This window comes from Paenibacillus sp. J22TS3, from assembly GCF_018403205.1.
GTDB lineage: Bacteria > Bacillota > Bacilli > Paenibacillales > Paenibacillaceae > Fontibacillus > Fontibacillus tuaregi.
Map to the genome: position 1 here is coordinate 115344 of NZ_BOSF01000001.1, position 230686 is coordinate 346029.

General features: G+C 48.9%; 210 protein-coding genes, 1 tRNA gene and 3 riboswitches (2 of these 214 only partly in view). Of the genes, 37 read left to right on the plus strand and 174 right to left on the minus strand.

Annotated features, from left to right (window positions below; genetic code table 11):
* The 6 genes from KJS63_RS00500 to KJS63_RS00525 form a co-directional block, all read right to left on the minus strand.
* Positions 1-192 carry the beginning of an alkaline phosphatase family protein gene (locus tag KJS63_RS00500; protein WP_213617498.1) on the minus strand. 654 nt of this gene lie to the left of the window's left edge, so only the first 192 of its 846 coding nucleotides appear in the window; the start codon lies at positions 190-192; its stop codon lies off the left edge, out of view.
* A gap of 44 nt (positions 193-236) precedes the next feature.
* Positions 237-1028: a DeoR/GlpR family DNA-binding transcription regulator gene (locus tag KJS63_RS00505; protein ID WP_213617499.1), complete on the minus strand. Its 792-nt coding sequence runs from the start codon at positions 1026-1028 to the stop codon at positions 237-239.
* Between the two features lie 3 nt (positions 1029-1031).
* A complete protein-coding gene (locus KJS63_RS00510) occupies positions 1032-2090 on the minus strand; it encodes an ABC transporter ATP-binding protein (RefSeq protein WP_213617500.1) in 1059 nt (352 codons plus the stop codon).
* The gene (locus tag KJS63_RS00515) at positions 2087-2917 is read right to left on the minus strand and encodes an ABC transporter permease (RefSeq protein ID WP_213617501.1); all 831 of its coding nucleotides are present in this window, start codon (positions 2915-2917) and stop codon (positions 2087-2089) included. Before KJS63_RS00515 ends, KJS63_RS00510 begins: the two co-directional genes overlap by 4 nt.
* Entirely contained in the window at positions 2914-3765 is an 852-nt protein-coding gene (locus KJS63_RS00520; protein WP_213617502.1) for an ABC transporter permease, read from the minus strand. The genes KJS63_RS00515 and KJS63_RS00520 overlap by 4 nt, the downstream gene beginning before the upstream one ends.
* A gap of 90 nt (positions 3766-3855) precedes the next feature.
* Positions 3856-4938, minus strand: a complete 1083-nt coding sequence (locus KJS63_RS00525; protein ID WP_213618283.1) for an ABC transporter substrate-binding protein — start codon at positions 4936-4938, stop codon at positions 3856-3858.
* 126 nt (positions 4939-5064) lie between these two features.
* Between KJS63_RS00525 and KJS63_RS26385 the strand changes: the two genes are divergently transcribed.
* From KJS63_RS26385 to KJS63_RS00540, 4 genes are all read left to right on the plus strand, one after another.
* On the plus strand, positions 5065-5193 hold the full coding sequence (locus KJS63_RS26385; protein WP_280520764.1) for a hypothetical protein: 129 nt from the start codon (positions 5065-5067) through the stop codon (positions 5191-5193).
* A 29-nt stretch (positions 5194-5222) separates the two neighbouring features.
* The gene (locus tag KJS63_RS00530) at positions 5223-5801 is read left to right on the plus strand and encodes a TraR/DksA C4-type zinc finger protein (protein WP_213617503.1); all 579 of its coding nucleotides are present in this window, start codon (positions 5223-5225) and stop codon (positions 5799-5801) included.
* Positions 5802-6024: 223 nt separating this feature from the next.
* Positions 6025-6627: an RNA polymerase sigma factor gene (locus KJS63_RS00535; protein ID WP_213617504.1), complete on the plus strand. Its 603-nt coding sequence runs from the start codon at positions 6025-6027 to the stop codon at positions 6625-6627.
* Positions 6590-7414, plus strand: a complete 825-nt coding sequence (locus tag KJS63_RS00540; protein ID WP_213617505.1) for a hypothetical protein — start codon at positions 6590-6592, stop codon at positions 7412-7414. The genes KJS63_RS00535 and KJS63_RS00540 overlap by 38 nt, the downstream gene beginning before the upstream one ends.
* Positions 7415-7482: 68 nt before the next feature.
* Here the strand turns inward: KJS63_RS00540 and KJS63_RS00545 are convergent, their stop codons facing one another.
* From KJS63_RS00545 to KJS63_RS00590, 10 genes are all read right to left on the minus strand, one after another.
* A complete protein-coding gene (locus tag KJS63_RS00545; RefSeq protein ID WP_213617506.1) occupies positions 7483-7962 on the minus strand; it encodes a hypothetical protein in 480 nt (159 codons plus the stop codon).
* Positions 7963-8092: 130 nt separating this feature from the next.
* Positions 8093-9058, minus strand: a complete 966-nt coding sequence (locus KJS63_RS00550; RefSeq protein WP_213617507.1) for an ABC transporter ATP-binding protein — start codon at positions 9056-9058, stop codon at positions 8093-8095.
* A complete protein-coding gene (locus KJS63_RS00555; RefSeq protein WP_213617508.1) occupies positions 9051-10034 on the minus strand; it encodes an ABC transporter ATP-binding protein in 984 nt (327 codons plus the stop codon). The genes KJS63_RS00550 and KJS63_RS00555 overlap by 8 nt, the downstream gene beginning before the upstream one ends.
* 11 nt (positions 10035-10045) lie before the next feature.
* The gene (opp4C, locus tag KJS63_RS00560; RefSeq protein ID WP_213617509.1) at positions 10046-10972 is read right to left on the minus strand and encodes an oligopeptide ABC transporter permease; all 927 of its coding nucleotides are present in this window, start codon (positions 10970-10972) and stop codon (positions 10046-10048) included.
* Positions 10973-10985: 13 nt separating this feature from the next.
* Positions 10986-11942, minus strand: coding sequence for an ABC transporter permease (locus tag KJS63_RS00565; RefSeq protein WP_213617510.1), 957 nt, complete (start codon positions 11940-11942; stop codon positions 10986-10988).
* Between the two features lie 71 nt (positions 11943-12013).
* A complete protein-coding gene (locus KJS63_RS00570; RefSeq protein WP_213617511.1) occupies positions 12014-13759 on the minus strand; it encodes an ABC transporter substrate-binding protein in 1746 nt (581 codons plus the stop codon).
* A 199-nt stretch (positions 13760-13958) separates the two neighbouring features.
* The gene (locus KJS63_RS00575) at positions 13959-14873 is read right to left on the minus strand and encodes an ArsR/SmtB family transcription factor (protein WP_213617512.1); all 915 of its coding nucleotides are present in this window, start codon (positions 14871-14873) and stop codon (positions 13959-13961) included.
* A 140-nt stretch (positions 14874-15013) separates the two neighbouring features.
* Positions 15014-16312 (minus strand): hemolysin family protein, encoded by a 1299-nt coding sequence (locus KJS63_RS00580; RefSeq protein ID WP_213618284.1) that lies wholly within the window; start codon positions 16310-16312, stop codon positions 15014-15016.
* Between the two features lie 323 nt (positions 16313-16635).
* Positions 16636-17154 (minus strand): spore coat protein GerQ, encoded by a 519-nt coding sequence (gene gerQ / locus KJS63_RS00585; RefSeq protein ID WP_213617513.1) that lies wholly within the window; start codon positions 17152-17154, stop codon positions 16636-16638.
* A gap of 36 nt (positions 17155-17190) precedes the next feature.
* Entirely contained in the window at positions 17191-17613 is a 423-nt protein-coding gene (locus tag KJS63_RS00590; protein ID WP_068617586.1) for a cell wall hydrolase, read from the minus strand.
* A 309-nt stretch (positions 17614-17922) separates the two neighbouring features.
* On the opposite strand from KJS63_RS00590, the gene KJS63_RS00595 reads away from it, so the two are divergent.
* Positions 17923-19248: an FAD-dependent oxidoreductase gene (locus KJS63_RS00595; RefSeq protein ID WP_213617514.1), complete on the plus strand. Its 1326-nt coding sequence runs from the start codon at positions 17923-17925 to the stop codon at positions 19246-19248.
* 195 nt (positions 19249-19443) lie between these two features.
* On the opposite strand, the gene KJS63_RS00600 is transcribed toward KJS63_RS00595, so the two are convergent.
* The 3 genes from KJS63_RS00600 to KJS63_RS00610 form a co-directional block, all read right to left on the minus strand.
* A complete protein-coding gene (locus KJS63_RS00600; RefSeq protein ID WP_213617515.1) occupies positions 19444-19872 on the minus strand; it encodes a DUF2500 domain-containing protein in 429 nt (142 codons plus the stop codon).
* A 136-nt stretch (positions 19873-20008) separates the two neighbouring features.
* On the minus strand, positions 20009-21289 hold the full coding sequence (locus tag KJS63_RS00605; RefSeq protein WP_213617516.1) for a VPS10 domain-containing protein: 1281 nt from the start codon (positions 21287-21289) through the stop codon (positions 20009-20011).
* Between the two features lie 94 nt (positions 21290-21383).
* Positions 21384-22409 carry a polysaccharide deacetylase family protein gene (locus KJS63_RS00610; protein WP_244862455.1) on the minus strand — a complete coding sequence of 342 codons (1026 nt, stop codon included), beginning with the start codon at positions 22407-22409 and terminating at the stop codon, positions 21384-21386.
* Positions 22410-22715: 306 nt separating this feature from the next.
* Between KJS63_RS00610 and KJS63_RS00615 the strand changes: the two genes are divergently transcribed.
* Entirely contained in the window at positions 22716-23645 is a 930-nt protein-coding gene (locus tag KJS63_RS00615; protein WP_068622229.1) for an L-lactate dehydrogenase, read from the plus strand.
* Between the two features lie 89 nt (positions 23646-23734).
* On the opposite strand, the gene KJS63_RS00620 is transcribed toward KJS63_RS00615, so the two are convergent.
* The 4 genes from KJS63_RS00620 to KJS63_RS00635 all read right to left on the minus strand — a co-directional run bounded on the left by KJS63_RS00620 (position 23735) and on the right by KJS63_RS00635 (position 28859).
* Positions 23735-25285, minus strand: a complete 1551-nt coding sequence (locus tag KJS63_RS00620; protein ID WP_213617517.1) for a 2-isopropylmalate synthase — start codon at positions 25283-25285, stop codon at positions 23735-23737.
* Between the two features lie 850 nt (positions 25286-26135).
* A complete protein-coding gene (locus KJS63_RS00625; RefSeq protein WP_213617518.1) occupies positions 26136-27221 on the minus strand; it encodes a DUF3900 domain-containing protein in 1086 nt (361 codons plus the stop codon).
* A gap of 80 nt (positions 27222-27301) precedes the next feature.
* Positions 27302-28216 carry a tyrosine-type recombinase/integrase gene (locus KJS63_RS00630; protein WP_213617519.1) on the minus strand — a complete coding sequence of 305 codons (915 nt, stop codon included), beginning with the start codon at positions 28214-28216 and terminating at the stop codon, positions 27302-27304.
* 178 nt (positions 28217-28394) lie between these two features.
* Complete coding sequence (locus KJS63_RS00635) at positions 28395-28859, minus strand: Hsp20/alpha crystallin family protein (RefSeq protein WP_213617520.1); 465 nt, start codon at positions 28857-28859, stop codon at positions 28395-28397.
* Positions 28860-29005: 146 nt separating this feature from the next.
* On the opposite strand from KJS63_RS00635, the gene KJS63_RS00640 reads away from it, so the two are divergent.
* The 5 genes from KJS63_RS00640 to KJS63_RS26540 are packed head-to-tail and all read left to right on the plus strand — an operon-like array spanning position 29006 to position 30772.
* Positions 29006-29233: a spore germination protein gene (locus KJS63_RS00640; protein WP_068617571.1), complete on the plus strand. Its 228-nt coding sequence runs from the start codon at positions 29006-29008 to the stop codon at positions 29231-29233.
* A gap of 3 nt (positions 29234-29236) precedes the next feature.
* Entirely contained in the window at positions 29237-29530 is a 294-nt protein-coding gene (locus KJS63_RS00645) for a spore germination protein GerPB (RefSeq protein WP_244862456.1), read from the plus strand.
* A gap of 50 nt (positions 29531-29580) precedes the next feature.
* Complete coding sequence (gerPC, locus tag KJS63_RS00650) at positions 29581-30171, plus strand: spore germination protein GerPC (RefSeq protein WP_213617521.1); 591 nt, start codon at positions 29581-29583, stop codon at positions 30169-30171.
* Between the two features lie 5 nt (positions 30172-30176).
* Positions 30177-30371: a spore gernimation protein GerPD gene (locus KJS63_RS00655; RefSeq protein ID WP_213617522.1), complete on the plus strand. Its 195-nt coding sequence runs from the start codon at positions 30177-30179 to the stop codon at positions 30369-30371.
* A complete protein-coding gene (locus KJS63_RS26540; protein ID WP_213617523.1) occupies positions 30368-30772 on the plus strand; it encodes a spore germination protein GerPE in 405 nt (134 codons plus the stop codon). Before KJS63_RS00655 ends, KJS63_RS26540 begins: the two co-directional genes overlap by 4 nt.
* 381 nt (positions 30773-31153) lie before the next feature.
* Here KJS63_RS26540 and KJS63_RS00665 read toward each other — a convergent pair whose 3' ends face one another.
* The 5 genes from KJS63_RS00665 to KJS63_RS00685 all read right to left on the minus strand — a co-directional run bounded on the left by KJS63_RS00665 (position 31154) and on the right by KJS63_RS00685 (position 36808).
* Positions 31154-33040 carry an ABC transporter permease gene (locus KJS63_RS00665; protein WP_213617524.1) on the minus strand — a complete coding sequence of 629 codons (1887 nt, stop codon included), beginning with the start codon at positions 33038-33040 and terminating at the stop codon, positions 31154-31156.
* Positions 33015-33785 carry an ABC transporter ATP-binding protein gene (locus KJS63_RS00670; protein WP_068617563.1) on the minus strand — a complete coding sequence of 257 codons (771 nt, stop codon included), beginning with the start codon at positions 33783-33785 and terminating at the stop codon, positions 33015-33017. Before KJS63_RS00670 ends, KJS63_RS00665 begins: the two co-directional genes overlap by 26 nt.
* A gap of 98 nt (positions 33786-33883) precedes the next feature.
* A complete protein-coding gene (locus KJS63_RS00675; protein ID WP_244862457.1) occupies positions 33884-34876 on the minus strand; it encodes a sensor histidine kinase in 993 nt (330 codons plus the stop codon).
* 5 nt (positions 34877-34881) lie between these two features.
* Complete coding sequence (locus tag KJS63_RS00680; protein ID WP_213617526.1) at positions 34882-35592, minus strand: response regulator transcription factor; 711 nt, start codon at positions 35590-35592, stop codon at positions 34882-34884.
* Positions 35593-36319: 727 nt separating this feature from the next.
* Complete coding sequence (locus tag KJS63_RS00685; RefSeq protein WP_213617527.1) at positions 36320-36808, minus strand: GNAT family N-acetyltransferase; 489 nt, start codon at positions 36806-36808, stop codon at positions 36320-36322.
* An 87-nt stretch (positions 36809-36895) separates the two neighbouring features.
* On the opposite strand from KJS63_RS00685, the gene xerS reads away from it, so the two are divergent.
* Positions 36896-37978, plus strand: a complete 1083-nt coding sequence (gene xerS, locus KJS63_RS00690) for a tyrosine recombinase XerS (protein ID WP_213617528.1) — start codon at positions 36896-36898, stop codon at positions 37976-37978.
* A 31-nt stretch (positions 37979-38009) separates the two neighbouring features.
* Here the strand turns inward: xerS and mobB are convergent, their stop codons facing one another.
* The 8 genes from mobB to KJS63_RS00730 form a co-directional block, all read right to left on the minus strand.
* Positions 38010-38528, minus strand: coding sequence for a molybdopterin-guanine dinucleotide biosynthesis protein B (mobB, locus tag KJS63_RS00695; protein ID WP_213617529.1), 519 nt, complete (start codon positions 38526-38528; stop codon positions 38010-38012).
* On the minus strand, positions 38525-39796 hold the full coding sequence (locus KJS63_RS00700) for a molybdopterin molybdotransferase MoeA (RefSeq protein ID WP_213617530.1): 1272 nt from the start codon (positions 39794-39796) through the stop codon (positions 38525-38527). Before KJS63_RS00700 ends, mobB begins: the two co-directional genes overlap by 4 nt.
* 200 nt (positions 39797-39996) lie before the next feature.
* Positions 39997-40734: a DUF4247 domain-containing protein gene (locus tag KJS63_RS00705; protein ID WP_374706247.1), complete on the minus strand. Its 738-nt coding sequence runs from the start codon at positions 40732-40734 to the stop codon at positions 39997-39999.
* Between the two features lie 9 nt (positions 40735-40743).
* A complete protein-coding gene (locus KJS63_RS00710; RefSeq protein ID WP_213617532.1) occupies positions 40744-41250 on the minus strand; it encodes a DUF4178 domain-containing protein in 507 nt (168 codons plus the stop codon).
* Positions 41251-41365: 115 nt separating this feature from the next.
* Positions 41366-42031, minus strand: a complete 666-nt coding sequence (locus KJS63_RS00715) for a PspA/IM30 family protein (RefSeq protein WP_213617533.1) — start codon at positions 42029-42031, stop codon at positions 41366-41368.
* Positions 42032-42124: 93 nt separating this feature from the next.
* Positions 42125-42505, minus strand: coding sequence for a prenylated flavin chaperone LpdD (lpdD, locus tag KJS63_RS00720; protein WP_213617534.1), 381 nt, complete (start codon positions 42503-42505; stop codon positions 42125-42127).
* A gap of 16 nt (positions 42506-42521) precedes the next feature.
* Positions 42522-43454, minus strand: a complete 933-nt coding sequence (locus KJS63_RS00725; protein WP_213617535.1) for a dihydroorotate dehydrogenase — start codon at positions 43452-43454, stop codon at positions 42522-42524.
* On the minus strand, positions 43447-44148 hold the full coding sequence (locus KJS63_RS00730; protein ID WP_213617536.1) for a dihydroorotate dehydrogenase electron transfer subunit: 702 nt from the start codon (positions 44146-44148) through the stop codon (positions 43447-43449). Before KJS63_RS00730 ends, KJS63_RS00725 begins: the two co-directional genes overlap by 8 nt.
* A gap of 146 nt (positions 44149-44294) precedes the next feature.
* Between KJS63_RS00730 and KJS63_RS00735 the strand changes: the two genes are divergently transcribed.
* On the plus strand, positions 44295-45083 hold the full coding sequence (locus KJS63_RS00735) for a polysaccharide deacetylase family protein (protein ID WP_213617537.1): 789 nt from the start codon (positions 44295-44297) through the stop codon (positions 45081-45083).
* A 71-nt stretch (positions 45084-45154) separates the two neighbouring features.
* Here KJS63_RS00735 and KJS63_RS00740 read toward each other — a convergent pair whose 3' ends face one another.
* From KJS63_RS00740 to KJS63_RS00755, 4 genes are all read right to left on the minus strand, one after another.
* Complete coding sequence (locus tag KJS63_RS00740; protein ID WP_213617538.1) at positions 45155-45850, minus strand: 3D domain-containing protein; 696 nt, start codon at positions 45848-45850, stop codon at positions 45155-45157.
* Positions 45851-45857: 7 nt separating this feature from the next.
* A riboswitch (cyclic di-AMP (ydaO/yuaA leader) is annotated at positions 45858-46032 on the minus strand.
* A gap of 311 nt (positions 46033-46343) precedes the next feature.
* Complete coding sequence (locus KJS63_RS00745) at positions 46344-47054, minus strand: ABC transporter permease (protein ID WP_213617539.1); 711 nt, start codon at positions 47052-47054, stop codon at positions 46344-46346.
* Positions 47023-47976 (minus strand): ABC transporter ATP-binding protein, encoded by a 954-nt coding sequence (locus KJS63_RS00750; protein ID WP_213617540.1) that lies wholly within the window; start codon positions 47974-47976, stop codon positions 47023-47025. The genes KJS63_RS00745 and KJS63_RS00750 overlap by 32 nt, the downstream gene beginning before the upstream one ends.
* 91 nt (positions 47977-48067) lie before the next feature.
* Positions 48068-49633, minus strand: coding sequence for an FAD-dependent monooxygenase (locus KJS63_RS00755; RefSeq protein ID WP_213617541.1), 1566 nt, complete (start codon positions 49631-49633; stop codon positions 48068-48070).
* A gap of 127 nt (positions 49634-49760) precedes the next feature.
* Between KJS63_RS00755 and KJS63_RS00760 the strand changes: the two genes are divergently transcribed.
* Positions 49761-50435, plus strand: a complete 675-nt coding sequence (locus tag KJS63_RS00760; protein WP_213617542.1) for a TetR/AcrR family transcriptional regulator — start codon at positions 49761-49763, stop codon at positions 50433-50435.
* 487 nt (positions 50436-50922) lie between these two features.
* On the opposite strand, the gene KJS63_RS00765 is transcribed toward KJS63_RS00760, so the two are convergent.
* The 4 genes from KJS63_RS00765 to glgB all read right to left on the minus strand — a co-directional run bounded on the left by KJS63_RS00765 (position 50923) and on the right by glgB (position 56695).
* On the minus strand, positions 50923-51645 hold the full coding sequence (locus tag KJS63_RS00765; protein WP_213617543.1) for an amino acid ABC transporter ATP-binding protein: 723 nt from the start codon (positions 51643-51645) through the stop codon (positions 50923-50925).
* Positions 51632-53104, minus strand: a complete 1473-nt coding sequence (locus KJS63_RS00770; RefSeq protein ID WP_483874611.1) for an ABC transporter substrate-binding protein/permease — start codon at positions 53102-53104, stop codon at positions 51632-51634. Before KJS63_RS00770 ends, KJS63_RS00765 begins: the two co-directional genes overlap by 14 nt.
* A gap of 163 nt (positions 53105-53267) precedes the next feature.
* Positions 53268-54707: a glycogen synthase GlgA gene (gene glgA, locus KJS63_RS00775; protein ID WP_213617544.1), complete on the minus strand. Its 1440-nt coding sequence runs from the start codon at positions 54705-54707 to the stop codon at positions 53268-53270.
* Positions 54704-56695 (minus strand): 1,4-alpha-glucan branching protein GlgB, encoded by a 1992-nt coding sequence (gene glgB, locus KJS63_RS00780; protein ID WP_213617545.1) that lies wholly within the window; start codon positions 56693-56695, stop codon positions 54704-54706. Before glgB ends, glgA begins: the two co-directional genes overlap by 4 nt.
* A 188-nt stretch (positions 56696-56883) precedes the next feature.
* Between glgB and KJS63_RS00785 the strand changes: the two genes are divergently transcribed.
* Positions 56884-58104, plus strand: a complete 1221-nt coding sequence (locus KJS63_RS00785; RefSeq protein WP_213617546.1) for a glucose-1-phosphate adenylyltransferase — start codon at positions 56884-56886, stop codon at positions 58102-58104.
* Between the two features lie 190 nt (positions 58105-58294).
* On the opposite strand, the gene KJS63_RS00790 is transcribed toward KJS63_RS00785, so the two are convergent.
* Genes KJS63_RS00790 through KJS63_RS00810 form a run of 5 tightly spaced genes read right to left on the minus strand, consistent with a single transcriptional unit; the run spans position 58295 to position 63601 of the window.
* Positions 58295-59389 (minus strand): GNAT family N-acetyltransferase, encoded by a 1095-nt coding sequence (locus tag KJS63_RS00790; protein WP_213617547.1) that lies wholly within the window; start codon positions 59387-59389, stop codon positions 58295-58297.
* Between the two features lie 33 nt (positions 59390-59422).
* Complete coding sequence (locus KJS63_RS00795; protein ID WP_213617548.1) at positions 59423-60859, minus strand: sensor histidine kinase; 1437 nt, start codon at positions 60857-60859, stop codon at positions 59423-59425.
* A complete protein-coding gene (locus tag KJS63_RS00800) occupies positions 60856-61554 on the minus strand; it encodes a response regulator transcription factor (RefSeq protein WP_068617515.1) in 699 nt (232 codons plus the stop codon). The genes KJS63_RS00795 and KJS63_RS00800 overlap by 4 nt, the downstream gene beginning before the upstream one ends.
* A gap of 33 nt (positions 61555-61587) precedes the next feature.
* A complete protein-coding gene (locus KJS63_RS00805; protein ID WP_213617549.1) occupies positions 61588-62874 on the minus strand; it encodes a hypothetical protein in 1287 nt (428 codons plus the stop codon).
* Between the two features lies 1 nt (position 62875).
* A complete protein-coding gene (locus KJS63_RS00810; RefSeq protein ID WP_213617550.1) occupies positions 62876-63601 on the minus strand; it encodes a phosphonate ABC transporter ATP-binding protein in 726 nt (241 codons plus the stop codon).
* A 176-nt stretch (positions 63602-63777) separates the two neighbouring features.
* On the opposite strand from KJS63_RS00810, the gene KJS63_RS00815 reads away from it, so the two are divergent.
* Complete coding sequence (locus KJS63_RS00815; RefSeq protein WP_213617551.1) at positions 63778-64695, plus strand: ArsR/SmtB family transcription factor; 918 nt, start codon at positions 63778-63780, stop codon at positions 64693-64695.
* A 59-nt stretch (positions 64696-64754) separates the two neighbouring features.
* Positions 64755-65528, plus strand: a complete 774-nt coding sequence (locus KJS63_RS00820) for an HAD family hydrolase (protein WP_374706235.1) — start codon at positions 64755-64757, stop codon at positions 65526-65528.
* A gap of 22 nt (positions 65529-65550) precedes the next feature.
* Here KJS63_RS00820 and KJS63_RS00825 read toward each other — a convergent pair whose 3' ends face one another.
* From KJS63_RS00825 to pdhA, 8 genes are all read right to left on the minus strand, one after another.
* Positions 65551-67806 carry a type IA DNA topoisomerase gene (locus KJS63_RS00825; RefSeq protein ID WP_213617552.1) on the minus strand — a complete coding sequence of 752 codons (2256 nt, stop codon included), beginning with the start codon at positions 67804-67806 and terminating at the stop codon, positions 65551-65553.
* An 87-nt stretch (positions 67807-67893) separates the two neighbouring features.
* Entirely contained in the window at positions 67894-69381 is a 1488-nt protein-coding gene (locus KJS63_RS00830) for a glutamate synthase subunit beta (protein ID WP_213617553.1), read from the minus strand.
* 301 nt (positions 69382-69682) lie between these two features.
* Positions 69683-70186 (minus strand): dihydrofolate reductase, encoded by a 504-nt coding sequence (locus KJS63_RS00835; protein WP_213618289.1) that lies wholly within the window; start codon positions 70184-70186, stop codon positions 69683-69685.
* Positions 70187-70260: 74 nt separating this feature from the next.
* Positions 70261-71055, minus strand: a complete 795-nt coding sequence (gene thyA / locus KJS63_RS00840; protein ID WP_280520766.1) for a thymidylate synthase — start codon at positions 71053-71055, stop codon at positions 70261-70263.
* Between the two features lie 161 nt (positions 71056-71216).
* Entirely contained in the window at positions 71217-72632 is a 1416-nt protein-coding gene (lpdA, locus tag KJS63_RS00845; RefSeq protein ID WP_068617502.1) for a dihydrolipoyl dehydrogenase, read from the minus strand.
* A 3-nt stretch (positions 72633-72635) separates the two neighbouring features.
* Complete coding sequence (locus KJS63_RS00850) at positions 72636-73916, minus strand: dihydrolipoamide acetyltransferase family protein (protein WP_213617555.1); 1281 nt, start codon at positions 73914-73916, stop codon at positions 72636-72638.
* 31 nt (positions 73917-73947) lie between these two features.
* Positions 73948-74928, minus strand: a complete 981-nt coding sequence (locus KJS63_RS00855) for an alpha-ketoacid dehydrogenase subunit beta (protein WP_213617556.1) — start codon at positions 74926-74928, stop codon at positions 73948-73950.
* A gap of 136 nt (positions 74929-75064) precedes the next feature.
* Positions 75065-76132 (minus strand): pyruvate dehydrogenase (acetyl-transferring) E1 component subunit alpha, encoded by a 1068-nt coding sequence (pdhA, locus tag KJS63_RS00860; RefSeq protein ID WP_068617497.1) that lies wholly within the window; start codon positions 76130-76132, stop codon positions 75065-75067.
* Positions 76133-76388: 256 nt separating this feature from the next.
* Here pdhA and KJS63_RS00865 point away from each other — a divergent pair, with 256 nt between their 5' ends.
* The gene (locus tag KJS63_RS00865; RefSeq protein WP_213617557.1) at positions 76389-77117 is read left to right on the plus strand and encodes an alpha/beta hydrolase; all 729 of its coding nucleotides are present in this window, start codon (positions 76389-76391) and stop codon (positions 77115-77117) included.
* A gap of 87 nt (positions 77118-77204) precedes the next feature.
* On the opposite strand, the gene KJS63_RS00870 is transcribed toward KJS63_RS00865, so the two are convergent.
* Positions 77205-77840, minus strand: a complete 636-nt coding sequence (locus KJS63_RS00870) for a trimeric intracellular cation channel family protein (RefSeq protein ID WP_068617494.1) — start codon at positions 77838-77840, stop codon at positions 77205-77207.
* Between the two features lie 137 nt (positions 77841-77977).
* On the opposite strand from KJS63_RS00870, the gene KJS63_RS00875 reads away from it, so the two are divergent.
* Positions 77978-78619: a thiamine diphosphokinase gene (locus KJS63_RS00875; protein WP_068617492.1), complete on the plus strand. Its 642-nt coding sequence runs from the start codon at positions 77978-77980 to the stop codon at positions 78617-78619.
* Between the two features lie 275 nt (positions 78620-78894).
* On the plus strand, positions 78895-79419 hold the full coding sequence (locus tag KJS63_RS00880; RefSeq protein ID WP_213617558.1) for a C40 family peptidase: 525 nt from the start codon (positions 78895-78897) through the stop codon (positions 79417-79419).
* An 88-nt stretch (positions 79420-79507) separates the two neighbouring features.
* Here the strand turns inward: KJS63_RS00880 and KJS63_RS00885 are convergent, their stop codons facing one another.
* From KJS63_RS00885 to KJS63_RS00925, 9 genes are all read right to left on the minus strand, one after another.
* Entirely contained in the window at positions 79508-80239 is a 732-nt protein-coding gene (locus KJS63_RS00885) for a response regulator transcription factor (RefSeq protein WP_213617559.1), read from the minus strand.
* 222 nt (positions 80240-80461) lie between these two features.
* Entirely contained in the window at positions 80462-81115 is a 654-nt protein-coding gene (gene thiE / locus KJS63_RS00890) for a thiamine phosphate synthase (protein WP_089153607.1), read from the minus strand.
* A gap of 10 nt (positions 81116-81125) precedes the next feature.
* On the minus strand, positions 81126-81947 hold the full coding sequence (gene thiD / locus KJS63_RS00895) for a bifunctional hydroxymethylpyrimidine kinase/phosphomethylpyrimidine kinase (protein ID WP_213617560.1): 822 nt from the start codon (positions 81945-81947) through the stop codon (positions 81126-81128).
* Positions 81948-81970: 23 nt separating this feature from the next.
* Positions 81971-83050 carry a MoeB/ThiF family adenylyltransferase gene (locus KJS63_RS00900; RefSeq protein WP_213617561.1) on the minus strand — a complete coding sequence of 360 codons (1080 nt, stop codon included), beginning with the start codon at positions 83048-83050 and terminating at the stop codon, positions 81971-81973.
* Positions 83047-83814, minus strand: coding sequence for a thiazole synthase (locus KJS63_RS00905; RefSeq protein ID WP_213618290.1), 768 nt, complete (start codon positions 83812-83814; stop codon positions 83047-83049). The genes KJS63_RS00900 and KJS63_RS00905 overlap by 4 nt, the downstream gene beginning before the upstream one ends.
* 2 nt (positions 83815-83816) lie before the next feature.
* Complete coding sequence (gene thiS / locus KJS63_RS00910) at positions 83817-84020, minus strand: sulfur carrier protein ThiS (protein ID WP_068617472.1); 204 nt, start codon at positions 84018-84020, stop codon at positions 83817-83819.
* Positions 84017-85147, minus strand: a complete 1131-nt coding sequence (gene thiO, locus KJS63_RS00915; protein WP_213617562.1) for a glycine oxidase ThiO — start codon at positions 85145-85147, stop codon at positions 84017-84019. Before thiO ends, thiS begins: the two co-directional genes overlap by 4 nt.
* Positions 85144-85797: a thiamine phosphate synthase gene (locus tag KJS63_RS00920; RefSeq protein ID WP_213617563.1), complete on the minus strand. Its 654-nt coding sequence runs from the start codon at positions 85795-85797 to the stop codon at positions 85144-85146. The genes thiO and KJS63_RS00920 overlap by 4 nt, the downstream gene beginning before the upstream one ends.
* 178 nt (positions 85798-85975) lie before the next feature.
* Positions 85976-86083: riboswitch (TPP riboswitch) on the minus strand.
* Positions 86084-86186: 103 nt separating this feature from the next.
* Complete coding sequence (locus KJS63_RS00925) at positions 86187-87740, minus strand: ABC-F family ATP-binding cassette domain-containing protein (RefSeq protein WP_213617564.1); 1554 nt, start codon at positions 87738-87740, stop codon at positions 86187-86189.
* A gap of 565 nt (positions 87741-88305) precedes the next feature.
* Between KJS63_RS00925 and KJS63_RS00930 the strand changes: the two genes are divergently transcribed.
* Positions 88306-89655 (plus strand): lytic polysaccharide monooxygenase, encoded by a 1350-nt coding sequence (locus KJS63_RS00930; RefSeq protein WP_213617565.1) that lies wholly within the window; start codon positions 88306-88308, stop codon positions 89653-89655.
* A gap of 161 nt (positions 89656-89816) precedes the next feature.
* Here KJS63_RS00930 and KJS63_RS00935 read toward each other — a convergent pair whose 3' ends face one another.
* The 17 genes from KJS63_RS00935 to metH all read right to left on the minus strand — a co-directional run bounded on the left by KJS63_RS00935 (position 89817) and on the right by metH (position 109146).
* Positions 89817-90812 carry a hypothetical protein gene (locus KJS63_RS00935; protein ID WP_213617566.1) on the minus strand — a complete coding sequence of 332 codons (996 nt, stop codon included), beginning with the start codon at positions 90810-90812 and terminating at the stop codon, positions 89817-89819.
* A complete protein-coding gene (locus KJS63_RS00940) occupies positions 90799-91350 on the minus strand; it encodes a hypothetical protein (protein ID WP_213617567.1) in 552 nt (183 codons plus the stop codon). Before KJS63_RS00940 ends, KJS63_RS00935 begins: the two co-directional genes overlap by 14 nt.
* An 11-nt stretch (positions 91351-91361) precedes the next feature.
* On the minus strand, positions 91362-91757 hold the full coding sequence (locus KJS63_RS00945; RefSeq protein ID WP_213617568.1) for a hypothetical protein: 396 nt from the start codon (positions 91755-91757) through the stop codon (positions 91362-91364).
* A complete protein-coding gene (locus KJS63_RS00950) occupies positions 91757-92242 on the minus strand; it encodes an ABC transporter permease (RefSeq protein WP_213617569.1) in 486 nt (161 codons plus the stop codon). The genes KJS63_RS00945 and KJS63_RS00950 overlap by 1 nt, the downstream gene beginning before the upstream one ends.
* A gap of 29 nt (positions 92243-92271) precedes the next feature.
* The gene (locus tag KJS63_RS00955; protein WP_213617570.1) at positions 92272-94350 is read right to left on the minus strand and encodes a hypothetical protein; all 2079 of its coding nucleotides are present in this window, start codon (positions 94348-94350) and stop codon (positions 92272-92274) included.
* Positions 94340-96130, minus strand: coding sequence for an ATPase, T2SS/T4P/T4SS family (locus tag KJS63_RS00960; RefSeq protein WP_213617571.1), 1791 nt, complete (start codon positions 96128-96130; stop codon positions 94340-94342). The genes KJS63_RS00955 and KJS63_RS00960 overlap by 11 nt, the downstream gene beginning before the upstream one ends.
* Complete coding sequence (locus KJS63_RS00965; protein WP_213617572.1) at positions 96131-96952, minus strand: CpaE/TadZ family protein; 822 nt, start codon at positions 96950-96952, stop codon at positions 96131-96133. It abuts the gene before it with no gap.
* Positions 96949-97662, minus strand: coding sequence for a hypothetical protein (locus tag KJS63_RS00970; protein ID WP_213617573.1), 714 nt, complete (start codon positions 97660-97662; stop codon positions 96949-96951). The genes KJS63_RS00965 and KJS63_RS00970 overlap by 4 nt, the downstream gene beginning before the upstream one ends.
* Positions 97659-98600: an SAF domain-containing protein gene (locus tag KJS63_RS00975; protein WP_213617574.1), complete on the minus strand. Its 942-nt coding sequence runs from the start codon at positions 98598-98600 to the stop codon at positions 97659-97661. The genes KJS63_RS00970 and KJS63_RS00975 overlap by 4 nt, the downstream gene beginning before the upstream one ends.
* Complete coding sequence (locus KJS63_RS00980) at positions 98600-100120, minus strand: protein kinase domain-containing protein (protein ID WP_213617575.1); 1521 nt, start codon at positions 100118-100120, stop codon at positions 98600-98602. Before KJS63_RS00980 ends, KJS63_RS00975 begins: the two co-directional genes overlap by 1 nt.
* Positions 100121-100423: 303 nt before the next feature.
* A complete protein-coding gene (locus tag KJS63_RS00985; protein ID WP_213617576.1) occupies positions 100424-101488 on the minus strand; it encodes an SAM-dependent methyltransferase in 1065 nt (354 codons plus the stop codon).
* A 46-nt stretch (positions 101489-101534) separates the two neighbouring features.
* Positions 101535-101885, minus strand: a complete 351-nt coding sequence (locus KJS63_RS00990) for a cyclic-phosphate processing receiver domain-containing protein (RefSeq protein ID WP_068617441.1) — start codon at positions 101883-101885, stop codon at positions 101535-101537.
* Between the two features lie 34 nt (positions 101886-101919).
* A complete protein-coding gene (locus KJS63_RS00995; RefSeq protein ID WP_213618291.1) occupies positions 101920-102774 on the minus strand; it encodes a deoxyribonuclease IV in 855 nt (284 codons plus the stop codon).
* Complete coding sequence (locus tag KJS63_RS01000; RefSeq protein ID WP_213617577.1) at positions 102764-103579, minus strand: Fpg/Nei family DNA glycosylase; 816 nt, start codon at positions 103577-103579, stop codon at positions 102764-102766. Before KJS63_RS01000 ends, KJS63_RS00995 begins: the two co-directional genes overlap by 11 nt.
* Before the next feature lie 36 nt (positions 103580-103615).
* Entirely contained in the window at positions 103616-104404 is a 789-nt protein-coding gene (locus tag KJS63_RS01005; RefSeq protein ID WP_213617578.1) for a TIGR01457 family HAD-type hydrolase, read from the minus strand.
* Between the two features lie 269 nt (positions 104405-104673).
* Positions 104674-105606 carry a ribonuclease Z gene (rnz, locus tag KJS63_RS01010; RefSeq protein WP_068617434.1) on the minus strand — a complete coding sequence of 311 codons (933 nt, stop codon included), beginning with the start codon at positions 105604-105606 and terminating at the stop codon, positions 104674-104676.
* Between the two features lie 99 nt (positions 105607-105705).
* Positions 105706-109146, minus strand: coding sequence for a methionine synthase (gene metH, locus KJS63_RS01015; protein ID WP_213617579.1), 3441 nt, complete (start codon positions 109144-109146; stop codon positions 105706-105708).
* A 191-nt stretch (positions 109147-109337) separates the two neighbouring features.
* Between metH and KJS63_RS01020 the strand changes: the two genes are divergently transcribed.
* The gene (locus KJS63_RS01020; protein ID WP_213617580.1) at positions 109338-109880 is read left to right on the plus strand and encodes an acireductone dioxygenase; all 543 of its coding nucleotides are present in this window, start codon (positions 109338-109340) and stop codon (positions 109878-109880) included.
* 75 nt (positions 109881-109955) lie between these two features.
* Here the strand turns inward: KJS63_RS01020 and KJS63_RS01025 are convergent, their stop codons facing one another.
* From KJS63_RS01025 to yneA, 5 genes are all read right to left on the minus strand, one after another.
* Positions 109956-110360, minus strand: coding sequence for a FixH family protein (locus KJS63_RS01025; RefSeq protein WP_244862459.1), 405 nt, complete (start codon positions 110358-110360; stop codon positions 109956-109958).
* Positions 110357-111163 (minus strand): HAD family hydrolase, encoded by an 807-nt coding sequence (locus KJS63_RS01030; RefSeq protein WP_213617581.1) that lies wholly within the window; start codon positions 111161-111163, stop codon positions 110357-110359. Before KJS63_RS01030 ends, KJS63_RS01025 begins: the two co-directional genes overlap by 4 nt.
* 19 nt (positions 111164-111182) lie before the next feature.
* Positions 111183-111698, minus strand: a complete 516-nt coding sequence (locus KJS63_RS01035; RefSeq protein WP_068617427.1) for a hypothetical protein — start codon at positions 111696-111698, stop codon at positions 111183-111185.
* A 134-nt stretch (positions 111699-111832) separates the two neighbouring features.
* On the minus strand, positions 111833-112006 hold the full coding sequence (locus KJS63_RS01040) for a DUF896 domain-containing protein (RefSeq protein WP_082926879.1): 174 nt from the start codon (positions 112004-112006) through the stop codon (positions 111833-111835).
* A gap of 109 nt (positions 112007-112115) precedes the next feature.
* Positions 112116-112478 carry a cell division suppressor protein YneA gene (gene yneA, locus KJS63_RS01045; RefSeq protein ID WP_213617582.1) on the minus strand — a complete coding sequence of 121 codons (363 nt, stop codon included), beginning with the start codon at positions 112476-112478 and terminating at the stop codon, positions 112116-112118.
* 284 nt (positions 112479-112762) lie between these two features.
* Here yneA and lexA point away from each other — a divergent pair, with 284 nt between their 5' ends.
* Positions 112763-113389 carry a transcriptional repressor LexA gene (gene lexA, locus KJS63_RS01050; protein WP_068617418.1) on the plus strand — a complete coding sequence of 209 codons (627 nt, stop codon included), beginning with the start codon at positions 112763-112765 and terminating at the stop codon, positions 113387-113389.
* 100 nt (positions 113390-113489) lie between these two features.
* Here the strand turns inward: lexA and lepB are convergent, their stop codons facing one another.
* The 4 genes from lepB to KJS63_RS01070 all read right to left on the minus strand — a co-directional run bounded on the left by lepB (position 113490) and on the right by KJS63_RS01070 (position 115794).
* A complete protein-coding gene (lepB, locus tag KJS63_RS01055; RefSeq protein WP_213617583.1) occupies positions 113490-114044 on the minus strand; it encodes a signal peptidase I in 555 nt (184 codons plus the stop codon).
* Positions 114045-114188: 144 nt separating this feature from the next.
* The gene (locus KJS63_RS01060; protein WP_213617584.1) at positions 114189-114764 is read right to left on the minus strand and encodes a YdhK family protein; all 576 of its coding nucleotides are present in this window, start codon (positions 114762-114764) and stop codon (positions 114189-114191) included.
* A gap of 214 nt (positions 114765-114978) precedes the next feature.
* A complete protein-coding gene (locus tag KJS63_RS01065) occupies positions 114979-115176 on the minus strand; it encodes a hypothetical protein (RefSeq protein ID WP_068617412.1) in 198 nt (65 codons plus the stop codon).
* 276 nt (positions 115177-115452) lie between these two features.
* Positions 115453-115794, minus strand: coding sequence for a DUF4064 domain-containing protein (locus tag KJS63_RS01070; RefSeq protein ID WP_213617585.1), 342 nt, complete (start codon positions 115792-115794; stop codon positions 115453-115455).
* A 306-nt stretch (positions 115795-116100) separates the two neighbouring features.
* Here KJS63_RS01070 and KJS63_RS01075 point away from each other — a divergent pair, with 306 nt between their 5' ends.
* Positions 116101-116571, plus strand: a complete 471-nt coding sequence (locus KJS63_RS01075) for a hypothetical protein (RefSeq protein WP_213617586.1) — start codon at positions 116101-116103, stop codon at positions 116569-116571.
* A 24-nt stretch (positions 116572-116595) separates the two neighbouring features.
* Here KJS63_RS01075 and KJS63_RS01080 read toward each other — a convergent pair whose 3' ends face one another.
* The 21 genes from KJS63_RS01080 to KJS63_RS01180 all read right to left on the minus strand — a co-directional run bounded on the left by KJS63_RS01080 (position 116596) and on the right by KJS63_RS01180 (position 142241).
* Complete coding sequence (locus tag KJS63_RS01080; protein ID WP_213617587.1) at positions 116596-117048, minus strand: GNAT family N-acetyltransferase; 453 nt, start codon at positions 117046-117048, stop codon at positions 116596-116598.
* Positions 117049-117266: 218 nt separating this feature from the next.
* Entirely contained in the window at positions 117267-118595 is a 1329-nt protein-coding gene (glnA, locus tag KJS63_RS01085; protein WP_068617406.1) for a type I glutamate--ammonia ligase, read from the minus strand.
* A 39-nt stretch (positions 118596-118634) separates the two neighbouring features.
* Positions 118635-119042 carry a MerR family transcriptional regulator gene (locus KJS63_RS01090; RefSeq protein WP_068617404.1) on the minus strand — a complete coding sequence of 136 codons (408 nt, stop codon included), beginning with the start codon at positions 119040-119042 and terminating at the stop codon, positions 118635-118637.
* Positions 119043-119124: 82 nt separating this feature from the next.
* Positions 119125-120378 (minus strand): methionine gamma-lyase family protein, encoded by a 1254-nt coding sequence (locus tag KJS63_RS01095; protein WP_213617588.1) that lies wholly within the window; start codon positions 120376-120378, stop codon positions 119125-119127.
* Positions 120379-120455: 77 nt separating this feature from the next.
* Entirely contained in the window at positions 120456-121745 is a 1290-nt protein-coding gene (gene hflX / locus KJS63_RS01100; RefSeq protein ID WP_213617589.1) for a GTPase HflX, read from the minus strand.
* A gap of 48 nt (positions 121746-121793) precedes the next feature.
* Entirely contained in the window at positions 121794-122777 is a 984-nt protein-coding gene (locus KJS63_RS01105; RefSeq protein WP_213617590.1) for an AAA family ATPase, read from the minus strand.
* 122 nt (positions 122778-122899) lie between these two features.
* Positions 122900-123523, minus strand: coding sequence for a YdcF family protein (locus tag KJS63_RS01110; RefSeq protein ID WP_213617591.1), 624 nt, complete (start codon positions 123521-123523; stop codon positions 122900-122902).
* A complete protein-coding gene (locus KJS63_RS01115; protein ID WP_068617394.1) occupies positions 123516-124067 on the minus strand; it encodes a ribonuclease FAU-1 family protein in 552 nt (183 codons plus the stop codon). The genes KJS63_RS01110 and KJS63_RS01115 overlap by 8 nt, the downstream gene beginning before the upstream one ends.
* Before the next feature lie 161 nt (positions 124068-124228).
* The gene (locus KJS63_RS01120; protein ID WP_213617592.1) at positions 124229-126919 is read right to left on the minus strand and encodes a transglycosylase domain-containing protein; all 2691 of its coding nucleotides are present in this window, start codon (positions 126917-126919) and stop codon (positions 124229-124231) included.
* 140 nt (positions 126920-127059) lie between these two features.
* The gene (gene hfq / locus KJS63_RS01125) at positions 127060-127299 is read right to left on the minus strand and encodes an RNA chaperone Hfq (protein ID WP_068617390.1); all 240 of its coding nucleotides are present in this window, start codon (positions 127297-127299) and stop codon (positions 127060-127062) included.
* A 24-nt stretch (positions 127300-127323) separates the two neighbouring features.
* Positions 127324-128298 (minus strand): tRNA (adenosine(37)-N6)-dimethylallyltransferase MiaA, encoded by a 975-nt coding sequence (miaA, locus tag KJS63_RS01130; RefSeq protein ID WP_213617593.1) that lies wholly within the window; start codon positions 128296-128298, stop codon positions 127324-127326.
* Positions 128285-129067 (minus strand): class I SAM-dependent methyltransferase, encoded by a 783-nt coding sequence (locus KJS63_RS01135; protein ID WP_213617594.1) that lies wholly within the window; start codon positions 129065-129067, stop codon positions 128285-128287. The genes miaA and KJS63_RS01135 overlap by 14 nt, the downstream gene beginning before the upstream one ends.
* Before the next feature lie 14 nt (positions 129068-129081).
* A complete protein-coding gene (gene mutL, locus KJS63_RS01140; protein WP_213617595.1) occupies positions 129082-131196 on the minus strand; it encodes a DNA mismatch repair endonuclease MutL in 2115 nt (704 codons plus the stop codon).
* Positions 131197-131222: 26 nt separating this feature from the next.
* Positions 131223-134147 (minus strand): DNA mismatch repair protein MutS, encoded by a 2925-nt coding sequence (gene mutS / locus KJS63_RS01145; protein ID WP_213617596.1) that lies wholly within the window; start codon positions 134145-134147, stop codon positions 131223-131225.
* Positions 134148-134206: 59 nt separating this feature from the next.
* On the minus strand, positions 134207-135667 hold the full coding sequence (locus KJS63_RS01150; RefSeq protein WP_213617597.1) for a putative amidoligase domain-containing protein: 1461 nt from the start codon (positions 135665-135667) through the stop codon (positions 134207-134209).
* Positions 135668-136042: 375 nt separating this feature from the next.
* Positions 136043-136591: an outer spore coat protein CotE gene (cotE, locus tag KJS63_RS01155; protein ID WP_082926878.1), complete on the minus strand. Its 549-nt coding sequence runs from the start codon at positions 136589-136591 to the stop codon at positions 136043-136045.
* Between the two features lie 117 nt (positions 136592-136708).
* Positions 136709-137698: an aromatic acid exporter family protein gene (locus KJS63_RS01160; RefSeq protein WP_213617598.1), complete on the minus strand. Its 990-nt coding sequence runs from the start codon at positions 137696-137698 to the stop codon at positions 136709-136711.
* A 143-nt stretch (positions 137699-137841) separates the two neighbouring features.
* A complete protein-coding gene (locus KJS63_RS01165) occupies positions 137842-138696 on the minus strand; it encodes an ABC transporter permease (protein ID WP_213617599.1) in 855 nt (284 codons plus the stop codon).
* Positions 138686-139477 carry an ABC transporter ATP-binding protein gene (locus tag KJS63_RS01170; RefSeq protein WP_213617600.1) on the minus strand — a complete coding sequence of 264 codons (792 nt, stop codon included), beginning with the start codon at positions 139475-139477 and terminating at the stop codon, positions 138686-138688. The genes KJS63_RS01165 and KJS63_RS01170 overlap by 11 nt, the downstream gene beginning before the upstream one ends.
* Positions 139478-139503: 26 nt before the next feature.
* Positions 139504-140508 carry an ABC transporter substrate-binding protein gene (locus KJS63_RS01175; RefSeq protein ID WP_244862460.1) on the minus strand — a complete coding sequence of 335 codons (1005 nt, stop codon included), beginning with the start codon at positions 140506-140508 and terminating at the stop codon, positions 139504-139506.
* Between the two features lie 215 nt (positions 140509-140723).
* A complete protein-coding gene (locus KJS63_RS01180; RefSeq protein WP_213617602.1) occupies positions 140724-142241 on the minus strand; it encodes a carboxypeptidase M32 in 1518 nt (505 codons plus the stop codon).
* Positions 142242-142392: 151 nt separating this feature from the next.
* On the opposite strand from KJS63_RS01180, the gene KJS63_RS01185 reads away from it, so the two are divergent.
* Both KJS63_RS01185 and KJS63_RS01190 read left to right on the plus strand, forming a co-directional pair.
* On the plus strand, positions 142393-142710 hold the full coding sequence (locus KJS63_RS01185; RefSeq protein WP_213617603.1) for an iron-sulfur cluster biosynthesis family protein: 318 nt from the start codon (positions 142393-142395) through the stop codon (positions 142708-142710).
* A 30-nt stretch (positions 142711-142740) separates the two neighbouring features.
* Complete coding sequence (locus tag KJS63_RS01190) at positions 142741-143307, plus strand: beta-class carbonic anhydrase (RefSeq protein WP_068617362.1); 567 nt, start codon at positions 142741-142743, stop codon at positions 143305-143307.
* Positions 143308-143522: 215 nt separating this feature from the next.
* Here the strand turns inward: KJS63_RS01190 and KJS63_RS01195 are convergent, their stop codons facing one another.
* From KJS63_RS01195 to dhaK, 18 genes are all read right to left on the minus strand, one after another.
* Positions 143523-145166 carry an alkaline phosphatase gene (locus KJS63_RS01195; RefSeq protein ID WP_213617604.1) on the minus strand — a complete coding sequence of 548 codons (1644 nt, stop codon included), beginning with the start codon at positions 145164-145166 and terminating at the stop codon, positions 143523-143525.
* A 227-nt stretch (positions 145167-145393) separates the two neighbouring features.
* Positions 145394-145939, minus strand: a complete 546-nt coding sequence (locus tag KJS63_RS01200) for a DUF1003 domain-containing protein (protein WP_213617605.1) — start codon at positions 145937-145939, stop codon at positions 145394-145396.
* Positions 145940-146255: 316 nt separating this feature from the next.
* A riboswitch (M-box (ykoK) riboswitch) is annotated at positions 146256-146426 on the minus strand.
* Positions 146427-146580: 154 nt separating this feature from the next.
* Positions 146581-147456: an amidohydrolase family protein gene (locus tag KJS63_RS01205; RefSeq protein ID WP_213617606.1), complete on the minus strand. Its 876-nt coding sequence runs from the start codon at positions 147454-147456 to the stop codon at positions 146581-146583.
* Positions 147443-150598 (minus strand): GNAT family N-acetyltransferase, encoded by a 3156-nt coding sequence (locus KJS63_RS01210; protein WP_213617607.1) that lies wholly within the window; start codon positions 150596-150598, stop codon positions 147443-147445. The genes KJS63_RS01205 and KJS63_RS01210 overlap by 14 nt, the downstream gene beginning before the upstream one ends.
* Positions 150599-151008: 410 nt before the next feature.
* Positions 151009-151380 (minus strand): hypothetical protein, encoded by a 372-nt coding sequence (locus tag KJS63_RS01215; protein ID WP_213617608.1) that lies wholly within the window; start codon positions 151378-151380, stop codon positions 151009-151011.
* Between the two features lie 315 nt (positions 151381-151695).
* Complete coding sequence (locus tag KJS63_RS01220) at positions 151696-152490, minus strand: endonuclease/exonuclease/phosphatase family protein (protein WP_213617609.1); 795 nt, start codon at positions 152488-152490, stop codon at positions 151696-151698.
* A 21-nt stretch (positions 152491-152511) separates the two neighbouring features.
* Positions 152512-153036: a ClbS/DfsB family four-helix bundle protein gene (locus tag KJS63_RS01225; RefSeq protein ID WP_213617610.1), complete on the minus strand. Its 525-nt coding sequence runs from the start codon at positions 153034-153036 to the stop codon at positions 152512-152514.
* Positions 153037-153439: 403 nt separating this feature from the next.
* Entirely contained in the window at positions 153440-154732 is a 1293-nt protein-coding gene (hcp, locus tag KJS63_RS01230; RefSeq protein ID WP_213617611.1) for a hydroxylamine reductase, read from the minus strand.
* A gap of 164 nt (positions 154733-154896) precedes the next feature.
* Complete coding sequence (locus KJS63_RS01235) at positions 154897-155391, minus strand: hypothetical protein (protein ID WP_213617612.1); 495 nt, start codon at positions 155389-155391, stop codon at positions 154897-154899.
* A 128-nt stretch (positions 155392-155519) separates the two neighbouring features.
* On the minus strand, positions 155520-155792 hold the full coding sequence (locus KJS63_RS01240) for a hypothetical protein (protein WP_213617613.1): 273 nt from the start codon (positions 155790-155792) through the stop codon (positions 155520-155522).
* Between the two features lie 145 nt (positions 155793-155937).
* Positions 155938-157269 (minus strand): ABC transporter substrate-binding protein, encoded by a 1332-nt coding sequence (locus tag KJS63_RS01245; protein ID WP_213617614.1) that lies wholly within the window; start codon positions 157267-157269, stop codon positions 155938-155940.
* 128 nt (positions 157270-157397) lie between these two features.
* On the minus strand, positions 157398-158558 hold the full coding sequence (locus KJS63_RS01250; RefSeq protein ID WP_213617615.1) for an RND family efflux transporter: 1161 nt from the start codon (positions 158556-158558) through the stop codon (positions 157398-157400).
* Between the two features lie 71 nt (positions 158559-158629).
* A complete protein-coding gene (locus KJS63_RS01255) occupies positions 158630-159463 on the minus strand; it encodes a carbohydrate ABC transporter permease (protein WP_374706249.1) in 834 nt (277 codons plus the stop codon).
* 62 nt (positions 159464-159525) lie between these two features.
* On the minus strand, positions 159526-160392 hold the full coding sequence (locus KJS63_RS01260) for a carbohydrate ABC transporter permease (protein ID WP_213618293.1): 867 nt from the start codon (positions 160390-160392) through the stop codon (positions 159526-159528).
* A 150-nt stretch (positions 160393-160542) separates the two neighbouring features.
* On the minus strand, positions 160543-161652 hold the full coding sequence (locus KJS63_RS01265; protein ID WP_213617617.1) for a sensor histidine kinase: 1110 nt from the start codon (positions 161650-161652) through the stop codon (positions 160543-160545).
* Positions 161645-162346 (minus strand): response regulator transcription factor, encoded by a 702-nt coding sequence (locus KJS63_RS01270; protein WP_213617618.1) that lies wholly within the window; start codon positions 162344-162346, stop codon positions 161645-161647. The genes KJS63_RS01265 and KJS63_RS01270 overlap by 8 nt, the downstream gene beginning before the upstream one ends.
* 396 nt (positions 162347-162742) lie before the next feature.
* The gene (locus tag KJS63_RS01275) at positions 162743-163618 is read right to left on the minus strand and encodes an AraC family transcriptional regulator (protein ID WP_213617619.1); all 876 of its coding nucleotides are present in this window, start codon (positions 163616-163618) and stop codon (positions 162743-162745) included.
* Positions 163619-163769: 151 nt separating this feature from the next.
* The gene (dhaK, locus tag KJS63_RS01280; RefSeq protein WP_213617620.1) at positions 163770-165536 is read right to left on the minus strand and encodes a dihydroxyacetone kinase subunit DhaK; all 1767 of its coding nucleotides are present in this window, start codon (positions 165534-165536) and stop codon (positions 163770-163772) included.
* Positions 165537-165797: 261 nt separating this feature from the next.
* On the opposite strand from dhaK, the gene KJS63_RS01285 reads away from it, so the two are divergent.
* Entirely contained in the window at positions 165798-166226 is a 429-nt protein-coding gene (locus tag KJS63_RS01285) for a VOC family protein (protein WP_213617621.1), read from the plus strand.
* Positions 166227-166398: 172 nt separating this feature from the next.
* On the opposite strand, the gene KJS63_RS01290 is transcribed toward KJS63_RS01285, so the two are convergent.
* Entirely contained in the window at positions 166399-168996 is a 2598-nt protein-coding gene (locus tag KJS63_RS01290) for a metallophosphoesterase (protein WP_213617622.1), read from the minus strand.
* Between the two features lie 93 nt (positions 168997-169089).
* Positions 169090-169989 carry a chitosanase gene (locus KJS63_RS01295; protein WP_244862462.1) on the minus strand — a complete coding sequence of 300 codons (900 nt, stop codon included), beginning with the start codon at positions 169987-169989 and terminating at the stop codon, positions 169090-169092.
* Between the two features lie 267 nt (positions 169990-170256).
* On the opposite strand from KJS63_RS01295, the gene KJS63_RS01300 reads away from it, so the two are divergent.
* Entirely contained in the window at positions 170257-171108 is an 852-nt protein-coding gene (locus KJS63_RS01300) for an AraC family transcriptional regulator (protein ID WP_213617624.1), read from the plus strand.
* Between the two features lie 328 nt (positions 171109-171436).
* Here the strand turns inward: KJS63_RS01300 and KJS63_RS01305 are convergent, their stop codons facing one another.
* The 4 genes from KJS63_RS01305 to KJS63_RS01320 form a co-directional block, all read right to left on the minus strand.
* On the minus strand, positions 171437-172132 hold the full coding sequence (locus KJS63_RS01305; RefSeq protein WP_213617625.1) for an ABC transporter ATP-binding protein: 696 nt from the start codon (positions 172130-172132) through the stop codon (positions 171437-171439).
* Entirely contained in the window at positions 172129-173244 is a 1116-nt protein-coding gene (locus KJS63_RS01310; RefSeq protein WP_213617626.1) for an ABC transporter permease, read from the minus strand. The genes KJS63_RS01305 and KJS63_RS01310 overlap by 4 nt, the downstream gene beginning before the upstream one ends.
* Positions 173245-173308: 64 nt before the next feature.
* Complete coding sequence (locus KJS63_RS01315) at positions 173309-174685, minus strand: sensor histidine kinase (protein WP_213617627.1); 1377 nt, start codon at positions 174683-174685, stop codon at positions 173309-173311.
* The gene (locus KJS63_RS01320; protein ID WP_213617628.1) at positions 174682-175359 is read right to left on the minus strand and encodes a response regulator transcription factor; all 678 of its coding nucleotides are present in this window, start codon (positions 175357-175359) and stop codon (positions 174682-174684) included. The genes KJS63_RS01315 and KJS63_RS01320 overlap by 4 nt, the downstream gene beginning before the upstream one ends.
* 199 nt (positions 175360-175558) lie before the next feature.
* On the opposite strand from KJS63_RS01320, the gene KJS63_RS01325 reads away from it, so the two are divergent.
* Positions 175559-175873 (plus strand): DUF485 domain-containing protein, encoded by a 315-nt coding sequence (locus tag KJS63_RS01325; RefSeq protein WP_068617317.1) that lies wholly within the window; start codon positions 175559-175561, stop codon positions 175871-175873.
* Positions 175870-177390, plus strand: a complete 1521-nt coding sequence (locus KJS63_RS01330) for a solute symporter family protein (protein ID WP_213617629.1) — start codon at positions 175870-175872, stop codon at positions 177388-177390. The genes KJS63_RS01325 and KJS63_RS01330 overlap by 4 nt, the downstream gene beginning before the upstream one ends.
* Positions 177391-177705: 315 nt before the next feature.
* Here KJS63_RS01330 and KJS63_RS01335 read toward each other — a convergent pair whose 3' ends face one another.
* Positions 177706-179157, minus strand: coding sequence for an MFS transporter (locus tag KJS63_RS01335; protein ID WP_213618294.1), 1452 nt, complete (start codon positions 179155-179157; stop codon positions 177706-177708).
* A gap of 240 nt (positions 179158-179397) precedes the next feature.
* Here KJS63_RS01335 and KJS63_RS01340 point away from each other — a divergent pair, with 240 nt between their 5' ends.
* The gene (locus tag KJS63_RS01340) at positions 179398-179820 is read left to right on the plus strand and encodes a MarR family winged helix-turn-helix transcriptional regulator (protein ID WP_213617630.1); all 423 of its coding nucleotides are present in this window, start codon (positions 179398-179400) and stop codon (positions 179818-179820) included.
* A 75-nt stretch (positions 179821-179895) separates the two neighbouring features.
* Positions 179896-180219 (plus strand): hypothetical protein, encoded by a 324-nt coding sequence (locus KJS63_RS01345; RefSeq protein WP_213617631.1) that lies wholly within the window; start codon positions 179896-179898, stop codon positions 180217-180219.
* Between the two features lie 89 nt (positions 180220-180308).
* On the opposite strand, the gene KJS63_RS01350 is transcribed toward KJS63_RS01345, so the two are convergent.
* The 3 genes from KJS63_RS01350 to KJS63_RS01360 form a co-directional block, all read right to left on the minus strand.
* Entirely contained in the window at positions 180309-181751 is a 1443-nt protein-coding gene (locus tag KJS63_RS01350; RefSeq protein ID WP_213617632.1) for a M14 family zinc carboxypeptidase, read from the minus strand.
* Between the two features lie 128 nt (positions 181752-181879).
* A complete protein-coding gene (locus KJS63_RS01355; protein ID WP_213617633.1) occupies positions 181880-182716 on the minus strand; it encodes a prohibitin family protein in 837 nt (278 codons plus the stop codon).
* A 188-nt stretch (positions 182717-182904) separates the two neighbouring features.
* The gene (locus tag KJS63_RS01360; protein WP_213617634.1) at positions 182905-183684 is read right to left on the minus strand and encodes an ABC transporter ATP-binding protein; all 780 of its coding nucleotides are present in this window, start codon (positions 183682-183684) and stop codon (positions 182905-182907) included.
* A gap of 198 nt (positions 183685-183882) precedes the next feature.
* Here KJS63_RS01360 and KJS63_RS01365 point away from each other — a divergent pair, with 198 nt between their 5' ends.
* The 3 genes from KJS63_RS01365 to KJS63_RS01375 all read left to right on the plus strand — a co-directional run bounded on the left by KJS63_RS01365 (position 183883) and on the right by KJS63_RS01375 (position 186637).
* Positions 183883-184743: a GNAT family N-acetyltransferase gene (locus tag KJS63_RS01365; RefSeq protein ID WP_213617635.1), complete on the plus strand. Its 861-nt coding sequence runs from the start codon at positions 183883-183885 to the stop codon at positions 184741-184743.
* Between the two features lie 274 nt (positions 184744-185017).
* Positions 185018-185881: a class I SAM-dependent methyltransferase gene (locus KJS63_RS01370; RefSeq protein ID WP_213617636.1), complete on the plus strand. Its 864-nt coding sequence runs from the start codon at positions 185018-185020 to the stop codon at positions 185879-185881.
* Positions 185882-185887: 6 nt separating this feature from the next.
* On the plus strand, positions 185888-186637 hold the full coding sequence (locus tag KJS63_RS01375) for an RluA family pseudouridine synthase (RefSeq protein ID WP_213617637.1): 750 nt from the start codon (positions 185888-185890) through the stop codon (positions 186635-186637).
* A 129-nt stretch (positions 186638-186766) separates the two neighbouring features.
* Here the strand turns inward: KJS63_RS01375 and KJS63_RS01380 are convergent, their stop codons facing one another.
* The 6 genes from KJS63_RS01380 to KJS63_RS01405 form a co-directional block, all read right to left on the minus strand.
* Entirely contained in the window at positions 186767-187204 is a 438-nt protein-coding gene (locus tag KJS63_RS01380; protein WP_068617284.1) for a MarR family winged helix-turn-helix transcriptional regulator, read from the minus strand.
* 427 nt (positions 187205-187631) lie between these two features.
* Positions 187632-190067: a DNA gyrase subunit A gene (gene gyrA, locus KJS63_RS01385; RefSeq protein WP_213617638.1), complete on the minus strand. Its 2436-nt coding sequence runs from the start codon at positions 190065-190067 to the stop codon at positions 187632-187634.
* Positions 190068-190078: 11 nt separating this feature from the next.
* The gene (gene parE / locus KJS63_RS01390; RefSeq protein WP_068617279.1) at positions 190079-192058 is read right to left on the minus strand and encodes a DNA topoisomerase IV subunit B; all 1980 of its coding nucleotides are present in this window, start codon (positions 192056-192058) and stop codon (positions 190079-190081) included.
* A gap of 168 nt (positions 192059-192226) precedes the next feature.
* Positions 192227-193216, minus strand: coding sequence for an ABC transporter permease (locus tag KJS63_RS01395; RefSeq protein WP_213617639.1), 990 nt, complete (start codon positions 193214-193216; stop codon positions 192227-192229).
* Complete coding sequence (locus tag KJS63_RS01400) at positions 193209-194183, minus strand: ABC transporter ATP-binding protein (RefSeq protein ID WP_374706250.1); 975 nt, start codon at positions 194181-194183, stop codon at positions 193209-193211. Before KJS63_RS01400 ends, KJS63_RS01395 begins: the two co-directional genes overlap by 8 nt.
* Before the next feature lie 54 nt (positions 194184-194237).
* Positions 194238-195050 carry a GDSL-type esterase/lipase family protein gene (locus KJS63_RS01405; RefSeq protein WP_213617641.1) on the minus strand — a complete coding sequence of 271 codons (813 nt, stop codon included), beginning with the start codon at positions 195048-195050 and terminating at the stop codon, positions 194238-194240.
* 141 nt (positions 195051-195191) lie between these two features.
* On the opposite strand from KJS63_RS01405, the gene KJS63_RS01410 reads away from it, so the two are divergent.
* Positions 195192-195264 (plus strand) — tRNA-Lys (locus tag KJS63_RS01410).
* A gap of 265 nt (positions 195265-195529) precedes the next feature.
* Here the strand turns inward: KJS63_RS01410 and KJS63_RS01415 are convergent.
* The 12 genes from KJS63_RS01415 to KJS63_RS01470 all read right to left on the minus strand — a co-directional run bounded on the left by KJS63_RS01415 (position 195530) and on the right by KJS63_RS01470 (position 209967).
* Positions 195530-196069 carry a CAP domain-containing protein gene (locus KJS63_RS01415; RefSeq protein ID WP_213617642.1) on the minus strand — a complete coding sequence of 180 codons (540 nt, stop codon included), beginning with the start codon at positions 196067-196069 and terminating at the stop codon, positions 195530-195532.
* A 171-nt stretch (positions 196070-196240) separates the two neighbouring features.
* Positions 196241-197248 (minus strand): galactose/methyl galactoside ABC transporter permease MglC, encoded by a 1008-nt coding sequence (gene mglC / locus KJS63_RS01420; RefSeq protein ID WP_213617643.1) that lies wholly within the window; start codon positions 197246-197248, stop codon positions 196241-196243.
* Positions 197249-197273: 25 nt separating this feature from the next.
* Positions 197274-198767 carry a sugar ABC transporter ATP-binding protein gene (locus KJS63_RS01425; RefSeq protein WP_374706251.1) on the minus strand — a complete coding sequence of 498 codons (1494 nt, stop codon included), beginning with the start codon at positions 198765-198767 and terminating at the stop codon, positions 197274-197276.
* Positions 198768-198925: 158 nt separating this feature from the next.
* A complete protein-coding gene (locus KJS63_RS01430; protein WP_213617645.1) occupies positions 198926-199948 on the minus strand; it encodes a galactose ABC transporter substrate-binding protein in 1023 nt (340 codons plus the stop codon).
* Between the two features lie 874 nt (positions 199949-200822).
* Entirely contained in the window at positions 200823-200954 is a 132-nt protein-coding gene (locus tag KJS63_RS01435; protein ID WP_244862492.1) for a cysteine-rich KTR domain-containing protein, read from the minus strand.
* Between the two features lie 284 nt (positions 200955-201238).
* Entirely contained in the window at positions 201239-201652 is a 414-nt protein-coding gene (locus tag KJS63_RS01440) for an ester cyclase (RefSeq protein ID WP_213617646.1), read from the minus strand.
* Entirely contained in the window at positions 201649-203910 is a 2262-nt protein-coding gene (locus KJS63_RS01445; protein ID WP_213617647.1) for an ATP-binding cassette domain-containing protein, read from the minus strand. Before KJS63_RS01445 ends, KJS63_RS01440 begins: the two co-directional genes overlap by 4 nt.
* Positions 203900-204439 (minus strand): PadR family transcriptional regulator, encoded by a 540-nt coding sequence (locus KJS63_RS01450; RefSeq protein ID WP_213617648.1) that lies wholly within the window; start codon positions 204437-204439, stop codon positions 203900-203902. The genes KJS63_RS01445 and KJS63_RS01450 overlap by 11 nt, the downstream gene beginning before the upstream one ends.
* 192 nt (positions 204440-204631) lie before the next feature.
* Entirely contained in the window at positions 204632-205441 is an 810-nt protein-coding gene (locus tag KJS63_RS01455; RefSeq protein WP_213617649.1) for an MBL fold metallo-hydrolase, read from the minus strand.
* Between the two features lie 130 nt (positions 205442-205571).
* Complete coding sequence (locus tag KJS63_RS01460) at positions 205572-206552, minus strand: substrate-binding domain-containing protein (RefSeq protein ID WP_213617650.1); 981 nt, start codon at positions 206550-206552, stop codon at positions 205572-205574.
* Positions 206549-208336 (minus strand): cache domain-containing sensor histidine kinase, encoded by a 1788-nt coding sequence (locus tag KJS63_RS01465; RefSeq protein ID WP_213617651.1) that lies wholly within the window; start codon positions 208334-208336, stop codon positions 206549-206551. Before KJS63_RS01465 ends, KJS63_RS01460 begins: the two co-directional genes overlap by 4 nt.
* Positions 208333-209967, minus strand: coding sequence for a response regulator (locus tag KJS63_RS01470; RefSeq protein WP_213617652.1), 1635 nt, complete (start codon positions 209965-209967; stop codon positions 208333-208335). The genes KJS63_RS01465 and KJS63_RS01470 overlap by 4 nt, the downstream gene beginning before the upstream one ends.
* Before the next feature lie 214 nt (positions 209968-210181).
* Between KJS63_RS01470 and KJS63_RS01475 the strand changes: the two genes are divergently transcribed.
* The gene (locus tag KJS63_RS01475; RefSeq protein ID WP_213617653.1) at positions 210182-210862 is read left to right on the plus strand and encodes a PsbP-related protein; all 681 of its coding nucleotides are present in this window, start codon (positions 210182-210184) and stop codon (positions 210860-210862) included.
* Between the two features lie 99 nt (positions 210863-210961).
* On the opposite strand, the gene KJS63_RS01480 is transcribed toward KJS63_RS01475, so the two are convergent.
* From KJS63_RS01480 to leuC, 14 genes are all read right to left on the minus strand, one after another.
* Positions 210962-211423 (minus strand): GNAT family N-acetyltransferase, encoded by a 462-nt coding sequence (locus KJS63_RS01480; protein WP_082926872.1) that lies wholly within the window; start codon positions 211421-211423, stop codon positions 210962-210964.
* Complete coding sequence (purT, locus tag KJS63_RS01485; RefSeq protein ID WP_213617654.1) at positions 211416-212603, minus strand: formate-dependent phosphoribosylglycinamide formyltransferase; 1188 nt, start codon at positions 212601-212603, stop codon at positions 211416-211418. Before purT ends, KJS63_RS01480 begins: the two co-directional genes overlap by 8 nt.
* Before the next feature lie 146 nt (positions 212604-212749).
* Positions 212750-214594, minus strand: coding sequence for an ABC transporter ATP-binding protein (locus tag KJS63_RS01490; RefSeq protein WP_213617657.1), 1845 nt, complete (start codon positions 214592-214594; stop codon positions 212750-212752).
* Entirely contained in the window at positions 214591-216363 is a 1773-nt protein-coding gene (locus tag KJS63_RS01495; protein ID WP_213617658.1) for an ABC transporter ATP-binding protein, read from the minus strand. The genes KJS63_RS01490 and KJS63_RS01495 overlap by 4 nt, the downstream gene beginning before the upstream one ends.
* A gap of 167 nt (positions 216364-216530) precedes the next feature.
* Positions 216531-220220 (minus strand): dynamin family protein, encoded by a 3690-nt coding sequence (locus tag KJS63_RS01500; RefSeq protein ID WP_213617659.1) that lies wholly within the window; start codon positions 220218-220220, stop codon positions 216531-216533.
* A 166-nt stretch (positions 220221-220386) separates the two neighbouring features.
* The gene (locus KJS63_RS01505) at positions 220387-220668 is read right to left on the minus strand and encodes an NAD/NADP transhydrogenase alpha subunit (protein ID WP_213617661.1); all 282 of its coding nucleotides are present in this window, start codon (positions 220666-220668) and stop codon (positions 220387-220389) included.
* Between the two features lie 25 nt (positions 220669-220693).
* Positions 220694-221374 (minus strand): endonuclease III, encoded by a 681-nt coding sequence (gene nth, locus KJS63_RS01510; RefSeq protein ID WP_068617243.1) that lies wholly within the window; start codon positions 221372-221374, stop codon positions 220694-220696.
* Between the two features lie 78 nt (positions 221375-221452).
* The gene (locus KJS63_RS01515; RefSeq protein ID WP_213617662.1) at positions 221453-224197 is read right to left on the minus strand and encodes an S-layer homology domain-containing protein; all 2745 of its coding nucleotides are present in this window, start codon (positions 224195-224197) and stop codon (positions 221453-221455) included.
* Between the two features lie 78 nt (positions 224198-224275).
* Positions 224276-224941 (minus strand): GerMN domain-containing protein, encoded by a 666-nt coding sequence (locus KJS63_RS01520; RefSeq protein ID WP_213617663.1) that lies wholly within the window; start codon positions 224939-224941, stop codon positions 224276-224278.
* Positions 224942-224964: 23 nt separating this feature from the next.
* Positions 224965-226353, minus strand: coding sequence for an N-acetylmuramoyl-L-alanine amidase family protein (locus KJS63_RS01525; RefSeq protein ID WP_213617664.1), 1389 nt, complete (start codon positions 226351-226353; stop codon positions 224965-224967).
* A gap of 317 nt (positions 226354-226670) precedes the next feature.
* The gene (locus tag KJS63_RS01530; protein ID WP_213617665.1) at positions 226671-227285 is read right to left on the minus strand and encodes a GerMN domain-containing protein; all 615 of its coding nucleotides are present in this window, start codon (positions 227283-227285) and stop codon (positions 226671-226673) included.
* 27 nt (positions 227286-227312) lie between these two features.
* Entirely contained in the window at positions 227313-228839 is a 1527-nt protein-coding gene (locus KJS63_RS01535) for an N-acetylmuramoyl-L-alanine amidase family protein (protein WP_213617667.1), read from the minus strand.
* Between the two features lie 317 nt (positions 228840-229156).
* The gene (leuD, locus tag KJS63_RS01540) at positions 229157-229759 is read right to left on the minus strand and encodes a 3-isopropylmalate dehydratase small subunit (RefSeq protein ID WP_213617668.1); all 603 of its coding nucleotides are present in this window, start codon (positions 229757-229759) and stop codon (positions 229157-229159) included.
* Between the two features lie 33 nt (positions 229760-229792).
* Positions 229793-230686 carry the 3' portion of a 3-isopropylmalate dehydratase large subunit gene (leuC, locus tag KJS63_RS01545; RefSeq protein ID WP_068617233.1) on the minus strand. The gene runs 531 nt beyond the window's last position, so the window shows 894 of its 1425 coding nt (coding positions 532-1425); its start codon lies off the right edge, out of view — the gene reads right to left on this strand; it ends in the stop codon at positions 229793-229795.

The following is a 230686-nucleotide window of genomic DNA, read 5'->3' on the forward strand; positions in this document are numbered from 1 at the left end:
AATGCCGTTCACCGAGCTAGGAGTACCGGTAAGAAGCACTTCGTACAGAGGTCTGGATAGACTGGGAAGCTCGGATTTCACCTTGTAGCATGCGGCCTTCGAGGCTTCAACCAGATGATTCAAATACCCCATGGACGCTCTTGCAGTTTCGTATTTGAGCCCATCTAACACAATCATAATAACCTTGGCCATGTTCCATTCCTCCTGTTCTTCTCTTTCCTTCCGTTGTTATAAAATTACCCGCTATCCGGTGTAATCCACTCTACCTTCTTGCGCTTTATGAATTCCTGCCAGGAAGGCGGAGGATTCTGATCAGACACAATCACATCACACTTCTCCAAGGGCATAATCGGAGCGAATGTATTAATCCCAAACTTGGAATGGTCCGCAAGAACAACCACTTCTTGAGCCGCCTCTGCAAATACACTGGACATAGATGCTTCATTGAGGTCATAATCCGTGAACCCGTGGGTGAGTGAGACACCACCTACAGAGAGAAAGGCCTGATCGATATTGAACCCTCTCATCATCCGCTCTGCAAGGATCCCTGAGACAGACAGCTGCCTGGAACTTGCCTCTCCGCCCAGAATGATCACCTTCCCATCGAACAGGTCACGACTGAGCGCCTCCAGCAAACAGGATGCAACCGGAATCGAGCCTGTTAAAATCGTTAAACCAGTCCGCCCGGAAATGGCTTGCGCCATTTCAAGTGTGGTCGTTCCCCCATCAATCACGATGGTTCCCCCATCTTTAACCAGCCCGGCAGCGCGTCCGCCAATAGCCTTTTTCTCGGCGGCATGCATATTCTGCCTCTGGGTGTATGGGGCTTCATCACTGCGGAATGAGGATTTGACGGCCCCACCATAGACTCTACGTAAGTAGCCCTGCCGTTCAAGCACTTGAAGGTCTCTGCGGATCGTCTCCATGGAGACACAGAACTGCTCAGCCAGGGGAGCAACCATGACCTTGCCCTCCCGCTCCAGTTCCGTTAGAATTCTGGTTTTTCTGCCTTCTGCTAATACAGACATGACTTACACCTCACCGGCCTCAAGCGGAATACAAGCCGCCAGTTCAAACTCTATCCGGACAGGCTCTCCATCGTGAGCTTTGGTTACCGGTGATGCGTTAAGCATATCTGCATGAAGCTTCACCCCATCCGCTTCAATCTGATAGCGGATTATATTGCCCAGCATGACAGACTCAAGCACCACACCTGTTACGGTTACAGAAGACCCTTCCTCTCCCGCCCCCGTCGGCCGCTCAGAGGTGCCGGCACGCTCCGGCGTCACCGCCACCGCCTCTGGACGAAGCGCATAGTATATGCCTGAAGCAAGCGGCTGTCTCGTAAGCCTCATCAGTTCTTCCGCGGCTATGACGTTATAGCTGCCGATAAAGCGTGCCGCGAACTCATCTCTAGGACGTGAGTAGACTTCATCCGGTGTGCCCGTCTGCACGATCCGTCCCTGATTCATCAGGCAGACTTTATCCGAGATCGTAAGGGCTTCCTCCTGATCGTGGGTAACGAACAGCATCGTCATTCCCACCCGCTTCTGGATCTGTCTTAGCTCTGTACGAAGATGCTTGCGGATCTTGGCATCAAGGGCACTGAGAGGTTCATCCATCAGCATCAACTTCGGTTCCACAGCCAGTGAACGGGCCAGGGACACCCGCTGCTGCTGCCCGCCGGACAACTCATGAGGATAAGCTTTGGCTTTATCCTCCAGGTCCACAAGTTGGAGCATCTCCCCGACCTTTGCTTTGATCTGTGGCCCGCTCTTCTTTTGAATCGAAAGTCCAAAAGCGATATTGTCATAGACATTCATATTGGGGAACAGGGCATACGATTGGAAGACCATTCCAACGTCCCGGCTTTTGGGCGCAAGCCCGGTAATATCTCTTCCCCCAAGAACAATCCTGCCCCGGTCCATGCCGGTGAGGCCGGAAATACATCTGAGCAATGTGCTCTTCCCGCATCCGCTTGGCCCGAGCAGGGTGACCATTTCTCCTTCATTCACTTCAAGATCCAGTTCCTTCAGAACCGAAATCCTGTTAAATGTTTTATTCACTTGATTCAGGATTAAGTAGCTCATAGATTTGATCCTTTCTTGGTTACCGGTGTGGATTGTTTATACAGAAGACTGCTGAGCGCAAGGAGAAGTCCAGAGAGGACGAGAATAACCAGGAAATAGCAGATGACCACAGCACTTGCGACATGCCCGCTCTCAATCAGTCGATTGTACAAATAAATTTGGATGGTCTCGAACCGGCCGCCCACGAGCAGATTGGCTAGCACAAACTCACCGAACAGAATGGAAAATGACAGCAGCACAGAGACGCGGATTCCCGGCAGAACGTTGGGAATGATGATCCTGCGGAAGGCTGCAAGTTTCCCGGCGCCGAGCAGTTCTGCTGCTTCAATAAGCTCCTTGGCCCGTACGGTCCGCATACTGTTTCGTATCCCCTGGTACATATAAGGAAGAACAGCGACAAAATACACGCCAACCAGAATCCAGATCGTACCGGAGATCGCCACCGGACCGGACGAGTACAATTTGAGCAGTCCCACAGCCATCACCACAGGCGGGGCGGCATAAGGAATCAGCACCAGGATATTGAGCAGTCTCTCCAGCTTGGGTAGGTAGACTGTGACAATAAAGATCGTTGGCAGCATGACAACAACACTGAGAGTTACACTTAGGAAACAGATTCCCAACGTTCTCCACATGGACTCCTGAAATCTGGAATCAAGAAACAATTGACGGAACCAGTCCAAGGTCCATTCATCTGGAAGGATACTGCTCTGCCATGATCGGGCTAACGAATAGATTAAGGTCGCTATAAGCGGAAGAATCAGATAGATCATCGTCAGGGTAAGAACCACCGTGGGAAAGACACGCCCTTTTCTTTCGTTCTTCATCCGAGATCCCTCCTTACCCGCTTCATTAAACGGTCATTAATCCACAAGCTCAGAACCATGGTTAAGCCAAGCACCATGGCCAGCGCGCTGCCAAGCTGCGGCCTTGTTATGACCTCACCGGCAACTAGGGAACTGATCCGGATGGCAAGCAGATTGTAGTTGGCACCGACCAGCGCATAGGCTGTGGCATAGGCCCCCATGGCATTCGCGAACAGAATGGTGAAGGTTCCTGCCGCCGCAGGCAGCAGAAGAGGCAGAGCAATACGGCGCCAGTACTGGAAGGCTCCCGCTCCGAGCAAAGCCGAGGCCTCCCTCCACTCCTCCCGGATGCCGTAATAGGTCGGGTAGAGCAGAAGCGCTGCGAGCGGAATTTGGAAATAAACGTATACGAGAATAAGACCTGACCACGAATACAGATTAAAGCCTGAAAAGATGGAAAGCCCCCATTGCTCGAACAAGAGCGTAAATACCCCATTGCTGCCAAGCAGGATAATGTAGGCGAATGCCAGAGGAATCCCGGCGAAGTTAGAGGTCATATTGGAGATCATTAGGACGCGTGTCCGGGTTCGCTCCGATACCCGGGTGATCGCATAGGCTATGAACAAGCCGGCAATGATTGCAATGAAGCTGGATGCGGCAGAGATCAGCAAGCTGTTCTTGATTGCCTGAAGGTAGAACATCTTGGTGAACGCCGTGACATACTGCTCGAATGAAAAGCCGGTGCCCTCATCATTCTTGAAGCTTTCTACAACTACAGAGAGCGTCGGCAGAATCTCAAAGGCCAGAATTAATATGCAGAAAGGAACCAACGCCAGCAGTAGCTTGATATCCACTCGCCGTTTCAACATGAGGATTCTCCTTTTTAGCCGAAACAGTTACTTCCCTGTTGGAAAGTAACTGTATGGTGAAAAATTCGTTGCAATTTTGAGTTGCGTCATTTAGTTCATATGGACAAGAACTCTCTCCTGCCACAGTTCAGGAATCTGCTTGGAAGTGGCTTCCCATGCCTTGAAGTCCTTGATCGGCTTGGCAGTCTTGTACGCTTCGGTAGGCAGCAGCTTGGCAGCCACATCTTCCGGAAGCTTCACGCTGTCCCGGATTGGCCGGGCAAAACCTTTGGCAAGGTTGATCTGTCCTTGATCACTCAGGATATACTCACGTGTCAGCTTTGCCGCATTCGGATGGGGCGCATATTTGTTGATGATGGTTGCGTAACCGCTGACGACACTTCCTTCAGTCGGAATGGTAACCTCATAGCTGTCAGGCCCTAGTTGAGCCCGATAGCCCAACGCGTTGAAGTCCCAGAGGAAAGCGACTTCCACCTCACCTTTCTCCAAGTTGGCCAGGGTCAGATCGGTCTTGGCCAGACGTCCGGCCTTGGCGAGCTTTTCAAAAAAATCGATACCCGGTTCGATATTCGTCTCATCTCCGCCGAAAGCTATCGCGGCAGCCAGAACTGCGCTTTGCGCCTGGGCGGCCTTGGTAACATCGCCAACCGAAATTTTATAATTTCCTTTAAGAAGATCATCGAAGCTTTTTGGAGGATTAGCTACTTTTTTCGTATTGGTCAGGATCGAAATCGTCCCCTGATACCCTACAACCCAGTGTCCATCCTTGTCCTTGGCCCAATCCGGAATCTCGTCCCAATGGGAGGTCTTGTACGGCTGTGTAACCCCTTTATCCACGGCAACTGGGCCAAAAGCCATACCTACATCCCCCAGATCGGCGGTGGGCTTGTCTTTCTCCGAGTCAAACTTGGCAATCTCCTCGGCACTCGACATATCGGTATCCGTATGCTTCAGTCCATACTTGGCCGTAATATCGTTCCAAGTATCTTTCCAGTTCGCCCATGAATCCGGCATACCTACACTTACAATTTCCCCTTCCGTTTTGGCCCCTTTCTGCAATTCCTCCAAGCTGACGACCGCTCCGTCTCCGGCTGATGCGCTTGCTTCTGTCGAAGCTGATTTACCGCAGCCGGACAGCATGGAACCGGCAAGTATTACAGCGGCTAACCCCATAAAAGCTTTTCTCACTGATTTTCTCCTCCTTGAACCTCATGTGATTTGTTGTGACTTTATGTTGTTTCCGTATGACTTCATTGTAGGAGGGCATCATCAGCAGCATTTCAAGTGGAGGTAAACCTCATGTTAATTTGCAAATTAAGCAAATATACTGTGGAAACAAGAAGCGGCATCAGCGTTTACAAAACTGCAGTTCTCATCTCTTCGCTTCAAGCGAAGCTGCGTCATAACAACGGGCCGGAGGGTAAGTAAGGATATATCAGAGACAGGAGGAAGCCACAATGAGCCATTTAACCGATTCACAACTGAACAAGCTGGAACAGAGCCTGCTGGAAGAGAAGCAAGAGCTCGAGCATCATTTCGAAGGAGATGATACCGAGGTTGATCATAATGAATCGCTTCGTGCTTCGACGGGGGAACTAACCGCGGTGGATAACCATCCAGGCGATGTCGGCACCGAAACGTTCGAGCGGAGCCGGGACATGGCGATCGATGACAATTTGGAGTGGGAGCTTGAGCAGATCAATCATGCCCTCGAGCGGATTAAATCCGGTGAATACGGGACCTGTGAAGTCTGCGGAAAAGAGATTCCTTATCTGCGCCTGCAGGCCCTCCCTTATACGGCCTTCTGTATTGACCACACGCCTGAACGTAAGCTATCGGACGATCGGCCTATTGAAGAGCAGGTAATGACGCTTCCACCCAAGGGGGCTGGTGAGCATCGGCAGCAGGATGCCGGACGTTTTGACGATGCGGATGCCTGGCACACGGTCCAGGAATACGGAAACTCGGACTCTCCAGCCATGGCCGCCAAAAGAAATGTCAAAGACTACAATTCCATGTCCACTGACGAGGAATAATCGGATTCAGTAATAATAGGATGAATGGCACTTCCGCCTGGAAGTGCCTTCTTTTTGTCAGCTATGCAGCTGTGACACTTTCTCGTAATACATATCTTTACAAGGAAAAATGAGGTAAAATGACTAAAGCACACCACCCACTCATCCATCTGTCGATACTGCCAACTAGGTTCAGGTGGTTCTTATGTATTAAATAAGCATTGCAGGTAGAGAGGGGATTACCATGCCGGAGAAGTTGATCTATCTTCTGGCTGCCAGTTACCATGATCTCGATGAGATCATTCAGGAGCAGGTATACTACAATTTTTACGAGCTCGTGTATGGCATGATCTTGTATATCGTGAGGGATCATTCGGCAGCTGAGGATGTTATCCAAGAGGCTTTTTTGAAAGTCATTCGCAAGAAACCCGCCTTTGAAAGCGAACAAAAAATGAAAGCCTGGTTAAAGGTTGTTACCAGGAACACAGCGATCAATTATTTAAGAAAAAATAAAAAATTTCGTAACCATTTAGATTCGGACAGTGTTTTTATAAATACAGAACCTTATAACCCGGAGCCTTCCGTCGAGCAGACCGTCGAGGCCAAAATGCTGGAAGAAGCTATTATCAGCTGTCTGGAGAGGCTGAAGCCAGAATACCGTCAGCTCGTTGAGTATCGATGGAAGCAGGGCCTTACTTATAAAGAGATCGCAGATGAATTGGATACGGATGAAGATGTCGTCAGACAGAGACTTTACCGGGCAAGAGAGAGTATCAAGAAGATGCTGAAAAAGGAATGGGGTGAGATCGATGCGAAGAAATTCAACAAGGTGGGATCCAGATTGTAATGAACAGCTGGATCAGCTGATTCATGATGCCCTCTCCAGGGCCCCTCAATATTCAGTACCTACTGAAGAGCAGAAGAAGACTTCCTGGCTTGAAGTAAAACAGAAGCTGGACATGGAGAAACGGCGAAACCGGATCAGAACCAAAATGCAGTGGTTCAGCGTTGTTGCCGCATCCATCACACTGGGAGCCCTGCTCTTCTCGCCTCCGCTAATGACCCAAGCCGTATCGCCTTTCTATCAGCAAATCAAGCAAATGGGAACGGGACTGATTCAAGTGGTCTTCGGCAAAGATACGTACGTTGATACGACCCACGCGAAGACCGCTCCTCCTCCTGACGTGGATCGTGAGGATCAGAGCAAAGCCTTCATCACGCTGGGTGAAGTAGATAAGCTGGAGCCTCAGCTGGTCACGTTAGAAGAAGCGAAGCGCAGTCTGTCATTCCCCCTTCCTAATCTTCCTTCTCTACCTTCACGGTTTCAGTTGGAGAACATCTCTTTATTCCAGACAGAGAGGGATAAGCCAGCGGGATGGATTGAATTCAGATACAAGACGAAGGATGCGAAGCTATTCTGTATCAGTATGAGAAGAATGGAAGGCAACCGGAGCATCAACTCAACCAGCACGGTAGATACACGTGAAATTAAGCTTGATAATGGGAGCAAAGCTTTTTTTTCCGGTGGAGAGCTCCCCCAGATTAAATTTATGGAGGATAATATCTATATTCATATGTACGGAGCCCTAACGGAAGAAGAACTTCTGCAGGCCGCGAATCAAATCGGTAATTGAGTTAATCAAAACAAAAATCAGGGACCGTCTCTGCGACGGCCCCTGACTTGTCATGCTAGCAGACTCGTTTAGCTGCCAAGAAGTGAATTGCTGTAGACAACGGACTGTTCATAGATTCCGCCCTGGCTGACCCAAAGTACGGCCTTCGCACGATAATAGTACCCGCTCTTAACCTCAAAGTTAGCGTAGCCCTTCAAGTTGCTTACATTAGAGTCGCTTAAATTCACTGAAGGCCCATCCTCCCAATTCGTGCCTGTCCACCGCTGCAGGGTAAATATGATGCCCATGGATTCTACCTTTTGATTCGCAATCGTCTCCGCAGTACATTTTACTTTGAGTGACCCATTTGACTCAATGAGTACATTGCCCCCATATAAGTACTTGTTAGCTGCTCCGAGGATATATGTATTTGTCTCCTGCGGCGGCGGGGATGTGAGCGCAGGGCCCTTACTCGCTTCCGCACCCACACTTACTGGTGCTGCCAGCAGCATGAACACCAAGATGAAAGACAGTACTGCAGATGAAGCCAATCGTTTTGAAACCTTCATAACTAATCTACTCTCCTTATTTATATGATTACTACAACTAATTAACATCATTGAAAGAAGAGTAGTTACATAGTTAGCAAAAAAATGTTGAAAATTAGCGTAAGTTGTTAGGATTATCAGCGCTTCTCTCTTATACTAAATGACACGCCACATAATGGCCGCCGCCGGCATCGCGGAAATCGGGCACTTCCTCCCTGCATTTCGCTTCCGCAAATGGGCACCGGGTATGAAACTTGCAGCCGTGCGGCGGGTTAGCCGGACTCGGGATGTCCCCTTTAAGAACAATCCGCTCCCTCTTTAATTTGGGGATAGGAACAGGCACAGCTGAGAGCAGCGCCTTCGTATAGGGATGAAGCGGATTATGGAACAGTTCATCTCTGGATGCGGTCTCAACCATGGAGCCTAAATACATAACACCGATCCGGGTGCATAAATGCTCCACAACACTAAGGTCATGGGAGATAAATAAATAGGCAAGCCCTCTGGTCTCTTGTAGATTGCGGAACAGGTTAATGATCTGGGCCTGGATCGAGACATCCAGCGCCGAGACCGGCTCATCCGCAATAATGAGATCCGGGTTCAAGATCAGCGCCCGGGCGATGCCAATCCGCTGCCGCTGACCGCCTGAGAACTCATGCGGGAACCGGTCGATATGGTAAGCCGACAAGCCGCATGATGCGAGCACCTCCTGAACACGCTCCCGGATTTCTCCCCGGTCAGCCAGGCCATGGTCGAGAAGCGCTTCACCAATCGCATCACCTACCCTTACCCTTGGATTCAAAGAGCTGTAAGGGTCCTGAAAGATCAGCTGCATTCGGGGCCGAAGCTTCCGAAGCTCCTGCGGGGCAAGATTATAGACATCGATTCCCTTGAATTTCACTTCTCCGCTCGTCTTATCCGTTAATCTGACGATGGTTCGGCCTACTGTGCTTTTTCCGCTGCCGGACTCGCCTACCAATCCAAAGGTTTCCCCTGGTCCAATCGTAATGGAGACATCGTCAACCGCCTTAACATAACCCGTAGTTCTGTTCAGAAGACCGGACTTCACAGGGAAATATTTCTTCAAATGTTGAACCTCGAGCAGCTGCTCAGGCATACACTTTCGCCTCCTCGTACAGCCAACAGGCTGCCTTCTGCTGTTCCCCAACCTTCTTCAGATTTGGTTCTTCTATACGGCACACAGCCATGCAATGCTCACAGCGATCGTGAAAATAGCAGGACGGCTGAAGCTCCAACGGATTCGGCACCTGCCCGGGTATCGAATACAGCTCATCCTGACGCTGGTTAATCACCGGTTTAGATCGAAGCAGGCCCTGCGTATAAGGATGCTTCGGGTTGGCAAATAGCTGGGTAACCTCGCCCTCTTCGACAATTTTGCCGGAATACATAACGATGACATAATCCGCCATTTCAGCGACAACCCCCAGATCATGGGTAATCAGCAGAATGGACATGTCCGAATCCTCTTTGAATCTGCGAAGCAGATCAAGGATTTGCGCCTGGATCGTAACATCCAGGGCCGTAGTCGGCTCATCAGCAATCAACAGCTTTGGGTTACAGGAGATTGCGATCGCAATCATAATCCGCTGCAGCATGCCCCCGCTAAGCTCATGCGGGTAGCTCCGGAAAATCTGCTCAGGACGGGAGATTCCCACCTGTTCAATTAACTCAATAGCCCGGGTGTGCGCATCCCGGCGGCTTAAGTTCAGATGAACCCGAAGGGGTTCCACAATCTGTTCGCCAATCGTAATCACGGGATTCAGAGATGACATTGGCTCCTGAAAAATCATGGCGATCTCATTCCCCCGCAGATGGCGAAGCTCATGCCTGTTCAGCTTGGTCAGATCACGCCCGTCAAAATGGATCGATCCACCGGCCACTTTCCCCGCCGGACCCTCGATAAGCCCCATGATGGACATCGCCGTAATGCTTTTGCCACAGCCGGACTCTCCCACAATGCATACCGTCTCCCCTTTGCGGACATGCAGACTAATGTCATCAACCGCCTTGATCGTTCCTTCTTCTGTTTTGAAATGTGTGCTTAGATGTTCAATATTCAGTAAATCGTTCATCAGATGTCCACCTACTTCTTCTTTTTCGGGTCCAGCACATCCCTCAGACCGTCGCCAAAAATATTGATTGCGATAACCGTGATAAATATCGATAACCCCGGAGGAATCCAGAGCCAAGGACGGTTTTGGAAATCGAGCATATTGTTTGCCGCATCAATCATGTTCCCCCACGTTGCCGTCGGGGGCATAACGCCGAGTCCAAAGAAGCTCAGCACGGACTCCATCAGGATGGAGCCCCCAATATTCAAGGTGGCTATAACAATCAGAAGCGGCACAATGTTCGGAAGCAGATGATGAAACAGCTTACGCTTCGCACTTAACCCTAGGATAGTCGCAGCCTGCATGAACTCCCTCTCCCGCAGGCTCAGCATCTGCCCTCTCACAAGACGGGCAAGAGAAGGCCAGCCTATTAGACTAAGCATGACCATTACGATGTACATCCTGTACTCTGTCGGCACCTTCCACTCCGAGAGTAGAGCCCCGAAGATAAACAGCAGCGGCAGTCCAGGGATCGTCAGCAGAAGATCCGCAATCCGCATAATCAACTGGTCGACAATTCCTCTGAAATACCCGGCGATTACTCCAAGCAGCGAGCCAATCAAAACGGACAATACCATAGAGGCCAGCCCTACAGTGAGTGAAATTCTCCCTGCTTGAAGAACACGCGTCAGGACATCCCTGCCCAGTCCGTCCGTACCGAGCCAATGCCTCATATTAGGGGGACGGTTCATGATATTCATATGAATTTTGTTGCTGGCATACGGAGAGAAGACCGGTCCTATAAAACATGCCAGGAACATAATAACTACCACAACGAGGCCAATAACAGCGAGCTTGTTCCGAAGCAGCCGCTGCATGGATTGTCTCCAGATCGATGATTTCGCACGCTCTTGTCTGGCTGATCCTCCCGCGGTAATCTCACGGCCTATAGATGACATGGTGATAACCTCCTTATTGCAGCTTGACGCGCGGATCGGCCACATGATAGAGAATGTCCGACAGAAGCGTCCCAATCACAGTTAATACCGCGATCAGCATGGTGAACCCTACGAGCAGAGGGTAATCCCTTAAGCCGAAGGATTGCATATACAGCTGGCCGATCCCTGGCCAGTTGAAAATTTTCTCTATAATCAGCGAGCCTCCAAACAGAGCCGGAAGCTCAAATCCAACCAGCGTGATCGCAGGCAGGAGGGCATTTCGCAGCGCATGCGTGAACAGCACTTTTCGCTCGCTAAGCCCTTTGGCCCGCGCCGTGCGGATATAGTCCTGCTTGATGACATCAATCATGTTGCTGCGGAAATACCGGGTCAGCGAGCCCAGCCCCAGCAGCGTCATCACAATTACAGGCAGGGTCATGTGCTGAATCACTTCCTTGACATAAGCAAGCCCTGTGGAGTTGCTTCCAGTAGTGAGCATTCCTCCTGGCGGAAGCCAATGAAGATCAACGGCCAAGGTCTTAATAAGGAATAATCCGATAAAGAAGGACGGCAGTGACATGGCGGCAAAAATACCAATCATCACCAGCGTATCGAACCAGGAATACTGCTTATAGGCGGCAATCACCCCAATAATGACCGCAATGACCCAGGTCAGAAATGTAGAAACGACCGCAAGCAGAAACGAATTCCAGATATATTGATTAAATAGAGTCAATACCGGGGTCTGCTGGGACAAAGAATAACCGAAATTACCGTGCAGAGCGTTCTTCATCCAAATCAAATAGCGTTCCAGCAGCGGTTTGTTCAGGCCGTAAATCTCTCTGAGCTCCGCTTTCCTCTCCGGGGATAACTTCATATTCCCGCTGATGAAATCCCCCGGGGTAAGGGCATACAGGCTAAAGACCAGAAAAGACGCAGCCAGCAGGATAACCAGCATATAGATAAATCTTTTTGAAATATACGTGCTCATGACCGGCTCCTTCATCTATATTCCCCGCTCCACCCTAACTCAAGCTTTGCGGAGCGGGAACAAATTCATGGTTACTTGCTGAGGGACCATTCAGGCAAACTTTCAGAAATTCCATTAAACGGGCTTACGCTAAGATTCTGAATCCGGCCATTATAGCCATATACCGTCTTTTTGTAGCTGGTAAAGATGACCGGTAGCTCATCGTTCAGAAGCTGGAATATTTCTTTGTAAATTTTCTTGCGTGCTTCAATGTCCGTAGTGGCAAGTGACTGCTTGTAGAGCTCGGTAAATTTCGGATTGTTGAACCCTTTCACATCTCCATTCGGCAGGAACATAGCCAGCCCGTCAGAAGGATCACTCAGCATCGGTGTAGAGAAGCTGGCCATGTCATAATCCTTGCTTTCCACTTTAGAGACCAGCGCATTAAAGTCTGCAAACACTTCAGGCTGGAAGTCGATGCCCAGCGCTTGGAAATTCTCTTTTGCAATCGGAATGAAGATATCGGTCCCTTTGTTCTTTGAACCCAGGAAATGAATCGTCAGCTTCTTACCATCCTTCACCCGAATTCCATCTGACCCCGCCTTCCATCCAGCCTCATCGAGCAGCTGCTTTGCCTTCTCCAAATCATGTTTATACGGGTTAATTCCTTCCTCCGTATAAGCCCAGGATATGGGTGATGCAGGAATGTTAGCGATAGCCCCAGCACCTTGAGCAGCATCCACGTAAATGCTCTGGCGGTCAAGACCGTAGGTTAGGGCCTGCCTTACCTTCTTATCTTTCAACTGTTCATGTTCAAGATTTAACTGCAGATATCCATACGAGCTTGGGGTGTAAGATAGAATGTTGGCGAAGCCCAGAGCTTTTAACTTATCAATGTTCTCCTGGGTGGCACTGAAACTGGCAAAATCAATCTCTCCAGTCTCCAAATACTGCCAAGTATCCCCTTCAGACGTTTTATAGATGAAATGCTCCGTTTTGGGTTTGCCTTTGTAATAATACGGATTAGCCACAAAACGCACTTCCTGACCAGGTATGAATTTCTCCAGCGTATAAGGTCCTGTTCCCACCGGAGACAAATACAGCTTCTTTATGTAATCAAGATTGCCGAATTTGTAATCCTTTCCGTAATAAGCCTTTGATAGTACAGGGCCACCCAGCGTAGTAAGAGCGGTCGCATTTGGCTGTTCCAAGGTAACCGAAATGGTTAGCGGGTCAATCACCTTAATGCCGGAGACCGTTTTGGCTTTACCGGCTTTGTAGTCAGCTCCCCCTTTCACATGAATCACATCGACTGCTGTATCCCCGGAGTATGCTTTATCGTGAAGAATAGTCCATGTAAAAGCTACGTCATCCGCAGTGACTGGGGAGCCATCACTAAATTTCAGGTCTTTGCGCAAATGGTATGTAATCGTTAAGTTATCCGGCGAGATGTCCCATTTCTCGGCCAGATCTGGTGCAGGTACACCTTTGTCATCCGTAGTGACGAGTGAGGATTGCAGCTGTGAATTGACATTACCGTCATACCCGCTCTGGGTAAAATAGGGGACAAATGCTCCGGCAGGATCGGTCAGACTCGCAATAATGGTATCCGTCCGCTTCTTGGCGGCTTCCGGAAGCTTAGACAGGTCCGCCGCTTGGATGACCTGGCCATTTGCTTGCTCCGACGAGGCGGAGCCCGTTGTCGTTGTCGCTGTTGGATTCGTTACTGCTGCGGCTCCAGATGCCGGTGCAGCATCGTCCTGATTATCAGAGCAAGCGCTGAACAGTAATGAGCTCGCCAGGATTAGTGAAGATAGTAAAAGTGTGCTTTTTTTCATAGTATCCTCCCCTATGCCAATGAATATAATATATTCCGATCAATTAACTATGTATTGTGATCGATACAGCTATTATAAGTATCCGTCCTGGTTCTGTAAAGAGAGAACTGACACAAATTTCTCCACTTACAGAAAATTTTGTTCTTAAAGCATACATAAAAAGCCCTTTCTCCCTAAGGAAGAAAAGGCTTTGACTGATTTATTCCCCGCTTATATATTCCAGCAGATTTTTTTGGATCTCCTCCAGGGCTCCCGGTCTCAAACTATATTCGGTCAGCGTCTCCCCCTCGAAGTGGGCATAGATCAATCCAGCCCTCCTTAGATTGGAGATGTGGTCGTGGGTAATCCCCTTGGACAGCTTCATATGCCTGACAATCTCGATGAAGCTTCGGGGCCCCTGATGTAAATACCGGAGAATCTTGAGACGGCTCTTCTCGCCTATACTGCGCAGCATCCGGTAATTCTGCGGATTCATTACATCCTTGTTCTCAGGGAAATACACCCTTGCCGAGTAACAGCATAAGGTTAGCTTGCCGTAGTAATTAATCACATTAATGGGCTGAAAATGATACTGGGGAATTAGAATCACTTCCTCCAGTCCTTGAATCGGCTTAAACACCAGCCCGTTAGTTGTCGTATCAACAAACTGCTCGGTGGAAAGGCTGGGAAGCTGCTCAAGTCTCCTTCTTTTCTCTTCCTGCAAGGAGATGAGGATATCGGGGTTAATGCTGCTGAAGTACGCATGATTCCACTCTTCGAAGACCCGAAGCGTTCTGGCTCGGAAGCTGCTCATGTTGTCGGGAAAATAACTGCTGTATTCGGCGATCTTCTCATACATATCCCCAGGGCTCAGACTCTCCAGCCACTTAAGAAACCCCGTAACATCGGACTTGTCCGGGCATAAATGAACGAGCAGGAAGGTAAGCTTCCAGTCCGCATCAATCGCCATTTCGCTTAAAGCTGTGGCGAATTCGGGAGTCAACTTCATCCGGGCAGCTTCAGCCCAAGCTGATGAAAGATCCGTTTTCTTATAAGAACTTCTGCAAATGTATGCATGAAGGCTGTTTATCAGTTCATGAACCGGTTCAAACTGCACATCAAGTCGAAAAGCCAAATCTGTTCACTCCTTCCTTATCACATTATAACGTGAACGCGCTAAAGTCACTACATAGTGATGCGGCACATATTGTATATGTATTTGGGTACAGATGAAAAACCCAGCAAATGAATATGCTGGGTTCAACTGAGAAATGGCTATGCACCTGCTTCTTCCAAGGGCAAGAGCTCCTGTTTGAGCAGCTTAATCCGCGATATTCTCTTCTGGTCTGTCTCTTCGACAATAAAGGTGTGTCCCTCAAATTCGGCAGACTGTCCGATTCTAGGGGGAAGCACTTCAATTCTGGAATACAGCCAGCCACCGATCGTGTCATAATCATCGGAGTCCATTTCAAGGCCAAAACGGTCATTCACGGCCTCAATCAGCATCAAGCCGTCAATGGAATAGATATGTTCACTGATCTGTTCAAAACCAGGGCGTTCCTCGTCAAATTCATCCTGAATCTCTCCGACGATCTGCTCCACGATATCCTCCAAAGTCACAATTCCGGAGGTGCCTCCATACTCATCAATCAGAAGCGCAATCTGTGTCTTTCCACGCTGCATGCGTTTCATCAGATCGCTGATGGGAATAGAATCGGGAACGGTCATCATCGGCCTGAGCAAATCCCGGTAGTCCGAGCTTCCCGTACGAATCAGGTCTTTGATATGAATGAAGCCAATAATATGATCTTTATCATTGTCGCATACCGGATAACGGGTACGCATACCTTCGAGCGCGATTTCCAAATTTTCTTCAAGTGTATTTTGTGAATATAAACAGATCATTTCCGTGCGGGGGATCATGATCTCCCTTGCGGTTGTATCAGCGAACTCGAAGATGTTGTCCACAAGTGTAAGCTCCGTGCTGTCCAGCAGTCCGCTCTCACTGCTCTCCTTCATAAGCACCCGAATCTCCTCTTCAGTATGGACATTGTCCTGATCGGATGCAGGGTCGACACGCAGCAGACGGAGCAGCGTATTCGCAAGTCCGTTAAGGACCCAAATGAAGGGATAAGCAATCCGGTAAAAGATAGACATCGGACCGGCCGACAGCAGGGTGATGTTCTCCGCTTTACGGATAGCAATGGCTTTGGGTGCAAGTTCACCCAACACGATATGCATAACGGCAATCAGAACGAAGGCCACCGTAAACGAAACACCATGGACGAAGGCGGTTCCCCAGCCCAGCCAGGCAAATAAAGGCATCAGCATCGAGGCGATTAACGGGCCGCCCAGCCATCCGAGACCGAGTGAGCATAAGGTAATTCCCAGCTGGCATGCCGAGAGATAGGCTTCCGGATGGCTTACCATTCCTCTGGCAATGCGAGCGCTGCGGTTCCCCTCTTCAGCCAGGGCTTCAATCCGGCTGCTGCGGATTTTGACCAAGGCAAATTCAACTGATACAAAAAATCCGTTTAAAATCACTAAAACTAAAATAAGTCCCACTTGCAAAATACTTGGTAAAGGGTCACTGTCCAATACGTTTCCTGTCCACAGCTAGGCTGCGCGGCGAACAGGTGCACCTCCTTCGCGGTATAGAATCCAAATTAATAAATCTAGAGTTAAACTTCCTGCAAGTATGAACATTCACGAAGTTCACTCCATATTATTATATAATTATACCTTACACAGTCAAATTTCGGGATATGTCACTTCGACGTTAGGGTCACCCACATATTTATTCGGGTCCTACGATAAAGGACCGGGAATCCTTAAGCTGTACGCAAATAATCCCCCGGCCAGCATGCCAAAGGGGACTACAGCGGTAAGTTAATGGATCAGCGCGTTCCTTGTGCAGGGGGATTCCCAATAACACCAGGATATTGATAGACAAGCGGCTGATCAAACGTGGCAAAGTCCAGGTTGACCATTAGCAGAATCGTACGCACACCTGTGTTCGGATCACTGATAATAATGTGATCGCGGCCAGCGGCTTCCAGCACACCCTTAAAGATCTTGGCATTCCACTCCCGGTTGTTCTCATACGTCATATAGAACGTACCGACTTTACCAAGATTCAGACGTAGGATATTCTCGATAAAAGATTGCTCAGTTAAAGATGGTGGTGTGGCCACAATGGTCCCTTGCGGTGTGATCTGATTACCGCTGGCTACGGGTGGAAAAGTTCCCATGTTCGTGCCCACATTAGGCATATTCGTACCCATGTTTGGCATGTTCGTTCCCATACCAGGTCCCATAGTAGGTCCCATACCAGAGCCCATTGTAGGTCCCATTGTGGACCCCATAGTGGCGCCGCCCACCTTATAAGTCACCGGACGATATTGCGGGTTATACATTTGTCTGTTTCCTCCTCGGATATAGGTTGGAATTTCTTAATACACACTCGGACAATCTTCAGCCGTTGGTGCAAAGAAGCAATGCGCTTTGTACCTGCCTGTATTGGCCTGGTTATACCACGTGTCCGGGCAATCTCCCTGCGGGCGGAAAAACCACAGCGCGTTTGTGGCCGGCCAGGTCCGTTCGCCGCCGATGGCGCGCTGGGCGAGTCTGAGTTCTCTGTCCCGCGCTTTTTGGTAAAAGTAGCCCTTCTGGGTAGATTCAAATCCCCCTGGAGACTGGAACACCATCTGATTCATGGTCCGGATATTCTTGAAGTCCAGGCAGTCCGCCAGAATCCGGTTCACCCCCACATTGCCCACCATCAGCATGCCGGGCTCCTGATCTTCCTCGGCTTCGGCGCGCATCAACCGTGCCAGCAGCTTGACATCTTCTGAGTTTGCTTTGATGACCGCCACGCGGCTTTCCTCCTTCAAAACTCTTCATCAACGGTATATCCTATGTGCATTCGCCCATTTTGTGACTAAAAAATACACTTTTTCTTCTCGAAATTTTGATTTACACACAGGAAATGATTGCGATACCAAGTATGTACATTTCGTGTCTATTCCTATGGACGCGCTTTCATGAATAGCATATACTAAAAAAGAATCTGTAAATTACTCTTACATTTTGGACTGAACTAAAACGGCTGTTAAGTTCATCTCTTTAGTTCATTTCATAGAGAAGTGCTTTATAAGTCGGCAGAACTTTTAGGAGGTACTTTCATGAAAATCGCAATTATCGGTGGAGGTTTAGCTGGTTTGACCGCCGCCGCCTATCTATCTGAAAACCGCGAATTGGAAGGCACTGTATTTGAACGCAGCCCGCAGCTCGGGGGCCGGGCTTTTACTTATCAGAAATCCGGCTTCACCCTTAATTATGGAGCACATGCGGTCTATGGAATCGACCGCCACACGCTTCATCATATGGAAGAGGATCTAGGACTGGTATTTGAGAGCAAGCAGGTTGACAAACGCAAAGTCGTGTATGCGAAGAATGATCACCTCACCCCCGCTCCTCTTGATTTTGTGAATATTATGAAAACCGACGTTCTGACCGCAATGGAGAAAGTACGTTTTGTGGCCGAAATCGCAGCGATTATCGGAAATGTTCATCACCTGAAGAACTATCCGACTCTGGGTGATTACCTGGATAAGTCCAATGCGGCTGAGGATGTCAAAGAACTGTGGCAGCACCTGGTCTGCTCGAATTTCTTCATCACCCCCGGGGATGCCCGCAAGGTCTCAGGCGAAGTGATTGCAGAATACTATCATAACCTCTTCCTCTCTTCCAAGCCGGTCAATTATATCCTCGGGAGCTGGGCAACCATCACCGATCAGCTTCAGGACAAGATTAACCGCAACGGGAACTGGAACATCGCCTTGAAAGAGCCTGTAGAATCCATCACGCAAGAAGGCGGCCAGTTCATATTGAAGACGAAAGCCCAGGAAGCCGCAGTATTTGACAAGGTCATCATCGCGACTCCCGTTCAGCAAGCCGTGAAGCTGCTTGAGAATTCGGAATGGGCACAGTATCTAGAACCGTATCAGAACAACACATCCACTGAAGTTATGGTTTACGATTTGGGCTTCAAGGAAATCGTCGCCCGCCCGTTCCACTATATCAGCGATATGACCAACAAGATGTTCATCAGCGATGTATCTGCAACTGACTATACCGTTGTTCCTCCTGGCGGCCAGCTTCTGCAGGGAATCGCCTATTTGAATGACGACTTCAAGGATGAGGATGAGCGTAAAGCATATCTGGAGAAGAAGACTGCTGGCATGGAGTCCCTGTTCGACAAGTATTACCCAGGTTGGCGCGAGGCTGTAGAGGTCAAGCGGGTATCCAAGAAAGCCATGGTGTCCAGTGTCAAGAATATCAGCACGAACCGTCTCCTCCCTAACCATCTCCCGAATGTGCCATTCTACTTCTGCGGCGACGGATGTGAAGGTAAAGGCGAACTCGCCGAAAGAGCCTTCTCCAGCGGCCGTAAGGTTGCCCTGAAGCTCTTGAATCAATTAATCAAGCCAGAGCAGGTTACAGGATAGCCGGCAGATTTATCGGATCGCGAATTCCAAAGCTTGCTTAAAGCAGACTAACCCTCAGGCTGGCGCCTGGGGGTTAGTTTTTACTCATTTGCTATTCAGCCCTGCCCTTTGTTACCTACTGTTTAAGCAATCTGAAGCCTCCATGATGATAAAAAGACCCCCGTCCTTATCGGGTAGGACAAGGGTCAGACGTAATTAATACATATTGGAATGGCGCCTGTCATTTCTGTAATTCGGAAACGCGCCCGCAACCATTCTTTCAGTCCGCTTGAAACCCAGATAACGGCTCCCCTGTAAGGTAAGCTTGCCTTCATCTCCTTCAGCACACTGGCCAAACTCTTCCCCGCTGACGCGGAACTCTAGACGGTCTCCGCTTTCAACCTCAAACGTCACATAATACGTTGTGCTGGAATGATGCGCAGCGGAATTCTGGTCATGATGATGTGCGACCATGGTTCGCTTGCTGCTAATTATGGAATAGACACTGAGCACAGGCTGCTTGCTGTTTCGAAACCAGCGGTACACCCCACCAGATACGGTTAAGAGCGCGATAGATACGAGAACAATGAGAAAAATAGGTAGGAACGTACCGGCGATGTCGAAGACTTCGAAGCCAGAATGCATGATTTCTGCCCCCTTTCTACTGCGCCGGAGGAAGCACTTGCTTCCCGCACTATCCATGTATATGCGCTAGCCTGGCAATCTTGTATTCCCTTGACCCGAAAAAAGGACAAATTACAAAAAAACTGACACGGCTTGTTCAAAGCACGTGCCAGTGGACTCCACCGTCCTGGGTCTGCAGCAGAAGAGAACGTTTGAGATCGTTATTCTGAACAAGCAGCCACCCGACTTTTGAAGAGTAGAACTGAAATTTCACAACTTCCGGATATTTTGTCATCGTTTGTTTCAAGACTGAGCTCTCAGGCAGCTCCTGCCATTTGGTACCCTGGGTCGTTGTATGATAAACCTTATTGGACTGCAACGCCCATCCCTCTTTGCTGTTCAGGAAAGTAGGCGACAGCATCTGATTCACTCCAGTCTGCCAGCCGATAGGAAACGAAACGAAATTCCAAGTTTCACCGGCATCTTTCGTATAATATGCATTAAATTTCGTCTGGGCTTTACTGTTGCAGCCAACCGAAATCCAGCCTTCCTGAGTTCCACCTCTGAAGAAATACGGGGCGCTGCTGATAAATCTGGAGCAGCCCTGATACTTGTCCTTGTTAAAGAAGTTCGTGTTCTCCTTCCAGCTCATCCCCCCGTCTGTCGTTCTGTGCAGATGCGGGATGCCATTCAGAATGGAGGTGGCATAACCATGAAGCTCATCGGTGAATACCATGCCGCTGAGTGCCCCAAAAGTCGGACTGGAGTTATCTCTCTTCCCATCTTGGCCAATCAAACTGTCCATAATCTTCTCCCAGCTCACCCCACCATCTTTGGTCCGGTAAAGTGTCTTATGCATGTCCGGTGCATTCAGATCATCCTCTGTGATGATCCATCCGACATTCTTGGAGACAAAAAAAATTGCGATGGATTTGGCCTGCTGTGGCAATGAGGCCAGTTTCCAGCTGGCTCCTCCATCCACCGTACGCAGAACTACCGTTTCCGCTGATCCGAGTGAGTTGCGAACCACCCACCCTGTCTGCGAATCAATAAAGAAGATATCCTTGCCATATTGAGGGTTGCTCTGAAATTGAACAGATGACGAAGGGGATATATTGGTCCACACTTTGCCGTTATCCTGGGTTAGATAAAGGCGCAGTTCATTGCGGGTGGAACCCCATGCAATCCCCGTCGTATCGGATATAAGCTGAAAATCAGACAACCGGGTCTGAATTTGATATTTTTGCTTGTCCGGAGACTTGGCGTTTTCGTTAATCTTGCTGTTGGAATTTTGATTAATTACGGTAATTGTCTGTCCGGAGTCCTGAATTTCGTCTTTGGGTGGAATCAGAGCTTCATTGGATTTATCAGAAGTACAGGCCGTTAACAGTAGACTCATAACGAGCATAATCAAGGTTATTGAGCGCCAAGAGGTCAAAAGTCTGTTCCCTCCTCAGAATTGTAGTAAATATAAAATTGTAGGTACATCAATATATTATAGCATAATCTATCTATCTAACCGCAAATCATGGTCACAATCTTGTATCTTTCCCGAAGTTAGACACGATGTGATGGTCAGGCTTGTATACTGCAAAGGAGTATCCTTTCTGCTTCAAGTAAGCGATAATCCGCGGCAGAGCTTGAACCGTTTGCTTCTTCTCGTGCATCAGGATGATTTCCTGCTTCCGGTGAATTTGCCGTTTTACCTGTTGTACCACCTTATCCGGCTTGCCGGTATAACTCCAGTCTTGGGAATCTACGGTCCAATCCCACATTTTGAAACCTGCATGAGCTATATCCGTACGAAAGTTATATCCAATTTGCGGGGCACTTCCGTAGGGAGCACGGATTAATGTGGCTTTAAATCCTGTCAGCTTGTAGAGCAGGGCCTGTTCCTGTTTAAATTCATCAATAAAATGACTGGAACCTCCGTTTTTGTATAGCTTGTTGTAGTTGTGGCTCATGCTGTGCAGCCCGGCATAGTGTCCCTCCTTGAGCAGCCGTTCAATTGAAGACTGATTATCACGAAGCTGGGTTCCGATCATGAAAAAGGTGGCGTGAATCTCATTTTCCTTAAGAATATTGAGAATCTGCTCCGTATATTCATTAGGTCCATCATCAAAAGTGAGGTACACTACTTTAGTTTTTTGATTTGAGTCAGCGTTTAGGACTTGCGGTTTATTGTTCCCCCCCGAGATTACCGCTTTGTTATTACCACTGTCCGGGGTTTTGCCATTGTTCGTCTGATTTCGCTTGGAATCTTCCGTCCCAACAGGCTTCACGGTGTTCGGGCTCTTCTTCTGATCTGACGGTCCACCATCATTCGTCTTCTTAACACCAGCATCTACTTTTTGAGGTTCCTTGGAGTGGACGGCGGCAAGCTTTGGAAGCTCCGCTCCTGACTTATCCTGTTTCATATTATATGTAAGGATAACTGTCGTTGTTATAGCACCCAATAGTACCAGATTGACGGCTATGATAAGTCTGTTGCGTTTCTTTCTTCCCAGCTGAGCTCTCTCACTGCGTGTCTTGTTACTGCGTTCCATGATGATGTTCACCGTGTTCCTCTCTCTATGTTATATCAATAGGATAATATAATTATAGATGAGGAATCTTACAGAAAGGTTACACCTATGGTTACAATCTCCTAAACTATTAGTAAATGGCTAATTAGTTAACATAATATATATTATGTTAACTTTTATTTATTATTTGTCATTTTTGTGTACAATAGAGTTATCCTGCTTCTTCCTCGCTTACATAATTTAAACATCGCGTTGTAATCTGATGCTTATCGGGTAAAAATGGGGAGAGTAGGCTGATTGATCACACATAATAACGATCTTGCCAAGGAGATGATTTTAATGAAACCATCCAAAACGGGTTCAAGCAGAGTTGTAATTATTGGAACAGGAGCTGTCGGAGCGACCACGGCTTACACCCTGCTGCTCAGAGAACGGGTATCCGAGCTTGTCCTGATTGATGCCAACCATGAGAAAGCACTAGGAGAAGCACTTGATATGAACCACGGTCTTCCTTTTACAGGAGGAGTTAAATTATGGGCCGGAGATTACAGCGATTGCGCTGGAGCAGATATTGTTATTATTGCTGCTGGGGCGTCCCAGCGTCCAGGAGAGACAAGAATCGATTTGTTAAAGCGTAATGCCGGTATATTCGACAGCATTATTCAGAATATCGTGAAGTACAACGATCATGGAATTATCCTTGTAGCCACCAATCCTGTAGATATCCTAACTTATGTATCCTGGAAAAAGAGCGGCTTCCCCACCAACCGGGTTATCGGCTCAGGCACCCTGCTCGACAGCGCCCGCTTCCGCTATTTGATCGGCCAGAGCAAAGGCATTAACCCACGCAGCATTCATGCCCATATCGTTGGTGAGCACGGGGATTCCGAGCTTCCACTCTGGAGTCTTGCCAACGTGGCTGGAGTTGGGCTTGAATTCGAAGAACAAGAGCGTGAAGATATTTTCTCACGGACGAAGAATGCCGCCTATGAGATTATTAATGCTAAAGGCTCCACTTCTTATGCGATTGCGCTCGCCCTTGACCGGATTGTAGTCTCCATTCTTCAGGATGAGGGCTCTGTGCTTAACGTGTCTACGCTGCTCACAGACTATAATGGAATCTCTGATGTCTATCTTGGAGTACCGAGTATTGTGGACCGCTCAGGGGTGAGACAAATTCTCGACCTTAATTTGACCGACAAAGAGATGGAACAACTGCAGGCTTCTGCAAACAAATTGAAATCTGAAATCGAGAAGCTTGAGCTTTAAGATCACAGAAGGCAAGCGGCCCCTTTTCCAGCGGGCCGCTTGTTTCTTTCTGTCCGGCTATAACGCTCCGTCTAACCTGCCGCGGCCAGCTAGGATTGGATCGTTATATTTCCTTCCCGGTCCGGGCCGCTCTGCCGCACGGCAAGCCGATTCATCGCATCCAGATAGGCTTTGGCACTGGCTTCAATGATATCCGTACTGATTCCCCGGCCCCCAGCTGTATCCTCCCCCATCCGAATCACAACATGCACTTCTCCAAGCGCATCTGTTCCTTGGGTAACCGAATGAATCTTGTAATCCTCAAGCTCGGTGACAAGCCCTGTAGCCTTCTCAATTGCGCGATATACCGCATCAACAGACCCATTCCCCACAGAAGCCTCTTCGACGCTCCCCCCGTCCTCTTTAAGTATGCGCACGGCGGCTGTTGGCAGCGAACGGTTGCCATAAGAGACTTGCATGCTGTCCAGCTTGAAAGGCACTGGTCCCTCTGTGACATTCTCCATAACCAAAGCCCGGATATCCTCCGTAAGCACTTCCTTCTTGCGGTCAGCCAGATCCTTGAACTTGGCAAAAGCAATATTCAGCCGCTCCTCATCCAAGGTGTAACCAAGATCGATCAGGTGCTCCTTAAACGCATGGCGCCCAGAGTGCTTGCCGAGCACAAGCTTGCTGGCGCGGACTCCGATCGTCTCAGGTGTGATAATTTCATAGGTCTGCCGGTTCTTCAGCATCCCATCCTGATGGATTCCCGATTCATGCGCAAAAGCATTCGCCCCTATGATGGCTTTATTCCCTGGTACGGTAATGCCGGTAAGCTTGCTGACAAGCCGGCTTGTACGGTAAATTTCGCTTAAATTGAGCGTGGTCTTCGCTCCGCCATAACTGTCACTCCGGGTCTCAAGAGCCAGGGCCACTTCCTCGATCGCTGTATTGCCGGCGCGTTCACCAATCCCGTTGATTGTGCCTTCAATCTGATCCACGCCCCCATCAATCGCCGCAAGCGTATTCGCGGTTGCCATCCCAAGATCATCATGGCAGTGGGTGCTTAGCTGGATTCGTTCAATCCCGGCTACCCGCTCCTTCACTGTCTTAAATATGCGTCCGAACTGCTCAGGAGTCGCAAAGCCGACCGTATCAGGCAGGTTGACCACCGTGACACCAGCCCGAATGGCGCGCTCCGTAACCTCGCAGAGGAAATCCACTTCTGTGCGGCTGGCATCCTCAGCGGAGAATTCTACTTTGTCAAAGTATTTACGGCCATACCGGATTGCCGCTTCAAGAGTATCCAGCACTTTGGCTTTATCCATCTTAAGCTTGTATTCCCGGTGGATTGGCGATGTCGCAAGGAACAGATGCAGGCAAGGGTCCGCCGCATCCTTCAAGGCTTCTCTGACCGCATCAATATCCTGTTCCCTTGACCGGGCAAAAGCGACAACCGTAGCATTCTGAATGACCTTGGCCACCTCCTGCACACTGGCTACTTCGCCTTTGGAGGTGATCGGAAAGCCGGCTTCAATACGGTCAATTCCGAGCCGTTCCAGCTGTAGGGCAATCTCCACCTTCTCCTGAGAGGTCAAGCTAACTCCTGGCGATTGCTCCCCGTCCCGCAGCGTTGTGTCCAGTACATAAATTTTGCGCATGTTCATTCCACCTTTTCTTGTAATTTTATAGAAAAAACCTCCTTCATCCCCAGCTGCAGATTAGACTGCAGCTGGGGCGAAAGAGGTTCTTCTTCCACGGTACCACCCAGGCTTTGCTGCAGAGATTATCTGCAGCCTCAATGAATTACGGTGTGAACCGTAATTCTGCACGCTAACGGGTGCCAACCGGTTCCCCCTAACCTGCCTTATTATTAGGCGCTAAGCAGGCTTCAAAAGAACAGCTCCAAGGCGAGTCGGCTTCGGGATTAAGACGATGATTTCAGCGTGCTCATCGCTCTCTGGGCTTAAGTGCCCGCCTGCCTGCTCCTTGTCATTGCGAATGTCGTATTTGAATATAAAAAAAACCCCTATCATCCCTGCGCCAATATAAGACGCATTACAGGGACGAAAGGGGTTATCTTCCGTGGTACCACCCATGTTCACAGCAGATCCATAGGGACCGCTGCCTCAGGAGATCCAGATTAAAGTGCTGCTGGACCTTGATGCACGTTAACGGGTGCCATCCGGCTGTTCTTAGGGGATAAATATCCGTTCAGAACAGCAGCTCCAAGGCGAGTGGGTATCGGCATTATGGCGGAAATTTCAGCGTGCTTCCCGCTCTCTGGGTCATAATCAACCGAAACCGGCTCCTTTTCACAGCCAGTAAATTAAAAGGTTGCTGCTATTATATGCATGGATCAGAACAATAGTCAACATCTGGATAAATAATTTGTTAAAGCTTGATAAATTCGCGCCATATAAGAGTTATTCCTTATAATTAATATAATTAACTAAATTAATTAATGATATGAATTATATAATTTTGCTATAATTTTGACCCTCATCTTCATTATAAATCCTCAGTTTCTTCCGTCTTTTTCTCCAAAATTCTCTTGGCCACCACGTCGAAGGATTCTGGCTGAAGCAGCTCCACAGGAGAGAATCCTTTATCAAAAACGAACGAGTCCCCTTCCAGGACTACAGCATAACGTCCATTTAATTTGGCAATATGGATCTGCTCTCCGAAGTCTGCGAGTCTGCCCCGGACCATAGTATCTCCCAAACGGAACTTGAGCTCAATTTCGGGTTTGATCTCAATAATCCTCTCAGCAGCTTCAACTACAGCTTCCGGCTCCCATTTTTCTTGAATATCCCGTTTCTCACTCGCCGCCCAGAACTCTAACTCCCGCTCCACAGACTGGCGCTCCTCATGAGTTTCATCCGGCCACTTCGTCTCCACGTAATCCTGAACGAAATTCAGCACCTGGTCATTTACGATTTCGGGAATCGACTGCTCATAAGTAACGAACTTTAGAAAATCCTCGAAATAACGGGCATGCGAGGACTGATGGATTTTAAGCTCCCATTCCTCGAACATCCCTTCTTCCGGCATATACGGATATTGGATCGATTTCATGTTCCGTGCACTGATCGCCATCTCTACCTGATTAACCAGGCTCTTTTCATCAGAAATCCGGGCGATTTTCTGTTCGAAATCACATTTCAGCAGGAAAATGATTGGCGTATCGGAGTGGGTGGCCAGCTCTGCTTGCACAATAATCATGGCACCTCCACGTACCGCACTGGTATCCAAATAACTGCGCATTAGATCGTCACACGCATTCTTGAAGTCCTCCTTCTCACTTGCCGCCCGGAGCCGGGTGAATAGATTGAAGTTCGGATTGCTGTCCAATTCGTGGCCGGGTTCCACGATGAAGGTCCCTATCTTGGTGGGCGCCTGCTCAACAGAAGGGTTCTTCTCCACCTTCCGTTTTGCGATTCTGGTAAATTCCCCATCCAGAAACTTCTTAATTTCGCTGTCCACGTATTCATAGCCATCCATAGTCTGGTAATGCTTATAGGACCGGGTGCCTTGGGACTCACTCCCTTCCACCTGGATGACAAAGAAGGACAAAAATTGAATTGAGAATTGCATGAATAAGCTCCTTTATATAGAGTAAATGAATTTAGTGCAGCGATAAGTTAACATAACTTTTATTATGTTAACATGTTTGATTAAAGTGGAATTTTTACATCCAATCTGCCTACGGCCTCTTCTTTCTCCCGGCTCGTAATATGGGTATATATCGTCGTAGTTTGAATCGATGAATGGCCGAGAAGCTCCTGCACGGTCCGAAGATCGGCCCCTTTTCTTAGCAGCATCGTGGCAAAAGAGTGTCTCAGCTTATGACTGGAATATGCCACTCTTCGCTCGGGAGGAATCTGCTGCTGGAACCGCGCAAACGTATCTGCCGCAATCTGCTGTATACACCGGATTGACAGCCTTCGGCCTTTTTGGGAGATAAACATTGCCGTCTCTTTAGCTCTCCATGGGTTCAGCCTCTCATTTACGGCCAGCTGCAGCACTTGGCTTACAGCTTCAGGAACTGGTACCGAGCGCCATTTCCGGCCTTTTCCGTACACGTTTAACAACCTGCGTTCCGGATTGTAATCGGCAAGGTTAAGTGAGTGAACCTCTCCAACCCGCAGGCCCATATACGCCATCAACAGGAACACCGCCAGATTGCGGAGCCTGTGCTTGCCTTCAATGGACTGCATAAATCTTCCCAAGTCATCTTCATCCAGAAATACGGGAGCGCGGTGCTTGTCCATTTTGGATTTCTTGATCCCTGCAGCAGGATTGTCCTTATACAGCTCTAGTTCGATTAACGCCTTGAAAAAACAGCTGACCGAAGCATGCTTCCGGTTCCGCGTTGAATCGCTCACTCCCCTCTCCCGAACGGAAGATAAGAAAGACACGATGTGAAACTTCTTCACACTTTTCAGTTCTCTACCACCTAATGTGCTCAGGAACTCCCGTACATCGCTTAAGTAGGATTTTTGAGTATAAGTCGTATATCCTGCGTCTTTCATCCAAATCAGGAAGGCCTCAAGTTCGTCGGCATACCATTCATTAAGGGAATCCGGCATATGTGACGCCCCTCTTTCTCTGCAAAATCTAATTCTATCACAGCTGATATCAAAATTGGTCATAGAATTGAATCTATCATTTGATCGCTAGCCTATGTAGTTAGAACATAATCGTTTAAAATCAAAACAGCGTATAACATAAATTATACGCTGTTTTCAAAGGGATTTCACCAGTATCCTATAAGTACCGGATCGCTACGTCATGAAAGCCTCCGCTCTTGAGTTTAGGCATCTTCACCTGCAAAGATCCCAGCTTGAAGGTAGCGCTGCTTTTTAGCGGATTTACGGGAGCTCCTAATGTTATAATCTGCGGCTGTTCCTCCTCATGGCCGCTAAATTTGACTTGGGTGCGGCTTACCTGCACCCACAGGTTTTCGGGGTGAATTTGCCGGGGAACTCTAATTTTGACAATGATGAAATGATGTGTATCCATAATTTCATGATTCATTTTCCTACTGCCTACTGCTCCTGCATCCAAGAGACTATTGCCGGACATCGCTTTGCTGATGGCATCCTCGACGTATTTGTCAACCTCAGACGGGTCCAGCTTGAACTGCTCCTTGAAATCCTTGAACGGGAATAGATTTTTGAAAAAAGGATCTTCCCCAAGCCATTCCAGATTCATGCCATTTTTGGTATCCATGCACTTCGCCGCCCTTATCCCCTTTTTCACAGCTTATGTAGGCTCATGTTGGAGAGTGACATCTGGGCTTCCATCCACATACAATATTCTGCAACCCGAAAAAATGGAGCGAATCATCCATCCATTTGAGATTAGAGGTGAAGCCTGTGGTTTCCATCATCGGAAACTTAAAAATTGTCAATGTCAGTGCCAGCTCCACTGTACTCATTGGAAACACAGCTGCAGTAGTGCTGAATAGCGATAATAAGCAGTATGGCGGCGCTAACTCCTTTGCGGTTGGTGATTCCATAGGAACGGTTATCACGAATAACTCGGCGAGCAGTACGAATACCATGGATTCCGATCTTGTGGACCAGGTTGGAGGCTTGGGTTAAGAAATGAGGGAGATTATGAGCTATACGGTTCACCAGACAATTACCATACATTTGATCCGGATCAATAATATGACCAACTCATCCGTCCTGCAAATTGGCACCTCCGGTTCGATCAACGCCCGTTCACAAGTCCAAAACGCCGAGCCTCCTGAACCGGTAAGTGAAGAGCAGCCTGATCTGGAACCAATTCCCTACAATAAGACGCCTTCATTAATCCTGCTGCCTGATCCGGTTACTGGCTTGATTCAGGAACCAGCTGGGGAAACGGGCTTAAGCGGCAGTGCAGCGAATGCCTAGAATTGATTCCCCCCTCTCCGCATAGACTTCATCAGGAAGGGGGAGCTGCAGTGCATCCATACTATTTTCAGCAGATCATCAATCAACTTCAGTCTATTGCTGCAAAGTTGGACCAGCTCGAGGAGACCATTAAAGGTATGTCACAAACCATAGAGGGAATGAAATCGCGGGAGTCCGCCTCAGCTGACCGGGTTCAGTATCATTTTGACCTTCTCAAGATAGAGAAGCTCGAAGGGACTTTAAATATTGGGACGGCTCCGGGGAATGGCCAGTCAATAGACCAGATTGCTGTAGGTGATCAGCCTGCAGCATCTCCCGAAGCCAAAGATTCAGAAGTGGCAGATATAAACCAGAAAATAAAAGCTCAGGTGTTAAAGTATATTGATGAAGAAGTACCCGGGCTGTTCGACTATATGTTAAGTGTTCACCAACTCACATTAAGTGACGAGTACAAGAAACAAGTATATGATGATATCCGCAGGCAAATTAGCGACCGAATTGCCATCTACGCCAAACAAGTGAATGCACTTCCGGACATAACGGATACGAATCAGAAAATAAATATGGTGACTGCGCAATTAAAACGCGATATCCAAACCGCTCTCAATTATCATATTGAGCAAACTCTTCTAGGGAAGTGAAGAATATGAAACTAACTGTAATAAACAAAGATTTATATGTGGGAAATGTCCGCGTGATCAGTGTAAGCCGCTCTTCCCTCATCCATGCCGGAGATTCTCAAATGCTTCAGCTCTACTCGCTGTATGACTCCAGCAAGGAAACCTTAAGCGGACCAAAGCCAGTGCTGCTGCCTCCCGCACATCAGTTTGGATCATCATGACCAGAGCACTTAAAGTAGAGCAAATCTATATATTAAACGTATCCGACAGTTCCGCCATTGTTGGCGGCAGCACAGCGAACGTCCGAGGTTGCTCTAGGACTATCTCCGTGGAGAGGAGCATCCCCATCTTTAGGCATGGGGAGGGCAGCTTCTCTGATTTCTCAGTTTTCAGTAAAACTGGACCTGATCTGGCTGAATCTAATAATTCAATGTTTAGTGTGGATAATACATCAAGCAAGTTGAAAATTGGCATGATTCATGTCAATGAAGTCACATCTTCATCCGCCATTCAGATTGGAGAAACAGGGCGAGTGGATATGATCAGCAGAATGAAATATTTAAAACAGGAAAGTGAGATTGTTTCAAATTCCACATTGGCTAAAAGCTTGAAAGTATACTAAAGAGCTCATAGTTAACATAATATATTTTATGTTAACTATGAGCTTTTTCTGTGGCTGCTATATTCCCTGGAAGAAGAAACCCGAGATATTCACATCGTCGTTCAATAGCAGCAATATGGATAGATATTTTTCCTCTCTACGTCCCCCGTGTGTAATAAGGTCTCTGTCGCTCGCAGATTTCTTGAATTGAATTCATATCAAAATTATGCCAAAAAAGTCCCACAAGCTCTCGTCCATCATTGGATAAATCATGGCGATGATGCGATGCGCTTGCAGGACGTCCTTAGTCTGCTCTATAAGACAGTCTCCTCTAGTCTTCCATCTATTTGAACGGGACCGTTTATAGAAATCCTTCTCTTTCAATGGTTATTTACTCCGGGATTAGCCGGTCATGTCAGACCGAAGCTGCCGCAAATAACCGCTGCGGATAAACATGAAGTACACGATCTGGATGATCGCGAACGCACTGAGCACAATTGCCGACTCCTTGACTAGCGTATAATGGAACATGCTCTGCATGGCCGTTAGCGCTACCGCTCCGTGAATGAGTGCTATTGCGATCGGCAGGAAGAACAGAATCGCCATCTGGCGAGTGACGATCTTCGACAGCTCACGGCTGGTCAGCCCCAGCTTCATAATCGAAGCGAACTTCGCCTTGTCGTCGGCCAGATCGGTGTACAGCCGGAAATAGAGAAAGCTGCCGGATGCCACGAAGAACACCGCACCGACGAACAAACCGACGAACATCACCGCGCTGTAGCTCTGAAGCAGCTGCTTGACGTCGAACGCCAACGAGAAGAAGCTGTCGTTCTGGGAACGTCCAATCTTGTCGTGCAGCCTCTGTCCGACGGCTTCCGTCGCCTCCAAGTTGTGGACGTCGAACGCATAGTAACCTTCGGATGATTGCGGGGCTGGCAGCCGCGCGAAGCGGTCATCATCCACAACGTAGTATTTGCTGTAGCCTGTAATGAAGAACGCTGCACTCTGCGTGATCTGCAGCGGTTCCCCACCGCCCTCCAGCGCCAGCTCCCGCTCGCCGGTCGACTCGCCCTTCTCGTCCTTCTCCTTACTAAACTGGATTACCGCCGCTTCATTCGCCCCCAGCTGCAGTGGCTTGCCTCCGGCAGCTTTAGCCAAGCTGTTATACATCGACTCACTTACGATCATCACTGCTCCGTTGCCGCCGGCCAGCTTGTAGGAGCGAAGCTCGGCCTTCAGCTTGGTGAAGCCAATCCCTTCCGCGCGGAGCTCCCGTTCGATCAAGTCTACCGCTGCGGCGGATCGCTCGGGTGAGTTGTCTTTATAAGAGATGTATTCGAAGGCGAACGGTCTTTGGATGGACTCCATAAGAACCGTCTTGAATCCGACAAGGGCACCGATTGCCGAGAATGCGACAGTGGACAGCACCGTCACGAGAAAAAAAGTGCGCGCATTGTCCTTCATCCGATAGGCGAGATCGGAGAAGAACAGCAGGTTGGTGCGTCGCCAGAACACCTCTCGGTTGCGCTTTAAGGCGCGAATCGTGTACACGCTTAATTGGGTGAACAAGAAGTACGTGCCAACGACGACCATCACCGTTACCGGCAGCAGCGCATACACCACTGTCAGGCCATCGATGGCCAGCGACACGCCATATCCACTGCCGATCAACACAAGCGCCGCGAGCGACAGCCAGATCGAAGCATGCGGCTCGGGACGAGGCTTGCTGGACCCTTTAAGCAGATCAATCAAATTGTTGCCGCGAAAGAACAGCACCGTGAATAGCGAGATGAACAGAAAAAGCAGCATGAACGCAGCGAAGGTCAGAGCGAGCGCCTGATACGGCATGTAGAAGGGCAGTTTCTCGTCGATCCCGATTAGCGACTCCGCCGCCAGAAGCAATAGCTTGACCAGCACAAGTCCTGACGCGATGCCGGTCAACGTGGCGCCTAAGCCGATCACCATATTCTCAATAAAGACGAGCCTCCGCAGCTGCATATTAGTGATGCCGAACATGGTCAACAGCCCGAACTCCTTGCTGCGCGACTTAATAAAGGCGCTCATGGAATACAGGACGAAGAAGAAGGAAAACACGTAAATGAGCCCCTGGGCGATTTGCAATCCGATTGTCGCTGTACCGCCGATCTCAGCCGGCGCCAGCCCCGGATGAAAGGCGAAGACACCGTATACGAAAAACACCATTACCGCGAACGCACTGCTAAGAAAATACGCCATATACAGGCGCTTATTCCGCATGACGTTGTTAAACGCGAATTGTCGAAAGGTCATGCGCATTCCCTCCAAGCAGCGACAGCATATCGATGATTTTCTGGAAAAACGCCTGCCGGCTGTCTCCGCGATGAATCTCGTTATACAGTTCACCATCCTTGATGAACAGCACACGGTGGCAGTAGCTGGCTGCCACCGCATCGTGTGTGACAAGCAGCAGCGTCGTACCGTCCGCCTGGTTGATTGCCGTTAACGTCTCCATGACATCCAAGGACGACTTGGAATCAAGATTGCCTGTGGGTTCGTCAGCCAGCAGCAGCTTTGGCTCATGAATGATCGCCCGGGCGATCGCCGTCCGCTGGGCCTGCCCGCCGGACACTTCATAAGGCCGCTTTTCCAGAATGGCGGTGATCCCTAGCTTGTCTGCGATCGCGTGCGCCTTCTCTACCATTGTAGACACCTTCGCGCCTTCCAGCGTCAACGGCAGCACGATATTTTCCAGAATCGTCAGTGTGCTCAGCAGATTGAAGTCTTGGAAAATAAAGCCGAGCTGCTGCCGGCGAAACTGGGCAAGCTCGTTATGGCTCAGGAGATGCGGATTCTGCCCGTCGATGAGCACTTCGCCGGAAGTCGGCTTGTCAATCGTGGCAATTAGCTGCAAAAGCGTTGTCTTGCCGCTGCCCGATGGTCCCATGATGCCAACAAATTCGCCTTTCTCGACGCTGAATGATATATCGCCGAGCGCCTGCTGTGTGACCTGGCCGCCGTAGATTTTACCCAGATGAGTCGTTCTCAGAAGTTCCATATTCTCTCTCCTTATTATGTAACTAATGAATTCTTGTTCCTCATCTTCAGTATACGAAGGCCCACCGGGCGAACCAATCGGCGAAGCTTTCAATCAGCTTACATCGATGTAAGGTTAGGCACGGTCCGGAAGTGAACCCGGACCCGGGTGCCGACATCAACGGTCGACTCAATCTGAAGCGAGTGGCCAAGTCGGCTGCATACCTCTTGCGCCAAATACAGTCCCATTCCCGTTGACTCCCGGTACTTACGGCCATTCTCGCCGGTGTAGAACGCCCGGGTCACCCGCTTTAAATCGGCCGTCGTTATGCCGATGCCTTCGTCGGCCACCTCTAGCACGGTTTCCGGGCCTTGGCGCCAGGCTCGAACCGCGACGGTGCGGCCGCGGCCCGCCGAATATTTAATCGCGTTCGACAGCAATTGAGCCAGCACGAATCCGATCCACTTCTCGTCGGTCGGCACCGTCAGCTCGTCATCCACCTCAACTTGAGGGTATAAGTTATTGACAATGAACATCCGCTTGTGCTCGTTAACCGTTTTTTGCACGACACGTTTGAGCGGCACTAGCACAGCTTGGAAGTCCTCCTCGAACGTCTCCAACCGGGCTGCATGCAGCACCGTTTCCAGCCCTCGCCCAATCCGGTCTGCTTCATCGCGGATGTCGGACAGCCGCTGATCACTCTCGTTCTCGGTCAGCAGGTGGATGACCGAAAGCGGCGTTTTCATTTGATGAACCCATTGGGTAATGAAAGTCGCATGCTGGCGCCGCCGGCGCTCCATCTCCATGATCCGGGCCATACACAGCGCATACTGCGCCTGCAGTAATTGTCTGACCGCCTTAGCGATTGGGGCGCCGCCACCAGAACCGGCCGCCGACTCGTCCAGTACGGTTAGCGGCTTCTCAAGCCGATTGTACATCTCCCGGTGGCTGGTATAACGCCAACAGACATACACTAGCAAAGTGACCATGCCGAGAAATACCGAATAGAGTGCGGTATATGCATTTCGATATCCGTCCAGCCAGTAGACCGCCACAATCAGCGTCAGCTGAACAATATGCATGACAAGCAAAGGCCAGTGCTCGCGGATCATCAGCTTCATCCGGGCTCACCCAGTTCATACGGCTCCAGCACCAGCTTGTAGCCGGACCCTCGCACAGTCTCAATGCTGCCCGTAACCTCCAGCTCCTGAAGCTTCTTGCGAGCACGGGCGATGTTCACATTCAGCGTGTTCTCATCTACGAATTGCTGGTCGTCCCACAGCTTCTCCAGAAGCACTTCGCGGGTGACTACCAGCGGATAGCGCTGCAGCAGCAAGTCCAGCAGATCCGCCTCCTTGCGCGTCAAGGTCACGGTCGCTTCCTGCCACTTCAGTTCAAGCCGTTCAGGATAAAGCGCGAGACCGCCTTGCTCGATCTTCTTTTCCCGTACTTCCCCCGCATATTCGCCGTACACCCGCCGCAGCTGGCTGCGCACCTTGGCAATGACCAGCTCTTGGTGAAACGGCTTGGTCATATAGTCGTCAGCCCCGTATTCAAGCGCCATGACCTGATCCATGTCACTCGTGCGGGCGCTGATGAAGATGATCGGACAGGTGGACACTTGACGGATCTGCCGACACCAGTAATACCCGTCATAACTCGGCAAATTGACATCCAGCAGCACAAGATGGGGCTCGTATTGCTGGAAATGCGTCATTATATCTTCAAAATCATCCGCACACCGCGCTGCCAACCCATACTTCTCCAAACAAGCCCGCAGCAGCGAAGCCAGCTTCGGATCGTCCTCTACAATCCAGATGCGGTACATTATCTTTCCCCTCCTACCCGTCACCGTACCCCACAGAGCACGGCTCCTATCTGTTCTGAGTGAATTGAACAATTATCTCTATACTATCATAAACGTAATTGCTGATAATCGTTACATGACCATCGTTGGCATGCTTGTCTAAAAGAGAAATGGCGGATATCACCTTATTTACATAACATATATTGAATACCGGTGCTGTTAACTTGTTCTGTTTGTTTGAGTTATAAATACGTGGTTGGGGAGCATAAAATTATAAGTAGCTAAATACGAATACGGTTTAATTATTGTGAATTTTTCATATAGTGTTTTTTTCTCATATAATTTTCTCGATTGTTGCTGCGCGGCTTTCCCTGCCTCATAGGTTCAGTACTAAATTATAATCCAGGGCAATTTAGCTCCTATTAATGCTTCTGTCATCCCCGTGCTCCTTGTATCGGAGAAAATCACTTTATTTTTCTTAAGACTGCCAAGCCTGCCACTTCCTTGGAGAGTAAAGCTCCCCCCTCACTGTCCTCTATTTTTTTCTGCTGCTTCTCTATCAGGATATGTTGGGAATATTATTCTGATCTATTCCTCCTATAGATACATTAATCTCTTTCCTCCCCTATATCTTGCTGTTATGAATTTTTCATATGTTGTATTTTTCTAATTAAAAGCCCAATCCGCAGATAGATTGGGCCCGATGTAGGTATATAGAAACAAATGGCTGGATACCTTGCAGCACCTCTCACGAAGAGAATCGCTGGGTAATTTGCCGGTTATCGAAATGGCTGTCCTCTTCATAATTTCCAGCGGTATATTTCTTAATAATTTTACGCCAAAACATCTGCGCAGGAAGGTTCGTGCTAATTTGGGAGACCAGCCATGTCCCCTGGTATTTATCGAACAATTGTACGGCTGCATCGCTGCCAACGCCGAGCCTGCGGTATTTCCTCAGAACAAAGAACTCGGTCATATAAAAATCCGCATTTCTCCTGCCTTCCAAAAGCTCCACAGAAGCAAAGCCGGCGATGTACCCACCTGAGTTGAGCAGATATGGTACGTGCCTAGAGCTTGCGTCCCACCACTTATCCAGGTCCGGATAGGATGGGTACGAACCCGTAGCTCCGTCCACTTCCAAATCCAAAAAAGTGCTGAAATCATATATATAGAACTGCATCAAATTTCGGAGTATTTCCTTCTTGTCCGCTCCCACCTGGACCAATTCAATCCGCACTTGTGATCCCCCTTAGGTTAACAATATAAATATGTTAGAATAAAAATAGTATTTGGACCTGTGAACCGTGTTAAAAAGGAGCTGTCTATGAACTTACAAAAAATTTCCGATCGTAAAAAATTGGATGAAAGAATCATCCATATGCCATGGTTCGTACAGCAGTTCATTGATTATAAACTGCCGGACCTGTCTCCATCCACGCTGCTTGAGTATATCCGGGATTATGAGCAATTCTTCGGTTGGCTGCGGGCTGAGGGGCTGTCGGCCGCTGAATCTAATTCCATGGTGACCCTTCAGGAACTTGAGGTGCTCCGAATGGATAATATTGTTGGATACCGTCTTCACTTAACCACCAGACTGGAAGGTCATAACTCCAGAGTTACCGTATCCCGCAAAATGTCCTCGCTGCGTTCCCTATTTCATTATTTAAGCCAAATTGCTGAGGACGAGGAGTTCTATCCTCTGCTTAAACGCAACATCATGGCCAAGGTCGAAATCAAGCGCATCCACAAGCCGAAAGACACAGCCGCCAAGCTTAAAGGCAAAATTCTGGAGGAGGATGAACTGCTGGAATTCATCGGATATATTCTTGAGGGATATGGCCGGGACATCGCGAATAACAAACAGGCCTTGTACAGCTATGAGCTGAACAAGGAACGGGATGCTTGTATTGCCAGCCTGATCCTTAATTCAGGCCTGCGGGTATCCGAAGTTGTCAATCTGAATATGGATGATATCGATCTCTCCAACAAGCTTTTGTATGTATACCGCAAGGGAAATAATGACGAAACCTTCAAGACCCCTGTCTATTTCCGGGAGCAGAGCAAGGACGAGCTGCATGCCTATTTGGCGATCCGCAGCACCAGGTATCGAACTCCCAAGAAGGAGAAGGCCTTGTTCGTTGCCCTTCCCAACGGCCAACAAGAGGGCAAGCGAATGACGAAACGGGCCATTCAAGCTATGATCATCAAGTATGCCAGCCGGTTTGGCAAGCCATATCTGACCGTGCACAAGCTCCGTCATTCCTTTGCAACAGACTACTACTTACAAAATGATATTTATAAAACAAAGGAACAGCTTGGACACGCCTCAACAGAAACCACAGAAGTATATACGCATCTCACCGACAAAACGATGTCTGATGCGATTGAAAGACGCTCGGAAGATTAGGCTCCTCAATTCTTCCGGGCGTTCCCCTTCTTCACAACCCGCATTCTATTCGGATATAAGCAGCAATTCCAGTTGTATCTCCGATGTCAAACCTTCTTAAGGATGACTCCAAATCTAAGGGTGAGTCCCCGGCAATAAAAGACGGCCAGACGGCTGTCCCGCGGATGCCTGCCAGCTTGCGCAAGAGCTCCGTATCTTCTTCCCTTCGAATAAGCACAAGCTTAGGATAGTTTTCATGCTTGAACCCTTCGACCAAGATTAGATCGTATTTATTAAAGCTGTCAATCAATTCTCCCAAAGAGCGTTCATGCTCTTCCACCACCGCGGTGCGGTTCTGTGAAGTTATCGCCACGGCGGCGGCTCCGGACTTGCTAATCTGATAGGTATCTGTCCCTTCCCTATCGATTTCAAATCCATGATAGTCGTGCTTAATCACCGCCACCCGAAGACCTTCAGCCGTAAATTGAGATACCAGCCTGGACACAAGATGGGTCTTCCCGGTATTTTTGTAACCTACGATCTGGAAGACTGGCACGCACGGCCTGCTCATATTGAACTCCCCGCTAATCGGAGCACCCTCACTTTGGTTCCTGCCTCAAGCGCTTCTGAAGCAGGCGGTACAATAATCAAACAATCCGAATCTTTGATCGTAATCATCACACCGGATTCATCCAGACTTGCCGGGTGGGCGATTAACTGCCCGTCCTCAACCTGCAGACTTCCCCTTACAAATCGCGTGAAATTATTAATTTTATTGTACCGTTTTCCCAGAACAGCAGTTATTTCCGTCAAATAGGGCTGCGTGTTACCCTGCATCATGCCAATGGCCGGGCGTACAAACAACTCACACCCCACAAAGCACGCTCCCGGATTTCCGGACAGGGCAAACAGCATTTTGCCGTCCTTGACTGCTGCTGTGGTTACACTCCCGGGGCGCATCGTCACTTTATTAAACAGCATCGTCACATCGTCACCGCGCACCAGATCAGCCATAATATCGAAGTCCCCAACGGATACGCCCCCGGTGGTTACCACGATATCATAGTACTGGAACGCTTCCTCCACACGCTGTTTCGCAATTTGCAGATCATCGGGTATCGCATCAAGGATAACCGGTTCTCCCCCGGCATCGCGGATCTGGCAGGCCAGCATATACGTATTGCTATTGCGGATTTTCCCATCTTGAATGGGCTCCTCAATGCCCAGCAGCTCAGAGCCTGTAGAGAACAAAGCGACCCTGGGCCGCTTATATACCTGGACCTGATGAATCCCGAAGGTAGCCAGCACTGAAACTTCCCCAGCGGAAATGACCCTTCCCTTTTCCATAATCACATCGCCTTCAGAGAGCTCAAATCCGACAGGAGTGATGTTCTTCCCGGGTTCTATCTCCCGCTTCAGTTGGATAAGCGTCCGTCCCTGATTCTCTATAGCTTCGGTCATTTCAAGCATTACAACCGCATCGGCCTGGTCAGGAACCTTAGCCCCTGTCATGATTCTGGAGGCGGTGCCCGGCACTATAGCAACGGAAGGCAGCGAGCCAGCTGGAATCTCATCCACCACCTCCAGCAGGATGGGATTTTCTGTGCTTGTCCCCAAGGTATCACTGCTGATGATTGCAAAACCATCCATTCCTGAACGCCGGAAATGTGGATATGGATGTGGCGCGGTAACCTCCTGTGCCAGAAACCTGCCCCGGGCATCAGCTAAATCAATGATCTCGGTATCTCCTTGCCTAACATGCGCTTGAATTAATGCCTGCGCTTCTTTTACTTGTATAGCAGAGCGGTGCATTTTAGACGATGGATTTGGATTAGTCATGAAGGAGCCCCCTTGATTGTCGACAATTTAAACTTTAGTGAAAGAACAATCTATATAAGTTGAATTTGGAAATTACCCATAGGCAAGATGTAAAATGATATCTCACTACTTATTATCACTTATCATGCTTAGATTGCAATCTTAATTAACAGAAAAAGCATGCACTGAGTGCATGCTTTATTCCACGGACGGTGAGTTCACTATCGCTTCCTTCTCGTAATACCACCGGACCCTGACCGTGTCTTAGGTTTGGTTATGGATTTCTTAGGTGATGAATACGAGCCGGAGCTTGAACCGCTGCCATCCTTGTTCCTTGTTATACTTCCTCTGGAGCCGGACCCGGAGCTGCCGTCATAACTGCTGCCGCCGCTCGATCCTGATCCCCCGCGCCTTGTAATCGATCCCTTTTTCTCTACCGTTAGAGGAGGGGCCGCTTTCTTATCATCCTTCGTAGGCGCATGATAGTCCTGCTTGGGCTTATAAGTATCCTTGCTAGAGTACCCGCGGTATGAACCATGTCCACCAAAAGTATCAAACAGGCTTCCAATTATGGAAGCGGCCAGATAACCCTGCAGGAAGCTGGAATCGTAATTATTCTTAACATACTGTTCCGAATCCACTTCAATCAGTGTATCTTCTGGTTTTTTCGGGTCCTTTTGCAGATGATAATATTCCTTGCCATAAACCAGGAACATATGATCATCGTTCACGGGTGATTTCTGGTCGGGCTCACGCTCGGCTATAATATCCGCAGCAACTTCCGGAACCTTCTCCCCCGCCGCCCTGTATACGTAAGAGGTCGAATTCCCCTCACGGTTAACCGATTCCAGCGGGTAATTCTCCTTTACATTTGGAGTTCCGCAGCCAGCCAGCAGGGAGACCAGAAGGCTGAGAATCAGAGCCAGCTTAACATATAAAGATGAGCCTTTCTTCACTATATATCACTCCTAAGAGGCACGGATGACCTTCACATCTCCCGGGATTGTTTTATCCCCTTCATAGAGCATAAACCGCCCATCCTGCCATTCAATCCTGAGCAAACGATAATCGTCGGATTGATACTGCCACACATGCTGTTCTCCGCCTTGGCGGAAAGGGGTTCTGCCTTTGATATGCACATTCCCCTCATATTCCTCATCCAGATGGTAGGATCTGTCGTCCAGATCTATGATTGTTGGCACTTCATTCGGATTATCGAGCCGCCCGTCAATGGGCTCGTATAAAGCATACTGCAAAATTTCGCGCTCTTCAATGTGCAAATAACGTATATCGTTGCCGTCCTGCAAGGACAGCATCGCCGCGTTTCTTCCCGGGTTGCGAACGCTTCCGACAACCTCATAAGTAACAAGCGACACCTCACAAATGTCCCCAGGGCTTAGTTCCAGCATACTCTTCTCCCGTGCCGGGGGTTCTGGCTTGGCAAACAATCTGCCGATTCTCTTCAATACACTCATATGCTCAGGCTCCTTATTTCTCATGTTCAGCTTCCGCTACGAATAATCGGCTTCTCATAAACGAAGGAGAAACAATGAATTGTCTCTCCTTCGCTCATCAGCGTATCGCAGATGATTATTTCTCGTACTGCTTGAGCAGGGCAGCCAGCTCATCCTCAACCGCTTTATCCTTATTCAGCTCAGCGAACTCATCATCAAGGGATTTGCCTTTATTCGACAGCTCATTGCTGGCTTCAGCCTGAGCTTCCATCTGAAGCATCTTCTCTTCCATACGTTTAAGTCCGGCAGCAGCCGTATCAGAATTCATACCGGAGAGCGATTTGTTAATTTCGTTTTGCGCCTTGGCCGCATTATAACGGGCAACCAGAGTCTCGCGCTTGTTCTTCATTTCGGTAAGCTGCTTGCGCATTTGGTCCAGCTTGTCACGCAGATTGTCTGCTGCGGCTTTGTTGCTTTCGTAGCTTGTTTTGTACTCAGCCAGCTTCACTTCAGCAGCCTTCTTCTCTTCAAGGGCACGACGGGCCAGGTCGACGTTCTGTGCTTGAGCCGCCGCATGGGCCTGCTCATTACGCTTCGCAGCGAGAGCTTCCTGCTCCTCATAAAGCTGCTTGAATTTCTTCTCGATAGCAATTTGCGCGGCTACGGATTTCTCTGCGTCTTCCAGATCTTCCTGCATATCCCGAATATATTGATCCGTCAGTTTAATCGGATCTTCGGCTTTATCGATAAGAGCGTTAATGTTAGACATCGTTAGGTCGCGTAATCTTTTGAAAATAGACATTTTGAATTTCCTCCCAGGAATAAATATGTTTTATGATTAGGTTTACGCAGCAAGTGGGAAGGACGTTTCAAATTTCTGCAATATTTTTTCGCCCTAACCGTTTGCCTCTCTGCTCTTATCATAACTTGAAGGAGATTCGGTTTGCAAAAAAAATTCCAATTCACGCTCAGCCAACATGCACACAGACTCGATTTGACTTGGACTCAAGTGATCATAGTGAATTCCCATGACAATCGTTACCGTCCGGTTCAGCCGCATGGATGCCTGTAGGGCAAAGTCTGCGCTAAGAAGCTGCTCCTTATGCCCAGGAATGGCTGTCGTATGCACCTGTGTCCCTGCCTCTGTTCGGTAGGCGGTCGATACAGCCCCAATATGGGCTTCCCCGCCCGTAATTAACAGCAGGATATCCCGGCCCACCTCCTGAGCCACCAGCCGGATTCCTTCCTTGCCCATATACGATTCAAAGCCGGACATGTATTCATCCCCTTAGTTACACAATTCCCCGGATTTCGTCCAGCGAACAAATGCCTTCCGCATTCATAAAATCAATCAGCCCATTCAGCAGCTCTTCTCCAGCCTGCGGGCGGATGAAATTATGTGTGCCTACCTGGACAGCGGCGGCCCCTGCCATAATGAACTCCACGATATCCGTAGCGCAGGATATACCTCCTGCTCCGATCACCGGCAGGTTCACCTGACAAGCTACCTGGTGGACCATACGCAGCGCAATCGGTTTAACCGCTGGACCAGACAGGCCAGCATATTTGCTCTGAAATACACTCTTGCGGGCATATACATCAATTTTCATGGCAGATATCGTGTTGATCAGTGTGATTCCATCTGCCCCTTCCTCTTCACACATCCCAGCCATTCCAACCAGATCCTCCGCGTCCGGCGACAGCTTGACCAGAAGCGGAATTGAAGTTGCGTCCCTTACTCTTTGTACAACCTCTCTCGCGTCCCTCGTCTTGATCCCATAGGCGGCTCCGCCCTGCTTCACATTCGGACAGGAAATGTTCAGCTCGATCATGTCCACGGCTCTGGCTCCTCTGGCTTGGCGTACCCGGCAGTCTTCTCTGATCAGCTTCGCACCCTCCACATACTGGTCAATATCGTCGCCACCCAAATTCACAATTCGAACCAGATCCAGCTTCTCCCAATCGTTCGCTTCATTCGCGAGAAACGCAGGGATACCAGGGTTCTCAAGCCCCACGCTGTTCATAATCCCTGACGCGGTTTCATATATCCGCAGACCCGAATTTCCCTGTTTTGGATTTAGCGTAAGCCCCTTTCCCGATATTCCGCCAAGCTTTGAGATATCGTAATATCTTGTATACTCCTTACCAAATCCAAATGTGCCTGAAGCCATGATAAGCGGGTTCTTTAGGTGTACTCCTGCTAGAGTGCAGCTTAAATCAAGCATCGATCTCCACCTCCTGGGCGGTAAATACGGGGCCTTCCACACAGGTGCGCCGATTACCCGACTTCGTCTTGACGCTGCACACCAGGCATGCGCCAATTCCGCAAGCCATTCTTTTCTCAAGGGACAGATACAAATTCCCCTTATACCCCTGCTCGGTCTGCATCCTCTGTGCTGCTCTCAGCATTCCTTCAGGTCCGCACATATAAATATGATCATATGAATTCATATTCAGCTGATCGAGAATGCTGCCCCCAACAGTTACCTGCATGGACAATCCCAAGGACTTGAACGCCTGAATTACATAAGGTTCCTCACGAAAACCCAAATATAGATCAGGCCGCAGTAAATGACTTGCCGTATAATACAGCGGGGCGATCCCAATCCCTCCACCCACCAATGCAGTTCTTCCTTCATGTATAGGAAAGCCGTTTCCTAGCGGTCCCGTGAGTTCAATCTCATCTCCTCTTCTAAGATGGGCGAACTGTCGTGTTCCTTCACCAACAACCTGATACAGGAACTCAATATAATGCTTCTGCCTCTGCAAATCGAAGATGCTCAGCGGTCTTGGCAGCAGTGGCAGCCCCCGGTCTTTTCTCACCATAAAGAATTGGCCCGGCTTCCCCTCGTATTCCCCGGCCACCTTCATCCGGAACACATCGTGTGACACCTGTATATTTGATAAGATTTCAGCCATTTGCACGCTCCCCCTTGTTCCTATAAAATGCCCTTTTCTGCTGGAGGATGCCGTGATATTCCTCACTCGTCAGCTTTCTGTGGATAAAAGCAATCCCATAGGGAAATAACAACACGTATCAAACTAAGGAAAAGGGGAGATTCCTAATGCGATTACGTACTACTGCTCTCCTGCTGACTAGTGTTTCGGCCTTGCTGCTATCGCTAGTTACCCCAGCGGCTACCGCCTCTTTGGACAGGCAGACTCTGTCCAAAATCAGCCCAGAGTCCAATCAGGAGTCTCTAACTCTAGGCGAGCTAAGAAAAAAATATTCAGAGACCTTCAAGTTCAGAGGACCTCATATTAAACAGGTTGCTTTAACCTTCGACGATGTTCCAGATCCCAGATTCACCCCTCAGGTGCTAAATATTCTCGCGAGACATCACGTCAAGGCCACGTTCTTCGTAGTTGGAGCCCGTGCGCAAAAACACCCTGAACTCGTCCGCCGTATACATAGAGAAGGACACATGATTGGCAACCATTCTTACAATCATCCTTTATTTAAGAACCGCGACCTGGCTTATTTCCAGAAACAGATCCTTCGTACCGAGAAAATCATCAATTCTATGACAGGTGTAAGACCCAAACTGATCCGTCCTCCTTACGGAGAGATTAATGAAGATCAGCTCAGATGGGTAAAACGCAGCGGTTACAAGGTCATCAACTGGAATGTGGATTCGAAGGATTGGAAAGGACTGAACAAAAGCGCGGTTAAAAGCAACATTCTTCAAGCCGCAGGGCCGGGGTCCATTATTCTTCAGCATGCCGGTGGCGGCGTAGGCGCAGACCTGTCGGGAACGATCCAGGCGCTGCCTGAAGTGATTTCGGTGCTTAGAAAGCAGGGGTATATTTTTGTGGATTTGAAAAGGCTTCTTCACACTCAGGAGTCAAAATAAAAAGAAGAGGCCAAGCGGCCTCCCCTATCTTTCGGTATGATCACAGTTAGTATGATCAAATACAATCTATGTTACTTGATGACGTAAAGTTTGATATCCTGGAAGCCAAATGTATTTACAGATTCCTGGCTGCCCGGAATGAAGATATCGATCCGGTGACCTTTAATTGCGCTTCCCTGATCAGTCGCAGTGGCTACAAATGCGTTCTTCGGCAGGCCGCTATGGCTGTGTCCGGTCACGAGCACCTTTGTACCCATAGGAATGACTTTAGGGTCTACGGCAATCGTGCCGAGTGTCAGCGGATTCCCGTAATAGTCTACAGGACCCCATCCATTCTCGCTGGGGTGGGCTGAATAAGCGGTAGCCACCACATCGATCGTCTTAGAATAGTTGAAGGTCTTGCCCCAGGCTTCCACGATCTTATCGGCTGTAAATACCTTAAGTGAAGCAATCGGATCCTGCTTCAGAATAACCGGACTAGCGACTGCTGCCTCTGCCTTAAGACTGGTTGGAATGTTAAGGGGCAGGCCTTCATAAATATTCGTCGGACTTACAGCCGGGTTCGCATTCATCAGGTTATCTACGGATATTCCGTATTTTTTGGAGAGGAGATAGAATGTATCCCCTTCCATAGCGGTATGTACTGCGTCAGCATGGGCAGGCGCCATATGTATACATGCGGCAATCCCTAGTGCGGCTGCAACCGTTTTCGCGGCTAGCGCCAGTTTGTTCTTTTTTTTGGACTTGTAGTCATTCTTAGATGTCATTGTAATATCCTCCTTTTAACTATGCCTGCGGAGTTAGCTGTCGGATTCGGATTGAGGATACAACCCGGTGCCGCGGTTAACCGGCACTTCACCCCAAGGATAAGCTCTGATCTCTTCTCATACCTAAGCTTGATCCGCAAATCATCCCCCGCACCAGGTTCTGGTTTCGGCATTACGAATATATCACAATTTTGTAACCAATCAAGCAAGTAATTCCTGGAAATCGCAAATTGAAACAGTTAATTATTACAAAAAATTAAAATTTTCCAGAGCGTTGCAGCCCGTTTCACTGCTGTTCATAGCGCTGCTCTGGGCAGCAGGTCTTTCTTCAGCACGCGGCTAGAATATAAGAAAACCCGGAGCAAAGCTCCGAGTATTATGCTGCTAGCAAATGATTCGTGTTCTACTGTAGACAACCCATCAGCAGAAATCTTGATTTAGAGGCAGGATCATCTCCTTCCAAATGATTTCTATGCAGAATCTTTTTTGTAAATCATCGTTGCTCCCTGTTTTGCAACCATTTTACCGTCCCAATGAAACCTATTAGTCCTATTAAGAATACCAGCAAATAACTAGTACCCATCAAGGGAAACAAAGCGTCTCCGCTTTCCTTCAAATGCAAAGCAGGTACAGACCAAGGCAGATAAGCTCCAATGGTGGTAGGCCCGAACACCAAAGCCAACATTAAAGTTGTAAATGCAAAGCCAATCGGCATCAGAAAACCACGCGATATACAGGCCAATAGGGCAAGTGGTGCACTTAATAATAGGTGGAGAGCACCAATTATAAGAATTAGGAAGAAATAATGTTGTACCATAGCAAACGAAAATCCAGGAAGTCCAATAGAAAAACCCAGTAATAAAGCATAAACAAAGCTGATCAACATCATTACTAAACACCAGAATATAATTGCGACATATTTGGCAATCGCAATTTTACCACGCGATACAGGCAAAGCGAGCAAATCCTTGAGCGTCCGGTCGGAATACTCACGACCAAACGTCCAACTTGTTAACATTCCAAACCCCAGCAGACCAAACACGGATGAATACAAAAACGCAGTCCGTTCAAAAAAAGAAGACCAATTAGGCTGTCCTAAGAACAACGTGATGACAAACAATATAAACAGAAGCGTGCCCCATAAAACAAAGGACCGACGCAATTTGTAAACTTCAACGCTGCATGCTGTCAACAATGATCTCATTCGGTCTTCCCTCCTCAACTCCGATTACTTTGAGAAAATAATGTTCCAAATTCTCTTCTTCAACTTTAAGCATAGTGAGCGGTACTTCATGATGAGCAAGCAATCTCACAATATGTTCGGGGTGCTTAACGGCATGTTCGTCGGGCAGGACAAAGCAGTTATTCGATGTCGAATGTACCGCATACCCGGAGTCTGAAAGAATAACTTGAGCCTTCCGAGCATCCTTCGTTCCGATCATCAACTGCTTTCGGCGGATGGTTTCAAAGTCTTTGGTTGTCAGTTCTTCAAGCAATACTCCTTTGTGAATAATGCCGATTCGAGAAGCCAATTTGGACATTTCCTCAAGGATATGACTCGATATAAACACGGTAACCCCATGTTGAGAAGCTAGAGATTTCAGCATTTCCCTTATCTCCACAATTCCGGCTGGATCAAGTGCATTCGTTGGCTCATCAAGAATCAGAACGTCAGGCTTATGAATTAATGCTTTGGCCAATCCAAGTTTCTGCGCGTTACCAAGTGACAAATCTCTTGCCTTACTATCCGCATATTGGGTCAAATTCAATTGCTCCATAATCTCGTCAACGGCCCTCGGAACCGGTAATCCTCGCAACTTGGCCATCAAATTCAAATTTTCCCTAACTGTAAATTGAGGATAGGCATAAGGTACTTCCACCATATAACCTACCCGTCTCGACAAATCGGGATTCCCGTTAGCCCAGCGCTGACCAAATAAATACACTTCTCCAGAAGAAGGTTTGCTTAAGCCGAGAAGAGCTCGGATGGTTGTCGTTTTCCCTGCACCGTTCAACCCCAAGAATCCATAGATTTCTCCTTTCTTAACGGAAATTGAAACGCGATCTACAATGACTCTACTCCCGTATTGCTTAGTCAAATTAACGGTTCGAATAATATCTTCCATAATAACAGTCCTTCCTATTGCCTAATTAAAGGAATAAAAGAGCCGGCGGCCATATGAGATGTTGAATAGATCCCCACCGGCATTATCCAAATCAGTTTGCGCGATAAATGGAATTCAAGTAATTCGAAATTGATGCTGTATCATCAAGGGAAGTACGCAGTGCAATATAACCGTCCGGTCGTATCAATACGAGTTCTTCGCTTGTTACATCGTAAATTCGATAGGCATTCCCTCCTGAGTCGATTATGCCTTCCACCCCCTCCACATTCGCTGGCAGGATGCAATGCACATGGAGCTCATCGCTGATGAAGCTCATCAGAGAAGGATTGATACCATTTGCAAAAGCCAAGAGCGTCCAGTGCGGGCCGCGCAAAAGGTCAAAGACACTTCCTGCAACGCCGTTGCCTTGCAGACCCGTAGCATTAGGAGCACGATCTCCCGGGAATGAACGGGTAACATTTATTTGATCAGACGGGTGGGTAAGAGAACTTGACCGATAGGAAATGAGAAGCCCGCTCGTCAGATCATCGGATACGGTGCTCAAGGATTGGGACAACTCGCCACCTTCAGTTGCCGTTCCTACAATCCCTCCCATCTTCTTTGTGCTGTCCTCGAGCACGGCTTGAGCCACAGGGCGGCGCTCCTCATCGTACGTGTCGAGCAAGGCGGTGTCCGCACCGCGTATGACAGCCGCCAGCTTCCAGCCGAGGTTATAGGCGTCCTGTATCCCCGTGTTCATTCCTTGACCACCGGCTGGCGAATGAACATGAGCGGCATCGCCGGCAAGGAAAACCCGGCAATTACGGTAACATTCAACCATGCGGACATTGATCCGGTAGATAGACAGCCAGGATGCATCCGTGAGCCGAACACGTCCGGCACCGGCTCGCCGGTCAAACATCGCTTGGTACACTTCTAGCGACGGTTCCTCCGGTTCCTCGATCTCTTCTGGAATTGTTGCCTGCAGTTGCCAGATGTCGGATTTGGGCAGCGGTGTCACCCCGACCATCCCCTCCGGAGAGGTCCAGATATGGATATGGTCACGATCCAGCCCTTCCAATCGTACATCGCCAAGATACCACCGCTCATGATCGTGTGTTTCCCCAACCAATGGCAAATGAATAAACTTACGAATATTGCTTTTGCCCCCATCAGCGCCGACTACATAACGAGCGCGAATTTGCTCTTCTCCTTGAGGTGTATTCACGGTTACCGTAACACCATCCGAACCCTGAACAAGTCCTACAGCTTCCACTCCCAACTGGGCTTGACCGCCAAGCACTGCATATCGGTCGCGCAATGCTTTTTCCACATCAAATTGAGCAATCCAGACCGGATTACGATAGGGTGTCTCAAGTTCGGCGCTGGCTGCAACGGTAATAGACGGTTTGTCCACACTCCTGCCATTTGCGGTATAATAACGAACAGGCAAATCCCAAACACCTGTATCAATAATGTAGCGAGCGGCCTCCAAATCATCGAGGACTTCAAGCGAGCGAGGCTGGATTCCTTTGGCACGAGATGCAACGTTATAAAAGGGACTTCGTTCAATAATAAGATGGTCGACGTTTCGACGGGCAAGGTCGCAGGCAAGCGTAAGCCCTGTGGGTCCGGCCCCGACAATGAGAACATCAACAAAAGACGGCATAGTGTTCATGGATAAAATCCTCCTTGATCATCAATGATTTGATATGTTACATTAACTACACTACACCGTGCAGTGTAGTTTGTAAAGCGCAACTTTAACCGATTTCTGATAATGCTCATAAGGGGAGAACGTAAGTATGGATAATACGGAAAAAAAGAAAATCAGAAAAGGCTCTTCAGACAAACGAGCTAAAATTATTACGGCGGCACGAAACCTGTTTCTTTCGGATGGATTTAATCGTTCCAGCGTGGATGCGGTCGCAGCTAAAGCGGAGGTTTCCAAACGGACAGTTTATGATTATTTTGGCGATAAACAGAACTTACTGGTTGCCGTTGTGGAAGAAACTAGTTCGGCAGTTCTGGACATGATTGAGCAAGGGATTTCAGACCACCTCTACGAATTCGAGGATCTGGAGCAGGCGCTCATCTTATTTTGCGAACAAGTCGTAGCTTCTGCGAACGGTTCGTCCGACTACACCGCTTTGAACCGTCTGGTTATGGTGGAAGCCGCCAACCTACCAGCCTCGTTTTTAGCAAGTCTGGATAACGCGACGGAAAAAGGGATTATCAAGAGGTTTACAGAGTTTGGACAAACAGGCTTACTCAATGTGCCCGATCCTGAGATGGCTACAAAGCACTTTGCTGCATTAACGTTTTTATTGGTATTTAATCAACCTAGAACAACAGAGACATCGGATCAGGAACAAACCAAACGTATCATCACTGATGGCGTACGCGTCTTTCTTTCCGCTTATGGACAACACACCGTTCAAGAAGAAAACGTTCAAGAAGAAAATCAAATATCCTACTGATCGTCGGTTGTGCTTCACTATATTAATACAAAGGTCATTCAGGGAAGCTATGAACGCATTGGCGCCAGAGCCATCATCTTCGGCATACATGGCGAGTTGCAAGAACCTGGGCTGCAACAACAGCCCAACGGGCAAATGCATTGAATTTATCGTCAATGCGATTAACGTTTGGAACACAGTATACCTTCATCAAGCAACTGAACACCAATTTCTTGAGCGGTTACAAATTCAGAGTTCTGGCCTCTGGCGCGATTTTGCATAATCCGATTCAAAATATTGTCCGGCACAACCAAGCTTGTGGCGTGTAGTTTACCGGATTCGCTAATATGGAGTATTCGGATCTTATATCATCCTCAAAGTTGACGCGCATGCTCCGTTGATAAAGAAAAAAGCTTCCCATGACAAGGAAGCTTTTTTCTCACTTTTGTATTTTCGAGTAAAAAGTCAGATCTGACATACCATTAGCCTGTTTATTATAAGGCTGGAATTACAGCACTTTGCTCAGGAAATCCTGAGTCCTTGGATGTGTTGGTGTGCCGAGTACGACTTCTGGAGTGCCTTGCTCAATGATTTTACCCTGGTCCATGAAAAGAATCCGGTCCCCCACTTCCCGGGCAAAGCCCATCTCGTGAGTGACAATAACCATGGTCATTCCCTTCTCAGCCAATCGTTTCATGACATCCAGCACCTCGCCAACCATCTCAGGATCGAGTGCAGAGGTAGGTTCATCAAACAGCATGACGTGCGGCTCCATAGCGAGTGCCCTTGCAATGGCAATGCGCTGTTTCTGCCCACCGGACAGCTGGGACGGATATGCATCCTTCTTGTCCTCAAGACCAACGGTGCGCAGAAGCTCCATTGCAATGCTTTCGGCTTTGTCACTGCTAAGCCCTTTAACCTTAAGAGGGGCCAGTGTGATGTTTTGCAGCACGGTTTTATGCGGGAACAAATTGAACTGCTGGAAGACCATGCCCATCTTCTCACGGGTTGCGTTGAGGTTATGCTTAGGGTCGGTAATCAGTTCCCCCTCGAAGCGGATCTCTCCTGCGGTTGGCTGCTCGAGCAGATTAAGGCAGCGGAGAAAGGTGCTTTTACCGGAGCCGCTCGGACCGATGACCACAACGACCTCCCCCTTCTCAATTTCCGCATCAATGCCTTTGAGAATTTCCAGCTTGCCGTACGATTTATGCAAATTTTTAATGGATATCACTAGTTCTCAGCTTCCTTTCCAGTACACCCAATAGTTTAGAAAGTCCAAATGTCATGATGAAGTAGATCACGGCGGCTACGAGCAGCGGATTCAGACCCGCAAACGAAATGCCCCGCACTACCTGGGCTTGGAACATCAGATCAGCCACACCGATGAAGGAGACGATGGAAGATTCTTTAATAATCGTAATGAACTCATTCCCAATGGCCGGCAGAACGTTCTTAATCGCCTGTGGCAAAATGATGTACCGGAATGCCTGGCTGCTCGTCATACCGAGAGACCGGGCAGCTTCGCTCTGGCCTTTGTCAACGCCTTGAATACCTGCACGGAACACCTCGGCCAGATAGGCTGAACTGTTGATGGACAAGGTAATAATCCCGGATTCCAGCGCCGTGAATTCGATGCCGAACGTAAGCGCTAAGCCATAGTGGATAATTAGAAGCTGGACCAACATTGGCGTACCGCGAAGAATTTCAATATAGGCTACTCCAATCCAGCGAAGAATTGCCAGCTTATTCATGCGCAGAAGGCTGATGAACAGGCCAATAATAAAACCAAACAACACACCGAGTGCAGAGAGCAGCAGCGTATATTTAATTCCCGCAATGTAATATTCTTTATAGTCCCAGAAGAAGGAGAAGGTGTCTTTGGAAGCTTGCTTACCATTTACCATGGCGCTTGCTTCATTAACGAACTGCTCTACCTTGCCTTCCTTGGTCAAACGGGCAAGCGTATTGTTAATGCTATTGAGCAGCTCGGGATTATTTTTCTTCACACCGATGGCATAACCGTAATCTTCCACTTCAGGCACAGCATCGGTAATTGCGAAAGCCTCGGTCAAATTGGCCTTGGCCACAGGACCTTCAATGATTGCCGCATCGACACGTTTGGTCTGCAGCTGCATCAGAATATCCGATACTTTATCCAGGGATGTAAGCTGGGCTCCCTCTATCTTTTGTCCAATTTCCTCCTGCAGGGAGGACTTCTGAACCCCGATTTTTGCGCCTTTCAGTGTATCCATCGTGTTATATTTATCTTTGTCTTCCTTACGAACCATGATGGATTGATTGGCACGGTAGTAGACATCTGAGAAATCGATACTCTTCCTGCGTTCCGGTGTCGGGTTCATCCCCGAGATCAGGAAGTCAACACGACCGCTCGTAAGGGCAGGCAGCAGACTGTCAAAGCTCATATCTTCAATCTTAAGCTCGGCCCCCATATCCGCGGCAATCTGCTTGGCGATCTGGATATCAAACCCTACAATCTGGTCTTCCCCATTAATCATCTTATGGAACTCATAAGGAGGAAAGTCGGCACTGGTTCCCAGTACAATGGTCTTCTTCGTTCCGACAGCCCCTGTGCCAGATTCCGCGTGAACGGACTGAATTAGACCCGTCCAGGATAATCCGAAGATCAGCAGGGCAATCATCGTCATGTGTAATTTTCTCAATTTTGTTATCTCCCCTTGCCTTTATATTAGTCAATTAATCAATGTAGGACTGAGTCATTATAAATCATGATGTATTATTATGCAATATAACAATTCCTTTTTTCTTTAGTGGAAAATCACACCACCTACACACAGAAACGGCATCCCTTTAGGATGCCGTCGGTTGACAAGTTTATTCTGTTATCCCCGTCAATCTTCTATAGATCTCAAGGTACTCGTCCGCAGACACATTCCAGCTGTAATCTCCAGCAAAAGCATTCCGTACCACCTTCTTCCATTGGTCAGGCTCATGATACATATGGACCGCTCTGCGAATCGTGTAGAGCATGTCATGTGCATTAAAGTGGTTGAACGAGAAGCCATTGCCTTCCCCCGTAAACTCGTTAAAAGAATGAACCGTATCGTTCAAACCTCCCGTCTCTCTGACCACAGGAATGCTGCCATAACGAAGCGCCAGCAGTTGGCTGATGCCGCACGGCTCGAACTTCGAAGGCATCAGGAAGATGTCACTTCCTGCGTAAATCCGGCGGGACAGGCCATCATTGAATTTGATCTGTGCGGACAGCTTCTGCGGATGGCGCCCAGCAGCTTCCCTAAACCACTGCTCGTACTCATAATCCCCTGTGCCAAGGACAACCACCTGAACGTTATCAAAATACAACAGCTCATCAAGAACTCTTCGCACCAGCTCTAAGCCCTTGGAATCCACGAGCCGTGTCACCATCGCAATCAACGGGATGTTCGGGTCAACAGGCAGCCCAACTTCCTGCTGGAGTGCAGGCTTGTTCTCCCTCTTCTTGTTAAGGCTTGTTCGGTACCGGGCCGTAATTTCCGCATCTGTTGCCGGATTGTACAGCTTGATATCTATGCCGTTAACAATCCCGGACAAGCGCCCGCCAAGCGAGCGCAGCAACCCATCCAGGCCATAACCATAGTGCTCGGTCTTGATTTCCTCCGCATAGGTTGGACTTACGGTGGTAACGTGGTCTGCATACACTAGGCCTGCCTTAAGATAATTCACATTGCCGTAATACTCAAGTCCGTCCGGGGTGAAATAATCATGCGGGAGATCCAGCAGATCAGGAAGCACCTCATAGGGAAAGATTCCCTGGTAGAGCAGGTTATGTACCGTGAACACGGTTTTGATGGCTTGATATGACGGGTTATGTGAATAATGATGCTTCAAGAACACCGGAATCAGAGCAGTATGCCAATCATGACAATGAAGAATATCCGGATAGAAATCAATATACGGCAGGATCTCCAGAACTGCGCGGTTCAGGAATGCAAACCGCTCTCCATCATCTCCATATCCATAAATACCGTCTCTCCCGAAATAAGATTCATTATCGATGAAATAGACGGGTATTCCTTCAAAAGTCAGCTTTTCGATCCCGCAGTACTGGGACCTCCAGGCAAGGGGAACCTCTGTAATATTCACCGTTTCAAGCTGAGACCGGTACTTCTCAGGCATAATTTTATATTTCGGCATCACGATTCTTACATCGTGGCCAGCTTTAAGCAGTGCCTTTGGAAGCGCACCGATAACATCCGCGAGTCCGCCCGTTTTGACAAATGGAATGGCTTCCGCAGCTGCAAACAAAATCTTCACGTAGTCTTCCTCCTTTGGGTCGTTTTCCGCCTTTTTGGCGGCTCCTGTGTGGAAGCCTTCGGCGGGGTATCCTGCTTTTTCACTGCACGGCCTTGCTTCTTCCATATGGTTATACTAAGTGGCGGCACTTTAAGCTCCAGGCTGCTCTGCTGTCCGTGCCACGAAATCTTCTCGGATTTCACAGAAGTGGTATCAATCAAGCCCATACCTCCATATTCTATGGAGTCACTATTGAACACGAGCTCATACGTGCCTGGTTTGGCAATGCCAACCCTGTAATTATCTCTGAGAACCGGCTGGAAGTTAATGATCACCATCACGCTGTCTGACGCTCTCTTTCCCTTTCGGAAGTAAGATATGACACTCTGGGAAGCATCATGCGGCGATATCCACTCGTATCCCTCAAAGGTATGATCCTGCTCCCATAGCGCTTTTTGCTGCAGGTAGAAGTGATTGAGGTCGGCAGTATACTTAAGCATCTTGCGGTGGGATTCATAGTTCAGCAAGAACCAGTCGAGCTCACCCTGATCTCTCCACTCGATGAACTGCCCGAACTCACCACCCATGAACAGAAGCTTCTTTCCCGGGCTCGTAAGCTGGTACCCGAGGAGCACACGAAGGCCGGCGAATTTCTCTTCATAATTGCCCGGCATCTTATCAAGCAGGGATTTCTTGCCGTGCACAACCTCATCATGGGATAAGGGCAGTGTGAAGTTCTCGGAGTAGGCATACACGATCGGGAACGTGAGCAGATTATGGTGCTGCGGCCGATCATAAAAGTCCGTCTCCACATAATCCAGTGTGTCGTTCATCCAGCCCATGTTCCATTTGTAGTTGAAGCCGAGGCCTCCATCATGAACCGGAGAAGTCACCTGCGGCCACGCACTGGATTCCTCAGCCATCATGAGCGCGTGCGGATAGTGCTGAAATACCGCTTCATTCAGCTGCTGCAGGAAGGCAACAGCCTCCAGGTTCTCGTAACCGCCATGCTCATTCGGCACGTATTGACCCTCGCCCTTCTCGAAGTCAAGCCGAACCATACTTGTGACCGCATCCACCCTGAGCCCGTCAAAGTGATACATGTCCATCCAATACAGGGCATTGGAGATCAGGAAAGAGCGGACTTCCGGCTTGCCGAAGTCGAAGCTGAGTGTCCCCCATCCGGGCTTATCGGCCTTTCTGGGGTCCGAGTATTCAAACTGCGGGGTTCCGTCAAACAATCGGAGGCCGTGATCATCCCTTGTAAAGTGGCCTGGTACCCAGTCCAGAATCACCCCGATGTTCGCCTGATGGCAGCGGTCCACAAAGTACATAAGGTCCTTCGGGCTGCCGTAACGGCTCGTCGGAGCGAAATATCCGGTAATTTGGTATCCCCATGACAAGTCATAAGGATGTTCGGCCAGGGGCATAATTTCAATATGCGTGTAGCCCATTTCTTGTATGTAAGGAATCAGCAGATCGGCCATTTCACGGTACGTGTAAAAGGAGCCGTCCTCCTTCTGCCGCCAGGTGCCAAAATGAATTTCGTATATATTCATCGGCTTCTGATATGGAGCTCGATTCTTGCGCCGCCAGGAGGCATCATTCCAGGAATATCCCTCAAGCGACTGCACTACAGACGCTGTTGCCGGTCTCACTTCAGCATGGAAGGCATAGGGATCTGCTTTCAAGAAGGTCTTGCCGTCCGGGCCAGTAATTTCATACTTGTAAAATGTTCCTTCTGCAATTCCCGGGAAAAAGCGAGTCCAAAGCCCCGAATCGGGCATCCTATATAAAGGATCGTTCTCTCCCTTCCAATGATTGAAGTCAGAAGCAAGGCCAACTTGCAGCGCATGGGGTGCCCACACCGTGAACCGGACACCAGGGATTCCTTCCTCAACTGTAAGATGGGCCCCTAGAGAACGGTAGCTGCGGTATAAGGTTCCTTCATGGAACAAGTATACATCCAGAGGCGAAATTGCATTTTGCTGATTGATGTTCTCTGACAACTCTCCACCGCCTTATTTAAACATAGTCCACTTAGTTTATTACCCCAATCATACACGAATGAATTAACAAATTCCTGCAGGAAAATAAAATTGTAATTTTTCATGGAATTAACAATAAAATAGTTTCAACTGTAGCCCATTTCGTTTACTAAGTACTACACTGACATAATCCTTGGGAGGGAAACGTAATGAACAAGAAAGAATGCATTGCCATGCTGCTGGCCGGAGGAGAGGGTCGCAGATTATCCCCACTTACGTCCAAGCAGGCCAAACCGGCCGTGCCGTTTGGTGGTCGATACAGAATAATTGATTTTCCTCTCAGTAACTGTGTTAACTCAGGTATTGATACAATTGGTGTACTTACCCAATATGAGGCGGAATCACTTCACTCACATATCGGAGAAGGAGAGGCTTGGGGCCTTAAGCAGGAAGGCCAAGGCGGGATCACTCTTCTCCCATCTTACAATACAGGTTCTGAGGAATACGCTGGAACCGCCGATGCAATTTATCAGAATATCGAGTACATCGATGCGCAGAATCCTGAGAACGTGCTGATTTTGTCTGGCGATCATATTTATCATATGAATTATCGGGAAATGCTTGAATTCCATGTGAGCAGCGGCGCTCCAGCTACCATCTCGGTTATGCCTGTACCTTGGAATGAAGCTCACCGGTTCGGAGTCATGTCCATCGATGAGGAATTCCGGATTACCGAGTTTGCCGAGAAGCCGAAGGAACCGCAAAGCAACCTGGCTTCCATGGGAATTTATATTTTTAAATGGGATTATCTGAAACAGCATCTGATCGAGGATGCGAAGAACCCGGAATCGTCCCATGACTTTGGTAAAGATGTAATCCCTAACATGCTTGCCGGAATCACATCGCTTTATGCTTTTGAATTCAAAGGCTACTGGCGTGATGTAGGTACGGTAGACAGTTTATGGGAAGCACACATGGACCTGCTTGATGAGTCCAACGATTGGAAGCTTCACAACGAAGCATGGCCAATGTACACGAACGAAAAGGCGGTTAGAAAGGTTGCAGCCAAACACCGCGGGATTCAGTCGAGCGGCTGCCTGATCCACGATAATTGCACCCTTGACGGCTACTCGGAACGTTCGGTGTTGTTCGGTGGAACTGAAGTTGGGCGCTTCAGTAAAATCAAAGACAGTATTATCATGCCTCATGTGAAAATCGGCCGGAACGTGGTCATTGAACGGGCGATTATCGGGGAAGGCGCTGTGATTAAGGACGGAGCTGTGATCAAGGGCACAATGAACGAAATCATGGTCATCGGACCTGGAGAGACCGTGGTGGCTAAACCCGCTGTCAGACCTCAACCAGCCAGATTGCTTAAAGAAGTTTATGACAGTGCAAGCCGTCTCCGCGCTGGTGGCATGTCATCATAAAGCATGAAAAATGGACCTTCGGGTCCATTTTTTTTCCTTGGCAAGTTCCTTCCCTGTTTGGTTACACAACTGTATTCCTAAAATTATGCTCGTTGTTTCTACGCACAAGGTTTCATCTCAACACACAAAAGAAGCGGATCCGCAGATCCGCTTCTTTTGTGTGTTGAGGATAACATTGATTCATCGGAGCTTACGGTTCTTCCTGGTACAGCTCCTCCCATTCCCTGCGAAGCATGCTCATTTCGAGCATACTCCAGTACTCATTGCGGTAAAGAGTTTTCTCCCGCATCAGGCCTTCCTTTCTGAATCCTGCAGACAGGTACAGCTGGATAGCCGGCTTATTAAAATCAAATACCCCCAGCGTAATCCGGTGCAAATTCAGTGCCTGAAATCCAATCCTCAACATTTCCACAATCATCGCCTTGCCAATCCCCCGTCCCCGGTAATCCGGATCTCCAAGAATGACCCGGCTGATCCGTGCGGACCGGTTCCTCCGGTCAATCTGTGATAAGCTGATATGACCGATACTCTCCCCGCTGTCCCTGTGTATGACTTTGAAGATCAGCTTATCTGATTTCCAGGGAAGATTTGCGCCTTCCATATAAGTGCGCATGTCTTCTTCTGTCAATGGATACGACCAGTTCCCTCCCGCCCACTGCAGCTGAAAAGCTTCGGAAGCCGACCACCGCTGAAGCAGGTGGAAATCCCGGTCATTGAAATATACAAAGTCCACCAGATCGGGGTCCCGTACTGGAGCCCTGAATTCCCACTGCTCATACAGATTATATTCACGCCCGTTCTTCAGGGCGGTCCCCATGTAGCGGAAGCCCAGGCGTTGATAGAAGCTGTTCAGCTTCAAGTTCTGGGCTAAACAGTCGAGGCGCAGACCCTTGCCGCCATTCTCACGTGTACGGTTCGAGGCCCACTCCACGATACGGGCGCCGAGGCCCCCACTGCTATAGGCCCGTCTCACTGTAAGGCGATGCAAATAGTTGTATCCTCTGGAATTTCGCATTCCCCAATAATCGGGGTCGCTCTGCTGTAATGTAAACATGGCTGCAGGCTGAGTCTGAGCGTATACGATATAGATTTCCCTATACTCGAAATAAGACAATATCTCTTCCTTTGTAAATTGTTCGGGTGTCCATTGATAAATACCTTGCGAGATCATCCATTCTGCGGCTTCAATCAACATTTGGCAAATCAGATCAGCGTCTTCTCGTTCTGCCAGGTGAATATCGAACTGTTGGTCTGGCAGTTTCAGCACTCCTGTAGGCTTGCTCATGACAGATCATCCTCTTCTCCCGAATCGTACACATTACATAACGGATAGCTCATCCTCTTCCTTATTCAATTCATCCAGCAGCGGCAGCCGTACACTCACCGTAGTTCCGACTCCAAGTTCACTGCGCATCTCCATGTCCCCGTTATGCAGCTCGACCAGCTGTTGACTTATCGCAAGTCCCAGGCCTGTTCCCCCACCTTGATGGTTAACCTGGAAGAAACGGTCCTTCACGCGGCGCAAATGCTCCTCACTAATTCCGATTCCACTATCAATAACCTCGACAACCGCCCATTCGTCCTTAACGCTAATATCCAGATGAATCCAGGACTCTTCCGTAGAGAACTTAATAGCGTTATCCACCAGGTTCAGAAACACCTGCTTGAGCCGGTTACCATCGCCTGAGACCATGACTGTCTTCTCGGTATGTTCATCCAGCTTAATCTTAATACGCTTCTGTTCAGCCTTAGCCCAGACATTCAGCATTGTCTCCTGAAGAATCTCCTTCAGGTTAACATGGCCGATGACCAACTTCATTTCATTCTGTTGAAGCTTCGAGAAATCCAGCATTTCCTCTACAAGCCCAATCAGCCGGTCCGTCTCTTTCGCGATAATCTGCATCCCAATCTTCGTCTCCTCCGGATCGAAGCCCCCCGAAGTCAGCGTCTCACTCCAACCCTTAATACCTGTTAACGGAGTCCTGAGCTCATGCGAGATTGATGAGATGAAGTCATCCTTGATCTGATTGCCGCGCACGATCTCCTGGGCCATATAGTTAAGCGTGCTGGCCAGCTCGCCAAGCTCATATTTATATTCACCCTTAACGCGGACATCGAATTTACCGCGCGCCAGTTGAGCGGATACCGCCCTGATGTTATTGATCGGCTTAACGATGGAATTGGCAAGTCCCATGCTGAACAGTAGAACTACCGCAAGAATCACCACACCAACCAAAGCGGCAAGCAGGGTAATATTCAATAGCTTGGAGTTAATCGGCTCCATGGATGTGATATATCTTATGACATATTTGTTCTCCCCCATCACCTGTATGGGACTCGATACAGCCATAACCAATTCTCCGGTCCCCGGTTCACGGCCAATCCATTTGCCAATGTTATTCGTCAGCGCTTGGGTTAAGTCACTGGTCTGAACCGGCTGATCCGGCTGAAAGGAGCTGTTGGTGATCAAGACGTCACCTTTGCGGTTAAGGACCTGGAGCTCCGTACTAGCCAAAGCAAACCGGTTCAGGATATCCCGGTAATACTTAAGGTTCTCACTTTCCGTATTCTCCGTGTTGGTATTGTTATAATTGTCCGTTACCATTGCGGCATGATTGGCAATATGGCTGTACACACTATCATAATAATAAGTCCGGATGGCAAACATGAAGATAATTTCGACCAATAGAAGGGTCATGAATACTACGATAAAATAGTGAAGAACGATCTGACGACCGATCCCTTTGCTGATCATTGACCCTCGCCCTTCCACTTATAGCCGTGTCCCCAAACCGTCTGCAGATAGGCCGGATCAGACGGGTTCGTCTCAATCTTTTGCCGGATTCTCCGGATGTTCACATCTACAATCTTAGGATCTCCCATATACTCCTTGCCCCATACATGATCCAGGAGCTGATCCCTGCTAAGAGGGGTGTTCTCCTTCTCCAGGAAATATTGAATGAGCGAGAACTCCGTTGGAGTCAGCTCAATCATGGTACCATCCTTCTTAAACTGCTTGGTAATCAGATCCAGGGTAAAAGGACCGGAGGTGAAAGATACCTTGGCACTGGTCTCTCTATATACATTAACCCGCCGGAGCAGGGAATGAATACGGGCGATCAGCTCCGTAGGACTAAAGGGCTTGCTGACATGATCGTCCGCCCCTACGGACAAGGCATACACTTTATCCTGCTCCTGAACCTTGGCTGTGAGGAAAATGATGCCGATCCTCTCATTCGTCTCCCGAATGCGCCGGCAGACTTCGAAACCGTCGATGCCCGGCACCATCACGTCAAGAAGTGCAATATCGATGTCCGGAACACTGGTCAGCTTGCTCAAGGCCTCATGGCCGTCGGCCGCTTCCAATACTTCAAATCCGTTGCGTTTCAGATTAATGACAATAAAGCTGCGGATGGACTCCTCATCCTCCAGAATAAGTACTTTACTCAACACATAACATCCTCTCTATATAGAAACAAATCATTATCTTATATTTTTCTTGATCATATCTGAGCCATAATTCGTCTTGTACGCAATAATCTGGTCGTTATCGCGCTTCAGCATGGACCATTCGTTCTTAGAGCTTTCCCACTGGGATGCCGGTATGAATTTGATCTCCGCAACCTGCTCGTTATCGCTCAACTTCACAAACCGCAAATATTGGTCAATAACGGAATTCGGGTCCAGCGTAATCTTGTTCTTTAGATCATCCGGGAAATTAAACACAAACCGTCCCTCAGGATCGAGATACTGCTCCTTAATTAACTTCATGTTCTTGAGATCTTCCGAAGGTGCGGTCTCATCCCATTGATAATAATCCAGAAAACGCGGAGGTTTATCAAGGATGACCTTCTCCCACCCCGAAGGGACACGAAGCCTTCCCATCTCCAGAATATCGTCGTCATTAACGTCCGAGCTGCGGATAGGCATATCGTTCAGGTTATCATCCTGATCGATGACATTCACAAGCTTGTTATCATTTAACACAATCAAAGTGGAATAAGCTGAATGCGTCAAATACGAAGCATCCAATATAATCCCGTGCTTGTTCTTCGTCACTTTACCGGCTATCGCATTCAAATATCCGTTGATGCTGTTGCCTAGTTCAAGGTGGCCCAACGGCTCTACTTGATTGTTAGCCTTGATCTGATAACAGGTCACTGTATTGTAATTATTTTGCTTAAAAGCGACTGTGGTCAGTTCAACGAGATCATCATTGTTCAAATCATCCAACAAATAAATGGTGTAAGGAGCCTGCAGAATCTTCTCCACTTGGCCTCCGTTATACGCATAGACAGCAAGTGTATTCGGGTCCGTTGGATCTACCACCCCAAAGGTAGCTATGATCTCCTTCTTCCCGTCATGGTTAAGATCCTTATACTCCAGAGACAACAGATTCTTGCCTGCCGCCTCGAATTTCTGTTTGACAACCCACGCATTACCCTCTTCTTCAAGAATCATGCCCTGTGCGTTGCGGTCCCCTTTCAAACTTTCAAAAAATACAACTGCTTCCAAATTGCCGTCATTGTTAAGATCTGCCGTCTGAATCGAGCTGATCGAATTCCCGTCCCTCGTCTGCAGCCTCATCTCCTGCGGAGTATAGGCATCCACCGCACTCCTCAATGACTGCTGACTCGATAACAGTTCAGGGGGCTTCATTAACAATTTGGGATCGGTAATAAGATCACAGCCGCTTAACACAGCAAGACATAAACATCCTGCTGCGATAAATATCCACCTTGCATTCACCAACCCAATCACTCTTTTCATTCTATATCAGCTGCTTCTCTTCCTGGGTCAGTCTTCTCCCTGTCACATCCCACTGCAGCCGTCCTTGATTTAGTCCCCAGAGCCTTGTACAGTATTTCTCCGCAAGCTCCAGTGGAAGAACGGTAATTACCGTTGCCTTTTCTTCCTTACATAAATTCTTTAACGTATCAAGCACCTTTTCAGTTGCGAATTTATCTAAACCAATTACTGGTTCATCTGCGGCGATCAGGTTCGCCCCGTGCACGAGCGCCCGGCAAATAGCGACCCGCTGCCGCTCGCCTCCACTTAATTTGCCTGCTTTGACGTGCGCTTTATCCAGAAGTCCGAATTTTTCCAGCTCATCCATGGCCCCCATGTAATCATCCGAACGAATCATACCAGTCACTCTCCGGATCAGTGGCGTCTGGCCGGCCTGACCAATTATCACATTCTTCAATGCCGTTTTCTGAATGTTCAGCTCAGGATTCTGTTCCAGATATGCAAATTGGGACCGGAACTTAGAGGAGCCTCTTCCCCCAGACTTAATGATCTCCTTGCCATCAAACACATATTTGCCTGAATTCCAGGGCATTCGCAGGGCAAGGCTGCGCAGAAGGGTACTTTTTCCGCTTCCGCTTGGACCCACTACCCCGATCATTTCCCCTTGCTCAAACTGCAGATTAATATCCTCCAAAATCTTCTTCTTCTCCGCACCCACAGTGATGTTCAACTGACTGACTTCAATCATGCCCAGCTCTCCTTTATCCCCCTAAATCTCTATTCTTTATTCTATCTTATCTCTATCTTGTTTGAAAGCATCGCACCTGCGGTAATAATCAGGTGGTCAATTGTTTATAGTGGACAACTCACAGGCGTAAGGGGGATAATGGATAAAGAAAGCAATTTGGGGAGGTTACCTTTCACATGGCTTATAATGTAAAAGTAGACGTATCTCCAGTCTACGAACTGCTTGGAAGCTTCCTGGTTCATGTCGTCCGCAAATGGACAAGTAATATGGATATGGGACCGGAATGGATAAGCACCATTGAATCACGGCTTGACGAAGCTACCCGGGCTGCATTTGCAGAGGCGGCTTCCTGGCCATTTGATGATTATGACGTGCTGTACGCATGGGCGGTGGAGCGCGGTCGGAACAACGAAATCCTGGACTTCCTCAAAGATCTGGAACTATCCAGCCCAGAGCAGTTGTGCGGCAGGATTATACAATACATACCAGGGCTAACACCCGAGAAATCAGCATTAATCCGCAACAATTATGTCCCCCTGCTTCATATCTGGTATGACGTTTATTTTAAGGATATTGAACCGCTATACGTTCCTCTTCTTGAAGAGGACGCTGCTGAGAAACTTACGCTGCTTGATAAAATGGAAGCCGAAAGCCTGATCGATTATGCATCCGGCGGATTGGTGGTGCCTCAGGAGCTGCCAATTGAGCAGGTTATCCTGCTTCCCATTATCCACTTGCGTCCCATCAACACATATTGCTTCTATAACAATATGCTGCTGATTCAGTACCCAGTGGATTTGCCGCTGGAGGACCCAAATGAGGCACCTAACGTCCTGCTGCGCCTTACCCGGGCATTAGCCGCGCCAGAACGGCTTCGTCTGCTTCGTTACCTGGCGAATGAGCCCAAGACGCTCTCGGAGATACAGCTGTTCCTGAATGAGTCGGAAGAGAATTTGATGGTTCATTTAAGACAGCTGAGAATAGCCGGTCTTCTACAGGTTCATCTTGGTGGGAATAATCAGGAGAAGTTTTGTCTCCGGCCCGACGGGATATCGGAGCTGCAGATTTTCCTGGAGACCTACATCCAAATATAACGCGGCTAAGCTTGATATAATAAGCAGATCAGATCTACATAAGAGAGGAGCACCCTGCTTTGAGCGCTTATACGTTAAGACAGCACATTATTTTTGACATGGATGATACCCTCATTCACTGCAACAAATATTTTGAAATGATTTTGAGCAGATTTACCGACATCATGCTGGGTTGGTTCCAGGAATACCGCCTGACCGGGAAGGAGATCCGGGACAAGCAGATTGAAATTGATGTGGCTGGTGTCCTGAAATCCGGATTTGCCAGCAAACACTTTCCTCTGTCGTTGATTGAGACCTATCACTACTTCTCCAGATTAATCGGCCGTCCCATTCAGCTTGCTGAGGAGAACCACCTGATGGAGCTCGGGCTGAGCGTATATGAGCAAGAGATTGAACCGTATCCAGGCATGGTGGAGACCTTGGAAGTGTTGACCCGCCAAGGACACGAGCTGATCTTGTATACAGGCGGGGAGCAAGCGATCCAACAGCGGAAGATCGAGCAAATGAAGCTGGCTGCTTATTTCCAGGAGCGGATTTATATCCGCCAGCACAAAAACCAGGAGGCCTTGGAGCAAATACTGTCCTCCCGCCATTTCGACAGAGACAATACCTGGATGATTGGCAACAGCTTGCGGACGGATATTATTCCCGCTCTAGCCGCTGGAATTAATACGATCTATATCAAACTTCCGAATGAGTGGGTCTACAACGTCGTTGAGCTTAAGAATAAACCTTCAACCGCGATGTACACCGTATCCTCCCTTGAAGAAGTCCCCGATATTATCGCACAAAGCATCAGCGTCAAACCAAACACCAACAAACGGACCCTTTAGAGCAGGGTCCGTTTGTTTCATTTTATTCCGTTTTGTCCAGGGCAAGCTGCCCTGTCTCATGATCCAGCAGCTTGATGCGGGCCTTGTAGTCCGTATCCCCATCCTTGAAAGACAGAAGCTGAGTTTGACCCTTCTCAAGCAGGGCGGTCAGCATACTCTGGGAAACCTTCTTGCCTGAGAACTCCTTCCAGATGACGAATCCGCAGCCCGCCTTGAAATGGGTGCATCCGTACCCCTTCTTGCCTTCAATCAACTGTCCACCGCATCCCGTCCGTGGACAAAGTCCAAGCGGTTGACGGACGGATGAAGAAGCTTCCGCCGTGGCCGTGGCATTGGCTTTGGTTTGACTGGCCGTCCTGGAGCCAGCTTGCAATGCTGGCCGTTTGGCTGCGCCGGCCTGTCGCCCTTTGCCGGCAGGCTTCGCTTCCCCTTCGAAGCGGGAAGGCGGGGCCATGGGCTGCGAGCGCACCTTATCAATAATGGAGACCGTAAACTTCTTGACGTTCTCCATAAATTTCTCACCGGCTGCCTCGCCCCGTGAAATTTGGTGCAGACGCCGCTCCCACTGGCCCGTCATCTCCGGCGAAGTCAACAGCTCAACTCCAGCATGGCGGATCAGTTCAACCGCGGTCCGACCTTTTTGCGTGACCGTTATTTTCTTGCCCTGCATGGTAATGTAGCCGACCTTCTTCAGCCGTTCGATCGTGGCGGCCCGAGTCGCCGGCGTACCCAAGCCGGCATCTTTCATGGCATCCCGCAGCTCTTCATTCTCCAGCTGCTTGCCCGCACTTTCCATCGCCTTCAAAAGCGTACCTTCTGTATAGGCTTTAGGAGGCTGCGTCGCCTTCTCTTTTACCTCGGCTTTACGGCAAACTACAGGCTTGTCCGGGTCCACCTGGAACGGTTCACTAACAAGCTGCTCCGCTTCCTCTTCTTCATCCTTCTTCTTGCTTTTGGAACCGGATTTACGGCCTTCCTCGGTTCCCTGGCACACCTTCCAGCCTAACGACAGCAGTTCTTTAACATTGGTCTTAAAGATCTCGCTTTCAACTTCAGTAAGCACCGTGTGCTGTTTGTACTCAGCTGGGGGATAGAATTGGGATAGGAACCGCCGGATCACAAGATCATACACGTTCTGCTCCTCTGGGCTTAAAGAGCCGGCCCGTTTTAGAGTTGGAAGAATCGCATGGTGATCTTCCACACGTGCAGGATTGCAAACCGACTTGTTATTTTTGTGTACGAATCCAGGGCTGGCACCGTTAGCCAATTCCTGATAGCTTGTAGACTTCAGCATATGAAGAGCTTTGTGCATCCCCTCAATATTCTGCTCCGTAACATAGTTCGAGCTGGTACGCGGATAGGTGATCACCTTATGTTTCTCATACAGCGCCTGTGCGATATCGAGTGTCTTCTTCGCAGAGTACCCGTATTTCGCATTAGCTTCCCGCTGAAGCAGGGTCAGATCGTACAGCTTGTAGGGGTACTCCTTTGTATCCTTAACCTCGTACCCTGTAATCCGGCCTTCCTTCCCCTTCACCTTACCCGCAATCCGCTCCGCCTTCTCCTTATCTGTAAGACGGTCACCCTGCCAGGACCCGGGATATACCCGGTCCTCCTGATGAAATTCCGCTTTAATCTCGTAATACGTGAGAGAATCAAAGCTTTCGATCTCTTTCTGCCGATCGTAGATCAGAGCCAGAACCGGAGTCTGGACCCTCCCTACAGACAGCAGCTCCTTATGTTTGGTGGTGAATGCTCTCGAGGCATTCATGCCCACAAGCCAGTCGGCCTCGCTGCGGGCCCTTGCGGCAACAGTTAGGTTGGCGAACTCCGAGCTGTCCTTAAGCTCGGCAAAGCCCTTCGCTATACTCTCCGCAGTCAAATCGGAAATCCACAGCCTTCTTACAGGCTGGGTCAAACGAAGCTGCTGCTGGATCAAAGCGAAGATGTATTGGCCTTCCCGCCCGGCATCACAGGCATTTACGATCCGGTCCGCCCGTTTGGCCAAATCACCGATAATTTTGAGCTGATCCTTCGTCTTCGGATTCGGCACAATCTTGAAATGCTCCGGTAGAATCGGCAGATCCGCGAAGTTCCATCGTTTATATTTGGGATCATAAGCATCCGGCTCGGCAAGCCCAAGCAAGTGCCCGATCGCCCAGGTAATGATATACTGCTCTCCCTCGAGATAAGACCGGTTATTCTTCGCCTTCGGTTCAATGACCGCGGCAATGGTCCGTCCCATATCCGGCTTCTCTGCGATGACTAACGTTTTCATGGTGAGACGCTTCCCCTCTCCCAAGATCTTCTCGGCAAAAAAAGAGCCGCGCACAGCGCAGCCCCGTTGCATTCTATTATTATATCATTACACCAGAACCGTTGCACCCATCAAATACTTATCAACTTCACGGGCAGCTTCGCGTCCCTCGTTGATGGCCCATACCACAAGGCTCTGACCGCGGCGCATATCGCCAGCAGCAAATACTTTGTCCACATTGGTATTGTATTTGCCGTAACGCGCCTTCACATTAGAACGACGGTCCGTCTCCAGAGACAGCTCATTGATGATCGTGTTCTCCGGTCCGTCAAATCCGATCGCGATCAGCGCAAGCTGAGCCGGGAATACGCGTTCCGTACCTGGAATCGGCTGATAAATCTTGCGTCCGGTTTCATCGACAATCCGCTGAATTTGAACGGTATGCAGCTCCTTCAGGTTGCCCTGCTCATCTCCCACAAACTTCGTGGTCATAATGGAGAACTCACGCGGATCTTCACCGTAAAGTGCCTTGGCTTCCTCTTGGGCATAATCCAGCGTGTATACGTTCGGGAACTGCGGCCAAGGGTTTTGGATCGGGTCCCGCTCGAGCGGAGCCTTGGCATGTGTACCGAACTGGGTAATGCTCTTGCAGCCATGACGAAGCGAAGTAGCCACACAGTCAGAACCGGTGTCCCCACCTCCGATAACGATAACGTCTTTGCCTTCTGCGGACAAATAATCGCCATCTTGCAGGCCGGAGTTCAGATAGCTGCGAATCGTGCCGTTAAGGAACGGCATGGCATAATGCACTCCATTCAACTCGCTGCCTTCAATATTAAATTCCCGTGGTTTGGTCGCCCCTCCGCACAGGACTACAGCATCAAATTCATCAACAAGCTGCTGCGCAGGAATATCCTTGCCAATTTCCGTGTTGGTGATAAATTTCACCCCTTCTTGAACCAGAAGGTTCACACGTCTCTCTACAACAGACTTATCCAGCTTCATTGTCGGAATTCCATACATTAGAAGCCCGCCGACACGGTCTGCCCGCTCATATACCGTTACCTCATGACCTGCCTTGTTAAGCTGTGCGGCACAGGCAAGACCCGCTGGTCCAGAGCCAACCACGGCTACACGCTTACCTGTACGCTTCTCGGGCGGCTGCGCTACGACCCAGCCTTCTTCAAAGCCGCGCTCGATAATAGCTTCTTCAATCGTCTTGATCGTAACCGGCTGTCCGATCAGGCCCACCGTACAGGAGCCCTCGCAAGGGGCTGGACATACACGACCCGTAAACTCTGGGAAGTTGTTCGTCTTATGAAGACGGTCAAGCGCATCCTTCCATTGTCCACGGTAAACCAAATTGTTCCACTCTGGAATCAAATTGTGTACCGGGCATCCCGAGGTTCCCCCAGTCATATCGATTCCGGTGTGACAGTACGGTGTACCACAATCCATACACCGGGCTCCTTGTGTCCGGAGCTCCTCTTCCGAAGCATGTTTATGGAATTCCTCCCAATCCTTAACCCGTTCAGAGGGACTGCGGTCTCCCGGAAGCTGTCGCTTAAATTCCATAAACCCCGTAGGTGTAGACATCTAACTTTCCCCCATCTCTATATTTGTATATCTATACGGAAGTAGAATGCAGCCATCACAAGCCATCCCATCTTCACCATAAAAAGAACAAAGCACAGTTTAACCGCCCTGTTCCCTTTATATTATATGATTTAATTTAATCAATAAAAGTAGAACAACTGATTATATAGATCAAGACAGCGGGGTGACATGTTCTTCCGATCGCTGTTGTTCATGGATTTCTTGGTTAAGACTATACTGTTAAAATATTTTATCACTCACGACAAAGCATATTAATGGACTTTATTCATAATAGTTTGCATTATTGCGCAACTGCTTTAACGCGTTCATAGGTTACAAACCGGTAATCATATGGATTCTTCTCGTCCCGAATTCCCTTTACCTCATCCGTGAGCTTGAACGAGGACCAGTCCAGTTCAGGAAAGACTACATCCCCTTCGATGTCCTCATCGATAAAGGTAACCAGCAGGCGGGTGGCATATGGCAGGAAATGCTCAAACACTCCCGCTCCACCGATGACCATAAGTTCCTCTCCGGGCACGGCCAGCTCTAAGGCTTCAGACATGGAATGCACAGTCTCCGCTCCATCCGCCTGAAATGACTTGTCCGTTGTCAGAATCACATTCCGGCGGCCTGGAAGCGGCTTTGAACCGATGGATTCCCACGTCTTTCTTCCCATCAGCATCGTCTTGCCGAGCGTCTGGGCCTTGAAGAATGCCAAATCTGCAGGCAGCCGCCACGGCAGCTTGTTGTCCCTGCCGATTACCCCCCCCCGGGCCATAGCCCATATCAGTGTAATACCCATCATTAGACCCCCTTTTTCAAAATGTCTAAACGGTCTTCTGCCCCGCTTCCACCATCCGTTGTCACACAGTAGAGTTAGACGGACACCGGCGCCTTAATAGCCGGGTGGTACACATAGTTTTCAAATTCGAAATCCTCATATTTATAATCAAAAATAGACTCAGGCTTCCGCTTGATGACCAGCTTCGGCAGTTCATATGGTGTACGGGTCAGCTGAAGCTGCACCTGCTCCAAATGATTGGTATAGATGTGCACGTCCCCGCCGGACCAGATGAACTCTCCAACCTCAAGATCACATTGCTGAGCCACCATATGTGTGAGCAGAGCATAACTTGCAATATTGAAGGGAAGTCCCAGGAACGTATCCACCGAGCGCATGGTCAGCATACAGCTTAATTTCCCGTCAGCCACATAGAATTGAAACACAAAATGGCACGGCGGCAGCTTCATATTCTCAATCTCCGCCACGTTCCAAGCACTCACCAGATGACGGCGGGAATCCGGATTGTTCTTGATGCCCTCGACCACGTTGGTGATCTGATCAATCACACGGCCATCCGGGGTCTCCCAAGAACGCCATTGGGAGCCGTAGACAGGACCGAGATCCCCGTTCTCATCCGCCCATTCGTCCCATATCCGGACCCCGTGTTCCTTCAAATAAGTAATGTTGGTGTCCCCTTTAAGGAACCACAACAGCTCATGAATTACTGATTTGAGATGAATGCGTTTGGTTGTAACCAGCGGGAACCCTTTGGACAGATCAAAGCGCAGCTGACGACCAAAGACCGAGATCGTTCCTGTACCTGTGCGGTCATCTTTCCGGGTCCCGTGTTCTTGAATATCCTTAAGCAAATCCAAATAATTTTGCACGATCCACACCTCCAACTTTCTCTTATGTAATATATCATGATGCCGCCCATCTTGTTAACAGACAATAAAAAGAAAGGCAAGAACGCGGGCTGCGTTCTTGCCAAAATATGTTCAATTTCGCTTAAGAGACCCGTGTCCATGTGCACACAGGAGTAACAAGATTAACGGGAAATGACGTGGATTGGATGACCTTCCACAAGTTCTGCAGTCTCCATAACAATCTCACCAAGAGTTGGGTGAGCATGGATTGTAAGGGAGATATCCTCAAGAGTTGCTCCCATTTCGATGGCCAGACCCAGCTCGGCAATCAAATTGGATGCTTCAATACCTACGATTTGTGCGCCAAGAACCAGGTTGTTCTCTTCATTCGCTACAATCTTAATGAATCCGTCTGGAGCATTCAGAGAAGTTGCACGGCCATTACCCGCAAACGGGAACTTACCGGCTTTCACTTTGAAGCCTTTCTCCTTAGCTTCCTTCTCGGTGTAGCCAACACTGGAGCATTCAGGATCTGTAAATACAACAGCCGGAATCGCTTTGTAGTCAACTACAGATGGCAGGCCAGAGATCGCTTCTGCCGCCACTTTACCTTCGTAAGAAGCTTTGTGGGCCAGCGCAAGACCTGGAACAATATCGCCAATCGCAAAGATGTTCGGGTTAGTTGTGCGTCCTTGATGGTCAACTTTAACCAGACCGCGGTCGGTCAGTTCCACACCCGCAAGATCAAGACCCAGATCGCCATCGGTATTTGGACGGCGTCCAACAGTCACCAGCAGGTAGTCTGCTGTAACTTCTTTGCTCTCTCCGTTAACGGAGTATTTCACAGTCACGTTCTTATCTGTCTGCTCAGCACTTTCTGCTTTCGCATTTGTTACGATTTCAATGCCGGTTTTCTCCATGCTCTTCGCAACAAGACGGGTCATATCCTTGTCGAAGCCAGGAAGCACAGTGTCCAGACCTTCAATGATCGTTACTTTAGTTCCGAATTTGGAGAACATTTGACCAAGCTCGGCACCGATGTAACCACCGCCGATAACAACGAGGCTCGAAGGAATTTCTTCAAGCTGCAGCGCTTCGGTGGAGGACAGGATACGGCCGCCGAATGGGAACGGCTTAAGTTCAATCGGACGGGAACCTGTTGCCAGGATACAATGTTTGAACCGGTAGCGTGGGGATTCGTGTTCATTGAAAGCACGTGCTTCGGTTTCGTTAATGAACATAACCTCACCGCTGAATACCTCGATCTTATTGCCTTTCAGAAGTCCAGCCACACCTTGAGTCATCTTCTTCACAACACCATTTTTGAAAGCTTGGGTTTTGGAGAAGTCAACTTTTACGTTGTCTGCGGAAATCCCGAATGCGTCGCCATGCTTCGCAGCTTCATATTGATGAGCCGCGGAGATCAGAGCCTTGGATGGAATACATCCACGGTTCAAGCACACGCCGCCAAGCTCGGATTTATCCACGATTACTACTTTTTGTCCCAGTTGGGCAGCGCGAATGGCTGCCACATAACCGCCGGGACCGGCACCTACGACTAATGTATCGATATCAAGAGAAGCGTCTCCTACTACCATTACTTACACCTCCATAACCAGCAGCTCAGGATTAGCGAGCAGTGATTTAATGTAGTTCATAAAGTTTTGAGCTGTTGCACCATCAATCAGACGGTGGTCGAAGCTAAGGGACAGAGCCATGACTGGAGCAACTACGATTTCACCGTTCTTCACAACTGGTTTCTCGGAAATACGTCCAGTACCCAAGATAGCTACCTCAGGGTAGTTAATGATTGGGGTAAAGAACATACCGCCGGCGGAACCGATATTTGTGATCGAAATTGTGCTGCCTTTCATTTCGGCAGGGCTAAGCTTGCCTTCGCGGCCGCGTGCAGCCAGGTCACGGATAGCGTCAGCAATCATCCAGATGCTCTTACGGTCAGCATCTTTAATGACTGGAACGATCAAGCCGTTATCTGTATCAGTAGCAATACCGATGTCATAATGCTTCTTGTAAACAATTTCGTTGTTCTCTTCGTCAATGGAAGCGTTAAGCGCCGGGAATTGACGGGAAGCCGCAACCAAAGCTTTAACGATGAACGGCAGGTAAGTCACTTTCGTGCCTTTCTTCTCGGCGATTGGTTTCATGCGGGTACGGAACGCCACCAGCTCAGTAACATCCACTTCGTCCATGATAGTAACGTGAGGAGCTGTGTACGCCGATTTAACCATAGCATTGGAAATCGCTTTGCGGATTCCTTTGAATGGAACGCGCTCTTCTTCCAGATGCGCAGCACCTGCTGAAGCTGCCGCTGGAGCTGCAGCTGCACCGCCGCCATTCTTGAAGGCTTCAACATCTTCTCTAGTGATCTTGCCAGCATTGCCTGTACCCGTTACTTGAGTCAGATCGATGCCTTGCTCACGTGCGAATTTGCGAACGCTAGGCGTAGCAAGCACTTCCTTGTTCGGAGCCGCAGGAGCAGGTGCGCCAGCTGCATCGCCTTGTTTAGCTTCGGACGGACTGTCAGAAGCAGGGGAAGATTTCGTATCCGCTCCACCTTTCGCCGCATCAGCCTCTTGGCTTCCGTGCTGTTCAGGGGCGCCTTCTTGCTCAGGAACTTCGCCTTCAGCATCGATAATGGCAACTACGTCGCCAACGCGGAAGATTGCGCCGTCTTTACCGAATACTTCTTGAACTGTACCGTTCACAGGACAAGGAACTTCTACTACTGCCTTGTCGTTTTGCACTTCCATGATGATGTCATCGTCGGTTACTTTATCCCCTGGCTTGATGTGCATTTTGATAATTTCGCCTTCATGCAATCCTTCGCCCAGTTCCGGGAAACGATATTCAAATTTTGCCACCTAGAAGACCTCCTTATAGTCCGGTTGTTAATTAAAATTCAAGTACTTTGTTTACTGCGGAAATCACACGAGCTGGAGATGGAAGCCACTGATCCTCGATTTGGGCAAATGGATACACGGTATCCGGACCTGCCACACGAAGAACTGGCGCTTCGAGGTGAAGAATAGCCTTCTCATTGATTTGAGCAATAACTTCCGCAGCGATACCCGCGGACTTCTGTGCTTCCTGTACCACGATGGCACGGTTGGTTTTCTTGATAGACGCCACAATGGTGTCGATATCCAGAGGAACCAGGGTGCGCAGATCGATAACTTCAGCTTTAATGCCCTTTGTTTTTTCAAGTTCTTCAGCCGCTTTAACTGCGGTGTGAACCATCAGACCATAAGCAATGATGGTAACATCGGAACCTTCTTTAACCACGTTCGCCTTGCCAAGTTCAACAGTGTACTCACCATCTGGAACTTCAGCACGGAAAGCATGGTACAGGTTAAGGTGCTCCATGAAGAAGACAGGGTCATTATCGCGAATCGCGGAAATCATAAGACCTTTAGCGTCGTATGGGTTGGAAGGGATTACTAGTTTAATACCCGGTGTTTGGGCAATCAATCCTTCCAGGGAATCCGTATGAAGCTCAGCCGCTTTAACACCGCCGCCAAAAGGTGTACGGAATACGATAGGCGCATTGTAGCGGCCGCCGGAACGGTAGCGCAGACGCGCAGCTTGAACCAGAATCTGGTCAAGAGCTTCAAAGATAAAACCTACAAATTGAATCTCGGCAACAGGACGGAAGCCCTGGATACCAAGACCGAACGCCAAACCGCCAATCGCGGATTCAGCCAGCGGCGTATCGAATACGCGCTCTTCCCCGAACTCTTTTTGCAGTCCTTCGGTTGCGCGGAATACGCCCCCTACATTACCTACGTCTTCCCCGAAAAGCAGGACATTGGCATCGCGTTTCAATTCCACGCGCAATGCATCGCGAATCGCTTCTTTCATGTTCATTTGTGCCATTGCTAGATATCCTCCTATAAGTCAGGATTGGTTCCTGATTCAATGAAATAAGTTGAACCTCACCGGCATAAACCGGCAGTGCAATAACTCCCCTTCCGGTCAGTAAAAAACAAACGGGGAGTATTCGCGGGATATATTATTGGAAGTCAGCCTTTTGCTCTTCCAGATATTTCGGAGTGGTTTCGAACATGCTGTCAATCAAGCCTGGAACCGTCATTTTCTCGGTTTGTTCCGCTTTCTTGATCTGTTCGTTCACTTTTGCTTTCGCTTCTTCTTTCACACGGGCAGTATCTTCTTCAGTCCAAAGACCTTTCTTCTCCAGGTACTTGGCAAGACGTGCAATTGGGTCCTTCTCACTCCACTCGCCTTCTTCTTCCTTCGTACGATACTTGGAAGCATCATCAGACAGGGAATGCGGACGGAAACGGTAAGTAACCGCTTCGATCAAGGTAGCACCTTCACCGTTGCGGCCGCGCTCAGCAGCTTCTTGGACAGCTTTGATTACGGCAAGAACGTCCATACCGTCAACCTTTACGCCTTTAATACCGGCTGCAACCGCTTTGTGGGCGATGGAAAGAGCCGCAGTCTGCTTGGAGAATGGAGTGGTGATCGCATAACCGTTGTTTTGCACAAAGAAAATAACCGGCAGCTTGTAAACACCGGCATAGTTCAGACCTTCGTAGAAGTCACCTTCGGAAGATCCGCCATCCCCTGTATAAGTAATTACGACCTGCTTTTGTTTTCTGAGCTTGTAGCCCATTGCAATCCCCATTGCATGCAGGATTTGTGCCCCAATGATAATTTGCGGCATAAGTACATTGACACCTTGAGGAATTTCACCGCCGTGTTGATGCCCACGGGAATACAGGAAAGCTTGATACAATGGAAGACCGTGCCATACGATCTGTGGCATATCACGGTATCCAGGACATACAAAGTCATCTTTCTCAAGCGCAAACTCACTTCCAACCATAGTTGCTTCTTGGCCGGATACCGGAGCATAGAAACCAAGACGTCCTTGGCGGCCCAAGTTCACAGCACGATCATCCCAAGTACGGGTAAATACCATACGGTACATAATTTCTTTCAATTGATCATCAGTCAAGTCAGGAAGTTTATCTTTGTTTACGATTTCACCAGCAGGTGAAAGTACGGACAGCGTGTCAACGTCCTCCGTATATACTTCATAAGGAACCTTGCTCATTATCTTCACCTCGATAAAAAATTTGAATATCATGTTCCACTGTTATAGAATTATTATACATCTGTTTCACCACTTAAGTCAAAGGATATACTTTAAAATGTGTTCAACTCTGATTTTTGTATGTATAACAGATGAACGATAATTGTATAACACATCAAAAAAGGAAATCCTCCCTTTTTCCAAGACATGCCTAGGGGTATCTTACCTGATTAGGCTTTCAAAAGCAAAATATCAAGAGACGGAGCGTGAACCATCCATGACCGATTCGCGGTACCTAAAACGGACGATTGTAAAAGAAGTCATTGACAGCAAGTTCTTGGGGGAACAGCGTTCTTTGCGCATTTATCTCCCTCCAGGTTACAACGAAATCCTCAGCTATCCTGTAATTTATTGCCAGGACGGGGAGGAATTCTTCAATTACGGCCGCATTGCGACTACAGCCAACCAGCTTATCCTGGATGAAGGAATCGATCCGTTTATCGTAGTTGGAGTTGAAGTAGACACCAAGGTCCGGACAGCGGAATACGCCCCATTCGGCCATAGGTTTGAGGCCTACACATCCTGTTTCACACAAGAAATCATTCCCTTTGTTGAACGCAATTATCCGGTTAGAAACCAGCGGGAAGAGCGGATATTGGCCGGAGATTCACTTGGCGGGACCGTATCCCTGCATCTGGCTATGAAAAATCCGGAGCTGTTTTCCAAAATCATCAGCCTTTCCGGTGCCTTCTATATTCCCACCCAGGAACTCGTGGTTCAGGAGAGCGATCTCTCCAGCTTGTCCCTGTATATGATCGTCGGCCTTCAGGAACGGGACTATCAGACAGATACCGGTATTTATGATTTCGTGGAACTGAACCGGAACACCAAGGCCCTGCTTGAAGCACGGGGAGCCAAAGTCCACTATCTTGAAAAGGACGGCAAGCACCTGTGGGGCTTCTGGCAGAAGGAGCTTCCCGAAGCGTTGATGTATTTCCTTAAATAAAATGGTTCAGAGTGAAAACGCCGGAAGTCGATGCATATCGATTCCGGCGTTTTCTTGTTCCTATACACTTTTAAAGCAAATTTGTCATTATGAATCCACATGCTGTGAATGCGGGGTGTATTCTTTGAGGGAACGTCTTGGAAGCTTCCATTTATAATGAACGGACAGCATTCTAAACAAGACTACCGCGGCGAACAGCAGCAGGAGCTGCCAAGTGTTCTGGGCAATTCCGAACCCTACTACCGCTCCACCCACCATTGCCCATACAGCATAAATTTCATCACGCAGCACTAACGGCTTGCGTCCAGCCAGCAGGTCGCGGATAATCCCTCCACCGATTCCGGTGAGGACCGCCGCCACAATAACAGCGCTCATCGGGTGATGCATTTTGGTTGCATAAAGCGCCCCCTGGATGGCAAAGGCCGAAAGTCCGATAGCGTCAAAAAGCGCCTCCGTCCTTTTCCAGTGATGAATCCATTTGAGCGGAAGCACAAAGGCCACAAAAACCGACAGGTTCGCCAAAATAATTAAATCCCCCTGGGTCCAAAGTGTGGTCACCGGCACCCCGATGAGCACATTGCGGATGATCCCCCCGCCAAATGCGGTTACCAGGCCAAGAACAAGCACGCCAAGAATATCGTACTCCTCCTCCATCGCCACAAAAGCTCCAGACATAGCGAAGGCGATAGTTCCGATAATACTGAAAATATCAAAAATATGCATCTGTTCTCTGCCCCTACTCTCTCGACTCTTTGCACGACTTTTTTATTGTAATCCGGCGCTTCAAAATTGTGCAAGACATAAAGTTGTCCTATACTTAAGAAATAGAACTTACGTTAAGGTGAGAAAGGAAGTGCAGCATGGCGCCAAAACGGGTTTTAATATTTACGGGTGGGAATATCAGTCCGGACAGCATCAAGGAAATCCGGCAGGACGACTTCATCATTGGAGCGGATAAGGGGGCATTATTCCTTGTTCAGAATGGCATTAAACCCGACATAGCTGTTGGAGATTTTGATTCGGTTACCGCTGAGGAGCTTGAATTGGTTCGTCAGAGCTGCGGGGAAATTATCGTGTGTGATCCAGTGGACAAAAATTTAACCGATACAGAGCTGGCTTTCGATATGGCCATTGACCAGCAGGCACCGGAAGTCATTATGATAGGGGCCATGGGGTCAAGGCAGGATCATTCTCTCTCCAATATTCAGATGATGCTTCGGGGGCTGCAGCATCAGGTTGTCAGCTCCATTATAGATGAGCATAACTACATTACACTCACAGGCTCTTCATTGGTTGTTGAAGACCGGGGATTTACATACGTCTCGCTTCTTCCTCTTACACCTGAAGTTACCGGCATTACGCTTAGCGGATTTATGTACCCTTTGCAAGATGCCACCATTAAGATGGGGCAATCCCTAGGCATAAGCAACCGGCTTACCGGCCAACAAGGGAAGATTCAGATTGAGAGCGGGCTTCTATTGGTCATCCAAAGTAAGGATTGACTGTATCTATTACAATGACAACATTGTAATTCTCCAAATTAAAAGTTTCAAAAGGCAAAAAGCAAAGAACCCTTGTCCCTCAAGGGTTCTTTGCTTATCTTTTACAATGTATGCGCTATTAAAGTTAAAGATTTTGTAACTTTAATGATATTTTAATAATCATCCTCAACCTACTGCCAGGCCTGGTCCGATAAGGTCATCTCCAAATTATAGGTGGTAAATAACCTGCTATACTACAGCCATACCCAACAAGAAAAGAAATTTGGAGGTACAACATGAGAACACAGAATACATTATTCCAAAAAGTATTGACTCTAGGGCTGTGTGCTGCAGTCACTTCTATAGGATTCTTTGCAACAGGTGCTGCTTCCGTCCATGCTGCTTCATCTACGGTATCCGTTCAGGCCACCGCAACTTCTAAAGCTCAAAAAGCGATCAACCTCGGTAAACGATACCTGGGTGTACCTTATAAATTCGGTGCTTCAACTTCTACTACACGGAACTTTGACTGCTCTTCCTTTACGAAGTATGTATTTAAGTCCGTAGGGGTTACACTCCCGCGCACATCAGTAGCCCAGTCTAAAGTAGGTAAAGCCGTATCCCGCTCAAACCTGAGAGCCGGCGATCTTGTGTTCTTCTCCAGCGGCAGCCGTGCCAATGGCAGAAATGTGACTCACGTGGCCATCTATGTAGGAAACGGGAAAATTCTGCACACTTATGGCAGCCCGGGTGTGACGTACTCTAACCTGAATGCCGGCAACTGGGACCGCACTTATCTGAAGGCACGCCGGGTTCTTTAATTGGAACAAGAACGGCTGTCCTAATCCTACCAAACAAGCTGATCCTGTCTGACAGGGCCAGCTTGTTTTTTCATATATCAGGATATTATTAATGGATCATGTAGCCCATTCCCCGCACGGTATGGATGATTTTACGGGGATACCCCCGGTCAATCTTGGTTCGCAGATGACGGATATATACATCAACGACATTGGTATCCACCCGGAAATCATAGCCCCACACTTCCTGGAGCAGTTCCTCTCTGCTGCACACATGATTCACCTTCCTTAGCATAAAACACAGCAGCTCGTATTCTTTCGGAGTCAGCTTGATATGGGCATCTCCGCGAAATACTTTCCGGCTTTTTAATTGAACGGTCACATCCTCAAAGTTCAGCACCGTCTCCGCAGGGCCCCTGGCCATATAAAAAAGCTCCAGCAGCTTACGAATCCGCGCCAGCAGCTCCTCAGGCGGCCTCGTCAAATCCACATAGTCATGAGCACCTTCCTGAAACGCCCTTACAAGCTCTGAAGTTGAAAGATCCATGGTCAGTACGATCACTGGACATTGTATGGCAGATGCGCCGTCTTTTAGCTCACGTAAAAAATCAAAAACATCCATATCCTTCAGTTGCGTGCTTGTCAGAACCAATGTGGGGACTTCTTGCCGAATCCTATCCAATGCCTCGATGCCGCTCTCAGTATGTCGTATTTCAAAACCCGCCTGATTTAAAGCTGATGTCAGCTTCTCACACGCCCCATCCAGCTCACCGACAATCAGTATCCACTCATGTAAGACGGTGTCCGACCTCCTTTTGTGCCCTTGCTTATTTTGGCACACAAAAAGAAATCCATACTTCCCGCGGGAAGTATGGATTTCTTAAGCATGAATTTCTCAATATGAATATCGGCTCAGGCGGCGGTTATCCTTCAAGCGTTCCTGGATAACTCCAATCCTCCATCTTAAGAAACATTAGCTGTTAGTGAAATATATGCGGCTTGACTATACAACCATACTTCCGTTTGACCGCGAACCCTTGGTGTACTCACCAATTTAAAAGGCTTAATGGAGATCGGCTTTTGCCGATTGCACAGCTTCCTTGAGCCGCTTGGCTGCGGCTTCCGGGTCCGCTGCCCCTGCAATGGCTGATACCACAGCAATGCCGTCCGCACCAGCCAGGATTAACTCGGAGGCCACTTCGCCATTAATACCTCCTATGGCCGTCATAGGAAGCGTAACACCGCTGCTCCGGATGTTGCTTAGAATAGATGGTCCTTTGGCTTCTTCGGCATCCATCTTGCTGAGGGTCGGATAAATAGGACCAACCCCAATGTAATCCGCTCCAAGCTCAGCTGCGGCCCTAGCCTCTTCGACAGTATGTGTGGACACGCCTAAGATCATATGCTTCACTCTTTCGCGGATCATCGCATGATCCCCATCATCCTGCCCCAAATGCACCCCGTCCGCGCCAATTTGAATCGCAAGCCCCACATCATCATTAACAATAAAGGGGATTCCGTGATGATGGCAGACATTTCTTAATTGCATCGCCAGCATTAAACGCTCGGTATGGTGAAGGGACCTCACTCCCTTTTCCCGGTATTGGAACAATGTAATCCCGCCCCGGATGGCTGCTTCAAGCACCTGAACAGGGCTTCGCCCCCTACAATTTGAACTGCCCATCACCAAATACAAGCTTAACAAGTCTCTATTCATTTGACTCAAGCTATCTCATCCTTCCGATGTCCAGTCTGTTCCGGTATGCCCAATGATTCACCGGTCCATGCCCGGCGCCCATGCTGATCGGTTGGCTGATTGCCGCCTCTATGAAGTTCTTACCCAGAGCTACAGCTTCTTGAACAGAAAGTCTCTGTGCCAATCCGGATGCTACAGCCGAAGACAATGTACACCCCGTTCCATGTGTATGCCTTGTCTTGTACCGGGGCCCGGAGAACCAGAATTCCTCAGTGCCTGTAAACAAATAATCCTGGGAAGTCTCACCTTCCTCATGAAAATGCCCGCCTTTGATCAGCACACCGCTGACACCAAAGCGGGAAATCCGCTCAGCCGCAAGCCTCATGGAGTCTTCATCGACTATATCCACACCACTGAGCAGCCGGGCTTCAGGAAGATTTGGCGTAATCAGCCGGGCTAACGGGAGCAGCCTGTGAACCAGATCATCTAAAGCCTCGTCCTGAAGAAGAGAGGCCCCGCTCTTGGACAACATAACCGGATCCACCACCAGGTTGCGCCATTCCCACCGCTTCACACTTTGTACAACCGCTTCAATGATCTCCGAGCTGTACAGCATGCCCGTCTTCACGGCATGGGGTCCCAGATCCTCTCCAATTGCAGTAAGCTGCCGTCTAACTGTATCAGGGGGCACGGGAAACACATCGGATACCTCAACCGTATTCTGGGCGGTCACGGCAGTAATGACACTCATCCCGTAGACGCCAAGCTCCTGAAATGTTTTGAGGTCGGCCTGAATGCCGGCACCGCCTCCCGAATCCGAACCGGCAATGGTTAACACGCGCGGTATACTCATATCTGACCGCCCTCCTTTGCTAATTAACCAAAGAACCGATGATAAATCGTTTTAGCTTCCGTGATATCTTTGGTTCCATGAACCATGGCGCGCCCGTCCTTAAATAGCACCAGCCGCTTATCGCCCATCGTCAGCGAGACAAGGAATGGATTGCGTTCTACCACCCCTTCATTCAGCTGGCTGAGCAATTCCGCTGTCTTGCTCAAGTCAATCTCCCTGCGAACAGGCGGGCGGATCTGAACAGTATCTCTGCCGCACAACACCTCGGTCTTCTGTAAGTTCCCGGAAGATAAATAAGGATAAGTCCGCTCTGGGCCGCAGGAGAGACAATCCATCTTCCTGGCACTTCCGATCTTAATCGATGCTTGTTCATTACGCCACAAATCAAAGGAGAGCAAGGTTCCCCGGAGCGCCTCTTTGCTGCCGGTTAACAGCTTCAATGCCTCTGTGGTCTGATGTGCCACCACGGTTTGAACCGCAGAGGGGATAATGCCTGCTGTATCACAAGTATCCCCACCCAGGGGAATTGCGCCAAGCAGACAGTTCAGACAAGGAGTCTCTCCCGGGAGAATGGTGTATGTAATCCCATAACTGCCAACACACCCTCCGTAAATCCAAGGGATCCGGTGTTTCTGGGAAATATCATTAATCAGGAGACGGGTATCAAAATTATCGGTGGCGTCCAGGATCAAATCGACCCCAGGCAGCAAATCCTCAATCTCCTGCAAGGTCACATCCATGACAAAGGCCTCTACTGTAACTTCCGAATTGATCGCGAGAAGCCGCTCCTTGGCCGCTACAGCCTTTGGCAGCCTTGCTGCCGCGTCAGATTCAGAGAATAGCTGCTGACGCTGCAAATTGCTCCACTCCACATAATCACGGTCCGCGAGCACTAGATGTCCCACTCCCGCGCGGGCCAAAGTCTCCGCAATCCCGGTGCCGAGCGCGCCCACCCCAACAATCAGGACTTTGCTTCCCAACAGCTTCAGCTGACCGTTCCTGCCAATGGGAGTGAATCTTTCTTGTCTGGAATAGCGGTCTGCACTTGACCTGCTGTCTGTGCTCCCGGTTGAACCGGCAGAACCGCGTTCCTCTTCATTCATGTTGTAATCATCCCTTCCTGCGGACTGCTTGCCGCAGCATATCTTTTTACCGGAATCCGCCCCGCTTCAAACCCCAAGCGTCCGGCCTGTACCGCCAGCTTCATCGCTTCAGCCATCTTCACTGGATCAGCCGCACCCGAAACGGCCGAATTGAGAAGCACACCATCCGCTCCAAGCTCCATGGCATAAGCGGCATCCTTTGGTGAACCAATGCCCGCATCCACAATCACCGGCACCTCGGCCTGTTCAATAATCAGCTCAAGATTAAACGGATTGACGATCCCACGTCCTGCCCCGATGGGTGAAGCTCCCGGCATAACGGCATGCACACCGAGCTGCTGAAGTCTTTTGGCCAGAATAACATCATCAGAAATATAAGGTAGAACTATAAATCCTTCCTCAAGGAGTATTTCACACGCTTTCCAGGTTTCCAGCGGATCAGGAAGCAGCGTACGGGGATCTCCGATGACCTCAACCTTGATCATATCACAAAGTCCGGATGCTTTCGCGAGTTTGGCTATTCGCACCGCCTCCTCTGCGTTCTCGGCACCCGCTGTATTCGGCAGCAGTGTGTAACGCTTCAAATCAAGGCGTTCGAGAAAATGCTCCTCACGCGGGTTGGATAGATTCAATCTGCGTACCGCAAAGGTTAATATTTCCGTCCCGGAGGCTTCAACCGCCTGCCCCTGTACATCTAAGTCAGCAAACTTTCCGGTTCCCAGCAGCAAACGGGAGTGGAACTCATGTGATCCAATTGTTAACATCATTAACCGCCTCCTACAAAATGTACAATTTCTATGGAATCCCCATCCGACAATAAAGCCTCTTCATGCTGATCCTGGTGCAGAATGTCATGGTTTTGCTCCACCACCACGGTTTTGACACCCAAATCCAAGCTTTCCAGAAGATCGTGCACCGTTCTGATTTCCTGGTCTAACGTCATGATCTGACCATTGATCCGAATCTTCACAGCACCATTTCCCCTTCCCTCTGTCTCTGATAACGGTCCGGACTGAAGGGCTCAAGATTGATCCCGGGTGGGGCAATTCCCTCCATTACATTAGCCAGGATGCTTGAGCTTACCGCACTCATCAGCACTCCGTTACGGTAGTGTCCGGCTGCAGCGTAAAGTCCGTGAATCCCTGAAAATCCACCCAGATACGGAAGTCCGTCGGGTGTCTTCGGCCTGTGTCCAGACCAGGCTCTGATAAATTGACTGAACCGGATTTCAGGTATGTACTCCGAGCCTGCGCTTAACAGCTTATGCACGCTGTCAGCCCTAACTCCAGACGAACGATCCCCTGGATAACTGGTTGCTCCAAGCCACAGCTTATTTCCTGGTTTGGGAACGATGTACACATTGCGGGCATACAGCGTATGTGTGAGCAGCGGTGATTCGGAATGGACCTCCACGATCTCACCCTTAACCGGCTCAAGGGGAAGCGTTAGCCCCAATGGCTGAAGCAGCTGGTCCATCTGCCAGCCCCCGGCAAGTACAGCCTGCTCACACTCCAGGAATCCCCTGGATGTCATAACCCCTTGAACCGAGCCGTTGATCTCACGAATCTCCGCAGCTTTAGTCTGCAGCAGGAGTTCTGCTCCTTTGCTCTGAGCGCTGTACGCTAGAGCTTCCGTAAGTCTGCCAGGAAGCAGCTGGGTCTCCTCTGCCCTGTAAACCGCTCCATGAAGTGCTTTGCACAGGGCAGGCTCTGCCGCCTGCAGCTTCTCGGGCCTCCACCATTCGCCGGAGCAATCAGCCAGCATGACAGCATGCAGCTCCTCCGCTTCTTGGCCGTCTCTTGCCGGAACGAGGAACCCCCGCTCGTTCAGACCAGCGTCGATACCGCTAAGCTGCCGCAGCTCGCGGATGACGGAAGGAAAAGCATCGCGGCTGAGCCGGGCCATGCTCTTAAGCTCTGGATGCTCGAAATGCTCACAATCCGCAGCCAGCATGCCAGCTGCCGCCCCGGAAGCCCCCGAAGCCAACTCCCCCTGTTCCACAAGGGCGACCTTCTTGCCCCGCTTGGTTAACTGATAAGCAAGAAAGCACCCGATTACTCCGCCGCCGATGATGACTGCGTCATATCTGCTGCTCATTTTCTCTCCAACTCCTCTCGTGATAAACCACCGATGGTCTCTTTAAGCAATGCCTGCCGATATTGCCCGGCTGCCCCAGCCGGATCTGGCGAGCCCATAACGCCCGACATCACGGCAATCCCATCGGCACCTGCCTGAAGAACCTCCGATACTCTGCCGGGGGTGATTCCCCCAATTGCAATTACCGGAATAGCCGATGGCCCGCACAGGTTAGCAAGTTGATGCAGCCCCCTTGCGGTTAATCCTTGTTTCGACGATGTCGGATAAATGTGTCCATAAATACAATAATCTGCTCCCTGACCGGCCGCCTCCAGCAGTTCTTCTGCATTGTGGATGGAGCGTCCGATCATTGTACGGCTGCCTACCACAGTCCTGGCGCGGATTGCGGAAAGGCTCTTCCTGCCCAGCTGCACACCACCGAGCTTATAAGCTTTGGCAATATCTGCCCGGTCATTGATATACAGTTTGCCCGCAGGCATCCCGGCTTCAAGGAGCTGTTCCACCGCATAAGACAGCTTATGAGCACTCCAGCTCTTTTCCCTAAGATGAAAAGCATCAAGATATGGATAAATGGCGATAGCATACCGAACAAGTTCAGGCACATCTTTCGTTCCATCTGAAATGACATGAAACTTAGGCAGACCGTTCATACGCTGCTTCCTCTCCATCGGTATAAATTGAACGCAGCCTGTAAGAGCGCACAAAAAAGCCGCTCTCGCAGAGAGCGGCTGAACGTGTATATCAAAGCAATGAAGCTAAGCTCTGAGGACCACCTTACACCGGCTTGAATGACTTGCATTGCTAAGCTAAGCTGGTGGAATGCTGGTTCCATCACGATTACCACTTCCCTACGCTGGTATAACCCAGATCAGGTGCAAAGGGTCCGGATGCTTAAAGCTTCCATCTCAGCCGAATTTGGCCCCCCTAGTGTGTAACTATTAAGTTAATGACAGTGTAACATGTTTTGGAAACAGATTGAACCCTAATTTCATGAACAAGCTTGTTCACAAGTGTGAGTTACACCTGAGTTAAGCTTTAATCAGGCTTTTTTTGTTGACCAAGCTTCCACGTCCCAGGTTTTGGTCACCCAATCTTCATAGAAGTCAGGTTCGTGGGAGACAAGGATCACAGTCCCTTTGAATGCCTTAAGCGCACGCTTCAGCTCTTCCTTCGCAACGACATCCAGGTGATTGGTAGGCTCGTCAAAAAGAATATAGTTCGTCTCGCGCATCATCAGCTTGCAAAGACGGACCTTTGCCTGTTCTCCCCCGCTAAGCGCCTTAAGCGGCCGGGTAATATGCTCATTCTTGAGACCACAGCGGGCAAGATGCGCACGGACCTCGTGTTGGTTAAGGTGGGAGAACTCATTCCATACATCATCAATCGGAGTGATGTTCTCAGCCTTGACCTCCTGCTCGAAATAAGCCGGGAACAGAAAATCACCTTGATAGATTTTTCCGCTGATCGGTTTGATTTTGCCAAGTATTGTTTTGAGCAAAGTTGATTTACCCACACCGTTACAGCCAACAATTGCAATTTTGTCCCCGCGTTCGATAATCATCGACATCTTTGGAAGCAGTGCGTGTGTATAACCGATTTCAAAATCAATGCCTTCAAACACCGTTTTTCCGCTCGCTCTGGCCTCTTTGAAACCAAATGTCGGCTTGGCAGCTTCTTCAGGTCTGTCAATACGCTCAATCCGCTCCAGCTGCTTCTCGCGGCTTTTTGCCCGACCCGAAGTGGAATAGCGGGCTTTGTTCCGCTGAATGAAGTCTTCCTGCTTCTTAATGAACTCCTGCTGCTTCTCATAAGCGTCAATATGTTGATTCTTGTTGATGTCGGCCATCTCCAGGAATTTCTCATAGTTGGCGGTATAACGGGTAAGCTTGGCAAATTCAAGATGGTAAATGACATTAACGACCTTGTTCATGAACTCCGTATCATGGGAGATCAGCATGAAGGCATAAGGATAGTTCTGCAAATAGTTCGTCAGCCACTGAATGTGCTCGACATCCAGATAGTTGGTAGGCTCATCGAGCAGCAGCACATTTGGCTTCTCCAGCAGCAGCTTTGCAAGCAGCACCTTGGTGCGCTGCCCACCGCTAAGGGCTGACACATCACGGTCAAGGCCGATCGCGGATAGACCCAGACCGTTCGCCATTTCCTCAACCTTAACATCAATCAGATAAAAGTCGCCGATATCCAGCTGCTCCTGGATGTCACCCATCTGAACCAGCAGCTCTTCCAGCTCTTCAGGCGTGGCATCTCCCATCTTGTTCGTAATCTCCATCATTTCCTTCTCAAGTTCAAGAAGAGGAAGAAAAGCATCTTTCAACACATCTCGTACTGTCTTGCCCGGAGTCAGCACGGAATGCTGATCCAAATATCCATAACGGACCTTGGGAGTCCATTCGACCTTGCCGCTGTCTTTAAGCAGCTTCCCGGTCAATATATTCATCAGTGTGGATTTCCCCACACCATTTGCGCCCACCAGACCCACGCGCTCTCCGGCCAACAGGCGGAAAGAGACATTTTTAAACAATGTGCGGTCCCCGAAATTATGGGAGACATTCTCTACTGTTAATAAGCTCATAAAAAAGTACTGCTCCTATCTGTATAATTAATAATTTTATCTCAATTAAAGGACATTCAAGATTTCATTTTAGCATAAGAACCAGGTTTTCTGAAACAAGGTGTTCAAAATTTAATCAGCTGTCACTGCCCTCATAAGCCAAATTTCATTATAAAAATGCAACAACATCTTCAGGAAATTCAGATCTTCGATTTATTTATCAAAATCTATCAAAAATGTCTCTTAAAATTGGTAAATTTGTGTTACAATTGCTATGTAACTAATATCCAAATAATCCCTTATTTACATATTTGTATATATAGTTGCTTTTTATTTCGAACGTTTTGTATTCGCTTACAACTTATGTCGTTATTCGATGCTTATGTAATTTCCACTCAAATCTTCACCTGCTTCTGATATAAACTCTTAGGAGTTTATATAAATTCTATTTAGAGAGAGGAGCTGAGGCATCCCCCATTCATACCAATACCAGCCTGAACGTAATTCTAGCGTCAACCCGCATCTGAGTGACAACAGAACACTTCGTTCAGCAATACCAAAAACCCAAATTCGAAGGAGGTAACTTATGACATCCATCCGTTTATCCCAATCACCCGTATCCAAACTTGCCGCTGTCGTTATCTTTACCCTGTTCTCCGTAGCCCTCATGATTCTGCTGTCGGACAAAGCATCCGCACACGGCTACGTTGAAGGGCCTGCCAGCCGTGCCGCTCTGTGTAAGTCTGGCCAGAACACCGACTGTGGCGCTATCGTGTACGAACCTCAGAGCTTGGAAGCTCCAAAAGGCTTTCCTGCAGCAGGGCCTGCTGACGGCAAAATCGCCAGTGCTGGCGGAGCGTTCCCTAAGCTTGATGAGCAATCGGCATCCCGCTGGACTAAAGTGAACATTTCTTCCGGTACGAACACCTTTACTTGGAAGTTTACTGCGGCTCATGCCACAAGCAACTGGAAATATTACATCACTAAAGCAAACTGGAATCCAAACGCAGCCCTGACCCGTGATTCCTTCGACCTGACTCCATTCTGCTCTGTAAACTATGGCGGCAAGCAGCCTCCAACCTCTTACACAGATACTTGTAATGTACCCGCCCGCAGCGGATACCATGTTATCCTGGCTGTATGGGACATCGCTGACACAGCAAACGCTTTCTACAACGTAATTGATGTTAACTTCAGCGGCAGCAACCCTACCGATACTCAAGCTCCTACAGCTCCAACCGGACTGACTGCATCTTCCAAAACTGCAACAAGCGTATCTCTGTCTTGGGGCGCTTCTACGGATAATGTTGGCGTGACAGGATACCGCGTTTTCAATGGCTCCAATGTCGTTGCTAATGTATCTGGCTCAACTTTGAACTATAATGTAACCGGTCTGACCCCTAGCACAGCCTACACGTTCAGCGTAAAGGCCGTTGATGCCGCAGGAAATCTTTCAGCTGCAAGCAATACTCTTAACGTAGCTACGGATGCTCCTCCGGCCAATGACACTGTGGCTCCAACAGCTCCAGGCGGACTTCATGTGATGGGGACTCCGACTTCTTCCAGCATCAATCTCATGTGGAATGCTTCTACTGATAATGTAGGCGTTACCGGCTACCGTATTTATCAAGGTACAACCCTGGTAGCTACAGTCTCTGGCACAACTACAAGCTATAATGTCACCGGCCTGACTGCTAATACATCTTACACTTTCAAAGTCCATGCCTTTGATGCTGCTGGCAACCAATCTGCAGCGAGCACGGTAACCGGCAAGACTGCTGATGCTTCTGCTGCTCCGGCATGGGCAGTTAACACAGCCTATACAGTTGGATCACTTGTTACTTATAACGGCTCTGTATACGAGTGCCTTCAGCCTCATACTTCCCTCGCTGGCTGGGAGCCATCCAATGTTCCAGCCCTCTGGAAGCTGAAATAACCTAGGTTGAAATAACCTATTAACCCGGTAATGACAACACCCCCAAGTGCTGAAGAGCTTAGGCTTTTCACGCTTAGGGGTGTTTTATTGACTTCAACTCTGACCACTGCAACCGGGCAGCGAACTGTCTTATAACATTTATCTAATTTTTTTCTCAATTATTACTTTGTTTTTCCTTGACTGGGGCACCTGGGTTCGTAATAACCCTTAGCAGCAGCTTCCCGCTCGTGGGTAAATACCTCCTCCAATTTGAACTCCTGCTTGCAGGTATCCCTATAATAGTATTTGAGCCCGTTCACAGGATGAGTACCTCCATAGATTACCGGCCGTTTAAGAAGACGGCCTCCGCCAAGCCCATAGTTATTGTAATGCTGATCTCCAATAGGGATTCCCTGGAGGAATACAAGGAGGCCGATATCATTCAGAGTATTGATCCACTCTTCTCCTGGAATAATTGGCAGGGTAAAGGTATAGTCAACGCCCAGTCTGGACGCATAGCGATTATGACTGTTCATCACTCGGGCTAAATCCTCCTCAATAGCCTGAACAATGACGGTACGTCTTTTCGCCTCAAACAAATCCTTGTCCCGAAGCAGTGGAATCGAACCTTCTTCATCGAGTTGATCCCGGCTTCCCTTCAACCATTTCTTTTCTGACGCCTGATATACAGCAATGTGTTCATCCAATGTGAAGTGAACGATATTTCCTGCTTGATCCGAGAAGGCATATGGCTTTTTGGATGTCCAGCGATAATCCCCTAACTCCTCACCTTCCGAACTCTGAAAGCTATGAAAGCTGTAGATGTAGTACCCGTCATAATCAATTACAACAACAGCTGGGATATACGTAAGAAGGGCCATTTGAGCCGCCCGGTCATCTCCTATACCGAAGTTCATATATAACGTACACAGCAAAGAGTCCAGCGCCTTCTCCTTATTCGCTCTAAAAAACTTGGTTGAAGCGTAACCCGGCTCGTATTCCTGAAGCGCGTTTTCGTTCAGCCTGCTTCCTCCATCCTGGGCAGCGGTCCTTAATGCAGAAGTATACCGCATGCTCAGCTGCTGAGCTTCCAATCTGTTATGGCTGTGCACTGAATTTATCCAGAAGAAGGGGCTGACTATAAGGATAAAAACCACTGCCAGATCAGTAATCTTCATTTAACACCATTCCCCCGTAATGCAAGGGGCCCGCATCAGCACCCTGGGCTGAATTATAAAGGAAATTGGTTAGTACGGTTAATGGACTAAGACCTTTGCGATGAATGCTAACTGTAAAATAGTCCCCTGCTTCCATCTTATACTTTCGGCTCAGATCTTCCCTGCTTAAAGCTTTCTCCGGAAATATGGTCCTCTCCAATTCATCCGTATAATGACTCTCATAATGAATAGAATAATCTTGCTGAAACGTTGTTTTGTCCGCCGGGTCGGCATACTCAGGATGATATGTCTTATGCCGATGCTCCAGCTCAACTTCATAGAATTCCCCAGTTCCCCCGAGACTCCGCCTGAAATCCTCATACATTACCGGCGAAATATATCCCTTATTTCGTACAGAGTCCACAAACTCTGTGAGGCTGTTATATGCCTCTAGCAATGATATGTCCTCCTGCCTTTGAGCCTGCTGCATTGCAGGGACCAGATACAGCAGCATAACGGCAAGCAAGGCTGCGAGTATTTTGGATATAGAGTTAAACATACTGCTTCCCCTTAATTCATTTTATGAAATGCAATATGGACTACCTTGCCCGAAGCTCCCCAGCTGTAGCTGACCCCGTATACACCGTCCAATTGGATTTGCTGTATCAGGCTTGCCTTTAATTCATCGGAACGGTTAGGGTATACACGCCCTTCCAGCTCAAGACCTATGGAATCGTTCGCGGAATCCTGAACAAAGCAGATGATTTGGGCACCTGTATAATGTTCACTCTCTGTTATATTTGATGGACTCTCGTATAGGCTTCTCACCTGTGGATGAGTCCGTATTCCCGAGGCATCCAGCAGCTGCTCGGTATGCCTTATTCCCGTCCAGGTGAACACAAGCGCTCCTATCCACAGGGAGACGCCAACCGCAAGCCAAATGATCCGCCTCGTACTCTCAAGCATTATTTAGCCGTAGTCTGAGTGAAAATTAAGCCCCGTACGACATTTGAACTGTCTTTAACAACCTGGGCCCTGAACTTTCCGCTGGGATTTACATAATTCGGACTCGTCTCGTCCCAGGAGACACCGGCGTCTGTATCGCTTTTTCCGATTACTGAACCGTAGCTGCCGTCGGAAGCATCCACCACATTCAAGGATGAACCGTACCATACCCCGCTTTTATTTTTTCCTGTATGTACTTTAATACCGAATTGGCCTTTATCCTTAAATTTACGGATGGCATTAACAACTTGAGACCCGCTGATTGAGGTATCATCGTATACAGTAAATGATGCCTGGGCCAGTTCAGTCTGAATATCGGAAAAATTGTTTTGTGCGGTTTTCGTAGCTTCTTGAGCGGAAATGAACAAGATGACAACAATCGTAATCAGGGCAATTGTCAGAAAGATCCCTGCCGCCACCTTTAATGCTGTAGATGCATTATTCATAAATTAATTAACCTCCAACTGGTATATAATTAAAGCTTCTGAATTTGCTCATAATACTGGCTCATCTGGGTAAAGCTCATCCAGATCAATGGGATGACTAAATACATAAATATAAGGGAGTACATCGGGATAAATCCGATCATTCGGCCCAATCCCGCCTTGCTGTCCAGCATCTTGTCGTAATCCAGCCTGCGCTGTTCAAAGCGGTAGGACATCTCGCCTTCCAAATCATCAAAAGCCCGGCTGATCGGGATTTTCTCCACAGCTAGCAGCAACTTGTCCGTCAATCGCTGAAATTCAGGAAAGCCAGCCTCCTCCTTCATCTCGAGGAGGGAACTCTCGGCTCCAGAATCATAATGAAGCAGACACTTCTCTATCGGATTTTTAAATACGGCCGCATAGGAGCACATCCACTCTAAAATCTCCTCCACAGATATACGGTCCATCTCCCTTAAAATCGTAATCATAGTCTGGAACTGGTATACCTCGTGCCTCATCTCCATCGCCCTAACTCTCCGCTGAAAATACAGCAGCCACAAAGGGAGACAGTAACCTAAATATCCAATACCCAGAGCCAGCAGCAGCTCCCACCATTTCAAGTACTCATCACGTAACCGCTCCATCTTATCCATCAGCCGGTTAACAGTTGCCGTGATTTCATCCTTCGTAAGCGCCTTGGCTGACTCCGAAGAAGCCACCATCCGTGATATCATCTGATATCTTTCATTCCTGTCATTCATATTCCCAAAATGCTCAATCCAAACGCGATCCTGCTCCGTAATTCTACTGTTATTAAGTGCTTCTTCCTGTGAGATTGCCCCAAAAACCACCGAGCTTTTTGGAGGTTCGGACAAGATCCGGTGCTTCTCGGTAGAATGCAGAAACATACTCAGCAGGAAGGCGGCCAAGAACCCGCCGGCAAAAAGAAGAACCCGCCGAACATAAAACCACTCTGGGGTAAGTCTATGTCCTGTGTCGGCAATCAGTCTTTTTACCCGCTCATATCCTGACGACCTTCGGCCCGGTATTAATGCCTTCCACAAACCGTTAATACCTCTCATCTCATATATTCTCTGCTCCCAGCCTGTTCTTGTGCCTTCGGACCGGTTTGATTTCTCATCCAGACTGCTTAATTTCTGCAGAAAAACATAAGAAACGATAATTAACACATAAATCGCAAGTTTGGTCATTAATCCATATTTGCCTAGATAGTAATCCTCCATTAGCGGAAAGCTGCTTCGCGCCCATACTTCAATAGGTTTGGTGAAAAAAACAGGAACCAATGCAATCACATGAAGCCCCCGCAGCAGATAGTCGAGCTTAGTTCTTCTTAACATATCCAGATGGATCTCCTGGGATAGGCTGCTGATCGCCTTCAGATAAATCGAGCCCTCCTTCTTCACCCTGTCCCCGTACTCCATAATTAAATATGAAATACCGGCAAATGATTTCAGAAAGCGGCTGGGACAAGTCAGATAATACTTGTCCAGCTCCTCTTCAGGCTTTGGTGAGACCAGCGCATCCGCAATGGCATATCCGTGCCTGGCAATCTCTTCTTCCGATTCCTCAGCAGCTTCTGTAAGAGCTTCTTCAACGATTCCGTGCCGGTGATAGGCGTGTCTGACCTCGGTGAGGTAATTAGCCATTTGCTGGAGAAGCTTCTTCTCGATCCGGTTAATGTATGAATCCACAAACACATTGTTCAATACGATGACCGTAAGAAGAAGCGTCAACAAGTACAGCCAATCGGGATTAAGACTAAACAAGACGCCTATGCTCAGGCCAAAAATTAATATCGCAGCTGTTCCTGCCGCCATTGTATGAAACCGAAGCTTAAACTCATCATACAGATTGATAGCTGCAATTCTTTTTCGGACCCTGCTTAAGTAGGTACGAAGTAAAGGAACCTTCATGCTAAAGACATACAAGGATAGCATCCACAACTTGAAACTGCGGGCCCACGCAGAGGCATTCGGAGATTCTACAACAGTAAATGGGCTTTGCCTTTTCTTTTTGCTTAGTCCCAATAATTGAATCACTGTGACAACGATGCCAAAACCCGCCGCCGATATTGCCACAATCCAGATCAGCCAGCTCTTAAGCTCCAATCTGATCACCCCAATGTCTGTTTAGAAATAACTGAAAGCTTCTTGCGTCATCTGGGGTCATTTGATCCCTCATCTCCTGCAGACAGCGATCTGAAAGCTTACCGGCGGGGATGTAGCAGCCATTATGATACTCAATGATATTCCGGCTCATGGATGCATCGTCTTTTACACACTCGGTAATCCGTTCAATATAACGGTTCCCCTCCATATCCGCCCTAAGGTGAATATTGAAATCAATCACACTGATAACCTGACTTTCTGCCATTTGCTCATTCCGGAACATTCCGGATTTGAGCAAGGAGTTGCGGAGGGACTGTATAAGACCGTCAAAAGTCTTAGCATGATGGGTAAACACGGTAAACAAACTGGCTACCTGAGCCATTTGGATCATCCAGGTCGCCACCTCATCCGTTGCAACCTCACCTAAAATGTTCACGGCCCCGTCTGTTTTCTTCTGAAGATCAAGCCCTTCCTGGCCTGGAATATAATCAGTCTCCCGGAAGCTTAGAATATTTCGGCTGCTGTACAAATTCCTTAAATGCAGTTCAAAGGACATCTCCTGCACCCGCAAAGTATATGAGGCATAAATATGCTTGACCATTGCCATAAGAAGGGTTGTTTTCCCTGAACCCTGAGACCCGGTAATTGCGGTAATCCGGCTGCCCTTCATAAGATATTTGAGAAGCTGGACTGGAAGCTCACTATGTTCACCTCGAACCAGCTGTTCAAGAACCGCAGATTTAACATCAAACTTACGTACGAAGAATGCCCATGATTCCGCAAAAGGGGGTCTGACCACGACTACCCGGGACCCGTCCTTCATTTCATTTACTTTATAACCGGTTGTCTCCGACAGCTGGCCAGGAAGATTATATTTATATATGTTCTGACAGACTCTCTTCAGCTCACTTTCACTTCCGAAGGAGAGAAAGGATAGGCGGATTGACTTTCCTTTATAGAAAATCCAGACACTCTCAAAGTTCCTGGGTATGTGCCCGTTATTCTCATTCATGTTCATTGCCGGAAAATAATCTGTCCGCTCCTTGGTCAATAATACCCCCGGCTGCTCAGTAACACCGCTGACTCCCCCGCTTATCCCGTCAATTCGCTGATCCCGCAGTTCATCTGCCACAGAGAAGCCTTTATACTGCTGATAGATTCGCTGTACAATAATATCCAGCTTTTCTTGGAACAGCAGGGGTCTGTACTCTAAATAAAAGGCATGTTCAATATCCTCGGCAGTAATTTCAAACCTTTGCTCCTCCCCCTGCCGATCCCCTCTAATCCGATCGAGCTCATAGGTCTCAATTAGAGTGTTCATGGCCTGATCGCCATGACTGGATTTGTATAAATACAGGAGGATTTCGAACTGATCTTGTACCGACAGCAGATGGGTATCCTCGAACGGTATGACCTTATTGATATTAATCTCATTTATGCCGCAGGTAGTCTGGAGTAAATGTGCGATTTTAACCTTCACGTAAGCCTTGTCAGCGGCATCACCTGACACACATCCTTTTAGCGCTCTGCGGAGTTCTGTCCTCTGATTTTGTCTTCTCCGGTACTCCTCCTCCCCGTAATACAAGTCCTGAAGCTGCGCCCGGCTTAACTGGTGAAGGGACAGTTTGATGATCTGTGTAAGATTATTCAATACAAAATAATCATCAGAGTCTTCTTCTGGCGAGTTCTGGCGGCTTGCGGTCCACAGTTTTGCAGCAGGATATACAGCACAGAGCAGTACTATGCTTCCTATGATGAACAGATTCAGATAACCCCCCATCTACGCCCCCCTATTTGAACAGGGCACCGCATTTAAGTCCATCATCCCAATCAGCCGGGCAGACAGGGCACGGATGCTCTCAATATAGTGGGCGGCATTCCCTTTCGGGCGAGAGATTCCAAGCCGCTGGTAGAAAGCCATGACCTGTCCCGTGTTCCATGAATTAGCAAATTCTCGATTGTACGGGACACCAAGTATTGGATTCTTCCACCGGAATCTGCGCCGGATATTGGCAATTGAGATGACCTGATCTGCATCGTAATTCGTAATAACGATAAGATACGGCCGGCTCTGCAGCAGCGAGCTCTGATTGGCCTCTTCAAAAAAGGTTTCCAACTGCCGAATGTTCTGCTTGAGGACAACAACTACAACGTCGCCCGTCTTCAAAGCGCTCTCCGCAAATGAGCCATCCAGCGGAGTATCCAACATCAGCAGATCATAACAGGCATTTGCCGTCTGCAGCAGATGCTGTACACCTTCTTCCTTGTGCAAAATCAGTCCTGCTCCCCCAAACTCAGGACCGTAAGCCAAGTCAAGTCTGCCCTGAATAAGTGAAGCTGTATAATCGGAAATATTGCCCGGATGAAGCAGTCCAGCAGATGCCATTCGAAGCAGGGCGTCCATGCCCTGATCTTTGAAAGCAGACAATAGACCCTCTTGGCGGTTCCGAAGCTTAAATGCCTCATCAATGCCGGTTCCCCTCTTTCCAGTCTGGGCCAGCAATATCCTAATCTTATAATCCATAGCGGTTATAATTCCTAGAGATACAGCAATTTCCGCCGTTCCACTATGTGCATAATCCCAAAAAGTGACTGTGCTCATGCTCTCCTCCTATCCGCGTACCGGACAGCTTTTCGTGTCAAGCCTCTGTCCCACTTTGTAAGCTCTTCTACCAGTTCTATTAGAACCCGCTTATATGCGCGCGTAATTCTCCTGATCTCAATCGTGCCTGCATGTTCGCCTTCCAACCTGACCGCCACATTCCCTTCATCCAGAGGTATCCGGACGGCTTTGGCTTCCCAGCAGATCGGCAGGCTGCTGACAAAGCTTGAAATATATTCATCAGTCAGCTGGCTGTCTACACTGTGCATGTATACCTTTTTGACTCTCCTTCCGACCAGATCAGGATACAGTTCCAGCAGCGATACAAACTGTTCTCTGCCTTTTTCCAAAGCATACCGCCCTAGGCCCGTCACCCAAACAATCTCGTCAGCCCCTTCCCACAGGTCCTTATGGCCGAATGAACCGTTATCCATGTCATACAAAATATAATCATAAGCTAGCTCTGACTCCCCACCCTCATCCAGCGCACGATACAAATCCAGCGAGTCCGCAAATCCGGTGGCCACATCCATACCACAAAACTCGGCAATCGGAAGCCCGTCGGATTCCATCCCCATGGCATACCTGTATCTCAGCTCCTTAGAGGTATCCACAAGAAGAACCCTCTTCCGGTTGGCAGCCAGTATTCTTCCCAGATACATCAGAAGCTCCCGTTTATCACATGCTCCGATAAATATCCAATGCTTCACCTGATTTCCTCCTTGTTATTCGCCTCGATCGGTTGGTCTCCCGATTTATTCGAACCGGGCGCTACCGCTGTCCCCGCCTCTCTTGAAGCCTCATGGTATTCGGACTGCTTACCCTCAAACTCCGATGCCGTCTGAGGGGTCAGTGCACTCAGATCCTTCTCCAGCAGCGCCCTGGAGGTGATGCTAAGCCCATGCTCCGCACGCTTAAGAATATTCGGGTCCTTCGCAATGAGCTTCAGCACCTCTTGATTCGCCGGGTAAGTCGGGATCGCAGAGGTTTGCAGTTCGGGCTCCACATAGGTCAAGGCATATATGGATGCTTTATGCAGATATGCGTCAACTACCGCACTGGAAAGGGACAGAATTTCAGCTTCAGATAAGGTTAGCGTCATAGTTGACGACTTAAGGTCTTTCACTTTCTTCTTGGATAGAACAATGTAATCCTGGCCGGTTGGGAATTGAATCCTCACATCGATCACATCCTTGGTTTTCAGCACAAACGGAATTTTCACAAAGCTGATCTCCCGGTTCCTAAGATCGTCAGTTGCGGGCTCTTCCTCATACAGCAGGGAATCCGTGATCAGGGTGCTTTTTCTAAGCGCCACCTTGGCGATTTTGCCTTCAATTTGCTCTTTGGACACAACATAATCGGCGGGCGCCCGGTCCGAAGGAAGCTCGATAAGCTTCAGATCACTCGCCCCCATCTTCTCTCCAGCATCGATATCACGTACAGGAATCCAGCCCTGAATTCGCTTCCCAGCCTGCTCCTGCTTCAATCGGCTGATCTCCGCCTGGTACCGGGCTTCCCCTGCCTCCTGCTGCCTCTGACTTTGATTCTGGAGGGACCAAATCCAGGTACCGGCCAAAATTCCAGCTGTGACTGCACCAGCTAATGCCGAATAGATCAAATGTCTGGTCCGCTGCCTCAGTCGTAACATCAACTTCTTCCTCCCCACATTTTTCGGTGAAATTTAAATTTAAACCGCTTCCCGGGCTTTTGGGCCTGGAGTATCGGACGGCATAAATTCTCTAGTGCTTGTACGGTCTCCGGACTGGGCTGAAAAGGATCATCTTCAAATGGAATCGGCAGCAGTCTCGAAGTGCCTAACTTCCTCCTGAGGTGATGAATCACCTCCAAAGACACGGCGGGTACAGCATAGATCCATTTGCTGTGCGGATATGCGGAGGACATCCGGCAAAAAGCAACCAGATCCTGAAACCTCCATTCAGCACCTGAGCCGATAACAAGCGAAATATCCGCCCTCATCAACTCCTCGAACGCCTCCTTACTGCGGTCATTGCCTAAATCAAGCACGACCAGCCCGTCCTCACCCGAGATAAGCTCCAGCATCTCCATCCGGCTGGGCCTCCGGCAGTACCTGACTCCCTGTAAAGTGAAGTGGCGCTCAGCGGACTGTCCGCTTATTTCATCCTTTCTGCCAGTCAAGGATTGGAGTCTGGAAAATGCGTTTGATTTATCCGAAAGCTCAAGCAGACACACCTCTTTGAAATGCCTTTGCAGAGAGTAGCCCAGCATAATCGCGGTATGAGTAGACCCAACCCCACCCGATACGCCCATAATGGCGATCACTCTGGTTCTGGAAAGGTCGGAAGCTCCAGACCCAGAGCGTTTGGAATCGGAGTACTTCAAGACAAGGGTCTGCATCGCTTCCTGCAGTTCCTGTACCGAGGAATACCGCTGCTCCGGCTCGTATTGAAGCAGCTTCCTGATTATCGCAAGTAGCTCCGGAGAGCGGGCAGGTCCTGATGGGCTCTTCAGCCTCTGATCTGTTTCCTGCCTCCATTCGCTCTCCTGCCCGCCGGTTATCAAATATAGAAGCAGCGCTCCCAGTGAATACAAATCTGTTCTCGCATCGGTCTGCCTTCCTCCATATTGTTCAGGCGCAGCAAATCCCACCGTCCCGAGCTTAACCGTATCTTCAGGCTGATCCTCCTTGAATTGTCTGGCAATTCCAAAGTCTATGAACCGGATACCGCCTAACCGGTCGATCATCAGATTGGAAGGTTTAAGGTCCCTGTATACCACCGGAGGATCATGCTGATGCAAATAGGCAAGACCTTCACATATCTGCTCCGCGATTCCCAATATCTCCGCATCCGTCATTCCCTCCAAACGTTGAATCATATGCTGCTCCAGGGTAAGACCCTCAATAAAGTCCATAATCAAATAGGTGTAACCCTCCGGATCAGGAGGAAAAAAATCCACGATATGCGGAAGCCTAGAATGGTTCAGCCTGATAAGCAGCTCCGCTTCTTCCTCAAGATTGGCATACTGTTCCGGAACCGTTACGGTCTCTTTGACTGCCCATTTCTTCCCTTGTAACCTAAGATCGGTTGCACAATAGACATGGCTCATTCCTCCGCTGCCAACCCGCTTCTCAATACGATATCTGCCCCCAAGGACTGCGCCTGGCATAAGCTTTGAAGGAAACTGCAACAACTCTCCCCCTTTCAAGGACAACAAAAAGGGAAAGCATCCATGCTCCCGGGTCAGTTATGTTACCTGACCAAGGATGCTTGGAATACTTTCCCTAAGCGGCCTTTTGTATAATATTGGAATTAGTATAGTTCAACCGGCATCTAAAAGTAAAGCAAAATTTTTCTGCCTATATAAAATGAACTTATGAAGGTTACCTTTTTAGGGCGCTGTGATGCCGAATGTTCTTACAACCCCTGATCCTTGAAATAACTATCCAAGGGGGCATTTTCTAAAGTTCATTTTTTATATTAATTAACTACATTAATATTTAATCATATATAACGTAATTTCATCCCGGTTATGGAACAGCTGCTTGGCCCGCTGAATCTGCATATGAGCGTTCTCAAACGTGTCCATCACTTCCTTGATCAGGGCTAGCGGCTTTTTGCTCAGCAGCTTAACTGTCACAACCGCCGTCCCCCCCGGTGAAAGGCTGTACAGCAGTCCGGTTACCAGCTTGGCCGTCAGTTTCGGACTCCAGCTCATATCGCAGACCATTAAATCAAATTGATTGTCGCGGAACTTCACGCTGTCCGCATTTTTCTGCAAATAGGTTAACCGTTCTGAAGCCATTAACGAAGGGTGCATTTTCGCCGGGTCCACGGCAGTTACTCTTAGCCCCCGTTCCAGCAGAAACGAAGTCCAGCCCCCAGGAGCTGCCCCGATGTCTAGAGCATCCCGGAATGAAACAAAGTCAATCCCAAATACCTTTTCCGCTTCAAGCAGCTTGAACTTGGCTCTGGAAATCTGACCCTCCTCCTTCTGAAACCGGACAGCCCCTCCATTCCAATCCGACAGATTATCCCGTGGGGCGGAAATTCCAGTGAACATGGCATTCTCCGTGACCAGAACGGAAACGATCCGCTCAGCATCTTTAACCACAAACTCCTTCACCACGTCCGAGATTCCCATCTGCACTGCCTCTTTCAAATCATTAGAGGTTCCATCCCAGCACTGATGAGACGCCTTGCGCGCTTGAACGGTAACATGTGCATCATGCAGCTCGTGGAGATGCTTTAAGCAGGCTACCAGCTGCTTCATAGCGTTCTCTTTGTCCCCGTTTACGATTCCGATCTGGTATTGAACCGGAAAAATATGACGCAAGAAGATAGGCTGCTCCATGCGCAGCCTTTCCGTCGCTTCTCCTACAGAAACATCCAAAGTACCGAGGAAGATCTCCCCCGGCACCAGTACGGTGCTTTTTACCGAGCCGAACTTCCTTCTTAACTCTTCCTGTGCATACGGAGCAAATCCATGATTTGCCGTACAAATGAACCGGGATGAATGCCCCGATACCCGACTCTCTATTTCCTCATGACTGATCAAAAGCCTAAAACCTCCAGTATTTTGCGTTTGTTGCCGCTTCCTTGGTCTATTTCAACTTACGGGTCACCTGGTGGGCAATTTCATCCAGACGTTCAAACGGCACCGGGCCGTTATGAATAATCACATGGTCGGGCTTGCTGCTGTACAAAGTCTCATACATGCTCATTTTGCCGTGCAGACTAGAGGTATGGAGGAAAATTTCCCTCGCAAACAAACCTTCACGAGCCATAACCGCCGCAACCTCGCCTCCAGACATCCCTTCCGGACCCATATCATAATCAAGTGACAGAATATCAACCTCAGTGGTCCGAAGAACCTCAAGACATTCCTGGCCGCTTCGCACCAGGGTGAATCCTGCTGGACAACGCCGCATATCATCCATATATAAGTGGATCACAAGTGTTCTTCCCTTCCCCAACTGTGTAATCAGCTTAAGCTTCAGCCCAAAGACTAACCTGCTCCATATCCCGTTTATAGGTACCATCTTCCCCGGTTTCGCTCTCAAGGATGAAGGCTTTATCTCTAGTGTCCAAGGCAGTCAAAAGCTTGCGGAACCCTGCCTCTCCAATATATCCATGACCGACCCTGGCATGGCGGTCCTTCCGTGATCCAAGCGGATACTTGGAATCATTTAAGTGAATGACCCGCACCTCTTCCCAAAAGCCGAGCTTATGGCCTTTCTCCACAAAAGAATTATCCTCAGCCCCCTGCCACACACCTGCAGCAAAAGCATGACAGGTATCCAGGCAGAACCCGATATGTTCAGGCGACTCACATAATTTGCGGATTTGGGTCATTTCCTCCATGGTCATTCCCATGTCTCCGTGGTCCCCCGCCTGATTCTCTATCAGCAGCTTGGCAGCGCCGCTCCAGTCACGAAGAACCTCGTTAATACATTGTATAACATTTTTGTATCCCTGTAAGGGGTTTCCAGCCTTAGATGTGCCAAAATGAACAACAATACCTATAGAGCCGCAGGCTTCAGCAATGTTCAGGTCATTTCGCAAAGACTCTACAATCCGGCGGTAGTCCTCGGGATCTTTCTGGGAATCCACAGCAAGGTTGCTGGGGTAGGGCGTATGGGCAACAGACAGGATATCGTTCTCTTTACACCAAACCCTGCATTTCTCCGCATCTCTAGGATCAAACGCCTTCACTCCCAGACTCCGTGGATTTTTGGGAAAATACTGAAACGCGCCGGCTCCCATTAAGGAAGCCGTCTTGGCAGCCCCTGCATATCCCCCCCGTATGCTTAAATGCCCGCCTACCTTCACCTTACTTGTCATGCTGGCATTTCGGGCAGAAGAACACCTTTCTGCCGCCGATTTCACTTTTTTCAATAACCCCGTCACACCGGATACATCCCTCGCCCGCCCGGTCATAGACCCGGCAGAGATCGTTGAAGCCTCCAGTTAGCTTGTCTTCCTTCGTCAGTGGAAGTTCAATATAACCCCCATGATCAGTGGCATGCCTGAAGACAGCAAGGGAGGAATGATACAGCTTGGCTAGATCATCCCGGCTCAAGTTTTGAATTTTGCTGGAAGGCCTGAGTTCCGCTTCAAAAGCAATCTCATCCGCATAACAATTGCCGATTCCTGCAATCACGTGCTGGTTAACCAGCGTGCTCTTGAGCGCCCCGCGCCGCTTCGCGAACAGCTGAATGAACTTTTCCTCCGTCATCCTGCGGTCGATGACCTCTGGTCCTAGATCGGACAGAAATTCATCACTTTCCTTAGCACTGTATAGGTGTAGATAACCAAGCCGAAGTCCAATGAAATATAACGTTTGATTTCCAAAACTGATCTCCACCTGTGTGCTCCGCCCTGGCTTATCCTCATCCGTACCTAAATACAGAAGTCCGCCCAGCATCAAATGAAGCAGCAGCCTCCGGCCGCTGTCCAGGTGGAACAGCAAGTGCTTGCCCCGACGCTCAATAAATATAATCCGGGTCCCCGTCACCTCGCGAATGAAATCAGCGGAATCCTTGTTGATTGATTTATCCCTGCCCACGGTCACTTTCGTAATAGGACGGTCAAGTATAAGCTGGGATAATTGAATTCGGTAATTCTCCATCTCCGGAAGTTCCGGCATAGATCATCTTTCCCTTCGTCGTTCATGTTTCCTTCTTCAGCTCATAATAAGCTGTTTCAATTCATGAAGGTCAGTGCAAATCACATCCGGCTGTACACCTGATCTCTCCATGTATGTATTTACATTATCCGTGGTGGTTACTCCGGTCAGAGTAAGCACCGTACCGCAGCCGGCATGGACACCTGCTGTGATGTCAGTAAGCATATTATCTCCAATAACAGCAACATCCTTCGGGTCCAGACCAATCCGGTCGGTAGCGAACTTCATCAGAATACCGGAAGGCTTCCCGATGACAACTGGCTCCACACCGGTTGCCGCCTTAATGGAAGCTGACAGCGTGCCCGCCCCTGGCATCAGCCCATCTTGGGAAGGAAGCAGGAGATCCGGATTGGTCAGGATATACGTTGCCCCTGCCATAATCCACCTGGCGGCTTCAGTCAGCTTATCGTATGTAAAAGACCGGTCAATCCCCTGCACGACATAATCCGGATTGTCCCCGGTCAGCTTCAAACCAGCGTCTTCCACTGCGGCATAAAGCCCTCGCTCGCCGATCACAGCAACCCTGCATCCTGGAGACTTCTCCGCTACATACTGCGCCGCCGCAACCGCGGATGTGCAGACCTGCTCAGCAGATGCCTCGATCCCCATTCCATTTAAATGCTCGGCAACCTCCTCCGGTGTACGCGAGGAATTATTAGTTACAAACAGGAACGGAATCTCCCTGTCATTAAGCGTGCGAATCAGTTCATCCGCACCTGGAATCCGCTGAGTGCCGTGATACAATGTTCCATCCAGATCTATTAAAAAACCTTTCCAAGCCTTCATGTCCCTCTCTCCCCAGCTGTCACTGCTTGGACTGTAGTCCAGCAATACATGAATCTGTACCTCATAAATTCATTTCTCATCTCTTATTGTAAAAGAATCCCCATGTGCGGGCAAATTCACAAGGACCATGGGAAAAGCGTGCAAATATGCCTGTCACCGTCGAACCCTAGCGAAGGTTGAAAAAAACCTTGCTAAGTCCATGAAAAACTTTGATAGGGCATGTCATTTCCTGCGCTTTCCCGGAAAATAATTTTTTAAAATTTCCCTGATTATTCCCCATCTCCCCTGCAAATCGGCACCAGTTCATGCTCCTTGGCCAGCCGGGTATTCGGGAATATGGAGCTGGCTTCCTCTAAGAGCGGACGAAGCTGATCCTCATCTTTATAACGTGAGCTGAAATGAGTCAGTATAAGTTCTTTGGCGCCTGCCTCTACTGCCGTCTCCGCAGCCTGGAGAGCCGTACTGTGATGGTAGTTGTGTGCAGTCTCAGCAAGCTCATGCAGAAAGGTCGCTTCATGCACCAGCAGATCTGCCCCTCTCGCCAATTCCACCGCAGCCGCGCATGGGCGGGTATCCCCGAGGATCGTGATGATCCGGCCCTTCTTCGGCTTGCCCAGGACCTGATCGGCATGAACTGTTCCTGCCTCAGTCTCGATACTCTCCCCCTTCTTCAGTTTTCCATATAATGGACCAGGCTTCACACCCAGCTTCGCCAACGCTTCAAAGTCCAACTTGCCAGGCCTGTCGAGTTCAGTAATGCGGTAGCCATAACTGTCAATCCGGTGATCCAGCAAAGCCGACTCCACACGAAACGTCTCATCTTCACAGATAAGCCCGCCCGCATGCTCCTTAATGATCAAATCATAATTAATATGAGACTCGCTTATCCCAAGCGACATTCTCACATATTGTTCAAGCCCCTTCGGTCCGTACAGAACAAGCGGGGAATCCCCGCCTTGATAAGACCGGCTGGAGAGAAGACCTGGAAGACCGAATAAATGGTCTCCATGCAAATGTGTAATGAATATCTTCTCCAGCTTGCTCAGCTTCAGGGGCGAACGCAGCACTTGATGCTGTGTGCCTTCCCCGCAATCAAAGAGCCATAAGGTACGTCTTTCCTCCAGCATACGCAAAGCTACAGAGGTGACATTCCGCTGCAGCGAAGGCACACCCGCATTCGTCCCCAAAAAATAGAGCTCCATGTCATTAACCTTCTTCCGCTTCCTAGATTTTTAGCCGATGTAACAAAAATCCTCCGTTCCCGGAGGATTTTGTGTTGAAGCCTATTTTATACCATCAGCTTATGCCTTCTCAACATTGAAATACTGGGCTTCCGGATGACTGAACACCAGCGCGGACACCGAAGCTTCCGGTTCCATCATGAAGCCTTCCGTCAGCTCCACCCCAATATCCTGCGGTTTAAGAAGATCGAACAGCGGCTCCTGGAGTTCAAGATCCGGGCAAGCCGGGTATCCGAACGAGACCCGGATGCCTTGATATCTAGCTCCATGGCGCTGCTTCATCGTCATATCCGCCGGATCAGGGAAGCCCCAGCTGTCTCGCATAATATGGTGAACCCGCTCGGCGAGTCCTTCCGCCACCTCGAGAGCGGTGGACTGTACAACGTGGGAACGGAGATAGTCGCCTTTCAGCTTCCAATCCTCAGATAGCTGGCGGACACCGTGTCCTGCCGTAACTACCATAAATCCAACGTAGTCCATAATCCCGCTGTCCACAGTTTTCAAATAATCCGATAGACATAGGTAAGGCTCAACCCGCTGGCGCGGGAAACTAAATGTCTTCAGCACTTTGCTGTGATCCTCAGGGTCATAAATCAGAATATCATTGCCACTGGACTGGGCAGGGAAGAACCGGTAAATTGCATGCGCTTGAATGATCCCCTTGGTAACCGCCTCATGCAGTACCTGATCCACCGTGCTCTTCAGTTCCACGGCCTTAGGGTCCTGCTGGGCAAGAAGCTGCTCCACTGAACCTCGTAGGCCCAAGTGATGACCAAGCAGCATCTGCATATTTACATACGGGATAATATGGTTGATCGGGTAGTCCCGCAGCACGTGACGATCCAAGTCGGGCGGAAGATAGACCGGAGCATCCGGCGAAATGTTCGAGCGGACTGCACGGGTCAGCTCCGGCAGGACGGTCTTCACCACTTCCTGCTCGCCAGCTTCCTTCTCCGCCTCGAATTCGAGCCGCATCTTTTCCCTTTGACCAGGGTCCATCAGCTTGTTGGCCAGATCAAGACCATCCATCGCGTCTTTGGCATAAACGACAAGACCGTTATATTCCGGACGAATCCGTGTTTTGGTGAACTTGCGCGTCAAAGCAGCGCCTCCAACCATAATCGGCACGTCGATCCCGGCATTCCGCAAATCTTGAGCGGTAGATACCATCTGCTGCGCGGATTTGACCAATAGTCCGGACAATCCGATCGCATCGGCTTTCTGTTCGCGAAATGCTTCAATGATACGTTCCGGTGGTACTTTTATACCCAAATTCACAATTTGATAACCGTTATTAGAAAGAATGATCTCCACGAGATTTTTGCCGATATCATGGACATCCCCTTTAACCGTCGCAAGCATAATCCGGCCTTTAACCGAGCTCTCGTTCTTCTCCATGAACTGCTCAAGGTAAGCCACAGAAGCCTTCATAACCTCCGCACTCTGAAGCACCTCGGCCACAATCAGCTCATTGTTGTTGAACAGACGGCCGACTTCTTCCATTCCTGCCATCAGCGGCCCGTTAATAATCTCAAGCGCAGTGTATTTGCCCAGTGCCTCCTCAAGATCAGGAATCAGGCCTTCCTTAGTTCCCTCAACCACATAGGAAGCAAGGCGTTCCTCGAGGGAGAGGTTGCTGATCTTCTCTTTCTTCTCTACCTTCTTGTTACGGAAAGCAGCTACGAATAGAGCCAGAGTCTCATCATTCGTATTATAAATAAGATCTTCAGCAAGCTTCCGTTCCTCTTCTGGTATGGAAGCGTACCGTTCAACCTTCTCTGTGTTAACAATGGCATAGTCCAGCCCTGCCTTCGTGCACTCATACAGAAAAACCGAGTTCAGCACTTCACGGCCAGCCTCCGGAAGCCCGAACGACACGTTGCTGATTCCAAGTACGGTATGACAAGCAGGCAGCGCCTGTTTGATAAGACGTATTCCTTCAATTGTTTCCTTGGCCGAGCCAATATACTGCTCATCCCCAGTTCCAACAGGAAACACCAGCGGATCAAAAATAATATCTTTAGCCTGCAGGCCATACTTATTAACTAACAGGTCGTGAGAACGCTTGGCTACCTCAAGCTTGTCCTCGCGGGTGATAGCCTGGCCGCGCTCGTCAATCGTTCCCACCACCACAGCAGCTCCGTACTTGTGAATGATTGGGGTCACAAGCTCGAACTTTTCTTCACCATCTTCAAGATTAATGGAGTTAATTATCGATTTGCCCTGGCAGTATTTCAGTGACAGATCGATCACCGCAGGATCCGTTGTGTCAATCATGAGCGGGACTTTAACCTTCTTGACAACAAGCTCCAAAAATTTCTTCATGTCTTCCGTCTCATCACGGTCAGGGTCCTGCACACAGACATCAATCACCTGGGCTCCGCCCTTGACCTGGGCACGGGCGATTTCAGAAGCTTCTTCATATTTCCCTTCCACGATGAGCCGCTTGAACTTTCTTGAACCAAGAACATTTGTCCGCTCCCCAATCATGTAAGGACGGTTGTCCTGCTCAATATATACGGGCTCAATCCCGGAAATGGCTGGCGGATGCGGATCGCGATCGATGTCGCGAGGCTTGTACAGCTTCATTTTTTCAGACATCGCATAGATATGCTCCGGCGTAGTTCCGCAGCATCCGCCGGCAATGTTCAGCCATCCCTTCTCGGCAAAGGCTGCCATCTTCGTTGCGAGCGAATCCGGCGACTCATGATAGTTGCCGTTCTCATCCGGCAGACCCGCGTTCGGATAACAGCTGATGGCCGTGCTGGCCATCTCGGATAGAGTCCGGATGTGGTCACGCATGAATTCAGGACCTGTTGCACAGTTAAGCCCGACTGAAACAGGCTTCAGATGCTCCAAAGACACGTAGAAGGCCTCAATGTTCTGCCCGGCCAGCGTTGTGCCCATCGGTTCAATCGTACCGGAGATCATAATCGGCAGTGTAATGCCCGTCGCTTCAAAAGCACGGCGGATCGCAATGCTCCCAGCCTTAACGTTAAGTGTATCCTGAGACGTCTCAAGAAGCATTGCGTCCACGCCCGCTTCAATAAGGGCGATCGCCTGCTCTTCATAGCTTTCGATCAACTCATCAAAAGTTACCCCACCTGTTACGGATAAGGTCTTCGTTGTCGGACCCATCGCACCAACTGCGTATCTAGGATGGCCCGGGGTTGAATATTTATTTACCGCATCCACGGCCAGCTTAGCCGCGGCAAGATTGATCTCTCTTGCTTTATCTTGGATATCATACTCAGCAAGCACCACCGAGGCACCGCCGAATGTATTGGTTTCAATCAGATCAGCTCCGGCTTCCAAATACTTCTCGTGGATTCTGGAGATGACATCAGGCCGGGTAAGAACAAGCATTTCATTGCAGCCATCAAGTTCTTCCCCGCCGAAATCTTCGGGTTTCAGCTGTTCTTGCTGGATCATGGTCCCCATGGCTCCGTCAAGAATTAGTATTTTTTCCTTCATTCTGGATTGCAGAGTCGGCTTGCTCAAGTTCATTCCCCCCTGTAAAACGCTAGATTTAAGTGTAGCAGAATAACCCGCTTAAGAAAAGGGATTGCCGGAAATCCCCGTATTCCAGCCGAAGTGTTTCAACTCCTTTTCACAGGCAAAATAAGGGTCGACACACCTAGGTTTATCCTTTATAATTTTATCTAAATACCAAATGAAAGCGGGGTAATCCCATGGCGGAAATAAGAATTAGAAATACGAACGAATTGATTACCGGTGAAGAGAACGTTCGCAATTTCCTCAGTCAGTACGAAGTGATATATGAGCACTGGGATATCAGCAAACTGCCTGCCCATCTCCAAGAAAATTTTTCATTGACCGATGAACAAAAAGCTGAGGTTCTGTCCACCTTTGAAGCTGAAATCCAAGATTTGGTGAAACGCCGCGGTTACCGGACCTGGGATGTCATTACCCTGTCGGAGGCAACACCGAATATCGAAGAGCTGCTTGCTAAGTTTGAACAAATTCATACCCACACAGAAGATGAAATCCGCGCCATTGTTGGCGGAGCTGGAACCTTTGTCATCAAAGGCTCTGAAGAGATCGGCTATTTCGATGTGAATCTGCTTCCCGGTGATTTGATTTCCGTGCCAGAGAATACGGTTCACTTCTTCACCTTAACTGATGAGCGCAAGGTTGTAGCGATCCGCCTGTTCGTTGAGGAGAACGGCTGGATTGCTCATCCGTATGAAGATCCTTCCTTCCAGAAAGCTTAACCGAAATTATGCTAAAAAAGCTGTCTGCCCATCCCCGGATGAGCAAACAGCTTTTTTTGATATTTGATAGATATATTAGGGCTTTACTGTAAAATCCGCAGATGGCATAGAGTGCTGACTATTTGCAGTCACATGAGAGATAACATGATAAGTACCGGATTCCGTGAAAGACTTCACCATGACATACTTGCCTTCTCCTGCTGAGGTAACAGTAATCTTACTGTGCTTCTCCGCCCCATCTTTCCACAGTTCAAAGGTGACTTCTTTGGCATCATTAATGTCTTTGCCGCCCTGGGTTACCTTGGCTTCAAATGAAATCTTCTCGTTCACTTTTCCCTCTGTAGGTGTAACGGTCAGTTTAACATCCAGTGGGGACAGCATATCATCATGACCTGAATGACCGGAGTCTTGATTGCATGCCGTTAATATCATTAACAATCCAATGAATGCCAAAGCCAGCTTCAACGGACGTTGTCTCAATGCTCACGACCTCCAAGACCGTCAATGATCTTATGCAGTTCAGATAAGTGTTTGATCTCATACGCAGGGACAATCTCGTCTGAGCGAGTTCTTCCGTCGCGGTTCACCCACACGGAATGGATTCCAGCACTTAGCGCCCCTTTGATATCAGTGGTAAGCTTGTCCCCCACCATTAAGGCTTCGGAAGGTTCTACACCAAGCAGGCTGAGCGCATGTTCGAATATGCTGGGATCCGGCTTGCCCTTGCCAAAGGACCCGGAAATAATAATTTCATCGAAGTATGGTGCCAGTTTCGGTACCCCGTCCAGCTTCTCCTGCTGGAGAGCCGGACAACCGTTGGTCAGCAGCAGCAGCTTGACCTCACCCTTCAGTTCATCAAGAATTTGAAAGGTCTCCTCGTAGACATGTGGGCGATTGCGGCGCTCTGCCCCGAACTGTTCGGCAAGCTCGCCAGCGAGCTCCTCATTATCTACGCCAACGGCGAGCAGCCCCCGTCTCCAGGATTCTTTGCGGTAGATAGGAGCCAGCTTCTCCATCGCGCGAAATTCCGGCTGCTCCCCAGCCGTGAAGTTTCCCCATAACCCCTCAAAGGGGTTGATCCCAATCATTTTGGTAAAAGGAAAAGTCTCATAAGATTCATACAACGCTCTTGCTTCCTTACGGACAGCTTCTTCAAGACGTTCTGGCTTAACACCTGCAACTTCGGCAGCTTTCTGGCAAGTAGACTCAAAAGCTTCCTTAATACTGCGGTCGTCCCACAAGAGTGTATCATCCAGATCAAAGCAAACAGCCTTTATCGACATTTCGCCCGATTCCCCTTTTCTAATGATTCTCTACTGTAACATTGTTGGTCTTGCCGAATTCCTTCAAGCGCTCGCCCATAGCCGCTGTATCAAAACGGTTGCGTGAACGCGAGAAGTTCCACTTCTGTCCGTTCCCTTTTGGCACAATGCTAACCATTCCTTGCGAGAGGACAATTTTCTGAATGCTCTCTGCAGACAGCATGCGGTCTCTGTTAAACTTGGACGTATACAGCGCCTTTTGCCCGACTCGCAGATAGGGTTTACGGATGAAAACAACAACCCCGAGCATGATGTACAGCCCGATAGTAATCCAATAGAGGAATGAATTAATTTCTGTATTTTTCCCAATAAAGCCTAGGGAACCATACATCCCCCCGAACAGAATTAAGACGACCGGAAGAATAATATTACGTCCTTTAAAAGTATCCCCTTCTCCTTTGACCCCAAGCTTGCCGGGCTGTACTCCCTGTTTCTTTTGCTGCATCAAAATTTTCTGCCTGTTCTTTTCTACCTGCTTCTCAAACGAACGTGCCATGTGGCTGCTTTCCCCCTCTGGTATGAGCATGATCATCTATATGTTTTTAATTATATTCCAACATAATAAACGGAATCTTATCCGCAATGTGAATTTCTGATGTCAGCTATGTATATCCGGCAGAGCCGGACTGGTTAGTTATCTACAATCTCTATGGAGTCCAGCTGCTGACGGAAATTTTTGCGTATATTACCCAGGTAGATCTCCCGAAGTTCTGCTCTTTCGAGAGTCTCTTCCTCAGTTAATCCTGACTCTTTATGTTTACGCGCAAGCTCATTAATGCGCTGTACCAATTGGTCGATGTCCATATCCAATACTCCTCCTTCACTTCAGGCATTAACTCTTACTTTGACATGTGAAAAAGAGCTTGTCAAGGATCGCGGAGTCCTCGAAAAGCTCTTTATAACAACAAATATATTAACGGATAGGAAGCACAAGCACATCGCCCGCTTGGATCTCACTCGATGGCAGGTTGTTCTCCTGAATTATAGCATGAATGAAATCGCGTATATCTTCACCTTCACTCTTATTAGAGGAGGCAATACTCCAAAGAGAATCGCCCGGCTGAACAACAACCTGCTCTAGTTCGGCAGGGGTGGGACGATCACTAGAGGAAGCAAAAGCTGTGATCATTCCTGTACAGGTTACAGCAATCATACATACTAATAGAACAATGCGGAAAATAGAGTTTGGGATAAATAGATGCATCTTCATTTTATGTTTAACAGGCTGCGCCGGTACTGATTCATAAATACTTTGGTATGTAGAATATCTTAACATAATCAATCACTCCAAACGTTTGTTCTTGTTTACTAAATTCAATATAACACGAACATTTGTTTCGTTCAATAGTTTTTTAGAACAATTGTTCGCACATTTGGGTGATGACATTTTTATCCTATTTAAATGGATCATCTCTATATATTGGCATCATTAGACCCATTTCGTAACGCTCCTTTCCATTTATCCTGAATATTCCACAATAAATTTAGAACTAACGTTTGTACGAACGGAGGTTCTATGTTATAATTTTTCCAAACGTTACTAAATGGGGTTGATAACATATGTCGAAGGTTTCCAGCCGTCAACAGGCGATACTTGAATTTATAAGAAACGAAGTCCGCATGAAAGGTTATCCGCCTTCCGTCCGGGAGATTGGAGAAGCTGTAGGTCTTGCTTCCAGCTCCACAGTCCACGGTCACTTGGACAGGCTTGAGAAGAAAGGGTTCATCCGTCGTGACCCTACCAAACCTCGAGCTATTGAATTGCTTGGCCAGGAAGATTCGGAGAATTACAATCTGTTCGCTCACACGGTTGCCCGTGTTCCTGTGGTAGGTAAGGTAACCGCGGGTGTTCCTATTACAGCCACTGAGAATATTGAAGATTATTTCCCTCTGCCTAGCCACTATGTTGGGGACAAGGAAGTCTTCATGTTATCGGTTGTTGGTGACAGTATGATTGAAGCTGGTATTCATAACGGAGATTTTGTTATCGTCCGGCAGCAGCAGACTGCGGATAACGGAGATATTGTGGTGGCTATGACTGAGGATGATGAAGCTACGGTCAAGACATTTTATAAAGAGCGTGATCACATTCGCCTCCAGCCGGAGAACCCGACATATGAGCCGCTCCGTTTGAAGCATGTAACTATTCTCGGTAAGGTCGTTGGTCTATTCAGAGACATTCATTAATATTGGCCGGTAAATTTAAGAAGAGGATGCCTAGTTGGCATCCTCTTCTTCTCGCTGCATATGCTGTTATTCTCTGCGGTGCGCCTCTGTAGACGACGCACTATTTAATCTCCTCGATCCCCATGATATGGTCAAATGGGATAGGGCCAAGCTCCCTACTGTCACTGCTATTGTTCCGGTTATCACCAAGAACAAAGATCGAATTATCAGGAACCACCCATTTCTGATCTGGTGCTGGATTCATTTTCTCCTTAATATAAGGCTCATCCAGTGCAGTTCCGTTCCGGTATACTTGCTGATTTTTAATTTCAATTACATCTCCAGACTTACCTATAACTCTCTTAATATAAAAAATATGTTCGTCTGTCTCACCTGAAATGAGCTGAATCAACGGGTGCTCCCGGACACTATCCATAAAGCTGCGCTCCCGGTTGATACGGCTATCGATGACCACGATGTCTCCATAAGCCGGCATATGGGAGAATGTTCTAGCCAGCTTGGAGGCATAAACTCTCTGTTTGTCCTGCAATGTGGGCTCCATGGAATGCCCCTCGACTTTATAAGGTTGAAATACAAAAATACCAATGAATAAAGTCAAAACAAATGCAATCGCAATCGCAGGTATGTAGCTCACTATAAATTTTATAACTTTCATGCCTCGCTTAGCCTCCTATGATTTGTTAAAAGAAGTATATCATCAAATAATTTACCAGTTCAAATGTTTCTCTGTTTCATGAGCAGCACATTAATTAAACAAAAGAAAGACCGCAAATTGCGGTCCTCAAAACAGCTGCTGGTTTCATTTAGCCTCTAATTCGCTTTCTGTCACCCATTTATGGTTTTTGACTTCGTCTCCGCCCGTAGTGGGCGTATAATCGATCATATAGACAACGGTCTTCTCACCCGAATCAATGGTGCCGGAGGCTCCCTTCATACCCGGCATATGATCCGCCAATATCGTCACCTTCTCCCCTGGTTTAAAAGCCTTATCTCCAGCGTCCGCGATTTCTTGCTGTACCACCCATCTGTGGTTCTTCACTTTCTCTCCGCCGTTGGTCGGTGTATAAGTCACCTCGTAGACTGTTGTATCATAGGCACCCACAATAGTGGCTACAGCCCCCTTCATCCCTTTCATATGATCCGCGGTGACTACAGCTTGGCTGCCTGGTTTAAAAGCAGTATGCTTAGCTTCTTGCATTCCTGGCGGCAGCTCACCTGAGCTTGAATGGCTCATTTCAGAATGATCCATCTTTGTTGCCTGCTGCTGTTCTTCTGCTTGTGTGCTGATGCTTGTCTTCTCTTGATCTACCGAATGGTCACATCCGCTTAGCGCCAGCATGAATGCTGCTCCAAGCAGTACCGAAGTCTTTTTCATTTCCTCAACACCTCTGTAGTTTATTTCTTCACTCATTCACAATATACCCATATGGGGTATATTTATAACTACAGGGATTTCGAACGTTTTTCTGAGTACGTGAAAAATTATTCCAAATATTTGCTTAATATAGCCATATTAAGAAGCGGGGAGGTTAAATAAAAGCGGAATTAAAAAAAGCTTTGCCGGCGTATACAGCCGACAAAACCTTTTCTCATCTAAAATTAATTAGCCTCATCACATGAGTAATTTCATTAAATGGAATAGAAACAACTTCGCCTTCCCCGTGAAACTTGATCCCATCCTTTGACCTTAACTCACATGGCAGGCCTATTCTGACTTTACCATCCCTCGTCTTTAAACTAACCATTTGTTTCATGCTGCAAGCAATTTTTAATTCATCCAGGTACATAAACTCCCTCCAATTACATTTATCTATGTATGTAAATAAGTCTCTATTTATATTTCGGTATATTTGCCAAATATTTCATGGTAAATATTTAATATTATCGCTATAAAGTAAAGATTTAAATTAATTCAAAGACACCAACCGGCTTTGTGAGTCCTCCGGCATGTTATACCTGAACTTGTAGAGGTCTTTATCCACTAAAGGCCTTGGCAATATTAAATATCCAAATAAAAAAGGCCCCGGTAAATACCCGAGGCCCTTCAACTTAAGATTTATGATTTATGCAGATACGTTCTGTCCTGATTGAGGTACTTTCTTGGAGAGAATCCCCATAAACCCACCAACTACAAATAATACAGCGGAAAGGATGTAGAACATAAAAATACTGATAAAACCTGCAATCCCGCTAATTAGCATTAACCAACCAGCAACTTTGGGTTTAGTCTTTGTCATAGCAGCTCCCACAATCCCCAAAATACTAAATAACAGAGCAGAAATGCCTAGACCCGTAATTTGCGAAGTTCCCGTACTGGAAAAAGCTGCGTCCATTCCTCCTACCATCATAGCAAGAACAGACGCTATAATCCCAAAAATACCAGCTATTAAACCCATTGCAAACATTAAATTTCCCCCTATAACAATATCACACTCATATATGGGTATATAATATCATATTTAGGTAAATTTAACCATACAATACTCAAAATATCAAAGACTAATTACCTAACAAATTAGAAATGAACCGTTATCTTTTAAATACATAAAACCTTCCATCCTTGTTATCTCTATCGACAACTACCAAATATTTCATAGCATATTTTGATTATTTTAGTTATAACGGAAGATGTAGGTTAGATAATCTAATTCACAATCTAAGGTAAGAAGAATACTCAAGAGAATGCAATCTAAATAAGCGGGGGATTCTAAGTGAGAAAATTTGTTTTTAGCTTTATCGTCTTATTGTTCTTGGTTAGTTGTTCATCAGGCTCAAGCGACTTCAGGAGTGTTAAATGGGGAATGAGCATGGATGAGGTAATTAAAGCTGAGGCAAAAGAGCAGAATAATTACGTTAGTAAGACCTCTGACTTTCTTAAATATAAAATAACCTTAGGGGAGTATCATGTAAGGCTTACTTATCAATTTAAAAACAATAGATTAGAAAGCGGAACGTATGTCTATGACGCTGAAAATGAAACATTAAGACAGCAGTTCATAGATTCCATCAAATCAGCTTTAAACAAAAAATATGGCGATGGCGGCAAGGTTGAAAAGTACGGTACTATTTTCTCTTGGAACTGGGAAACTAGCAATACTGTAATCAAATTAAGTCCAAAAGATGGTATCACTGCAGTGGTGGTATATAGGGGTAAACTTTCAGCCTCTTCTGAAAACCTTTAAGATAAACTGTAGAGTTGCCTTATCCTATAATTCCATGCAATAAATAATTTCCTCTTCTACGATTTTACCTGTATTTTTAAAACCAAATTCTTCGTATAGCTTTTGTGCAGCATGGTTTTCTGGATCAAACGATACATATATTTCTGAGCATTCCTTGTTCTTACTCATCTCTTTAATGATTAAACTTAGTGCCTTTCTACCGTAGCCTTGATGTTGAAATTTATGATCAATCATAATACGACATAATTCAAAACAATTATCCTGCTCTGAATACCCATACATTGTAAATCCTACCATTATATTTTCACTATAAATTGCTTTTGTTACCCATCCCTTTTCTATCTTTGACTGTGCAATCGAAACTGCATTTGAAGCTACATATTTTTCTACAAGGTAATGATTTTCTTCAGGATCAGTTGTCAAAAAAATGCATTCCTGCCAGTTTGTTTCGTCTATGTCCTTCAATAAAACTCCCACAAAATCGCCTTCTTTCTAATCTTCTATCGGTAGGGGTAATTACAGTAAAGTCAGGTATTCACGAACCTTCGTAATTAATTCCATATGCAGAGTATTCGCGAAATTTTTGTACTATCCTGCTTACATTCGAGAAGAAAATGGTGACATGATACCCCACCTCTCATAACGCCCCCAAAAAGAAAAACCCCCGACGCTTACAGCGCCAAGGGTTTCACCTATTAATACAGGGTGATGTATTGATCGCGTTCCCATTGGTGAACTTGAGTGCGGAACATATCCCACTCGATTTCCTTCAGCTCGTAGAAGTGAGACAAAGCATGGTCGCCCAGAGCTTCGGTAATAACCTCGCTGCGGATCAGCTCGCCTAGAGCTTCTTTCAGATCCGACGGCAGGCTTGGAATGCCTTCTTCCACACGCTCTTCCTCAGACATTACATAGATGTTGCGGTCAATTGGATCAACGAGAGGAATCTCGTTCTTGATCCCGTCAAGACCTGCTCTCAACATCACTGCCAATGCCAGGTAAGGGTTAGCAGCCGGGTCCGGGTTACGAACCTCAACACGAGTTCCAAGACCACGGGAAGCTGGGATACGGATCATCGGACTCCGGTTACTTGAAGACCAAGCTACATAGCAAGGAGCCTCGTAACCAGGAACAAGACGCTTATAAGAGTTTACGGTTGGGTTAGTAATTGCCGCAAACGCACGAGCATGCTTCAGGATACCGGCCATATAGTGACGGGCAGTCTGGCTAAGTCCCAATGTGTCGCTTTCTTCATAGAACGAGTTCACGTTTCCTTTGAACAAGGATTGGTGACAGTGCATACCGGAACCGTTCACACCGAACAATGGTTTAGGCATAAATGTTGCATGCAATCCGTGCTGGCGGGCAATAGTCTTAACTACCAGCTTGAATGTTTGGATTTGATCGGCCGCTTTAACTGCGTCCGCATATTTAAAGTCGATTTCGTGCTGTCCTGGAGCTACCTCATGGTGGGAAGCTTCAATTTCAAAGCCCATCTCTTCAAGAGTAAGTACGATTTCACGACGGCAGTTCTCACCAAGGTCTGTCGGAGCAAGGTCAAAGTATCCACCTTGGTCGTTCAGTTCCATTGTAGGATTACCCTTCTCATCGGTCTTAAACAGGAAGAACTCAGGTTCCGGACCTACATTCATGGATGTATAACCCAGCTTTTTCGCCTCTTCCAGGTTGCGCTTGAGGATACCGCGCGGGTCCCCTGCAAATGGAGTGCCATCCGGCATGTAGACATCACAGATCAGACGGGCTACACGATCTTCTGTTACCCATGGGAAGATGACCCATGTCTCAAGATCCGGATACAGATACATATCAGATTCTTCGATGCGGACATAACCCTCAATGGAGGAACCATCAAACATCATTTTGTTGTCCAGAGCCTTCTCCAGCTGACTTACAGGAATTTCAACGTTCTTGATTGTACCCAGCAAATCAGTGAATTGCAGACGAATAAAGCGTACGTTCTCTTCCTTGGCAATGCGAAGAATATCCTCTTTAGTGTAACTCACGATACCCTCTCCCTTTGTCATAAATAGTGATGTTTACTCTTACTTAAAAAATCTGGATAATTCACCTTGAATCAATGAAACTTGACCTGGTCTCTTGCCTGTAACGAGTTCCTGCTTGAGCATACGATAGAGCTGCGAGTCCGTCAGAACCTTTCGTTTCTCTTCGGTGTCATTCGTAATTACAGTCGCTTCCTGGGATTCTTTGTTCACCGGATTCATAACCTGCTTGATGCCTGCGATGTTAACACCTTTGTCAATCAGAGCTTTGATCTCCAGCAAGCGCTCAACGTCGTTAAAAGAGAACAAACGCTGATTACCTGAAGTTCTCGCCGGCACGATCAGCTGGTGCTGCTCGTAATAGCGGATTTGACGGGCAGACAAATCAGTAAGCTTCATTACGATGCCAATTGGAAACAAGGCCATATTTCTACGAATTTCATCACCCATCGCTCTCAACCTTCCAGTTAATTAATCATAATCCCATTCTATGTTACATACCCTAACACTGTCAAGCATATGTTAGATAATCTTACAGTAAATTGCGGTTAATCATATTTTGCAGGGCCGTGAGTATTCCATACTTCACATGGGAGTAGGTAAGCCCTCCCTGCATATAGGCAATATACGGCTCACGGATAGGAGCATCCGCAGACAGCTCCAGACTTCCCCCTTGAATGAAAGTGCCTGCGGCCATAATGACAGGATGTTCGTATCCAGGCATGTCCCATGGCTCAGGAACAACATGCCCATCCACGGCGGCGGCACGTTGAATCCCCTGCACAAAAGCAATCAAATGCTCAGGAGAAGTAAAAGAAATCGCTTGAATCAAGTCTGTCCGGGGTTCATGCCATGCAGGCTTGCTCACAAATCCGGCTAACTCAAACACCGCTGCTGCCAGAACACTGCCCTTTACGGCTTGTCCGACAATGGTTGGAGCGAGGAACAGGCCTTGATAAATCCCTCTTGTCGTACCAAGCATGGCCCCTACCTCACCGCCGATTCCAGGTGCGGTTAGTCTATAAGCCGCAAGTTCGACGTACTTGGCTTTGCCGCATATGTATCCGCCAGTCTCGGCAAGTCCTCCGCCGGGATTCTTAATCAGCGAGCCTGCTATCAGATCGGCGCCCACCTCAGTGGGCTCCTTCTCTTCCGTAAATTCACCGTAACAGTTATCCACGAACACGATAACATCCGGCTTGATTTCTTTAACCTGCTGTATCATTTGAGCAATCTCGCTTATACTGAAGGACTCACGCCAATCATAGCCGCGGGAGCGCTGAATCCCAATGACTTTGGTAGCTGGAGTGATGAGCCGGGTAACTTCATCCCAATTAACTTTTCCGCTCTCCAGTAGGGCAGCTTCTTGATATCGAATTCCATAATCCTGTAGTGAGCCCGTCCCGTCACCCGGCTTCCCGATCACTTTATGGAGTGTGTCGTATGGGCGGCCGGTTATGTACAACAGTTCATCTCCCGGTCTAAGCACACCAAACAAAGCCGTTGCAATCGTATGTGTTCCCGAAGCAAAATGCGGCCTTACGAGCGCTGCCTCAGCGCCGAACACATCCGCATATACCAGGTCCAACACTTCACGTCCCCGGTCATTATAAGCATAGCCTGTAGAACCGGCAAAATGAAAGTCACTTACCTGATGTTTCTGAAAGGCTTCAATAACTTTCCATTGATTCGCATCTACGATCTTGTCAACCTGCTTGAGGCGGGAGTCGATCTTTGCTTCTGCCTCTTCCATCCAATGTCTTACTTGCTGCGAAAAAACTGCCATACTAGTATCCCCTCGTTCTTAATCTGCTCACACATATGGGATGGACTAATGTCCATCCCATACCGCTGTCATTTTCTTTAAGCGTGTACTTCATATTCCTTCAACAAATAACTGTTCTTCTCATAGTCGGCTTGATTCAGCCTCACCTCGAACAACAAATCCTCATCCTCGAAGTCCTGATTCAGAACCTCTCCCACTCGGTATATAACAGAGCTTAAATCACCGCGGGCAGCCGGAATCCGGAAGGTCACGGTATCCCCGGTCAGCCGATCTTGAATTACCTGTCTAACCATCTGCAGATCGTGTTCATCATAAGCGCTGATCTTCAAATGATTCTCGTCCGATGGAAGCAGCTGAAGCTGTTCAGGTGTACAAAGGTCCTTTTTATTATACAAAATCACCTGGGGTGTACTGCTTGCTCCCAGTTCATCCAGTATGCGGTCAACAACCTTCATCTGCTCATCCCGGGTTTCAGCCGAAGCGTCTACCACGTGCAAAATCAAATTCGCCTCATTGGCTTCCTCCAGAGTTGCCCGGAAAGATGCGACCAGGTCATGCGGCAGATTCTGAATAAACCCGACCGTATCCGTGATGACCACCTCTTTCCCGCTAGGCAGTTCCATCGCCCGGGAAGTTGGGTCCAAGGTTGCGAACAGTTGATTCTCAATGTATACATCAGCCGCTGTAAGCTGCTTCAGCAGCGTGGATTTCCCTGCATTGGTGTAACCTACCAGTGCAACCTGAACCACGCCGTTCTCCTTGCGGCGCTTACGGTGCAGCGTGCGGTGCTTCGTCACCTCATCAAGCTGCTGCTTGAGGTCGGTAATTCTGCCGCGGATATGACGGCGGTCGGTCTCAAGCTTGCTCTCCCCCGGACCACGGGTCCCGATTCCACCACCGAGTCGGGAGAGGTTCTTGCCATGCCCGGATAACCGGGGCAGCAGATAACTGAGCTGAGCCAGCTCAACCTGAATGATGCCCTCACGAGTTTTGGCTCTTCCCGCAAAAATATCCAAGATCAGCTGGGTGCGGTCAATAATCTTCACATCCAGCGCCTCTTCCAGATTTCTGACCTGAGCGCCTGACAGCTCCTGGTCAAAAATAGCCGTATTGGCTTCAAGAGCATCAATCGCAGCTTTTAACTCCTCCACCTTCCCTTTGCCGATGAACCATCGACTGTCAGGGGTTTCCTTGTTCTGTACGATCACGTCAGCAACTTCCACACCCGCCGTCTCTGCCAGCTGCACCAGCTCATTCAGAGAATGCTCGGAGTCCACGCCGCTACGCTTCACCTCATTGGTAACAAGACTGACAAGAACGGCTTTATCAGGCAGGGTTGTATTTGTGTCAAATGTTTCATTTCTCATAGCTTCATTGCTCCTTCAAAGCGACAACCTTAGCGTATTCCTCACCTGTCATCTGCCTTTTTCAAATTTGAAGTCTTCTGTTCGAATGGTCATTAATTCAAGCTTGCCCGGAGAGCCTGTTGAATATTGATGGAGCAGCCGGACGGCCTGGTGCCGGATTGAGCGTTCGATCACATTCCTTACATATCTGGCATTGCTGAATGCAAGCGGGCTCTCATTCTTCTCTGCCATCAGATGCTGCTTCAGTTTGAGTATCGCCTGAGGCATTAAGATATAGTCACGCTCCTTGACCATACTCTCCGAAATTTGAATCAATTGATCAATCGTATAATCGGGAAAATCAATCTGGATAGGGAACCGCGACGGAAGACCTGGATTCGTGTGAAGGAAGAAGTCCATTTCATCAGAGTAACCTGCCAGAATAAGCACAAATTGATTCTTATAATCCTCCATGGCCTTAACAAGCGTATCAATAGCCTCCTTGCCGAAATCCTTCTCTCCGCCCCGTGCCAGGCTGTAGGCCTCATCAATAAACAGAATGCCCCCTAATGCTTTTTTAACCAAATCGCGGGTCTTTTGTGCTGTGTGTCCAATATATTCTCCTACCAAATCGGCTCGTTCCGCTTCTATAAAATGGCCTTTGGTAAGCACCCCCATTTTCTGAAACATTTTGGCCACGATCCGGGCCACCGTTGTTTTACCTGTGCCGGGGTTGCCTTTGTAAATCATGTGATACACCTGTGAACCCGCCACCAGGCCGGCCTCGGCACGCATCTGTGTAACTTGAAGCAGTGCAAAAATCTCAAAAACCAGCTCTTTAATATTCTCAAGCCCGATCAATTGATCCAGTTCCTTCTGGATCTCCGCAAACACGCCTTGATGGTGCATAGCACTCTTATTCGCCACAGTCGATTCCGGCTCGGCAGCCAACTGAGAGATAACCGGCGGTTCAGTGTTCCGCAGAATTACATTGATTTGCCGGGAGGGCCTATCTTCTGAACGTCCGCCAGCGGCCACAACACGCCCTTGCATGCGGTATCACCTCTTCCTAAAATAAAGGGGCAGCAAACTACTATAAATGTGTATTCCTGTGGTTCGTCACTTATTAGAAGTTTGTTAACTATAGGACAGAGTTTATAATTCCGCTAATAAAATCAGGTGTGGATAGGGATACCGATCCGGTTAAGCTGCCATTTGGTATAGGCAAGAATCTCTCTAATTGTATTCGGGGCCTTGGGCATTACCTTGGATTCTACCACGGATAGCTGGGGATACATATAATTGAGGAAATGAGCCATTTCAAGTGCTCTCGCCGCATGAAAGGTATGTGTAACAATAACAGCGTTACTAAGCTTCCGCTCCTGCATAAGCCTGCTGCTGTACTCCAAATTCTCATATGTATTGGTCGCCTGGTTCTCCAAGATGATGGCCTCCTTGAGCACTCCATGCCTTTGCAGATAATTCGCCATACCTTCAGCTTCCGTCAATCGGGACCGGGCTGTATCCCGTCCGCCTGATACGATAAAATACTGGAACGTGCCGGCCCGGTATTCCTTCAAGCCCTGCTCCAGACGTTCCTTCAGCCCTGGACTCGGCTCGTCGCCCCAAAGGGCAGCTCCAAGAATAATACCTACATCCGCCTTTTTCACCGCTTGGGTAACTGGGGTACTGGAAACCTGATACCACGCGTAACCAAGCCATAATACAAACATAACAGTTAACACAATAACGGTCTGCGCTATTCTTAATACCAGCGGATGCTTCTTCGGCCTAGCCATGGGAAGGGTCCTCCAGAAATCCGGTGCGCCGATGCTCAAGAGACATCAGGAAATAAGGAAAGGTGTGGGCATCAATGGCATGAAGCAGCTCGCGGGTAGTCTGGGAAGCGAGCTCATAGTCCTTCGGCGAGATCTGTCTTTGTGTTAATGCCTCGTCAAGCTCATCCTGATCCAGTAAAAATACCTCTCCGTTCTTCAGCACCACAATATCCAGGTATAAATCATCAAACCAAGGCACCCCTTGATCCGTAATTCCTTGGCTCTTGCAAATATCTATGTACCATTCAATAATTTGCTGTTTGTCATCAAACATGGCTGTAACGATATAATTAGAGTCTTTAGGATAATACTGCAGCCATGAATACCCCTTATCCGCAATCCGGAACGTATGATTGCCATAGGATTTCCACAGCGGCTCTTTAAGCGCTTGTATGCTGTACAGAGTAATATATCCAGTGAAATCTTCGCTCTCTATATATCGTGATGTGAACTGGCGCCGGGTCACCCGGCGCCAATTCGCCCGGTCTCCAAATTTTCGCTTCATGAATATTACCCTTTCACTCTTATCTTACACTCAAGCTTACCATATTTCTCTTTACCGCACCAAATATATGCACCGTTAAAGTTGCAGATCTCATCTTCATTACAGCACAAAAAACCCGATCTTCTAAAGAAGATCGGGTCCTTGCCGCGAACCTAAGCGTATTACCCTCCGGAGTTGGAGCCTGTGTTTCCCCCTCCTGTATTCCCGGTTCCGTTATTGGTGCCTTGCGTATCCTTTGTGCCGCCGGTACCGTTACCCTGTGTTGACCCGGGAACCGTAATTCCTGTCCCCGGATCAGTAACACCGCCGCCACCGCTGCCTGCACCATTATTAGTTCCTTGGTCCGTGCCGTCTCCAGACCCGCCATTGTCGGTATCTGTGCCTCCACCTGAACCATTTCCGTTTCCATTCCCGTTGTTGCCATTACCATTGTTATTTCCATTGTTCCCATTGCCGTTCCCATGTCCGTTACCATTGTTCTGGCCGTTGTTACCCTGGTTATTATCCTGACCATTTCCAGTTCCATCCGTATTGCCGTTATTATTTTGGTCAGGATCTGTTGTAACCGGAGGCTCTGCTTGCTGCGTCGAGACTGTAGCCGAACCTGATCTCTCGCTTTCAAGCCCCGTAGCCGGATCAACAAAGGTAACATAATACTCATAGCTGGTATTTGGAATTACCGTAACATCCTCGGCAGATGCCGAATTAGTCTCAAGAAGCTGAGTGAAGTCCGCTTCAGAAGCTTCTTTACGGTACACACGGTATTTCACATTAGGAATGTCGACACCCTTCCAGCTGAGCAGTACGGTACCGGTGTCCTGATTATAAGCCCCCGCAACCCCGCTGACGGTGGTAGGCTTCTTAACCTCTTCCTTCTTCTTCTCCTGTAAATCTTTAGGAACAGGGAAGTCCTTGATAGGTACGTCCTTAAGCGCATCCTTCATAATTGCCGCGAACAAGGCGGCAGACTGGCCGCTGCTGCCTTTAAGCAGATGATCTTTGTCCGGGTTATCATAGCCCATCCAAATAGATGCAGTCCATTCCGGGGTGTAACCGACGAACCAGGCATCCCGGTTGCGGCTGCTCTTCAGGCCTTTAATCCCGTGTTGGGTAGTCCCTGTCTTACCCGCTACAGGACGCGCACCAAGGCTGGCCCGTTTCCCTGTACCGCTGGTTACAACCTGTTCAAGCATATCTGTCATGTAATAAGCGGTGTCCGGGCTGATGACTTCTTCACCCTTCGGCGCATTATACGTGTAAACGTCCTTACCGTCCGGACCTTGAATACTCTTGATGGAATAAGCCGGGTAGTGATAGCCGCCATTCGCGAATACACTAAAGGCTTCGGCCATTTCGAGCGTATTTGTGCCCTTCGTGAGACCCCCAAGGGCTACAGCAAGGTTCGTATCTCTGTCATCCATCGTAATGCCCATCTTCTTCGCATATTCCACACCTGTCTTGACGCCTACTTGGTTCAGCAGCCACACAGCCGGAATATTGGCTGATTCTTCAAGCGCCTGCCGCATGCTAATCGTCTTGGAATATCCGTGCAGGTTGCTAGGACAATAGTTGCCAAAGCACTGCTTCTCATTGCTAAGATACGAGTCCGTTGTGAACTTCTTTGTATCCAGCGCAGGGGCGAAGCTTACGATCGGCTTGAAGGCTGAACCCGGCTGTCTGCGGGCTTCCACGCGGCTGAAGCCTTTGCGCTGGTAATCACGCCCGCCCAGCAGGGCGATCAGACTTCCGTTCTGATGGTTCATAATAACCGCCGCAGCCTGCACCTGCTTGTCGTCCTTGCTTTTCTCAAAATTATCGTCATCGGCAAAGGCCTTCTCAACGGCCAGCTGCGCCTGTTTATCCATTGTCGTATAGATCTTGTAACCGCCACGGTTAAGCTGGTCCTCGGTCAGACCGGTCTTCGCCTCCGCTTCCTTCATCACAAAATCCTTAAAGGCCAGAAAGTTCTGACTCTTCTTCGGTGGCGTATAGTCGTAATTGACCGCCTTGGCTTTGTCGCGGTCAGCCGCAGAGATGTACCCCTGCTCAAACATGAGATCCAACACAACGCCTCTGCGGGTCTTCGACAGCTCCGGATTGGATATCGGATTGTAGGCCGAAGGTCCTTTAGGCAGAGCCGCCAGTGTGGCAATTTCCCACAGATCCAGCGTTTTCAGATCACTCTTCCCGAAATACCGCTGGGATGCCGCTTTAATTCCATAAGAGCCTTGACCGAAGTAGATCCGGTTGAGGTACTTCTCAAGAATTGCGTCCTTCGTCAGATTACGTTCAAGCGCCATAGCAATCGAAACTTCCGTGGCCTTTCGGAAGAAGGTCTTGTCTCTGGACAAGAACATATTCTTTGCCAGCTGCTGGGTAATCGTACTACCGCCCTCCACCTTGGAACGGGCGACAATATCCTTCACTGCTGCGCGGCCAATCGACCAGAGATCCACGCCGGAGTGCTCATAGAATCTTTTATCCTCAGTAGCGACAAATGCTTCTTGAAGCAGCTTCGGAATCTGGTCAATGCTCACCGGCTCACTCTTATTGATGGACAATTCCCCCATCAGGTTACCGGAACGGTCATACACCTTGGATGTTTCGTAAATGGTAAGTTTATCTTCATTCTCTTTAAGTATCTTTTCACCGTTCAGAGACAAGAAGATATAACCCCCAACAGCACATATAATTGCAAAAGCCATCGTAAAAAACATGGTCCAAAGCACACGCTTTGTTGTTACCTTTTTCTTGCCTTTCCCCTTAGGTTTATTTCCCTTGCCTGTCTTCTCCGTCTTATCAGGAGTGTTCGTCCGGGACAGCCTTTGGGGTCTGTTGTCATTCGTAGACATGGTTCTATCTAGACTCCCTTCATGACATTCTCTTTCTCTCTATAGTGGACGGAAAGAAAAGAACAACCTTACTCAGGTTGCTCTATCTCAACATCATATACCATTTAACGTAACGTGTTCAAAAAAGTTTCATTCCAATCTTACCCTTCAGACGAGGTCTCCTGCATCAAAGATACATTGCGCTGCGGCTGGAAGGTCGAAATAGCATGCTTGTACACCATTTGCTGGCGTCCATCGCTGTCAATCACAATCGTAAAATTGTCAAATGCTTTAATCGTTCCCCTAATTTGGAACCCATTTGTCAAAAATACAGTGACAGGGATGTTCTCTTTACGTAATTGGTTTAAGAACGTGTCTTGGATGTTAATGGACTTGTTCATATCGGTACCCCCAATGAGTTTCGATTAGTGTTCTGAAGTATATTCGAGATCGGTAAGGAACTTTCCTGCTATTATAGCACGTACCTTTGCCAAATTCTCCGGGTAATTTTCCGGATGGGTCATATCCACCCAATGAATGTCGCGCATATGGCGGAACCAGCTCAGCTGCCTCTTGGCATATCTGCGCGTATCCCTCTTCAGCTTGATGACCGCCTCTTCAAGCGGAACGCCATCTTCCAGATGCTCCATCATTTCTTTATAACCAAGCCCCTGCATGGCTACAAGTCCACGAGAATATCCCTTCTTCAGCAGTGATTCCACTTCCGCAAGCAGCCCCTGATTCATCATCTCATCAATTCGCGCTTCTATTCGGTTATATAGCAATTGACGGTCCATTGTCAAACCGATGATGCATAAATCATAAGGAGACTGCTTCTTCTGGGACGCGAGTTGGGAGGATAAAGTCTGGCCCGTCAGATGAAAAATCTCCAGCGCCCGCACAATCCGCCGCTGATCATTGGGATGCAGCCTCGCCGCCGATTCGGGATCGACAGCCTTCAGCCTGTCATGAAGAGCCTCAGCACCATGTTCCTCCGCGAACTTAAATTGTTCATTCCGGAAGTCTTCGTCCGCAGGCGCATCGGTAAATTTAAACTCATAACAGACCGACTCCACATACAGTCCTGTACCCCCTACGATAAAAGGCAGATGCCCCCTGGAGGTGATCTCCGGGATCAGCTGGCTGCAGTAGTCCTGAAACAGAGCCACAGAGAACGGTTCATGCGGGTCTAGAACATCGATTAAATGATGCGGGACTCCGTCCATCTCCGCTTCCGTGATTTTAGCTGTGCCAATATCCATGCCCCGGTAGACCTGCATCGAATCGCCGGAGATAATTTCACAGTTAAACAGGTGTGCAAGCTCAATGCTCATTCTGGTCTTACCGACCGCGGTGGGGCCAACCAGAACCAGCAGTTTCGGTTTCTTAGCTGTTGTCAAGCGCGATCACTCCGTATGCAATTTTGGTATGGGCTCGTTCACGAACCGTGAATCCGAGCCTGCTGAACTCCCCGCTGTCTCTCTTCTCCTTCATTACGACCGCTCTCCGGGCCACCCGGCAGGCTTCCTGAATAGCGGCCTCTTCCAGCGGCTTTCCGTTGGCTAACGTCCGAAGCGGAGAAAGCGATGAGGATTCCATAACCGGCTCCCGGAACATGGGGTCAAAATAGACCACATCCATACTGTTGTCCGGCATGCCTTTTAACGCATCCAGGTGATCAGCATGTCTGACTTCAATACGGCGAAGTGCTTCGTCAAACTCTTTTAACCCTGATTGGTAGGTAGTTAAACCTTCCTTCAGCAATCCATACAATGGAAGAGAGCTTTCAAGCGCCGTCACTTTTCCTTCCTTCCCTGCGGCCAAGGAGAAAATGATCGAATCCGAGCCTAATCCAGCGGTGCAGTCCAGGATCTGGTCACCCGGCTGGATTCCGGAAATCTCCAGCATATAATCCTGCTCTCCTTTGAGCAGTCTTTTGGCCCTAACAAATGACATACTGGGGTGAAATTCCATCGGATCGCCATAAGTACCCGCAATCCGGATTCCACTCTCCAAAATAACAAGCACCATCTCCGTCTGATGACGCGATAAGAGCTTGTTTAACGAGGTACGGCTGCGCCGCACATAAGGCACACCTAGCTCAGATGCCAGCGCAAGTGCCCGGCTAACTGAATCCGGAGCTTCGTTATCCCCCGTAGTAATAATCAATCCGCTTCCTCCGTTCACATTACACGTTTAAACATTTTCTCCAAATCATAAGTAGAGAAGGAGACCACAATCGGACGTCCGTGCGGACAGGTGTAGGGCTGCTTGCAGGCAGCCAGACGTTCCAGCAGGGTGGTTGCCTCCTGATCCGTTAGTCTCTGGTTCGCTTTAATAGAGGCCTTGCACGAGCAGAGAATCGAGGATCGCTCTCTCAGCTTGGCCAGGTCAATCGCCCGCTCGCTTAGCACCCACTCTGCCATCTCTTCAATAATCGAAGCCTCTTCCCCTTGCGGGAACCAGTACGGATGGGAGATCACCCTGAACGTCCCGCCCCCAAAGTGCTCCAGGATAACCCCGGCGTTCTCAAACCACTGCAAACGGGTTTTAAGCTTCTCGCTATCTGCTGAGGTAAATTCCAGAGTAATAGGGATAAGCAGTTCCTGGGAAGCATCAGCGGGATTGCCGAACTTCTCATAATAGTATTCGTAATTCACCCGTTCATGGGCAGCGTGCTGATCAATCAGATACAGGCCCTCCTCATTCTGTGCAATCAGGTAAGTGCCGTGGTGCTGACCGATCAGGGATAGCTTGGGAAAAGCCGGCATTGCCGGCTTGCTGCCCGGCGCGCCGTACAGCTTGTCCGGAGACACGGAAGCGGCAGGAGGAGCGGGGACGGGACGCTCGTAATCGTATCGGCTGCCTGCAGAGGATCGGCTGCTGCTTCCTCCAACGGTCCCAGCAGAGGAGTTACCCACCGGTCCAGCTTCATCCCCGTTTTTGCGCTGACCTGTGTTCCCTGGCGTTTGAGCATATGAAATCTGCTGGGTTGAAGTGCCTCCGTTAGGACCAGGGGCCGGAATCCCGTCATCAGAACCTCCATTTCGTTCAGGGAGGGAATACGACGGAGTTGCAGCCGTTTCTCTCACCCGGTCATTTTGCGGACTTGCCGCTCCCTCATGAGCATCGCGAGGCGAACCTCCTGGTCTTTCCGGGTAGCCCGTATGCCCTGGACGTTTCTCAGCTTCATGGCCGAAATCGGGTACAGCTCCCGGGTTAGCCGTGGATTGGAAGTTGAACTGCTCCTGAATGACCGATTTCGTCTCCCCACGGTTTACTGTTGTCTTCACCACATGAGGAATCAACACCTCCTGGGACAAGACTGCCCGTATGCTTTCCTCCAGGAAGACATACAGCTCCTGCTCCTTGCTGAAGCGAACCTCCAGCTTGGACGGATGCACATTGACATCAACCAGCGACGGGTGCATAGTCAGTTGGAGGACAGCAAGCGGGTAACGGTTGATCGGAAGAAGCGTGTGGTACGCTCTCATCATGGCCGCTTGCAGCCCCGGATTGCGGATATATCTTCCATTAATCATCGTCGAAATTCCACCCCGGTTCGAACGGGTTAAATCCGGACGCCCAATGAACCCTTCTACTTTATAATCCGGATTCTCGGCCTGAATCGGGAGCATCGCTTTCGCAGCTTGGGTCCCGTAGATTGAAGCTATCACCTGGAGCAGGTCTCCATTGCCAGGACTTTGAAGCAGCACATTCCCGTTGTGCCTGAGCGTAAAAGCAATCTCCGCGTGCGCTAGCGCCTGCCTGTACATCACGTCCGAGATGTGCCCCAGCTCGGTCTGAATCGTCTTCATATATTTCAGCCTTGCCGGAGTATTGTAAAATAATTCCCTGACACTTATATCCGTGCCCTGCGGAGCCGGGGTATCTTCATTCATCTTGAGCGATCCGCCTTCAATGACAATCCGCTTGCCAAGCGAAAGCTCGCTGGTCGAGGATACCAGCTCCACCTTGGAGACAGCGGCAATACTCGGCAGCGCCTCCCCGCGAAAGCCAAGTGTGCGAATCTGAAACAAATCCCGGCCGAGGGAGAGCTTGCTGGTTGCATGTCGGTAAAAGGCTGTCTCGCAATCCTCCGGCTCGATTCCGCTCCCGTTATCTATAATCCGGATTAGGGAAAGGCCTCCCTCCTCCACCGTGACGTCTATCCGCTTGGCCCCGGCGTCAATCGCATTCTCGACCAGCTCCTTCACCACAGAGGAAGGTCTCTCTACAACTTCTCCCGCAGCGATCTGGTTCGCAATATGCTCGTCCAAAATTTGAATTTGTCCCATACGTTTCCCCCGCTTTCTTCAAGGAGCTACATGTCCTTCACTTTCATCTTCAAATCATTCAGCAGCTGCATCGCCTGAATCGGCGTCATATTCATTAAATCCGCGTTTTTAACCAGCTTGATGATCTGTTTGGTCCGCGGATCTTCTTTGGCTGCCTCAGGCTTAGCCAAGGCAGGCTCCTCACCGAACATGGACAGCTGCACAGCCTCTTCGGGCTGTGACCCGCCCGGAATTAAAGCGCCATCCGGAGCCTCCCGCAAAATCTCTGCTCTGACATCAGACCCCTCTGACGCTTCTGAAACCGTCAGATCTGTGCGTCTTTCCTGCAGGATAGCTCCTGATGTCCCGGCTGCTTCAGCTTCCTTCAGCTCATCGGCGCCACCAGCGGACCCTGTCCGTGCCGCTGTGCCTGACACAGCAAGAACGGGCTGCTTGGCCTGATCCTCATCCCTTGATTCGGCTGCAGTTTCCAGTGCCCCCTCTGTCTTCCCGCCGTTCTCCTGCCTATACTCGGCAGATACCGGCGTTCCCCCGGAAGCCCGTCCAGCCGTTACAAGGGGAGCCGCTTCTTCCAGGCCTTGCAGCAATCCATAAGCCCTATCAATAATGCTGTCCGGCAGACCGGCCAATCTTGCGCAGTAGATGCCATAACTGGTACTAGCCGCTCCTGGAATCAGTTTGCGAAGGAAGTGAACCTTCTCCCCGCTCTCCTGCACCGCCATGCTGTAATTACGAAGCGAATCAAGGCTCGCCTCCAGATGAGCAAGCTCATGAAAATGTGTGGAAACCAGTGCCTTACAGCCAATGTGGTCATGGACATACTCAATAACGGCCTGGGCGATGGACATGCCTTCCGTAGTGGAAGTCCCCCGGCCCAGCTCATCAATAATAATCAGACTGCGTGAAGTTGCCTTCTCGGTCATCAGCTGAATATCGGCCATCTCCACCATGAAGGTGCTCTGGCCCCCGATCAGGTCGTCCGCCGCCCCGATCCGGGTAAATATCCGGTCGATCAGAGGGATCTCGGCGGCTGCCGCGGGTACAAAACAGCCGATCTGCGCCATGATGACGATCAGGGCAACCTGGCGCATATAAGTACTCTTGCCCGCCATATTCGGTCCGGTGATCAGCAGGATTCCCGCCTCGTCCTTGCGGAGCTGCGTGCCGTTTGCAATAAATCCGCTGCCTTCCGTCACCCTCTCCACCACCGGATGGCGTCCTTGCTCAATTACAAGATTATAACCGTCCGTCAGAACCGGCTTCACGAAGTTGCCCTCGCTGCTCACAGCCGCAAAAGAACGGTACACGTCAATTTCCGCGATCTTCTCCGCAAGGCGCTGAAGCCGCGGAATCTCCCGGTTGAGGCGTTCACGAAGCTCGCTGAACAGCGCGAATTCGAGATCAACCATCTTCTCCTCCGCTTCGAGAATCAGAGCTTCCTTCTCTTTAAGCTCTGGAGTCACGTACCGCTCGGCGTTCGCCAGCGTTTGCTTGCGCTCATACCGGCCTTCAGGCAGGGAAGCCAGGTTGGATTTCGTTACCTCGATATAGTAACCGAATACTTTGTTGTAACCGATCTTCAGCGACTTGATGCCGGTGGCCTGGCGCTCCGCGCTTTCAAGCTCCGCGATCCAGCGTTTGCCGTTCGCACCCGCTTCGCGGAGCGCATCCAAGTGCTCGTGATACCCCGGCTTGATAATGCCGCCATCCCGGACAGAGACAGGCGGCTCATCCGCGATCGCCGCTTCAATGGCCTCTGCCAGATCCTCACAGCGGTCCAGTTCGCCCGCTATCCTCCTCAGTGTTGAGGATGGCGAATTCTCGCACAGCTCCTTAATCGAAGGGATCTGCCTAAGCGATTTCTTAAGGGCGATCAAATCCCGTCCGTTCGCACTCGAGAACGCGATTCTTCCGACCAGGCGCTCCAAGTCATAAATTTCTCCAAGCTTCTCACGCAGGTCTTCACGCAGGATATAACCGGCATGAAGCTGCTCTACCGCTTCGAGTCGGTCTTCGATCTGGGACCGCTGAAGCAGAGGTTTATCAATCCATCTGCGCAGCAGCCTCGCGCCCATGGAGGTCTCGGTACGGTCCAGCAGCCAGAGCAGCGAGCCCTTCTTAGACCTTTCCCTCACAGTCTCCACAAGCTCCAGATTGCGCCGTGTGAACGGGTCCAGAATCATATAATGATTAGGCTCATATGCCGTGATCCGGATCAGCTGGCCCAAGGAACGCTTCTGAGTCTCGGACAGATAGGATACCAGCAGGGCGATGTTATGTCTCCGCTGATCCTCAAGCCGGATCCAAGCCGCTTCACCGAACTGCTTGCGGCCGAGATCTTCCTTGCCTTTATCCCAGGCCGTATAAACAACAGGTCTTCCGACCGGATTCGCAGTGGATTCAATCCATTCCAGCAGATGACGGTCTCCGATGATTTCGGAAGGATTATAGATTCCGATTTCATCCCGGAGCCATTCTTGGCTGGAAGGAGATGAAGTAACATATAATTCACCGGTTGAGAGATCGCAGGCCGAGACAGCCATAACCCCTCCCAGCTCGGTTACGCAAAGCATATAATTGTTCGCTTTGTCGCCAACCGTCTTACCTTCCATGACTGTACCTGGCGTGATTACACGTACGATTTCCCGGCGGACAATGCCCTTGGCCTCAGCAGGGTCTTCCACCTGCTCACAAATCGCCACTTTGTAACCCTTCTCGATCAATCTGTGTATGTAATTTTCCGCAGAATGATAAGGCACCCCGCACATCGGGATTTTGCCTTCGGCCCCCCCGTCGCGTGCCGTTAGCGTAATTTCCAGTTCACGCGCCGCTTGCACCGCGTCCTCAAAAAACATCTCATAGAAATCACCCAAGCGGAAAAACAGAAAAGCGTCCTGTGCGCCTTCCTTTACCTTCAAATATTGTTCAATCATCGGCGTATATTTAGCCATGATGTACCTCCAGCCCATTCTTTCTACAGACTTCTATTATAACAGAAAAGAACACGGGCTTACGAGGAATCTGCTATTTTCCAAGCTTTGCGGATATCCCGGCGCTCATCCCACATCCGTCCCGAATCCACCATATCAAGCAGCGCCAATATGTGCCTTCCGTTCTCCCAGGAATCGCTAATCCGCCGCAGCTCCTCATTTAATGGGGCGAACGCGGTCCTAAGCACATTCTTGTCCCCGCGGTAATAGGCCTGGTGCACCTCTGTTCTGCTGAGCGGACGAAGGAGCAGAGACTCCGGGTGCCTCATGATGAGTTCTGCTAGGGCCACTACTCCCTTGGCCAGAGCAGGGGATACGAGGAAGCTGGGAAGCGTCCGGTATTCAAAGCCGCCATGGCTCTGAAGACGGAAGTCCCCCAGATATCCGTATTTCGGCCGCCGCGCAGCCGCCCTCGGGTCCTCCAGCAGCGTCACGGGCAGGGCCAAATAATTGTCAAGCGTCCTGAGCAGCGCGGCCGTTAGGGGCACACCGCTGAAATGAAGATGTCCGCCAAGCGGAATTCCATGCACAGGCATCCCCCCTGCCAGCCACTTCAGATCCGGTGCTTCAATTCTTCTGGATGCATATTGAAGCGCCCCCATCAGGCTGCGCAGCATCTGCTTGGGATCAGATGACGGCTGCGGACGCAATTCTGCGATCGGGTACAAGGTCCTGTCCCCCCTGCGGATCGCATCACAGCCGGCTATTCCAGCCCGATCCAAGTAACGCGATGCGGGAATGATCTTTCCTTCGGCAGGGTGATACAGAAGGAATTCGGGGTCCATGCCAAGCAGCAGCGTCTGGCTATGGAGAGCGGCAAGCCGCTCATATTCCTCCACCACCACCTCTGCGAATCTGCGGGCCGCATTTTCCCCCTCAAGATCAGGCATAGCTTGAACGGAGTGGATAACCATTCCGTTTGCACCAGCGGTAATTCCAACCTCACCGAAATCCAGATTAAGTGCGTAGAGGGCTCTTACCGCAGTCTTTTCCAGTTTACGATAGAGCTGTGAACGGCCATGTACACCATCACCTGCCTGATCTTCTCTTGCCTGGCTCAGCGCCCTTTCCGCCCAGCCGTAAGAAACAAATTCCACCGCCTTGAGGTGGAACACCCGCACGATGAACCTGCGTTCATAGATCTGGCCGGAGGCCGCGGAATCCCCGGAATCCCAGCCCTTCCCAAGCTTAGCCTTCAGTCCCGAGCAGTGCAGTCTCTGCTCTTGCTCCTGTACAGACCACGCTAGAAGATCAGATGCCATACTGTTGAGCCAAATCCCCCTCTCTTCAGGCATACTCCCCCTGGACAGTCCCTCCACCGGGCTTGATTCATAAGCTTCAGACGAAGCTATGTTCCACCGCCTTCCCACGCGCATTCCAGGTTCATCCGCAAGAGCAAGCCTGCCGTACCCCATTTGGGTGAGGATGCCCCGAAGCCGTTCCGAGGATGGGTCACTGCCCAGGTTCAGTCTTAGTTCCATTTCCTCGTCTCCCCCTTATTTGCCTTAGCAACATTCCAACCATATAAAATGAACTTATGAAGGTTACACTTTTGGGGCGCTGCGATGCCGAGTGTTCTTACGACCACGGTTGTTCCGAAATCCTTGAACTATTTAAGATGAACTATTGATATACACGTATGGAAGACGTATGAAATGTACTTATATAGATACCCTGTGGTGCATTCCGGAGACAATGGCGGACGCTCCGCCTCTTCAGAATCACTCGTTCTCTCCGCTGAGATCGGTAAATTCTAAAATCCATTTTATACAACATCCCGTTCAAAAATTTTGCAAAAAAAAGAGGGCTCCCGCCCTCGTCGCTGCTCAGGCAGCTGCATACAATAGAGTATTCTGTTACAGATCGTCATCCAGAAGATCCGGGTCCAAATCGTCGTAATCCCCGCCATCCCCGCTGAAGTCAAAGTCTTTGTCTTCGAAGTCGCTGCCGCCCGGAACGACCAGGACATTGATCTTAGTCTCAGCAACCAGTTCAACAGCGAATTCACGCTCTACACGAATGAGTACGCTGCCGTCACCGGATACGCTCGCTTCGACGGTGCTGGGTTCCTGCGTTGCATCCGCGGAAACCTCCACCGACGAAGAACGGTGTCTGGAGTCAAGATAAGAAAGCGGCACATTTTCCACATAAGACACTTTCTCCTTGGCTACGGCTGTCTGGGAATTCCTGTCGTAAGAATACCAGATGTTCACATCGTAAGTACCAATAACTTCAATTCCGTCACCAGCAGCAACCGCTTCGTATTGGTGGTTGATGATCCAGGCCCCCAGAATACTTGTCGGATTGTGTGGCGGAGTCACGGTATGTGTTACGGTAGAGAACTTACGACCTTTTCCGCAGATCGCTTTCGTAATGATCTCTCTACTTTGATATTTCGATGACATGGTTTGAACCTCCTCCATACAAATCAATCATTCACTATCAAGTGTATGCATGACATGGGCGAATGTTGATTAATTGGAGACGGGGAAATAAAGAATATTTAAACAACCCGTGTTCGGTCAAGCTCTTCCGGGAGAACGTGATGCCCTAGACCGCTCTGATCTCCCTGTTGGATACTTGCTTTTCTTGGAGATATCCAGATAGAGGGCAAGCTCACGGCACAGCTGCAGAATCGCCGAACGAATCTCGAATTCTTCCCGGCTTGCTGGAAGTTCCATAGCTTTGAACTCCATTTCAAGCTCCTTAAGCATTTGCTCTGTAGTTCCTGCGTAAATCTCCTGTTTCACATCTAAAGACAGCTGATCAAATAGAACCGCAGTACTCTCACCCTGGGGCATTCTCTGATAGATCTGGGAAATAAGCTGCAGCATGCTTTCTATGCGATCCAGCTGCTGCTTGCGCATATAGAAATAGATCGTCCAAGCTTCATTCGGGGAGATCACCTGGTTATCAAGCGCCCGCTTGGCGGTGGACAAGCCTAGTTCGACTTCACGGCTGGCTTCAATCAGCTCCTGACCGCTCCAGACGTAATCTGGGCTGCGCAGCTGACTTGCAATATGAGTGAAGATGCAGGCGAACAATCCGTCCACCTTGCGCCGGATGCTTGTAAGCTTATCCTCTTCATTAGGCATATAAATAAGGTTGACAACCATGGCACAGCCAAGGCCAATGGTCAGCAGCACGACCTGTGTGCCGAGAGCTGTCATGCTGATATCCTCTCCTCCGAATACCCGGAATACAACAACCGAACAGGTGACAATTCCCTCCTTCAAATTTGCCCTGGCGATAAGCGGAAATCCTACGAGAATAAACACGGCCAGAACCCAAATATGAAAGCCGAACAGATAGAATAAGACCGAAGACATCGCAAGCCCAACAATTGAAGCCAGAAAACGGGAGCTCACCGTCCTGATGCTACGCTTGCGGGTTACGTCTACGCCCAGAATGGCGAGCAGTCCCGCTGAGAGCGGATTGGCAATATGAAGCAGATGGGCAATAAGAATCGCAAGCACGGTTGCGATGGTCGTCTTAATTACACGAAAGCCCATAGGACACCCCCGTAAGCAGTAGTTTGATAACTTGGTATAATCTATATCCTAATGGATTTGCGGCTTGTCCACAATGAAGCGATACTCCGCACCTTGTTAGGCCAAATGAAAAGTACAGGACTGGCAAACAAAAAACAGGGGCGTTACCGCTCCCTGATCAGTTTGCGTTCGATATATACAACGAGTTGGTACATGGCGGTAGCCGCGATGGCAATAATCACCAGGCTGGATAGTACCAGTGTGAAGTTGAATACTTGGAACCCATAGATGATTAAGTAACCAAGCCCAATCTTGGCAACCAGAAATTCCCCTACAATAACCCCTACCCAGGCCATACCCACATTGACTTTCAAGGTCGACACAATCGCCGGGAAAGAGGCAGGAAGAATCACTTTACGGAAAATATCCTTCCTTCCGCCCCCAAACGTCCGCACTACCTTCACCAGGTTGGGGTCTACCTCATTAAAGCTGCTAATTACAACCAGGGTCGTTATGATTACCGTAATCGACAAGGTGGTCATCACAATCGCGGTGAAACCTCCCCCGAACAGGACGATAAAGATCGGCCCAAGCGCGACCTTAGGCATGCTGTTAAAGACAACCATATAAGGATCAAGCACTCTGGATAGAAAAGGAGACCACCAGATTACAACGGCAAGCAGCGTTCCGACCAAGGTGCCCAAAATAAATCCGGCCGCCGTCTCAAGTACCGTCATTCCCAGGTGAGGCCATAGTTCTCCGCTCAAGATGTCCTGCCAGATCTGGGCGAACATTTTGGACGGATAACTGAAGATGAGGACATCCACCCATTTCAGCCTTCCCGCGAGCTCCCAGAGAATAATCAGGCTGAGAAGGATGGCAAGCTGCACGGCCAGCACGATCCGCCCCGCCTTGCGCTTGCGCCTCTTGAAATCCTGATGAATCGATTTCAGCCATGTCTTCTTAGAATGCCGGGCATCCCCGGAAAACTCATGGCCGGCCGCTAAATTACGGTCCATTCCGCTCCCCCCTTTCCTCCGATGCCTCAAGCTCCTTCCAGATCTGATGGAACAGGTCGTTGAACCCCTCCTGCTCCCGGGCGTAGAACGGCTGGGTCAACCTGATATTTTCCGGCACCTCAAAGGTCCGCCGGATTCGTCCAGGGCCTGCAGCCAGCACGATGACGCGGTCACTAACTGCAATCGCCTCGGCCAAATCGTGCGTCACCAGCACCGCAGTTTTGTTTCGGGCGTGCAGTGTTTCTGCGATCAGGTCCTCAAGCTGCAGCTTGGTCTGATAATCCAGGGCCGAGAACGGCTCATCCAGCAGGAGCAGATCCGGCTCGGTGGCCAAGGTCCGGACCAAGGCCACACGCTGCCGCATACCGCCCGACAGCTGTGAAGGATACAGGCTGCCGGTACCCCCAAGGCCCATGCCTTCAAGAAGCTGGATCACCGATGCTTTCCTCTCCTGCGTCAACATGCCGCGCAGCTCAAGTCCAATTAACGCGTTATCCAGTATCGTGCGCCAAGGGAACAAGTAATCCTGCTGCAGCATATACCCCACATCCGGGTCTGGGCCGCTCACACGCCGGCCATGAAGAAGCACTTCCCCCCGTGTGGGGACGAGCAGGCCTGCCATGATGGAGAGAAGCGTGGTTTTGCCGCATCCGCTGGGTCCAACCAGACTAATGAACTCCCCAGGCTGCACGGATATGTTCATTCCTTCCAATGCAAGAACGGCTTCCCTGTCTGTCACATAGACATGCTCTACATCTTTTAGCTCAATCACAGCATTCATTCCCACGCTCCCCCTTTCTGATCATATTACTTGTGGCCTCCCGCAGCCTGGTCCGCAAAGACCGGGTCCACGAGCTTCGTTACAGGAACACGCTGCTTCAGTTCACCAGCTGAGTCCATAACATCAAGCAGATTGTTCCAAGCCTTCTCAGAAATCACGGGTGTCTCTGCATAGGTTCCCTGCTCCTTGTATCTCTTGATGGAACTGGCAAGAATAGCTTGATCTGTGTCCTTAAAAAACGGGGAAATCGTCTTGGCAATTTCCTCAGGTGAATGATCGCGGACCCAAATCTGAGCCTTGGATAGGGCGTTTGTGAATTTTTGGATCTGGTCTTTATGGCTATTCATATAACTTTTCTTACTCATGTACACCGTGTAAGGGAGTTGGCCGCTCTCGGTCCCAAAGGAAGCCACCACATGCCCCTTGCCTTCCTTCTCAAGGATGGAAGCTTGAGGTTCGAACAATTGCACATAATTTCCTGTCCCCGAAATAAAGGCGGCGGTGATATTGGCGAAGTCTACATTTTGGATCAACTGAAGATCCTTATGCGGGTCGATGCCGTGCTTCTTCAGGGTGAATTCCCCAGCCATCTGCGGCATGCCGCCCTTGCGCTGACCCAGGAACACTTCGCCTTTAAGCGAATCCCAGCTGAAGCTTCCCACATCCTTACGGGAGACAAGGAAAGTTCCATCGGTTTGGGTAAGGCCTGCAAAGCTAAGAACAGGATCGTCTGCCCCCTGCTGATATACATAAATGGAGGTTTCCGCTCCAACTAACGCAACATCAATCGATCCGGACAAGAGGGCCGTCATCGTCTTGTCTCCGCCGGAAGTCGTTCTCAGCTCCACATCAAGACCATTCTCTTTGAAAAATCCTTTCTCCAACGCCACATACTGCGGCGCATAAAATACCGAACGCGTAACTTCCCCGAGCTGGATCTTCGCCTTCTGATCTCCAGTCCCACACCCGCCTAGCAGGGTGCCAAGGATGATCAGCATAACCAGCCATAATCTACCGCGGAGGCTTCTCATGTCCTCATCCCCTTTCATTACTGCTGAGCCCCTTTTCGTCCAACCAGCTAAAGGCTATGGTCCAATGTATGCAGAGGCCTAACAAAAGGTTAAGAGCATACCAAAAAGACTGAACCGGCATACCGCCAATTCAGTCTTGTGCGCTTTTCTACACTTCAGAATCACTCGTCCTCTCCGCTGAGATCGGTTAATTTCTAAAGTTCATTTTTATAGAGTTATAAATTGTAGATCGCCTTGTACTTCTTCTCCAGATAATCCGCAAGGTAATCCGGGTTCAGATCTTCGCCAGTAATCGCCTTGATCAGCTCGGCAGGCTTGCGGCTCTTGCCGTACTTGTAAACCTTATCTGTCAGCCAGTCCTTAATTGGAGCAAAATTACCTTCCGCAATCAGCCCCTCAAAGTTCGGGATCTCCTTGCGGATCGTGTTCTCAATCTGTGCCGCATACATATTCCCGAGCGCATATGAAGGGAAATACCCGAAGCTGCCGCCGGACCAGTGCACATCCTGAAGAACGCCCACTCCATCATTGGGTGGAATGATGCCCAGGTACTGCTCATATTTTTCATTCCAAACTCTTGGCAGTTCCTTTACATCCAGATTCTCGTTAAAAAGCATCTTCTCAATCTCATAACGGATGATGATATGCAGATTGTAAGTAAGCTCATCCGCTTCAATGCGGATCAGAGAGTTCTCAACCCGGTTAATAGCACGGTGGAAATCTTCTACCTTTACTTGGGCAAGCTGCTCAGGGAAATGGGACTGGAGTTCACTATAATAGCGGTCCCAGAAAGCGCGGCTGCGTCCGATCATATTTTCCCAGAAACGGGACTGGGATTCATGAATCCCCATCGAGGTGCCTTGCGCAAGCGGTGTGCCGGTCAGCTCAGGGCTGATATTCTGCTCGTAGAGGGCATGACCGCCCTCATGCAGGGAGCTGAACACCGCACTGGCCACATCATCCTGCAAATAGTGGGTTGTGATTCGCACATCCCCAGGATTCAGGCCCGTTGCAAAAGGATGCACACTTTCATCAATTCGGCCCGCATCAAAATCATAACCAATCTGCTCAAGAAGAAATTTACTGAACTTCTCTTGCTGGTCTTTATCAAACAATTGGTTCAGAAATTCAGACTTCGGCTTATCCGGTGCAGATTGAACCGCTTCCACCAAAGGCACCAGTCGATCCCGCAGCTGCCCGAACACTTCATCCAGCTTGGTCGTTGTCAGTTCTGGCTCATACATATGAAGCAGGGTATCATAACGTGTTGCGCGTGGACCCCAGTAGTCGATAAATTCCTGCGTTTTGGCAACAATCTGGGTTAGGTATGGTTCAAATCCCGCAAAATCACAGTTCTCTTTGAAATCCTCCCAAAGCGTCTCTGCGTGTGAGGTAAGTGTCACATACTCCTGATATTTATCAGCAGGAATCTTCACACTGCGGTCGTACTCCTCCTGCACATCTTCCACAATACGCCGGTTTACATCATCAAGCTGCTTCAGCACTTCCGGCCGGTTCAATACACCCAGTAGCTCTCCCATTTCCCGGGAGGTCTGAAGCTTGAAGGACTCGGTGGACAGAACTCCGATCGTCTCGGCTCTAGTCTCCGCCCCTTTTCTAGGTGCTCCTGTACGCAAATCCCAGGCCATGAGGGACACGGCTTCATAATAGCTTCTAATTTTCTTGTTCAATTCCCGAAATGATTCCAGTTTCTGCTGAATTTCCTGCTCCATCTTCGGTTCACCCCAGTCTTGAATTTTGGTGCTCCTCTTGATGATACTTATTACAATCTATATAATCAACTTTTAACAGAGGTTTTATCTAGGACCTCATGCTAGGCATTCATTGTAAGTACAAACGTTATAGATTGGAGAGGAGCAGACGATGAAGATTACATTAGACGAGAACGCGGAGCAGATTATCCATAAACGTCTGGATGGCCGGCCAGGACAGATCCGTCTTCTCTATGATACCGAAGGATGTGGGTGTTACGGAATTACCACATTTCAGATTATCAGCCAGCCCGACTCCACCGATGTGCCTATCGAGAACAAGACCTTCCCCTTCTGGGTTGACCCTCAGCGGGCGGTCTTTTATGAGGAGCAGCTCAGGCTTAAAGGGGATATCCTAGATGGGTCATTCCGCCTGGAAGGCGATTCACAGATCTACGGGCAAAATGTAAAGCTTAACGATATACGCTAATATTAAAAAATTTAGGAGGGTATTAAACACATGACTAAGATTTCTGAAATCCTGGAATACAACAAAAATTTTGTAGAGAACAAAGAGTACGAAACTTATATTGCAGACAAGTTCCCTGCCAAGAAGCTTGCCATTGTAACGTGTATGGATACCCGCCTGGTGGAACTGCTGCCAAGAGCCATGAACCTCCGCAACGGGGATGCCAAAATTATCAAGAATGCAGGCGCCATTATCTCGCAGCCTTTCGGCTCCGTCATGCGTAGTGTCCTGGTGGCCATCTATGAACTCGGTGCTGAACAGGTCATTGTGGTGGGTCACACCGGATGCGGTATGGCTTCAATCAACGCGGACCGGATGATTGCCTCGATGCATGAACGTGGGATTCACCCTGAAGTCTTCAATACGCTTGAAAATTCGGGCATTAAGCTAAAAAGGTTCCTTCGCGGGTTTAGCTCGGAAAAAGAGGGGGTAATCCATACTGTGGAGATTATTAAAAATCACCCACTACTCCCACCCCATTTGCCTGTTCACGGCATGCTCATTGATTCAACTACCGGAGAATTGGAACTGGTCGTGGACGGGAGTGAACAGGACTAGACATCTCTCTTATCTCTGGCACAGCCTACAGGTCTGTGCCGCTTTTTTTTATGATATGAGATGTGCGAAGGGATTTCAGTGAAGCTTTATCAAATCTGAGGGTCAAAATGTTCAAAGACCGGGCACCGCATATGAATATGCGTACCCGGTCTTTGCGTGTGTTTAAGCGCTTTAACTTTTGGGTGATGATACACCCGGTTAACCCAGAGGATACGTTAGTTGATCAGATCTACGGCCTGCTGTGGAACCCATACCCGATCCTTGATCCAAACGGTCACGGCGTTCAGCTTGATCGTCTTGCCGTCCAAAATGGCTACATTCTTGTCAATAGGCAGCTTAAGCACCTGACCGCCTTTTTTCACAACAACAACCGGATTGGCTTTATCCGACTTGTCAATGCTGACCGCTGCTCCCTTGGCCTTCAATTGATCCGCCGAAGCAAACAATGTGCTCTCAAGCCCGGTAAGATTGAGGCCTGCCACTTCCTGAATGTACTTGTTCACGTCGACATTCTGAACCACTCCGCTCTTTACGAAGTCGGTTGGCTTGTAGCCTGCCGGGTGATAAGCGAACAGTCCGATCTCCTCAGCGACATGGTCTTCCGTAGAGAAGGACACCCCGATCTTATTACCGATAATTTTACCGATAACTGGGGAGAGGTTGCCGCCAATTCCTTTTCTTACCTGATCCGCTTCTTCCTTGGTGAGGTTGGTGAGACCGTAGTTTTCTGCCAGAATCTTTTTGAAGTTGTTTTTATTGATTTCATTTTCGAAATAATAGCTTGTATGCTTTGCTTTCTTCATAACGGAGACCAGATCCTTGCTGGAATCATAGTTCGTCATGTTAAGTCCGCCAGTCGCATGGTCGGAAACGGACAGCACAGCCGTATTTCCATCCTTCTCGGCAAATTCAACCGCTGCCTTGAAGGCTCTGTCAAATGCCAAAGTCTCGCTTATGATCCCAACCGGATCGTTATCATGGCCGTACCAATCAATCTGGCTGGCTTCAACCATCAGCACAAAACCCTTGTCATTCTGCGACAGCTTATCAACGGCTACCTTCGTCATTTCAGCAAGCGTTGGCTGCTGCTTCGGATTCAAATCGAAATCCGCATCCAAGGCTTCGGGATTGAACATTCCCCAGACTTTATTCGTCTTGGTATTCAGCAGACCCGCTTTATCCGTCACATATTCATAACCATTGGACTTCAGAACCTTCGTCAGGTCTTCCCCGTCTTTGCGGTTAATGTCCTTCTTGCCAGGGACCAGATAGCCTGAACCCCCACCAAGCAGCACATCCACACCGCTGTACACCATTTGCTCCGCAATGGAATGGGCGTTGTCTCTGGTGTAGGCATGACTCAGGAAGGTTGCAGGCGTGGCATCCGTCAGCTCACAAGTGAATACGGTTCCAATACTTTTGCCAGTTAATCTGGCCGCATCCATAATGGTTGGCAGAGGTTTGTTCGCTTCTCCCGGTTTAACCTGATCAACCATCGGCATCGTGATGCGTTCAGGAAGGATGGAGACCGTCTCATTCTTCACCTTATGGCCGGTAGCGTATGCCGTTGCACCAGCAGCCGAGTCCGTAGTAAGGGAGTCCGTGGAATACGTTCTTACCAGCCCGCTGAAGTACTTATCGATTGTCAGCGGTTTCCCTTCCTGATACCATCTGGCCAGGTTAACATCAGACAAGCTCATTCCGTCGGTAATGAACAAAATCACGTTCTTGACCGACTTGTTCTGCGGCTCAGACGCCGCAGTAGCGCTGCCGTCGGCGCTGGCCAGGCCACTTCCCGCCACGAGCAGACTACAGGACAGAACCGTGCTGCACAGACCTGCGATTACCTTGTTGCGCATGTGAATAAATCCCCCTCTATGCTGATATGGTTAAGTACGCTACAAGTGTAAAGCAGGTAACTTGGCAGCAGCAGCACATATTCTCTTGTAACCTATCAATTTTCTACATATTTTGTCTTGATTTTCGTAGGGTACTTCACCCCGATTATGAAATACCGTGGTATTTAAAAACGGCCCAATAAATAAACGACCCCAGAGATTTATATCCCCGGGGTCATTATTCCTTCTCATTCATCCGCTTGTTTAGAAGCAAGCAAAAGCTTCTTGATCTCCTTTAACTCACCTTCTATTCTATGAAGATGGCTCTGCATATCATCAATTTCCAATTCAGCTTTGTAATTTATAGCAAAATCAATAATCGACTCGTGTTTATCTCTGGCCGCCTGCCGATTCTGACTCATCATAATGAGAGGCGCCTGAAACGCCGCGATAAAGGACAGGCACAGGTTCAACAGAATAAACGGCGGCTCATCAAAATGAACCTTTATAAATGGAAGTGAATTCCACATAATCCATACGAGAAGAAACACCGCAAAGTATGTGATAAATTTCCAACTGCCGCCAAACGAAGCGATTTGATCCGCGAGCCGGTCAGACCAGCTGGTCTTTCTTTGATAAGCATCATCCAAGTGCGAAAGGATGCTTTTCTCATAGCTATCCACTAACCGGTCAATACGGCGAATACTCTCCTGATTCAGCTCAATATCAAAACCCTGAATATTGGATGCTTCATGAAAAGGATTATTTTTTTGAAAAAAACTCATTTTGGACATTTCAACTACCTCCTTGTTATAAGGCAGTCAGGTCCAACTTTAAGCCGAAAGAGAGAAGTTGTAACCAACCTCCAATACGGTATTTAGTTTTAACCCGACTGCCCTTAGACTCCTCGGTTCTGGTTCAGATGAATGATGACTACCCATACAGAATGGTTCAACTCCTCTCACATGATCAATTTACAGACTTTCCATTGTACTCATGAAACCACGGCCATGTCACTGCGAGTACCTGAATCTTCCGAATAAAAAATGCCCCTCAGCTCATCTGAAGGGCATCGATTTGCACACTAAATAAAAGAAGACATGCAAATAACCGAATCCCCCAAGCCGAGCTTTGGCACTATACGACGTAAAAGAACCCGGTTCTTTAGCCACGTTAAGAAGAGCCTTAAGCCGGCAATTCCTGTTATACCCATTGGCATCTTTCGATGTTTCCGGGCAGTGGCTTGTGTTCGTATAGGAGCCTCACCTAACGAGGACATTTTTTATTTCCTTTGTCATCATAATGCGGACCAAATCATCTGTCAATGTCAATATGAAATAGCCACCCCCTCGCTTTATCCAAGGGGGTGGCTTCTTATCTCATATCATACTTTCAGCTCTTCACTTGTGCTCTAACTATGCAGATCGCAACACTCTCACAGCCCTGCGATCCGCTGCTGAATGCGCGGAAACAGCCCAAAGGCATTTTCGTAAAATACTTTCTCGTGAAACTTCTCCGGCACAAGCCTGCGGATGAATTCCGCATACAGATCGATCGGCGCGAGCGGCCAGTCGGTCCCGAACAGCATTTTCTCATAATGATCTGAGTAGACTAGCGCCCGGCGGAAATGGTCCATGAACAGCGGCTCATTCATAAACCGTTCGAAATGAGGCCGATCTCCCACAACTAATCCGGACAAATCAGCGTAGACGTTCGGATTCTTTGCCACCACTTCCGCAGCATCCATTACCCACGGATCACCCAGATGGCAGATCATAAAGTTCACACCTCGCTGCTGGTAGGCCAGTTCATCCACCGTGAGCGGATGTGAATATTTGAGCAGACCGTTCATGGAGTAGGTGTCTCCCGTATGGATCACCACGGGCAGCCCGTACTTGGCAGCGAGCTCATAAATCGGCGTGTAGATTTTATCATGAACAAAATAATGATAATACCCGGCATACAGCTTGATTCCAGCCACTTCAGGAGCTTGAAGCCTCGCTTCGATCCGGTTCAGCTCATCGGCGGCCTGCTTGCCGCTCAGCAGGTTCGGGTTGATGCCGACACATTCCATGAGGAATGGCGGGACACGTTCTTCCAGATCCAGTCCCATCGGATTAGGTGAACTGGAATCGGGAAAAGCTCCTTTAGTCTGCTCCGTGACACCCATGCCGATCCCAAGAATGACATCGTTCTTGTCAAACTCCGCCTTGAGGCCAGCGGCACTATAATCAACTTTGGATTGATGAATCGCCGTTTGATGGAAGCTGTCAATGTCCGACAGATGAATGTGGATGTCAATGATCGGCATCGTTGGCCTCCTTTTCACCTTGATTGGTATCAAAAGCGACCTTCAACAAATTACGAACATCTCCCGAGTCCAGAGCGATTCGGCCCAGGATCAGGAAAGCCGGCTGGGTCCATGCGGTTTCCCCGTCTTTAATGGAAAGATGGTGGTACACTTCGTTACAAATCACTTTATTGTTTACATAGGCACTTGAGCTTTGGTTAGGCGCATGATTCACAATTTGCAAAAAGTTCTGCCTGGAAGCTGCCCCGATCCGCAAAAGCCCCTGCGACTTCACATCGGTTTCCAGTTTCCCTGCCAGATACTGTCCTCCTCCAGGAACTTCTATCGTTCCTTCCGTGAAGACTGGTGAAGGCTTAAGGAAATTTTCGCCCATGAGTGAGAAGTCCCGCAGATACCTCCCGCTTTCGTTGGTCACCGAATGCAGTACGCAGAGAACAGGGACACCCGGCAGCATAAGGTAATATTGATCAACTGTGATTCCCCGGTTCGCTTCCTGCTTCTCAATGCGGGTTGTCAAGCGAAGCCCCTTCCACACATTTCCGTAGGTATCTGTACGCTCCGCCCAAGCTGCCGTCCGGGGCTCCTGCTGCTGACTGAAACCGCTCATGCCAGGAATGTTCACGCCGAGTCCGCCATGCCAAGGATTCCACCAAGAACGTGGGACTGCTTCAGGGTACGAGCTGTCCAGCCATTCCTCGTCCCTATACATCAAGGAATGCACCACGCTGCCAAAGCCGGAGGCCGCTGCTATGGATAGAACTCCGTTGCTCACCGTATATACGGGGCCTGCCGGTCCTTCTTCAAGTCTGCATACGATATTCTCATTCGACTGGGGGAACCAGAGCCCCGACCGCTCCTGAATCCGGTCCTCGCCGAGATAGACCGCCCGGAACTTCCACATTGACTCATTTTGCTCAGGAGATAATTCAAAGCTTGCAGAACGCAAATCCTGTTCTGGAAGCAGCTTCAGATCCGCAGCAGCTTTCCGCTCGGGTTCCCCGTCGTTCTGCACGTATAATTCCAAGCTTCCAGCCAGCGGAACCATTTTTCTCTCGACCAGCTCTACCGTAAGCGGCCCCGCAGCGAACGGATTGCCGCCGCCAACCAGTAGTTCAAGATGATCGTCTAACACAGGTACAACCGTTTCCCGCAGCTTCCTGGCAAAAGAACGGAAATCCCACCACTTGATGAAGGTATTCAAGGCAAACACGGTCGGCTTCGTCCGCACGACAGCTCCAGCTTCCATTCGGCCAAGATCATGCTCCAGCCCGAAAGGATATTCTGGGCGCAGCAGCTTTAAGGAAGGGTCCCAGCAGATTCCGCAAGCTGTATTCTCCTGTTTGCAGAACAGCCAGTTCTCGGTAATCTGAGCGCTGTCCCAATGATCAGGGTGGCTGAAGTGACTATCCTCCATGTCAACATAACGACCTTGATATGGGAGGATAAGCCGACTGCCGAAGAATCCAAAGTTGATAAGTAGGCACATATTCTCTTCTATACTTTCGCTGCTGGTATTGCAGACCTCGTGATAGAATTCGGTAATACCGTTCGCAAACAGCTTAGCCACCGCTTTGATTTGTAGTGCAGGATACTCTTCCGATTCGTAGATTGCTTCGAGAACCTGACTCTCCCCTTCCGGGTACAACCTCACTTCCCGGGCCTGTTTCTTCGAGAATTCTTCCGAGAACGGCCTGCCCAGTTTCGGATAGTTCCACCAGAAATTATGATCAGACCCAGGATAATCAATCCACATATGATTCTCGTGCTTGCTCAGATGCAGAGAGTATGCCCCGTTCACGGCCACCCATTGATCCCCGTCTTCCCCACCAAATCGGCCATAGGTCCCCTTCATCAGGACAGACAGCTTGGTAGTGAAGGTAACTGCATTTCCTCCTACAGGGACAGCCTTCACCTCTACCTCCTTGGAGAAGAGACCATAGGAACGTAAAGTAAAGGATACTGGAAGCGATACTTTGCCCTTGGCAGGAACAATAATGCTCATCTCAGGCTCTACCCACTGCAGGTTTTCGTGCACCGGCCATTCAAAAGCAAACTCCGCCTCCGCATCAAAATTATTCTCCACATTTAAATACAGTTCGGCAGGGATGCCTGGAAAAAGCTCTTTAGCCGGCAGTGCGATTTTCATTTTTGCCGGGAACTTCGGCGCAATTCCCATGCGGAACTCAACCTGTCTTCCCCCAATCAGCCATTTGCTAAAGACAACAGGATGGGTTTTCTTGTTGCTCTGCTCCTCTTGAACAGGATCAAGCTCGAATTCACCCTCGAGTACAGCTGATTCCCCCGGCCTGATTGTACGCGAGACATCCAGGGCAAAACGAATATTCTTGTCGTCCTGGCCCTTAATCTCAATTGGCAGCACAGAAGTAGAACGGTTCTCGATACGGTAACGAACCTTATAGGTGGAGCCGAACACCAGATCATGATCATCCATTTCAGTGAAGATGGCAAAGTCAGGTGTCTCCAGCGCAGCAAGCCCGCGCCCTGTCTTCTCGAATACCGCCCGCACCGAGAGGTCTCCCTTGCTCCATGTGTAATCAAAGAAATCAAAGCCGCACTCCCGGCGGCCATCCGGCTCGATCACAAGTTCCCGTGTGCTGTCCGCATACCAGTCCAGCTCCTCGAAATATGGAGTGAGCGCTTCGCTCTGCAGGATGGTCGGGATGAAGTTCATCAGGTGAACGGAATCCTCATTTTTTTCCCAGAAGAATCCACATTTCTTATACATCGGAACAGCCTTTGTGTTCCCTGGCCAAGTGAACAGATCCAGCCGCGGCCAGCCGGCCTCAACGGTTTTGCGGACAGCGTTCAGAATCAAATTACGACCGATCTTATGGCCGTGATAATCAGGCCGCACATTCAGCAGCGGCACATATAATGCCCCTTCATCAAAACGGTAGTGGGCGAAGCTGCAGAACCCGACAACCTCTTCGCCGTCAACGGCGAGAAAGACATGAAGATTGGACGAAGATTCCATGTTCCGGCTTACGATATCTTCCGTCTTCTGACTAGTGCCTCCTCCCCAGCTTTCATTGCTGAGGTTCCACATTTCTGCTACTGCGCCAGCGTAGGATGGGTCGTATTCAATAATACGGATTTCCTTCGCTGTGGTATTCGTTGTCATTCTCTCATCTCCCTATAACTTCTTACGTATGTACTTGGAGTGCTGCTCACGGCTTATTATCTACACAAATGAAGTGTGCTGGCGGATATAACAAAGAGGGGCAGAAGCCCCCTCTATGTGCTGCTAAGTTGACTATGCAAGCCGAATTGGATATCCTTGCCATCAACACTAGCATAAACTAACTTTTGTTTCCATGCTACTTTTAGCTATAGCTATTTTTTCCTTCTTAGCCATTTATTTTATTCCATTCATAAATTCTCTAAAGTGATCAGCGATGGCTTTGAATTGGGTGTGGTGCAGATAATGTGATCCATCCATTGGCCGCCATGGGATACTCAGCTTGGATTTGCTGTACATTTGACACGACTTGTCCTCCCTATCTCGTCTGGGACGAATCTTGTAAGTTACACTTATTCGAGCTTCTCAATTAAATGATCCACATAGAAAACTGCTGCTTTCATAGCCATGATCCTTCTCGTAATGTAGGTCCTCTGCCCACTGCCTTCTTTGGATCTCTCAAGAAATGAAGGAAGTGTTAACAGTAAACCCTCCAGCTCTTCTTTTGCTTCGATTAAATCCATTTTGCTGACATCCAGTTTCCGGCCTTCCCAATGTGCAAGAAGCGTATCTAAGCCAAGCTGAGCAGCCTTCATTCGCTTCGCGAGCAACCTTGTCTGTGGCGCATCTGTCTTCATATGAGAGAGTGCCTTTTCCGATTTACGAATAATCGACTTAAACGCTTCAACCGACTGCTGCTTTTCTTCTGCTGTTAAATTGTCCATACACCTATCATCCTCCTACTTCGATCATATAACATTCATGCAATATTTCGTTTTATATCCCAGGAACCGTCGCAGGAACAGCTGTTATTCCATATAAACTTGTTTACGTACTTTAAGGTTTGACTTTAAGGATAACTTAGTTAAAAATAGATCACGTCTATCTTCCCATCCGCTAAATATGAAATTGGCCATAGATTCAGGGATAGCTTCTACTCAGTAAATTTATTGAGAATGTTAAATTTTCGCTAAAAAAGCCTCAAATCCACGAACCGGATTAGAGGCTTTCTTCACAAACACACTTTAGATTTCTGATTATTACACATTATCTCCAAGACCCAATCTAGCCACAACCGGGAAATGGTCGCTCGGAAACCGACCATCGGCGAGATCATTGATAATTCCTGCTGAGGCAACCGTCATGTTCCCCCGGCCTAGAACCCAATCTATCCGCTCCGATCCACCCTGCGGGTCCCGGAAATCGTTAAACGATCCCAGATCCTCATTAAAGCGCGCCTCCGCAAGCTCCCAGGTATCCTTAAAGCTCCCCTCTTCAGTCAAAATGTTGTATGGCTGTGAATGCACATCTGTATTAAAATCACCAGTCAATAGTACAGGCAATGCGGAATCAAAGTCCTGAGCTTCCTGGATTACCAGCCTCGCACTCTTCTCTCTGGCATTTAACGACTCATGATCAAAATGCGTGTTCATGTGATAGAGCTGCTGATTCGTCTGCAGATCCTTAAATCTCGCCCAGGTTACCATGCGGGTATACATATTGCCCCAAGTAGCGGAAGCGATCGTGCGTGGCGTATCGGAGAGCCAGAAATGATTGTACTCTAGAACCTGGAAGCGCTCCTTTTTGAAAAAGATGGCTGAGTACTCGCCCCTGCTCCCTCCTTCTCTCCCAAGTCCCACCAATCCGTATTCCGGCAGCATCTCCAGCAGGTCACTCACCTGGGCGAATACGCCTTCCTGTGTGCCTATTAAATCCGGCGACTCGCGCCGGATAACATCCCGGACCATCTCTCTGCGGTCACTCCAGGAATGGGGTGGCACTCCTACTTCACATTTCAAATTGTAAGTCATAATCCGAAGTTCTTTGGATGTCATGGTTTGTTCCTCCTGTTGTTGTCACTTAGTTAATGATTGATGTTTTTTCCACTTTCTCAGCTTTGCCCGGAAAGATTTAAAAGGGGCTACTGAGTTGATATGAATCCATCGTACCATCGGCCAGTTCGGCTTGTCTCCTGTCCACTTGCGGACCCCCTGAGTAAACAGCTCTTCCTCGCTCAGCGTGTCAATCCAATCCAACCACTTCTTCTCAGCTTCCCCAAACAACCGGCGCAGGTCCGCAAGTGAGCAATCCGCATATTGATCATAAAAAGATTGATATAACCCGCCCAATTGATTCCATTTATAACCTGGGGCAGGCATAACAACAGTTCGTCCCGCTTTCTCATCGCGGTCCCAACTCATTACCAGATCAAGCCAGCCCAACTGATAGGCGATAATCTGAGCTGGAGTCCGGTCCACTTCAGGAACAGGAACATCCTTCTGGTCCTCAGGCATCCCTTCATACTCCCCATCAAGCAGCAAATATCCCGTATGTACAGCCTCAATTAACTCAGCTTTGGATTGGTAATCAAAACTCGCCATAATTTCACCATCCATTTTTTTACTATTATCGTAACACAAAGGGCTGCAAAAGCTAAGGAGGACAATAGGCTGATTTCTTACAAATCTATGATAATCTTGCGTTTTGTATCTTCGCCTGGGCATCATCTCCAAAGCGTCGGGCGAGTTCATCGGAGATTGAAGTTCTTAATGCAGTGGCGCTGGAGCGCAACCTTCCCTCTATAAAGGTGATCCAAAAATGCGGGTTCAGCTTTAACAGTCTGGTAGAATTGGACGGTGAGAGCTACCAATGGTATACACTCCGCAGGGCGGATTGGATGAATAGAGGCGAATGTAATACTGCCTTAGTCTAACTGGGCTAACACAAAAATCCGGTGCCGATTCAAATAGAATCGCAGCACCGGATTATTTGTGCGCCCAGCTCTTAGGACAGAGCCAGCATGGTCTTCATATCTTCCTCAGCAGTTGTGATCAGCTTCAAGCCAAACATATCCACGAGCACATCTAGTACGCCTTGAGAAATGAACTCAGGCGGTTTCGGTCCAATGCGGATGTCCTGGATACCGAGGCTGAAAAGACCCAACAGAATGGCCACAGCCTTCTGTTCGAACCAGGACAGCACGATGCTAACCGGCAGTTCATTCACGCTGCAGCCGAAAGCATCGGCCAAGGCAAGGGCTATCTTCACAGTTGAACCTGAGTTATTGCACTGCCCAAGATCGATATAACGTGGAATACCAGTATTCCCAACAGTTCCATAATCGACATCGTTAAAACGGAATTTACCACAGGAAGTCGTCAAGATCACAGTGTCATTTGGCAGCGAAGTTGCCAGCTCTCTGTAATATTCCCCACCCTTACCTGGTGCATCACAGCCTGCGATGACGAAGAACCGGCGGATATGTCCGTCTTTGACCGCCTGGATGATCTCAGGCGCAAGCCCGATCACCGTCTCGTGATGATAACCCGTAGTAAGAACCTGCTCGGAAACCACATCTGCCGCAGGCAGGGCAAGCGCCCGCTCGATCAACGGGGAGAAGTCGTCATTAGCAATTTTCTGAACTCCTTCCAGCCCTGCGACTTCATACGAGAAGAAGCGGTCAGCATAGGTGCCTTTAATTGGCATCACACAGTTCGTAGTGGCTAGTATCGCTCCTGGGAACTGCTCAAACAGCCTGCGCTGGTCGTACCACGCTTTACCGATATTGCCTTTTAGATGTGCATATTTCTTAAGTGCGGGATAGCCGTGAGCGGGCAGCATTTCCGAGTGGGTATAGATGTTAATACCCTTTCCTTCGGTCTGCTTCAGAAGCTCCTCCAGCGCATACAAATTATGTCCGGTCACTACGATGCATTTGCCCTCAATCTTATTCTGGCTGACAGTAATCGGCTGTGGAATACCGAATCGCTCGGTATGCGCGCGGTCAAGCACATCCATAATCCGCACTGCGGCATTTCCCACCTTCATAGCCATTTCCAGGTGCTCTTGCGTGTTGAAGTTGGAGTTAGTTAACGTCATATACAAGGCCTCGTGAGTAATCCGGTCGACTTCCGGATCGCTGTACCCGAGCTGCCGAGCATGCGTCGCGTAGGCCGCAATTCCTTTTAAAGCAAAAATGATCGTGTCCTGCAAGCTTGCAATCGTCTCATTCTTGCCACATACGCCGACTACAGTGCAGCCGCCATCTGGTGTCTGCTCACACTGATAACAAAACATATCAATATCCCCCCATTTCAGATAATTGCTTCATGTTGAGTTCAGCGTAACAGAGCCTCAGACCTCAAGTTGTGACATTTAGCACACAGGAAAAGAACATTATTTGGAGACAAATTCCCAAGGCTTTGTGTTGATTCCAGTCAAGGAATTGATTGGTATACTACTCACTTTTTGTTCATTTCTTTTAATTGCTCCTGTGCTTCTAATCTCGTTTCGTTATATTTATCGCCTTCTGTCAGCTTAATTACTTCTTGCAGCAGCTTTATTTTTTTAGATTTATTACTAGCTCCAATTGCTCCTCCAGCATAAAAGAATAAGTTAGGATAGTTAACCTTCTTATTTTCAAAAGCCGCTATTATAAGCATATTAAGACACCTTTCTCTAGAATTTTTAATATCCTGTTCAATTACATAATCTCTGGGAATCGGGTATCCAGCTTTTTCAAACAAAGTCAGATCGTTTGATACATCGGTTTTATTTAAAGAGAAATTTAATGGTGTTTTATAAATAGATATATTTTTATATTGAGAATAATTTTTCAAAACTAGGCTGATGGATTGATCCAACTGCTTCTTTGTTGACTCATGTTCTGATGACAATGTATCAAACACTTTTTTTAACTTCTGAATACCGTCAGCATCTCCAAGATCACTTTTCATATATTCTTCGATGCCCCTCAGATACCTCATATTCACATTCGCATCTCCCAACAATTCCGACAACAAAATTACCGTTTTTAGTACCTGTGCCCGGTAACTGTGTTTGGTATTCGGAAAGTCGGCGATCGTTAAGTCCAAGTATTTTTAGCCAATTTGGTGTTTTTCACATTCATTTGCTCAACCGCTTTTATGTAAGGCACAACATATTCTGCTTCGGCTTTTACTAGCTCTACATTTACTGGTGCTTGCTTGTAGCTCATTTGCTTCGTAAGTTGTACTGTGGATTTCTCAGCATTCCCTGTACTGATATTCGACTTAGCTTCACGATTTGACGTAGAGCACCCCGTTAATACTATTGAACCAACCGCTATGTAAGTCAACAATCTAGACAATTTAGTCATATCAATCTCTCCTACCAAAGAAATAGTTCCTCTAGACCATACTAACACGCGTACACTTAGAATAATATGGGTTTATTTCCTCATCCATCAGAAGAAACCCCTTGTGCCAATTTCAAGGGGCTTCATCGTGCAATTCTATTAATGCTCACTCATTCAAATAAGTAGTCACCCTGTTCTGTATCACCTTGGCCACTTCCTCTGCTGACTTCTGACCGGAGAAGAAAGATCTGGATTCATCACTAACAATCATCATAACTTTAACCTCGGCCCCCTTAGCGTTATCAACCGAATTAATAATCGTTTTGAACTTCGCAAACTCACTGTCCGGCACATTGGCTGTTTTGCCGGTTGGGAGCTTGAACGATCCATTCTTTACTTGTTCCTGAACTTCGTCCAGCCTCTTCTCGTTAACCGACTTAACAAGTGAGAATCCCTCCCTGCTCTGGAGCGATTGCGTTTCCTTCGATAACAGAAATGCAATGAATCTCCATGCTTCTTCTTTCACTGATGAGTTCGCTGCGATGGCGAAATCATTATTCGTGATGATTCTCATATCTCCCTTCTGTCCTTGTCCGTGAGGTGTGACTAACAACTTTGGATTGGAGAAAATGGAGTACGGGACATTAACAAAAGCGGCAGGATCGTACAAGATTTCCGAAGAAAATAACTGGGAGCTCATTTCCGTTGATTCAGAGCTCATCACTTTATCATCGAACATTTGTTTAACTACCTGCAGTAAGCTCACAAATTCCGGGGAATCAAACTTGCCCTTCTTGGCAGCCTCATCCACGAACTCGGTGTAGTTGTCATTCAGCATCATCGAGAGAATGTAATCTGGCGGGTTACCGGCGAATGCATAACGAGTGTTCTTGCCGGACTTTTCCGCTTGCAGCAGCTCCTTCGATACCGCTGCGAAATCCTTCCAGGTCCAGTTTTTGTCATCTACGGGAACTTTTGAACGGCCAAGCACGTCTCCGTCCCCATAGAAGCCTCTTAACGTGAATCCCGTAGGCATCCAATACAAGCCGCCATTCACCTTTAGAGCATCAAGCACATTCATCTGTAGGTCGTTCTTGTTTAAGGTTTTGTCCTTATCCAAATACTCGCTCATATTGACTAACAGCTGCTTGCTTATATACTCATCGGTAGGAAGACCGATTAGCTGAATGATATCCGGTCCTTTTCCCGCGAGCATAGCGGTATTGGTTGTTTTTTCAAACTTTTCATATTTACTATAATCGTACTTTTCTCCCACTTGTAAAGCAGAATTAATTTGCAGATCTATATCTGGATTCTTCTCTTCAAAATCTTTTTCCACAGCCTGCATAAATTCTGTTGCCTGCGTCATGGACAAAGTAACCACGGTTTTTCCATTCTTCTTTGTCTTCTCTTTGCTTTCTGTAGACCCGGAACTACTACAGGCGGTTGTTGCCGCCAGAATCATACAAATACTAACCAGCCACAGCTTTCTCTTCATCCTAAAAATCCTCCATTATCTATATAAAATGAACTTATGAAGGTTACCCTTTTGGGGCGCTGAGATGGGTTAATTCTAAAGTTCATTTTATATAACGTATATATTTTTAGTACGCTCCTTAAGCTCAATTACTCCAGACGAATCCGGTTGCCGTCCTGTAACGGCTCACTGCTCTCCAAAATAATCTTGTCATCGTCATAAAGGCCTTCCGACTGAACCATCGTCTCCCTGCCATTGGTTTCAACGGAAGTGAGACGGACCTTACGGGCAACAAACACATTGCCGAGTGCTCCTACCTGTTCCTCAACTTTAAACATATACATGCCCTCTCGTTCCTTGCGAATCGCCCCTGGAGATACCTTAAAGCCCTCTTTGCTTGATTTCTTCTCAAGCTTGATTAATGCTTGCTCACCTCCTTGCAGGCTAGAATCTACCACTTTTATACTTAGTATCTTCTGAGGAATGGTTAGCGTGCTATCTGTTCCAGCATCGGCCTGGCTCTGCGCTCGCGGCTCCGCCGATCTCATCTCGGTAATTGTGCCCTGACTCATTCGGGGCTTGGGTTCCTGGGCTGTAGATATCTCTACCTCCAGCTTCTCCCCAATGGACAAGCCGAGGATGGACAATAGCGGACCATCTAGCGAAATGTCAAATTGATATCCCAAAGTACTGTTTGAGATCACCACATCCGGCTCTCCTCCTCCAGCCATACCTTTGATGGCACTTACTTTCGTGATTACTCCATTAAAAGGGGCAGTAAGCTCCTTTTGGCTATTCAATTGCTCCTTGAGCCCATTAATTTTGCGTTCCTGCACGGTCTGATCAAGTTTGTGGGCTTCGATATCGCGCTTTGCTGCCCGGATTTTGAATTCATCCCCCTCTGTGGCCGATTGGATGAACTGATCCTGAAGACGCTGAAGTTCGATATTTTGCTTATCCAAGTTGCTTAGCTCATCCTGCAGTTCGCGTTCAGCGGCTTTGCTGTCGTATTGGATAAGTTTCTGTCCTTTCTTAACACGATCCCCCTCCTTCACAAGAATTTTCTGTACTTTCCAGCCAGAAGAATTCGTCAGCCTCGCTTCCGCGACAGGCTTTAGTACCCCGCCGCCTTCATACGTATGTACAAGACTGCCTCTAGCCGGTTTTTCAGTGCTGACTTTGGGAAGGGTTAACGATTGCAATGTGTTACTGAATAAGGTAAAGAGCACCAGTCCCACTACAAATACAATGAACGCAATCATGATCATCCGTTTGCGCTTGCGATCCGAGGTCTCTATTCCTGACTCCATATTCCGCTTTTCTCCTCCTAAGAGTTGTGTTGTAAATAATTATCCCATCCTACAAATTCACTTTCCCAGTCCTACCCCTTGATCCCGGACAGCTGAACCCCTTCAATAAAGTAAGACTCCGCATATAAATACAGCAGTACCATCGGTGTCATATACAGCGCGGACGCGGCAAAGGCTATTCCACGTTCACTATCATTCACATTGGACAAATACACAGATAATGGCTGTTTGAACGGATCATTCAAAAAAATAAGCGGCTGCTCCACCATGTTCCAATAATCCACAAACAAAAGGACTACCAGTGCGGAAAGACCAGGTTTAACCATAGGCAGAATGATCGTATAAAAAATCCGCAAATGGCTGGCTCCGTCCATCTTGGCTGCTTCGATATAGGCATAGGGAATATGCAGCATGAACTGGCGAAGCATAAACACCCCAAATGCTGCAAAAATGCCCGGCAGAATAATTGCGCCTGGACTACCTAGCAGTCCAAGCCTATCGGCCATTATATAGTTCGGCACCAAGGTCACTTGAAACGGCATAAGCATCGTCAATAGGTAGACAAAGAACAACGCATCACGTCCCCGAAAGTTCAGCTTGGAGAGGGCATAAGCGGCGAGAGATGCAACGAACACCTGCCCGGCGATGATCGGCAGTACCAGGAACACCGAATTCCAGAACATCATTAGAAATTTCGGGCTGTTCACGAGCACTTCGCCATACTGCTCCAGAGACACCATATCCGGCATCAGCTTTAAATTCACAAACGGCATTTCTCGTCCAACTACCGTCTCGTTGATTTTGCCTATAGGACCATAGTTGAGTTCAATTTCCTGCTTGGTCGTGAGCGAATTTATAAAGGTAATCCCTATCGGGAACAGCAGTAGGATGGCAAATACACACATTATTATGGTTAATGCAACTTTTACAAGGGTTAATCTAACCCGCAATCTTCCCATCCTCCTTCCTACTCCATGGATCGCTGATGGCGGCGTTCCACCCCGAACAAAACCATAACGATGATGAGAATACCTACAACCATCATAGCTGCCGCCGCCGTCAGCTTCTCGATGTCGAGTTCCGCAAACATGTTGTTCATATAATGCTGAAGCATATAGATACTGTCATGCGGGTAAGCCCCTGCGATCAAATACGTCTCTCTGAACACTTTAAAAGAGTTAATAATGGACATGATGGTTACAAAGAACAGCGTCGACGTAAGATAGACGAGCGTGATACTCCTCAGCTGCCAGAAGCGTCCTGCGCCTTCCACTTGGGCTGTTTCATAATAATCCTTAGGGATCTGCTGAAGTCCCGCAAGAAACAGAATGATGTTGTACCCGATGTTTTTCCAAATATAAATAACAATCACCACATACCTAGCCGCATCCGTCTTCATCCAATCCACACGGCTCTTTCCTAAATAACTCAGCCAGAGATTCAGGGAACCGTTCCAATCGAACAGGATCTGCCAGATCAGAATAACCGAGGCAACAGGTACAACAAGCGGCATAACGTAGGCGGTCCGCAGCCATTTTCGAAAATATAAATTTTTATTTAGAAGCATCGCCAGACCCAGCGATACAACGATCATGGTCGGCACACTAACCGCACTGAAGTAAAAGGTATTGAACGCTGCCTTTTTAAATGAATCACTCGCTAACAGTTCACTGTAATGACTCAGACCGACAGCCTGGCTGTCTCCCCCGCCTTCCATAAAGGACTGGAATACACCTTGGGCAAACGGGATCAGATAGAACAGCGAGAACCCGATTCCGCTTGGAAGTAGAAAGAACCAGGCAGCGGCAGCGTCCTTCCGAAGCCACCTGATCATCTTGATCCACCCCGCGAACCCCAACCCACGGCAAAAACCCCACATCCTCATTCTCAGTTCCTCCTGCCTTTCATAGAGACAGATTAGGATAGAATGATAAATAAAGATGTAGGGTAAAAATAAAGTTTTCCTTAAATTGGCGATCAAAATTCAAACGGGAGCTGGGGCGGCATTTCTGGCAGGCAAACGCACTTCAAATAAAGTGCGAACCAAACTGCTTTGAGCCGAAATATGTCCTTGGTGCTGATCCACAATGTTTTTTGCAATAAATAACCCTAGTCCAGTACTTCCTTCCGTATGGTTGCGTGACTTGTCTCCGATAAAGAATTCATCAAAGAGGTGGGGGATTTCTTCCTGAGGGATCGGGTCCCCATAATTGATAATTTGCACCACTGCCTCACCTTCCTGGAGGTAACCATGGATGTCCACATATTTGCCTTCATGGCCATATCTAATGGCATTTGTGAGCAGATTTGCATAGACGCGGGCCAACATCTCGCCGTCACCTTGAATCATCAGATTAGGTTCCAATCTAAGACGGGTGGTCAGTTCATTCTTCTCAAGTACGGGATATAACTCCTCGTTCAACTGATGAAGAAGCTGACTGAGATTAATCATCTTTTTCTCCATCTTTAGTTTCCCGTAGTTCATTCGGCTAATTTCAAACAATTGATCGATCAAGGTTTCAAGGCGCTGTGATTTGGTATAAGCAATACTTGAGTAGTGTTTGATTTCATCCATGGTCAGTTCATGGTTCTGCCCGATAAAATCCAGATACCCGAGCACTGAGGTCAGCGGTGTCCGCAGGTCGTGCGCCAGGTTCAAGATCAGCTGCTCCTTACTGTTCTCCGCAAAATCCCCTCGCTCAACCGCCTGCTTCAACTTCTCACCCGCCAAATTGATGTCTCTGGCAATGTGCCCGAATTCATCTTTCGTTGGAATGTCCACCTTGCTGTTAAAGTCGCCAGATGCAAGCTGATTGATTCCGTTAGAAATTTGCTGGAAGTAACGGGCGTAACGCTCGGTAAGCAGAAAGAAGAACAAGATGGAAAGCGGAATAAAAATAATCATAAAAAAGTTAATATCGCCAACTTCTCTTATGAAATAACGGACTTGAGTCAGCGGATTCTCGAACCGGGTGGTATGATAATAACCTTGCAGAGCTTTGAAGACCAGATAAGTTATCCCACCGGAGAATAACATACTTAGACCAAACAAAAGAATCATTTTAAACCGGAAGCTTTGGATCATCTTAGCCATTGAACGTATATCCCACTCCCCAAACCGTTTTGATCAGCTTATTTTTTTGCGTATCTTCCCCAAGTTTCTTACGTAAGGTACGAATGTGGACCATGACCGTATTGCTGCCCTCGTAGTACGCTTCGCCCCACACCTGTTCAAAAATATTCTCCGTAGTGAAGACCTTCTTCGGATAACTGGCGAGCAGATATAAAATATCAAATTCTTTGGGCGTAAGCTCAATAGGCTGGCCATAAAGAAATACCGTACGTTCCTCCGGGTAAATAACTACTCCCCCCGCCTGTACAACCGAACTCGCCGGGCTCGCTTGTGTCTGCTGATTGAATTCCCTAACACGCCTTAACTGTGCGTTCACACGGGCAACCAGCTCCATAGGATTGAAGGGCTTAGTCACGTAGTCGTCCGCACCGCGGACCAGTCCGCTTATCTTGTCCAGATCCGATGCTTTAGCACTCAAAAAGATGATCGGCATGTAATCCTGCTCGCGAATTTGCCGGGTTAATTCATAACCGTCCATAATAGGCATCATTATATCCAGAATAGCCAAGTCAATCGAATGGGTCTGGACCACCTGTAGAGCCTCCTGCCCATTAGATACTTTGATACATTGATAGCCTTCTTTCACCAAATGAAGCTCTACCAGATCGGCAATCTCCGGCTCATCATCTGCAATGAGAATCGTGATGGATTTCAAGCTTTCCACTCCCTGTTACGTTTTTTCCAATTATAGCAAATATACCAGATTGAGCTAGCTGTGTCTGTTTTGGTGTGACTTTACTTTCTTAATCTAGATTTACGATATGATGTAATATAGAAAGAAGGCCCTAGGAGCTTCCCCCTGGACCTTCCTCTTATCTTATGAATAACAGGAAATTGCTAGATTTAACTGGATACTAGCCGCTCTAGTCTACATTTATAACAACCTTTCCCCGGCCATGTCCGAGCCCAACAGCCCGGTAGGCATCTGTCGCCTGTTACAGAGGGAAGACCTGTCGAATATGAATCTTCAGCCTGCCCTGTTCGTAAAGATCAGCGAGCTCCTTAAGCCGCCAGACCGACTGCTGGCTGCGGATGATCCGGGCCCTGTTAACTAATCCTTCTTCAGCACCGGAATCCATATCTCGCTTCTGAAGTTGCTAGCGGATACATCCCTGCTCTCGTTCCAGAGCAGCTCTGGCCCCTTCGCCAGTTCATAACTGGATGACGGGAACCATTCAGAATAAATACGACCCCAAATATTCTGAAGAGTATCCGGGAACGGACCAACAGATTCAAAAACAGCCCATGTTGAAGCGGACACCTCCAGACATGACCATTTATCCGGGCACAGCTCCTTCGTTGCGGCTCCAATGTAATGGTCTAATTCACCTTTTTCGTCCATTCGACCCTCCGAGAAATTTGTTGAGGCGCTGATCAACCCGTAAGGCTCCACATTGGACAAGGCTTTTAACTCTTGAATATCCTCCTCCTTCAGACTCTCCGCCATAGCCGAGATCTCCGGATTAACGCCTTGAAACACAATCGGCACCCGTTTACTGAGACCTACAATCCGAAATGCTTCTTTCTCCACAATCCTGTAATTCATTTGTTCTCCTCCCTTTATCGTTAACTGGAAGGTCATCCGCGGATAGGCCTTAAGCGGTTGACCGTGGTTGCGGGCTTCCGATGGAGTCAAACCGTGCATACCCTGAAAAGCTCTGCTGAACGCATCCGCCGACTGATATCCGTACTTCACAGCGATGTCGAGAATCCGATGTTGTCCGTTGACAAGTTCAAATGCCGCCAGGGTTAGGCGCCTGCGCCGGATGTACTCACTTAAGGTGACTCCAGCCAGGAAAGAGAACATTCTTGTGAAGTGATATTCCGAACAGAATGCATGCTTGGCCGCCTCTTTGAGATCAATCTCCTCCAGAAGATGATCCTCAATATAATTCATGGCTTGATTCAGATTTTCCAGTGTATTCATAAGATCAGCTCCTTCCCGCATATATAAAATAACAAAATCTTTCATCGCCGATCCGACTTTCTGAGCACCATAATGTAGGGTATATGAACTCCTCAAGCGTAAAATGACGCAGCCACTTGAGCTGCGTCACCATGTCGCGTATCCTCAAACCCTATTTCATTGCCTGAGCCAGCTCTGTGAAAATAACCCCCAGTGCGTGAGCACCCGCATCTGGATAACCCAAGCTGCGCTCTCCTACAGCCCCTGCTCTGCCCATCCGGGCAACGATGGAGGCTGTGTGTTCTGCCCCCTGAGCCGCAGCCTCTGCCGCCCTGATAGCCGTAAGCTTCAGGTCTTCCCCTTGAAGAGAACCCTGCTCCCACACTTCTGCAAAAGGAATCAAGGCGTCCATCAAGGTCTTGTCGCCAAGCACCGCCCCTCTGCCGAAGGAGCGTTCCCCAGTGTCCTGTATTCCCTTCACCACAGCCTTCATCATGCCTGCAAAGTCGGAGCTGGTAAGCTCCGTAAGGCCAGCAGCATATTTGCCTGCAGCCCGGAACCCAGATCCCCAGATCGGGCCGGAAGCACCGCCGCAGTGCTCCATAATAATCAGTGAACAGGCCTTCAGAAATTCACCGATGCTGCCTGTATGCTGCTGCAGAATGTCCGGCCATTCGCGCTTCAGCTGTTTGAAGCCTTTGGCAATGCTCATTCCGAAATCCCCATCCCCCGCATGGGCATCCAATTCACAGAAAGGCACTTCATTTCGGATGATGATTTCACTCATTTTATCGATCAAATAGATGATATTGTGCAGGGAGAAAGCATTCCCGTTGATCCGGGCATAGGACGGATCGGTCTCGCACATATAGGACGCAGCGGGAGAATCGGCAGACTGATTTGCAGCGGATAACTCCTCCGGGACTAATGGAAGAAACGGGCCTGTAACCCGAAGCGCGGGGGTGTCACAGTCCGCCTGCAAGTACCGTTCTAACTCATCATCCAATCTAAGCAGAGATACAGAAGCTCCCGCCATATCAATGCTCGTCATATAATTTCCAACAAAAAGTTTAATCACGATGGCATCACGGCTCTGGACCTCCCTGACCACCGCATTCGCCAGCACATACAATTCCTGCAGCGGTGTTCCGCCGAAGCCATTGACCAGTACTGCGGCTTCCTGTACCTCGTGACCTCCTGACCGGATATCCCGGAACAAATCCGTCACCATTCGGGCAGCCAGTTCATCGGCGGATACCAGCGGCTCTCTACGAATACCGGGTTCCCCATGGATACCTACCCCATATTCCATTTCGTCGTCGCCAAGCGTAAAGGTTGGTGTGCCCTTGGCCGGTACCGTGCAGGATGTCAGCGCAAAACCGATGCTTCTAGTATAATCCGCCGCTTTCTGGGCGATCGCCTTGACTTCAGCCAGTGTTTTGCCTTCCTCAGCCGCAGCCCCCGCAATCTTGTGCACAAATACCGTACCTGCTACGCCTCTCCGTCCTACGGTGTACAGGCTGTCCTCAACAGCGATATCGTCATCCACTTTGATATAATCCACCAGAATTCCGTCTTCTTCTGCAAGGTGGGCGGCATTCTTGAAGTTCATGATGTCTCCGCTGTAATTCTTAATGATCAGCAGAGTTCCCTGGGAGCTGGCAGAAGCTTTTATGGCCTGGTAGACCTGAATCTGAGAGGGGGAAGCAAATACATCCCCGCAGACCGCCGCATCCAGCATCCCCTGGCCGACAAACCCGGCATGAGCGGGCTCATGTCCGCTGCCTCCCCCGCTGATCAAGGTCACCTTATCTGAATTCAACTTGCGTTTATGGATAAAATTATACTTCGGGTTGTATTCAAGCTCCGGATGGGCAAGCACAAGCCCTCTGCACATGTCCTCAACCATAGTATGAGGCTGGTTTATAATCTTTTTCATTAGTAAGTTCCCCCTTGTAAGTGATCGGTGAATGCATGGTCAACCTGACCATTGCAACCAGAACAAACCGGCATGCCTTAGATTAATGAACTTATGTAATCGCTATCAATTATAATACCATTTTTCACCTTCACATTGAATAAGGGGGTCTTGCTGCCTGGCCCCTTTGTGGTATAGCGCAGGTTTACGGAAAGATTTGCATATAAATCGGTGTCTGGTTATTATGAGAGTGAATCAACTAAATAAAGGAGCGATCTATCGATGCCAGTAGAAGTGTACATTAACTTTAACGGGAATTGCCGGGAAGCCGTTGAGTATTATGCGGAGGTATTTGGCACAGAACAACCCCATATGATGGCGTTTGGAGACAGCCCTCCGAATCCCGAATTTCAGATTCCTGAAGAAGCCAAACATATGATTATGCACACTCGTCTCACCATCAGCGGCAGCAACGTCATGTTCTCCGATGTGTTTCCAGGCATGCCATTTGTTGAAGGTAATAACATTAGCCTGTCTGTCATCGATACAGACAAGGACAAGATCGTATCCTATTTCAATAAATTGAAGGAAGGCGGAAATGTCCGCATGGAGCTTCAAGAAACGTTCTGGAGTAAATGCTACGGCAGCCTCGTCGACAAATTCGGGATCGAGTGGCAGTTTAGCCTCGATAGCGGTGAGACCTGGTCCTAAGCAAGCCCCTGGAAATAATCGGGGAAATCCAGTACCAACAACGATGGGAGCGGGCGTCCCATTCCGAAAGCCTTTCGAACACGAACCGAACTCTAAACAAAATTAGGGGCCGTCGTTAAGGACGACCCCTTGTCTGTTTATTCATACAGCATGTATTTTGGCTTACTAGAGGTTAGTTCCCGGATACTTCAGCTTCAGCCGCATCCGAATTGTTTCTGGTCCCAACCGCCTTAATCACAAAATTATAAGCTTTGCCCGCATCGATATTATTTACCGTGTAGCTGTAATTGGTCTGTCCACTGACTGCCGGAACATAAACGCTCCAATTCTTGCTGACCTTATCGTTCTTCTCATAGATCCGGTAACCTCTGACCGGCTCTGAACCTGAGGCTGGCGCTTTCCACGAAATCGCCGCACGATTGCCAGACTGCTTCACGGCGCTTGGATTCTCGACCTTATTCGGTTTACCGTCTGTCCGCTTGATACTATACGTCTCATATACAGCGATCGGTTTATCCTTAACCGCGGTATAGGAGGTAAACTTTAGAACCTCATTCGTGAGGGAGACATCAATGAACATCTTCTTGTTCGGCTGCTCATTCTTGGCCGCGAAGAAGGTATCCGCATCCGGGTTCAAATCGTAGAACTTGGAGGCTCCCGAGTTGCCCATCAAATACAGAGTACCTTTTGGATTCACGACATTTCCTTTTTCATCAATAATGACATTCTTAATTGGAACGTTATTCAGCATCTGGTAGGACCGCATATACATGTGATCGTGTCCTTCAAATACCATATCCACACCCAGTTCATCGAAAACAGGGATCAGATATTTCCGGTAAAACTGCACCCGGTCATCTTCGGCAGTGGCGTTATCACCTGATGAATACGGGCCTTTATGCATCGAAACGAACTTCCACTTCTTATCCGATTTCGCAACTGTGTTTCTCATCCACTCCAGCTGCTTCGTGAATTCAGGGTCAGCTTTATAAGGTTTGACATCCCCCTCATACTGGGAGTTCATCTGCATGAACAAGGCATCTCCGTACTCAAAGGCATATACGGAGCCATCATGCGCTCCTGTTCCTACATCCTTAGGCAGATTGAAGTGATAGAAGAAGTTGTTGTTCGGGTTATCCTCCACCTCATGGTTCCCGATGATCGGAGCAAATGGAACGTTGGCGAACTCCTTCTTCGGCACACCAAGGAACCACTGCCACAGCTGCTCCAAGTCCCCGTCGTCCGTCAAATCCCCAGTCAGCAGTACAAACTTCGGATCAACCGTCTTCTCGATAGCCCGCTTGAAGGTATCCTGCCACAACTCGAAATTGGATTTACTGGACCCTTGAGTGTCGGTCACATAGAGGAAATGAAAGTCCTGATTATTGGCTTTGTCTGTCATGAAGGAGCCGGTCTCGCTCCAGCCGTCGTCATCCCCGTTGCCAACCCGGTACACATACTTAGTTCCCGGTTTGAGATCGCTTGCAATAACCTTGTGACTGGCAAACTTCTTGTATTTCTTGCCGCTTCTATCGCTGGCTGTCATCAACGTTTCAATGACGGTAGAGGTTCCCTCGAATGAAATAGCCGAGTCCCCAGGAAATTCTCCCCCGCCTGCCTGATCAGCCTCAGCAACCTGAACGATCGTCCCTCTAACGGTATCGGCGGTATACCAGTCAAACGCAATACTGGTCTTAGGATCTCCGTTAAATGTCATGTTGAGCAGGGTAGGTGTCTTGTTGCCGGTATCAGGAGCTCCTGTTTTAAAGCTCCATGAGATGTCGGCCGTGGTTGGCAACCCGTCGTAAGCCCCTTTAACCATTCCTTTGGGCAGAGTCACCTTATAGGTTTTGCCTGAGGCAAAATTAGCGTGGTTAATCTTTACTGTATCGTCACTGCTGAGCGAAGCGGAGACATTTCCGACCGGACTGTTATTGCTGTCTGTGATGGACGGGTTCAAGGCGGAGTCAAGCGTAATTGCCTTGTTGAACTTAACCGTCACCGCCGCATTCAGGGCCACATTCGTTGCTCCTGCGGCAGGAGCCTTGCCGATCTCCACAGTTGGTGGATCTACCGGACCTCCGCCTCCCTTGCGTGTGCCAGCAATGACAATGTCCTTGATCCGGCTTGAACCTGAACTTGATACCTTGCCTCCGCTTACACTTGTTGTTGAATTGACAACCCAGCGGATATACAGCTGGCTCTGATCGCTTGCTCCTTCGGGGATTGGAAGTTGATTAAGCTTGCATTTATTACCGGAGCAGCTGAAATTGTTCTCCGACAGCACAAGGGTCCCGCCGGGAATATCGGTCCAGTTCGTCTGATCCGTGCTGAATTGGACCTTAAAGTCTTTAGGACCCGTGCTGGAAGAAGTCTGTTGGGAGCTTAAGGTAAGATTCTCGTAGCCTTGTGTAGAGAGGGATGCCTCCCAATATTTTGTGCCCTTTCCGTTATCCCAACCCTGATTGCGGACGCTGTTCTCCCCCGGTTCGTACGTATACTTGTCTGTGTTCGTTCCTACATCACGCATAGATGACAGAGATTGAAACACACCTCCGGTTGCGGCAAACACACCGTTCTCGCCCTTGTCTTTAAAGATCCATTCAGCCAACGTCTCTTGGGCTGCGGCGGCTTCAAAGCTCTCGCTGCTCTCACTCTGCTCCTCAGCGCGTGCAGCACCAGCCATGTCCATAATAAGAAGCAGAAGAACCAGTCCTAAGCTCAAACCTCTTATGAACCGGTTTTTCGTCGAAGAGTATCCATTTAACATCGATTCATCTCCTTTACCCTTGGTTAGGTGCAATGCGGACTAGGGATAAACAAACCGCCGTCTCTTTCAAGATCGGCGGTTCATAATTTAGGTTTACTGCATTTCCCAGTCTGTTACCTGTGCAATAGCTGAATCCGCATTCTTGAGATCCGTTTCACCCATGTTCATGAGGTTGCTGTACTGCTTAACCCGGTTCTTTCCGTTCGGTGGTTGGTTATAGTCGTTGGTGTCCACGATTTTCGTACGTTCCTTATAAAACTTAGTCATGAATGTCTTCTCGTCTGAGCTGCTTCCTGACTTGGACAGAAGGCCTTGAAGCGTGTTAGAACCGCCAGTCGCCCCATGATTCAGCGCCGCATCCACGAAGGAACCAATCGTCAAGGCAGAGTTGAATCCGCGTTTACGGGCCTGATCCACACTGTATTTGATATAAATGTTGTAGAAAGTCTTCCAAGTCGCAACTTTCCAATCCTCGTCGTTTTGAAGCTTGTTGATCTTCTTACAGAAGCTGCCATCCGTAATGTTAATAACTCCATTTTTATAAGTTCCTTTAATGCCGAGCCGCTTAAACGCTCCAGTTACGGAAGGGTTGCTCGCCCCCTTCTCGGCGTCATACTGCTCGAACAGTTCAGGAGCGTCACCACCAGGATCATTAGGCCCACCCGTGGTTGCTCCGTAGATCGTCATGGTATAACCGCGGTCGTCTCCAATATCCTCACAATATCCGTAGTACTTCGTCCAGTTCAGATTGTCCTGCTCCGGCTTGTTGACCAGCTTCATGATATTGTCCCACTGTTCACTATCAAGCCCGGTCTTGCTTTTTAGCATATCAAGCACGACTGGAGGAAACTTGGAATCCGAATTCCCGGCAGCTGCAGCCGGCTGCGAGAAAGGGTTCGAGAACAGGCTAAAGGATAATGTAATAGCAAAACTAAGCATAATCAGCATGGACGATTTCAGCTTCTTAATTCCCTTGCTCCGCGTATTATACAAATTCATCTCTCCCTTTAGATTAATTTAAGCGTTTTAACTAATTTACAGAATTGAATTCCTCCATTTCTTGTTACAAAACCTGATACTTACCGAAAAAATATTACGTACTCTACATCCCTCCTGTTCTTCCTCAATTTAAATGCGCTTTAATTTTATTACAGAAATGTTTACAGAAGCAGCACATATCCTCTTGTAAATATTAAATTTTTATACATATATTGCTTTCATTTTGTTCCCGTCCTACAATCCATTTTAAGGAGGTGCTGTATGAAACCGGAGTTTTATCAAAGCAACCTTTTTGAGATCAGCCGTAAGAAAAGAGTAGTCTCCAGCATGCCTGCCAGCCATTATCATGACGCATACGAAATTTTGTATTTTATTTCCGGAAATCTGTACTACATGGTTGGAGATCAGACGCACCAAGTCGTTGGTGGAACGCTGCTGTTCATTCGGGCAAGTGAAGTTCACAGGCTTGTCAATTCCAGCAGGCATTTGTATGAGAGAATTACGTTGGTATTCAAAAAAGAGTTTCTTCACCCCCTCTGTGCCAGCCGGGAAATTGAGGGCATGCTGTCGTTCTTTGAAAGCGGCATCAGCGCACTTAAGCTTAGCGGCAAAGATCAGCACTTCGTTGAGCATCTCTTTCACAAAATGATTCAGGAAGGCGACAAACAGGCCTTTGGCTACGAGCAGTACCAGCGGATCCTGCTGCTGGAGCTGCTGTTGTTCCTTAACCGTAAGGTCCATGACAGCAGCAGCAAGCATACGGCCGAGACTAACCGGACACATAAGAAAGTACTCGAGATTGTTAACTTTATTGACAATCACTATGCGGAACGCCTGCAGATTTGCCAGATCGCCCAGCAGTTCTCGATCAGCCCCTCTTATTTAAGCCGAACCTTCAAGGAGACAACCGGTTTTACGCTCATTGAATATCTCAACAATCTGAGAATTAAGAAAGCCCGTGAGCTGCTTACGAGCTCCTCCTACAACATTACCGAAATCGCGGAACAGGTCGGATTTGACAACTGCTCCCATTTCGGCCGTACCTTTAAGATCATTATGGGAGTCTCCCCTCTTAGTTTCCGTAAGATGAACGGGCTCAGCTTGAAAGTCTAAGCGTATATTTAAGGACCAGAGCAGGGCAGCAGGACATAAGCTTGGAGAATTTGTATACACAAAGAAAGCATGCTTGGCTGCAAGCATGCTTTCTCTCGGTTATGAAAGTTATTTATTCGTCGTCGGGCTGGTCCCACTTTCTGGAGTACGCCTTCCGCGTAACCCAAAAGGTCGCCCATATAATGAAGACGGCTACAATCAGGATCAGGAAATAAACTAGGAACAATACATAACCTCCCATGGTCACTTTACATTCGCAGCATCAACTGCTATTCTAGCGTCCTTGCCAAATCCATTTTATTGTAAAGTAAACCTGAGATTTTGGCTACTATACCAAAATTTCTGCGGTCTCCTCAATTAACGCTCCGTTCTCCAATCTAAGCACACGGTCACATAAGGAGAGAACCCGCTCATCATGGGTAACCATCACCGCAGCCTTCCCCTCCGCCTTAACCTCCCCTGCCAGCATGCTGACCACTTCATGCCCCCTGGTTGCATCCAGACTTGCTGTCGGTTCATCCGCATACAAGACGGCCGGATTATTCATCCAGGCCCTCGCAATTGCAACCCGCTGGCGCTCTCCGCCGGACAGCTGGTGAGGATAATGCCTGCGGCGATGCTGCAGGCCCAATCTCTCGAGAAGCTCACGTGCGCGACTGACTGCTTTGTCTTTATCCGTTCCCGCGAGCTTGGCCACCAGCAGCAGCTGCTCCTCCACCTTCAAGTAAGGAATCAGATTCGCGCTTTGAAATATGAATCCAATATGATTCAGTCTCAGCTGCTCCAGTTCATGGGCGCTGTGCTCCGAGAGCTTCTCCCCGTCTACAAACACCTGGCCGCTAGTTGGAGTAAGCAAAGCCCCGGCAATGGAGAGGAAGGTGCTTTTTCCTGATCCCGAAGGACCGATAACCGCAACGAGTTCCCCTGCATTCACCTGAAGTGACAGCTGGTCAAGCACCTTTAACTGCGAGTCGCCATCCCCGTAAACATGGGTAATCTGATCAAGTATGAGTTTGGCTGTCATGCGGATACCCTCCCTATCGCGTCCAAAGCGTCCACTTTGGCAACTTTAACAACAGAAATCAGCGAACCGGCTACCGCCATCACTACAAACAAAACGCTCGTTAGGACAATGCTGCCGGCATCCAGCTTGAACGGCATCGAATCAGGCAGAAGACGGTTAGCGGCCGCCACGAGCAGCAGGCTGACAGCCAGACTGCTTATGGTGAGCATCAGAACTTGGGCGAGAACGCTTCTTGCCAGATAACCTGAGCTTGTGCCCATCGCTTTCAGAATGCCAAATTGGCTTGTCTTCTGAATCGTTATAACATAGAAGAATACCGCAAGTACGAAACCGGAAATGACGAAAAGAAATGTAATCATCATCAGCAAACTCCCCTGCTCTTCCTTATAACCGGGAATTGCGGCAATCGCGGATTTCTTGCTCAGGATCTGCATATCCCCCAGCTTGGACGCAAGCTTATCCGCCTGACCGTTGTCTGCTTTGACCGCTATTGTATTATAGGTGGTCTCCTCCTTGGCTGTACCCGGCTTAGCTGCGAACTTTGCCTTCCAGCTATCCCACTGCTGCATATCCATATATACAACAGGGGTATGGCTGTAGGATTCGTTTTTTACAAATCCTGCTACCGTCCACTCTGCACCAGTCATTTGATCATGGATCTGGCTGCCAAGCCGAAATCCCGATTCTTTAAGCTTGCTGTCCGCCAGCACTTCATCCGATCCGGTTCTCCTGCTGCCCTCAATCACTTCCGGCATAATCCAGCCCTCCGGGTCTGCGGCGAACAGCGTCACATCCGTCTTCGTCCCTTCCCCGCCTTGAGTCACCGTGGTCATTTGTACACCCAGCGGCTGCGCATTCTTTTGCCCGACAACCGAAACAGCCTGGCTCAGTGTATCTGGGGTAACTACGGAACGCCCGAACCGCTGGCCGGCATCCTTTTGTACAATGAAATAATCCGCTGGCATATTCTCAATGGACGATGCATTGGCGTAAGCGAGGCCCCGGGCCAAGCCGGTCACAAACATGACCAGAAATGACACCAGCAGCATAATGATCACAATTAGCGCATAACGTGTTTTGGCAAATCTCATTTCTCTTAATGCTAGAAACATGCTCTCTCCCTCCCTTGATAGCCCAAGTATAGGAAGCGAAAATGAACGCCGTATGAACAACAAATTACAAGAGCGGAAGGGAGACCTTGAAGGTAGTACCTGAACTGCTGCTCTCTACTTCAATTGTCCCTTCATGCAAGGAGACAATCTTCTTCACAATGGACAATCCGAGCCCTGAGCTTCCTGAGGCACGCTCCCGAGCACGGTCTACCCGATAGAATCGGTCAAAGAGATAGGGGAGCTGGTCTTCCGCAATTCCATCCCCCGTGTCCGTAACCCGGACGACACACCGGTCTCCTGTCAGATCAGCTTTGAGATGAATAGACCGGCCTTCCGGGATATATTTGACCGCATTGGATACGAGATTCATCCATACCTGGGATAATAACACCTCATCGCCATTCACTTCTATATCAGCCGGAACCTCAAACTTCAGAGCAATATCCTTCTCCCCAAGCTGCCATTCCATGACTTGAACAACCTGGCGAAGCTGGCTGCGCAAATTGAATTTCTTCTTATGCAGCCCCTCCGAAGCTTGGTCCAAGGAGGACAGCAAAAGGAGCTGCTTGCTCAGGATGGACAGATGCCGGCTCTCCTCGTTGATGATGGAGGCATAATGCTCATATTCCTCTCTCGGAAGGTCCCGATTGAGCAGAGCCTCAGCGAATCCCTGGATGGAGGTAAGCGGTGACTGAATCTCATGGGAGACATTGGCCACAAATTCCTGACGCGCCTGCTCGGCCCGCTCCAGCTCCCGGCTCATCGTGGAGAAATGTTTGGCCAGCTGTCCGATCTCATCGCGCCTTCGCACAGGCAGAACCATATCATAGGAACCTTGAGCTATGCGCTTGGTTGCTTCCGTCAAGCGGGTAATCGGCTTCACCAGATACCTGGTGCTGAGCAGCATTGCCGCTACACTGAAGACCACAGCCAGCCCTCCAATTAGCGCAAAAAAGATTCTCAGTTCCCCGAACTGGAGCACAACATCGGGTCTCATAAATAGAGCATATCTTTCCCCGTTTAAGGTCACAGGAACACCGATGGTGTTTCTCAGGGTATTATCAAAGAACCCCGTAACAAACGGAGTGTTTGGGAAATGCGCCACCCCGTGGTAGATTTGTCCGTTCAACACCATTTGCAGAGATTCCGGAGCCAGGTCCTTCTCCCGGAACGGGCTTCCATAGGAAAGCTCCTGCCCTTGTCTGCTTACAAGCAGCATTTCATAACCCAAATCCGCTGTGCTCCTGAGATAAGCTTTGGCATCAGCCTGGTGGTCTTCAACATAATCCTTCATATTAACAGCGATCTTCACCAGCTTCTCATCATTAAACGGCTTCAGCTTCATATGGTAATAAATATTAGACACGAGAAACCCGGCAAGACTGCTGAAGATGACGGTGGCCAGCGTAATCAGGAACACCCGTGAATAAAGAGATCTCAAGGTGCGCCCACCTCCAGCTTATAACCGATGCCGCGGACGGTCTGGATCGTGAAGTCTTGCTGGTAATCTGTGAAGCGCTGCCTTAGTCTCTTAATATGCACGTCCACTGTCCGCTCATCGCCTTCATAGTCTTCTCCCCAGACCAGCCGGATCAGATCCTCCCTGGAGAACAGTCTTCCAGGATACTGGGCAAGCTGTGCGAGCAGCTCAAACTCCTTCATCGGAAGCAGAATATCTGAACGTCCATCCGACACCTCATAATTCTGGCGGTCTATGACAAGCCGGTTGAGGCGTATCTTGTCACTGGAGGCAACGGAGTACCTTCGGAACAAGGCTTTGATCCGGAACATCAATTCCTTGGGCTCGAACGGCTTGGTCACGTAATCATCAGTTCCCCGCCGGTAGCCCTGCTCCTTATCCGGCAGCTGGTCCTTGGCGGTAAGCAGGATAATAGGAATATCGTACTGGCTGCGGATATGTTCGCAGAGCGTCAGTCCGTCCATGTTAGGCATCATAATATCAATCACCGCCAGGTCAACGGCTTCCTGCTCCAGCTTTGCTTTGGCTTCCAGCCCGTCACCGGCTTGGACGACCCGGTATCCCTCCAGGGTTATCACATGTTGAAGCAGCGTTTGGATATGTTTGTCATCATCTGCGATAAGTATCGTTTTCAAGTCTGTGCCTCTTTTCTGAACAATCTCAACATTTCTGATCCCATTATACACAGTTCCAAATCCTAGTCCGAATCTCACGAACAAATCGTCACAAAATATATCCTCAGGCCTATTCTAAGAATCAATAAATGCGAATATGATAATCGAAGCGCTTACATTTGTCACACAATATTCACATTTCTTTGATGGAGGGATTGACATGGAGACGAAGCCGGACTACAACCGCATATCTGCAAGCCAGAACTTCAAGCAATTAATGTTGAAGAAGAAAAGATTTCTGTTCCCGATGACCCTGTTCTTTCTGGTGTTCTACTTCCTACTTCCTGTGTTGACCTCTTATTCCAAGGTGCTTAACGAACCCGCAATCGGTCCAATCAGCTGGGCCTGGATGTTCGCCTTTGCCCAATTCATCATGACCTGGGCGCTGTGTATGATCTACTCCCGTAAATCCGTGCAATTCGACAAGGCTATTGAAGAGATCAAGCAAGAAGCCGCTGGGAGGAAACAAGCATGAATACTACGGCATTTTCGCTGTTTCTTGGAATTGTTGCCATTACGCTGATCATTACCTATTTTGCCTCCAAAAGGACAAAGAGCACCAGTGAATTCTACACTGGTGGGGGCGGATTAACCGGCTGGCAGAACGGCCTGGCCATCGCGGGGGACTACATGTCTGCCGCCTCATTCCTTGGCATTGCCGGGTCCATTGCCCTTGCCGGCTTCGACGGCTTCTTTTACAGCATCGGCTTTCTTGTGGCCTATCTTGTGGTTCTGTATTTAATTGCGGAGCCGCTGCGGAATTTGGGCAAATATACGATGGCTGACATGATTGCGGCCCGTTTCGACGATAAGAAGATTCGCGGGGTTGCCGCTCTTAATACAATAGCAATATCCACCTTCTACATGATTGCCCAGCTTGTTGGGGCAGGCAGCCTGATCCGGCTGCTGCTCGGCCTGGATGCCGTCACCTCCATTGTGATCGTTGGTGTGCTGATGACCATCTATGTTGTGTTCGGCGGAATGACCGCAACCAGTTGGGTGCAGATCACAAAAGCCGTTCTGCTAATGGCAGGCACGTTCATCATTTCGCTTATCGTGTTTGCCAATTTTAATTTCTCACTTACGGAAATGTTCAACCATTTGAAGACCGCTACCCCGCTCGGCGAGGCATTCCTTAATCCGGGCAACAAGTACAAGGTTCCGCTGGACACACTTTCATTGAATCTCGCGCTTGTGCTAGGAACAGCCGGTCTGCCGCATATCCTGATCCGGTTCTTCACGGTAAAAGACGCCCCAACCGCACGAAGCTCTGTCGTCTATGCCACATGGATCATCGGTATCTTCTATATCATGACCGTGTTCCTTGGATTTGGAGCTGCCGCTTTCGTAGGCGCGGATGCCATAACCGCTCAGGACAAAGGCGGCAATCTCGCCGCACCGCTTCTTGCTCAGGCCTTGGGGGGCGATTTCCTCTTCGCCTTCATTTCTGCAGTGGCTTTTGCAACGATTCTTGCTGTAGTTACCGGCCTTGTCCTCTCGGCCGCTTCGGCGTTTGCCCATGATTTCTATGGCCACATCATCAAGAGAGGAACCGCTACGGAGAAGCAGCAGCTTAAGGCCGCCCGCTGGGCTTCGGTCGGCGTATCCGTGCTGTCGATTATCCTGGCTTTGTTCGCCATGAAACTCAACGTAGCTTTCCTCGTGTCGCTTGCTTTCGCTGTCGCGGCAAGTGCCAATCTGCCGGTGCTGGTCTTCACGATTTTCTGGAAAAGATTCAACACGGCCGGCGCCATCACCGGCATGCTGACCGGGCTTATCAGCGCCCTGCTTCTGGTCGCCATCAGTCCCAGTGTCTGGGACCCGGCTGGCAAGGCGATCTTTACCGGGGAAGCGCTGTTCCCGCTGACGAATCCGGGGATTATCTCAATTCCGCTTGGCTTCATTGGAGCGATCATCGGCACACTGCTCTCTTCTAAAACAGATGTCAAGAAGTACACCGAAGTCATGGTCAAGGCCAATACCGGCATTTGATGACCCTTGCAAAGTTAAACCTAAAAGAACTGGCACGGGTACCAGTCCGCTGCCAGTTCTTTGTTTAGTTTTTCTTAGTTTGCTGTGTTTTCTTAAGTTAGGATCTTTTCTATATTATTTTTTGTTCTATAAATATAGTTGAATTCCATGCAGGACGATGTTTATGGTTGATGCTGATGCTGTAATTGACGATTTGCAGGAATTAGTTAATATCGTCCTACAAACGCAGCTCAATTAACCTAATGAATTTATTACTCCTTCCAAGGCCAGAAGAGCCAAGGGATCTCCACAGTAAGTGGAGTTCCCCTGTCTGCTTTAAGCCTCTACCACCTTTTTTCGCGAAACCCATAACCGCCACCCGGTTAACACCGCGGCAAGCAGGCTTATACCCGCCGCCAGACTGAACACAATGTGCATCCCGGCAAGGAAAATGTCAGGACGGCCGGGGATCAGACTGATCACATGGTGCCCCGCCTTGCTGCTCATCACACCAAACAATGTGGTAGTAGCTACCGTAATGCCCACCACCATCCCGATATTACGGACCAGGGAGTTGATACTTCCAGCGGTCCCCAGCTCAGTCCTAGGAACCTTGGACATGATCAGAGAGTTGTTCGGGGACTGGAACATCCCGTTACCCAGCCCCAGCATCGCGGTCCAGGTCCCGACAAGTGTCAGGGAGCTTCCCTCGTGAAGAGAGGCCATTCCACATAGGGCAATGACAATGACCATCAGGCCTGCGAAAGTGAGCAGTTCCGAACCGATTTTATCCGACAAGGCCCCGCTTAGCGGAGCAACAATGACCATTGTAATCGGGAAGAGCATCAGCAGAAATCCTGCATGATAAGGAGTCAGGTGCAGCACGCTTTGCGTATAGAACGGCGATATAATATTAAAGCAGAAGATGCTTACGAAAGTGAGGAATCCGCAGAAAATACTTAGTGAAAACCAGGAATTCCGGAACAGCGACAGCTGCAGCAGCGGTTCCTTCCTGCGGGCTTCAACCCATATGAATATAAAGAATACAACTGCGGACAGGACAAGACTAATAATGATCCAGGTGTTCCGGTAGCCTACCTGCTGTCCGAGCAGAAGCCCCGCGAACAAGAGGAGCACAAATGCCGCAAACAGAACACTGCCGGGAAGATCCATACTTTTGCGTGAGCGGATTAGATCTCCAGGAAGGACCCGCCATGCGATGGCAATCGCAATCAGGCCGACCGGAATGTTCACCCAGAATATATACTCCCACCCAAGGGAGGAGACAATCACACCCCCGATGCTTGGCCCCGCAATGCTGCCAAGTGACACGAATGTGCCGATTAGGCCCAGCGCACGCCCCCGTTCTTTGGCAGGAAAGATGTCGGTTATAATCCCCATGCTGTTCGCCATCGTAATTGAAGCCCCCAGCGCTTGGATCACCCTTGAGACAATAAGAAATGGCAGACTTGTGCTGAAGCCGCAAAGAGCTGAACCAAGCAGGAATACAAACGTTCCGGCTTTAAATACTTTAATTTTGCCGGCTGAATCGCCAAGCTTACCGAAGAATAATACCGCCGCACAGATCGCCATCAGATAGCTCGTTGCAACCCACTCGGTCTGAGCCATGGCAAGCGAGAGCTTAGCCGAAATCTTCGGCAATGCGATATTGACTATACTGGCGTCCAAAGTGGACATAAAGGTAAATAAATTTACAGCAACGAGAATCAGCCACTTCCTGCTCTGGACCGCTTGATTCTCCTGATAAGTCAACGGAAGATCGTTCATCATTATCACCCCGGATACAATTTCGAAATAGTTGCGCACGCAACAATATGTAAGCAAAAACAGTATATCTCATATTAGTTGCGCGCGCAACAATAATAGGATAAAATTTTAGTGTTATATAAGATGAACTTTAGAATTTACAAATCGCAGCGCCCCTAAAGGATAACCTTCATAAGTTCATTTTATATAACTTCTCCTACCTTAAGTAGGATGCCGACATGGAAGAGGTGTACACATAAAGTGAAACAAGAACCCATTGGGAAGCTCATATCGCAAATTCATAGACATTGTCAGAAAATGTTAAACAAACAGCTTGCACCCTATGGTCTGAGTGGCGGCGGCCAGCACAGTTTTCTAAAAACGATACTCCTTAACCCCGGCATTAACCAAGACCAGCTGACCCAGGATTTGAAGTTTGACAAGGCCACGACCGCCAGGGCTGTTAAGCATCTTGAGGAAACTGGCTACATCGAGAGAATTGTCAATGAACAGGACCGGCGTTCCCTCTCCTTATATCCTACCCCCAAAGCCAAGGAGTTCCTTCCGAAGCTGCAATCGATCCTGGATGAGCATAATGCGATTCTTACACGCAACTTATCGTCCGAGGAGCTGGACCACCTTCTGGCCCTGCTTCATCAGATTAATTTAGACACTGGGGAATAGATTTCCCCCGGCTCTTTGGCTTCCATGACCAATCATGGTATCATGATAGGGAATGAACTAAGGAGGAAATATCTGTTGAATAACATAACCGGTAATGAGCTTCATGAACCCAAGGAAGGCATGGGCAGTGTGGTCGTGTCCATTCTGCTCATGATCATCGCATTTATACTCACTCTGTTCACTCTGCTTATCTTCTCCCGCAACTATGATTCACCAAATACCGTTGGAATTTGGGTGCCAATCGGGATCACCGCTGCTGCCAGTCTGGGAGGACTTATGTTCGGCCGCAATTCCCTGAAGACCGGTGCTGCGCGTGGTCTGTCTGTCTTCAGTACAAGCGTGTCTGCGGTACTGCTGCTCGGCGAGCTTGTTCTTGCAGTACTTCTGCTGGTGAAATAACCAGCCCGAAAATAAGGCAACACAAAAAGATCTGACAAGACCGAGGCTGTGCTTCGAATCTTTCAGATCTTTTTAGTTGTTATATAAAGTTACTTGGAGGATTTCTGATAGATCCACATATCTCCAATCGGCGTGTTAATCTTATACCAGCTTCCCCACATCTTTATCGCGTGTGCTTCACTTAAAGTGATGACCGCCTTTGGTTCCTTTGTATAGGGCTCAGTATATACCTTCGTTTCACCTTTAAGCTGAAGGGTCATATCTACATCGGACGCCTCGCCGGCCGGTGCGGTATCCTCATCTGGAGTCGGCTCGACAATAACTGCTTTCTTGTCATAAAGCCACTTATTCCCCGTTGCGGTCTCAACCTTGTACCAATCGCCTGATTTCGCGACTGCCTTCAATACCTGAGGTTTAATCGTGCCTGCACTGCCAGAGATAAAGTTGTTAGAATTGAACAATGGCTTGTTTTCCGAGATCATAATTTGCTTGTTGAAATCCTCTACTGTCAGCTTGCTCTGATTCTTCTTCAACCATAGTCGATAGCCCTCATCCGCTATCCAAAGACCGATCTTCTTATTCAGCTTCCATTCCGAATCAAATACGGACACCGCAAGATTGGTCTCGCCCTCTTTAATACCGATCTCCGGCGTAAAGGCAGGCCGGCCAAAGGCTGTGATGAACCAATCCGTGTAACCTCCACCCGAAGGGTTAGGTACAGGCTTCACCTGGGAATATCCCGTGATCGCAGAGAACGTATTCGCCAGCTTCTTATCTCTGGCCAAATTGGCGGGCTTTGTATTGAAATTCCAGTACAGGATATGTCCTGCCGTATGATAGGAAACGGCAATTTCGGGATCAATCTCATACGTGAAATTGACCATTTGCTGATTCTCGCGCGTCTGGAGCGGCTTGCTGCCTTTATAATTCATCCAGTGCGGAGCCTTGGCCGGGAACTTGATCGAAGACCAGAGTGCAGGGTACTGACGGTTGAGGTCGATCCCTTGGGCATTGGCCTTCCAGCGTTTGAAGTTCCGGCTGCCGTCATTCATCTTAATCAAATTGGACCAGACCAGCTGCGGAAAGGCCGAAAGCCCAATCTGCTGCAAAGTGACTCCATCTGGATTCACCATAGGCACGAACCATATCGTGGACTCAGACAAAACGGTTCTTACATCATACCCCTCAAACCTGCTTCCGCTCTGATAAGCCTTGGCATACTGCTCGATCATATACATGTTCAGCGTGCTGGTCAGCCACTCTCTAGCATGATGGGAGCCATTAATAAATATGGTGGAATCCCCATTGCCAAGACTTACCGCCCATTGCTCACGCCCATAAGGCGTCTTGCCAATAGACTTGTAGCGGATTATGTCCGGATAATTCTTTGCCAACTCCTTAATATCCTGCGTCATTCTATCATATGTATAGGTTTCTTTGGAATTTACTATATTAGGAGCCGCATGAACCCCTGATATCCCACCAAAAGTAAAGCTCAAGCAAGCAGCACCGATTACAAGCCATTTCTTCATGTTCTGCAAATTCCCCCAAGATGTTATTTGTCTCCTCTCTATATAAAATATCTCATTATATTAACTATTGTCTAGTAAAAAAGACCCTTGCTTGAATTAACAAGAGGGTCCTTGGGTTAATAGTCCTATTACTTTTTATTTAAAGAGTTAATATCAATGAATGGTGTTGCTCCACCTGTCACCTGTGGCATCTGTCCATTCCATTTCTCAATGGCTTTCTCTTGGACCTCAATCTGCTTCAGCTGAACCAGCTCAGGAGTAACCTCCTGCTTCTTCAGTTTAAGTGATTGAGCCTCCGCCTGGGCCTGGGCAATCTTTTGCTTGGCTTCAATCTCCACCCGTTTGAGGTCATTCTCTGCTTTGAGCGCCTGCTGCTGAGCCACCTGCTTGGCTTCGATCGACTGGTTGAAGGCTTCCGAGAATTTGAAATTTACAATATTAATCTCATTCACAACCAGATCATATTTCCCCATCCGTTTCGTTAAATGCTCACTAATTTCACCGGCGACCACATCCCGCTTGGCGATTAAATCTTCCGCCGGATATCTGGCCGTAACCTCCTTCACAATTTCCTGGATAGCCGGATTGATGATCACCTGGTCGAAATTCCCGCCAATGTTATTCATCAGGTTATAAACCGATTCCTTATTCACCGAATAGTTCACCGCCACATGTGTAGATACAGGCTGAAGGTCTTTGGAAGATGCTGTCGTATCCGTTTCGGCTTTGCTGACCTGAACATTAACCTCTATAATGCTCTGTACAAAAGGAATCTTCAAATGAATCCCCGGGGACAGCACATTATCGTTAAGCTTCCCAAACGTCTTGTACAATCCGACATGCCCATAAGTCACGGTTGCATAAGAATTCAATCCCACAATCACGGCGGCAATAGCAATCACAATCGCTGCGGCGCCAACCCGCAAGTTCCCTATTCTTTTCTTCGGTGCTGGTTCTGTTTTCATACAACGTCCCTCCCAAATGAATATCCCCACGCCTAAATTAAGCGTCTTGAATCTTAATACGCGAGACCCGCTCGAATGGTGGCAAAAGTTGGTTTGCAATACGGCTTCTTATTGCTGAAAAAGCCCCTATGGAACCTATCTGCATGCACAAAAAAGGCTCCTTTGGCAGGAGCCTTTCCAAGCTATAGCTATATTTTGGCCAACCACGCACGGTCATGTCTCCAGGTAACTTCCACAGGCATCTCGAAGAATGAAGTCAAACTCTCATTCTCAAGCACTTCCTTCGTATTCCCGGCGGCGAACACTTCGCCTCTGCGTATCAGCAGGGTCTTGCTGAAGATCGGCAGAATCTCCTCCGTATGATGCGTTACATAGAGCAGGTGAGGCGCGTCCGGCTGCATGGACAGCTCTTCAATGCTGGACAGCAGGCCTTCCTTAGAGATAAAGTCCAGCCCGTTCGCAGCCTCATCCAGGATCAGCAGTTTAGGTGATCCCATCAGCGCCCGGGCAATCAGCAGCTTCTGCTTCTCCCCTTGCGAACAGGTCTGATAAGAACGCCCCAGCAGGTGTGGACAGCGGAGCTGATGCATCAGTTGTTCAGCGCGATCATAATCCTCGGATGTCGGTTTCTCATATAATCCGATGGATGCAAATTTACCGCTCACCACCAAATCCTCGGCTTTCTCATTCCCGTAGAGCTTCTCCTGAAGCGATGAGCTCACCCAGCCGATCGAGCGGCGCAGCTCCCTGACATCCACCTCGCCAAATTTGTGGCCAAGCACACAGATTTCCCCGCTGGTAGGCCATAAATAACCGTTCAGCATGTTCAGAATCGTTGTTTTGCCCGAACCGTTAAGGCCAAGCAGCGCCCAGTTCTCTCCTTGGGCTACATTCCAGTTAATATCGTTTAGCAGAACCTTGCCATCTCTTCTCCAAGAGACATGTTTCATTTCAATGATCGACTGCATCAAATCATCCTCCCCGCCCTTATCTTTGATCTGTTCTGTCTGTAATTTTCGTTATAGTACACCCTAAACCGCAGGCCAGAACTTGTCAATACACTCAGAATCTCCTTTTCCATGAAATGGCTACACCCATCTACTCTGATCAGTTAAAATAATAGGATCAATCTACATAAGTTAAGATTCAATCCAGGAGGTACTATCGTGATTACTAAACAGCAATGGATGGAGATCGAGCAATTAGAGCGGATCTGCAACAAGCTGGAGAACATTCAGTTGAAGCTAAACTGGGATATGCTCCGGACCCGTAAACCAGACCAACAAGACGATTATATCGCCATCCGGGATGAAAGAATCGTGGGGTTCCTAGGCCTGTACCATTTTGGCAAAAAAATGGAGGTCTGCGGCATGGTGCATCCCGAATATCGACGGCAGGGCATCTTCACCTCCCTTCTGGGGCAGGCGCTGCCACAAGCAAAGCGGATGCAGTACCATGAAATTTTGCTAAATGCGCCGGCCAATTCCGCCTCAGCCAAAGGATTTCTCAGTTCCCTCCAGGTCGAGTATTCCTTCTCGGAATACCAGATGACTTACTACAGGCAAAGCATGGAAGCTCAGAAAGCTGCTCATCCTGAGAATGAGCCAGCCATCCTGCGCCAAGCCAGACCAGCAGACCGAGCAGATCTGACCGCTCTGGATGTCAAGTGCTTCGATTATTCCGAGTTCGCCGCCCAGCAGTATTATGAAGCGACCATAAACGAGCCAGACTCGGTTACCTATATCATTGAGTCCAGCGGATCGACAGCAGGCAAAGTTAGACTGGTCTTTGAGGATACGGTGAGCTGGATCTATGGCTTCGCTATCTATCCTAAATTTCGCGGCCAGGGCATTGGCCGATATATACTGACCAGGCTGATAGCCCAGGAGACGGCAGCTGGCCGGGATCTACGGCTAGAAGTTGCTCTGAACAATCCGAGAGCTATGAAGCTGTATGAATCGGTTGGATTTATCCCAACCGGAGTGCAAGACTATTACCTGTACCCTCCGGCAAATTATATAAAATGATCTTTAGAATATACTGATCTCAGCTTCGATCCCGAATGATTCTGAAGAAGCGGAGCGTCCGCCTTTGTCTCCGAAATGCTCCACCGATACCTAGTTCAAGCATTTCGGAGACAACAGTGGTCGTAAGAACACTCGGCATCGCAGCACTCGAATAGGATAACTTTCATAAATTCATTTTATATAGAATGGAATTCGTCAAGTTCTGGCATCGAATGAATGAAATGAGGTACAATAAAGTCTAAATGAATTTTAGCTGAAGGATGGAGCATGTTATATGTATATTGCAAAAGACTGGCAAGACTACGAAGTCATTGACACCGGCAATGGTGAGAAGCTGGAGCGCTGGGGCGACATTATTCTTCGCCGTCCGGACCCACAGATTATCTGGCCGATCCAAAAGGAAGACAACCAGTGGAGAGATGTTCACGGACACTACCATCGCAGTTCCTCCGGCGGCGGCGAATGGGAAATGAAGAAGCCCTTGCCTGAGCGCTGGACGATTTCCTATGATAAATTGAAATTTCATATCAAACCGACCAATTTCAAGCATACCGGTCTCTTCCCTGAGCAGGCAGCGAACTGGAGATGGATGATGGACAAAATCGCGGGAGCGGGCCGTCCTATCAGCGTGCTGAACCTGTTCGCCTACACCGGTGGAGCCAGCGTGGCTGCAGCATCCGCCGGAGCTTCCGTCGTTCATGTAGACGCGGCAAAGGGTATGGTTCAATGGGCGAAGGAGAACCTTCAGCTGTCCGGTCTGGGAGACCGTCCGGTCAGATTCATCACCGATGATGTGTTTAAATTCGTACAGCGTGAACAGCGCCGCGGCAATAAATATGATGCAATTATCATGGACCCTCCATCTTACGGAAGAGGGCCTGGCGGGGAAATGTGGAAGCTGGAAACAAGCCTGTATCCGTTCCTGGAATCCTGTATGTCTATTTTGTCGGACAAGCCTCTGTTTCTGTTAATCAACTCTTATACAACAGGGATCTCTCCAACGGTGCTTAACAATATGCTGTCCATGACCATGAAGACAAGATTCGGTGGACGCATCTCCTCCGGAGAACTGGGATTGCCAATCACCCGTTCTGGGCTGCACCTGCCGTGCGGCATTCTTGGACGATGGGAGGAGTAGTTCCCCATGCCATTTCAAGAGGACATATCCTCGGATCAACGGGGAAACTCCGGCATTCCCATCCTGTACGAGGATAACCACCTGCTGGGCATCGTGAAGCCGGTCAATATGCTGTCACAGGAGGATGCTTCCGGCGACCCGGATCTTCTTACAGTGCTTAAAGCAGATTTGAAGGAGCGTTACCAGAAGCCAGGCAATGTCTACCTCGGGCTGGTTCACCGGCTTGACCGCCCGGTTGGTGGAGCCATGATCTTCGCCAAAACTTCCAAGGCTGCATCACGGCTGTCAGAGGCTGTCCGCAGCCGGTCTTTCTCCAAGATCTATCTGGCGGTCGCCCACGGAGTGCCCACCCGTTCCACCGGCCGTCTGGAGGATCTTCTTCTTAAAGACGAACGCACGAACACGGTGAAGGTTGTGCCTCGTGGTACACCGGGGGGTAAACAAGCTATTCTGGATTATAGAGTGCTGGGTGAACCGGTGAACGGACTAAGTCTGATCCAGGTTGAGCTTTTAACTGGAAGGTCCCACCAGATCCGTGTACAGCTAAGCCACCTGGGATGCCCGCTGTATGGGGATCAGAAATATGGGGCCCAGCTGAATAAGCCTGGCCAACAGATTGCCCTTTGGTCAGCCCATGTCGGGTTCCCGCATCCGGTAACGAAGGAGCACGTCTCCCTTTTATCCTTACCACCGCAGGAGCATCCGTGGAGCAGCTGGCCGCGGACTCTGTATGAACAAGCTTTGCGGTCATTCTAACCCTGTGTGTGGAGGGGCGGACAGACCCTATTAAAACTGAACAGAGCTTTTTAGCGATTGTTACACCGGAGCTAATCGGGAAAAACCCTCATTTTAACACAATTAAAAATAGAGCTTAGGTCCTTGGACTTAAGCTCTTTCTTTACCCAGTACCGTATCGCTGGAGGAAGTAATTTTGCCAAGCAGGAAGATCAGCAGCTGCTGATTGTGGGATGAAATCTGGTCAAGCACCGAGGTCAGGAAATCATTCCGTATCTGAACTCCACGTCTTGTCTCTTCCCGCCCTTTCTCGGTAATGGAAATCCAGACGATCCGCCGGTCTTCCAAGTCTCTCTCCCTGGTAATCAACCCGGCCTTCTCCATCCGGTCAAGCAGCATGGTCACAGCTGCAGGTGTTGTGGCAAGATAAGGAATCAAGTCGGAAGGCTTCATCTTCCTCTGCTCTTCAAGCAGTTCCAGTACCGAAAGCTGTGATTCAGTAAGAGAAGGCGACAGCTCGGACTCCATATGAGTCTGATAGTTCTTGCTTAACTTGGCCCACAGCCGGGCGAAATCCTGTGTATACATTAAATCCCCCCGTAATATTGGTAACGGTCGCTCTTGTTATACTTCATCAGATAAACTTTCGCCGTCCGCAGCGATTTTCCTCCCAAGTCTAACCAATTTCTTTTACATGTTAATCATTCGTTCAACTTAGATAACAGAAAAAAGGCATTTCCAAGTAATTTGGAAATGCCCCCATCTATATAAAATGAACTTATGAAGATTACCCTTTTCAGGCGCTGCGATGCCAAATGTTCTTACGACCACGGTGGTCTCCGAAATCCTTGAAATAAATATCCCCTGGGCATTTCAGAGACAAAGGCGGACACTCCGCTTCTTCAGAATCACTTGTCCTCTCCGCTGAGATCGGTTAATTCTAAAGTTCATTTTATATAGTTAACATCATTACAAACCCTTTTAACTTTAAACTTCTCTTGCTTTATCAAGTCATTCACGGTTTATTTAAAAGCAAGTCCAGAATCTCTTCGCCCTTATCCAGCTGGCTCATCGCTTTGCCAATTGCTTTGCGGTCCATAATCGGCGCTTGTTCCGAGCTGAAGCTGAACGTCCTGCCTTCTCTCAGCACCGCCGTAATCTGCAGCGGTTCCTTACAGAAGAAGGCCCCGGCAATCCGGCTGCCATTCGGCTTCACCCGCTTGCCTTCTTTAAACTCAAATGACTGAATACCCTTGCCGCCCCGGCTTTGGGTTGGATAATCAAGCAGCAGAGAGCGTTTAGCATAACCGAGATCAGAGATGACAAGGATTTCTCCCTCATCCCCTTCCACCCATAGGGCAGCGGCTACCTCATCCTCATCCTTGAGCTGAATTCCTCGTACTCCACCGGATACCCGGCCCATAGAGCTGACCTCCTGCTCATTAAACCGGATAGCCATACCGCTCTTGCTGATCAGGAAGATATCCTGATTATTACGACTAAGAGTCACCGAGATAACTGCATCCTCAGGGGATACTTTAGCCGCGGCAATGGCTCCAGACCGCTTGGACTGGTATTCCTTAAGCTCGGTCCGTTTCACCTGTCCCCGCTTCGTGACGAAGACAAGACTGGCTTCATCCTCGAAATTCTTAACCGGAATAACACTAACAATCCGATCTTCCTTCGTGAGAGGAATCACGTTGACAATGGCCGTTCCGTTGTCTTTCCATTTGAATTCCGGAATCTGGTGCACCGGCAGCAGGAAGTATTGTCCCCGCTGGGTGAAGATCAGCAGGTTCTCCAGGGTATTCACATCAAAGATATGTTTGATGTAATCTCCTTCTTTCACCCCGGAGCCTTCCCGCTCGCCCCCGGAACGGGTAAAGCTCAGCATGCTTGTGCGCTTGATATACCCCTCACCCGAAAGAGTAACCAGAACATCCTCCTGAGTAACCAGCACTTCCAGGTTAACCTTAAGCTCTTCGACTTCTCCTTGGATCTCAGAACGGCGGTCGATGCCGTATTTCTCCCGGATTTCCAGAAGCTCTTTCTTGATCACATTGTTCAGCTTCTTGTTACTTTCCAGAATGGCGCGCAGGGAATTGATCTTCTTCTGAAGATCATCCAGATCCTTCTGCAGCGACGTGATCTCCAGATTCGTCAAGCGGTACAGCTGGAGCGTCAGAATCGCGTCTGCCTGGCGCTCGGTGAACCCGAACATCCACTCCAGATTGTTCTGGGCGTCCTGGCGGTTCTTGGAAGCCTTAATGGCTGCAATCACCTCGTCCAGGATGTTTAGAGCTTTTACAAGGCCTTCCAGCACATGGGCACGGTCCTCAGCCTTTTCCAGCTCATACTTGGTCCGGAACGTCACCACTTCGCGCTGATGGGCGATATAAGCTTCAAGCATAGCCTTTAGGCCCAGCTGTTTTGGTGTCTTGTTGACGATCGCAACCATGTTGAAGTTATAAGTAACCTGCAGATCGGTTTTCTTATAGAGATAAGCCAGAATGCCCTGAGCATCGGCGTCTTTCTTAAGCTCAACCACGATCCGAAGCCCGGCTCTTCCGCTTTCGTCCCGAACCTCCGCAATTCCTTCAACCTTCTTCTCCAGCCGGATGTTCTCCATGGAGGTAACCAGGCGGGATTTGACGATCTGATACGGAATTTCGGTAATGACAATCTGCTGTTTGCCGCCGCGAAGCGATTCGATCTCGGTCTTGCCGCGGAGATAAATCCGGCCTTTGCCAGTCTCGTAAGCATCCTTGATCCCATCTTCCCCCATGATAATACCACCGGTTGGGAAGTCAGGACCCTTAACATAATTCATGATGTCCGCAAGCTCGATCTCTGGCTTCTCCATGACCGCAATGCACGCGTCGATGACCTCACGCAGGTTATGCGTAGGAATTTCGGTTGCAAAGCCGGACGAGATCCCGCTCACACCATTGACGAGCAGGTTCGGGTATCTGGAGGGCAGTACCACCGGCTCCTTGGTCGTGTTATCAAAGTTATCCTTGAATAGAACTGTCCGTTTGTCGATATCCCGAAGCAGCTCCATGGCAATCGGAGACAGTCTTGCCTCCGTATAACGCATAGCCGCAGCCGGGTCATCATCCTGTGAACCCCAGTTCCCGTGTCCATCCACCAGCACATGCCCCATTTTCCAGGGCTGCGCCATCCGGACCATTCCCTCATAAATTGAGGCATCCCCGTGGGGATGATAGTTACCCATGACATCCCCGACGGTCTTGGCTGACTTACGGTAAGGCTTGTCCGGCGTATTGCCGGAATCGTACATAGCGTACAGAATACGGCGCTGAACCGGCTTGAGTCCATCTCTTACATCCGGGATAGCCCGGTCTTGTATGATGTATTTGGAGTACCGCCCGAAGCGGTCCCCAACAACCTCTTCCAAAAAAGCGGGCAAAAAGTTTTCTAACGAGCTCATTCATTCACCTTCTATTCCTCAAACTCTGTGAAATCCACGTTCTCAACGATCCAGCGCTTGCGCGGCTCGACTTTGTCACCCATCAAAGTGGAGACCCGGCGCTCTGCCTTCGCGGTGTCTTCGATCTGGACCTGCAGCAAATTGCGCGTCTCCGGATTCATCGTGGTCTCCCACAGCTGTTCGGGATTCATCTCGCCAAGTCCTTTATAGCGCTGGAGTTCAAAGTTCTTCCCGAATTCCTTGAGATAGTTCTGCAGCTGCTCATCCGTCCAGGCATATCTGGCTGTTTCCAGCTTACCGGATCTGCGCGTAATCTTATACAGCGGAGGCTGGGCAATATACACCCGGCCCGCATCGATCAGCGGCTTCATATAACGGTAAAAGAAAGTCAACAGCAATACCTGAATATGCGCACCGTCCGTGTCGGCATCCGTCATAATTATGATTTTGGAATAATTGCTGTCCTCCAGCGCGAATTCCGGGCCAATTCCGGCGCCAATCGCGGAAATAATGTACCGGTATTCATCATTCTTCAGAATATCGGCAAGCTTGGCCTTCTCCGGGTTCATCGGCTTACCCTTCAGCGGCAGAATCGCCTGTGTCTTGGAGTCCCGGCCCTGCTTGGCCGATCCGCCTGCGGAATCCCCCTCAACGATGAAGAGCTCGGTCCGCGTGACATCCTTCGACTGGGCTGGCGTCAGCTTGCCCCCAAGGTTGGAGCTCTCGCTTCTCTTCTTCCCGGTGCGCATCTCATCACGCGCCTTGCGGGCTGCTTCACGTGCCCGGGAAGCCTGGATCGCCTTCTTGATCAGCACCTGGGCCACCTGCGGGTTCTCCTCCAGGTAGACCTGCATCCGGTCGGAGACAATGGCGTCAACCGTGCTCCGCGCAGAGGCGCTGCCCAGCTGGTCCTTCGTCTGTCCAACGAACTCGACCTCCGACATTTTTACGCTGATGACAGCCATCATGCCTTCACGAAGATCATTACCTTCCAGGTTCTTGTCCTTCTCCTTGAGCAAACCGCTCTTGCGGGCATAATCATTCATCACCCGCGTATAAGCGGTCTTGAATCCTGTCTCATGCGTTCCTCCGCCCCGGGTAGGGATCGAGTTGACGAACGAGGCCAGCGTCTCGGTGTAACCCGCGTTATACTGCAGGGCTACTTCCACTTCGACATCTTCCCTCTCTCCAAGAAAATGGATCACGTCATGCAGAACATCCTTGCCTTCATTGAGAAATTGTACAAACTGCCGGGCTCCGCCTTCATAAAAAAACTCGTCGGAACGATCAGACCGCTCATCCTTCAGAACCACTTTCAGGCCCGAGTTCAGAAATGCAATCTCCTGTAAACGTTCCGCGAGTGTATCATAATTCAGGCCAATTCCGCCTTGGAACACGCGGATATCCGGCTTGAATGTAATTTTGCTGCCCGTACGGTTTGTATTTCCAATTATCTCGAGTCCTGTAACAGGTTCACCCACATGTTCGTTCCCCTGTTTGTCCACCCAATACTCAAAACGCTGCTTGTGAATCTTACCCTCACGGAAGATCTCTACTTCCAGCCACTCGGACAAGGCGTTTGTTACTGAAGCACCCACGCCGTGCAATCCGCCGGACTTCTTATATCCTCCGCCACCGAACTTGCCCCCGGCGTGAAGAATTGTAAAGACTACCTGAGGCGTCGGAATTCCCATCTTGTGCATGCCTGTAGGAATCCCCCGGCCGTTATCAAATACGGTAATGGAACCGTCCTTGTGCATAGTAATGTCTATACGCGTACAAAACTTGGCCAAATGCTCGTCCACCGCGTTATCTACGATTTCCCATACCAGATGGTGAAGGCCCGACGAGCTTGTACTCCCAATATACATACCTGGCCGCTTGCGTACAGCGACTAGCCCTTCGAGCACTTGAATGTCGTCTGCCCCATAACCGGCCGAACCACTGCTTCCCGCTGGCTCATCAGCAAACAAATCGATTTGATCGACCATTCATGCTCCTCCTTTATTGTTTCACTTTATGTATACAGAGGACCTGTAGAATGAAACCTGAATTACCTGTTACTTGCTTCGGCAAATCGCATGTTTGTCTTCTTGGTTCACACTGTATTAACAAAAACCTTCAAAATGCAAACAGATGTTTTGTTATCCTTGTCCATTTTAATTCAATATATCCTGTTTCGTAAAGACAGTGAATGAAATGATCAGTGAAGCTATCGCCCAGACGGCAAGAACCGTCAAAGAAAACCCTAAGGTCATGCCTTCAATCGGCGCGGGGGTGCCAGCCAAATAATTGGTTAAATCCAAGTTCACCATAAATAGATACTTTGCACTGGTCCAGGCCGAAGCCATATTGGTCAGAATCGTGCCGGCGATAAGAGCGGCCATCATGATCACAATACTTGCCGCTGTGCTCCTCACAAGCACGGAGACCATAAAAGCCAGCATAGCAACAACAATGCTGACGAACCAAATCAACCCGCACTGCATCAGAATATAAGCCCACTGCGGAACCGCATGTACGCCAGATAAATCCACGTCTGAACCGTGCAGCTGAAAGCCGGTAAACACCGGAATATTAAAGCCTTTATAACCGAACACAAGCCCGGATATTAAATAACTGACAATGAAAGTCGCCACCACAATCAAAGACACAAACATCAGCAGGGTGATCAGCTTGCTGAGCAGCACCTTCCATCTGCGCACGGGCCTGGTCAGCAGCATTTTGATCGTACCGGTCGAGCGCTCCGACGATACGATATCGGAGGCCACAGCCATGATCAGCAGAGGAATGAACAGAGTGGCCGCATTATCCATAAATTCGCGGGTAAAGCCCACTCCGCCGGGTTCCTGTGGATTCACATCATGCTCCAGATAATATTTCATCTGCTGGATATAAATGATCCGGTATTTCTTCCATTCCTCAGGCACCCTTGCACTCTGCAGGGAATTCTGATTATCCGTGATCGCCTGTCTTACAGCCAGCCGCCAGTCGGAATTGAACTTCTCCCGGTTGTTTTGAGCAATTTTCATTTGGGCATACACAAAGATCGGCACCAGAACCACCAGAACGAGAAGAACCACATAGAACCGTTTCTTTTTCATCATTTTGATGGTTTCATTCTTGATCAATGGCAGAATGCTACTCAATCGATTCACCCTCCGTCATCTCCAGGAACAGCTGCTCCAGGGTTGGATTAATCTTGTGAACATCTTTTACCTCCACGCCGGCGCTCACAAGCTTCGGTATGATGGTGGAAATCCGTTCGCTGCTGACCTGGGTGACCACCGAGTCCTCTGTCAAACCGGCAGCAATGGTGTCATCCAGCACAGCGTGAGGGTCGTCCACCAGCTTAACTCCCTCCTGCAGCAGAAGCTGTACTCCAAGCGGCCTTGGAGACAGCTGCCAGATCACATAATTCGCATTGTTGGAGACCAGCTCCTGCACGCCGCCTACCGCAAGCACGCGGCCCCGGCTAATTATAGCAACACGATCACATAACAGCTGAATTTCGCTGAGAAGATGACTGGATACAAAAACCGCCATCCCCTCCTCCGCAAGCCCCCTGACAAAAGCCCTCAGCTCCTTGATTCCCTTAGGATCAAGTCCGTTAGTCGGCTCATCCAGGATCAGCAGCTTCGGCCTGCCCAGCAGGGCTTGAGCTATCCCCAGCCGCTGTCTCATACCCAGAGAATAGGTTCTGACCTTGTCATGAATCCGCTGATCCAGCCTGACAATTCCGACCACCTCTTGAATTCGCTGGTCATCCACTCCAGGATGCATTCTCGCGAAATGCTGAAGATTCTCATATCCTGTCAAATACGAGTAAACCTCCGGATTCTCCACGATGGAGCCGACGTAGGCCAGTGCGCGCTCAGGGTCCCGGTTCACATCATATCCGCAAATCCTTACCTTTCCTTCGGTTGGCTTGATCAGATCCACCAGCATCCGGATGGTCGTTGTTTTGCCTGCTCCGTTAGGCCCAAGAAATCCGAAGATTTCCCCGGCCCGGATATCAAAGGTAACATCATCGATCAGCCACTTTTTACCGATTCTCTTCCTAAGGTGCTCCACATGAAGCACAATCTCCCGTTCACTCCGGTCTTCCTGACTGATTTGGGTCAACTCTCATCACTCCTTACCTGGCTTCTTGTATCACTTCTTCAGGTATTACTCTATTCCTTGAGCAATGCGCTCAGCAATATGCTGATATCCGTCACCATTCGGATGGAAATGATCGTCTGACAAGTATTTTTGGGTATTGCCGACAAAGAGGTCAAAGGTGGAGACGACCCTGGCATTCTCATAAGCATTAACAATTTCAGACGCTTTAAGGTTCCACTCGGTTACCGCTTGGTTCCCGGGCACCCTCATCTCCGGGAGATCGTTAAAAGGATTGTATAATCCCACATATACGAGCTGTGCGGCTGGATTGATCTGGTGGATCGCATCCACAATGCGCTTTAACCGGATCGAAGCCTTGTCTACCTCTGCGGATAGTTCCTTATAAGTCGGAAGCGGCTTGCCGCTGGACACGTTCTGTGCCCCTTGGAACAGATCATTGCCCCCAATGGACAACAGGATCACATTAGCGTTCCGAAGCACGTACTGAACGCCAGGCTCGTCCAACGTGGGCAGAAGCCCTTTTGTTGTCATTCCGTTCACACCGAGATTGTTAACAAGATTAACGGGCAGCTTCTGGTTCTTCTGCAGCTCGGCTATCGTTCTGCGCACGAAGCCCTGACCTGTATCGTCACCAGTGCCCTTCGCAAGAGAATCCCCAAGCGTAGCAACGTTAATCTGCTTGCTGCTGGTCTTTGGAGCTGCTTTGGACAGATCACCGCTGGACACTGGGTTCCACAAGGCTCCGCTCCCTGGAGCCATGACATCCTTAAGCGCATACACGAATCCAACGAGCAAAAGCAATGTGGCTGCAGTGGACAGACCGGCTATCGTTCTCCATAACCCGGATGAAGATTTCATACTGAACCTCCCAATCATAAGTACTCAAACTCGGCTTTTATGTAATAACATAAAACTTCTATTTACAATTTGCAAATCAAATCAAAATATTGCTTGCATTATTTATTAGAACGGAGTACAATGTTCCTTGTCAGTAAATTCGGGTTATTAGCTTAGCTGGTAGAGCAGCCGACTCTTAATCGGCAGGTCGCAGGTTCGACCCCTGCATAACCCATACTTTCTGAAGAAGCAGCGGACAGGCTCCGCTGCTTCTTTTTGTTATGTCATATCCATATACGTCTAAAGTTTGTGATGTCACATTCGCATCCAATCAGAGTTGTTATTACCAAGAGATCAAGACAGCACACATGGACGCTTGCTGTCTATTACCCCTCGCGAGCATACTCCGAACCTCCTGGTAAATACACACCATGCCTATACCTCCCTATGACTGATCTAAAAGTCAAACACCGCCCTCCATGTGGAGAGCGGTGCCCTGATTATTTTCCGATAAATTCTTGTACCCAGAGTCCGTTATAATAACCGACCCCGATCATCGTGTAATGCGCATTAAGAATATTCTTGCGGTGACCTGGACTGTTCATCCAGTCCTTAACGACTTCTTCCGCAGAACGCTGCCCCTTGGCAATGTTCTCTCCCGCATAGCGGAAGGTGATGTTGTAAGCGTCCATCATGTCAAAAGGGGAGCCATAGATTGGTGAAGTATGGTCGAAGTAGTTGTGCTTATACAAGTCAACAGCTTTATCCTTCGCCATTCCCCTCAGCTTGTCGTGTACAACAAGCGGCTTCAACCCGGCGTGGGCCCGTTCCTTGTTAACGAGGGCAACTACCTTCGCCGCATTATCCGCTTGAATCTTGGCATAAACGGCGGCAAGCTGAACCTGCTTACCCGTCAGTTTGGCTGCAGCTGCGGATGCTTCCCCCGATCCTGCAGTGATGGACAAAGAACTGACGACTAGGGCGGTCAATAACATACAGATCATGCGTGAAGTCAGCATTTGAAAGTTAATCTTATTCATGATCAATTCCCCCCTTTCATTGCAGAGCTTCTGATTGACAGCAGGCTAACAAGAATTCACCCGAGACAGCAAGTGCCTATGTAACATTTTAACATGGATAGGAAAGCCTTGCATTACCAAAATGTAGAAAAACCACGATTCATAATGAATCGTGGCTGATGCTGTCTATCGTTATTTTTTGGCTGCATATTTGCGCATATCAAAGGCAACTGCGGCAACGATAATAATCCCTTTAATAATGAGCTGCCAGTTCGGGCTTACCCCGATGAAGGTCAGACCATAGTTGATTACGGTGAAAATCAATACCCCGGTCAGTACTCCCGGAACGGTACCAATCCCCCCGGTGGTGGATACGCCCCCGACCACACAAGCTGCGATGGCGTCCAGTTCGTACATGTTCCCGTAGTTATTGGTGGCTCCGCCGGTTCTGGCGGCTTCAAGCACACCAGCAAGACCGTAAAGCGCCCCCGCGATGGAATAGATCCAGATCAGGTTGCGGGATACGTTGATCCCCGATACTTTGGCGGCCTGCTCGTTGCCGCCAATAGCGTACATGTTTTTGCCAAGCCGTGTCTTATTAAAGATCACCCATACCAGAACGGAGACAACGATGGCAATAATGACGATGTAAGGAATGGAGTACTGGCCGGAGCCGATGCTTCCCGAACCCCATTGGGTGAAGTCAGCCCGCAACCCGCCGATCGGCTGGGACTGGTTCGGGTCCATGTCGAAATACAAGGAGTTCACGCCATAAATTATAACCATGGTGCCCAGTGTAGCAATGAATGGGGGGACCTTGAATTTGGATACGATCAAGCCGTTAATCATTCCGAACAGGAATCCGACCGCAATCGCGAGCAGGATAGGAACAAACACTGGCAGATCAGCCAAACCAGGGAAGAATCTTCTCGGGTAGTCCTGAATCTGGAGCATCGACGCCGAGATGACCGCCGTTAAGCCGACCATCCGTCCAGCCGAAAGGTCCGTTCCTCCTGTAATCAGTATGAAGGCCACACCTAAAGCGATAATCGTGCGTGTCGCGGACTGGTTGAGAACATCCCGCAGGGCATTAATCCCGATAAATGAAGGATCATAAATAGCAATTCCTATAATCAATACCACGAGGACGATATAAATGGCATTTTGAGTTATCATGTCTTGTATTCTTCTTGTATTCATAACCGTTGCTTCCTCCCTCTCCCTACTAATGCTGGGCGGCCAAGCGCATAATGACTTCCTCGCTGGCTGTTTCCCCGTCTACAATTCCCGTCATCCTGCCTTCGGACATCACCATGATCCGGTCGGACATGCCAAGCAGCTCGGGCATCTCGGATGAGATCATCACGATGCTTTTCCCCTGCCGGGCAAGATCCGCAATGATCGTATAGATCTCAAACTTCGCTCCCACATCGATCCCGCGTGTCGGCTCATCAAGCAGCAGAATTTCCGGTTCGGTGAGCAGCCACCGGGCAAGCAGCACCTTCTGCTGGTTCCCACCGGACAAGTTCATGATCAGCGCCTTCATGTTCGGGGTTTTCGTACGGAGCTTCTCAATCATTTTGTTGGTCTCCGTTTGCTTTTTCTTCTCATTGAGCAGCATATATGGAGTGACATACCGGTCCAAGTTGGCGATCGCTCCGTTCTCATGAACCGACAGCACCGGGAAGATTCCCGTTGTACGACGCTCCTCTGTCAGCAGGGCCAACCCGTATTTCATCGCATCCTTCGGCGACCTGATCTTGACCGGCTTTCCATGAATGGAAATGCTGCCTGATTCAAGCTCTCTCAAACCGAACAGTGCTTCAATCAGCTCGGTCCGCTGAGCTCCGACCAACCCGCCTATGCCAAGAATCTCGCCCTTCCTCAGCTCAAAGCTCACCTTCTTGAATGACTTGGCTACAGGCGACGTCAGTTCATGAGCCTTCAAAATCACTTCCCCAGGCACATTGTCCCGCTCAGGAAAACGGTGTGTCAGATCACGTCCCACCATTTTAGAAATAATGAGGTCGGTGGTCATTTCGGAAGCTGGCCAAGTGCCGATCTTTTTACCGTCACGCATAATGGTCACATCGTCCGAGATCCGCAGAATTTCCTCCATTTTGTGAGATATATAAATGATGGATACCCCTTTGGACTTAAGATCCCGAATAATCCGGAACAAGTGCTCCACCTCAACTCCTGTGAGCGAGGATGTGGGCTCATCCATCACGATAATTCGCGAGTTAAAAGAAACCGCTTTCGCAATTTCGATAGACTGTACTTTAGAAACCGACAGCTTACCGACAAGCTCATCCGGCTTTAAGTCAATATCCAGCTGCTTAAACAGCTCCTCTGTGTCACGGTGCATTTTGCCATGATCCACGAACTTAAAAGGTCCGAACCCTCTCTCTGGAAAACGGCCCAGCCATATGTTCTCCATGACATTTCGGAAAGGCACCGGATGAAGCTCCTGGTGGATCATTGAGATTCCATGTGCCAAGGCATCGCTGGAATTATGGATTTCAGCCTTGCTGCCATTCAGGATAATTTCGCCGTCATCGGGTTTATAAATCCCGAACAAACATTTCATCAGCGTCGACTTGCCCGCTCCATTCTCGCCCATCAGCGCGTGAACGGTACCTGGTCTAACCTGCAGGGTAACCTGATCCAGCGCTTTGACGCCGGGAAATTCCTTGGAGATAGATTTCATCTCAAGCATATATTCATGTTCAGCCACTATGTTCGCCTCCTTACTGCCGCTTCCTATCCTTTTTGTATACTTGTATACGACTATAAGTTCGTAAAATCCCGGAGGCTCCCTGCATCTTGGCAGAAAGCCCCCTGATCCTACAATTTATAACGAGAAGCTTCTGGTTTTTATTGAGCGTCTTTCATGTTCTCTTTGGTGATTTTTTTGTAAGGAATCCAGATATACTGCTTATCTGTAACATCAAATCCAACGCTGTCTTTGGTAATCTCCTTACCTTGACCTAGCAGGGAAGCCAGCTTGATTGCTGCTTTACCTTGGTTGTTGGCGTCATTCAGTACGGTTCCAAGCAGTGTTCCATCACCCAGAGCCTGAAGTGCAGGTGCTGTAGCGTCAACTCCCACAACCGGTACGTACTTGTCGCCTTTGAAGTAACCGGCGGCTTTCAGCGCTTCAATTGCCCCAAGCGCCATGTCATCGTTGTTTGCAAATACAGCTTCGATCTTGTCACCATGAGCTGCGAGGAAAGCGGCCATTTTCTCCTGGCCTTTTACACGGTCCCAGTTCGCGTTGTCTTCGGCCAGCTTCTCAACCTTGATTCCGGCTTCTTCTACAGCTTGAATCGAATATTTCGTGCGAAGCTCCGCATCCTGGTGGCCCTGCTCGCCTTTCAGCATGACATATTGAAGCACGCCGTCTTTGTTCTTATCCGCTTCTGGATGGGCCTTCCAGTAATCTACAACCAGCCCGCCTTCCAGAGTGCCGGACTCCTCTGCTTTCGCACCCACATAATACACTTTCTCCCATTTCTTCATGTCTTCAGGAAGAGGCTCGCGGTTAAGGAATACCACCGGAGTGTCCTTAGCTTTTGCTTTGTCGATAATGACCCCTGCCGCTGTGCGGTCAACCGGGTTAATAATCAAGGCTTTGGTGCTCTTGGTGAGGAATAAGTCCACTTTATCATTCTGTGTTGGCTGTGAATTCTGGCTGTCCACAATTTCGGTTTTGGCGATCCCGCTGGCATTCTTCTCAATGGAATTGCGCACACCCGTCATGAAGGTATCGTCAAATTTGTAGATGGCCACACCTACGCTCGGCTCCGCTGATGAACCGCTTCCCCCAGAGCTGGAGCAGCCCGCAAGCGCCGCGCCTAGAACCGTTGTTGCCAATACAACCATGCTAAGTTTTTTCATATTTCGTTTGACCTCCCAAGTCTAATATCTTGTCGTACCCTTTAACATTTCGTTTTCCCGTGTATCTCCTGGATACGCTTTCATTATGCCTGACATCCCGCGTTCTGCGAATCTAAAATTCTCATGTGTTTATATAAAAATTCTCATGAAATCTAGATGACTCATCTAAGTGCTTACTTTAAGGCAAAGACAAGAGAATTAGACATATCTAAAAAGAAAACGCCGATTACAGAGCAGATTTCACATCTCCAAATCATGTGGCCGCCACCCAGTTTTGCTTTCTAATCATGACTAAGAAAAATATTTACGACTTTTACTATTAAAGAAAATGAAAGTGACTCTTCAGATGTAAATAAGTTCTCATTTCTCTTTGCACTGACGGATCTCATTCCTCCTAAACAAACCATAAAGGTGACGTGTCCAATACATCCTTTGAGTTCATGATGGACAATTATGATTATTTCCCCGCTGACAGTCCCGCAAGCATCGATTCACTTAGGAAAATGATTGACCAGATGGTTACCACAACACTGTTGAAAAAGAGCTTGAAATCGTATCAAAAAAAATTTGTGCAAATCACCTTTATATCCAGGATCACTGGTCGAAAGCCTTAAAGATAACAAAGTCACGATGATCGGTGTCCCTGTCACAATAGTGTCCACTAAAAATCAGAAAGGTAAGACCATAGAAACCATAATTATGGCTGTATCTTCAGTTAATTAAGTCGAACGCTCTTTATCCTAGGTTTAATCGTGATAGGTGGATTCGATTTGCAAAATGGCGGTTTTTATTTTTATCACAGCTGGTGTTCTAACAAAATCATAATCACCCGTCAAACGGAAGGAAAGAGCCGATAATTGTGATGTTTCACAAATTATCGGCTCTGCGTCTTTGCGTCTGGCTCTTTGATAACTGACACATTTAATTGTTGTACATTGACTAGGGTTTCCTGTTTACACTTTGGGCAAAACCACGGGAAGTTTTCAAGTATTGTATCGTCTCGAATTTACAACTGCGATTTATTTTTTGCAAAAAGGGTATAAAATCTAACTTATTTCCACTTACACGATAGGTAGTAACCTGCAAAAAGTATAGCCGAACAGACAAGTGCCTTTGGGAAGCTCCGCCATAACTCGCTCAATCCGTACTTCTTCCCCCAATAATAGGCAAGCGGGATCTAGATTCCACATAACGAAAGGGCGGTAATAACCAAAGGGATGACACTTCCCCCGGTTGCTCTGACGATACCTCCAATAATAAGCGCGGTACCAAACAAATCTAATGAAATGATTATTGGATAGCTCCAACTTGCTGCATAAGACTAAGCGCATCGGCAACCGCCCAATGCTCGACGATCTTCTTGTCCTTCACCCGCAGAATGACGACTTCTTCGTAGCTAATTGCATTACCTGATGCAGGAATACTGGCAAATTCACCCAAATGCGTACCTTGTGCCGTGAATTTCACCATCACCTTGTCGCCTTCGGCAATCACATCACGAATCACAATTCTCTTATCGGGAAATGCCGCTCGAAACTGTCTCATGGTATCTTTAACGCCTTCCGAGCCGGGTGCCTGACCCGGAAAGGGATCGTGAGAAAAAACATCTTTATCCAAATAAATATCAATCGCATCCACATTATCGTTGTTGTGTACCTCGTTCAGAAAATCAATACAAATTTTTTTATTCATTTCCAAATTCACGTTAGTCCCTCCGTAGCAAGATATTTGCCTGTTATGGAATCAGGAGCATTCAATAATTGCAAGGGAGTTCCCATGAATGTAATGGTTCCCCCGTTGCTGCCGCCTCCAGGGCCAAGCTCGATAATCCAGTCCGCTCGTTTGATCACATCGACGTTATGTTCAATGACAACGACGGTATTGCCGGCATCAACTAACCGATCAAGGATTGCCACGAGTTTGGCCACATCGGACATATGAAGTCCGGTTGTCGGTTCGTCCAGAATATAGATGTTGCTTGTGGTGCCCAACTCCATGGCAATCTTGAGCCGCTGGCACTCTCCTCCCGATAAGCTGTCAAGCGTCTGACCCAACGTGATATAATCAAGCCCCACTTCGCTCAGAACAGCTAACATCTTGGCAATAGGAGGAACATCGTTAAAGAAAGCCCATGCCTCAGCAACGGTCATGGTCATCACATCGTAGATGGATTTGTTCCGATAGGTGTGACTTAGTACTGCCTCTTTGAAGCCTCGTCCGTCGCACACTTCACAAACAGTTTTGACGCCGTCCATGAACGCAAGGTCTGTCCAAATCATTCCATATCCCTGGCAATTACTACACGCCCCCTCGGAATTGGTCGTAAAGAGAGCGGCGCTTACGCCACTTTCTTTTGCAAACAATGTTCTTATATCGTTCAGTATGCCTGTATAGGTTGCCGGATTGGAGCGACGGGAACTATACACGGACGACTGGTCGATCACAACTGCTTCAGGGTGCTTTCTGGCGAATACTTCATAAATGAGCGAGCTTTTGCCGGAACCTGCCACACCTGCCACAACAGTCAGCACCTTGGCCGGAATATCTACGCTGACATTTTTGAGATTATGGGCAGTTGCCTGTCTGATCGGATAAACGTGCGAATAGGGACGACTATTTTGTTTTAAGGGTACGTGACTGCCCAAATACTTGCCGGTGAGCGTGCCCGTCTTCTCCAACTCGCGATAGGTGCCCGTAAATAAAACTTCGCCGCCATGACTGCCGGCATTCGGTCCCATATCCACGATATGATCAGCAATCTTCATTACTTCGGGATCATGCTCAACAATCAGAACTGTATTGCCTTTGTCTCTCAATTGTACGAACAGTTCGGTAAGACGATGGACATCGCTTGGATGCAAGCCGACGGTTGGTTCGTCGAAAATGTACATCATTTCCGATAAGCTGCTGCTCAGATGCCGAACCATCTTAATCCGCTGTGATTCGCCGCCAGATAATGTTGATGTTTCGCGGTTAAGACTTAGATAGCCCAAACCGATATCGTTCAACTGCTTGAGACGTTCGCGAAGCTGATCCAGAAGCACCGCTACCGATTTGATATGCAGGTTATTCAGAAGATCTTGAAGATAACTTACTTCCATTGCAGATAAATCCGCGATCGAATAGCCAGTGATTTTGCAATTGAGCGCCTTTTCGTTCAACCGTTGACCGCGGCATAGATCACATGGGGCATTCGTTGTGAATCTCTCGAATACTTGCCGATTCTTCTCAGCCATACTTTCGATGCCTTTATTGATATATAGCCGTCGAAATTTGGGGATGAGTCCCTCATACTTAGAATGAACATCACCGCCTTGCGAAGGCAGAGCAATCGTCGCATCCCCGCTATATAGCAAAGTCTCCCATTCTTTTTTGGTGTAGTCTTTTAATTTTTTATCGTTGTCGAACAGCCCAGACAAGGTGTATAGCTTCCAGTACCAACTGTTTGGCTTAAAGTTAGGATGCAGGATGGCGCCTTCGTTTAAAGATTTATTAAGATCAAGAAACTTGTCCAGATCAAGGGATACCATTGTCCCCAAACCCTCGCATTGCGGGCACATTCCCTCAGGGTCATTAAATGAAAAAGCATTGGAATTACCGGCGTATGGTTCGCCAACCCGAGCAAAGAGAAGTCGAAGCAACGCATAAATATCAGTAATGGTACCTACTGTCGAACGTGAGTTGCCACCCAGACGTTTCTGATTAATGATTATTGGCGCGGACAAATTGGTTATATGATCAACATCAGGCTGACCGTATTTTGGCAGGCGATTGCGGGCAAATGCGGTAAATGTTTCATTGAGTTGTCGTTGCGCCTCGGCTGCAATCGTATCGAATACAAGTGAAGATTTCCCCGACCCGGATACCCCCGTAAATACAACGATGGAATGCTTTGGAATCGTAATCGAGATGTTTTTGAGATTATTTTCTCTCGCACCTTCAATAATGATTTTATTCTTCATGTTTCCCCTCATTGTTTACGTTGTTAATAAATGCCTCTGCATGTTGAATACTGTACTCAAAGAATCCCGTCCAGTAGTCGACGAGCCCCGGCTCCTCTGCAGGTGTGCCATCTTCTTTCTTCGGAAGTGTGCGCATGAATTGATGAATACCCTTTAGATTCTCGAGCCGTTTTCTCTGTGTCTGAAGCAACACCTCGTGTGGGATAAGACGACGAAGCGCAATGCCTGCCGAGTATTTATCCATCTCAAGACTTTCAAGCGCTGTTTCTATCCCCTCTTTCAGTGCTGCATCGCCTTTGCTGGTAATGGCGTAAAGCGTTCGAGCGCCTCCTTTCTCTCCCGGTTCATTTTTGATGGATTGAATGTACTGCTGCTTTTCAAGTTGGGTCAGCGCGTGGTAAATGGAGCCCGGTTTGATGCAAGCCCAAGTATCCACCCTCCATTCGGTCAGTTCGCGATAAACGACATAGCCGTGCGTTTGTTTGCGCAGAGCAATGGCCCCAAGGACAAGCAATTGTGTAGTAATCATAAGAATATTATACACAATCAATTTTATTATTCAAACTTGAATAATGCAGCGTATTTGTACCAATTCAAGATGACAAGGTGTAATTTTGCATATATTTTTTCGAGATAATAAAAGAAGCCGTCCACTTTGCAGCAAGATCACTTGCATTCAGGGACGGCCTTTTTTATTTCTTATGAATATGTTTACGTTTAGTCAGTCCACATACCTGCCTTGCTCCGGCACAGCCACCTCATCAAAGTGACGGGCCAAATATTCCAGCCCTTCCTGTAAAACCTGACCTGACACAGGCTGACCATGCCCGGTTATAGCAAGCTCGGGCCGCAAGGTTGCCAGCTTCAATACGGATGCCTTGGCCAGCTCCCAATCTGGAGTGAAATACGCAGGTGGGCCGTGCAGCTCAACCTCCTGGGACACAACCGCCAGAGCGGACTCCTGCTTAACGGTAATGATCGCATCACCGGCAATTAATGTTCTGTCACGATCTCTGAACAGTGAAACATGGCCTGGGCTGTGCCCAGGCGTATGAATCCAACGCCATTGCGGCAGGAAAGGAACCGATCCATCTTCAGGCAGCCCCTTTACCCGGTCTCCCAAATCAATAGCTTTATGAGGATATACCAGTGAAATCCCTGCCATCAATCCCCCTCCCACGCTCGGGTCGGCTGGAGGATAATCCTGCTTCCCGGTCAGGAAGGGAAGCTCCAGCTGATGAGCGTACACAGGCACGTTCCACTTCTCCGCCAAAGTGATCACCCCGCCCACATGGTCGAAATGACCATGGGTAAGGATAATTGCTTTAGGCGGACGACCATATATCCGGTCTACCTCTTCCTCCAAGGCTGTAACGGTGGGTCCGAGTCCTGTGTCAACCAATACCCAGTCTCCCCCGGCAGGATGGCCGACCAGGATTACGTTCGCAATCAGCGTGCGTACATAACCAAGGTCCTCCGTAACCTGCTCGGAATCGATCGTTCCTGTTTTCAGCATGCTTTTCCCATTCATCCGAATCCCTCCTGAACTTCGTTTAAGTCGTTAGGCTGCCCCAGCTTAACCGTAATTTACCCCCGGTTCAGGCAGTCTAATACGCATAAATCAGAATACGGGCTCCTTATCGGATGAACAGACTATACATTTATTTGACAAAAGGGAACAGCAGCTTCTGGTTATCCGGCCACAGCATATTGTCCAAATCAATCAGCTTGGTTCCGGTATCATAGCGCTCGGGAATGCTCCCTCCCTCTGCCAGCTGTACCGCAGATGCCACGGCCAGATAGCCGTTGCTGTAAGGATTCTGAACCACCATCGCCTGTACTGTACCCTCCTGAAGCTTCTCCAGCATCTCGGGTGGATTGTCAAAGGTAATCAGCTTCACCTTGCCGCCTTTGTGGAGATAATCAATCGCTTTCCCTACTCCTATGGAGGCTTCCGCATTTAGTGCGACGATCCCTCTAATCTCAGGGTACTCTGCAAGCATAGTCCTTGTAAGAATATTAGCCAGCTCCTCATCAGAGCCGCAGTATAAAGTATCCACAATTTTAAGTCCCGGGAAGCGGGCAATATAATCTGTGAAGCCTTCCTCGCGTTGATCCGCATTACGCGCGCCTTTCACAAAGTTCACAATCCCGATCTGGCCTTCAGTTCCGGTCAGCTCCACCAGCCGCTCCGCCGCCTTTTGCCCGGCCTCATAGTTATTGGCTCCGACGTAAGTCTTCACCTTGGTAGAAGCTACTTCGGCATCCATAGACAGCACCGGAATGCCATGATAGGAAGCCTGATCCGTCACTTGTGCCAGAGCCATATAATCACTCGCCGACAGGATTATCGCATCTGTGCCCTGCAGGGTCGCCTGCTCCATCAGCGCGATCTGTCCCTTGTAATCATTTTCGTTCTTTGGAGCCAGGAAATCCAGCTTGACGTTGTACTCCTTCGCAGCAACCTCTGCTCCCATTTTAACCGTATTCCAGTAATCCCCATGATCCATCTTCACAATCATACTGACCCTGGTAACCGGATCTTCCTCTGTGTGCAGCTGGCCTGAAATCGAGCATGACCCTGCCGACACAAACAGTACACCAAAGACTCCTAGGCGGAGGACAATATTCTTCCAGCTCATGCGCTCCCTCCATGATCCGACTCCGCGCCTGCCGGGACAACTGGCAGCTTCACCGTAACCGATGTTCCTTCCTCAAGCTCGCTTTCAAAGGTGAGTCCATATGGTTTGCCATAGTATAAGGAGATCCGCTCATGGACGTTTCTTACCCCAACTCCCGAACCGCTGTCTTGTCTTGATTTCCCGGACAAAATACCCCGAAGCACATCTTCGGACATGCCGATTCCGTTGTCGGTAACTCGAATGAAGAGGGATTCATCCTCAATCCAGGCATAGATTCCGATAAAGCCTTCGTCCACCATCATTTCAATGCCGTGATGAATTGCATTCTCAACCAGCGGCTGAAGAATCAGCTTTAAGGTCATGCAGGACAAGGCCTCGTCCTGGGCTTCAATCTCATATTGAAATTTATTTTTGAAACGGATCTTTTGAATAATCAAATAATTGCGGATATGCTCAAGCTCGTCCTGGACAGGAATAATGTTGCTGCCTTTGCTCAGACTAATTCTGAAAAACCTGGATAAGGAAGTAATGGTGGTCACCACCTCTTCCTTGCGCCCCATCTCGGCCATTCGTGTAACTGAATTTAACGTGTTATATAAGAAATGAGGATTAATTTGCGCCTGAAGCACCTCCAGCTCGCTTTTGCGCTTCGCCTCCTGCTCCAGAATAATCTGATCCATCAGCTCACGAATCCGCCTGATCATCAGATTAAACCGCTTCGATAGCTGCTCAACCTCATATGCCCCGCTTACATCAATAATGGCGCCGAAATCGCCTTTCTCCACCTTTTTAACTGATCTCTCCAGCGTGCGAAGCGGCTTGGCTATCCGGTAGGAGACCAGCACAGAGACAATAAGCACGATACTCAGCATAATCAGGAGAAATCCGATCATAAAGGTATTCAGGTCCTTCTTCGTGGTCATGATCTCATCGGCGTACGTTACACCCACGACCTTCCAGCCTGTCGGCTGTACGGTCTTGATCGTAATAATACGCTCCTCCCCGGTGGAATCGTCTGAATAATTGCCGTACTGATAGTTAAGAACCGGTTCCAAGTTCTCATATTTCAGCCCTGCATAGATTAGCTGCTGCTGGGGATGATAGACCATGTTGCCGACCCCGTCGATAATGTATACGTAACCTTTCTTGCCCAGACTAACCCGCTTGCTCAGCTCATCAATGGTCCGGAAATTGATATCGACATCCAGAATGCCTTTCTTCTTGGCACCCCCGTCGGTATAAGTGATCTCCTTACTCATGGATACGACCCATCGGTAGGGGGACTTAAACACATTCTGGATATGGGGCGCCGAGAATTGCAGAAGCCCCGGATGCTCCTGCGCCGCTTCGAACCAGCCCTGCCGGGTAAGCCTGGAGTTGGGCCGCATCTGCTCGTTCGGGGTATTCCAGACCAGCTGGCCATCCTTCGTGAACAGGGCGATCGAGACCAGATCCTGCCTTGTCTTCAGAATGGTGCCTAATTGGCTCCGCAGCTGCTCTCCTGAAATTAAAGGTGCATTCCCCACACTTTCTTCCACCACCTGAAATATATCCTTCATGCCCAAAACATAGAATTCCAGATTCGAATTAACCTGATCGATGATCTGTCCGATGTTGAGCACCGTATTCTCTTCCGATGATTTGGAGAACCGGTTATACAGCATAATGCTGACCAGAAGCACGGTAATGATCGTAACCAGCATAAAGCTTAAAGTGATGATGACCTGTATTTTTTTATAATGAAATCGGCTAAATGGCTGGAACAGAACTCTCCAGAATCTCATGGCGCTTTGGCTCCGCTGCGGAACTCCTTCGGAGAGATGCCAAATTTCTTGCGGAAGCAGAAGCTGAAGTAGTTCGGATCGGCGAATCCAACCTTCTCGGCAATTTCAAAAGCCTTCAGTTCCGTATGCAGGAGCAGCTCCTTAGCGGCATCCATGCGGATGCCAAGCAGGTAATTGACAAAAGTCATTTTCATTTCCTTCTTAAAAATTGTACTGAAATATCCCGTGCTGATATGCAGATGCTCACATACCCGGTTAATTGAAATGTCGCTGTCCTTATAATGCTCCCGAATATATTCCCTGGCTTCCTCCACGAGCCTGTTGTAGCTCGATTCCCTGTCCATAGCGATGGAGCTTCTAAGCTTTACACACAGATCCTTGAACCAGGTCCTGGCTTCTATAATATGTTTGAATTTTGTGATCTCACCAATCCCCGTCCCCCCGCTCCCGAACAACTGCTCAAGATCCACTTGAAGCTCCTTCGCCACCTTCACTGCTGCCGTAAGCATCTCAAGCAGATAAATCTGAAACTCCTGATAAGAAATTCCAGCCTCCATGATCTGATCAAATAAATGGTCCAACAAAGCGCGGATTTCCAGCTCAGTTCCCAGCTTAAGACACCTTATAAGCTCCTGCTCGCTTAGTTGAATCTCCGTCCGCTGCCGGGCAGGACGATTCTCCACATCCTCAATCCAGATCACTTTATTCCCACCAAGGATGAGCCGGTAGTCCATAGCCTGCTCCGCTTCGCGGTAGGACAAGTGAACATTTTGCAAGCTGGTCTGTACGGTACCGGCCCCCGCTGTCACCGTCATTTTAAGAAACCGTTCAACACTGTGCCTTATTTCCTCCAGCACTTTTAACGTCGTCTGACTGAGACCATCGGAATCCGGCCCCTCACCTGTGCTAAGCAGCACAACCTCATCATGATGAATAAACGTATGTCCGATTGCATACTTCTCCCCAACCTCCGCTGCGATATTCAGGACCGCGAACAGCTCAAGATCCTGGTCGTACATCAGCTTAAGGGATGACAGACCGTCTTCCTTATCCCTCGGCCTGGGGTCAAGACGCAGGATGGACACCATAAATCTGCTGCCTTCCAAGTCCAGGGAATAGGACAAGAGCTTGTCTCGAATCTCTCTTGGCGGCAGCTGCTTGGATACCAGCGAGGAGAGGAACATACTTTGAAGCACCGGCAGATTCTTGCGGTAATGCTCGGTCAAAACCTGAATATTCTCTTTGTCCGCGGCCTCTTCGTCCAGATGATCTTTTACTTTCTGCAAAATATCTATGAATTCCCGGGAAGAGAAAGGCTTGAGCACATACTCATCGATCTGAAGCCGAATCGCCTTCTGGGCGTATTCGAACTCCTCGTATCCCGTCAATATTACAATTTTGGTCCCCGGATAATGCTCGCGTATCCATTCTGACAGCTGAAGCCCATTCATAAATGGCATCTGGATATCCGTCACCACCACATCGGGCTGATGCCGCTCGATCATCTCCGAAGCTTCGCGGCCATTCTCTGCGGTATCAGATACCTCGAATCCGAGGGAACTCCAGTCAATTTCAGTAAGCAGGCCTTCTCTGACATCCGACTCATCATCAACCAATATCAATTTGTACATATCATCATCCTTCGAGGTGATCTAACAATTCAAAAAATCTAATTCAAGCTGCAACCTCATTGTAACCGTTTACCTTTAATCCCTCAACGGATAGGACACTCAAAACTAAGTGGGAGTTGCATCTTGTATTTCCTTTTTTAACACTTTTTTGTTAGAATAACGAATTGATTGGTTAAATATGGGTAGACCCTAAATTTCTAAGAAGGAGATCAACATGACAAAGAAATGGATCACAGCAGTTATTCTAATTGGTTTATTAACAGCCTGCGGGAACAAAGCTGCGTCTGACACAAAGACAGGAGAAGCTGACAACAAACAGCCTGCCGTATCAACAGAAGCCAAGGCACCTTCTACAGATTCGGGAAGCACAAATGACAAACAAGGAACTTCTTCAGACAACAAGCAGGAAACTTCTTTCGAGAGCAAAACTCTTGAAAACGACCAGTTCGCGATTTCTTATCCAAAGGATTGGAGTACATACGACGAGAAGCAGCTGAACAGTCCCCTGATCAAAGCGGCCTTTTATGATCCGAAGCCTGAAGGAAAGTTTGCCAGCAACCTCAATGTAACCGTAACCCCTGGCGCATCTTATACAGCCAAAGATATTGCGGATAACGCAACCAAAGTGCTGCAGGAGAACGGGGAAGCAAATGGCATGAAGGATTACAAGGCTGTAGATTTCACCGAAGTGGATCACAACGGCTTCAAAGCTGCCCTCTCCACAGCGAGCTATTCGAACCCGCAATCTTCCACAGACGTTATGCTCACCCAATTAATTGTTCCAGCCAAAGAGAACACATATGTGGTCAGCTACTCAACCCCTAAGAAGGACTATGATAAAGACAAGGATACCCTGATCAAATCCATTATGGATTCCTTCAAAGTCAAAGAGTAAACAAACCAGAGGACAGCCACCAGATGGAGGCTGTCCTCTTTCTTTCGTTAAAGAGCAGAAAAAAGTCATCCCATCAAGGGATGACTATGTGAAGGTTATTTATTTCAAAGTTTTGTAAAGACGGTATCCTGCGCATTCAAATCCGAGCCGCTCATAGAACGGTCTGGCGTCAGGACGGTAATGGTTATCATCCCCGGTGGACAGGAACAGCTCCTGGCTGCCCTTGCGTTTTCCCCAGGCTTCCACTTCTTGAATCAGAGTGGTTCCAATCCCCTTGCCTCTGTGATTCTCATCCACAACAAGTGCGGTAATCCGTGTAACTGGCTGTTTCATTTCATGGGTCTTCAATTGCTTAAGACTGATGGTGCCTACAATCTTGCCATCAAGTTCTGCAACAAAATTCCGATAATTCGGATGATTCTCCAGTGCGGTAAGTCTCTCTTCCATTACACTCACTGTAGTAGGGTAGCGAAGCTGTCTCATTAAAGCCGTGATTTCCTTCGCATCGTGATGTGAACATTTGCGGATTAAGAGTGCCGGAGCACACACCTGATTACTCATTTTCAGCCCATTCCACCTTTAATAGACTTGCCGCTTTTTTGGCTTGGATACGTGCATTGTCCACATCTTCATCTGCACTTAGCGCCACCGCCATCCGTCGCCCCGGCTTGCTGAGCGGCTTACCGAAAATTCTAACTTGTGTACGGGGGATTTCCAGTGCTTCATGAAGACCATTAATGATGAACCCTTCTCCCTCAGCTTCCGCTTTGAGTGTCGCGGAGGCACCAGGCGTCAGCACGTGCACACTAGGCACCGGGAATCCCAGAATAGCCCTAACATGCAGGGCGAACTCAGACAGATCCTGGGTCACCATCGTTACCATTCCCGTGTCATGCGGACGCGGGGATACTTCACTGAACAAGACCCCTTCACTTGTCAGGAACAGCTCCACACCGAATAACCCATATCCACCCAGTGCATCGGTGATCCGGCGGGCGATATCCTGAGCCTCCAGCAGTGCCTTCTCCCCCATGGGATGGGGCTGCCATGATTCAATATAATCGCCATCCTTCTGAATATGACCAATAGGTGGACAAAAGATCGTTCCGGATACGGAACGAACCGTTAACAGTGTAATTTCACTGTCAAATTGAACGAAGGATTCCACAATAACTGCGGCTCCTTTGGCTCGGGCACCTTCCAGTGCCGCATTCCAGCTGGCTTCCGCGTCTTCAGGAGTCCGGCATACCGTCTGGCCTTTCCCCGAGGAGCTCATTAACGGCTTGACCACACACGGCGTTCCGAGTTCCTTAACCGCTTCTTTTAAGCTGTGCAGACTGTCCGCGAACCGGTAAGCCGCTGTTGGAATACCCAGTTCTTCCGCTGCAAGACGGCGTATGCCTTCACGGTCCATCGTCAGCCTGGCTGCCCTGGCCGTCGGCACCACATGGTACCCTTCCTCTTCCAGCTCCAATAGCGCTGCTGTGGCAATCGCTTCGATCTCTGGAACAATAAGATCGGGTTTCTTGTCATAAATTAAACTTTTAAGTGCATTCGCATCCAGCATATCAATGACATGTGACTCATGGGCCACCTGCATGGCAGGCGCGTGTTCATAGCGGTCCACCGCAATGGTTCTGACCCCGAGTCTTTGGGCTTCTATGATGACTTCCTTACCCAGCTCTCCGCTGCCCAACAGCATCATCGTTCTGGCACGCTCAGAAAAAGGAGCACCCCACATTCCTCAGAAATCCCCCTTATGAATATGGAACGGACTGTCCTAGGTCCTCCCACGCAGATAAGTGTTTCTTCTTATCTATTTTCCGGGTTTCTTGTCTAGAATGCAAGAGTGCTCTAAGAAAAAAATCTTGGATATCCGACACAAAGTTACAAAAATCTGAATTGTGCTTCGATTAATCCACTGTATATTCCCTTCTTCTCCAAAAGTTGGTCATGGGTTCCTTCCTCTTTGATTTCCCCATGATCCAGTACCACAATATGATCGGCATGTCTGATTGTAGAAAGACGGTGAGCCACAATAAAGGACGTTCTGCCTTTCAGAAGCACCTTCAGTGCCTCCTGAATCTTAAGCTCAGTCTCTGTGTCAATACTCGCCGTAGCCTCATCAAGAATGAGAATACGCGGGTCGGCCAGAAGCGCCCGGGCAAAGCTCAGCAGCTGACGCTGCCCCATGGACAGCGCACTCCCGCGCTCCTCCACCTCGGTGTCATAACCACCCGGCAGCTGGGATATGAACTCATGGGCGTCCACCGCTCTGGCGGCCGCCTCCACTTCCTCATCCGTAGCGTCCAGGCGCCCGAACCGGATGTTGTCCCGGATCGTTCCTGAGAAGATGAACGTATCCTGGAGCACAATCCCGATCTGGCTGCGCAGACTCTGAAGTGTGACATCCCGAATATCATAACCGTCGATCGTGATCCGGCCCTGAGTTATATCATAGAACCGGCTGACCAGGTTGATAATCGTGCTCTTCCCTGACCCCGTATGACCCACCAGGGCCACGGACTGACCTGCCTTGACCGAAAGGTCTATCCCCTTCAGGGCAGCTCTTCCTTTCTCATACTCAAACACCACATGATCAAACCGGATATCCCCGCGGATGACCGGAAGCGGCTTAGCCCCTTCCTTGTCGGCGATCGAAGGCTTCTCATCAATAAACTCAAAAATTCTCTCGGAGGAAGCCATGGCCACAAGCAGCTGATTATACATTTGCCCCAAGCGGTTGATCGGGTCCCAGAAGTTGCCTACATAGTTGCTGAACGCGACCAGCAGACCAATCGTAATTTCACCCGATTGAATGAGATAGGCTCCGAGCCAGAACAGGATGAAGCTGCCGATTCCGCCTGTGATCTCGATCAGGGGACCGAACATTTGGTTCATGGCGGAAGCTTTGTCCCAGGATTTCTTGCTGTCATAATTCATGGCGTCGAAGAAACGCATATTCTCCTGCTCTTGGGTATAAGCCTGGGTTACCCGGATACCTTGAATAGATTCATTTAAGTGTGAGTTGATTCTAGAGTTCTTCGTCCGCACAACCTGCCAAGCAATACGGATGGTCTGGCGCAATTTGGTTGAAATGAAGAACATGATCGGCACAGTTACCATAACCGCGAGCCCCAGCTTCCAATTGACCAGAAGCAGGATGACAACAATACCTACAAGCTGGACGCAGTCGATCATGAGGTTTACAACCCCATTTGTGAACAGATCCTGTAGGGAATTGACATCGTTTGTCACCCGGACCAGAACAGAGCCCGCCGGTCTCTTATCATAGAAATTAAAAGACAGCTTCTGAATATGCCGGAATAAATCCGATCTTAAATCATAGATCACACGTTGGCCGATGATGTTCGTATACTTGATCCGGTAAGCGCTCGCTCCCCATTGGATAAGATATAAGAGGATAACAGAACCAGTGATGATATAAAGAAGACTGAGACTGCTCTCCTTCACAATCGCTTTATCGATCGCCAGACTTGTTAAATAAGGAACAGTCAGTTTCGTAATGGTGCCCAGAATCATCATGAGGATAATCAGCGGCAGGAGCTGTCTGGCATACGGTTTCATATAAGAGAACAGACGCCGGAACTGCTTCCAGTCAAAGGCCTTGTCGATCGCATCATCGTCTTTGTAGATAAATCTCTCGTTCAGCTCGATTCTCTTCTTCAAGCCCGGATCCTGCTTCCCGGTTGTCTCGGTCTGTGTACTCATGCCTGATTCACCTCATCTTCCCCTTCGGACTGCCTGGACAGAAAGTCTGCATATTGGATTCGGAATACGTCCCGATATGGCCCTTCCACATGAATTAGCTCGTTGTGGGTCCCCTGCTGCACGACCCGTCCTTGATCCATAACCAGGATCAGATCCGCATGCCTCAGCGAGGATATTCGGTGGGCAATAATAAAAGTTGTTCTCCCCCGCATAACTTCCTGGAATCCGGTCTGAATCTCATGCTCAGTTTCCATATCCACCGCACTTGTAGCGTCATCCAGAATGAGGATCTTCGGATTGGTTAAGAGGGCGCGGGCAATTGCGATCCGCTGCTTTTGGCCCCCGGAGAGCCCCATACCGCGTTCACCTACCACTGTGTCGTAACCGTCTGCGAGTTCCATAATGAAATCATGGGCCTTCGCCAGCTTGGCAGCCCGGATGATCTCCTCCATAGATACATCCTTAATGCCGTAGGCAATATTGTTGCGGATGGAAGATGAGAATAAGAACGTCTCCTGGAACACAGTGGAGATTTGACTCCGAAGCTGCTGGATTTGAATTTTCCTAATATCCGTCCCATCCAGCAGAATACGTCCTTCATTGACGTCATAGGCACGCATCAGCAGCTGGATAATTGTTGATTTACCCGAACCTGTCCCCCCCAGGAAGCCAATCACCGAGCCGGGCTTTGCTTCAAAATTGATGTCTGCCACGGCAGGCATCTTATTCCCGTATGCGAAAGTCACATGATCAAACACCACGTGCCCTTTAATGTTCTCTGGCGCAAGCTGAATCGTATCCGGAGCGTCCTTCACATCTATAGGCTGGTTGAGAATCTCCAGCACACGCTCCCCGGAAGCCTTGGATTGGGTATAGTTATTGATATGAAAGCCTAGACCCCAAAGCGGTCCGATAATGAACCAAATCAAGCCGAAGAAAGCAACTAACTCCCCAAGTGACAGGGATTTATGTATGACGAGTGAACCCCCAAATCCCAGCAGTATAGCAACGCTTACAGAGGCCAGCAGCTCCATAACAGGAAAATATCTGCTCCATAGCAAGGCGGCGAAGATCTGATTAGACTTGTAACGTTCATTTCGCTCAGAGAATTTCTCCACCTCGTGTGGCTCTCTGGCAAAAGATTTGACGGTTCTAACCCCGGTAATGTTCTCCTGAACCGAAGTGGTCAAGGAACTTAAAGCCAGACGCATCTCCTGAAACGCCGGGTGAATCTTGGTTTCAAATTTCCATGCTACAGCCACAAGCAGAGGCATGGTAATCAGAGTAAGCAGGGTAAGCTGCCAGTTAATAGAAAGCATCATTACGGCTCCGAAGCTGACCATAAAGAAAAGGTTCAGCAGCTGGGCAAAGCCAAAACCGATAAACAGTCTGATGGCTTCCAGGTCCCCGGTCAGCCGCGACATCAAATCCCCGGTTTTGGCCGTATCGTAATACCGGAAGGATAGGAACTGCAGTTTCTCGTAGCAGGCATTACGCAGGCGGTATGCCAAATAATTGCCCAGTCTGCCACCAAAGTAACCGCTTAAAAATTGCAGGAATGCTTTCACCACGATAACTGAAAGCGCTATTAAAGCAAGATACGGCGCTTGCTCATACTTCCCCGGTCCAATCACATCGTCAATCAACCTTCGAAGCAAATTAGGGTACACCAGCCCCAGGGCTGTGGCCGCTGCCAGACATAGAATCGAGAGAATTAACAAGTAGTTCTTCTCCCGATAATAGACGTGCAATTGCCTGAGAACGTTCATAAGTCTCCTCCTCGCTGCCAACCGTCATATTATGGAACATTTATGAAGTTTACCATCCTAACTTTAAGGCAGCAAAGAGGAAAATTGTTCATTTAATAGGGTATTTCAGAGCGGATCAGACTTAGGTGACACTAATCCGGTATCGCCTTCCAAATCCTCCTGAATGCTCAGGATATCTGCCGAAGCTGCTGTTCACTTTCGGCCAGCCTTTTGCCCAGGGCGATTAAGGTGTCTGTCTCGTCTCCAGAAGCTTGAATTCCGCGTAATTCTTCTTCCCACTCCACCCATAATTGTTCAAAGTGATCCGCTATTTCCTCAAGCCCGCGGACCGCCTCATTACAATAGTATGAAGATAAGGTTTCCTGAATTCGGTCTGCCACTTCTTTTACCATCTCATCGAGTGGCGCGGCCAGGGCTTCCCGGAGAGCCTCCCTGCCGCTGCCTTCAAAGAAATGCTTCGGATTCTTGAAATAAGACCAATAATCCTTCCAGTTAAGCTGGCCAGTCAGCAGCCCTTCCCCTATTTCCGGCGTGGCCCATCCCGAAAATTCCTTTACAAATAAGGACGGCCTTGGTTCGCTGCCCGACTCGTGTTCAAGCCATTTGCCGGCCTCCCGGCTGATCAGGGCATCAACTTTCTTCTCCAGCCGCAGGGAAGTGGCAAGAAGCTCGCGCTCCAATTCACCGGATAATCCAGACATCCAATCATGCAGCGATACGGCAAATTTCTTCTTCATATCGCCCCCATCCTCCTGAAGCAGGGATGGATGGAAGAATTCACGGTACAGATCTATAGAGGCAAGACGCACCCGCTGGCGGACGTGAAATACAAGCTCACCGGTCTCCTGAATAATTTCTGGACTGAGATCCGTACCCCGAAGACGGACGAGTGACTCTTGATAGCTACCACGCTCCTGCTCCAGTCGCTGGATCAGCTGCTCCCGTTCGGTCCCGGATTGAGACAGGGCGGTAATGCGCTGCTGTACCCGAAGCAGACTCTGGTGAAGCTCATCGGCTGCCGATGCAGCAGCCAGGCCGCTGAGATCATGCCCTATGAAGGAATCAAAGACCGAAGCAAATTCCGCGAATCCAGAGGCCGACAGGGAAGATTCATCTCCCGTCAACTTCGCTTCCAGGGCGTTCAAGCTGGATACCGGATAAATCTGCGGACGTTCTATGCCCGCGGTTCTGAGGCTGGAATCCACGTGGGCAACAACCTCATGCAGCTCTTCCGAAGATGAAGCCAGATCGGCTGCGTTCACGATGAAGAACATTTTATCAAGCGCAAAGCTGCCTTTAACCCGGCCAAGCTGGGCTAGAAACTGTTTATCGGCGCGGGAGAACGCATGGTTGTAATACGTGACATAAAGAAGGGCATCTGAATTTTTCATATATTGAAAGGTGACACCTGTATGGCGGGCATGAATTGAGTCCGCACCCGGTGTATCCACGAGTACAATTCCCTGTTCAGTAAGTGGACAGCTGTAGTATAAATCGATCCCGGCCACGAAGCAGGCCCGATTCTCTTCGGCCACAAAGGCGGAGAATTCGGCCATGTCCACCGTGAGACTCTCACCGAGGTGGCCCGAATTCTCCTCCCAGCCAAGAGCGGCCGCTTGCAGGAAGCTGTAATGGGACCGTCCAGAGGCTGGAATATCCTTAGCTTTCAGCTTCCGCACAGTGTCCAGCCAGTTATGCTCCTGCCAGGACCCAAGCTGAAGCACGCCGAAGGAATAGGCCAGATCCTCGCGCATGGCCTCCGGGCTCTTCAGCTTCACCACAGCTGTGCCGTGGGCGAAGCCGTCCTCCGGCGCGAGAATGCGGTTGATCGCCGCGGTGGTCGGATGCGGCGATACCGGCAGTACGCGCTGCCCGAGCAGGGCATTCGCGAAGGAGGACTTGCCCGCGCTGAACGCCCCGAACAGCGCGACCGTGAACCTGCCGCGGCGCAGCTCCGCCGCCCGCGTGCTCAGCGCCCGCATGCCCGCCTCGAACGCGGGATGCGGCGCAAGCGCACCGGCCGCGTCCTCAAGCAGCGCGGCCGCTTCATCCAGCCGCCGCCGGATCGGCGCGGCGGCGGACACGGGCGCAGCTGCCGCCTGTAGCCCGGCGGCTGCGGGCGCCTCAGGCGCCGCCTGCATTTGCGGCGGCGCAGCGGGCACGCTCACCTCCGGCAGCACGCCGGGGGTGAGCGATGCAGGCGCGCCCAGCAGCGCCTGCACCTGGGCCGCGCGCTCTGCCGCGGCGCGTTCCAGGGCGCGCAGCCGGCCGGCCAGCGATGCGCGTACCGTGGCGTGTTCGCGGCGCGCAGCCAGGCTCTGCCGCACGGCCTCCTGCTGCGGCGCCAGCTCGGCCAGCAGCTCGGCCGCGATGCCCATGGCCGCGCGGCGATAGGCCGTGGTGACGGCCGCTTTCACGTCTGCGGCATAGTTCAGCGTCGACTCGCCGGAAATGGTCGCACCAGCCTTGACCGGTCCGGAGATCCACTGGATATCCGACTTTGGAAGCTCGTCACTCAGCCGCTGCTCCCAAGCTGCCGACCACAGCTCATGAGCCTGGCCAAGCTTGCGGATCAGATCTCTGACATGCCAGTCGACCTGAGCGTTTACCTGATCTTTTAATTTATGAAACAGCTCGTCCTGACGCCGCTGCTTTTCCGCCTCCGTCTTGCCTCCAGCGAACAGGAACCCCATCTTGAAGCCAGGAGCACGGCTCTCCAAATACAGCTGCGCCGCTTCCCGGATGGGCGGGGTCATCAGCTGGGCGCTGCCAAGCAGCTTGTCCAGCTCCGCGGCGAAGCCGCTCTGGAGTCTTGAAGGCAGCATCTCATTCTCTTCCGCTTCCCGTTGAAGTGCAAGAATTTCGTCCTCCACCCGCTGGACCGCTTCCTCGCCCCCAAGCTGTTCGAGCAGTTCATTCCGCTCTGTCTCCTCGGCATCTTTGAGCTGCTCCAGATGGCTTTCCGCCGTATGAAATGCGGAACAAGTCAAGCTGTAGTTCACCAGCTCCTCCCGGCGGGCGATCAGCTGGCCTATCACCTGCTTCAGCTCTTGCAGCATGCTGCGCGGATGATCCGGCTGCTTCAAGGACAAATAGAAGAACCCCGCAGGCTTCACCTGCCACACGTCAAAAGCCTGCTCAACAGAACGGCGGTACTTGTCAAAGCTCAGCTCCTGTTCCCGGTGCTTGTCAATTTGATTGACAACGAGATACAGCGGCTTGCCCCAATCCGATAGGCTTTTGGCAAAGCTCAGGTTCGTTTCGGACTGGACATGGTTATAATCCATAACATAGAACACCACGTCAGCCAGGTGAAGCGCCGATTCCGTGGCAAGCGCATGCCCCGCATCATTGGAGTCTACTCCAGGCGTGTCCAGCAGCACTCCATGATCCCCGAGCAGCGGGATATGATCCCAGACGGAAATCCGGGAGAAGTCCTGGCCGTTCCGGCAGTATATTTCAAGCTCATCCAGCGAGGCTTCAATCGGCACAGACGCTTGTTTGTCTTCACCTGCTACCGCGGCTTCCGGTGAATCCGATGCTTCCTGTACCTGCGGTTCATTGGCTGGGGTTAACAGGGCCCTCGGTGCCCCGCTGCGGATCATCACCACATTTGCACTGGTGGGAAGCGGACTCGCCGGCAGCACTTTTTTGCCGCATAAAGTATTAATCAGGCTGGATTTCCCTGCCGAGAAATGCCCGCAGAATGCGATGGTAATCTCGCCGGACAGGCGCTTTTGCTCAAGCTCATCCATATCCTGCGCGCCTTTCATGTCTCCGGCTTGCTTTAAATGCTCTTTCAACCTCTGCAGCATGGTCTGCAAAGGCTGCTTTGTATGAACTGAGAACGTTTCCATATTTGCTTCTCTCCCGAACTTGATTTTTCTATTGTTTTGTCTACTGTTAATGTGTCAGTTTGCAGTATAAATATGTTCATTTTAGCATTCAATCCGGCTGCGGGGAAACTTATTCGGGCAAAAAAATAAAACCAGAGTGATCCGGTTTTATTTTTATCTAAAACTATTAACCTGCGGTTACGGCTTCCGTCTCATCCGAAGGAATCAGAATTTCAAATACCTTGCCGTGCTGCAGGATTGTAATGCCTCTGTCTTTGTCTTTCATTACAACGACTTCAGGCTTCTTCGCCATGCGCTCCAGGTAGTGTTCAGGCACTTCCCCGGAATCGCTAATCGTTACTCCTTCAAGCTCACGCTCGTCATTCTCACCCAAATTAATCTCGATCACCTGTTCAAACATATCTGAGAATAACTCAAAATTGTCTGTGTAAACGGAAATACATCTCATGAAGTCTCATCCTCTACTATCAATATCATTTTTTGGTCTTGCTCTCTCTATCTTCTCTAAGCTGCGCAGTTTTCATACGCTTTTTGCCTTCCCGGCACACATCAAGCAGCGGACATACCTGGCATTTCGGGGACTGGGCCTTGCAGTGGTACCGGCCAAAGAAAATCAATCTATGATGTGTCAATGTCCATTCATCCCTTGGCACCTGTTTCATGAGCTTCTTCTCAACCTCTAAGACCGAATCCTTCCAACCAGCCAGTCCCAGCCGCTTGCTGACGCGCTCGACATGCGTGTCCACCGCAATTGCAGGAACACCGAAGGCATTGGAGACCACGACGTTGGCCGTTTTCCTCCCGACCCCTGGCAGCTGAACGAGCTTGTCATGCTCGGAGGGAACTTCGCCCCCATACTGTTCAATTAGAATTCGGCAGAGATTCTGAATATGCTTCGCCTTATTCCGGTACAGACCAATCCGACGGATATCCTGCTCCAGCTCCTCAAGCGGAACCGACACATAATCCATCGGCGTATGGTACTTCTGGAATAAATCCACCGTCACTTTATTGACGGTCGCATCTGTACATTGAGCTGACAGAAGAACCGCTATCGTAAGTTCAAAGGCGTTGCTGTGATGAAGTTCACAGTGTGCATCTGGAAACATGGCTCCGATACTGTCCAGTATATGGCGGACTGCAGCCGCGTTCATGTGCATTCCTCCCGGCAAAAAAAAGTCTTGATACGGGACTGAATCCCGTATCAAGACGGTCAATCTCAAGAAACTGACTTATTGTTTTTCAATCTCAACAAGCTTGTTATTGTTGAAATATAATACAATATTATCATTTTCTTTGAGGGATTGCACGGTTAATGTGGTGTCGCCTTGGTGAACATATGTGTCCAGGCTCACTTCAAACCGGTAATTGTTATCGTTAAAGTCGTGTTTTACTGTAATAACTTTGGATGAAGCATCGTAATAACTAAACGGACGAACAATGGAGTTCAGTACGGTAAACACGGTTTGACCTGTCTCATCCTTGCGAATTTCAACATGATCCGAGTTGGTCAGGGTATTTGCGTTTGTAGTCACCGAGCCATTGCGGATTACTTTGACACCGCCGCTTACCGGATAGGAAGTGTTCCCACCATTAAAGCTCTTGACCGTCACGGTTGAGCCATCCACGCTGAGAACCTTGCCGAGGTTCAGCTTAACCACTTGAACCGATACCACGTTTCTTCCATTAAACGTAACATTAATAACCTGCCCTGCGGTCAGCTCGGATGCCTTAATCGCCTGTCCGTTATCTCCCAGCAGAGTCGCCTTGTCCACATAGAATTCATCGGTAATACCTTTGGATTTCGCTCTCACCCGGCTGTTCGCTGTATCCACGGACACCACTTCGAATTGTACCGGAGTTTTGACGGCAAGCGTCTGCAGCACATCCTGATTCGCGCTTAGCTGGGCAACAACCGCATCTCCCGGCTTGATATCGGAAAGGGACGGCGATGCGATTCCATAAATTTCAAGCGGCAGGCTGCTTCCCGTATAATTCAGTGTCATGGTCTTGCCGCCGCTGAGCTGGATCGTCACGTTCTTGGCTGAAGTGTTAGCCGAGACATAAGTACCTTCGTATTTATAAATGATTTGGAGGGATAATGCCCGGTCTCCAATATGTGTGATACTGACTTTGCGATCCTTGGTCAACAGCGGCTCAATGCCGCTAAGTGTTGGCGATGCGGAATTGTAGTCCAGCTTGGTCTTCTCGTCCAAGGTGTACACATGCAGCTTCTTCGCCCCGTCAATAACCGTCAGCGCTTTATACTTGCTGTCATAAGACACTACTGTGGAATCCGTAAGCAGCTCGGACTGTCTTCCCAGCACTTGAATGCGTGTAACCTTCTCCTGGGCATCCAGCGTAATCTCAACCTGATCCCCGGCGTTCACATCCGCGATCAGATCATTCAGACCCGCATCGGTAATACCATCAATCAGGATGGAAGGTTTATCAGCCAACACCTTAACATCCAAGGCCCCGCTGGAATTTTTGAAGGTCAGCAGCTTGCTTCCCGCATTGACATCAACCAACATGCCTTTCACGGTACGTTCCACACTCTGCGTTACTTCAAGATTGGTAAGCACGCTGTTCTTGACGGTGTAATTTACTGCCACATTAGGCTTCAATTCACCCAGTGTGATGATCTGGCTTTGATAGCGAACCAGCGTGTTGTTATCGACTTTATACTGCTCCACACTGCCTGAAGCATCTTTTAGTGTCACCGTCTTCGCATTCTGATCAACGGATTGGATCGTTCCCGACGAAGTTTTATTCACCAGGCCCGACTTCACTTTAACAACCACAGTCTTCTTGTCGGGACTGAACGTCTCCTTCTGGATTTCGATGGTGCTGTCCGCTGTAATGGCCGTTGGTGCAATCACTTTCCCGTTCTGGTCAATAAACTGTGTAGCCGAGTCATATCCATAAGAAGCATACCCTGTCGGTGTGCTGACCCAAATGGTATTTCCCCCGGTTACTTTCGCAAACGTACCTTCGATGCTTTCAACCTGCTGCTTAGGATCAGTGACTTCCACATACGCTGCAGAGCCGACTTTATCAATCGCCATTACTTTCGTGAACGGCTTCAGATCACTCTTCGCAATCTTGGTTTCAGAATCGCTTGTGAAGAACACGCTCCGGTTATCCAGCGTAAAACTGCGCGTTTTGCCATCGATATACAGCGTCAATTTGGAATCGGTAAGTTCGGAGACGATCCCCTCATACACACCGGCATAACCCGGGTTAATGTACCCTTGTCCACGGCTGAAGAAGGTGGCGATTTGAGCGCGGGTTACCAGACCTAGCGGGTCGAATTTGTTGCCTTCCACCCCTTTGGTTAAGCCAAGATCCACGGCAACTGTAACAAAACCTCTAGCGCTGTTTGAGATTTTGGCGTTATCCGCAAATGTTGTGGATTTCGAGCCGGCTGCTTTGGCATCCGCTTCTTTGCCGAGCGAGCGCACAAGGATTTTGGCGATCCACTCCCGGGAAGCCTTCTTGGAGCCCCAAGACTCTTTAGCACCGGTTGCGGCTATTTCTTCTGTCTGGTCAATCAGCTTCTGCTGGAGGGCTAAAGCGACATAAGGCTTGAAATAATTGCCTACCTTCAGCTTGTCAGGAACGACTGGCACCGACGGAAGCTTGCTGTCCAGATTCATGAAGCGTAGAGCAAGGGTGACAGCTTCTTCCTGTGTGATGCTGTCATTGGGACGGAACTTTCCTTTTTCCCCTAGAATAATTCCTTCAGAGGCAAGCTTATAAATATGTTTCTCGGCCCAAAAGCCGCTCGCTACATCACTGAAAATGGAGGCTGTTCCAGCGGTCGTCTGACTCGATGTTGACGTTGTATTGGCCGCCGTAGTAGTTGTATTGGAATCCGCAAATGCGGCTGCTCCCCCGCTTAAGCACATTGCCGTAACCAGCATGGTGGAAACCGCCTTTTTAGATTGACGGATACGGCTTCTTTTGTAAGACATTGCATTCTCTCCTTTAACAAAAAATGGACTGCTGTATTCTCATTCGACATACAGCAGTCATATTCCTTTTCTTGCTAATTATTCTCTCGTCATAGGATGCGTCAGTTCGACATGGCCCATCAGCGTGTCGGCCTGTTGGCCATCCACGAGCAGTTCCAGGCTTTTTACCTCGTCAAATTGGAATGCCGTTTTCTTAAGCGCGTCAATGGCAAGTGATTCACCACCTGCACCCAGCCGTGCTTCATCCGGCAGATGGATATCCACTGTCAACTGTCCGTCTTTGAAGCTGACCGACTTGAACTCCACCTTTCCCCAGAGTGCGAAAAGCTTGCTGTCCCCGCTGCTTTGAAGAGACTTTACGGCAGCTTCATATTTATCCTTGGCTTCCGTGTAGGTGATTTCCTTCTGAACTTTCTTCAGCTCCAGCATTTGATCATCCGTGTAATAAGCCTCAATGGTTGTCTTCACGGATTTGGTCTCCGATTCATTTGTCCCTGTATTTCCGGTCTTACCGGAGCTTCCGGTATTCCCACTTCCATTCGAACCGGAATTTCCTTGAACCTGCTGCTGTCCATTGTTTCCCTCACTCGGCGTTTTGGACGCAGTCTGGTCACCACTTGATGTCGTTCCTTCGCTCCCTTGTGTATTGTTGACTCCACCCGCTGACTGAGGCTTCTGGCCACAGCCTGCGCTGATCCCCACAACTACAACAAGCAGCGTTATGATCCATAATTTCCGTTTCACGTCACTTCCTCCTTTCGGGAAACCTACTGTACTTTGAGATATTCTTTGATGCCTGCCACGATGCCTTCAGCCACCTTGTTCTGGAATTCTTCTGTATAGAGAAGGGCCTCATCATTCTTATTGCTGAGAAAGCCGCATTCTAGAAGAACCGCCGGCATCGTAGTTTCCCGTGTTACATGAAGGCTGGCGTATCTTACTTTACGATCAGTAAGCCCGGATGACTTAACAAGATATTTGTGCATGACTTTGGCAAGCTCCTGACTGGAATTTCTGGTGTAGTAAGTTTCCACACCACTAGCCGTAGCCGGACCGGAATTTGCATGGACAGAAATGAAAATATCCGCCTTCAGCTTCTCCGCTATCTTCACGCGGTCTGACAACGTAGGGTACGTATCTCCACTTCGCGTCAAGACCAGATCGATGTTCTTGTTGTTCTTTAGAAGCGCCTCAACCTTAAGCACCACGGCCAGATTGAAATCCTTCTCTTTCCGGTTCTTCACACTGATTGCTCCAGGGTCCGTTCCGCCATGTCCAGCGTCCAGAACCACAAGCTTCTTGCCGCTCGTTCCCGGTGGGGTTACCGGAGTCTCAGATGACCCCTTGTTCAAGTCCACGATAAGCAGACCGTCACCCGCATTAATTAATTCATAATTTTTAGCCTTATTCAGATCAAGCACAATGCGCACTGTCGAAGGATTATTGTTAAATAAGGAATAGCGCACTTTCGAAACATCCGGATACCCATCTACTTGGATAGACCCATTCTGAGTGCTGTCCAGCATGCCGTCAGGGAACGTATCGTCAAAACGCGCATTTGGCACGTCAATGACAATCCGGTCAGGATCAGCCATCTTGAACACACTCGGTTTCACCTTACCACTTAAGGCAACGATCAGCCGATTGTCGCTAAAGCTGATTCCCGTAATTGACGCGTTCCCGCCAGCTTGTCCGTTTCCAGACCCATTGTTTCCACTGCCTTCACTTGGGGTAATAAGATATACGGATTTGGTCTTGCTCACCCAGGTTACCTTTAAGCCCATCTGCTCACTGATAAAGCGAAGAGGAACCATGGTAGTATCACCTTTGAGATAAGGCGCTACAGGTACGGTAGTTTGAACCCCGTTTACTGTAGCCGCTTTCTTACCCACAACCAATTTGATCGTGGTATCCGCTTTCTGTATGGTTACCGTGCCAGTCTTATTCTCCCAGTTGACATTAAACCCCAGCTCCTCCATGACGACACGAATCGGAATCATTACACTTCCTTTTATTTCTTGAACCTGTCCATTCTTGGATAGACTCAATTCTTTCCCATCCAGATAGATATGCGTACCTGAATCAGCCGCACTTCCTATTCCGGGAAAAGCCCATAAAAAGAAAAATAAAACCGCAAAAAAACCTAATTTCTTCATCCTTCACCCCTACCATTGATGTATTTGTCCCTGGTGATTTCTACATAAAACCTAATCCTTCGACATCAGCCTGGACGCCTATTAGACGCGGCTCCCTATGAAAAGTTGCGAATTTATGCCAACTTTTCTGCCAAAATTTCCAGCTGGAACCCTCTTGTTCTTTATCGTCAATTCCTCGAAATAATTTAGATTTTTATTGATATGGCAGCTTTTCTAAAAGCTTCATCCCTTCCTTCGAAACAGCAAGGCGCTGTATTTACTGGATTGTATTACCAAAAAAAGAGAACCCGCTAACACGGATTCTCTCTTTACATACCTCAGTCTGCTGATCGGGTCATAGGATGTTCCAACTCCTCGTGTCCCATCAGGGTATCAACCTTGCTGCCGTCAACAAGAAGCTCTATTGTCTTGACTTCGTTAAATTGGAAAAAGGTTTTCTTCAGCGCATCAATCGCTAATACCTCTCCTCCAGCCCCCAGCCTTGCCTCACCCGGCAATTCGATATCAATGGTCAGCTCCCCATTGTTCAGGCCCACAGACTTGAGCTTAACTTTCTGCCATAACGCAAATAGCTTGTCATCGCCGCTATTCTGGAGGGATTTAAATGCTTCTTCATATTTCTCCTGATCATTCTTATAAGCGATTTCCTTCTGTTTCTCCTTCAAATCCATCATGTCATTGTCCGTATAATAAGTCCGGATGGACAGCTTTTGTTTATTATCCTGCGGGTCCTTCTTAGGCGGTTCGGTCTGCTCTTGCTGACCAGCTCCATTTGCTGTATTAGCCGGCTCTTTGCTATCCTGTCCGGTCTGAACTGTGTCCCCACCGCTTCCCTGTGGAGCAGCCGGGGCAGTCTCAGGCTTCTGCCCGCAGCCCACGCTCAGCACAGCCAGCACAAGAAGCACACCGGCAATCCATAACCCTCTCTTCATCCTGGCTTCCCCCTCTTGAATCGAAGTTTACTGCAATCCGAGGTATTCTTTGATCCCTGCCACGATACCTTCCGCCACACGCTCTTGAAAGTCGTCATCATACATAAGGGACTCATCATTTAGATTGCTTAGATAACCAACCTCCAACAGCACCGCAGGCATTTTGGTCTCTCTTGTAACCTGAAGGCTCTTCTGACGGACCTTACGGTCAGGGAGGCCGGCTGCCTCTACAAGATGCTTATGCATCACATTAGCCAGCTCAATGCTGTCTGTCCGGGTGTAGTAGGTCTCTGACCCGGTTACGGAAGGTCCTGCACTGTTCCCGTGCACCGAGATGAAGATATCCGCGTTCAAACTATTTGCCATCTTTACCCGGTCACTCAGGGTCGGGTAAGTATCGTCACTGCGTGTAAGCATGAAGTCAAGGCCGTCCACATTTTTAAGCAGCTCTTGGACTTTAAGCACTACAGCTAAGGTAAAGGTCTTCTCCACTTTGCCGGAAGCGCTCGAGGCACCCGGGTCTTTGCCCCCGTGACCCGCATCGATAACGACAAGCTTCTTACCATTGTCACCCGGAGGAGTTACCGGAACCGACGATGAATCGGAATTCAGGTCCACAATAACCAAACCATCCCCGTCGTTCACCAAATTATAGTTCTTACTGGTGCTCAGGTCCAAGACAAGACGTATTGTTGGTGGTTTGTTGCTGAACTGCGAGTACCGTACCTGCTTCACATCCAGGGAATCGGTCAATTTCATAACTCCCTGTCCAGAGCTGTCCAAAGGTTGATCCAGCAGAAACGCATCAGAGAACTTGATATTAGGCATATCCACTACAATCCGGTCTGGACCTGTCAGCTTGCTTATCTTAGGCTTCACCTTACCGTCAACCGAGATCACCAGGCGGTTGTCACTGTAACTGATCCCGTTTAAAGCAGCCAGCGAGTCTGTATTAGAGCTGTCCATCCCTCCTGATGAGCCCCCCGAATTCCCTTGGTTGGAACCGCCGCCGGAGGATGAGCCGGAGCCGCTGCTGCCCGGTTTAGGTACTTCAACAGATGACCCGCTATCCTTGCCTGAATTGCTGCCACTGTTCACACTTCCACTTCCGCTGCCGCTCTGGGTTTCAGACGTAGTGAGGAACACCGTTCTCGACTTATTATCCCACAGCACCTTCAGACCGGTCTGTTCTGAGACAAATCTTAATGGAACATATGTAGTATCCCCTTTGGTGATAGGGGCTGCCGGCATGGTGATCTTCGTTCCATTCATCAGGGCCGTTTTCTTGTTTACGGTCAGATCCAGCCTAGTCGTGCCCTGCTGGATATTCACCTTGCCCGACTTATCCCAATTTACGGTGTAGCCCAGTTCTTCCACAACTACCCGTATCGGAATCAGCACACTTCCCTTAATCTCCAGCACCTGGCTGCCCTTAGCCAGCTGAAGCTCTTTTCCATCCAGCATAATATGAGTACCACCGGACTCTGCGTGCCCCTGCCCAGGCAGCGACAGTAAGAAAAAGAGTAAAAAAGCAATAAATCCCAGTTTCTTCATAATCACCCTACCATCCCATTTTTCAAATTGTTTGCATAGACGACCGACCGGCTGAGCGAGGACAACGAGGGTTAACACTATACGACATTAAAGACGCCACGTTCTCTTAAATGTTGCGAATTACTCCCATTTTATCAGGAAAAAATTTCATTTAATAGAGGGTTTAGAGATACAGATTTGTAATCTATTAAATTATTTTTGGACAAAAGCTCGTCCAGCTTGTTGTTGAAACTTGACCAGGACACGGCAAAAGGCCCTGCCAAGATCATCCTGACAGAGCCTTTGTAATCATGTACCTTGCTTATATACCGGGTAAATTAAGCAAACAGACGTGCGCTGTTCTTTTGCTCATAGGCTGAGATTTCATCCTCGTGCTTCAAGGTCAGGCCGATATCATCCAGTCCTTGCAGAAGGAACTGACGACGGTGCTCATCCAGATCAAAGTTAATAACCAGGCCGTAATCGTCAGTAAGAGTCTTGTTCTCCAAATCCACATGCAGCTTATAACCTTCATGAGCCGCTGTCCGCTGGAATAAATCCTCCACCTGTTCTTCGGAAAGCACAATAGGCAGAATCCCGTTCTTAAAGCAGTTATTATAAAAGATATCTGCGAAGGAAGGCGCGATGACACAGCGGAAGCCGTAGTCAAGGATAGCCCACGGCGCATGCTCACGGGAAGAGCCGCAGCCGAAGTTCACACGGGAAATCAGTACAGAAGCTCCCTCGTAACGTGGTTTGTTGAGCTCGAATCCTGGGTTCACGTTCCCCTGCTCATCAAAACGCCATTCAAAGAATAGAAACTGTCCGAACCCTGTGCGCTCAATGCGCTTAAGAAATTGTTTAGGAATAATAGCATCGGTGTCAACGTTGACCCGGTCCACCGGTCCAACGATACCGGATAATTTAGTGAATGCTTCCATGAATTTTGTCTCCCCTCTATTGGATTGTCTGTCTTAGCTGACAACCTCAGTCTTGAAATTCCAATCGCGCACATCCACGAAACGCCCTTTTACCGCAGCGGCCGCAGCCATCGCCGGGGATACGAGATGTGTACGTCCGCCGCGTCCTTGGCGCCCTTCAAAGTTCCGGTTGGAGGTCGATGCACAGCGCTGCCCTGGCTGAAGAACGTCCGGGTTCATCGCCAGACACATGCTGCAGCCTGCTTCGCGCCATTCAAAGCCCGCTTCAGTGAAGATTTTGTCCAGACCTTCCTTCTCCGCCTGGATTTTCACACGTCCTGAGCCTGGAACCACAATAGCCGTTACACGGTCAGATACTTTATGCCCTTTGGCCACCGCAGCTGCGGCACGAAGATCCTCGATCCGGCCGTTTGTGCAGGAGCCGATGAAGACATAATCGATTTCAATTTCGGACATTGGCGTTCCCGGGGTTAGTCCCATATACTCAAGCGCCTTCTCAGCCGCTTTGCGTTCATTCTCGGTTGCGAAATCAGCAGGGTTAGGCACCTGCGCACTGATGTTCGTTCCCATGCCTGGGCTGGTTCCCCAGGTTACTTGTGGAATAAGAGAATCCACATCGAACTCAACCACGCGGTCATACTGGGCGCCCTCATCAGAAGCAAGCTCTTTCCAGCGGGCTACCGCTTCGTCAAAAGCTTCACCTTGCGGCACATACTGGCGTCCGCGAAGATATTCAAATGTAGTTTCATCCGGTGCGATCAGTCCTGCTCTCGCTCCGCCTTCAATCGACATGTTGCAGACCGTCATCCGTTCTTCCATGGACAGCTCGCGAATCGCTTCACCGGTGTACTCAATAACATAACCTGTAGCAAAATCCGTACCGTATTTGGCAATTACGCCGAGAATAAGGTCCTTCGCCGTTACACC

Excerpts from the sequence above, each read along its gene's own strand:
- KJS63_RS00625 (WP_213617518.1), bottom strand. The coding sequence starts at position 27,221 with ATGCAATTCTCAATTCAATTTTTGTCCTTCTTTGTCATCCAGGTGGAA.
- gerQ (WP_213617513.1), bottom strand. The coding sequence starts at position 17,154 with ATGTATAACCCGCAATATCGTCCGGTGACTTATAAGGTGGGCGGCGCC.
- KJS63_RS01475 (WP_213617653.1), top strand. The coding sequence starts at position 210,182 with ATGACAAAGAAATGGATCACAGCAGTTATTCTAATTGGTTTATTAACA.
- KJS63_RS01160 (WP_213617598.1), bottom strand. The coding sequence starts at position 137,698 with ATGGGCTTTCGTGTAATTAAGACGACCATCGCAACCGTGCTTGCGATT.
- KJS63_RS00535 (WP_213617504.1), top strand. The coding sequence starts at position 6,025 with ATGCCGGAGAAGTTGATCTATCTTCTGGCTGCCAGTTACCATGATCTC.
- KJS63_RS00740 (WP_213617538.1), bottom strand. The coding sequence starts at position 45,850 with ATGACATCTAAGAATGACTACAAGTCCAAAAAAAAGAACAAACTGGCG.
- KJS63_RS01375 (WP_213617637.1), top strand. The coding sequence starts at position 185,888 with ATGCCATTTCAAGAGGACATATCCTCGGATCAACGGGGAAACTCCGGC.
- KJS63_RS00645 (WP_244862456.1), top strand. The coding sequence starts at position 29,237 with ATGAGGGAGATTATGAGCTATACGGTTCACCAGACAATTACCATACAT.
- KJS63_RS00810 (WP_213617550.1), bottom strand. The coding sequence starts at position 63,601 with ATGATTGAAGTCAGTCAGTTGAACATCACTGTGGGTGCGGAGAAGAAG.
- KJS63_RS00615 (WP_068622229.1), top strand. The coding sequence starts at position 22,716 with ATGAAACCATCCAAAACGGGTTCAAGCAGAGTTGTAATTATTGGAACA.
- KJS63_RS01445 (WP_213617647.1), bottom strand. The coding sequence starts at position 203,910 with ATGAAGAATAAAATCATTATTGAAGGTGCGAGAGAAAATAATCTCAAA.
- KJS63_RS00815 (WP_213617551.1), top strand. The coding sequence starts at position 63,778 with ATGGCTTATAATGTAAAAGTAGACGTATCTCCAGTCTACGAACTGCTT.
- KJS63_RS01500 (WP_213617659.1), bottom strand. The coding sequence starts at position 220,220 with ATGGAAACGTTCTCAGTTCATACAAAGCAGCCTTTGCAGACCATGCTG.
- KJS63_RS00785 (WP_213617546.1), top strand. The coding sequence starts at position 56,884 with ATGAACAAGAAAGAATGCATTGCCATGCTGCTGGCCGGAGGAGAGGGT.
- KJS63_RS01200 (WP_213617605.1), bottom strand. The coding sequence starts at position 145,939 with ATGTCCAAAATGAGTTTTTTTCAAAAAAATAATCCTTTTCATGAAGCA.
- yneA (WP_213617582.1), bottom strand. The coding sequence starts at position 112,478 with ATGTTAAGATATTCTACATACCAAAGTATTTATGAATCAGTACCGGCG.
- leuD (WP_213617668.1), bottom strand. The coding sequence starts at position 229,759 with ATGGAAGCATTCACTAAATTATCCGGTATCGTTGGACCGGTGGACCGG.
- KJS63_RS01505 (WP_213617661.1), bottom strand. The coding sequence starts at position 220,668 with ATGAGATGTATTTCCGTTTACACAGACAATTTTGAGTTATTCTCAGAT.
- KJS63_RS01040 (WP_082926879.1), bottom strand. The coding sequence starts at position 112,006 with ATGGACATCGACCAATTGGTACAGCGCATTAATGAGCTTGCGCGTAAA.
- mobB (WP_213617529.1), bottom strand. The coding sequence starts at position 38,528 with ATGAGCAGGCCGTGCGTGCCAGTCTTCCAGATCGTAGGTTACAAAAAT.
- KJS63_RS01325 (WP_068617317.1), top strand. The coding sequence starts at position 175,559 with ATGGAGACGAAGCCGGACTACAACCGCATATCTGCAAGCCAGAACTTC.
- KJS63_RS00565 (WP_213617510.1), bottom strand. The coding sequence starts at position 11,942 with ATGAGCACGTATATTTCAAAAAGATTTATCTATATGCTGGTTATCCTG.
- KJS63_RS00755 (WP_213617541.1), bottom strand. The coding sequence starts at position 49,633 with ATGAACACTATGCCGTCTTTTGTTGATGTTCTCATTGTCGGGGCCGGA.
- KJS63_RS01285 (WP_213617621.1), top strand. The coding sequence starts at position 165,798 with ATGCCAGTAGAAGTGTACATTAACTTTAACGGGAATTGCCGGGAAGCC.
- KJS63_RS00750 (WP_213617540.1), bottom strand. The coding sequence starts at position 47,976 with ATGGAAGATATTATTCGAACCGTTAATTTGACTAAGCAATACGGGAGT.
- KJS63_RS01175 (WP_244862460.1), bottom strand. The coding sequence starts at position 140,508 with ATGAGAAGCCTCCGCGGTAGATTATGGCTGGTTATGCTGATCATCCTT.
- KJS63_RS01470 (WP_213617652.1), bottom strand. The coding sequence starts at position 209,967 with ATGTACAAATTGATATTGGTTGATGATGAGTCGGATGTCAGAGAAGGC.
- hfq (WP_068617390.1), bottom strand. The coding sequence starts at position 127,299 with ATGAACAAGTCCATTAACATCCAAGACACGTTCTTAAACCAATTACGT.
- KJS63_RS01165 (WP_213617599.1), bottom strand. The coding sequence starts at position 138,696 with ATGGACCGTAATTTAGCGGCCGGCCATGAGTTTTCCGGGGATGCCCGG.
- KJS63_RS00665 (WP_213617524.1), bottom strand. The coding sequence starts at position 33,040 with ATGACCTTTCGACAATTCGCGTTTAACAACGTCATGCGGAATAAGCGC.
- KJS63_RS00965 (WP_213617572.1), bottom strand. The coding sequence starts at position 96,952 with ATGAGCACAGTCACTTTTTGGGATTATGCACATAGTGGAACGGCGGAA.
- KJS63_RS01495 (WP_213617658.1), bottom strand. The coding sequence starts at position 216,363 with ATGAACGTTCTCAGGCAATTGCACGTCTATTATCGGGAGAAGAACTAC.
- KJS63_RS00905 (WP_213618290.1), bottom strand. The coding sequence starts at position 83,814 with ATGTTAACAATTGGATCACATGAGTTCCACTCCCGTTTGCTGCTGGGA.
- KJS63_RS00960 (WP_213617571.1), bottom strand. The coding sequence starts at position 96,130 with ATGGGGGGTTATCTGAATCTGTTCATCATAGGAAGCATAGTACTGCTC.
- lepB (WP_213617583.1), bottom strand. The coding sequence starts at position 114,044 with ATGAAAGTTATAAAATTTATAGTGAGCTACATACCTGCGATTGCGATT.
- KJS63_RS01240 (WP_213617613.1), bottom strand. The coding sequence starts at position 155,792 with ATGACTAAATTGTCTAGATTGTTGACTTACATAGCGGTTGGTTCAATA.
- thiE (WP_089153607.1), bottom strand. The coding sequence starts at position 81,115 with ATGAATAGAGACTTGTTAAGCTTGTATTTGGTGATGGGCAGTTCAAAT.
- KJS63_RS00595 (WP_213617514.1), top strand. The coding sequence starts at position 17,923 with ATGAAAATCGCAATTATCGGTGGAGGTTTAGCTGGTTTGACCGCCGCC.
- KJS63_RS00555 (WP_213617508.1), bottom strand. The coding sequence starts at position 10,034 with ATGAACGATTTACTGAATATTGAACATCTAAGCACACATTTCAAAACA.
- KJS63_RS00760 (WP_213617542.1), top strand. The coding sequence starts at position 49,761 with ATGGATAATACGGAAAAAAAGAAAATCAGAAAAGGCTCTTCAGACAAA.
- KJS63_RS00570 (WP_213617511.1), bottom strand. The coding sequence starts at position 13,759 with ATGAAAAAAAGCACACTTTTACTATCTTCACTAATCCTGGCGAGCTCA.
- KJS63_RS01330 (WP_213617629.1), top strand. The coding sequence starts at position 175,870 with ATGAATACTACGGCATTTTCGCTGTTTCTTGGAATTGTTGCCATTACG.
- KJS63_RS01360 (WP_213617634.1), bottom strand. The coding sequence starts at position 183,684 with ATGCAGTCGATCATTGAAATGAAACATGTCTCTTGGAGAAGAGATGGC.
- KJS63_RS01225 (WP_213617610.1), bottom strand. The coding sequence starts at position 153,036 with ATGGCGAGTTTTGATTACCAATCCAAAGCTGAGTTAATTGAGGCTGTA.
- dhaK (WP_213617620.1), bottom strand. The coding sequence starts at position 165,536 with ATGAAAAAGATTATAAACCAGCCTCATACTATGGTTGAGGACATGTGC.
- KJS63_RS01535 (WP_213617667.1), bottom strand. The coding sequence starts at position 228,839 with ATGAAGAAACTGGGATTTATTGCTTTTTTACTCTTTTTCTTACTGTCG.
- lexA (WP_068617418.1), top strand. The coding sequence starts at position 112,763 with ATGTCGAAGGTTTCCAGCCGTCAACAGGCGATACTTGAATTTATAAGA.
- KJS63_RS26385 (WP_280520764.1), top strand. The coding sequence starts at position 5,065 with ATGTTAATTTGCAAATTAAGCAAATATACTGTGGAAACAAGAAGCGGC.
- KJS63_RS01000 (WP_213617577.1), bottom strand. The coding sequence starts at position 103,579 with ATGCCGGAACTTCCGGAGATGGAGAATTACCGAATTCAATTATCCCAG.
- KJS63_RS01310 (WP_213617626.1), bottom strand. The coding sequence starts at position 173,244 with ATGTTTCTAGCATTAAGAGAAATGAGATTTGCCAAAACACGTTATGCG.
- KJS63_RS01065 (WP_068617412.1), bottom strand. The coding sequence starts at position 115,176 with ATGTACCTGGATGAATTAAAAATTGCTTGCAGCATGAAACAAATGGTT.
- lpdA (WP_068617502.1), bottom strand. The coding sequence starts at position 72,632 with ATGGTAGTAGGAGACGCTTCTCTTGATATCGATACATTAGTCGTAGGT.
- KJS63_RS00545 (WP_213617506.1), bottom strand. The coding sequence starts at position 7,962 with ATGAAGGTTTCAAAACGATTGGCTTCATCTGCAGTACTGTCTTTCATC.
- KJS63_RS00680 (WP_213617526.1), bottom strand. The coding sequence starts at position 35,592 with ATGTACCGCATCTGGATTGTAGAGGACGATCCGAAGCTGGCTTCGCTG.
- KJS63_RS01415 (WP_213617642.1), bottom strand. The coding sequence starts at position 196,069 with ATGAATAAGATTAACTTTCAAATGCTGACTTCACGCATGATCTGTATG.
- KJS63_RS01060 (WP_213617584.1), bottom strand. The coding sequence starts at position 114,764 with ATGAAAAAGACTTCGGTACTGCTTGGAGCAGCATTCATGCTGGCGCTA.
- KJS63_RS01380 (WP_068617284.1), bottom strand. The coding sequence starts at position 187,204 with ATGTATACACAGGATTTCGCCCGGCTGTGGGCCAAGTTAAGCAAGAAC.
- KJS63_RS01185 (WP_213617603.1), top strand. The coding sequence starts at position 142,393 with ATGAAGATTACATTAGACGAGAACGCGGAGCAGATTATCCATAAACGT.
- KJS63_RS00730 (WP_213617536.1), bottom strand. The coding sequence starts at position 44,148 with ATGGCTGAAATCTTATCAAATATACAGGTGTCACACGATGTGTTCCGG.
- KJS63_RS01265 (WP_213617617.1), bottom strand. The coding sequence starts at position 161,652 with ATGGCTAAGATGATCCAAAGCTTCCGGTTTAAAATGATTCTTTTGTTT.
- KJS63_RS00635 (WP_213617520.1), bottom strand. The coding sequence starts at position 28,859 with ATGGATACCAAAAATGGCATGAATCTGGAATGGCTTGGGGAAGATCCT.
- hcp (WP_213617611.1), bottom strand. The coding sequence starts at position 154,732 with ATGTTTTGTTATCAGTGTGAGCAGACACCAGATGGCGGCTGCACTGTA.
- KJS63_RS01465 (WP_213617651.1), bottom strand. The coding sequence starts at position 208,336 with ATGAGATTCTGGAGAGTTCTGTTCCAGCCATTTAGCCGATTTCATTAT.
- KJS63_RS00550 (WP_213617507.1), bottom strand. The coding sequence starts at position 9,058 with ATGCCTGAGCAGCTGCTCGAGGTTCAACATTTGAAGAAATATTTCCCT.
- KJS63_RS00935 (WP_213617566.1), bottom strand. The coding sequence starts at position 90,812 with ATGAAGATTACTGATCTGGCAGTGGTTTTTATCCTTATAGTCAGCCCC.
- mutS (WP_213617596.1), bottom strand. The coding sequence starts at position 134,147 with ATGGCTAAATATACGCCGATGATTGAACAATATTTGAAGGTAAAGGAA.
- KJS63_RS01425 (WP_374706251.1), bottom strand. The coding sequence starts at position 198,767 with ATGCTTGAGATGAAATCTATCTCCAAGGAATTTCCCGGCGTCAAAGCG.
- KJS63_RS00510 (WP_213617500.1), bottom strand. The coding sequence starts at position 2,090 with ATGAGCTACTTAATCCTGAATCAAGTGAATAAAACATTTAACAGGATT.
- KJS63_RS00945 (WP_213617568.1), bottom strand. The coding sequence starts at position 91,757 with ATGCTTGAGAGTACGAGGCGGATCATTTGGCTTGCGGTTGGCGTCTCC.
- KJS63_RS00520 (WP_213617502.1), bottom strand. The coding sequence starts at position 3,765 with ATGTTGAAACGGCGAGTGGATATCAAGCTACTGCTGGCGTTGGTTCCT.
- KJS63_RS00900 (WP_213617561.1), bottom strand. The coding sequence starts at position 83,050 with ATGAATGAAGAGGAACGCGGTTCTGCCGGTTCAACCGGGAGCACAGAC.
- KJS63_RS00930 (WP_213617565.1), top strand. The coding sequence starts at position 88,306 with ATGACATCCATCCGTTTATCCCAATCACCCGTATCCAAACTTGCCGCT.
- KJS63_RS01480 (WP_082926872.1), bottom strand. The coding sequence starts at position 211,423 with ATGAGTAATCAGGTGTGTGCTCCGGCACTCTTAATCCGCAAATGTTCA.
- mglC (WP_213617643.1), bottom strand. The coding sequence starts at position 197,248 with ATGAATACAAGAAGAATACAAGACATGATAACTCAAAATGCCATTTAT.
- KJS63_RS00525 (WP_213618283.1), bottom strand. The coding sequence starts at position 4,938 with ATGGGGTTAGCCGCTGTAATACTTGCCGGTTCCATGCTGTCCGGCTGC.
- purT (WP_213617654.1), bottom strand. The coding sequence starts at position 212,603 with ATGTGGGGTGCTCCTTTTTCTGAGCGTGCCAGAACGATGATGCTGTTG.
- KJS63_RS01290 (WP_213617622.1), bottom strand. The coding sequence starts at position 168,996 with ATGTTAAATGGATACTCTTCGACGAAAAACCGGTTCATAAGAGGTTTG.
- KJS63_RS00870 (WP_068617494.1), bottom strand. The coding sequence starts at position 77,840 with ATGCATATTTTTGATATTTTCAGTATTATCGGAACTATCGCCTTCGCT.
- KJS63_RS01035 (WP_068617427.1), bottom strand. The coding sequence starts at position 111,698 with ATGGCACGTTCGTTTGAGAAGCAGGTAGAAAAGAACAGGCAGAAAATT.
- KJS63_RS00530 (WP_213617503.1), top strand. The coding sequence starts at position 5,223 with ATGAGCCATTTAACCGATTCACAACTGAACAAGCTGGAACAGAGCCTG.
- KJS63_RS01245 (WP_213617614.1), bottom strand. The coding sequence starts at position 157,269 with ATGAAGAGAAAGCTGTGGCTGGTTAGTATTTGTATGATTCTGGCGGCA.
- KJS63_RS01455 (WP_213617649.1), bottom strand. The coding sequence starts at position 205,441 with ATGAATGGGAAAAGCATGCTGAAAACAGGAACGATCGATTCCGAGCAG.
- parE (WP_068617279.1), bottom strand. The coding sequence starts at position 192,058 with ATGGTCGATCAAATCGATTTGTTTGCTGATGAGCCAGCGGGAAGCAGT.
- KJS63_RS00715 (WP_213617533.1), bottom strand. The coding sequence starts at position 42,031 with ATGTCTATTTTCAAAAGATTACGCGACCTAACGATGTCTAACATTAAC.
- KJS63_RS01430 (WP_213617645.1), bottom strand. The coding sequence starts at position 199,948 with ATGAAAAAACTTAGCATGGTTGTATTGGCAACAACGGTTCTAGGCGCG.
- KJS63_RS01300 (WP_213617624.1), top strand. The coding sequence starts at position 170,257 with ATGAAACCGGAGTTTTATCAAAGCAACCTTTTTGAGATCAGCCGTAAG.
- KJS63_RS01190 (WP_068617362.1), top strand. The coding sequence starts at position 142,741 with ATGACTAAGATTTCTGAAATCCTGGAATACAACAAAAATTTTGTAGAG.
- KJS63_RS00515 (WP_213617501.1), bottom strand. The coding sequence starts at position 2,917 with ATGAAGAACGAAAGAAAAGGGCGTGTCTTTCCCACGGTGGTTCTTACC.
- KJS63_RS01335 (WP_213618294.1), bottom strand. The coding sequence starts at position 179,157 with ATGAACGATCTTCCGTTGACTTATCAGGAGAATCAAGCGGTCCAGAGC.
- KJS63_RS01350 (WP_213617632.1), bottom strand. The coding sequence starts at position 181,751 with ATGAAGAAATGGCTTGTAATCGGTGCTGCTTGCTTGAGCTTTACTTTT.
- KJS63_RS01105 (WP_213617590.1), bottom strand. The coding sequence starts at position 122,777 with ATGCAAGGGCGTGTTGTGGCCGCTGGCGGACGTTCAGAAGATAGGCCC.
- KJS63_RS01120 (WP_213617592.1), bottom strand. The coding sequence starts at position 126,919 with ATGTCTACGAATGACAACAGACCCCAAAGGCTGTCCCGGACGAACACT.
- KJS63_RS00940 (WP_213617567.1), bottom strand. The coding sequence starts at position 91,350 with ATGTTTAACTCTATATCCAAAATACTCGCAGCCTTGCTTGCCGTTATG.
- KJS63_RS00855 (WP_213617556.1), bottom strand. The coding sequence starts at position 74,928 with ATGGCACAAATGAACATGAAAGAAGCGATTCGCGATGCATTGCGCGTG.
- lpdD (WP_213617534.1), bottom strand. The coding sequence starts at position 42,505 with ATGTCCGGCTTTGAATCGTATATGGGCAAGGAAGGAATCCGGCTGGTG.
- KJS63_RS00630 (WP_213617519.1), bottom strand. The coding sequence starts at position 28,216 with ATGCCGGATTCCCTTAATGAATGGTATGCCGACGAACTTGAGGCCTTC.
- KJS63_RS00795 (WP_213617548.1), bottom strand. The coding sequence starts at position 60,859 with ATGATCAGCAAAGGGATCGGTCGTCAGATCGTTCTTCACTATTTTATC.
- thiD (WP_213617560.1), bottom strand. The coding sequence starts at position 81,947 with ATGAGTATACCGCGCGTGTTAACCATTGCCGGTTCGGATTCGGGAGGC.
- cotE (WP_082926878.1), bottom strand. The coding sequence starts at position 136,591 with ATGTCATCGAAATATCAAAGTAGAGAGATCATTACGAAAGCGATCTGC.
- rnz (WP_068617434.1), bottom strand. The coding sequence starts at position 105,606 with ATGGAGCTCTATTTTTTGGGGACGAATGCGGGTGTGCCTTCGCTGCAG.
- KJS63_RS01460 (WP_213617650.1), bottom strand. The coding sequence starts at position 206,552 with ATGAGCTGGAAGAATATTGTCCTCCGCCTAGGAGTCTTTGGTGTACTG.
- KJS63_RS01255 (WP_374706249.1), bottom strand. The coding sequence starts at position 159,463 with ATGTGTGTATTTGCCATCCTACTGCTGTTCCCGATAGGGATTACCTTT.
- mutL (WP_213617595.1), bottom strand. The coding sequence starts at position 131,196 with ATGGGACAAATTCAAATTTTGGACGAGCATATTGCGAACCAGATCGCT.
- KJS63_RS01150 (WP_213617597.1), bottom strand. The coding sequence starts at position 135,667 with ATGGAACTAAGACTGAACCTGGGCAGTGACCCATCCTCGGAACGGCTT.
- KJS63_RS00710 (WP_213617532.1), bottom strand. The coding sequence starts at position 41,250 with ATGAGTGTATTGAAGAGAATCGGCAGATTGTTTGCCAAGCCAGAACCC.
- KJS63_RS01110 (WP_213617591.1), bottom strand. The coding sequence starts at position 123,523 with ATGGCTAGGCCGAAGAAGCATCCGCTGGTATTAAGAATAGCGCAGACC.
- KJS63_RS01370 (WP_213617636.1), top strand. The coding sequence starts at position 185,018 with ATGTATATTGCAAAAGACTGGCAAGACTACGAAGTCATTGACACCGGC.
- KJS63_RS01205 (WP_213617606.1), bottom strand. The coding sequence starts at position 147,456 with ATGCCGATCATTGACATCCACATTCATCTGTCGGACATTGACAGCTTC.
- xerS (WP_213617528.1), top strand. The coding sequence starts at position 36,896 with ATGAACTTACAAAAAATTTCCGATCGTAAAAAATTGGATGAAAGAATC.
- KJS63_RS01235 (WP_213617612.1), bottom strand. The coding sequence starts at position 155,391 with ATGAAAAGTGATCTTGGAGATGCTGACGGTATTCAGAAGTTAAAAAAA.
- KJS63_RS00880 (WP_213617558.1), top strand. The coding sequence starts at position 78,895 with ATGAGAACACAGAATACATTATTCCAAAAAGTATTGACTCTAGGGCTG.
- KJS63_RS01215 (WP_213617608.1), bottom strand. The coding sequence starts at position 151,380 with ATGGACAATTTAACAGCAGAAGAAAAGCAGCAGTCGGTTGAAGCGTTT.
- KJS63_RS00865 (WP_213617557.1), top strand. The coding sequence starts at position 76,389 with ATGACCGATTCGCGGTACCTAAAACGGACGATTGTAAAAGAAGTCATT.
- KJS63_RS01210 (WP_213617607.1), bottom strand. The coding sequence starts at position 150,598 with ATGACAACGAATACCACAGCGAAGGAAATCCGTATTATTGAATACGAC.
- KJS63_RS01115 (WP_068617394.1), bottom strand. The coding sequence starts at position 124,067 with ATGAAGCGAAAATTTGGAGACCGGGCGAATTGGCGCCGGGTGACCCGG.
- KJS63_RS00600 (WP_213617515.1), bottom strand. The coding sequence starts at position 19,872 with ATGCATTCTGGCTTCGAAGTCTTCGACATCGCCGGTACGTTCCTACCT.
- opp4C (WP_213617509.1), bottom strand. The coding sequence starts at position 10,972 with ATGTCATCTATAGGCCGTGAGATTACCGCGGGAGGATCAGCCAGACAA.
- KJS63_RS01020 (WP_213617580.1), top strand. The coding sequence starts at position 109,338 with ATGGCGGAAATAAGAATTAGAAATACGAACGAATTGATTACCGGTGAA.
- KJS63_RS00790 (WP_213617547.1), bottom strand. The coding sequence starts at position 59,389 with ATGAGCAAGCCTACAGGAGTGCTGAAACTGCCAGACCAACAGTTCGAT.
- gyrA (WP_213617638.1), bottom strand. The coding sequence starts at position 190,067 with ATGAGCTCGTTAGAAAACTTTTTGCCCGCTTTTTTGGAAGAGGTTGTT.
- KJS63_RS00505 (WP_213617499.1), bottom strand. The coding sequence starts at position 1,028 with ATGTCTGTATTAGCAGAAGGCAGAAAAACCAGAATTCTAACGGAACTG.
- KJS63_RS01070 (WP_213617585.1), bottom strand. The coding sequence starts at position 115,794 with ATGTTTGCAATGGGTTTAATAGCTGGTATTTTTGGGATTATAGCGTCT.
- KJS63_RS00875 (WP_068617492.1), top strand. The coding sequence starts at position 77,978 with ATGGCGCCAAAACGGGTTTTAATATTTACGGGTGGGAATATCAGTCCG.
- KJS63_RS01260 (WP_213618293.1), bottom strand. The coding sequence starts at position 160,392 with ATGATCAGGTGGCTTCGGAAGGACGCTGCCGCTGCCTGGTTCTTTCTA.
- KJS63_RS00675 (WP_244862457.1), bottom strand. The coding sequence starts at position 34,876 with ATGATCCGCGAGCACTGGCCTTTGCTTGTCATGCATATTGTTCAGCTG.
- KJS63_RS00830 (WP_213617553.1), bottom strand. The coding sequence starts at position 69,381 with ATGTCTACACCTACGGGGTTTATGGAATTTAAGCGACAGCTTCCGGGA.
- KJS63_RS01095 (WP_213617588.1), bottom strand. The coding sequence starts at position 120,378 with ATGGCAGTTTTTTCGCAGCAAGTAAGACATTGGATGGAAGAGGCAGAA.
- KJS63_RS01250 (WP_213617615.1), bottom strand. The coding sequence starts at position 158,558 with ATGGAGTCAGGAATAGAGACCTCGGATCGCAAGCGCAAACGGATGATC.
- KJS63_RS01515 (WP_213617662.1), bottom strand. The coding sequence starts at position 224,197 with ATGTCTTACAAAAGAAGCCGTATCCGTCAATCTAAAAAGGCGGTTTCC.
- hflX (WP_213617589.1), bottom strand. The coding sequence starts at position 121,745 with ATGAGAAATGAAACATTTGACACAAATACAACCCTGCCTGATAAAGCC.
- KJS63_RS00670 (WP_068617563.1), bottom strand. The coding sequence starts at position 33,785 with ATGGAACTTCTGAGAACGACTCATCTGGGTAAAATCTACGGCGGCCAG.
- KJS63_RS00835 (WP_213618289.1), bottom strand. The coding sequence starts at position 70,186 with ATGGGTATTACACTGATATGGGCTATGGCCCGGGGGGGGGTAATCGGC.
- KJS63_RS01170 (WP_213617600.1), bottom strand. The coding sequence starts at position 139,477 with ATGAATGCTGTGATTGAGCTAAAAGATGTAGAGCATGTCTATGTGACA.
- KJS63_RS00540 (WP_213617505.1), top strand. The coding sequence starts at position 6,590 with ATGCGAAGAAATTCAACAAGGTGGGATCCAGATTGTAATGAACAGCTG.
- KJS63_RS01355 (WP_213617633.1), bottom strand. The coding sequence starts at position 182,716 with ATGAAAACAGAACCAGCACCGAAGAAAAGAATAGGGAACTTGCGGGTT.
- KJS63_RS00975 (WP_213617574.1), bottom strand. The coding sequence starts at position 98,600 with ATGTTACGACTGAGGCAGCGGACCAGACATTTGATCTATTCGGCATTA.
- KJS63_RS01220 (WP_213617609.1), bottom strand. The coding sequence starts at position 152,490 with ATGACATCCAAAGAACTTCGGATTATGACTTACAATTTGAAATGTGAA.
- KJS63_RS00925 (WP_213617564.1), bottom strand. The coding sequence starts at position 87,740 with ATGAGCTTATTAACAGTAGAGAATGTCTCCCATAATTTCGGGGACCGC.
- KJS63_RS01005 (WP_213617578.1), bottom strand. The coding sequence starts at position 104,404 with ATGAAGGCTTGGAAAGGTTTTTTAATAGATCTGGATGGAACATTGTAT.
- nth (WP_068617243.1), bottom strand. The coding sequence starts at position 221,374 with ATGAACGCGGCTGCAGTCCGCCATATACTGGACAGTATCGGAGCCATG.
- KJS63_RS01530 (WP_213617665.1), bottom strand. The coding sequence starts at position 227,285 with ATGAAGAGAGGGTTATGGATTGCCGGTGTGCTTCTTGTGCTGGCTGTG.
- KJS63_RS01030 (WP_213617581.1), bottom strand. The coding sequence starts at position 111,163 with ATGTCGATAAAGGCTGTTTGCTTTGATCTGGATGATACACTCTTGTGG.
- pdhA (WP_068617497.1), bottom strand. The coding sequence starts at position 76,132 with ATGAGCAAGGTTCCTTATGAAGTATATACGGAGGACGTTGACACGCTG.
- KJS63_RS00620 (WP_213617517.1), bottom strand. The coding sequence starts at position 25,285 with ATGCGCAAAATTTATGTACTGGACACAACGCTGCGGGACGGGGAGCAA.
- KJS63_RS00735 (WP_213617537.1), top strand. The coding sequence starts at position 44,295 with ATGCGATTACGTACTACTGCTCTCCTGCTGACTAGTGTTTCGGCCTTG.
- KJS63_RS00995 (WP_213618291.1), bottom strand. The coding sequence starts at position 102,774 with ATGACAAGTAAGGTGAAGGTAGGCGGGCATTTAAGCATACGGGGGGGA.
- KJS63_RS01305 (WP_213617625.1), bottom strand. The coding sequence starts at position 172,132 with ATGACAGCCAAACTCATACTTGATCAGATTACCCATGTTTACGGGGAT.
- KJS63_RS01090 (WP_068617404.1), bottom strand. The coding sequence starts at position 119,042 with ATGGGTGATGAAATTCGTAGAAATATGGCCTTGTTTCCAATTGGCATC.
- thiO (WP_213617562.1), bottom strand. The coding sequence starts at position 85,147 with ATGAGCAGCAGATATGACGCAGTCATCATCGGCGGCGGAGTAATCGGG.
- KJS63_RS00825 (WP_213617552.1), bottom strand. The coding sequence starts at position 67,806 with ATGAAAACGTTAGTCATCGCAGAGAAGCCGGATATGGGACGGACCATT.
- KJS63_RS00700 (WP_213617530.1), bottom strand. The coding sequence starts at position 39,796 with ATGACTAATCCAAATCCATCGTCTAAAATGCACCGCTCTGCTATACAA.
- KJS63_RS01405 (WP_213617641.1), bottom strand. The coding sequence starts at position 195,050 with ATGAAATCTTCATCCGGGTTATGGAGAACGATAGCCGGTCTGTCCACT.
- KJS63_RS01450 (WP_213617648.1), bottom strand. The coding sequence starts at position 204,439 with ATGATTACTACACAATTGCTTGTCCTTGGGGCCATTGCTCTGCGCAAA.
- KJS63_RS01195 (WP_213617604.1), bottom strand. The coding sequence starts at position 145,166 with ATGCGCAACAAGGTAATCGCAGGTCTGTGCAGCACGGTTCTGTCCTGT.
- KJS63_RS00725 (WP_213617535.1), bottom strand. The coding sequence starts at position 43,454 with ATGCTTGATTTAAGCTGCACTCTAGCAGGAGTACACCTAAAGAACCCG.
- KJS63_RS01525 (WP_213617664.1), bottom strand. The coding sequence starts at position 226,353 with ATGAAGAAATTAGGTTTTTTTGCGGTTTTATTTTTCTTTTTATGGGCT.
- KJS63_RS01490 (WP_213617657.1), bottom strand. The coding sequence starts at position 214,594 with ATGAGTACACAGACCGAGACAACCGGGAAGCAGGATCCGGGCTTGAAG.
- KJS63_RS01275 (WP_213617619.1), bottom strand. The coding sequence starts at position 163,618 with ATGAATACACTGGAAAATCTGAATCAAGCCATGAATTATATTGAGGAT.
- KJS63_RS00920 (WP_213617563.1), bottom strand. The coding sequence starts at position 85,797 with ATGAACGGTCTGCCTAAGTTTCATGTCATTTCAGATGGAACGAAAGAT.
- KJS63_RS00805 (WP_213617549.1), bottom strand. The coding sequence starts at position 62,874 with ATGAAAAGAGTGATTGGGTTGGTGAATGCAAGGTGGATATTTATCGCA.
- KJS63_RS00950 (WP_213617569.1), bottom strand. The coding sequence starts at position 92,242 with ATGAATAATGCATCTACAGCATTAAAGGTGGCGGCAGGGATCTTTCTG.
- KJS63_RS26540 (WP_213617523.1), top strand. The coding sequence starts at position 30,368 with ATGACCAGAGCACTTAAAGTAGAGCAAATCTATATATTAAACGTATCC.
- KJS63_RS00745 (WP_213617539.1), bottom strand. The coding sequence starts at position 47,054 with ATGAGATCATTGTTGACAGCATGCAGCGTTGAAGTTTACAAATTGCGT.
- KJS63_RS01180 (WP_213617602.1), bottom strand. The coding sequence starts at position 142,241 with ATGGAGCAGGAAATTCAGCAGAAACTGGAATCATTTCGGGAATTGAAC.
- KJS63_RS00655 (WP_213617522.1), top strand. The coding sequence starts at position 30,177 with ATGAAACTAACTGTAATAAACAAAGATTTATATGTGGGAAATGTCCGC.